Source organism: Streptomyces pallidus (ex Mingjun et al. 2026) (genome assembly GCF_051550185.1).
Classification (GTDB): domain Bacteria; phylum Actinomycetota; class Actinomycetes; order Streptomycetales; family Streptomycetaceae; genus Streptomyces.
Genome location: NZ_CP196181.1, coordinates 1,123,835 through 1,352,922, shown reverse-complemented (window position 1 = coordinate 1,352,922; position 229,088 = coordinate 1,123,835). Strand labels below are relative to the sequence as shown.

192 protein-coding genes and 17 pseudogenes (2 of these 209 running past the window's edge) are annotated in these 229,088 nt (G+C 72.1%); 107 read left to right on the top strand and 102 right to left on the bottom strand.

Going from position 1 to position 229,088, the window contains the following annotated elements; all coding sequences use genetic code 11:
* On the bottom strand, positions 1–1,224 hold the 5' portion of the coding sequence (locus tag ACSHWO_RS05760) for an alpha-N-acetylglucosaminidase (protein ID WP_438310297.1). Its footprint begins 1,134 nt before the window's first position; the window shows 1,224 of its 2,358 coding nt (coding positions 1–1,224); it begins with the start codon at positions 1,222–1,224; the stop codon falls past the left edge of the window.
* Between the two features lie 29 nt (positions 1,225–1,253).
* Complete coding sequence (locus ACSHWO_RS05755; RefSeq protein WP_438310296.1) at positions 1,254–2,936, bottom strand: ricin-type beta-trefoil lectin domain protein; 1,683 nt, start codon at positions 2,934–2,936, stop codon at positions 1,254–1,256.
* 187 nt (positions 2,937–3,123) lie between these two features.
* Here ACSHWO_RS05755 and ACSHWO_RS05750 point away from each other — a divergent pair, with 187 nt between their 5' ends.
* From ACSHWO_RS05750 to ACSHWO_RS05705, 10 genes are all read left to right on the top strand, one after another.
* Positions 3,124–3,765, top strand: a complete 642-nt coding sequence (locus ACSHWO_RS05750; protein ID WP_438310295.1) for a TetR/AcrR family transcriptional regulator — start codon at positions 3,124–3,126, stop codon at positions 3,763–3,765.
* Between the two features lie 30 nt (positions 3,766–3,795).
* Positions 3,796–4,737, top strand: a complete 942-nt coding sequence (locus ACSHWO_RS05745) for a serine/threonine dehydratase (RefSeq protein ID WP_438310294.1) — start codon at positions 3,796–3,798, stop codon at positions 4,735–4,737.
* A 142-nt stretch (positions 4,738–4,879) separates the two neighbouring features.
* Positions 4,880–5,245 (top strand): hypothetical protein, encoded by a 366-nt coding sequence (locus tag ACSHWO_RS05740; protein ID WP_385846078.1) that lies wholly within the window; start codon positions 4,880–4,882, stop codon positions 5,243–5,245.
* 245 nt (positions 5,246–5,490) lie between these two features.
* On the top strand, positions 5,491–6,825 hold the full coding sequence (locus ACSHWO_RS05735) for an ABC transporter substrate-binding protein (RefSeq protein WP_361092678.1): 1,335 nt from the start codon (positions 5,491–5,493) through the stop codon (positions 6,823–6,825).
* A gap of 29 nt (positions 6,826–6,854) precedes the next feature.
* Positions 6,855–7,748 carry a carbohydrate ABC transporter permease gene (locus tag ACSHWO_RS05730; RefSeq protein ID WP_361092800.1) on the top strand — a complete coding sequence of 298 codons (894 nt, stop codon included), beginning with the start codon at positions 6,855–6,857 and terminating at the stop codon, positions 7,746–7,748.
* A complete protein-coding gene (locus ACSHWO_RS05725) occupies positions 7,745–8,602 on the top strand; it encodes a carbohydrate ABC transporter permease (protein WP_438310293.1) in 858 nt (285 codons plus the stop codon). Before ACSHWO_RS05730 ends, ACSHWO_RS05725 begins: the two co-directional genes overlap by 4 nt.
* Positions 8,603–8,679: 77 nt before the next feature.
* Positions 8,680–11,766, top strand: a complete 3,087-nt coding sequence (locus ACSHWO_RS05720) for an alpha-mannosidase (RefSeq protein ID WP_438310292.1) — start codon at positions 8,680–8,682, stop codon at positions 11,764–11,766.
* A 157-nt stretch (positions 11,767–11,923) separates the two neighbouring features.
* Complete coding sequence (locus ACSHWO_RS05715; protein ID WP_385846093.1) at positions 11,924–13,948, top strand: FAD-dependent oxidoreductase; 2,025 nt, start codon at positions 11,924–11,926, stop codon at positions 13,946–13,948.
* A gap of 71 nt (positions 13,949–14,019) precedes the next feature.
* A complete protein-coding gene (locus tag ACSHWO_RS05710) occupies positions 14,020–14,433 on the top strand; it encodes a PaaI family thioesterase (RefSeq protein ID WP_438310291.1) in 414 nt (137 codons plus the stop codon).
* A gap of 4 nt (positions 14,434–14,437) precedes the next feature.
* Positions 14,438–15,736 (top strand): MFS transporter, encoded by a 1,299-nt coding sequence (locus ACSHWO_RS05705; protein WP_438310290.1) that lies wholly within the window; start codon positions 14,438–14,440, stop codon positions 15,734–15,736.
* A gap of 114 nt (positions 15,737–15,850) precedes the next feature.
* Here the strand turns inward: ACSHWO_RS05705 and ACSHWO_RS05700 are convergent, their stop codons facing one another.
* A complete protein-coding gene (locus tag ACSHWO_RS05700) occupies positions 15,851–17,410 on the bottom strand; it encodes an alpha/beta hydrolase (RefSeq protein ID WP_385846108.1) in 1,560 nt (519 codons plus the stop codon).
* 610 nt (positions 17,411–18,020) lie between these two features.
* Here ACSHWO_RS05700 and ACSHWO_RS05695 point away from each other — a divergent pair.
* The 4 genes from ACSHWO_RS05695 (at position 18,021) to ACSHWO_RS05680 (ending at position 23,600) form a co-directional block, all read left to right on the top strand.
* On the top strand, positions 18,021–20,135 hold the full coding sequence (locus ACSHWO_RS05695) for a SpoIIE family protein phosphatase (RefSeq protein WP_438310289.1): 2,115 nt from the start codon (positions 18,021–18,023) through the stop codon (positions 20,133–20,135).
* Between the two features lie 228 nt (positions 20,136–20,363).
* Positions 20,364–21,125, top strand: coding sequence for a DUF4142 domain-containing protein (locus ACSHWO_RS05690; RefSeq protein WP_438310288.1), 762 nt, complete (start codon positions 20,364–20,366; stop codon positions 21,123–21,125).
* A gap of 9 nt (positions 21,126–21,134) precedes the next feature.
* Positions 21,135–22,514: a DUF1996 domain-containing protein gene (locus tag ACSHWO_RS05685; RefSeq protein WP_438310287.1), complete on the top strand. Its 1,380-nt coding sequence runs from the start codon at positions 21,135–21,137 to the stop codon at positions 22,512–22,514.
* 162 nt (positions 22,515–22,676) lie between these two features.
* Positions 22,677–23,600, top strand: a complete 924-nt coding sequence (locus tag ACSHWO_RS05680; protein WP_361092708.1) for an RNA polymerase sigma factor — start codon at positions 22,677–22,679, stop codon at positions 23,598–23,600.
* A 126-nt stretch (positions 23,601–23,726) separates the two neighbouring features.
* On the opposite strand, the gene ACSHWO_RS05675 is transcribed toward ACSHWO_RS05680, so the two are convergent.
* Positions 23,727–25,049: a PucR family transcriptional regulator gene (locus ACSHWO_RS05675; protein ID WP_438310286.1), complete on the bottom strand. Its 1,323-nt coding sequence runs from the start codon at positions 25,047–25,049 to the stop codon at positions 23,727–23,729.
* A gap of 446 nt (positions 25,050–25,495) precedes the next feature.
* Between ACSHWO_RS05675 and ACSHWO_RS05670 the strand changes: the two genes are divergently transcribed.
* From ACSHWO_RS05670 to ACSHWO_RS05655, 4 genes are all read left to right on the top strand, one after another.
* A complete protein-coding gene (locus ACSHWO_RS05670) occupies positions 25,496–26,635 on the top strand; it encodes a hypothetical protein (protein ID WP_438310285.1) in 1,140 nt (379 codons plus the stop codon).
* Positions 26,632–28,074 carry an NADH-ubiquinone oxidoreductase-F iron-sulfur binding region domain-containing protein gene (locus tag ACSHWO_RS05665; protein WP_361092717.1) on the top strand — a complete coding sequence of 481 codons (1,443 nt, stop codon included), beginning with the start codon at positions 26,632–26,634 and terminating at the stop codon, positions 28,072–28,074. Before ACSHWO_RS05670 ends, ACSHWO_RS05665 begins: the two co-directional genes overlap by 4 nt.
* Before the next feature lie 155 nt (positions 28,075–28,229).
* Positions 28,230–29,288 (top strand): SCO0930 family lipoprotein, encoded by a 1,059-nt coding sequence (locus tag ACSHWO_RS05660; protein WP_385846241.1) that lies wholly within the window; start codon positions 28,230–28,232, stop codon positions 29,286–29,288.
* Between the two features lie 54 nt (positions 29,289–29,342).
* Positions 29,343–29,876 (top strand): hypothetical protein, encoded by a 534-nt coding sequence (locus ACSHWO_RS05655; protein WP_438310284.1) that lies wholly within the window; start codon positions 29,343–29,345, stop codon positions 29,874–29,876.
* 25 nt (positions 29,877–29,901) lie between these two features.
* On the opposite strand, the gene ACSHWO_RS05650 is transcribed toward ACSHWO_RS05655, so the two are convergent.
* From ACSHWO_RS05650 to ACSHWO_RS05635, 4 genes and pseudogenes are all read right to left on the bottom strand, one after another.
* Entirely contained in the window at positions 29,902–30,237 is a 336-nt protein-coding gene (locus ACSHWO_RS05650; RefSeq protein ID WP_361092723.1) for an antibiotic biosynthesis monooxygenase family protein, read from the bottom strand.
* 86 nt (positions 30,238–30,323) lie between these two features.
* Entirely contained in the window at positions 30,324–30,674 is a 351-nt protein-coding gene (locus ACSHWO_RS05645; RefSeq protein ID WP_438310283.1) for an alpha/beta fold hydrolase, read from the bottom strand.
* A 217-nt stretch (positions 30,675–30,891) separates the two neighbouring features.
* Positions 30,892–31,119 (bottom strand): annotated as a pseudogene (locus ACSHWO_RS05640) (alpha/beta fold hydrolase); the annotation flags it as partial.
* A gap of 182 nt (positions 31,120–31,301) precedes the next feature.
* The gene (locus ACSHWO_RS05635) at positions 31,302–31,805 is read right to left on the bottom strand and encodes a DUF6463 family protein (protein WP_438310282.1); all 504 of its coding nucleotides are present in this window, start codon (positions 31,803–31,805) and stop codon (positions 31,302–31,304) included.
* A 401-nt stretch (positions 31,806–32,206) separates the two neighbouring features.
* Here ACSHWO_RS05635 and ACSHWO_RS05630 point away from each other — a divergent pair, with 401 nt between their 5' ends.
* From ACSHWO_RS05630 to ACSHWO_RS05615, 4 genes are read left to right on the top strand one after another with little or no spacing between them, the layout of a single operon-like run.
* Positions 32,207–32,785: a toxin gene (locus tag ACSHWO_RS05630; protein WP_385846138.1), complete on the top strand. Its 579-nt coding sequence runs from the start codon at positions 32,207–32,209 to the stop codon at positions 32,783–32,785.
* Entirely contained in the window at positions 32,782–34,059 is a 1,278-nt protein-coding gene (locus tag ACSHWO_RS05625) for an MAB_1171c family putative transporter (protein ID WP_438310281.1), read from the top strand. Before ACSHWO_RS05630 ends, ACSHWO_RS05625 begins: the two co-directional genes overlap by 4 nt.
* On the top strand, positions 34,056–34,937 hold the full coding sequence (locus ACSHWO_RS05620) for a DNA-binding protein (protein ID WP_438310280.1): 882 nt from the start codon (positions 34,056–34,058) through the stop codon (positions 34,935–34,937). The genes ACSHWO_RS05625 and ACSHWO_RS05620 overlap by 4 nt, the downstream gene beginning before the upstream one ends.
* Before the next feature lie 54 nt (positions 34,938–34,991).
* Positions 34,992–35,453: a DUF3574 domain-containing protein gene (locus ACSHWO_RS05615; protein WP_385846147.1), complete on the top strand. Its 462-nt coding sequence runs from the start codon at positions 34,992–34,994 to the stop codon at positions 35,451–35,453.
* A 37-nt stretch (positions 35,454–35,490) separates the two neighbouring features.
* Here the strand turns inward: ACSHWO_RS05615 and ACSHWO_RS05610 are convergent, their stop codons facing one another.
* Positions 35,491–36,630 (bottom strand): ABC transporter substrate-binding protein, encoded by a 1,140-nt coding sequence (locus ACSHWO_RS05610; RefSeq protein WP_385846150.1) that lies wholly within the window; start codon positions 36,628–36,630, stop codon positions 35,491–35,493.
* Between the two features lie 119 nt (positions 36,631–36,749).
* Positions 36,750–39,416 (bottom strand): SpoIIE family protein phosphatase, encoded by a 2,667-nt coding sequence (locus ACSHWO_RS05605; RefSeq protein ID WP_438310279.1) that lies wholly within the window; start codon positions 39,414–39,416, stop codon positions 36,750–36,752.
* 587 nt (positions 39,417–40,003) lie between these two features.
* Between ACSHWO_RS05605 and ACSHWO_RS05600 the strand changes: the two genes are divergently transcribed.
* Positions 40,004–40,513 (top strand): SixA phosphatase family protein, encoded by a 510-nt coding sequence (locus ACSHWO_RS05600; RefSeq protein WP_438310278.1) that lies wholly within the window; start codon positions 40,004–40,006, stop codon positions 40,511–40,513.
* A 10-nt stretch (positions 40,514–40,523) separates the two neighbouring features.
* On the opposite strand, the gene ACSHWO_RS05595 is transcribed toward ACSHWO_RS05600, so the two are convergent.
* Positions 40,524–42,212, bottom strand: coding sequence for an SWIM zinc finger family protein (locus tag ACSHWO_RS05595; protein ID WP_438310277.1), 1,689 nt, complete (start codon positions 42,210–42,212; stop codon positions 40,524–40,526).
* A gap of 157 nt (positions 42,213–42,369) precedes the next feature.
* Between ACSHWO_RS05595 and ACSHWO_RS05590 the strand changes: the two genes are divergently transcribed.
* From ACSHWO_RS05590 to ACSHWO_RS05580, 3 genes are all read left to right on the top strand, one after another.
* Positions 42,370–42,597, top strand: a complete 228-nt coding sequence (locus ACSHWO_RS05590; RefSeq protein WP_438310276.1) for a hypothetical protein — start codon at positions 42,370–42,372, stop codon at positions 42,595–42,597.
* Between the two features lie 544 nt (positions 42,598–43,141).
* The gene (locus tag ACSHWO_RS05585) at positions 43,142–43,636 is read left to right on the top strand and encodes a very short patch repair endonuclease (protein ID WP_438310275.1); all 495 of its coding nucleotides are present in this window, start codon (positions 43,142–43,144) and stop codon (positions 43,634–43,636) included.
* A gap of 154 nt (positions 43,637–43,790) precedes the next feature.
* Positions 43,791–45,800, top strand: a complete 2,010-nt coding sequence (locus tag ACSHWO_RS05580) for a GmrSD restriction endonuclease domain-containing protein (RefSeq protein WP_438310274.1) — start codon at positions 43,791–43,793, stop codon at positions 45,798–45,800.
* Between the two features lie 52 nt (positions 45,801–45,852).
* Here ACSHWO_RS05580 and ACSHWO_RS05575 read toward each other — a convergent pair whose 3' ends face one another.
* The 3 genes from ACSHWO_RS05575 to ACSHWO_RS05565 are packed head-to-tail and all read right to left on the bottom strand — an operon-like array spanning position 45,853 to position 49,929.
* Positions 45,853–46,671 (bottom strand): protein NO VEIN domain-containing protein, encoded by an 819-nt coding sequence (locus ACSHWO_RS05575; protein ID WP_438310273.1) that lies wholly within the window; start codon positions 46,669–46,671, stop codon positions 45,853–45,855.
* Positions 46,672–46,690: 19 nt separating this feature from the next.
* On the bottom strand, positions 46,691–48,517 hold the full coding sequence (locus tag ACSHWO_RS05570; protein ID WP_438310272.1) for a DEAD/DEAH box helicase: 1,827 nt from the start codon (positions 48,515–48,517) through the stop codon (positions 46,691–46,693).
* Entirely contained in the window at positions 48,517–49,929 is a 1,413-nt protein-coding gene (locus ACSHWO_RS05565; protein WP_438310271.1) for a transcriptional regulator, read from the bottom strand. Before ACSHWO_RS05565 ends, ACSHWO_RS05570 begins: the two co-directional genes overlap by 1 nt.
* A 73-nt stretch (positions 49,930–50,002) precedes the next feature.
* Here ACSHWO_RS05565 and ACSHWO_RS05560 point away from each other — a divergent pair, with 73 nt between their 5' ends.
* The 3 genes and pseudogenes from ACSHWO_RS05560 to ACSHWO_RS05550 form a co-directional block, all read left to right on the top strand.
* Complete coding sequence (locus ACSHWO_RS05560; RefSeq protein WP_438310270.1) at positions 50,003–50,740, top strand: hypothetical protein; 738 nt, start codon at positions 50,003–50,005, stop codon at positions 50,738–50,740.
* Positions 50,741–50,975: 235 nt separating this feature from the next.
* Complete coding sequence (locus ACSHWO_RS05555; RefSeq protein ID WP_438310269.1) at positions 50,976–52,334, top strand: DNA cytosine methyltransferase; 1,359 nt, start codon at positions 50,976–50,978, stop codon at positions 52,332–52,334.
* 591 nt (positions 52,335–52,925) lie between these two features.
* Positions 52,926–53,125 (top strand): annotated as a pseudogene (locus ACSHWO_RS05550) (IS630 family transposase); the annotation flags it as partial.
* Positions 53,126–53,157: 32 nt separating this feature from the next.
* On the opposite strand, the pseudogene ACSHWO_RS05545 reads toward ACSHWO_RS05550, so the two are convergent.
* A pseudogene (locus ACSHWO_RS05545) lies at positions 53,158–54,137 on the bottom strand (IS5 family transposase).
* Positions 54,138–54,214: 77 nt separating this feature from the next.
* On the opposite strand from ACSHWO_RS05545, the pseudogene ACSHWO_RS05540 reads away from it, so the two are divergent.
* The 3 genes and pseudogenes from ACSHWO_RS05540 to ACSHWO_RS05530 all read left to right on the top strand — a co-directional run.
* A pseudogene (locus tag ACSHWO_RS05540) lies at positions 54,215–54,646 on the top strand (transposase); the annotation flags it as partial.
* Positions 54,647–55,533: 887 nt separating this feature from the next.
* Positions 55,534–55,839: a hypothetical protein gene (locus ACSHWO_RS05535; protein WP_438310268.1), complete on the top strand. Its 306-nt coding sequence runs from the start codon at positions 55,534–55,536 to the stop codon at positions 55,837–55,839.
* A 108-nt stretch (positions 55,840–55,947) separates the two neighbouring features.
* Complete coding sequence (locus ACSHWO_RS05530; protein WP_438310267.1) at positions 55,948–58,434, top strand: DUF4118 domain-containing protein; 2,487 nt, start codon at positions 55,948–55,950, stop codon at positions 58,432–58,434.
* A 20-nt stretch (positions 58,435–58,454) separates the two neighbouring features.
* Here ACSHWO_RS05530 and ACSHWO_RS05525 read toward each other — a convergent pair whose 3' ends face one another.
* The 7 genes from ACSHWO_RS05525 to kdpF (ACSHWO_RS05495) form a co-directional block, all read right to left on the bottom strand.
* Positions 58,455–59,015, bottom strand: coding sequence for a hypothetical protein (locus ACSHWO_RS05525; protein ID WP_438310266.1), 561 nt, complete (start codon positions 59,013–59,015; stop codon positions 58,455–58,457).
* 109 nt (positions 59,016–59,124) lie between these two features.
* The gene (locus ACSHWO_RS05520; RefSeq protein ID WP_438310265.1) at positions 59,125–59,370 is read right to left on the bottom strand and encodes a hypothetical protein; all 246 of its coding nucleotides are present in this window, start codon (positions 59,368–59,370) and stop codon (positions 59,125–59,127) included.
* 33 nt (positions 59,371–59,403) lie between these two features.
* Complete coding sequence (locus tag ACSHWO_RS05515; RefSeq protein WP_438310264.1) at positions 59,404–59,928, bottom strand: hypothetical protein; 525 nt, start codon at positions 59,926–59,928, stop codon at positions 59,404–59,406.
* Positions 59,925–61,988: a hypothetical protein gene (locus ACSHWO_RS05510; RefSeq protein WP_438310263.1), complete on the bottom strand. Its 2,064-nt coding sequence runs from the start codon at positions 61,986–61,988 to the stop codon at positions 59,925–59,927. Before ACSHWO_RS05510 ends, ACSHWO_RS05515 begins: the two co-directional genes overlap by 4 nt.
* Positions 61,988–62,431, bottom strand: coding sequence for a hypothetical protein (locus ACSHWO_RS05505; protein WP_438310262.1), 444 nt, complete (start codon positions 62,429–62,431; stop codon positions 61,988–61,990). Before ACSHWO_RS05505 ends, ACSHWO_RS05510 begins: the two co-directional genes overlap by 1 nt.
* A 133-nt stretch (positions 62,432–62,564) precedes the next feature.
* Positions 62,565–65,123 carry an ATP-binding protein gene (locus ACSHWO_RS05500; RefSeq protein WP_438318941.1) on the bottom strand — a complete coding sequence of 853 codons (2,559 nt, stop codon included), beginning with the start codon at positions 65,121–65,123 and terminating at the stop codon, positions 62,565–62,567.
* A gap of 11 nt (positions 65,124–65,134) precedes the next feature.
* Entirely contained in the window at positions 65,135–65,224 is a 90-nt protein-coding gene (gene kdpF, locus ACSHWO_RS05495) for a K(+)-transporting ATPase subunit F (RefSeq protein ID WP_362465182.1), read from the bottom strand.
* A 213-nt stretch (positions 65,225–65,437) separates the two neighbouring features.
* Between kdpF (ACSHWO_RS05495) and ACSHWO_RS05490 the strand changes: the two are divergent.
* Positions 65,438–67,001, top strand: a pseudogene (locus tag ACSHWO_RS05490) (Na+/H+ antiporter).
* A gap of 146 nt (positions 67,002–67,147) precedes the next feature.
* Here the strand turns inward: ACSHWO_RS05490 and ACSHWO_RS05485 are convergent.
* The 3 genes from ACSHWO_RS05485 to ACSHWO_RS05475 all read right to left on the bottom strand — a co-directional run bounded on the left by ACSHWO_RS05485 (position 67,148) and on the right by ACSHWO_RS05475 (position 68,596).
* Positions 67,148–67,510, bottom strand: coding sequence for a hypothetical protein (locus ACSHWO_RS05485; protein WP_438310261.1), 363 nt, complete (start codon positions 67,508–67,510; stop codon positions 67,148–67,150).
* Positions 67,511–67,804: 294 nt separating this feature from the next.
* Positions 67,805–68,236 (bottom strand): GNAT family N-acetyltransferase, encoded by a 432-nt coding sequence (locus tag ACSHWO_RS05480; RefSeq protein ID WP_438310260.1) that lies wholly within the window; start codon positions 68,234–68,236, stop codon positions 67,805–67,807.
* Between the two features lie 39 nt (positions 68,237–68,275).
* Positions 68,276–68,596 carry a hypothetical protein gene (locus tag ACSHWO_RS05475; RefSeq protein ID WP_438310259.1) on the bottom strand — a complete coding sequence of 107 codons (321 nt, stop codon included), beginning with the start codon at positions 68,594–68,596 and terminating at the stop codon, positions 68,276–68,278.
* Between the two features lie 830 nt (positions 68,597–69,426).
* Between ACSHWO_RS05475 and ACSHWO_RS05470 the strand changes: the two genes are divergently transcribed.
* Positions 69,427–70,113 carry a response regulator gene (locus tag ACSHWO_RS05470; RefSeq protein WP_438310258.1) on the top strand — a complete coding sequence of 229 codons (687 nt, stop codon included), beginning with the start codon at positions 69,427–69,429 and terminating at the stop codon, positions 70,111–70,113.
* Between the two features lie 65 nt (positions 70,114–70,178).
* Here the strand turns inward: ACSHWO_RS05470 and ACSHWO_RS05465 are convergent, their stop codons facing one another.
* Positions 70,179–70,910, bottom strand: a complete 732-nt coding sequence (locus ACSHWO_RS05465) for a MerR family transcriptional regulator (protein ID WP_438310257.1) — start codon at positions 70,908–70,910, stop codon at positions 70,179–70,181.
* Positions 70,911–70,964: 54 nt separating this feature from the next.
* Between ACSHWO_RS05465 and ACSHWO_RS05460 the strand changes: the two genes are divergently transcribed.
* Positions 70,965–71,270: a hypothetical protein gene (locus ACSHWO_RS05460; RefSeq protein WP_438310256.1), complete on the top strand. Its 306-nt coding sequence runs from the start codon at positions 70,965–70,967 to the stop codon at positions 71,268–71,270.
* An 89-nt stretch (positions 71,271–71,359) separates the two neighbouring features.
* Here the strand turns inward: ACSHWO_RS05460 and ACSHWO_RS05455 are convergent, their stop codons facing one another.
* From ACSHWO_RS05455 to kdpF (ACSHWO_RS05405), 11 genes are all read right to left on the bottom strand, one after another.
* On the bottom strand, positions 71,360–72,136 hold the full coding sequence (locus tag ACSHWO_RS05455; RefSeq protein ID WP_438310255.1) for a GNAT family N-acetyltransferase: 777 nt from the start codon (positions 72,134–72,136) through the stop codon (positions 71,360–71,362).
* Positions 72,137–72,296: 160 nt separating this feature from the next.
* Positions 72,297–73,103, bottom strand: coding sequence for an SDR family NAD(P)-dependent oxidoreductase (locus ACSHWO_RS05450; RefSeq protein WP_438310254.1), 807 nt, complete (start codon positions 73,101–73,103; stop codon positions 72,297–72,299).
* Positions 73,104–73,719: 616 nt separating this feature from the next.
* Positions 73,720–76,263, bottom strand: a complete 2,544-nt coding sequence (locus ACSHWO_RS05445) for an ATP-binding protein (RefSeq protein WP_438310253.1) — start codon at positions 76,261–76,263, stop codon at positions 73,720–73,722.
* Positions 76,264–76,301: 38 nt separating this feature from the next.
* A complete protein-coding gene (locus tag ACSHWO_RS05440; RefSeq protein WP_438310252.1) occupies positions 76,302–76,991 on the bottom strand; it encodes a response regulator in 690 nt (229 codons plus the stop codon).
* 97 nt (positions 76,992–77,088) lie between these two features.
* Positions 77,089–77,823, bottom strand: a complete 735-nt coding sequence (locus tag ACSHWO_RS05435) for a potassium-transporting ATPase subunit C (RefSeq protein WP_438310251.1) — start codon at positions 77,821–77,823, stop codon at positions 77,089–77,091.
* A 5-nt stretch (positions 77,824–77,828) separates the two neighbouring features.
* Entirely contained in the window at positions 77,829–79,931 is a 2,103-nt protein-coding gene (gene kdpB, locus ACSHWO_RS05430; RefSeq protein ID WP_438310250.1) for a potassium-transporting ATPase subunit KdpB, read from the bottom strand.
* Entirely contained in the window at positions 79,928–81,592 is a 1,665-nt protein-coding gene (gene kdpA, locus ACSHWO_RS05425) for a potassium-transporting ATPase subunit KdpA (protein ID WP_438310249.1), read from the bottom strand. The genes kdpB (ACSHWO_RS05430) and kdpA (ACSHWO_RS05425) overlap by 4 nt, the downstream gene beginning before the upstream one ends.
* Before the next feature lie 6 nt (positions 81,593–81,598).
* A complete protein-coding gene (gene kdpF, locus ACSHWO_RS05420) occupies positions 81,599–81,688 on the bottom strand; it encodes a K(+)-transporting ATPase subunit F (protein WP_037884112.1) in 90 nt (29 codons plus the stop codon).
* Positions 81,685–81,840, bottom strand: a complete 156-nt coding sequence (locus ACSHWO_RS05415; protein ID WP_164721007.1) for a hypothetical protein — start codon at positions 81,838–81,840, stop codon at positions 81,685–81,687. Before ACSHWO_RS05415 ends, kdpF (ACSHWO_RS05420) begins: the two co-directional genes overlap by 4 nt.
* 89 nt (positions 81,841–81,929) lie before the next feature.
* Positions 81,930–82,679 (bottom strand): DUF4118 domain-containing protein, encoded by a 750-nt coding sequence (locus tag ACSHWO_RS05410; protein ID WP_438310248.1) that lies wholly within the window; start codon positions 82,677–82,679, stop codon positions 81,930–81,932.
* A 34-nt stretch (positions 82,680–82,713) separates the two neighbouring features.
* Positions 82,714–82,803: a K(+)-transporting ATPase subunit F gene (gene kdpF / locus ACSHWO_RS05405; protein WP_438310247.1), complete on the bottom strand. Its 90-nt coding sequence runs from the start codon at positions 82,801–82,803 to the stop codon at positions 82,714–82,716.
* Positions 82,804–83,052: 249 nt separating this feature from the next.
* Here kdpF (ACSHWO_RS05405) and ACSHWO_RS05400 point away from each other — a divergent pair, with 249 nt between their 5' ends.
* The 4 genes from ACSHWO_RS05400 to ACSHWO_RS05385 all read left to right on the top strand — a co-directional run bounded on the left by ACSHWO_RS05400 (position 83,053) and on the right by ACSHWO_RS05385 (position 89,819).
* Positions 83,053–84,936 (top strand): APC family permease, encoded by a 1,884-nt coding sequence (locus ACSHWO_RS05400; protein ID WP_438310246.1) that lies wholly within the window; start codon positions 83,053–83,055, stop codon positions 84,934–84,936.
* 257 nt (positions 84,937–85,193) lie between these two features.
* A complete protein-coding gene (gene kdpB, locus ACSHWO_RS05395) occupies positions 85,194–87,344 on the top strand; it encodes a potassium-transporting ATPase subunit KdpB (protein WP_438310245.1) in 2,151 nt (716 codons plus the stop codon).
* 286 nt (positions 87,345–87,630) lie between these two features.
* The gene (locus ACSHWO_RS05390; RefSeq protein ID WP_438310244.1) at positions 87,631–89,568 is read left to right on the top strand and encodes an amino acid transporter; all 1,938 of its coding nucleotides are present in this window, start codon (positions 87,631–87,633) and stop codon (positions 89,566–89,568) included.
* A 77-nt stretch (positions 89,569–89,645) separates the two neighbouring features.
* Positions 89,646–89,819, top strand: coding sequence for a hypothetical protein (locus ACSHWO_RS05385; protein WP_438310243.1), 174 nt, complete (start codon positions 89,646–89,648; stop codon positions 89,817–89,819).
* A gap of 45 nt (positions 89,820–89,864) precedes the next feature.
* On the opposite strand, the gene lysA is transcribed toward ACSHWO_RS05385, so the two are convergent.
* Both lysA and ACSHWO_RS05375 read right to left on the bottom strand, forming a co-directional pair.
* Positions 89,865–91,214 (bottom strand): diaminopimelate decarboxylase, encoded by a 1,350-nt coding sequence (gene lysA, locus ACSHWO_RS05380; RefSeq protein ID WP_438310242.1) that lies wholly within the window; start codon positions 91,212–91,214, stop codon positions 89,865–89,867.
* Positions 91,214–91,567: an SAV_915 family protein gene (locus tag ACSHWO_RS05375; RefSeq protein ID WP_438310241.1), complete on the bottom strand. Its 354-nt coding sequence runs from the start codon at positions 91,565–91,567 to the stop codon at positions 91,214–91,216. Before ACSHWO_RS05375 ends, lysA begins: the two co-directional genes overlap by 1 nt.
* Before the next feature lie 256 nt (positions 91,568–91,823).
* On the opposite strand from ACSHWO_RS05375, the gene ACSHWO_RS05370 reads away from it, so the two are divergent.
* Entirely contained in the window at positions 91,824–92,372 is a 549-nt protein-coding gene (locus ACSHWO_RS05370) for a universal stress protein (protein ID WP_438310240.1), read from the top strand.
* Between the two features lie 368 nt (positions 92,373–92,740).
* On the opposite strand, the gene ACSHWO_RS05365 is transcribed toward ACSHWO_RS05370, so the two are convergent.
* A complete protein-coding gene (locus ACSHWO_RS05365) occupies positions 92,741–93,862 on the bottom strand; it encodes an IS630 family transposase (protein WP_438310239.1) in 1,122 nt (373 codons plus the stop codon).
* Between the two features lie 102 nt (positions 93,863–93,964).
* On the opposite strand from ACSHWO_RS05365, the gene ACSHWO_RS05360 reads away from it, so the two are divergent.
* The 4 genes from ACSHWO_RS05360 to ACSHWO_RS05345 all read left to right on the top strand — a co-directional run bounded on the left by ACSHWO_RS05360 (position 93,965) and on the right by ACSHWO_RS05345 (position 96,133).
* Positions 93,965–94,300, top strand: a complete 336-nt coding sequence (locus ACSHWO_RS05360) for a PadR family transcriptional regulator (RefSeq protein ID WP_438310238.1) — start codon at positions 93,965–93,967, stop codon at positions 94,298–94,300.
* 421 nt (positions 94,301–94,721) lie between these two features.
* Entirely contained in the window at positions 94,722–95,141 is a 420-nt protein-coding gene (gene panD / locus ACSHWO_RS05355; RefSeq protein ID WP_438310237.1) for an aspartate 1-decarboxylase, read from the top strand.
* Positions 95,142–95,156: 15 nt separating this feature from the next.
* On the top strand, positions 95,157–95,510 hold the full coding sequence (locus tag ACSHWO_RS05350; RefSeq protein WP_361086109.1) for a GNAT family N-acetyltransferase: 354 nt from the start codon (positions 95,157–95,159) through the stop codon (positions 95,508–95,510).
* Positions 95,504–96,133: an aspartate/glutamate racemase family protein gene (locus ACSHWO_RS05345; RefSeq protein WP_385846173.1), complete on the top strand. Its 630-nt coding sequence runs from the start codon at positions 95,504–95,506 to the stop codon at positions 96,131–96,133. The genes ACSHWO_RS05350 and ACSHWO_RS05345 overlap by 7 nt, the downstream gene beginning before the upstream one ends.
* Positions 96,134–96,477: 344 nt before the next feature.
* On the opposite strand, the gene gndA is transcribed toward ACSHWO_RS05345, so the two are convergent.
* Positions 96,478–97,920 carry an NADP-dependent phosphogluconate dehydrogenase gene (gndA, locus tag ACSHWO_RS05340; protein WP_385846179.1) on the bottom strand — a complete coding sequence of 481 codons (1,443 nt, stop codon included), beginning with the start codon at positions 97,918–97,920 and terminating at the stop codon, positions 96,478–96,480.
* A gap of 183 nt (positions 97,921–98,103) precedes the next feature.
* Between gndA and ACSHWO_RS05335 the strand changes: the two genes are divergently transcribed.
* Positions 98,104–99,417: a transglycosylase family protein gene (locus ACSHWO_RS05335; protein WP_438310236.1), complete on the top strand. Its 1,314-nt coding sequence runs from the start codon at positions 98,104–98,106 to the stop codon at positions 99,415–99,417.
* A 102-nt stretch (positions 99,418–99,519) separates the two neighbouring features.
* Here the strand turns inward: ACSHWO_RS05335 and ACSHWO_RS05330 are convergent.
* A pseudogene (locus ACSHWO_RS05330) lies at positions 99,520–100,254 on the bottom strand (DMT family transporter); the annotation flags it as partial.
* Between the two features lie 293 nt (positions 100,255–100,547).
* Between ACSHWO_RS05330 and ACSHWO_RS05325 the strand changes: the two are divergent.
* From ACSHWO_RS05325 to ACSHWO_RS05315, 3 genes are all read left to right on the top strand, one after another.
* The gene (locus ACSHWO_RS05325) at positions 100,548–102,029 is read left to right on the top strand and encodes an SDR family NAD(P)-dependent oxidoreductase (protein ID WP_361086097.1); all 1,482 of its coding nucleotides are present in this window, start codon (positions 100,548–100,550) and stop codon (positions 102,027–102,029) included.
* Positions 102,030–102,336: 307 nt separating this feature from the next.
* Positions 102,337–102,510, top strand: coding sequence for a hypothetical protein (locus ACSHWO_RS05320; protein ID WP_361086190.1), 174 nt, complete (start codon positions 102,337–102,339; stop codon positions 102,508–102,510).
* Positions 102,511–102,645: 135 nt separating this feature from the next.
* Positions 102,646–103,635: an NAD-dependent epimerase/dehydratase family protein gene (locus ACSHWO_RS05315; RefSeq protein ID WP_438310235.1), complete on the top strand. Its 990-nt coding sequence runs from the start codon at positions 102,646–102,648 to the stop codon at positions 103,633–103,635.
* Here the strand turns inward: ACSHWO_RS05315 and ACSHWO_RS05310 are convergent.
* The 3 genes from ACSHWO_RS05310 to ACSHWO_RS05300 are packed head-to-tail and all read right to left on the bottom strand — an operon-like array spanning position 103,621 to position 106,545.
* Positions 103,621–105,081, bottom strand: coding sequence for a lipase maturation factor family protein (locus ACSHWO_RS05310; protein ID WP_361086090.1), 1,461 nt, complete (start codon positions 105,079–105,081; stop codon positions 103,621–103,623). The two genes, ACSHWO_RS05315 and ACSHWO_RS05310, sit on opposite strands and share 15 nt — an antisense overlap.
* 28 nt (positions 105,082–105,109) lie before the next feature.
* A complete protein-coding gene (locus ACSHWO_RS05305; RefSeq protein WP_385846198.1) occupies positions 105,110–105,646 on the bottom strand; it encodes a DUF1990 family protein in 537 nt (178 codons plus the stop codon).
* The gene (locus tag ACSHWO_RS05300; RefSeq protein ID WP_438310234.1) at positions 105,643–106,545 is read right to left on the bottom strand and encodes a YndJ family protein; all 903 of its coding nucleotides are present in this window, start codon (positions 106,543–106,545) and stop codon (positions 105,643–105,645) included. The genes ACSHWO_RS05305 and ACSHWO_RS05300 overlap by 4 nt, the downstream gene beginning before the upstream one ends.
* 263 nt (positions 106,546–106,808) lie before the next feature.
* On the opposite strand from ACSHWO_RS05300, the gene ACSHWO_RS05295 reads away from it, so the two are divergent.
* Genes ACSHWO_RS05295 through ACSHWO_RS05280 form a run of 4 tightly spaced genes read left to right on the top strand, consistent with a single transcriptional unit; the run spans position 106,809 to position 111,579 of the window.
* Complete coding sequence (locus ACSHWO_RS05295; RefSeq protein WP_438310233.1) at positions 106,809–108,140, top strand: DUF6777 domain-containing protein; 1,332 nt, start codon at positions 106,809–106,811, stop codon at positions 108,138–108,140.
* 7 nt (positions 108,141–108,147) lie between these two features.
* A complete protein-coding gene (locus tag ACSHWO_RS05290) occupies positions 108,148–110,211 on the top strand; it encodes a SpoIIE family protein phosphatase (protein ID WP_361086078.1) in 2,064 nt (687 codons plus the stop codon).
* A 45-nt stretch (positions 110,212–110,256) separates the two neighbouring features.
* On the top strand, positions 110,257–111,117 hold the full coding sequence (locus ACSHWO_RS05285) for an Fpg/Nei family DNA glycosylase (RefSeq protein ID WP_438310232.1): 861 nt from the start codon (positions 110,257–110,259) through the stop codon (positions 111,115–111,117).
* Between the two features lie 39 nt (positions 111,118–111,156).
* Positions 111,157–111,579, top strand: coding sequence for a hypothetical protein (locus tag ACSHWO_RS05280; RefSeq protein ID WP_361086071.1), 423 nt, complete (start codon positions 111,157–111,159; stop codon positions 111,577–111,579).
* Between the two features lie 68 nt (positions 111,580–111,647).
* Here the strand turns inward: ACSHWO_RS05280 and ACSHWO_RS05275 are convergent, their stop codons facing one another.
* Both ACSHWO_RS05275 and ACSHWO_RS05270 read right to left on the bottom strand, forming a co-directional pair.
* Positions 111,648–112,112: a hypothetical protein gene (locus ACSHWO_RS05275; protein ID WP_385846243.1), complete on the bottom strand. Its 465-nt coding sequence runs from the start codon at positions 112,110–112,112 to the stop codon at positions 111,648–111,650.
* A 270-nt stretch (positions 112,113–112,382) separates the two neighbouring features.
* Positions 112,383–112,928 carry a sigma-70 family RNA polymerase sigma factor gene (locus ACSHWO_RS05270; protein WP_361086068.1) on the bottom strand — a complete coding sequence of 182 codons (546 nt, stop codon included), beginning with the start codon at positions 112,926–112,928 and terminating at the stop codon, positions 112,383–112,385.
* Between the two features lie 278 nt (positions 112,929–113,206).
* On the opposite strand from ACSHWO_RS05270, the pseudogene ACSHWO_RS05265 reads away from it, so the two are divergent.
* A pseudogene (locus ACSHWO_RS05265) lies at positions 113,207–114,397 on the top strand (CapA family protein).
* A gap of 131 nt (positions 114,398–114,528) precedes the next feature.
* Here the strand turns inward: ACSHWO_RS05265 and ACSHWO_RS05260 are convergent.
* Positions 114,529–114,630 (bottom strand): annotated as a pseudogene (locus ACSHWO_RS05260) (universal stress protein); the annotation flags it as partial.
* Between the two features lie 80 nt (positions 114,631–114,710).
* Here ACSHWO_RS05260 and lysX point away from each other — a divergent pair.
* The gene (lysX, locus tag ACSHWO_RS05255) at positions 114,711–118,013 is read left to right on the top strand and encodes a bifunctional lysylphosphatidylglycerol synthetase/lysine--tRNA ligase LysX (RefSeq protein ID WP_438310231.1); all 3,303 of its coding nucleotides are present in this window, start codon (positions 114,711–114,713) and stop codon (positions 118,011–118,013) included.
* Between the two features lie 70 nt (positions 118,014–118,083).
* Positions 118,084–119,028, top strand: a complete 945-nt coding sequence (locus ACSHWO_RS05250; RefSeq protein WP_438310230.1) for a polysaccharide deacetylase family protein — start codon at positions 118,084–118,086, stop codon at positions 119,026–119,028.
* Between the two features lie 59 nt (positions 119,029–119,087).
* Here the strand turns inward: ACSHWO_RS05250 and ACSHWO_RS05245 are convergent, their stop codons facing one another.
* Complete coding sequence (locus tag ACSHWO_RS05245; RefSeq protein ID WP_385846226.1) at positions 119,088–119,753, bottom strand: class F sortase; 666 nt, start codon at positions 119,751–119,753, stop codon at positions 119,088–119,090.
* A 352-nt stretch (positions 119,754–120,105) separates the two neighbouring features.
* Between ACSHWO_RS05245 and ACSHWO_RS05240 the strand changes: the two genes are divergently transcribed.
* Positions 120,106–120,804, top strand: coding sequence for a hypothetical protein (locus ACSHWO_RS05240; RefSeq protein WP_438310229.1), 699 nt, complete (start codon positions 120,106–120,108; stop codon positions 120,802–120,804).
* A gap of 135 nt (positions 120,805–120,939) precedes the next feature.
* On the opposite strand, the gene ACSHWO_RS05235 is transcribed toward ACSHWO_RS05240, so the two are convergent.
* The 3 genes from ACSHWO_RS05235 to ACSHWO_RS05225 form a co-directional block, all read right to left on the bottom strand.
* Positions 120,940–121,518: a hypothetical protein gene (locus ACSHWO_RS05235; protein ID WP_438310228.1), complete on the bottom strand. Its 579-nt coding sequence runs from the start codon at positions 121,516–121,518 to the stop codon at positions 120,940–120,942.
* Positions 121,519–121,731: 213 nt separating this feature from the next.
* Positions 121,732–122,502: a DUF4239 domain-containing protein gene (locus ACSHWO_RS05230; protein WP_438310227.1), complete on the bottom strand. Its 771-nt coding sequence runs from the start codon at positions 122,500–122,502 to the stop codon at positions 121,732–121,734.
* Positions 122,503–122,547: 45 nt separating this feature from the next.
* Entirely contained in the window at positions 122,548–122,673 is a 126-nt protein-coding gene (locus ACSHWO_RS05225; protein ID WP_361086041.1) for a hypothetical protein, read from the bottom strand.
* Positions 122,674–123,557: 884 nt separating this feature from the next.
* Here ACSHWO_RS05225 and ACSHWO_RS05220 point away from each other — a divergent pair.
* Positions 123,558–124,388, top strand: coding sequence for an SAM-dependent methyltransferase (locus tag ACSHWO_RS05220; RefSeq protein WP_361086038.1), 831 nt, complete (start codon positions 123,558–123,560; stop codon positions 124,386–124,388).
* A gap of 119 nt (positions 124,389–124,507) precedes the next feature.
* Positions 124,508–126,652 (top strand): putative bifunctional diguanylate cyclase/phosphodiesterase, encoded by a 2,145-nt coding sequence (locus tag ACSHWO_RS05215; protein WP_385804726.1) that lies wholly within the window; start codon positions 124,508–124,510, stop codon positions 126,650–126,652.
* Positions 126,653–126,686: 34 nt separating this feature from the next.
* On the opposite strand, the gene ACSHWO_RS05210 is transcribed toward ACSHWO_RS05215, so the two are convergent.
* Positions 126,687–127,757 (bottom strand): FAD-dependent monooxygenase, encoded by a 1,071-nt coding sequence (locus tag ACSHWO_RS05210; RefSeq protein ID WP_385804682.1) that lies wholly within the window; start codon positions 127,755–127,757, stop codon positions 126,687–126,689.
* Between the two features lie 105 nt (positions 127,758–127,862).
* Here ACSHWO_RS05210 and ACSHWO_RS05205 point away from each other — a divergent pair, with 105 nt between their 5' ends.
* Positions 127,863–128,507: a TetR/AcrR family transcriptional regulator gene (locus tag ACSHWO_RS05205; protein ID WP_438310226.1), complete on the top strand. Its 645-nt coding sequence runs from the start codon at positions 127,863–127,865 to the stop codon at positions 128,505–128,507.
* A 37-nt stretch (positions 128,508–128,544) separates the two neighbouring features.
* Here ACSHWO_RS05205 and ACSHWO_RS05200 read toward each other — a convergent pair whose 3' ends face one another.
* Positions 128,545–129,426, bottom strand: a complete 882-nt coding sequence (locus ACSHWO_RS05200) for a LysR family transcriptional regulator (RefSeq protein WP_438310225.1) — start codon at positions 129,424–129,426, stop codon at positions 128,545–128,547.
* Between the two features lie 96 nt (positions 129,427–129,522).
* Between ACSHWO_RS05200 and ACSHWO_RS05195 the strand changes: the two genes are divergently transcribed.
* The 5 genes and pseudogenes from ACSHWO_RS05195 to ACSHWO_RS05175 form a co-directional block, all read left to right on the top strand.
* On the top strand, positions 129,523–130,227 hold the full coding sequence (locus tag ACSHWO_RS05195; protein WP_438310224.1) for a succinate dehydrogenase: 705 nt from the start codon (positions 129,523–129,525) through the stop codon (positions 130,225–130,227).
* A 2-nt stretch (positions 130,228–130,229) separates the two neighbouring features.
* On the top strand, positions 130,230–132,179 hold the full coding sequence (locus ACSHWO_RS05190) for a fumarate reductase/succinate dehydrogenase flavoprotein subunit (protein WP_438310223.1): 1,950 nt from the start codon (positions 130,230–130,232) through the stop codon (positions 132,177–132,179).
* Positions 132,176–132,931: a succinate dehydrogenase/fumarate reductase iron-sulfur subunit gene (locus ACSHWO_RS05185; RefSeq protein WP_438310222.1), complete on the top strand. Its 756-nt coding sequence runs from the start codon at positions 132,176–132,178 to the stop codon at positions 132,929–132,931. The genes ACSHWO_RS05190 and ACSHWO_RS05185 overlap by 4 nt, the downstream gene beginning before the upstream one ends.
* Before the next feature lie 149 nt (positions 132,932–133,080).
* Entirely contained in the window at positions 133,081–133,731 is a 651-nt protein-coding gene (locus ACSHWO_RS05180) for a hypothetical protein (protein ID WP_385804672.1), read from the top strand.
* Between the two features lie 100 nt (positions 133,732–133,831).
* A pseudogene (locus tag ACSHWO_RS05175) lies at positions 133,832–134,170 on the top strand (hypothetical protein); the annotation flags it as partial.
* On the opposite strand, the gene ACSHWO_RS05170 reads toward ACSHWO_RS05175, so the two are convergent.
* Positions 134,095–134,256: a hypothetical protein gene (locus tag ACSHWO_RS05170; RefSeq protein ID WP_438310221.1), complete on the bottom strand. Its 162-nt coding sequence runs from the start codon at positions 134,254–134,256 to the stop codon at positions 134,095–134,097. The pseudogene ACSHWO_RS05175 and the gene ACSHWO_RS05170 sit on opposite strands and share 76 nt — an antisense overlap.
* A 54-nt stretch (positions 134,257–134,310) precedes the next feature.
* On the bottom strand, positions 134,311–134,613 hold the full coding sequence (locus ACSHWO_RS05165) for a DUF6507 family protein (RefSeq protein WP_438310220.1): 303 nt from the start codon (positions 134,611–134,613) through the stop codon (positions 134,311–134,313).
* Between the two features lie 281 nt (positions 134,614–134,894).
* Between ACSHWO_RS05165 and ACSHWO_RS05160 the strand changes: the two genes are divergently transcribed.
* Positions 134,895–135,710: a hypothetical protein gene (locus ACSHWO_RS05160; protein WP_385804668.1), complete on the top strand. Its 816-nt coding sequence runs from the start codon at positions 134,895–134,897 to the stop codon at positions 135,708–135,710.
* Between the two features lie 24 nt (positions 135,711–135,734).
* On the opposite strand, the gene ACSHWO_RS05155 is transcribed toward ACSHWO_RS05160, so the two are convergent.
* From ACSHWO_RS05155 to ACSHWO_RS05145, 3 genes are read right to left on the bottom strand one after another with little or no spacing between them, the layout of a single operon-like run.
* On the bottom strand, positions 135,735–138,221 hold the full coding sequence (locus ACSHWO_RS05155) for an ABC transporter (protein WP_438310219.1): 2,487 nt from the start codon (positions 138,219–138,221) through the stop codon (positions 135,735–135,737).
* A 24-nt stretch (positions 138,222–138,245) separates the two neighbouring features.
* Positions 138,246–139,244, bottom strand: a complete 999-nt coding sequence (locus tag ACSHWO_RS05150) for an LLM class flavin-dependent oxidoreductase (protein WP_438310218.1) — start codon at positions 139,242–139,244, stop codon at positions 138,246–138,248.
* Complete coding sequence (locus ACSHWO_RS05145) at positions 139,241–139,897, bottom strand: DinB family protein (protein ID WP_438310217.1); 657 nt, start codon at positions 139,895–139,897, stop codon at positions 139,241–139,243. The genes ACSHWO_RS05150 and ACSHWO_RS05145 overlap by 4 nt, the downstream gene beginning before the upstream one ends.
* Positions 139,898–140,044: 147 nt before the next feature.
* Here ACSHWO_RS05145 and ACSHWO_RS05140 point away from each other — a divergent pair, with 147 nt between their 5' ends.
* Complete coding sequence (locus tag ACSHWO_RS05140) at positions 140,045–140,539, top strand: LNS2 domain-containing protein (RefSeq protein ID WP_438310216.1); 495 nt, start codon at positions 140,045–140,047, stop codon at positions 140,537–140,539.
* A gap of 18 nt (positions 140,540–140,557) precedes the next feature.
* On the opposite strand, the gene ACSHWO_RS05135 is transcribed toward ACSHWO_RS05140, so the two are convergent.
* Positions 140,558–140,773 (bottom strand): dodecin, encoded by a 216-nt coding sequence (locus ACSHWO_RS05135; RefSeq protein ID WP_438310215.1) that lies wholly within the window; start codon positions 140,771–140,773, stop codon positions 140,558–140,560.
* A gap of 163 nt (positions 140,774–140,936) precedes the next feature.
* Here ACSHWO_RS05135 and ACSHWO_RS05130 point away from each other — a divergent pair, with 163 nt between their 5' ends.
* The 3 genes and pseudogenes from ACSHWO_RS05130 to ACSHWO_RS05120 all read left to right on the top strand — a co-directional run.
* Positions 140,937–142,199, top strand: a complete 1,263-nt coding sequence (locus ACSHWO_RS05130; RefSeq protein WP_438310214.1) for an extracellular solute-binding protein — start codon at positions 140,937–140,939, stop codon at positions 142,197–142,199.
* Positions 142,200–142,333: 134 nt separating this feature from the next.
* Entirely contained in the window at positions 142,334–143,176 is an 843-nt protein-coding gene (locus tag ACSHWO_RS05125; RefSeq protein ID WP_438310213.1) for a GNAT family N-acetyltransferase, read from the top strand.
* Positions 143,173–143,700: pseudogene (locus ACSHWO_RS05120) on the top strand (lysophospholipid acyltransferase family protein); the annotation flags it as partial. The gene ACSHWO_RS05125 and the pseudogene ACSHWO_RS05120, both read left to right, overlap by 4 nt.
* Before the next feature lie 239 nt (positions 143,701–143,939).
* Here the strand turns inward: ACSHWO_RS05120 and egtD are convergent.
* From egtD to egtA, 4 genes are read right to left on the bottom strand one after another with little or no spacing between them, the layout of a single operon-like run.
* Positions 143,940–144,986, bottom strand: a complete 1,047-nt coding sequence (egtD, locus tag ACSHWO_RS05115) for an L-histidine N(alpha)-methyltransferase (RefSeq protein ID WP_438310212.1) — start codon at positions 144,984–144,986, stop codon at positions 143,940–143,942.
* Entirely contained in the window at positions 144,983–145,741 is a 759-nt protein-coding gene (gene egtC, locus ACSHWO_RS05110) for an ergothioneine biosynthesis protein EgtC (protein WP_438310211.1), read from the bottom strand. Before egtC ends, egtD begins: the two co-directional genes overlap by 4 nt.
* Positions 145,741–147,078 (bottom strand): ergothioneine biosynthesis protein EgtB, encoded by a 1,338-nt coding sequence (egtB, locus tag ACSHWO_RS05105; RefSeq protein WP_385804651.1) that lies wholly within the window; start codon positions 147,076–147,078, stop codon positions 145,741–145,743. The genes egtC and egtB overlap by 1 nt, the downstream gene beginning before the upstream one ends.
* Positions 147,075–148,451 carry an ergothioneine biosynthesis glutamate--cysteine ligase EgtA gene (gene egtA / locus ACSHWO_RS05100; protein ID WP_438310210.1) on the bottom strand — a complete coding sequence of 459 codons (1,377 nt, stop codon included), beginning with the start codon at positions 148,449–148,451 and terminating at the stop codon, positions 147,075–147,077. Before egtA ends, egtB begins: the two co-directional genes overlap by 4 nt.
* Positions 148,452–148,582: 131 nt before the next feature.
* Between egtA and ACSHWO_RS05095 the strand changes: the two genes are divergently transcribed.
* Positions 148,583–149,452 (top strand): TIGR02452 family protein, encoded by an 870-nt coding sequence (locus tag ACSHWO_RS05095; RefSeq protein WP_438310209.1) that lies wholly within the window; start codon positions 148,583–148,585, stop codon positions 149,450–149,452.
* A 69-nt stretch (positions 149,453–149,521) separates the two neighbouring features.
* Here ACSHWO_RS05095 and ACSHWO_RS05090 read toward each other — a convergent pair whose 3' ends face one another.
* The 4 genes from ACSHWO_RS05090 to ACSHWO_RS05075 form a co-directional block, all read right to left on the bottom strand.
* The gene (locus ACSHWO_RS05090; RefSeq protein WP_438310208.1) at positions 149,522–149,986 is read right to left on the bottom strand and encodes a type II toxin-antitoxin system PemK/MazF family toxin; all 465 of its coding nucleotides are present in this window, start codon (positions 149,984–149,986) and stop codon (positions 149,522–149,524) included.
* 53 nt (positions 149,987–150,039) lie between these two features.
* A complete protein-coding gene (locus ACSHWO_RS05085) occupies positions 150,040–150,702 on the bottom strand; it encodes an O-methyltransferase (RefSeq protein ID WP_438310207.1) in 663 nt (220 codons plus the stop codon).
* Between the two features lie 120 nt (positions 150,703–150,822).
* A complete protein-coding gene (locus tag ACSHWO_RS05080) occupies positions 150,823–152,247 on the bottom strand; it encodes an amidase (RefSeq protein ID WP_438310206.1) in 1,425 nt (474 codons plus the stop codon).
* 72 nt (positions 152,248–152,319) lie between these two features.
* Positions 152,320–153,015, bottom strand: a complete 696-nt coding sequence (locus ACSHWO_RS05075) for an alpha/beta fold hydrolase (protein WP_438310205.1) — start codon at positions 153,013–153,015, stop codon at positions 152,320–152,322.
* Between the two features lie 237 nt (positions 153,016–153,252).
* Between ACSHWO_RS05075 and ACSHWO_RS05070 the strand changes: the two genes are divergently transcribed.
* The 5 genes from ACSHWO_RS05070 to ACSHWO_RS05050 all read left to right on the top strand — a co-directional run bounded on the left by ACSHWO_RS05070 (position 153,253) and on the right by ACSHWO_RS05050 (position 159,335).
* Positions 153,253–154,314: a LacI family DNA-binding transcriptional regulator gene (locus ACSHWO_RS05070; protein ID WP_438310204.1), complete on the top strand. Its 1,062-nt coding sequence runs from the start codon at positions 153,253–153,255 to the stop codon at positions 154,312–154,314.
* 235 nt (positions 154,315–154,549) lie between these two features.
* Positions 154,550–155,749 (top strand): thiolase family protein, encoded by a 1,200-nt coding sequence (locus ACSHWO_RS05065; RefSeq protein ID WP_438310203.1) that lies wholly within the window; start codon positions 154,550–154,552, stop codon positions 155,747–155,749.
* A gap of 161 nt (positions 155,750–155,910) precedes the next feature.
* Complete coding sequence (locus ACSHWO_RS05060; protein WP_438310202.1) at positions 155,911–157,350, top strand: aldehyde dehydrogenase family protein; 1,440 nt, start codon at positions 155,911–155,913, stop codon at positions 157,348–157,350.
* Positions 157,351–157,469: 119 nt separating this feature from the next.
* Positions 157,470–157,841, top strand: a complete 372-nt coding sequence (locus tag ACSHWO_RS05055) for a thioredoxin family protein (protein ID WP_361085964.1) — start codon at positions 157,470–157,472, stop codon at positions 157,839–157,841.
* A 63-nt stretch (positions 157,842–157,904) separates the two neighbouring features.
* Positions 157,905–159,335 (top strand): dihydrolipoyl dehydrogenase family protein, encoded by a 1,431-nt coding sequence (locus ACSHWO_RS05050; RefSeq protein ID WP_438310201.1) that lies wholly within the window; start codon positions 157,905–157,907, stop codon positions 159,333–159,335.
* A gap of 123 nt (positions 159,336–159,458) precedes the next feature.
* Here ACSHWO_RS05050 and ACSHWO_RS05045 read toward each other — a convergent pair whose 3' ends face one another.
* The 6 genes from ACSHWO_RS05045 to ACSHWO_RS05020 all read right to left on the bottom strand — a co-directional run bounded on the left by ACSHWO_RS05045 (position 159,459) and on the right by ACSHWO_RS05020 (position 163,893).
* Positions 159,459–160,109 carry a hypothetical protein gene (locus tag ACSHWO_RS05045; RefSeq protein WP_438310200.1) on the bottom strand — a complete coding sequence of 217 codons (651 nt, stop codon included), beginning with the start codon at positions 160,107–160,109 and terminating at the stop codon, positions 159,459–159,461.
* The gene (locus ACSHWO_RS05040; RefSeq protein WP_438310199.1) at positions 160,106–160,591 is read right to left on the bottom strand and encodes a DUF6114 domain-containing protein; all 486 of its coding nucleotides are present in this window, start codon (positions 160,589–160,591) and stop codon (positions 160,106–160,108) included. The genes ACSHWO_RS05045 and ACSHWO_RS05040 overlap by 4 nt, the downstream gene beginning before the upstream one ends.
* On the bottom strand, positions 160,582–161,139 hold the full coding sequence (locus ACSHWO_RS05035) for a DUF6230 family protein (RefSeq protein WP_385804724.1): 558 nt from the start codon (positions 161,137–161,139) through the stop codon (positions 160,582–160,584). The genes ACSHWO_RS05040 and ACSHWO_RS05035 overlap by 10 nt, the downstream gene beginning before the upstream one ends.
* Before the next feature lie 235 nt (positions 161,140–161,374).
* Positions 161,375–162,193, bottom strand: coding sequence for a MerR family transcriptional regulator (locus ACSHWO_RS05030; RefSeq protein ID WP_404234658.1), 819 nt, complete (start codon positions 162,191–162,193; stop codon positions 161,375–161,377).
* A gap of 28 nt (positions 162,194–162,221) precedes the next feature.
* A complete protein-coding gene (locus tag ACSHWO_RS05025) occupies positions 162,222–163,427 on the bottom strand; it encodes a methyltransferase (protein ID WP_438318936.1) in 1,206 nt (401 codons plus the stop codon).
* A 115-nt stretch (positions 163,428–163,542) separates the two neighbouring features.
* Positions 163,543–163,893: a tetratricopeptide repeat protein gene (locus ACSHWO_RS05020; RefSeq protein WP_361085943.1), complete on the bottom strand. Its 351-nt coding sequence runs from the start codon at positions 163,891–163,893 to the stop codon at positions 163,543–163,545.
* 106 nt (positions 163,894–163,999) lie between these two features.
* Here ACSHWO_RS05020 and ACSHWO_RS05015 point away from each other — a divergent pair, with 106 nt between their 5' ends.
* Positions 164,000–164,965, top strand: a complete 966-nt coding sequence (locus tag ACSHWO_RS05015; RefSeq protein ID WP_438310198.1) for a pirin family protein — start codon at positions 164,000–164,002, stop codon at positions 164,963–164,965.
* Between the two features lie 169 nt (positions 164,966–165,134).
* On the opposite strand, the pseudogene ACSHWO_RS05010 reads toward ACSHWO_RS05015, so the two are convergent.
* The 4 genes and pseudogenes from ACSHWO_RS05010 to ACSHWO_RS04995 form a co-directional block, all read right to left on the bottom strand.
* Positions 165,135–165,323: pseudogene (locus tag ACSHWO_RS05010) on the bottom strand (hypothetical protein); the annotation flags it as partial.
* Positions 165,324–165,355: 32 nt separating this feature from the next.
* The gene (locus tag ACSHWO_RS05005; RefSeq protein ID WP_438310197.1) at positions 165,356–166,717 is read right to left on the bottom strand and encodes a nicotinate phosphoribosyltransferase; all 1,362 of its coding nucleotides are present in this window, start codon (positions 166,715–166,717) and stop codon (positions 165,356–165,358) included.
* A gap of 125 nt (positions 166,718–166,842) precedes the next feature.
* Positions 166,843–167,661 carry a universal stress protein gene (locus tag ACSHWO_RS05000; protein ID WP_438310196.1) on the bottom strand — a complete coding sequence of 273 codons (819 nt, stop codon included), beginning with the start codon at positions 167,659–167,661 and terminating at the stop codon, positions 166,843–166,845.
* A 403-nt stretch (positions 167,662–168,064) separates the two neighbouring features.
* Positions 168,065–168,244 (bottom strand): DUF1918 domain-containing protein, encoded by a 180-nt coding sequence (locus ACSHWO_RS04995; protein WP_438318933.1) that lies wholly within the window; start codon positions 168,242–168,244, stop codon positions 168,065–168,067.
* A gap of 297 nt (positions 168,245–168,541) precedes the next feature.
* Here ACSHWO_RS04995 and ACSHWO_RS04990 point away from each other — a divergent pair, with 297 nt between their 5' ends.
* Both ACSHWO_RS04990 and ACSHWO_RS04985 read left to right on the top strand, forming a co-directional pair.
* Complete coding sequence (locus ACSHWO_RS04990) at positions 168,542–168,934, top strand: Hsp20/alpha crystallin family protein (RefSeq protein WP_438310195.1); 393 nt, start codon at positions 168,542–168,544, stop codon at positions 168,932–168,934.
* Positions 168,935–169,155: 221 nt separating this feature from the next.
* Positions 169,156–169,584: pseudogene (locus ACSHWO_RS04985) on the top strand (AAA family ATPase); the annotation flags it as partial.
* A 135-nt stretch (positions 169,585–169,719) separates the two neighbouring features.
* Here ACSHWO_RS04985 and ACSHWO_RS04980 read toward each other — a convergent pair.
* Together ACSHWO_RS04980 and ACSHWO_RS04975 are read right to left on the bottom strand one after the other, a co-directional pair.
* Positions 169,720–170,364 carry a CBS domain-containing protein gene (locus tag ACSHWO_RS04980; RefSeq protein ID WP_438310194.1) on the bottom strand — a complete coding sequence of 215 codons (645 nt, stop codon included), beginning with the start codon at positions 170,362–170,364 and terminating at the stop codon, positions 169,720–169,722.
* A 29-nt stretch (positions 170,365–170,393) separates the two neighbouring features.
* Positions 170,394–171,338, bottom strand: a complete 945-nt coding sequence (locus ACSHWO_RS04975; RefSeq protein ID WP_438310193.1) for a 1-phosphofructokinase family hexose kinase — start codon at positions 171,336–171,338, stop codon at positions 170,394–170,396.
* Positions 171,339–172,108: 770 nt separating this feature from the next.
* Here ACSHWO_RS04975 and ACSHWO_RS04970 point away from each other — a divergent pair.
* The 6 genes and pseudogenes from ACSHWO_RS04970 (at position 172,109) to ACSHWO_RS04945 (ending at position 177,010) form a co-directional block, all read left to right on the top strand.
* On the top strand, positions 172,109–172,522 hold the full coding sequence (locus ACSHWO_RS04970; protein ID WP_438310192.1) for a CBS domain-containing protein: 414 nt from the start codon (positions 172,109–172,111) through the stop codon (positions 172,520–172,522).
* Positions 172,523–172,714: 192 nt separating this feature from the next.
* Positions 172,715–173,269: pseudogene (locus tag ACSHWO_RS04965) on the top strand (universal stress protein); the annotation flags it as partial.
* Positions 173,270–173,661: 392 nt separating this feature from the next.
* Positions 173,662–174,630 (top strand): baeRF2 domain-containing protein, encoded by a 969-nt coding sequence (locus ACSHWO_RS04960; protein ID WP_438310191.1) that lies wholly within the window; start codon positions 173,662–173,664, stop codon positions 174,628–174,630.
* A gap of 44 nt (positions 174,631–174,674) precedes the next feature.
* Positions 174,675–175,508 (top strand): sigma 54 modulation/S30EA ribosomal C-terminal domain-containing protein, encoded by an 834-nt coding sequence (locus tag ACSHWO_RS04955; RefSeq protein WP_438310190.1) that lies wholly within the window; start codon positions 174,675–174,677, stop codon positions 175,506–175,508.
* 65 nt (positions 175,509–175,573) lie between these two features.
* Positions 175,574–176,392, top strand: coding sequence for a CBS domain-containing protein (locus ACSHWO_RS04950; protein ID WP_438310189.1), 819 nt, complete (start codon positions 175,574–175,576; stop codon positions 176,390–176,392).
* 111 nt (positions 176,393–176,503) lie between these two features.
* On the top strand, positions 176,504–177,010 hold the full coding sequence (locus ACSHWO_RS04945; RefSeq protein ID WP_438310188.1) for a CBS domain-containing protein: 507 nt from the start codon (positions 176,504–176,506) through the stop codon (positions 177,008–177,010).
* A 195-nt stretch (positions 177,011–177,205) separates the two neighbouring features.
* Here the strand turns inward: ACSHWO_RS04945 and ACSHWO_RS04940 are convergent.
* The 4 genes and pseudogenes from ACSHWO_RS04940 to ACSHWO_RS04925 form a co-directional block, all read right to left on the bottom strand.
* Positions 177,206–177,780, bottom strand: a pseudogene (locus ACSHWO_RS04940) (DNA polymerase/3'-5' exonuclease PolX); the annotation flags it as partial.
* Positions 177,781–178,110: 330 nt separating this feature from the next.
* Positions 178,111–178,356: a hypothetical protein gene (locus ACSHWO_RS04935; protein WP_438310187.1), complete on the bottom strand. Its 246-nt coding sequence runs from the start codon at positions 178,354–178,356 to the stop codon at positions 178,111–178,113.
* Positions 178,357–178,608: 252 nt separating this feature from the next.
* Complete coding sequence (locus tag ACSHWO_RS04930) at positions 178,609–178,815, bottom strand: phosphoribosyltransferase family protein (RefSeq protein ID WP_438310186.1); 207 nt, start codon at positions 178,813–178,815, stop codon at positions 178,609–178,611.
* 103 nt (positions 178,816–178,918) lie between these two features.
* Positions 178,919–179,164 carry a DUF1918 domain-containing protein gene (locus ACSHWO_RS04925; RefSeq protein ID WP_438310185.1) on the bottom strand — a complete coding sequence of 82 codons (246 nt, stop codon included), beginning with the start codon at positions 179,162–179,164 and terminating at the stop codon, positions 178,919–178,921.
* A gap of 504 nt (positions 179,165–179,668) precedes the next feature.
* On the opposite strand from ACSHWO_RS04925, the gene ACSHWO_RS04920 reads away from it, so the two are divergent.
* Entirely contained in the window at positions 179,669–180,307 is a 639-nt protein-coding gene (locus ACSHWO_RS04920) for a hypothetical protein (protein ID WP_438310184.1), read from the top strand.
* 41 nt (positions 180,308–180,348) lie between these two features.
* Here the strand turns inward: ACSHWO_RS04920 and ACSHWO_RS04915 are convergent, their stop codons facing one another.
* The gene (locus ACSHWO_RS04915) at positions 180,349–181,398 is read right to left on the bottom strand and encodes a hypothetical protein (RefSeq protein WP_438310183.1); all 1,050 of its coding nucleotides are present in this window, start codon (positions 181,396–181,398) and stop codon (positions 180,349–180,351) included.
* A gap of 164 nt (positions 181,399–181,562) precedes the next feature.
* Here ACSHWO_RS04915 and ACSHWO_RS04910 point away from each other — a divergent pair, with 164 nt between their 5' ends.
* Entirely contained in the window at positions 181,563–185,216 is a 3,654-nt protein-coding gene (locus ACSHWO_RS04910) for a hydantoinase B/oxoprolinase family protein (RefSeq protein WP_438310182.1), read from the top strand.
* Between the two features lie 561 nt (positions 185,217–185,777).
* On the opposite strand, the gene ACSHWO_RS04905 is transcribed toward ACSHWO_RS04910, so the two are convergent.
* Positions 185,778–187,607: a PucR family transcriptional regulator gene (locus ACSHWO_RS04905; protein WP_438310181.1), complete on the bottom strand. Its 1,830-nt coding sequence runs from the start codon at positions 187,605–187,607 to the stop codon at positions 185,778–185,780.
* 241 nt (positions 187,608–187,848) lie between these two features.
* On the opposite strand from ACSHWO_RS04905, the gene dnaK reads away from it, so the two are divergent.
* From dnaK to ACSHWO_RS04845, 12 genes and pseudogenes are all read left to right on the top strand, one after another.
* On the top strand, positions 187,849–189,744 hold the full coding sequence (gene dnaK, locus ACSHWO_RS04900) for a molecular chaperone DnaK (RefSeq protein ID WP_438310180.1): 1,896 nt from the start codon (positions 187,849–187,851) through the stop codon (positions 189,742–189,744).
* A 9-nt stretch (positions 189,745–189,753) separates the two neighbouring features.
* Positions 189,754–190,373 (top strand): annotated as a pseudogene (locus tag ACSHWO_RS04895) (nucleotide exchange factor GrpE).
* 6 nt (positions 190,374–190,379) lie between these two features.
* A complete protein-coding gene (locus ACSHWO_RS04890) occupies positions 190,380–191,333 on the top strand; it encodes a DnaJ C-terminal domain-containing protein (RefSeq protein ID WP_438310179.1) in 954 nt (317 codons plus the stop codon).
* The gene (locus ACSHWO_RS04885; protein WP_438310178.1) at positions 191,330–191,737 is read left to right on the top strand and encodes a chaperone modulator CbpM; all 408 of its coding nucleotides are present in this window, start codon (positions 191,330–191,332) and stop codon (positions 191,735–191,737) included. Before ACSHWO_RS04890 ends, ACSHWO_RS04885 begins: the two co-directional genes overlap by 4 nt.
* Positions 191,728–194,367 (top strand): ATP-dependent chaperone ClpB, encoded by a 2,640-nt coding sequence (gene clpB, locus ACSHWO_RS04880; protein ID WP_385804611.1) that lies wholly within the window; start codon positions 191,728–191,730, stop codon positions 194,365–194,367. The genes ACSHWO_RS04885 and clpB overlap by 10 nt, the downstream gene beginning before the upstream one ends.
* Positions 194,364–194,822, top strand: a complete 459-nt coding sequence (trxA, locus tag ACSHWO_RS04875) for a thioredoxin (RefSeq protein ID WP_438310177.1) — start codon at positions 194,364–194,366, stop codon at positions 194,820–194,822. Before clpB ends, trxA begins: the two co-directional genes overlap by 4 nt.
* Before the next feature lie 76 nt (positions 194,823–194,898).
* Positions 194,899–195,162 carry a UBP-type zinc finger domain-containing protein gene (locus ACSHWO_RS04870; RefSeq protein WP_385804607.1) on the top strand — a complete coding sequence of 88 codons (264 nt, stop codon included), beginning with the start codon at positions 194,899–194,901 and terminating at the stop codon, positions 195,160–195,162.
* Complete coding sequence (locus ACSHWO_RS04865) at positions 195,162–196,895, top strand: FAD-dependent oxidoreductase (protein ID WP_438310176.1); 1,734 nt, start codon at positions 195,162–195,164, stop codon at positions 196,893–196,895. The genes ACSHWO_RS04870 and ACSHWO_RS04865 overlap by 1 nt, the downstream gene beginning before the upstream one ends.
* Positions 196,896–196,949: 54 nt before the next feature.
* Positions 196,950–198,083: a hypothetical protein gene (locus ACSHWO_RS04860; RefSeq protein WP_438318930.1), complete on the top strand. Its 1,134-nt coding sequence runs from the start codon at positions 196,950–196,952 to the stop codon at positions 198,081–198,083.
* A 39-nt stretch (positions 198,084–198,122) separates the two neighbouring features.
* A pseudogene (locus tag ACSHWO_RS04855) lies at positions 198,123–198,266 on the top strand (pirin family protein); the annotation flags it as partial.
* A 503-nt stretch (positions 198,267–198,769) separates the two neighbouring features.
* On the top strand, positions 198,770–199,969 hold the full coding sequence (locus ACSHWO_RS04850; protein ID WP_438310175.1) for a PP2C family protein-serine/threonine phosphatase: 1,200 nt from the start codon (positions 198,770–198,772) through the stop codon (positions 199,967–199,969).
* A gap of 169 nt (positions 199,970–200,138) precedes the next feature.
* Positions 200,139–200,690, top strand: coding sequence for a DUF5994 family protein (locus ACSHWO_RS04845; protein ID WP_438318927.1), 552 nt, complete (start codon positions 200,139–200,141; stop codon positions 200,688–200,690).
* 150 nt (positions 200,691–200,840) lie between these two features.
* On the opposite strand, the gene ACSHWO_RS04840 is transcribed toward ACSHWO_RS04845, so the two are convergent.
* The gene (locus ACSHWO_RS04840) at positions 200,841–201,056 is read right to left on the bottom strand and encodes a DUF6243 family protein (RefSeq protein WP_385804599.1); all 216 of its coding nucleotides are present in this window, start codon (positions 201,054–201,056) and stop codon (positions 200,841–200,843) included.
* A gap of 359 nt (positions 201,057–201,415) precedes the next feature.
* On the opposite strand from ACSHWO_RS04840, the gene ACSHWO_RS04835 reads away from it, so the two are divergent.
* Positions 201,416–202,285 carry a patatin-like phospholipase family protein gene (locus ACSHWO_RS04835; RefSeq protein ID WP_438310174.1) on the top strand — a complete coding sequence of 290 codons (870 nt, stop codon included), beginning with the start codon at positions 201,416–201,418 and terminating at the stop codon, positions 202,283–202,285.
* A 157-nt stretch (positions 202,286–202,442) separates the two neighbouring features.
* Here the strand turns inward: ACSHWO_RS04835 and ACSHWO_RS04830 are convergent, their stop codons facing one another.
* The 7 genes from ACSHWO_RS04830 to ACSHWO_RS04800 form a co-directional block, all read right to left on the bottom strand.
* The gene (locus tag ACSHWO_RS04830) at positions 202,443–204,986 is read right to left on the bottom strand and encodes an ATP-binding protein (RefSeq protein WP_438310173.1); all 2,544 of its coding nucleotides are present in this window, start codon (positions 204,984–204,986) and stop codon (positions 202,443–202,445) included.
* A gap of 20 nt (positions 204,987–205,006) precedes the next feature.
* Positions 205,007–205,693 (bottom strand): response regulator, encoded by a 687-nt coding sequence (locus ACSHWO_RS04825; protein ID WP_438310172.1) that lies wholly within the window; start codon positions 205,691–205,693, stop codon positions 205,007–205,009.
* A 99-nt stretch (positions 205,694–205,792) separates the two neighbouring features.
* The gene (locus ACSHWO_RS04820; protein ID WP_438310171.1) at positions 205,793–206,488 is read right to left on the bottom strand and encodes a potassium-transporting ATPase subunit C; all 696 of its coding nucleotides are present in this window, start codon (positions 206,486–206,488) and stop codon (positions 205,793–205,795) included.
* Positions 206,489–206,494: 6 nt separating this feature from the next.
* The gene (kdpB, locus tag ACSHWO_RS04815; protein ID WP_438310170.1) at positions 206,495–208,630 is read right to left on the bottom strand and encodes a potassium-transporting ATPase subunit KdpB; all 2,136 of its coding nucleotides are present in this window, start codon (positions 208,628–208,630) and stop codon (positions 206,495–206,497) included.
* Positions 208,627–210,291 (bottom strand): potassium-transporting ATPase subunit KdpA, encoded by a 1,665-nt coding sequence (kdpA, locus tag ACSHWO_RS04810; RefSeq protein WP_438310169.1) that lies wholly within the window; start codon positions 210,289–210,291, stop codon positions 208,627–208,629. The genes kdpB (ACSHWO_RS04815) and kdpA (ACSHWO_RS04810) overlap by 4 nt, the downstream gene beginning before the upstream one ends.
* Positions 210,292–210,297: 6 nt before the next feature.
* Positions 210,298–210,387: a K(+)-transporting ATPase subunit F gene (kdpF, locus tag ACSHWO_RS04805; RefSeq protein WP_045945720.1), complete on the bottom strand. Its 90-nt coding sequence runs from the start codon at positions 210,385–210,387 to the stop codon at positions 210,298–210,300.
* Entirely contained in the window at positions 210,384–210,569 is a 186-nt protein-coding gene (locus ACSHWO_RS04800) for a hypothetical protein (RefSeq protein ID WP_438310168.1), read from the bottom strand. The genes kdpF (ACSHWO_RS04805) and ACSHWO_RS04800 overlap by 4 nt, the downstream gene beginning before the upstream one ends.
* A 239-nt stretch (positions 210,570–210,808) precedes the next feature.
* Here ACSHWO_RS04800 and ACSHWO_RS04795 point away from each other — a divergent pair, with 239 nt between their 5' ends.
* On the top strand, positions 210,809–212,695 hold the full coding sequence (locus tag ACSHWO_RS04795) for an APC family permease (RefSeq protein WP_438310167.1): 1,887 nt from the start codon (positions 210,809–210,811) through the stop codon (positions 212,693–212,695).
* Positions 212,696–212,878: 183 nt separating this feature from the next.
* Here the strand turns inward: ACSHWO_RS04795 and ACSHWO_RS04790 are convergent, their stop codons facing one another.
* Together ACSHWO_RS04790 and ACSHWO_RS04785 are read right to left on the bottom strand one after the other, a co-directional pair.
* The gene (locus tag ACSHWO_RS04790) at positions 212,879–213,124 is read right to left on the bottom strand and encodes a ferredoxin (RefSeq protein WP_438310166.1); all 246 of its coding nucleotides are present in this window, start codon (positions 213,122–213,124) and stop codon (positions 212,879–212,881) included.
* The gene (locus ACSHWO_RS04785; RefSeq protein WP_438310165.1) at positions 213,121–214,314 is read right to left on the bottom strand and encodes a cytochrome P450; all 1,194 of its coding nucleotides are present in this window, start codon (positions 214,312–214,314) and stop codon (positions 213,121–213,123) included. The genes ACSHWO_RS04790 and ACSHWO_RS04785 overlap by 4 nt, the downstream gene beginning before the upstream one ends.
* Before the next feature lie 565 nt (positions 214,315–214,879).
* Between ACSHWO_RS04785 and ACSHWO_RS04780 the strand changes: the two genes are divergently transcribed.
* Positions 214,880–216,835, top strand: a complete 1,956-nt coding sequence (locus ACSHWO_RS04780) for a copper resistance CopC/CopD family protein (protein ID WP_438310164.1) — start codon at positions 214,880–214,882, stop codon at positions 216,833–216,835.
* On the opposite strand, the gene ACSHWO_RS04775 is transcribed toward ACSHWO_RS04780, so the two are convergent.
* Together ACSHWO_RS04775 and ACSHWO_RS04770 are read right to left on the bottom strand one after the other, a co-directional pair.
* Positions 216,816–218,762, bottom strand: a complete 1,947-nt coding sequence (locus tag ACSHWO_RS04775; protein WP_438310163.1) for a hypothetical protein — start codon at positions 218,760–218,762, stop codon at positions 216,816–216,818. The two genes, ACSHWO_RS04780 and ACSHWO_RS04775, sit on opposite strands and share 20 nt — an antisense overlap.
* 94 nt (positions 218,763–218,856) lie before the next feature.
* On the bottom strand, positions 218,857–220,029 hold the full coding sequence (locus ACSHWO_RS04770; protein WP_438310162.1) for an agmatine deiminase family protein: 1,173 nt from the start codon (positions 220,027–220,029) through the stop codon (positions 218,857–218,859).
* Positions 220,030–220,456: 427 nt separating this feature from the next.
* Here ACSHWO_RS04770 and ACSHWO_RS04765 point away from each other — a divergent pair, with 427 nt between their 5' ends.
* The 5 genes from ACSHWO_RS04765 to ACSHWO_RS04745 all read left to right on the top strand — a co-directional run bounded on the left by ACSHWO_RS04765 (position 220,457) and on the right by ACSHWO_RS04745 (position 225,446).
* Positions 220,457–221,035, top strand: coding sequence for a hypothetical protein (locus ACSHWO_RS04765; RefSeq protein ID WP_385804572.1), 579 nt, complete (start codon positions 220,457–220,459; stop codon positions 221,033–221,035).
* Entirely contained in the window at positions 221,016–221,669 is a 654-nt protein-coding gene (locus ACSHWO_RS04760; RefSeq protein WP_385804570.1) for a vitamin K epoxide reductase family protein, read from the top strand. Before ACSHWO_RS04765 ends, ACSHWO_RS04760 begins: the two co-directional genes overlap by 20 nt.
* A 108-nt stretch (positions 221,670–221,777) precedes the next feature.
* Positions 221,778–223,022, top strand: coding sequence for a globin domain-containing protein (locus tag ACSHWO_RS04755; protein ID WP_438310161.1), 1,245 nt, complete (start codon positions 221,778–221,780; stop codon positions 223,020–223,022).
* 216 nt (positions 223,023–223,238) lie between these two features.
* Positions 223,239–224,969 carry an aa3-type cytochrome oxidase subunit I gene (gene ctaD, locus ACSHWO_RS04750; RefSeq protein ID WP_385804566.1) on the top strand — a complete coding sequence of 577 codons (1,731 nt, stop codon included), beginning with the start codon at positions 223,239–223,241 and terminating at the stop codon, positions 224,967–224,969.
* A gap of 42 nt (positions 224,970–225,011) precedes the next feature.
* A complete protein-coding gene (locus ACSHWO_RS04745) occupies positions 225,012–225,446 on the top strand; it encodes a hypothetical protein (RefSeq protein WP_438310160.1) in 435 nt (144 codons plus the stop codon).
* Between the two features lie 31 nt (positions 225,447–225,477).
* Here ACSHWO_RS04745 and ACSHWO_RS04740 read toward each other — a convergent pair whose 3' ends face one another.
* Positions 225,478–226,314 carry an alpha/beta fold hydrolase gene (locus tag ACSHWO_RS04740; RefSeq protein WP_438310159.1) on the bottom strand — a complete coding sequence of 279 codons (837 nt, stop codon included), beginning with the start codon at positions 226,312–226,314 and terminating at the stop codon, positions 225,478–225,480.
* 616 nt (positions 226,315–226,930) lie between these two features.
* On the opposite strand from ACSHWO_RS04740, the pseudogene ACSHWO_RS04735 reads away from it, so the two are divergent.
* Positions 226,931–227,332 (top strand): annotated as a pseudogene (locus ACSHWO_RS04735) (GNAT family N-acetyltransferase); the annotation flags it as partial.
* 86 nt (positions 227,333–227,418) lie between these two features.
* On the opposite strand, the gene ACSHWO_RS04730 reads toward ACSHWO_RS04735, so the two are convergent.
* From ACSHWO_RS04730 to ACSHWO_RS04720, 3 genes are all read right to left on the bottom strand, one after another.
* Positions 227,419–228,153 carry a hypothetical protein gene (locus ACSHWO_RS04730; protein ID WP_438310158.1) on the bottom strand — a complete coding sequence of 245 codons (735 nt, stop codon included), beginning with the start codon at positions 228,151–228,153 and terminating at the stop codon, positions 227,419–227,421.
* A 118-nt stretch (positions 228,154–228,271) separates the two neighbouring features.
* On the bottom strand, positions 228,272–228,862 hold the full coding sequence (locus tag ACSHWO_RS04725; protein ID WP_438310157.1) for a GTP-binding protein: 591 nt from the start codon (positions 228,860–228,862) through the stop codon (positions 228,272–228,274).
* A 25-nt stretch (positions 228,863–228,887) separates the two neighbouring features.
* Positions 228,888–229,088, bottom strand: the 3' portion of a protein-coding gene (locus ACSHWO_RS04720; protein WP_438310156.1) for a DUF742 domain-containing protein. The gene runs 315 nt beyond the window's last position; 201 of the gene's 516 nt are visible here — the last part of the coding sequence; the start codon falls outside the window, past its right edge; its stop codon occupies positions 228,888–228,890.

Below are 229,088 nucleotides of genomic sequence, written 5' to 3'. Positions count from 1 at the left end.
CCCCGCCAGCAGCTCCTTGCGGGGGCTGTCCTGCCAGCCCAGCACCGCCCACAGCGCGCCCGGGTGCGCGGCGTGCAGGGCCGACTGGACGGCTCCGGCCGCCGCCCGCACGTCGACCGGACCCACCGTCCCGCCCTCGTGGAGCGGGCTCATCCGGTACATGGTGCTGTCGCCGAACACGGCGCGCTGCTCCGCGTAGTACGCGGCCGCCACCTTCGGGAAAGCCGCCGAGGACGGGTCCAGCCAGTCGGGCCGAGTGAAGCCCGCCCAGTCGCCCTGCGGCACCGTCGCCGCGCCCGGGTTGCGGTCGGCGAAGCCGGGCGGCACCGTGCCGAAGTAGCCGGGCAGGACCGGGGTCATGCCGAGCCCGCGCAGCTGCTCCGCGATCCGGCCGCCGAGGGCGGCACGCTCGCGCAGCAGCCGCTCGGAGACCGGGCCGCCGAACCCGCTGAGGTTCTGCAGCAGCCACCAGCTCTGGTGGCCCGGCGCGGGGATCCACCCCCGTAGCTCGGCGGGCGAGTAGCCGAAGCCCTGGAGCGCCCGGTAGTAGGGGTACTCGGCGCCGACCTGCACGAACACCTCGTTGATGCCGTGCAGGGCCAGCAGGTCGATCTGCCGCTGGTGCTGGGCGAAGGTGCGGTACGGGCCCGAGTAGCCGTCGTCGGTGTCGTTGAGGGCGTACCGGTGCGGGACCAGCGCGCTGCGGGTGACCGGCGCGGGCACCGCGGGCAGGCGGGCGGGCAGCATCCCGATGCTGTCGCCGGGCCAGCCGATGTCGACACCGGCGACGTGCTGGAGGTACCAGCCGACGCCGGTCAGCAGGGTGGCGCCGGTCGACCCGCGGACCGTGATCGCCCCCGCCCGCCCGGACACGGTGAAGGTGTCCCCTCCGGCAGCTCCGGCGTCCCCGGCGGGCGCGGCCGGTACGAGCGTGAACTGGGCGGCATGGCGCGGCAGCAGCCGTTTGAGCGCCGCCCGTGCCGGCCCGGCGTCGAAGGCGGCGGAACCGGGCGGCCTGGCCCCGGCGGGTCCACCCGGTGTCCCCGGTGTCCCCGGTGCCCCTGGTGTGCTTGGTGCGCCCGGGGCGCCCGGCGCGGCAAGAGGCACCGTCGGGGGGTGGGACCGTACGCCGGCGAGCGCGGGGGAGGCCGCGCACAGCAGGGCCAGCAGGGCGGCGAGGGCTGCGGGGCGCAGCGGCCGGGCGGGCCGGCGGCGCCGGCTCACGGTGCGGAGGTTCGTCATCCGGATGCCCGTCAGACCGGCAGAGACCAGGCCTGGTCGACCCGGTGGTCGCCGCACTCGGCCAGCCGCAGCCGCTCGGCCGGGGCGTCCGCGGTCGCGGGTGCGGGGGGCGCCGTCAGGCACAGCCCGCTCACCTTCTCGACCAGGGTCCCGTTCCGCAGGTGGGTCCAGCCCTGCCGGGCCTTCCACGGCACGCAGCGGGCCAGTTCCACCAGGTCGCCGCCGCTCGCCGTCAGGCACTCGCCGTCCAGCCGCAGGCTGTCCCCGCCGCCGAGGACCCACCGCTGGTCGGCGGCCGCGGTGCACGCGGACAGGACGACGGCGCCGACTCCGGTCGTGTTGGCGCCGTCCGCGCACCTCACGCCGTCACCGGTGATCTGTCCGGTGGGCACGGCCCCGCCGCAGCCGCGGTGCGGGGTGAGCCGCCACACCGCCGTGTCGTGCGCGGCGAGCCGCCCGGTCAGGGACGCGGAGACCTCGGTGCGGCTCCCGGTCCACAGGTCCTTGGCGTCGACCGTGCAGTCGTACAGGCCGATGTCGGCGAGCGGGACCGAGATGTCGCGGGTGCTGCCCGACCGGTTGAGGACGGCGACGGCGCGGTCGCCGTTCGCCAGCGGCCGGGCGAGCACCTCGAAGGTGGCGTTGGCGGAGACCACCGCGCCCTGCCGGCCCATCCGGTCCTGGTCCAGGGCGATCAGGTCGGCGTTGCCGAGGGCGGCGAGCCCGCCCGGCGTGAGCGCGGAGACGTCGGAGGACAGGATGAAGGGGGCGGCCATCATCGCCCACAGGCCGACCTGGCTGCGGCTCTCCGCGTCGGTGAGGCCCGGGGCGCCCGCGATCAGGAAGTCGGGGTCGTTCCAGTTGCCGGGGCCCGCGTACCGGCCGAGCCAGCGGTTGTAGCCGTAGTTGCCGAGGACGGAGCTCCACCGGGAGGTCGCCGGCGCGGCCGGGTTGTAGACCTTGATGTCCTTGCCCTCGCGCCACAGCTGGCCGGTCGAGCCGACCCAGCCGAGCACCCGGTGCCAGTCGGAGCCGCCCCACTCGCCCTGCTGGAAGTAGGCGGGCGCCGAGGCGGACAGCACCATGCTGCGGCCGCTCGCCCGCAGCGCCCCCGCGACGGCGACGTACGCGTCGCGGTACGCCTGCTCCCTGGTCCTGCCCGGCGGCACCCACAGGTTGCAGCCGTCCATCTTGACGTAGTCGACCTTCCAGGACGCGAACTGCCGTGCGTCCTGCGCGTAGTGGTCCGGGCCGCCGCCCTCGGGGGAGCCGCTGCCCGGGTACTTCTCGCAGGTCAGGGAGCCGACGTCCTGGTAGATGCCGAACTTCAGGCCCTTGGCGTGCAGGTACTCGCCCAGCCAGGCCATGCCGTGCGGGAACTTCTGCGCGTCCACGACCAGCGCGCCCTGCGCGTCGCGGCTCCTGGTCATCCAGCAGTCGTCGACGGTCACCGTGTCGTAGCCCTTGGCCGCGAGGCCGCTGGAGACCAGTGCGTCGGCGTTGGCGACCACCTTGGCCTCGTCGACGTCACACATGTAGTGCGCCCAGTTGTTCCAGCCCATGGGCGGGGTCAGGGCGAGCGGGGTGTCCGAGGTCGCGGTGGGCTCGGCGGCCGCCGGGGCGGGGGCGAGGCACAGGGCGAGCAGGGCGGCCGCGGTCAGGCAGGGGAGCGACGCACGCAGGCGAGGCGGCACGGAGACTCCTTGCGGTGGGGGGCGGGCGGGGCTTGACGGCGCTGTGGTGCGCCCAGTGCAGCGATGTGACTACCCGCTGTCAACAAAGGTCGCCCGATGTGCGGTGATGACCAGCAATATGGGTGTAGGTCCGTCATGCGATCGCGGAGATACGGCGTATGTGACAGCGGCTGATACGCTGTATCTCATGCCGAGGAGATCAGCTGCCCTGGACCGGGCCACACCGGAGGCGATCGCGGTCGCCGCCCTGCGGATCATCGACGAGGAAGGCCACGGCGCGCTCAGCTTCCGCGCCCTCGCCGACCGGCTCGACGTCTCCCACGCCACCGTCCAGCGCCGCTGCACCGACCTCGCGGGCCTGCTCGACCTCTGCACCGAGCACCTCGCGGGACAGCTGCCCGAGGTGCCGGCCGGCACCGACTGGGCCGAGGCCACCGAGCGCCGCTTCACCGCCCTCTACCGGCTGCTCACCGCCCACCCCGGACTGCTGGTGCTGCGCGGCGGCCGGCCGTGGCTGGGCCGCCGGCTGCTGGCCCGGCTCGTCGAGCCCGCCCTCGCCGACAACGTGGCGGCCGGGATGACCCCCGCCGAGGCGATGACCGCGTACCGCCGCATGTACCTGCTCACCCTGGGCTGCGCCGCCTTCGTCGACCACCGCGACCCGGCCGGGGCCACCGCCGCGTCGCGGGCGGCCCTGGCGGCGCTGGACCCGGGGGAGTTCCCCGTCCTGACCGCCGGGATGGACGCCGTACTGCCCGCCCTGACCGACCACGACGTCTACCACGGAGCCCTGCGCCAGCTGATCGAGGCCGCCCGGCCCGGACCCTGACCACCCCTCACGTCCCCGAGGAGAGCGACCATGGAACAGCAGCTCGACCGCGCCGCCGTGCGCGCCGCCGCGCACCGCATAGCCGGCGCCGTCCGCCCCGCCGCCGTGGTGCCCGCCGCCCAGGGCGTCTGGTACGCGCTGGAACACCTCCAGCACACCGGCTCCTTCAAGGCCCGCGGCGCACACAACTTCCTCGCCGCCCACCGCGAGGCCGGCGCCCTGCCCGACGCCGGAGTGACCATCGCCTCCGGCGGCAACGCGGGCCTGGCCTGCGCCTGGGCGGCGCGCGCCCATTCCGTGCCCGCCACCGTGTTCGTGCCGGTCGACGCGCCCCGGGTCAAGGTGGAGCGGCTGCGCCGGTACGGGGCCGAGGTACGCCTCGTCGGGGACCGGTTCGCCGAGGCGCAGGCCGCCGCCCAGGAGTTCGCGGCGGCGTCCGGGGCCCTCGGCAGCCACGCCTACGACCACCCCCTGGTCGCCGCCGGCGCGGGCACCCTGCTCGACGACATCCGGGCCGGACTGCCCGGGGTGGACACCGTGGTCGTCGCCGTCGGCGGCGGCGGGCTGTTCGCCGGTGTCGCCACCGCCGCCCGGGAGCACGGCATCCGCGTGGTCGCCGCCGAACCGGAGAACTGCCGGGCGCTGAACGCCGCGCTGGCGGCCGGCCGGCCCGTCGACGTCCCCGTGGACTCGGTGGCCGCCGACTCGCTGGGCGCCACCCGCGTCTCGGCGGACGCGCTGGCCGCCGCGCACCAGGGCGACGTCCGCTCGGTCCTGGTCCCGGACGCGGAGATCACCGCCGCCCGGCGGGCCCTGTGGGAGGAGCACCGCATCGTGGTCGAAGCAGGCGCGGCGACGGCCCTGGCCGCCCTGCGCACCGCGCCCGAACCGCTCGGCGAACGCGTCGCCGTGGTGCTGTGCGGCGCCAACACCGACCCGGCGGACCTCGCGACCGGCCCCGCCCCGCACTAGCCGCCGGGCGCCACCCGCCGTACGGACGACCATCGTTGCTCCGGCCTGCGACTTTCGGGGACAGCGCACGCCACCGTCCCCCTGCGAAGGTCTGCGTGTACCACCGGAACACCACGGATCGAACACGCACGGAGGAACGGGCATGGCTCAGCGCAAGGGTTGTCTCATCGGCTGCGGAGTGGCGCTGGTCGTCGGCATCGCCGTCGCCGTGGCGCTGGCGTTCGGCATCGGGAAGGTGGTCGACGCCGCCGGCAAGACCGTCATCGAGCCCGCGGTGTACGCCTCCGTGAAGGTCGGCGACCCCGAGGACGCCGTCCGTGAAAAGCTGCCCTCCGGGGAATCGTTCCTCACGGACGCCCTGAAGGAGGGCGGCCCGGCCCAGCCCGCCGGCAGCGCCTGCTCCTGGTACCTCGCCGCAGGCGACAGCGCCGTCGGAGAGGAGACCGTGTACCGCTTCTGCTTCAAGGACGGCAAGCTCGCCGAGAAGGCCGACTACCGCATGAAGTAGGGGAGCGGGGCAGCGGCGCGGCAGGAGCCCGGAACAGCTTTTCGGCCTCCTTGCACCGCCCGGGCGTTCCTGCCCGGAGCACCGTGCACGGGCTGCTGAAGCGGTTTTGCTGCGCGCGAGCTAAAGCGCATCAGCGCAGTACCGGCCATGCCCGCCCGCGGCCGCATTGACGCGCCCCGCTACCGGGCCCAGCGTGGGCAGGCGATCCGGCAGCGAGGCCGGAACTACCCCCGAGGCGGCCGACGATGAACCGTTTGCACCTGCCCCGCACAGCCCTCGCCACGCTCGTGGCCGGCGCCCTCCTCTCCGCCTCCGCGTGCGGCCTGAGCGGCGGCCCCGCGGACACCGAGGACGCGCGGAGGACCGGCGAGGTGGCCGGCGAGATCACGTTCCGCACGCTCCAGCTCAAACCCAAGTACACCGCGTACGTCCAGGGCGTCATCGACGCCTTCGAGCAGCAGCACCCCGCGGCGAAGGTCCGCTGGGAGGACGTCCCCGGCGACGGCTACAACGAGAAGCTCGTCGCCGACGCCCAGGCCGGCACCCTCCCCGACGTCGTCAACCTCTCCACCGACTCCTTCCAGCTCCTCGGCGACCGCGGCCTGCTCGCCGACGTCGCCAGACTCGACGGCGGCTCCGCCAAGGAGTACGTCCCCGGCGCCTGGGAGCAGTTCAAACTGCCCGGCAGGGGCGACGGCGTCTTCGCGTACCCCTGGTACGTCACCCCGGAGGTCCTCACCTACAACGAGGAGCTCTTCCGCCAGGCCGGCCTGGACCCCGACCACCCGCCGACCAGCGTCGAGCAGTTCTTCGACTACGCCGAGCAGATCGCCGCCCGCTCCGGAGGCCGGTTCTCCGCCTTCATGGCCGACCCCAAGGGCCGCCTCCCCGGCGACTGGCAGAAGATGGGGATCCCCCTCCTCAACGACGCCCGGGACCGCTTCGTGTTCGACACCCCCGGGGCCGTCGCCTGGGTCGAGCGGATGAAGTCCCTCTACGCCAAGGGCGCCATGCCCAAGGAGTCCCTCCTCAAGGCCGACGACATCAACCAGCTCTACGGCAGCGGCAAACTCGTCTTCGGCCCCGGCTCCCCGGGCTTCGTCAAGGACGTCAAACAGAACGCCCCGCAGGTCTACGCACGGACCCGGGTCGCCGGCGCCGTCACCGGCAGGCTCGGCCACATCGGCATCTACGCCCAGTCCCTCGGCATCAGGAAGGACACCCGCCACCTCGACGCGGCCGTCGAGTTCGCCAAGTGGGTCACCAACGGCCCCAACCAGGTCGAGTTCTCCAAGAACGCGACCATCTACCCCTCCAACGCCCAGGGCCTCGCCGACCCCCGCTTCTCCGACCGGGGCGACGGCAAGGACGCCGACACCGTCGCCCGCGCGGTCGGCGCCGAGCAGTTGAAGTCCGCCGCACTCGACGCCAACACCCCGGTCCAGTGGACCAACCAGGTCGGCGACGCCGTCGTCCGCGAGGTGCAGAAGGCCGTGAAAGGTGAGCAGGACGCACCGACGGCCGTGCGCAGGGCCCAGGAGGAGGCCAACAAGCTGCTCGCCGACGCGGCCCGGAAGTGACCCGGGCACGCAGGGCGGCCCTGCGGGCCATGGAGGCGGAGCCGGGGCTGGCCCACCGCCGGTGGTGGACCCCGTACCTCTTCCTCGCCCCCGGGCTGGTGACGGTGGCGCTGTTCAGCCTGTGGCCGTTCGCCAACACCGTCGTCCTGTCCCTCACCGACGCCCGGATCCTGCGCGGCGGAACCTTCACCGGCCTCGACAACTACCGGCGCGCCCTCGCCGACCCGGACTTCTGGACCGCCGCCGGCAACAGCGTGGTCTACCTGCTGGTCGTCGTCCCGTGCCTGGTCCTGCTGCCCCTGGCCCTCGCCGTCCTGGTGCGGGCGAGGATCCCGGGCATCGGGTTCTTCCGCTCCGCGTTCTACACGCCGGTGATCGCGTCGGCGGTGGTCGTCGGCCTGATGTGGCAGTGGGTGCTGCGCAGCGACGGGCTCGTCAACACGCTCTTCCTACGGCTGCGGATCGTCTCCGAGCCGGTCCCGTTCCTGACCGACAGCACCATGCTGCTCGTCTCCGCGATGATCGTGACCGTCTGGAAGGGCCTCGGCTACTACATGGTCTTCTACCTCGCCGCCCTCGGAAACGTGCCCGCCTCCCTCCACGAGGCGGCCGCCCTCGACGGCGCCGGCCCCGTCCGCCGCTTCGTCAGCATCACCATCCCGCAGGTCAAACCGATGATGCTGCTGGTGGGCACGCTCTCCGCGATCTCCGCTCTGCGCGTCTTCACCGAGATCTACATCCTGGGCGGTGAGAGCGGCGGCCCCGGCGGCGGGGCCCGCACCCTGCCCTTCCTCATCCGGCAGGTCGGCCTCGGCTTCTCCGGCGAGACCGGCTACGCCTCCGCCATCTCCCTGCTGCTGTTCCTGCTCACCCTCGGCTTCAGCCTGCTGGGCCGCCGGCTGGCACGGGGGGACGAGACATGAACACCACCGCCCCCCCGCCGCGCGCCGGCGTACGGGGCCGCCGGCTGGCCGGCCTGGCCGCCCGGTACTCCGTACTGCTGCTGATGCTCGCGGTGCTGATCGGGCCGATCGTCTGGCAGTTCCTCACCTCGATCCGCGGCCGCACCGAGAACGTGTACGACGGGGTGCTGCCCGCCCGGCCCACCCTCGACAACTACGCGCGGGTCGCCGAGTCCTTCCCCCTGATCCAGTACACCGGCAACACCCTCACCGTCGCCGCCCTCGCCGTCACCTCGAACCTGCTCTTCTCCGCCATGGCCGGCTACGCGCTGTCCCGGGCCGGCTGGAAGGGCCGCAGGACCGTCTTCACGGTGCTCGCCGCCACCCTGATGTTCCCCTTCGAGTCCGTGATGATCTCGATGTTCCTCACGGTCCGCGGCATGGGCCTGGTCGACACCCTCGTCGGCGTCTGGCTCCCGGGAGCGGTCTCCGTCCTCAACATCATGATCATGCGCGCGGCCTTCCTCGCCGTCCCCCGGGAGATCGAGGAGGCCGCGGTCCTCGACGGTGCGGGCGAGTGGACCCGCTTCGCCCGGGTCTTCCTGCCCGCCGCGAAGGGCTCCCTGGCCGTCGTCTGCATCACCAGCTTCATGGGTGCCTGGGACGACTTCCTCTGGCCGCTGCTCGTCCTCACCGACAGCGAGCACTACACCCTCCAGCTCGGCCTGAAGACCCTGGCCGGCGCCACCACCACCAACGACCAGCGGATCATCGCCGCCGGCGCCATGGCGGCGCTGCTGCCGATGATGCTCCTCTTCTTCGCCCTCCAGCGTTACTTCTTCAAGGGGGTGGGCGAGGGAGCCGTCAAGACCTGAGGCGCGCACCGCGCCCCGACCCGGACCCGCACCCCTCCTGTTCGACGACCGCCCCCTCCACCCCTGGAGCCGCCGTCATGCACGACGACCGCAGCATCACCGAACACCGCCTGCGCCGCGTCCTCAAGGAGCGCATCAAACCGGCCGTCCACTCCCACCCGGTCCCGCTCGCCGTCGAGCGGTGGGAGGCCCCGGGCGAGCCCGTGTCCGTCACCGAGGGCCTGGCGGCCCCGTACGAGCCCTGCGCGGTCGGCGCGCAGTGGGGACCGGCGTGGGGCACCACCTGGTTCCGGGTCACGGGCACGGTCCCGGCCGACTGGGCCGGCCACACCGTCGAGGCCGTCCTCGACCTGGGCTTCGACCGGATGATGCCCGGCTTCCAGTGCGAGGGCCTGGTCCACCGCGCCGACGGCAGCGAGGTCAAGGCTCTCAACCCGTACAACGACTGGGTGCGCGTCGCCGACGCGGCGGAGGGCGGCGAGCGCATCGAGTGGTACGTCGAGGCCGCCTCGAACCCCGTCCTCGTGGAGCACACCCCCACCTACGAGGGTGACCGGCAGACCAGCGGCGACCGGCCGCTCTACCGGCTCGCCCGGATGGACCTCGCCGTCTTCGAGACCGAGGTCTGGGAACTCGTCCAGGACCTCGAGGTCCTCCACGACCTGATGGTGGAGCTCGACGGGGCCGACGCCCGCCGGTACGGGATCCTGCGCGCCCTGGACGCCGCCCTCGACGCGGTGGACCTCGCCGACGTCCCCGGCACGGCGGCCGCCGCCCGCGCCCGCCTCGCCCCGGTCCTCGCCGCCCCCGCCCACGCCTCCGCCCACCGGATCAGCGCCGTCGGCCACGCCCACATCGACTCGGCCTGGCTGTGGCCGCTGCGCGAGACCGTGCGCAAGGTCGCGCGCACCACGTCCAACGTGCTCGGCCTGATGGACGCACACCCCGACTTCGTCTTCGCGATGTCACAGGCCCAGCAGCTGGACTGGATCAAGACCCACCGGCCCGAGCTGTTCGAGCGGATCAAGAAGGAGGTCGCCGCGGGCCGGTTCGTGCCGGTCGGCGGCATGTGGGTGGAGTCCGACACCAACATGGTCGGCGGCGAGGCCATGGTCCGCCAGTTCCTGTACGGCAAGAAGTTCTTCCTGGACGAGTTCGGCATCGAGACCCGCGGCGCCTGGCTGCCCGACTCCTTCGGCTACACGGCGGCGATGCCGCAGATCGTCCGGCTCTCCGGCTCCACCTGGTTCCTGACACAGAAGATCTCCTGGTCCCAGGTGAACCCCTTCCCCCACCACACCTTCTGGTGGGAGGGCATCGACGGCACCCGCGTCTTCACCCACTTCCCGCCCGTCGACACCTACAACAGCGACCTCGGCGGCGCCCAACTCGCCCGCGCCGCCCGCAACTACCGTGAGAAGGGACGGGGTTCCCGCTCCCTCGCCCCCTTCGGCTGGGGCGACGGCGGGGGCGGCCCCACCCGCGAGCACCTGGCCCGGGCCCGCCGGCAGCGGGACCTCGAAGGCTCCCCGCGGGTCGAGGTCGAGCCGCCCGACGCCTTCTTCGACAAGGCCCGCGCCGAATACCCGGACGCGCCCGTGTGGGCCGGCGAGCTCTACCTGGAGCTGCACCGCGGCACCTACACCTCGCAGGCCCGCACCAAACAGGGCAACCGGCGCAGCGAATCCCTGCTGCGCGAGGCCGAGCTGTGGGCGGCGACGGCGGCGGTGCGGGTGCCCGGGTACGCGTACCCGTACGAGGACCTGGAGCGGATCTGGAAGACGGTGCTGCTGCACCAGTTCCACGACATCCTGCCGGGATCGTCCATCGCCTGGGTGCACCGCGAGGCCCGCGCCACGTACGCACGGGTGGCGGACGAACTGCGCGCGATCACCCTCGCCGCGCAGGTCGCACTCGCCGGGGAGGGCGACGACCCCCTGGTCTTCAACTGCGCCCCGCACGCCCGGCGCGGTGTCCCGGCGGGCGGCGCCGGCGTGCCGGACGCGCCCTCGCGGGCGGTGGACCTGGGGGAGCGGCCCGGTGGCGGATGGATCCTCGACAACGGCCGGCTGCGGGTGGAGGTCGACGGCCGCGGGCTGATCGTCTCGGCGTACGACCTACGGGCCGACCGCGAGTCGGTGGCCCCGGGGCAGGCCGCCAACCTGCTCCAGATCCACCCGGACTTCCCGAACATGTGGGACGCGTGGGACATCGACGCGTTCTACCGCAACAACGTCACCGACCTCGTCGACGCCGACGCCCTGGAGGTCGCACAGGCAGGACCGGACGCGGCCGCGGTCCGGGTCGCCCGGTCCTTCGGCCGCTCGAAGGCCACCCAGTGGATCACCCTGCGGGCGGACGCCGCGACGGTGGACATCGTCACCGAGGTCGACTGGCACGAGACGGAGAAGCTGCTGAAGGCCGCCTTCCCGCTCGACGTCAAGGCCGAGCGGACGGCCTCCGAGACCCAGTTCGGGCACGTCCACCGCGCCACCCACACCAACACCTCCTGGGAGGCGGCGAAGTTCGAGATCTGCGCCCACCGGTGGATCCACGCGGAGGAGCCGGGCTGGGGTGCGGCCGTCCTCAACGACTCCACCTACGGCCACGACGTCACCCGCTCCGTACGGCCCGACGGCGGCCAGACCACCACGATCCGCCTCTCCCTGCTGCGCGCCCCCCGCTACCCCGACCCGGAGACCGACCAGGGCGCGCACAGCCTGCGGTACGCGCTGGCGCCGGGCGCCCGGATCGACGACGCGGTCCGCGAGGGCCACGCGCTGAACCTGCCCGAACGGGTGGTGCCCGGCGCGGGCCCGGTCGCCCCGCTGGTGTCGGTCGCGGGTGCGGGCGCGAGCGGGGGAAGGGGTGACGACGGGAGCGGCGGCGCCGACGGGGCCGGGGCGGTGGTGGTCGAGGCGGTCAAGCTGGCCGAGGACCGCAGCGGCGACGTGGTCGTCCGGCTGTACGAGTCCCGGGGCGGGCGGGCGAGGGCGACCCTCGTGGCGGGCTTCCCGCTCGCGGGGGCCGTCGAGACCGACCTGCTGGAGCGGCCCCTGCCGGGCACGGCGGTCGGCCCCGTCGCCGCGGGGGACACCGTCCCGCTGGCGCTGCGCCCCTTCCAGATCGTCACGGTCCGGCTGCGCCGGGCCCTCGGCAGGTGAACTGCGCCACAGTGGGGGCCCGGCCCCACCGGGCCGGGCCCGTACTCCCGGCGCCGAGGGGTCCGGGCGCTCCGCGCTCGGTTATGCACCTAGTTGCAAAAGGTGGGGCGCCTCGCTACAACAGGGTCATCCCACCCGCGCGAGGAAGGCGCCCCCCATGAGTTCCCAGAGCCGGTACCCGCACCTGCTGAGCCCGCTGGACCTCGGCTTCACCACCCTGCCGAACCGCGTCGTCATGGGCTCGATGCACACCGGCCTCGAGGAGCACGAGCGGGGCTTCGAGCGCCTCGCCGCCTTCTACGCCGAGCGCGCCCGGGGCGGCGCCGGCCTCATCGTCACCGGGGGCATCGCCCCGAACGACGCCGGCCGCCCCTTCGAGGGCGGCTCCCGCCTCACCACCGAGGAGGAGGCCGCCGAGCACCGCCTGATCACCGAGGCCGTGCACGCCGAGGGCGGGAAGATCGCGATGCAGATCCTCCACTTCGGCCGCTACGCCTACCACAAGGACCTCGTCGCCCCCAGCGCCCTCCAGGCCCCCATCAGCCCCTTCGTCCCGAACGAGCTCACCGACGCCGAGGTCGAGCAGACCGTCGAGGACTTCGTCCGCGCCGCCCGCCTCGCACAGCTCGCCGGCTACGACGGCGTCGAGATCATGGGCTCCGAGGGCTACCTGATCAACGAGTTCATCGCCGCCGCCACCAACCGCCGCGAGGACCGCTGGGGAGGCTCGTACGAGAACCGCGTCCGCTTCCCCCTGGAGATCGTCCGGCGCACCCGCGAGGCCGTGGGCCCCGACTTCATCCTGATCTACCGCCTGTCCATGCTCGACCTGGTCCCCGGCGGCTCCACCCTCGACGAGGTCGTCCACCTCGCCAAGGAGATCGAGGCGGCCGGCGCCACCATCATCAACACCGGCATCGGCTGGCACGAGGCCCGCATCCCCACCATCGCCACCTCCGTCCCGCGCGGCGCGTACACCTGGGTCACCCAGCGGCTGATGGGCGCGGTCTCCGTCCCCCTCGTCACCAGCAACCGCATCAACACCCCGGAGAAGGCCGAGGAGATCCTCGCCGAAGGCCGCGCCGACCTGGTCTCCATGGCCCGCCCCTTCCTCGCCGACGCCGACTTCGTCGCCAAGGCCGCCGCCGGCCGCCCCGAGTCCATCAACACCTGCATCGGCTGCAACCAGGCCTGCCTCGACCACACCTTCAGCGGCAAGATCACCAGCTGCCTGGTCAACCCGCGCGCCTGCCACGAGACCGAGCTCGTCCTCTCGCCCACCCGCCTGGCCAAGAGCGTCGCCGTCGTCGGCGCCGGCCCCGCCGGCCTCGCCTGCGCGGTCACCGCTGCCGAACGCGGCCACCGGGTCACCCTCTTCGAGGCCTCCGGCCACATCGGCGGACAGCTCGACGTCGCCCGGCGGATCCCGGGCAAGGAGGAGTTCGAGGAGACCATCCGCTACTTCGGCAACCGGCTCGCCGAGGTCGGCGTCGACGTCCGGCTGGACACCGTCGCGGACACCGACACCCTCCGGGGCTACGACGAGGTCGTCGTCGCCACCGGCGTCACCCCGCGCATCCCCGACATCGACGGCATCGGCCACCCCAGCGTCGTCAGCTACCTCGACGTGCTGCGCGACGGCGCCCCGGTCGGCGAGCGCGTCGCCGTCGTCGGCGCCGGCGGCATCGGCTTCGACGTCGCCGAGTACCTCACCGACAGCGGCGAGGGCGCCTCCCAGGACCCCGCCGTCTACTTCCGCCACTGGGGCGTCGACACCGCGTACGAGGGCCCCGGCGGCCTCACCGCCCCCGAGCGGCCGGCCTCCCCCCGGCAGGTCCACCTCCTGCAGCGCAAGACCACCAAGGTCGGCGCGGGCCTCGGCACCACCACCGGCTGGATCCACCGCGCCGAGCTCAAGCACCGCGGCGTCGTCTCGGTCGCGGGCGCCGCCTACGACCGGGTCGACGACGAGGGCCTGCACATCACCGTCGACGGCGAGCAGCGGCTCGTCCCCGCCGACACGGTCGTCCTGTGCACCGGTCAGGAGCCCCGCCGCGACCTGTACGAGGCCCTGCGCGCGGCCGGCATCGAGGCGCACCTGATCGGCGGCGCGGACGTCGCCGCCGAACTGGACGCCAAGCGGGCGATCCGCCAGGGCACGGAGCTGGCCGCCGCGCTCTGACCCGCGGGCCGGAACGTCACAGAGGGATCAAGGGTGTTGTGGCGGCCCCGCCGGGCCGCCACAATCTCCCGGTGACTCTGACACCGGCAGATGCAGACAAGGTCCTCAAGGACAACTTCGCCCCCTGGGTCCTCGACCTGGGGCTGATCGTGGAGGAGACCGGCGAGCGGCACGCCGTGCTCCGGCTGCCCTGGTCCGGCGCCCTCGCCCGGGACGGAGGCGGCCTGTCCGGGCAGGCCCTGATGGCGGCCGCCGACACCGCCACCGTCATCGCGGTCAGCGCCGCGCGCGGCGGGTACGGGCCGATGACCACCGTCCAGCAGTCGACGAGCTTCCAGCGGCCCGTGACCGGCACGGACGTGCTGATCGAGGTCCGGGTCACCAAGCTCGGCAAACGGATGGCCTTCGCCGACATCACCATGACACCGGACGGGGCGCAGGAGCCGGCCGCCACGGCCTCGACCGTGTACGCCCTCCTGGGCTGACGGGGTGCCGGACCCCGTCCCCCTCTGGCGGAACCGGGACTTCAACGTCTTCTGGCTCGGCCAGGCGCTGTCCGTCCTCGGCGGTTCGATCTCGCTGCTCGCCCTGCCGCTGCTCGTCCTCGACGCCACCGGATCCCTGGTCCAGATGGGCGTGATCACGGTGATCTCCGGGGTCACCGGCATCGCGACGGGCACGTTCGCCGGGTACGCGGTGGACCGGACGGACCGCCGCCGCCTGATGGTCGCCTGCGACCTCGCGCGGGCCGTGCTGCTGGGCGCGGTCCCGGTCATCTGGCTGACCGGGCCGCGCGTCTGGGTGCTGTACCTGCTGACGGCCCTGGTCACCGCGCTGAAGACGCTGTTCGACGTGGCGTACGTGAGCTCCGTGCCGAACCTGGTGCCCCCGCGGGACCTGACCACCGCCAACGCACGGCTCATGGGCACATTCGCCGTCGGGACCCTGGCCGGGCCGGTGGCGGCCGGGTCCATCACGGCCTCGGTGGGCGCCGACTGGGCCCTCGGGGTGGACGGGGCGACCTTCCTGGTCTCCGCCGTCAGCCTGCGCTGGGTGTCCTTCACCCGGTACGGGGGCGACGGCGCGGCCGGCCCCGCCACGACCCCTCCCCGCGCCTCGGGTGCCGGCGGCGGGCGGATGCGGGAGATGTTCGTCGTCGGCTTCCGCTTCCTGTGGGCCCATCCCCTGCTGCGCCCGCTGACCGTACTCCTCACCCTGCTGACCTTCGTCACCATGGGCGCCACCGACCTGCTGATCTACCGGATCCGGCAGGACCTGGGCCAGGACGCGGCCACCCTGGGCTACGTGGTCGCCGTCAGCGGGACCGGTGTCGTCGCCGCGGCGCTGGCCGCCGGAAGACTGCGCAGGACATTCGGTTTCGGCACCTGCTGGCTCGGCTCGGTCGCCCTGGTCGCGGTGGCCGTGGCGGGGACCGGCGTCAGCCGGAGCGTGCCGGTCGTCGCCGTCCTGGCCGCCGTGTTCATGTTCGGCATGACCCTCGGCGGCGTCATCTCCATGACCCTGCGCCAGGAGGTCACCCCGGACCGGCTGCTCGGCCGGGTCACCTCGGCCTTCTGGACCGTCCACAACGCCTCGGGTCCGGTCGGCGCGGCCGTGCTGACCGTGCTCGCGGCCCGGCACGGGGTCCCGGCCGTCAGCGTGGCGGCCGGGGCGTTCTGCCTGCTCATCGTCGGCGCGGGGCTGCTGACCCCGCTGCGGGGCGGCGGCCGGACCGGGGCCGGCCCCGCTGTGGCCGGGGTGTCGGCCCGCCCGCGCCAGCGGCGGTAGCCGGTCCGTTCCGCCGGTCCGTTCCGCCGGTCCGTTCCGCCGGTCCGTTCCGCCGGTCCGTTCCGCCGCCCGGGCTGCCGTGCGGCACCCGGGCGGCGGCGGTCCGGTCCCGGATCAGAACCGGTGGGGTGCCGCGCCCGGGAAGCGCTGCGGCGACGACGGCACGAGGTCCGCCCGGCGCTGGTCGCCGGCCGGGGCGGCCTGGCAGGTCACGTCCCCGGCGGGCAGCCTGCCGGTGCCGAGGTAGGCGTTGACCGCGGTGTCGGCGCAGGACGCGGGGTCGTTGAGGTACACCCCGTGGCCCTCACCGCCCCGGACCAGGAGCATCCGCGAGCCCTTCAGCGCCCGGTGGAGGCCCTCACCGCTGGTGAGCGGGGTCTGGGAGTCCCACTCGTTCTGCACCGTCAGCACGTTCGCCCGGGTGTTCATCTTCGTCGGCGGCTCGACGGGCCGCTGCCAGTACGCGCACGGCTTGATGTTGGACGCGAAGTCCCCGTACAGCGGGTACTTCGCCTTGTCCGCCGCGGCCTCCTTCGCGTACTGCTCGGGGTAGCGCGGCCACTCGACGTCCCCGCACACCACGGACCAGAAAACCGCGGTGCTCGTGTCCGAGGCCGGCTCCGCCGCCGGCTTCAGCAGCCTGCGCTGCTCCGCGGGGAGCGCGGCGGGCTTGCCCTCGGCCGCCTCCTTCAGGGCCTTGACGGCCGGTGCCGCCTGCGCCGGGTAGAAGAACATGGCCCGCCCGGCGCGGATGTCGTCGCCCGAGTACTTCTGCCCCTCGATCTCGATCGGCTCCCGGTCGGCCCGGGCCACCAGGTCCCAGAAGGTCCTGGACACCGCGTCGGGGGTGGCGCCGAGCCCGAACTCGGCGTTGCGCTCGGCCGTCCACTGCGTCCACCGCTTGAACGCGGGCTCCGCCTCGGTCGCCCACACCTGGAGCATGCCGCGCCAGGCGCGCTGCGGGTCGACGCCGCTGTCGAGGACGAAGCGGTCGGTGCGGTTCGGGAACAACTGCGTGTAGACGGCGCCGAGGTAGGTCCCGTACGAGTAGCCCACGTAGCTGATCTTCTTCTCGCCGAGGGCCGCACGGATCGCGTCCATGTCGCGGGCGGTGTTGCGGGTGGTGATGAACGGCAGCACCGACCCCGACTTCTCACGGCACTTGTCGGCGACCCGCTGCGCCCACTCCACGTCCGCGGGGAAGGTCTCCTCCCGGTAGGGCCGGTTGATCTCCTGCTCGGCGTCGGTCATCCCGCAGGTGATCGGGCTGCTGGCCCCGGTGCCGCGCGGGTCGAAGCCGATCAGGTCGTACTGCTCGCGGACCTCCTTCGGCATCAGCTCCCGGGCCATCAGCGGCATGTCCAGCCCGGTGCCGCCGGGGCCGCCCGGGTTGAAGAGCAGCGCGCCGTGCCGCTTGGCCGGGTTCTCGCTCCTGATCCGGGATATGGCGACGTCGATGGTGCGTCCCTGGGGCCGCCGGTAGTCGAGCGGCACCTTGAGGGTGGCGCACTCGTACGAGGCCGGCTGGTCGGCGCTGCACCGCGTCCACGCCGGCTTCTGCGGGGTGAACTCCGCCGCCGGGGCGGCCGAGGCCTGCGTGGCGGACAGCAGGGGGATGGTGGTGGCGAGGAGACCTGCGGCGGCGAGTGCCGGCCCGAGGCGTGTGATGTTCACGTAGAGCGGTTCCCTTCCCGTGAAGTCGCTTGCTCCACCACCCTGTTGCACGCCGGCGCGGGGCGGAATCCGTCCGAGGGTCCGGCTCGTATGCTCCTCACGAATGATTGGACATTCGGACAACTGGCCGACACGCCAGCTGTGTTGGTGCCGCATGCCGGCCGCCGGCCCGTGATCGCGGGCGGCGCGGGACATCGGGGCAGGTCAGCGCGGGTCCCACCGGCACCCGCGAGGTGGTTCGGCGGATGTACGACTTGGGGAGGAGAGCGAGAGCGGGCGCCCGCGGCGCACGGCACCGCGGGCGGGACGCGCCCCCGCGGCGCAGCAGCAGTGCCCCTGCCCGCCCCCGGTCCGCCGCGGCGCACCGGCCGGCCGCCCCGTCACCCGTACGGCCTTGCCGCCCCCTCCCCGTCTCCTTCCCGCCCCCGTCCCCGCCCCCGTCCGGCACGCGGCGGCACCGGGCCCTCGTACGGCCGAACCCGCGGGCGCCTGCGGCTGCCGTGCGGGCACGTCGGGGGGAGGATGGAGGCACCCGGGGGTCGGAGCCCGGAGCACCACGAGCGGCCCGACGCACCGCTCCCTCGGCGGCGGACGGGAAGGAGCGGTCGGCATGAACACGGCGGACGACCTCCCGGCCGGCCCCGGGCCCCGGTCGGGGGCGGGCCCCGGACCCCGTGGCGCCCCCGAACCCGTCGGCCCCTCCAGCGGGCGAGGTCTGCTGGACGTGCTGGGCGTCGCCGCCGTCGTCCTCGACGAGGAGGGGCGGATCACGCTGTGGAGCCCGCAGGCCGAGGAACTGTTCGGCTACACCGCGCAGGAGGCCCTGGGCCGGCCCGCGGCCCGGCTGCTCGTCGACGAGGAGCACCTCGGCCTGGTCCTGGCCCTCTTCGACAAGGTCATGGGGAGCGGGAAGCCCTGGGCCGGGGTGTTCCCCGTCCTGCACAAGGACGGCAGCTCCCGCCTGGCCGAGTTCCGCAACATGCGCCTGGAGGACCAGCGCGGCCGGCACTACGCCCTCGGGATCGCCTCCGACCAGGCCACCCTGCGCCGCCTGGAGCGCGACCTCGCCCTGTCGCTGCGGCTCGTCGCCCAGTCGCCGATCGGCCTGGCCGTCATGGACACGGACCTGCGCTACGTCCTGGTCAACCCGGCGCTCGAACGGATCAACGGCCTGCCGGCCGCGCAGCACCTGGGCCTCAGGATCCACGAGGCCCTGCCCCACATCGACTCCGCGGTCATCGACGCGGCCATGGCCGAGGTGCTGCGCAGCGGCGTGCCCCTGCTGGACCAGTTCACCACCGGCCGCACCCCCGCCGACCCCGACCAGGACCACGCCTGGTCGGTCTCCCTGTACCGGCTCGACGACCCCGGCGGGCGGCCCATCGGCATCGCCGCCTCCATCGTCGACGTCACCGACCAGTACAAGACCTCCAAGGCCGTGGCCCAGGCCCGGCAGCGGCTCGCCCTGATCGCCGACGCCTCCGTGCGCATCGGCACCACCCTCGACCTCGGCGTCACCGCCCGCGAGCTGGGCGACATCGCCGTGCCGCAGCTCGCCGACGTGGCCACCGTCGACGTCATCGACGAGGTCCTCACCGGCGACCACCCGCCCGATGTCGGGGCCGGTGAGACCGTGCAGTTCCGGGCCCTGGCCGTCAGGGCCGCCCACCCCACCCCCGCGACCCGGGCCGCGGACCCGGTGGGCTCGCTCGCCCGCTACGACGCCACCCGGCTGGTCACCCAGTGCGTACGCACCGGCCGCCCGGTCCTGCTGGCGCACGCGGAGCGGCAGGACCTCGCCCGCGTCGCCCGCGACGCCGAGGCCGCCGAACTGCTCGCAGAGGCCGGACTGCACTCCTACCTCGCCGTGCCGCTGATCGCCCGCGGGGAGGTCATCGGCGCGCTCGGACTCCAGCGCACCTCCAACCCGTTGCCGTTCGACGAGGACGACGTCCTGCTCGCCGGCGAGCTGGCCGCCCGCGCGGCCGTGTGCATCGACAACGCCCGCTGGTACCAGAAGCAGCGCCACACCGCCCTCACGCTCCAGCGCCACCTGCTGCCGCACCACCCGACGCCCTCGCCGGGACTGGAGATCGCCTACCGCTACCAGCCCGCCGGGAGCGCCGCCGAAGTCGGCGGGGACTGGTTCGACGTCGTCCCGCTGCCCGACGACAAGACCGCCCTCGTCGTCGGCGACGTCATGGGCAGCGGCATCAACGCGGCTGCGGCCATGGGGCAGTTGCGGACCGCCGCCCGTACGCTGGCGGAGCTCGACCTCGACCCCGCCGCCGTCCTGACCCGGCTGGACCACACCGCCACCGGCGTCGGCCACACCATGGCCACCTGCGTCATCGCCGTCTACGACCCGCGCCGGGGCACGTGCCGCATCGCCACCGCAGGCCACCTGCCGCCCGTACGGATCGGCCCGGGCCGCCGGCCCGAGCTGCTGGACCTGCCGACGGGCGCACCCCTGGGGGTCGGCGGCGTGCCCTTCGAGGCCACCGCCCTCGACCTGGCGGTGGGCGACGAACTGGTCCTGTACACCGACGGGCTCGTCGAGACCCGGGACCAGGACATCGACACCCGGCTCCAGGCCCTCACCGCGCTCCTCGACGATCCTGGGCGGCCCCTGGAGGAGACCTGCGACCTGCTGCTCGGCAGGCTGCGCCAGCCGGACGACCGCGACGACGTCGCCCTGCTCATCGCGCGCGCACGACCGCTCTAGGCGCGGCGCGGTGCGGCGCAGTGCGCGGGCAAGGCGGCGCCGGGGCACAGTACCAGCCGTTCGAGGTCTTGCCCGGATGTTTGTCCATTCGTGATGGTCCTTCCGAACGGACACCACAACTGGCACTAGCGTCCCGTGGCACCCGGGGAGCGCGGGTGCACTACGGCATGACTGCCGCGGCCCACCGCCCCTGCTGACCCTCCCGGTCACTCGCAGCAAGGAGGAACAGTGCTGTCATTCCGTCGGTCGGCCGTCGGCAGCTTGTCGGTCGCTTCGAAACACGTGCTGGGCACGGGCGCCGTCATCGGTGCCCTCGCCTTCACGCTGATCGCGTTGCTGATTCCGGTGCAGAGCTTCGGCAGCAGGTCCGCCGCGGCGACCACGCCCGCCGCGGGCGACGACGACGGCATGGGCACCTTGAGCACGGCCTTCGGGCCGCTGACCGCCCAGGACCGGGACTTCGTCCGCAAGGTGCGGCTCGCCGGCCTCTGGGAACTGCCCGCAGGAAAGGAGGCGCTCCAGCGCGGCAAGCGCCCCACGGTCCGCACCGCCGGCGAGCACCTCATCGAGGGCCACACCGAACTGGACCGCCGGGTCCTGGAAGTGGGCCAGGCCCTCGGTATGGAACTGCCCAACCAGCCCAGCGCCCAGCAGCAGGAGTGGCTGGCCCAGCTCGCCGCGGCCCAGGGCCCCCAGTACGAGCAGTTGTTCGCGCAGCTGCTGCGGCGGGCGCACGGAAAGGTGTTCACGGTGGTGGCCCAGATACGCGCGCAGACCCGCAACTCGATGGTGAGGGAGCTGGCCAACGACGCCAACACCACCGTCCTGGACCACATCTCCGTACTGGAGGCCACCGGGCTCGTCGACTTCGACGGACTCGCGGACACCCCGCCGGCCGGTTCCCGCCCCGCCTCGGGCTCCGGATCGGGCTCGGGCGTCGCTCCCGTACCCGTGCCCGCCTCCTCCACCCTTTCCCGACCGACGAAGTGAAGTGATCGCATGAGCCAAAAGGGACACAAACGCCGTCTGCGCACGTCGCACAAGGTCCTCGTCATGATGTCCGCCCTCGCCCTGGGCGGCGGCGGGGTCCTGTTCGTGTCGCAAGGCGCCTTCGCCGGGCAGGACGGCCGCGCATCGGCGACGTCCACCATCGACTGCCCCGATGTGGGCGACAAGCTCAACAACGTTCCCCAACAGGCCAGGGGCGAGGTCGACAAGAACCTCGCACAGCTCGACACCCAGGTCGCCGACGCCTACGCCAAGCTCTCCTCGGGCGGGGCCAGGGCGGACGCCCTGCTCGGCGGCCTGAAGCAGCAGCGCAGCAAGACCATCTCCGCCATCGGTGACGCGCTCGGCAAGGCCGGCGCCCGGCAGCAGGGGCTGGAGGGCCTCAGCGGCTGCCAGATGCAGAAGGCCGCGGGCGCCGATCCGAAGGACGATCCGGCGGCCGCCGCGCAGGGGGCCGCCGCGAAGAACGGCGGTGCCCAGCAGGCCAAGGGCGGCCCTGCACGCAGCGACTTCGTCGCCATCGGCCAGGTCAAACCGAACGTCAACAAGCCGGCGGCCCGTGGGGGCGCGTCCAAGGGATCCTTCTCGGTGAGCTGCGGCCGCAACGAGAACGGCCACTTCAACCCCGACAACGTCATCGTCGCGCCGGGCGTCAGCAACGGTGCCCACCACATGCACGATTACGTGGGCAACCTGACCACCGACGCCTTCTCCACCAACAACAGCCTCGCGGCCTCCGGGACCACCTGCACCAACGGCGACCAGTCCACCTATTACTGGCCGGTGCTGCGCGTGCAGGACGGCCGGGCCGAACGCGACGCCAAGGCGCCCGGCGGCGGCCAGGACCTCAACGTCGGCACCATCCTGAAGCCCAAGCAGGTCACGATCGATTTCAAGGGCAGCCCCGTCTCCAAGGTCGAGGCCATGCCCCGCTTCATGCGGATCATCACGGGCGACGCCAAGGCCCTCACCAACGGCAACGGCAACGCCAACGCGTCGTGGAGCTGCACCGGCTTCGAGAACCGCCAGCTGAAGGACAAGTACCCGGTCTGCCCCAAGGGCAGTGACGTGGTCCGGACGTTCAACTTCCAGAGCTGCTGGGACGGGAAGAACATCGACAGCGCCAACCACCGCACCCACGTGGACTTCGCGAAGAAGGACGGCACCTGCAAGCCCGGCTTCAAGGCCATTCCGCAGCTGGTGCAGCGCATCGTCTACAGCGTGCAGCCCGGTCAGCGCATCGCCGTGGACAGCTTCCCCGAGCAGTTGCACAAGCCGGCGACCGACCACGGCGACTTCATCAACGTGATGTCGGACGGCCTGATGCAGCGCGCGGTGCGCTGCATCAACGACGGGCGCTCCTGCCGCTGACCCCCGGTCCCTCGGCGGCGGCGCTCACCCCTCCCACCTCCCCGGCGTCGCCCCGAGAGCGGTGCCGGCCCGAAGTTGGACTTCGGGCCGGCACCGCACGTCTGTCCGTGCCGCCGCCCGCAGGGGCCCGAGGGCCCCGGAACGTCTCCAGGAGTGCCCGCCATGCCCGGCTCCCGCCGTCCCACGGCCCTTCCGCAGTGCGCGGAGGGGCCTCTTGCCGTCCCCGCCCGCCCTTCCGCAGCCGAGTCACCGCCCCGGTTAACGCACCGGCCCGGGCCCGAAACCGCCGGCGACGACCGCGCGGCCGGGCGGTGCGAACCCTCCGACGGGGACCTGATCCGCCGGCTCCGCCAGGCGTACGCGTCCGGTACGGGCGCCCCCGAGGTCTGCGAGCTCCTCCACCGGCGGCACGGAGCAGCCGCCTTCGCGTGCGCGCGCCGCTGCTGCCGGGCCCCGCAGGACGCCGAGGACCTCGCCTCCGAGGCCTTCATCCGCACCCTCCAGGCCGTCCGTTCGGGAGCCGGGCCGCGCGACCACTGGCGCCCGTACCTGCTGACGGTGGTCCGCCACACCGCCATCGAGTGGCGGGCCGGGGCCGGGCGGACCGTCCTGACGCCCGACGTCGAGCCGTGGTGCCCGCCCGGGCAGGGCGGGGACGACCCGCAGCGCCGGATGCTGGAGCACGAGGACCGCAGGCTCGTCGCCCGCTCCTTCCACACGCTGCCCGAGCGGTGGAAGGCGGTGCTGTGGCACACCCTCGTCGAGGACGACTGCCCGCATCCCGTCCCCCTGCTGCTGGGGATCACCCCGAGCGCGGTGACCTCGCTGGCCTTCCGGGCCCGTGAGGGGCTGCGCGAGGCGTACCTGCGGGCGCACGTCGAGACCGCCACCACCGCCGACGGCCGCTGCCGCCGCTTCGGCAGCGTGCTCGGCGCGGCCGTCCGGCGCCGCGGGACGCCGCGCGGCGGCCGGAGCCTGGCCCGCCACCTGGCGGGGTGCCGGTCCTGCTCGCGGGCGTACGCCGAACTCCTCGACCTCAATGCCGCGTTGTGCCCCGCGGCCCCGCAGGCCGCCGCCGGCCGCTGACGCACCGCGGCCCCGGTTCCCTCGCGCCGTGCGGGCGGCGAGGGGACCGGGGCCGAAGGGGGTGTCGGGCCGGGCCGTGGCGGGACGCGGTGGAGGAGGCTCCGTCCCGTGCACGGCGAGCGGCTGCTACAGACCGTTGACGCGGGCCATCCGGTCCACGCCCAGAGAACCGAAATCGCTCGTGGCGGCGCGCGCCTTGCGCCCCACCCGTGAGTACTGGCGCCGCACCTGGGCGATCAGGCGGCGGCTTCGCAGGGCCATCTCCAGTTCGAAACGGGTCCGGGGGTCGCGCAGCCCCGGACCGAAGAGCTTCTCCAGTTGGCGCATGCGGTAGCGCACCGTCTGCGGGTGCACGCTCAGCGCCTTGGCGGCCTCGGGTGCCCCGCCGCCCTCCAGCCAGGCGAGCAGGGTCACTTCGAGCCGTTCGCTCTGGCGGGGTGTCAGATCGGCCAGTGGTCGCAGCCAGCGCGCGGCCAGTGCGTGGGCGAGCGGCTCGTCCTGCAGGAGCAGCAGGGTCGAGAGGTGGTCGTCGACGAAGAGGGGCCGCCCGTCGAGACCGGTGCGGTTCGGGGTGAGCGCCAGCAGTCGCAGCGCCCAGCGCAGGGAGTGGGAGGTGTCGCGGGGGGCGACCGGGTGGCCCACGGCGGCGAACCGGCCGCGCAGCAGGACCTCCAGGGAGGCGCGGGCGTCCGGGTCCTCCGGGCTGGGGACCAGCAGGCAGGGCTGGCCCCCGACCATGCCGGCGAGGGCGTCGTCCAGGGCGGCCGCGAGCTGCTGGGTCTCGCCCGGCGTGACCAGGGCGATGGCGCGGATCTCGGGGGGCAGCGGCCAGTTGGCCGCGCGGGCCAGCTCGGACAGGGCGATTTCAGCCATGGGCATGTCAGACGTAAGGGCGGAGAACAGCTCCCGCCGCGCCCGTTCGGAGGCGTTGCCCGTGCGGTGGTCGGACGGCACCACCGTCAGCGGGGCCGCGATCCTCCTGCGGCCCTGCTTCGGAATCCGGCCGTGGATCTCGGCCAGCACGGCCTCCTCCGGTTCCGGCTCCCGGGCGGGGGCCGGGTACCGGCCCCCGCCCGGGTCCTCGTACTCGTCGACGCGGCAGTCCTCGTCCAGGTCGGGATGTCCGGCCGCGGCGTCGTACGCGCCCGCACCGGGGGTCGACCGGGGCCGCTGGTCGGGGGCGGTGTCGTGCTCCGCCCGCGGTCCCTGGTCCTGTGTCACCGGCTCGCGGTATCCGAGGGCGGTGAGCAGGGCCGCCTCGAACTGCGCTCTGACCACCTCGTCGTCGAGGTCATCGACCAGTGCGGCGAAGCCGGGGATCCCGTCCCTCAGCTCCTCCACCATCCCGGACGCCAGCGCGGGCAGTTCCCTGCGCAGGACCCGGGTCCATTCGCCGCGGGGGCGGGCCCAGATACGGTTCAGCAGTTCGCACATTGTTACCTCGTTCATGCCGGGGTACGGCCTGTCCCATGGGGGTGTGAACAGGCCCGTCGAGTGGCCTCCCTCCCTCGTCCGCGCCTGGGCCGACTGAGGAGTTGAGCACTCGTACGCCCTCTCAGGAGAGGGTCATCCACTTGCGGTCCCGCGACTTTGCCTCGTTTTTGCCGACGGGGAGGTGTGGTGGCGGACAAGGCGTGACTCGGCTTCCACCACACCGTTGGAACGGAATCTTCCGGGGCCGGTCGGCAGGACGATGCCACACGCACAAGAACTTGTCACGATTCGATAAATCCTGTGGAGGCGTTGCAAAGGTCCACGATGCTTCTGCACTCCGGCCCCCCGCTCCCGGCCGGCGCGGTCCTCATCTCCGGCCCGCCGCGGAGCAGTTCCGTCGACTACCCCGGGCGCCGAGTGCGAAGTGGAGAGCCTCGGGCCCGGGCGTATGGGAGAACCCGATGCCCTTGTCCCAGACCCGCGCGCCCCGCTCCCACCGGGCACGCAGTACCAGACGCCGTGCCGACGCGGCCGCGGCCGCCGGCCGGCGTGCCCTGCGTCGGCCGCTCATGCTGTCCGCGGCCGGTGGTCTGCACCCCGCGGCGCTGGCCGCCGTCGCCCTCGCCGTCCTCCTCCTCCTGGGCGTGGCCGCCCGGGCGGGCGGGCTCACCAACCTGTGGGACTTCCTCGACTTCGGAGCGGGCGTCCTCTCGCTCGTCTCCCTCACCTCGGCCGTCCTGTGGGGCCTCGCGGCCACCGACCGACTCCTGTTCACCTCCGGCCTGCGGATCGTCGCCCAAGGGGTGCACCGCGGGCTCGCCGTCTCGGGCCTCGGCTTCCTCGCCCTGCACATCTGGATCAAGATCGCGGAGTCGCGGACCAGCGCCGTCAACGCCCTCATCCCCTTCACGGACGAGGAGCAGCCGGTACTGATCGGGCTCGGCAGCCTGGCCGGATACCTCTTCGTCAGCGTCGCCGTCTCCGGCGCGGTCCGCAGCGCGTTCGCCACCAAAGGGCGCTCCCTGTGGTGGCGGGCCCTGCACGTCGGCGCCTATCCGGCCTGGGGCGCGTCGCTGGTGCACGGCCTCCAGTCCGGCCGCGTCGCGGCCGGCTGGGTCACCGTCGCGTACGGGATGTGCCTCGTCGGCGTCGCCGGGGTACTCCTCATCCGGCTCCGCAGGAGGCTGCGCGCGGAGCGCGACAAGCCGGCCGCCGCACAGCCGCAGGCCGCGCCCCGCAGCGCCGGACCGGACCGCCCGCGTTCGAACGACGGGTTCCTGCGCAGGCCCGCGGAGTGGGCCGCCGAGCGCCTGACCGCGCGAATCGCCCGGCAAACGGACGGCAGCCCCGACGGCCCCCCGACGCGACCGCTCGCCGAGCAGCCCGCCGACCCGTACGCCGGCACCTTCGCCGACCCGGTGGCGGACCCGCTGCTCGCCTCCGCCACCGCACAGGGCGTTCCCTCGCAGCGGCCGCCGCTGCGACCCGTACCCGCGGCCCCGCCGTACGGTGAGGCCTCCACCTTCGGCACCCGCCGCTTCGACGTCTCCACCGACCGGCCCGGCGGCCGGCCCGCGGGCGGCGGACGGAGGCGGTCGTGACGGTGACCCCGGCCCTCGGCTGCGTGGGCCAGCCCCGGGTGCTGGCAGGACTCGACGCCCTGCCGCGCCTGGACCGGGAAGACCACCTCGTCGTACACGGGCCCGTGCCCTCGTACGGACCCGAGGAACTCGTCGAACTCGCCGAGGACATCGACCTGCGCGGCCGCGGGGGAGCCGGGTTCCCGTTCGCCCGCAAGCTGCGCGCCGTCATGCGCACCGCCCGCTCGCGCGACGGGCGCACCGCCCTCGTCATCAACGGCAGCGAGGGCGAGCCGAGCTGCCTCAAGGACAAGGCGATCCTGCTCAACTCCCCGCACCTGGTCATCGACGGGGCCCTGCTCGCCGCCTCCGCCATCGGCGCCGAGGACGTCGTCTTCGGCGTCACCCGGGACGACGTCGAACGGTCCCTGCGCACCGCCATCGCCGAACGGGGGGCCGGCAGCCTGGTGCGCGTCGCCATGCTGCCCGAGCGCTTCGTCACCGGCGAGGGCACCTCCATGATCAACGGCATCGAAGGCGGGCCCACGCTTCCGTCCGGGCAGAAGGTGCGGACCAGCGACCGGGGCCTCGGCGGGCTGCCGACCCTGCTGTCCAACACCGAGACGTACGCCCAACTCGCCATCGCCGCACGGATGGGCGCCGCCGGCTACCGCACCGCGGGCACCCCGACCGAGCCGGGCACCACCCTGCTCACGGTCGCAGGCTCGACCGTCCTCGAAGTGCCGCTCGGGACCTCACTGGCGTACGTCCTCGACCTGTGCGGCACCTCGCCGGGTCAGGGCGTCCTGATCGGCGGATACCACGGCAAGTTCCTGACCGCCCAGGCGGCCCGCAGCGTGCTGCTGTCCCGGCAGTCCCTGGCCACGGTCAAGGCCGTGCTCGGGGCCGGGGCGGTGCTGCCGCTACCGGAGGACACCTGCCCGGCGGGGGAGATCGCCCGGGTGGCCCGCTGGATGGCCGACGAAACCGCCGGCCAGTGCGGGCCGTGCTTCCGAGGGCTGCCCTCCCTCGCCTCCGCCCTGGAGGACGTGTGCACCGGGGGCGGCCGCGCCGCCCTGGACGCGATCGAGCTGCGCATGCAGGCGGTGCGCAAGCGCGGTGCCTGCAGCCATCCGGACGGCACCGCGAACTTCGTCGCCTCCGCACTCGCCACCTTCCCCGACGAACTGCGCGACCACGCCCTCGGCAGCGGCTGCGGACGCCGTGTCATCGGCTGCCTGGCGCTGCCCGACGACGACGAGAGCCCCGAACAGCTCGTCGTGGACTGGACCCTGTGCAGGGGCCACGGCCTGTGCGTGGACCTCCTGCCGGAGGTCGTGCGCCTCGACATCGACGGCTACCCGGACAAGGCCGTCATGCCGCTCCCGGGACGCCTGCGGCCGAAGGCCGCGCGCGCGGTGCGCCGCTGCCCCGCGCTCGCGCTGCGCATCCAGGAATGAGCCCGCCGCAACCCCGGGGCGGACACCCGGAGTTCAGGGATTAGCGGGATCTTACAAATTCCCGGTGATTTCAATTTCGGAGCCGCTGCAGGGTTTATGAATTACTCAGCAAGACAACCCCCCGGGACCAACCCGAAGGAGTGACCGTGAACAAGATGCGCCGCGTGACAACTGCCGGATCGGTGGCCGCCGTACTGTTGCTGGCGGCCGGCTGCGGCAGCGGCGGAAACGCCGCCGGCGGCGGGAATTCCGTACAGCCCGTAGGTGCCGGAAAGGCCCTGGCGGACGGGTACGGATCGGGGAGCGGGACGGGCGGGTACGGGGCGAACCCCGGACAGCTGAGCGGCTCCGGCGCCGGGGCGGACGCCGCCGCCAAGGGCAAGGGCGAGGCGGCGGGCCAGCTCGCCGTCCGGGAGATCGCGAACGTGGGCAGCGTCGTCACCGACAGCGGCGGCAACACCCTCTACCGCTTCGACAAGGACACCCCGCAGCCCCCCAAGTCCAACTGCGACGGGGGCTGCGCCACCACCTGGCCGCCGGTCCCCGCGGACGACGCGTCGGCCTCGGCCGGCATCGAGGCGGGTCTCCTCGGTGCGGTCACCCGCTCGGACGGCACCAAGCAGCTCACCCTCGCGGGCTGGCCCGTGTACCGGTACGCCAAGGACACGAAGGCGGGTGAGGCGAACGGCGAGGGCGTCGGCGGTACATGGCACGCACTGGCGCCGGACGGCAAGAAGGCGGTCGACAAGAAACAGAAGACGGGCGGTGATTCGGGAACGGACACAGGGTCGGGATCCGGTTCGGGAATGGGATCCGGATACGGTTCTGGCTCCGGATCGGGCGACCAGTCGGCGAAGAAGGAAACGGAACTCTCCGTGGCGGCGAACGAAAAGCTCGGCAAGATCCTGGTGGACGGCCAGTGGCGCACCCTCTACCGCTTCGACAAGGACAGCGCCTGGCCCATGAAGATCGGGTGCGTCGGCGCCTGCACGGACACCTGGAAGCCCGCCGCCCCCGTGGACAAGACGAAGGCCGTCGGCGTCAAGCCCGAGCTGATCGGCACGGTGAAGCGGCCGGACGGAACCGAGCAGCTGACGATCGACTGCTGGCCCGTCTACACCTTCACCGGGGACACCGAGCCCGGCCAGACGAACGGCCACAAGAAGCAGAACCTGTGGTTCGCCGTCACCGAGAACGGCAAGAAGGCCGCCTGACGGCGCGCCGGCAGTCCCCCCTCCCCCTCCACCAGAACCCCCTGTGAGGCAGCCGTGTCCCCGACCCCCCGCCACCTCGCCGCCTGCGCCGTCCTGCCGGTGCTGCTCCTGTGCGGCGGCTGCGCCGGCGGGGGCACGGCCGCGCCGCAGGGCTCCGGCGCGGAGGACCGGGCAGTCGCCGGCGCAGCCGCCACCGGCGCGGCCGGGGCGCCGGGCGCCAGTCCGTCCGCGAGTCCGTTGGGGAACACGTCCGCGAGCCCGTCCGCCCGCCCCGACTCCTTCCAGGAGATCGCCGCCGCGCTCGGCTGCACCCCCGAGGTCACCGTCGACGCGGAGGAGATCCGCGAGGGCGCGTGCGGGACGGGCCCGCAGGCGTACCGGATGGCGACCTTCACCACCGAGGAGGGCCGCAGCGCCTGGCTGGCGGAATCCCGCATGTACGGCGGGAACTACCTCGTCGGCCCCCGCTGGGTCGTCACCGCCGCCACGCCCGAGGCGCTCGGCCCCCTGCACGACAAACTGGGCGGCACCCTCGAATCGGGCGCCGCCCACGGTTCCACCCCCCACGAGGGCCACACCTCCCAGTGAGCCGCCCGGGGGCGCCCGGGCCCGACTACGCGCGCTTGTGGTGGGAGGTCACGTGGAAGAGGCGGGGCTGCACGTCCGTCGCGATGGCGGCCGCCTGGTCCATGTGGACCCGGGCCTCCGGGTTGGCGAGCATGGCACGGTAGTGCGTCTCGCTCTCCCACTGGGCGTAGTTGATGACGCGCTCGCCGTCCTGGCTGGCGTGGAAGTTGGCGCAGACGAAGCCCGGCTGGTGCTTCATCGTCTCCTCGGTGGCGTGCGTCAGCAGGGCGATCAGCTCCTGCTGGCGCTCCGGCGCGACGGTGAAGACGTTGATCAGGGTGGCGACGGGGCGACTGCTCTCGATGTTCGCGGTAACGGTCATGCCTTGATCGCTCCCCTTACGGACCCCGTCCAGTCGTCGAGGAGCCGCCCATCACCCGAAGGGGTGGGCACGGTGACCCGCACGGCCTACGGGTGCTGCGCGTCGCTCTCCACCCGGGAGAGGAACGACTCCAGGCCGGCCCGGTACCGCTCGGGCTCCTCGGCCGTCGACAGGTGCGCGCTCTCCTCGAAGACCCCCCACTGGGCCGCGCGGATCCCCTCCACCAGGGGCCGGACGACCGCCGGGGTGATCTCGTCGTACCGGCCCGTCGTGACCAGCACCGGCAGGTCGAGCTCCCCGAGGCGCTCGGTGACGTCCCAGTCCGCGAGCGTCCCCGTGATGTTCCACTCGGCGCCGAGCACGGCCCCGTACAGCTCCGCGTTGACGGCGGCGGAGGCCCGCGCCACGTGCTCCGGGAGCGGCGAGAGGCGGCACATCCAGAGCGTGAAGAACGAGGCCGCGGCCTCCTGGTACTCCGCGCTGTCGGTGGTCCCGGCCGCCTCGTGCCGGGCGAGGTCCCGCGCACCCCGGCCGGCAGCCGGTCCATGAGGCGCCGCACCTCGGAGGCGAGCAGCGGGACGCTCGCGCAGGTCCCGGCGAGGACCAGGCTCGCCAGGCCGGGCGGGCGCCGCAGCGCGTACTCGAGGCGAGCATGCCGCCCCAGGAGTGGCCGAAGAGGTGCACCCGGTCGAGCCCGAGCCCCTCGCGGACGGCGCCCACCTCCTCCACGAAGGTGTCCGGGGTCCACTCCGCCGGGTCGTCGAGGGGATCCGACCTCCCGCAGCCCGCCTGGTCGTAGTAGACGACGGTGCGCCCGGAGGAGGTCATGTCGTCCAGGTCCGTCAGGTAACCGTGCGGCACCCCCGGGCCGCCGTGCAGCACCAGCAGCGGCGGCCGCGTCCCCTCGGCGGGCCAGGGGCCGGCGATCCGGTACCAGGTGCGCCGGTCCCGGACGGACACGGTCCCTTCGCTGATCTCCACGACGCCTCCAGCCGCTCGGGGGGCCCCATCCTCGGCGCAGGCCGCTGCGCGCGCCCCCGCGACGCGCCGCCGCGGACCCCGGGCTACCCCCGGCCCGCCTCCGACCGGTCCGCCCCCGCGTCGCCCGCGCCCGGCCGGGCGGTCTGCGGCGGTGCCGCTCCCCGCCGCGCCGCCAGTACGACGAGCAGCGCGGCGGCGGTCCCCACGAAGTAGGGGGACGGCACCAGCAGGACACCGCCCAGCGCGCTCCACGCGGCGAGGCCCCAACCGACCCGGGCGGGCACCGTCACCCCGCGCCCGGCGAGGTGCCACATCAGGCAGCCCAGCACGATCAGCGGCACGGCGAAGCTCCCCGGCCCGGCCCAGAACGCGACCTTGGTCCGCAAGGCCTCCAGCGTCGGGTCGGTGCCACCGTCGGCGAGACCGAGCGGGACGGCAGCCCAGACGCCCCGGTCCACCCACCCGGCGATGTCCTCCCGGGCGGCGTAGGTCAGGAGGGCCAGGTGGCCCGTCCCCAGCCCGACCAGGATCCCGCTCGCCCAGCGGACCAGGCGCTTCCCGCTGTCACTGACCTCTGTCTCCGGCACGGCAGGGCCCCCTCAGTTCTATACGGCACCGTATAAGTGATGTGTACGGTAGCGCACAACTTGGCGTGGTCGATGAGGTGGGTGCTGCCGGCGCCCCCGGGCGCCCCGGGCGCCCCGGGCGCCCCCGGGCGCCCACGGCGATCCGGCCAATCCGTCCGCCCGCGGACGCCCGTGCGCCCGCCGGCCCCGGGCCGTCGACGGTGTCCCGGCCACCCCGGCCGCCTCCGTGAACCCGCGGGCATGTGAAGGGCGTACGGTCGCCCGCTCCGGAAATGCCGCACGCGGTGCGGGAATTCCGCCCGTACCGCCCGAAGTCCCCCTTGGCCGGATCGAACGCGCGCCCAGGGGTGCCGCGTTGCCGCTGTGGCATCATGGCCCGCGTCGTCTGCTCGGAGATGGGGATGAAGATACCTGGCGCAGGATTACCGACTTCGGAGGGCAGACTGCTCAGGCGCCGGCTCAAGCAGGTCCGCCGCACGTGCGAGACGCGGATCGCGGAGTGGGGCATCGAGCAGGGATTCGGCATCGACGAACTCCACCGGTATTTGTGCGCACGGCGCGGACGCCCGATCCATCTGATTCCCACCTCATTTCCGGACCGCCATCTCTTCGGCATCTGGCTGAAGTTGGACGAATTCGACATCGTCGCCTTCGAGAAGTCGGCGTCCCCGGCGCACAAGGAACACATCATCGCCCACGAACTCGCCCACATCGCCTTCGACCACCAGGGCCCGGTCCAGCTCGGCGGCCAGGACGATGCGGGCCGCCTGCTGTCCGACGTCGACCCGGCGGAGGTGCGCGGCCTGCTGATGCGCTCGCGCTACAGCGACGACGAGGAACAGGAGGCGGAGACCCTGGCCTCGCTGCTGCTGTCCCGCGCCAGCCAGCGCTGGGTGGAACCCGCCTGGAGCGCCCCCGCCGAAGCCGCCGACGTCGTGGCCCGCATCGAACTCGGCCTCGGCCGCACGGACCAGCCGTGACCGCGGTCTACACCGCCCTGGCGTGGATCTGCACCGCCGTCGGCCTCGCCGCCTTCGCCTACCGGCTGCCCGACCTGCGGCGCCGGCCCCGCGACACCGCCCTGTGGGCGCTGTGCGTCTACTTCCTCTGCTCCGGCGTCAGCTTCCTCGTCGACCTGGACCTGATCCGGCTGAAGATCTCCGCCTTCTTCGGCCTGCCGAACATCACCTCCCTGATCACCCAGGTCGCCGTGGTGGTCCTCACCGCCGCCCAGCAGGTCGTGCTCGTCCACTGGTCGGCGCCACCGGCCGAGGCCCGCCGCAGGAGCCGCCGCCGCGTGCTCTTCTTCGCCGCGGCGCTCGCCGCGCTGGTCGCGGCCTCGTTCCACGTCGGCCCGGTCGCCAAGTCCGAGACGGCCACCTCGACGATCCTGCTCAGCATCCAGGACGGCGGATACGCCCTCTACATGTCCGGCTACCTGCTGATCTGCGCCATCGGACAGTGGGAGACGGTACGGCTGTCCCTGCGCTTCACCCGCGTCGCCAACCGCCAGTGGCTCGTCGTCGGCATGCGCACGGTCACCGTCGGCGCCAGCCTCATCCTCGTCTACTGCGTCACCCGCGGCATCCAGATCGCCGGCACCCGGCTGCACTTCGACGGAGCCGCCCTCGACCCCGTGCAGTGGACCTGCGGCAGCGTCGGCGCCCTGCTCCAGGTCACCGGCTGGACCATCCCCTCCTGGGGCATCCACCTCACCCGGGCCAGCGGCTGGATCCGCAGCTACCGCGCCTACCTGCGACTCCGGCCGCTGTGGCAGGCCCTGCACCGGGCCACCCCCGACATCGCCCTCGACCCGCCCCGCTCCTGGCCGCGCGACCTGCTGCCGCCCCGCGACCCGCACTACAGCCTCTACCGCCGCGTGGTCGAGATCCGCGACGGCCAGCTGATGCTGCGGGCCTGCCTGCCCCAGGCCGAGTTCGCCCGGGCCGCCCGGGACCGCGGCCTGCCCGAGGACCCGACCACCCCCCTCGGCGAGGCCCTGCAACTGCGGGTCGCCGTGGACCGGCCGGCCGCCGCGCGCGCCGCCGAGCCGCCCGACACCGCCGACACGTCGGCCCGACCCCCGTACGAGGACTTCCGCGCCGAAGTGGCCTGGCTGACCGAGGTGGCCGCCGCCTTCCGCGCCCTCGGCAGCGGCGGCAGCGGCGCCGGCAGCGGCAGCGGCCACGGGACCGACGAGGGCACCGACACCGGCTCCGGTTCCGGTTCCGGTTCCCGGACCGTGGCCCGGTGAGCCGCGCCGCCCTCCGTGCGGTCGAGCGGCTCGTGGCCCTGGACGCCGAACACGGGGCCACGGCCGCGGTCCCCGCCGCCCGCGCCGCCGTACGGGAGTTCCCGGAACTGACCGCCGCCCCCGGCAGCCTGTCCGCCCGGCGCCGGGACCGCGACCGGCTGGCCGCCGTCGCCGAACTGTGCGAGGTCGTCGGCTGGATCCTGTTCGACGCCGGCCACTACGCCCCCGCCGGCGCCGCCAACCGGCGGGCGCTGCACCTCGCCCATCTCGCCGGGGACCACTGGACCGCCCGTCTCGTCCACCTCAACCACGCCATGCTCCAGACCCACACCGGCCGGGGCCGCGCCGCCCTCGACACCGTCTCCCGGGTGCCCGGCCGCCGCCCGCTGCCCGCCCGGGTCCACAGCCTCACCCTGATCCGCCGGGCCCACGCGACCGCCCTGCTCGGGGCCCGCCGCGAACCCCTCGACCTCATCGACCGGGCCCGCAGCCGCTTCCTCGACGGGATCTCCCGCCGCGACCCGCACTGGGCCTGGTGGATCGACGAGACCGAGCTGACCGGCCACCAGGGCTGGGTCCTGGCCCGGCTGGGCGACTGGGAGCGGGCCGTCCCGCTGCTGCACCGGGCGGCGACCGCCCCCGGACCCTCGTACCGGCACCTGTTCACGGCGCAGCTGCTGGCCGCTCTGGCCGGCGCCGGCGCATGGACCGACGCCGAGCAGCTCATCGCCGACCTCGCCCTCCGGGCCGCCGGCATCGGCTCGGCCCGCACCACCGAAACCCTCGGCAGGACGGCCGCAGCACTGTGCCGCACGGTCGGGGTCCCCCCGCGCCTGCGCGACGCGGCCGTCCACCTGCGGGCCGCACTGCCCGCCTGAGCACACCGCACCACCTTTCCAAGCCCCCCGACGCACAGATAAGGAAGCCCTGCCATGCGCCACATCCGGATCCCGATGTCCGCGGCCGTCGCCGTACTCGTCTCGGCCGTCTTCTTCGCCGCCTCCGGCGGCCCGGTCTCGGACGCCGCCCCGGCCGCACGCCAGGAGGCCGCGGTGGAGCGCGGCCTCCCGTACGTCTCCACCCACCTCTACTTCGGAACGGGCCGGCACGGCGGCCAGCCGCCCATCCCCGACGAGGAGTTCTCGAAGTTCGTCGCCGACGTGATCACCCCCCGCTTCCCGGCCGGCCTGACCCTCCAGGAGGCCAGAGGCCAGTGGCGCGACAAGGACGGCGACATCAACCGCGAGAAGTCCTGGGAGCTCACCGTCCTCTACCCGGTCGGCGAATCCCGCGCCCGGGACCGCGACATCGAGTACATCCGCTCCCTCTACTGCCGCACGTACGGCCTCGAATCCGTGGGCCGCGCCGACGCCCGCGTCCACGCCGACTTCTGACCCGCCCGCCGGGGGCAGGGGCAAGAGCCGGTCCCGGTCAGTCCTCGACGGCCTTCGCCCAGTTGCGGTTGACGGTCCGCCTCGCCTTCTCCGTCTGGGCCTCGGTCGGGAACGTCGGCGTGCCCTCGACGGTCGGCAGCTTGTCCGCTGCCGCCTTGTCGAGCGTGCCGTTCTTCTCCATGGCCTCCATGAGGACGGGGCGTGCGTAGCCGCCGAGCCTCAGGTTCTGGCCCTCCGGGCTGAAGGTGTACTCCTGCCACAGCCGTGCCGCCGCGGGGTGCGGGGCGTCCTTGTTCACCGCCTGGGCGTAGTACTGGGCGAAGCTGCCGTCGAAGGGGATGGCGGTCCGCCAGTCGATGCCCTTGCTGCGGAACTCGTCCGCGTACCAGAGGTTGAGGAAGTCCCAGTCGATGCTGATCGGGGTCTCGCCCTTCTCGATCGTCGCCGGGGTGGACTGGACCGGGATGAAGTTGCCCTTCTTCTTGAGCTCGGCGAAGAAGTCGATACCGGGCTGGATGTCGTCGAACGAACCCCCGTTGGCCAGGGCTGCCGCGTACACGCCGGCCAGGGCGGAGTTGGACATCGTCGGGTCGCCGTTGAGGGCGACCTTGCCCTTGTACTCCGGCTTGAGGAGGTCGGCGAAGGTCGCGGGGCAGGTCTCGACGCGCGCGGCGTCACAGCCGATCGAGACGTAGCCGCCGTAGTTGTTGGCCCAGCGGGCCCGCGGGTCCTTCTGCTCCTTGGGGATGTCGCCGTAGGCCGCGACCTCGTACGGAGCGAGCAGGCCCTGCCGGGCCGCGGGCTGTGCGAACGAGGTCCCGACGTCGATCACGTCGGGGGCCCGGCCGTCGCGCCGGTGCTCCTTCAGGGCGGCGATCTCGTCCTGGCTGCTGCCCTCGGGGTTCTCCACCGTGACCTTGATGCCGTACTTCTTCTCGAAGCCGTCGATCAGGGCGCCGTAGCCCGCCCAGTCGTCCGGGAGCGCGATCGCGTTGAGCGTCCCCTCCTTCTTCGCCGCCGCCGTCAGCGCTGCCATGCCGCCGGCGTCCGCCGCGGAGGTGGCCGCCGCGGGTGTCGCGGGGGTGGCGGCGGGCTCCTCCCCGCACGCGCCGAGGGGCGCCGCCACGAGGGCCAGCCAGACGGCGACGGAGGCTTTCCGGAGGCGGGGTGCGGGCACAAAGGCTCCATAACGGTCGCGTACCGATCAAGGCCAGCGTACGTTCGGCGGCCCCGGCAGTGCAGTTCCAGCCGGTGGTGTCCGCCGCCTTCCCCGCCGCTGCCGCGCCGTCGCCGCTCTCAGAACGCCTCGTCGTCCCAGCCGGCCAGGAGCGCCTCCTCGGGCACCGCCACGGGCGGTGCCGCCCCGTCCTGGAGGGCCTGCTCACTCCAAATGATCTTGCCGCGGGCGGTGTAGCGGGTGCCCCAGCGCTGGGCGAACTGCGCGACGAGGAACAGGCCCCGACCGCCCTCGTCGGTGTCCTCGGCCCGCCGCAGGTGCGGGGAGGTGCTGGCCCCGTCGGAGACCTCGCAGATCAGGCTGCGGTCGTACAGCAGCCTCACCCTGATGGGCTCGCTCCCGTAGCGGATGGCGTTGGTCAACAGTTCGCTGAGGATGAGCTCCGTGGTGAAGGCGATGTCCTCCAGGCCCCAGTCCTCCAGCCGGCGGGCACAGGCGTTGCGCACCCGGGACACCGCGGCGGGGTCGGGCGGCACGTCCCACTCGGCCATCCGCGCGGGATCGGTCCGGCGGGTGCGGGCCACCAACAGCGCGACGTCGTCGACGGGCTTCGCGGGCAGCATCGCGTCGATCACCGCGGTGCAGGTCTCCTCCGGGGTGCGGGCGGGCCCGGCCAGGGCGGCGCGCAGCGCTGCCAGGCCCGCGTCCGGATCGCGGTCGCGGCTCTCGATGAGCCCGTCGGTGAACAGCGCCAGCCGGGAGCCCTCGGGCAGGGTGAGCGTCGTGGTCTCCACCGGCATGCCCGCACCGAGGCCCAACGGCGGGGAGACCGGCACCTCGGGGAAGGACACCGTGCCGTCGGGGAGGACCAGTGCGGGGCCCGGGTGACCGGCGGTCGCGGTCGTCACCTGCCCCGTGACGGGATCGTAGACGGCGCACAGGCAGGTGGCTCCGGTGATCCCCTGCCACTCCTGCTCGTCGGCGTCGATGTGGGAGACCAGCTCGTCCAGGTGGCTCAGGAGCTCGTCGGGGGGCAGGTCGAGGGTGGAGAAGTTGTACACGGCGGTGCGCAGGCGGCCCATGGTGGCGGCGGCGTGCAGCCCGTGGCCGACGACGTCGCCGACCACCAGCGCCACCCGGGTCCCGGGCAGGGGGATGACGTCGAACCAGTCACCGCCCACACCGGCCTGGGCGGCCAGGTAGCGGTGCGCGACCTCGACGGCGGACTGCTCCGGTACGCCCCGGGGCAGCAGACTGCGCTGCAGGGTGTCGGCCACGGTGTGCTCGCGGGTGTAGCGGCGGGCGTTGTCGACGGACAGGGCGGCCCGCGCGGTCAGCTCCTCGGCGAACGACACGTCCTCCTCGTCGAACGGCGGGGAGTCCTGCCCCCGCCAGTAGCCGGCCATCCCCAGCACGACCCCCCGGGCCCGCAGCGGCACGGCGATCATGGAGTGGATGCCGCGGTCCAGGATCCGCAGGGAATTGGCCGGGTCCTGGGTCCGCCACCCGTGGGTGGCGTGCAGGTCCGCCTCCAGGACCGCGTGGCCGCCGGCCAGCCCGGTGGCCATGGGGCTCGCGGGGACGAACCGGATCAGCTTGCCGACGGGGTAGAGCGGGTGCTCGCCCCGGAGGCCGACGGCGGCGGTGCGGCGCATCTCGGTGTTCACGTCGGGCGGCTCCTCGCCGCGCAGCACCGGGTCCAGCAGGTCCACGGTGACGACGTCGGCGAACCGCGGGACCGCCACCTCCGCCAGCTCCTCCGCCGTGCGCTCCACGTTGAGCGTCGTCCCCACCCGTACGCCCGCGTCGTAGAGCAGCTTCAGCCGCTCGCGGGCCACCTCGGCCCGGCCGGACAGCGCCCGCAGCTCGGTGGTGTCCCGCAGGGTGACGACGGTCCCGGCCGTCCCGTAGGGGGCGGTGGGCCGGATGTTCACCGCCAGGAGCCGATCGCCGGCCATGTGCACCTCGTCGGTCGCGGAACGGCCCGACGCGATCCGCTCGGCGATCCCCTCCTCCAGCCCCAGGTCCGTGACCGGGCGCCCCTCCGCGTCCGCCGGCAGGTCCAGCAGCCGGCGCGCCTCGTCGTTGGCCAGCAGCAGCCGTCCGCCGTCGCCGACGATCAGCACGCCCTCGCGGACCGCGTGCAGCACCGCGTCATGGTGCTCGTACATCCTCGTCATCTCGGCCGGCCCGAGTCCGTGGGTCCGGCGCAGCAGCCGGCGGCTCACCAGGGCGGTGCCGCCGGCGGACAGGGTGAGCACCACGGCCGCACTGCCGAGGACGACCGGCAGTTGCCTGTTCACCATGCTCTGCACGTTCTGGACCGTGACCGGGGACGAGACGACGGCGATCACGCGGCCCGAGGGGTCCTTGACGGGGACCACCGAGACCACGGACTGCCCCAGGGACCCCGCGAACGTCTCGGTGAAGGACTTGCCGGCCGCCGCCCTGGAGAACGGACCGACGACGTGCTTCCCGATCTGCTTCGGATTGCTGTGGGTGAGGGTGAACCCGTCGAGCGTGTACACGTTGATGCCGTCGACCCCGGCGATCTTCCGGGCCGCCTCGGCACTCGGCTGCAGCACCGCGCTGGGATGGGCGCTGCGCAGGGCCGCGACGATCCCCGGGGACTCCGCGAACGCTCCGGCCGCGGCGAGCGTACGGTGCCGGGCGTCCAGCATGGCCGCGCTCCGGGCCTGCACCACGAGCGCCACCACCGCGGCGACGACGAGCAGCACCACCACGCCCAGTTGGAGGAGGAACACCTCGCCGGCCACGCTGCGCACGCTCAGGAGCGCGGACAGGCGCTGCGGGCGCCCCCTCGCCCCGGGGGGCGGGGCCTGCCCCCGGGGCTCCCGGCGGCGCCCTGAGCGGCGCCTTCGCGGGCCGGCGGAAGCGCCCGCGTCCGAGCGGAGCAGCCGGCGCCGGAGGTCCCCCAGAGAGTTGCTCATAGTCCATTTTCTAACCTCCGCGCCCGGTCGGCAGCGGGCGGCGACGCCCCGGGCGCCGACCACCGCCCCCGAAGCCCCGCGGACTGCGGTGTCCCCGTGCTTCGCACCACGTACAAGTCCCAGAAGCACCGGCTCCGACGGGGAGGAAATAGTAAGAAAGGGATGTTTCCCTCTCCGGCTGCGGGGTAGCCAACAAAGTAGGCCTATGAAGTGAGCGAGGGAGCTCGACAGGAGTAGCCGATTGCGGCGGAAGAGAAGGACGTCCGCCGGGACCGACAGCAGCTGTCTGGCTGAGAGGCCGGAGGGTGCGGTGACCCGAAGGCGACCCCCACCACCTGATACGGGCAATGCCGGCGCAGGGAGCCCGCTTCATAGGTCGTCTGCATGCGCCCTGCCGGGAGTCCGTCCGTTAGGCTCGGCCCATGCCGGACCTGGTGATCCTTCGGCACGCCAAGAGCGCCTGGCCGCTGGGCGTGCCCGACCGTGAGCGCCCCCTCGGCCCGCGCGGACTGCGCGATGCCCCCGCAGCCGGCCGGCTGCTGGCCCGGACCGCCCTGCGACCGGACCTCGTCCTGTGCTCCCCGGCCCGGCGCGCCCGGCAGACCTGGGAGCTGGCCGGCGCGGAACTCCCCGACCAGCCGCCCGTGCGCTTCGCGCCGCGACTGTACGGGGCCGACGCCGAGGACCTCCTCGACGCCGTACGGGACACGCCGACCGAGGTCGCCCGTCTTCTCCTCGTCGGTCACAACCCGGGCCTGCAGGAGCTGGTCCTGCTCCTGGCCGGCGAAGGCCCCGGCCCGGACCCGGACCTGGACCGCATCGCGACCAAGTTCCCGACCTCGGCCGTCGCCGTCCTCAGCTGCCCCGCCCCCTGGTCCGCCCTCGACCCGGCCAGCGCGACGCTCACGTCCTTCGCGATCCCGCGCGGCTGAAGGGGACTGCTCAGAGGCCGTGCTGGTCGAGCACCGCCATCAGCTTCCGCTTGCGCTTCTGGTCGGCGCGCAGGGCGGCCAGGTACGTGGCGAACTCGGCCTCCGTGCCCAGCGCACGGTGACAGGCGCGGACACCGAGCAGCAACTCCGCCATGCGTGCGTACGCGCCGTCGCCGGTTCGGCTGCGCAGGGGCTCGATCCCGCGCAGGTAGACGGTCAGTGCATCGGCCGGCCGCTGGTCGCGGACCGCGTCGGCCAGGGCCAGCCACTGCCGCTGGTCCCCGTATCCGTCGGCTGCGGCCTGCCAGGCGGCGTCGAGGTCGCCGTCGTCCAACAGTGCGTCGACCAGCGCCGAGCCGCCGCACCAGCGGCCTTCGCAGGGGTGGGCGGCGGCCTTCAGCGTCTTCAGGGCGTCCGCGCGCTCCGCGCCCTCCCAGGTGCCGGCCGCGGTGGCCGCCGTACGTACGTGCTGGTAGGTGGCCAGCGAGGGGCGGGCCCGCAGGAGGTCCCGGCGGACCGTGACCACGTCGGCGAGGCGGCCGGCCCGTGCGTAGCGTTCGCAGACGAAGGCGACGAGCTCGTCGTCCGGACCCCCGCCGGGCACCGCCTCCCGCAGGCCGCGTTCGGCCCACTCCAGGGCCTCGGCCGCGCGGCCCGCCGCTCCGAGCTCCTTGGCGATCACGAGGTGCGTGCGGCCGTTCGGGGCGAGGTCCGCAGCGTGGACGGCGACGAGTGCGTCCACGTCCCCGCCGTCGGCCCTGAGGAAGCGCTCGACGAGGTGTTTCTTCGCCCACCCCTTGGGATCGGCCCGCCAGGCGGCCACCGCGATGTCCCGGGCGCGGGCCAGGCCCGGCTCGCCCAGCACGTCCTGGTAGTCGGAGAGGTCGATGTCGGTGGCGTGGTGCACGTCGTCCAGCAGGTGGTGCACCAGCCATTCGGCGGTCTCGGCCGGGTCGGGCCGGGCCGTACGGCAGGCCTCCAGGTGCGTTGCGGCCAGCTCGGTCGCCACGTCGCCGATCAGGCCGTCCGAGTCGTCGATCTCCCCGTACGACCGCCCGAGCTCCGTCAGCGCCTCGCGCGCCACCCGCACCGCGTCCGCCGACCTGCCGCCGGCCGTCAGTGCCCGCAGGGCGGCGACCGCCTCGGCCGCCTGCCGCCGGTAGGCGCGGGCATCGGCGCGTTCGACGTAGCCGTAGCGGGCGAAGGGACGGGTGTCGAACAGGCTCAGGATGCGCTCGCGGACGACGTCGGCATCCTCCCCGGCGGCCGCTGCGCGCAGCTCCAGGCGGCGGCGCAGGCCGCGGTCCTCGGCGAGCTGTTCCCGCACCAGGGCGAGCAGTTCCTCACGGGTGCGGGAGTCCAGCCAGGTGTCCAGCGCCCGGGTGCGCGAGGCCGCCGCCGACCGCTGCCGGGGCACGGCTCCGGCCTGTGCGAGGACGGTGAGACCCACCGCGACACAGTGTTTGCAGAAGTTGCCCTCCTGGCCGTACGGACAGTCGCACCAGGCGCTGAGCCCGCCGTCCCCGTCCTCGGTCAGCTCCACCTCGTAGGTGTCGCTGCCGTCCACGGTCGCGGTGATCGATTCGGCTCCGATGTCCAGCCGGGTGACCGCGGACAGGTAGCCGCGTCCCCGCTCGAAGGAGCGCGCACCCGCCAGTCGGCGCAGGTCGGTTTCATCGAAGCCCGGAGAACGCGTCACGGCGTCCATTCAACCGGATGGGGAACGCCACCACGGGACGCCCCACGGGAATGCCCTCCCACGGCTGACCGAAGCGGAGGTGCGTCCCAGCACGGCGGCACCAGCACGGGCTGGGTCGGATGGTTCGCCGACATGACCCAACAGCTCGCCCCGCGGCATGGGTTCCTTCTTCAAGGACTGCGGCTGCGCCGGGCCCACCCGCTGTCCTCACCCGTTTTCGATCCGTTTCCAGGACGCGCGCGGCAGGCAGCGCGAGGAGCCTGGATACGCCACGCCGGACGACGCGATCGAGCGATACGGGGAGAAGCCCGGTACCACGGAGGACGGCTACCTTCTGCGAGGCCTGCGCGGTTACTTCAGCGAGGGCATGGAGCGGCGGCAGTGAAGAGGGTCTGTGCGGACCTTCCGCCGGAGGAGGTGGGGATGCACAGCTTTCAGCACTACTTCGCCTTGAACGCTCTCGGCGGTGGAAGCCCCTCACCGATGTCGCGGAGTGGAGACGACACGAGTCATCGAGGAGACGTACCGCACTTACCGGCACCTGGTGCCAGGCAGTATTACCAAGGCCGACCGGATCCTGGGCGTCGGCCTCTGGGAAGCGGCTCAATTCGTCACGGGAGCGCCGCCGGTTGGCAGTCTGGCTGGGCGACCGGCGGAGGCCTCTTCCGTGTGCGGGATCTGGACAGGGCGCTGGCCCCGATGTGTGCCCCCCTTCACGGGGGAGGATCCGTCAGGCCCACCGACTGCCTGGTGGACGACTTGATCAGCAAGAACGCTGCGCGACGCAAGCAGGAGCGCATCGGCGCCCGTCCGAGGAGGAAGTCCGGAGTGGCTGCTGGTGAAGGGACGGCTACTCCGTGGCCATGTGCGGCAGATGCGGCTTCCGGTTTCTCGGGGGCAGGTAGCACCAGCCATATACTCGTACGGCGATGAACAAGCTGCCTCAAGAGCCGACCGCTAGTGATTGGTCCCCGCCGGAGGGATCGTGGGCGTCCTCTGCTGCGAACCGCCGCAGCATGCTCGGAAACCGGAACCGGGATACGGCTCCAGAGCGTGCGCTGCGCTCTCTTGTCCACGCGGCCGGGCTTCGCTACCGGGTCGCGGCCAAGCCGCTTCCAGGGATGCGTCGGACCGCTGACCTCGTCTTTCGCCCGACCCGTGTCGCGGTCTTCGTCGACGGCTGTTTCTGGCATGGCTGCCCTGAGCACTTCGTGCCGCCGAAGACGAACCCTGACTACTGGCGTGAGAAGATCGGGAAGAACGTACAGCGCGATAGGGACACGGATACGCGTCTTGCGGAAGTCGGCTGGCTTGTCCTGAGGTTCTGGGAGCACGAGTCCCCGGCAGCGAGCTCTGCGGTCGTCTGTGCCGCAGTTGAGTCACGTCGGCGCACGGCAGCGGTTCGGGCAGAGCCGGAGACGTAGCGCTGGAGCTCTGGCATGGGAACGTGCCGATTTGAACGGTCCAGGCGCGTAGTAGGTCTTGCCTCGTCTACCGTATCGATCAGCGCAGTGGTGATTGCGCTGGTCCAGGCTGTAAACAGCCTGATTCAGAACGGCAGGGGTGGGGCAGCAGGGCATGGCAGTCGAACGTACGAACCGGGACATCAGGACGCTCATCAGCCAGATCTCTGACGGGGAGATCATGCTCCCGGAGATCCAGCGCGGCTATGTCTGGAAAGCGTCGCAGGTCGCGAAGCTTGTGGAGTCGATGTACCTCGGATACCCGGCGGGAACACTCCTGCTATGGAAGACGGACGAGGGGGCCGAAACCCGCGCTGCGGCGATCGGGGCCGGACAGGGGCTTCCCAGCGTCATGCCGCTGTACCTCCTCGACGGCCAGCAGCGACTCACCTCGCTGTACCGCGTCTTCAACGATCACCCGACAGCGCAGGTCGTTTTCAACATCGAGACGGAGGCGTTCCAGAACCAGAGCAACGCCACGCTCAGAAGTCCGAAGTGGATCAAGGTCTACGACGTCGTCGGACCGCACGCTGATTCGTTCACGCTTCAGACGCAGCTCCGTTCGGCCGGGCTGTCGATTGACGGCGCAGAGATCGGGCGCCGCCTCAAGGCCCTCGAAGCGATCTCGCAGCGCGACTTCCATATGGAGGTCCTCCACGGCTTCAGCTACGAAGAGGTCACCCAGATTTTCGTGCGGGTTAACAGCGGCGGCCGTCCGCTGAAGACGACCGATCTGGCGATGGCGACGCTCTCCGCTCGCTCACCAGGATTCCTCAGGGAACTTGAGGAGGAATCGGCCCGGTGGGCAGGGCGCGGCTACCGGGCTGTCGACGTCAACTTCCTCATCAAGGCGATCACACTCAGCCTGTCCATCTCTGGCAAGCGGACCTCGTCGGTCTCCAGACTGCCCACTGCCAGCCCGGAGTCCGTCAGGGAAAGCTGGGAGCGGGTGCGCCGCGGGCTTGAGCGCGTTGTTCCGCTGCTCTGCGAGCAGCTGCTCGTTCCGACCACGGCACTCATCCCGTCTGTCACGGCCTTGCATCCGCTGATCGTCTTCTACGGCCGCCTGCCGGAAGGCGCCCGTGTAGACGCTGAGGTGGAAAAGGGGCTGCTCTACTGGTTCCTGGCCGCGAGCGGGAGCAACCGCTACGGCGGTGCGACTGACAGCGCATTGACGCAGGATGTCAATGCCCTCGACTCGGACGAGCCCGTTCGTGCGCTCCTTGCCAACCTGCGCTTGGAGGAGAAGGGCTTCAACGTGACCGCCCGAGACCTGTCCGGGCGCAATATCCAGAGCCCGTACATCATGCTTTCCTACCTGGCTGCAGCCCACTCCGGGGCAGAGGACTGGTGGGCTGGCGGGCCGATCTCTGTTGCTTCCGAGGGAATGGACAAGCTGCAGTACAGCATGCTGCACCCGGCCGCCCAGCTGCGGAACCACGGCAATAAGTACTCCTCTGCGGAGATCAACGAACTGGCGAACATCGTCTTCGTCTCCCAGCAGACGGCCAAGAACATGATCGGCAATCGGGCTCCTGCTGAGTACATCAAAGAAGTTCAGGCCGACGACTTGGCAGCCCATGCTGTTCCGACCGATGCCAAGGTCCTCGAAGCCGATGGGTTTCGAGAGTTCCTTGTCGCCCGTCGCATGCTCCTCGCGGGGCGGATCTCCGCTCTCCTCGATCGTTTCCGCCCGGCCTTCATCGATGAGGGAAGCGCCGGTGGCGCGCGGCCTGAGACACCCCGCAAGTCCCTCGCACTCATGGGGTACACCGCTGGAAGCCGCACCCTGCTGCTTGCCGAGACGCAGGTCGGGGTGCGGCACTGGGCCGGACGGATTGACACGGCTGAACTGGACACCGCGCTTGATGCAGCCGCCAGTGGTCTCGACAGCGATGTCACTGTAGCTGGGGAAACGGCGCCGATGAAGGTCGATGAGGACGGTGTGACCCTGCTGGTCGGGCCCTTCAGGCTCCGTGGGACTGCGGACCAGTGGCGGGCGGCGCTGAAGGATGCCTTCTCCGACGCCTTGCCCGCAGCGGACTGCCCTGAGGCGGAGTCGCCAGCGTGGGATGGCGAGATCGAAGAGTTCCTTCTGGCGGACGCCGGTGTCCAGAGGGCGTAAGGCCGTCCTGTCTGAGGCGGGAGCGCTGCCGCTGCGCTAGGCGCTCCCGCCTTCAGCCGTTCCGTGTGTCTGGTTGCAGCGGCCCGGCTGTTCCTGGCCTGAGTAAAGGGGCCAGCCGCGGGATGCCGGAGACGAGGGCGTCCGGCGGAACGTCGAGTCGGCAGGCCTCCCAGCGTCCGAAGGACCCCTTGTCCTGCGGCACCTGGAGACTTATCCATTCCGCGGAGACGGAAGCGGTCGCGGTGATAGCAAGATCTCGGGTGAGCTGGACGAACACGAGCTGCCATGCCGGGTCGCGGCGCATCGTCTCGTACTCATGCCGGGACAGGTAGAAGGTGACCCTTCCGCGCCGCACCGTGCTCTTCGCCTCTATGTGCAGTGAGTGCCGCCGCGTATGTACAGCGATGTCGTACCCGAAGCCGTCGGAGTATGCAGCGACGTGCTCGACCCGGGCATCCGTAGCCTCAGCGATGAGGCGGACGAGAGCCGACTCGCCGGCATTGCCGATGAGCGCTCGCGCCTCCGTGTCCACTTTGCCCCAGACCGCTCTGACCTGATCGTATGCATCGCTCTCAGGGATGCCTAGGGCCTCTGCGGCCCGTAGGGCGTCGTCTGGGAGCTCCTCCGGGCCGCGTACCAGGATGTCTGCGTCCGGGAGCCAGGCCGCGCCGCTGGAAGCGAGGGCGGCACGGAAGACGCGTTCGCTCACCGCGGTCCTGTCGTGCACAACCAGGAGCAGGCCGTTCTCTCCGAGCCACGAGTACGCCGCCTCGTACTGAGTGGGGGTGAGATCGCTGAAATCGGCATGGTTGGTGAAGAACGCGCGGCATCGTGCGGCGCTGGAGTCCGGAAGCAGCTCCAGCCACCGCACAGCGGCACGCAGGACAGGGCTAGGCGGAACGGGCACGGAGATGGCCCATCAGCGATTGGAGGTCCCGCTGGTCAAGGCCTCCGCCGACAGCAGGCTCATCATCAAGATCCGCGAGCTCCTGGACAGCGGGGTCATCAAGGATGCGTCCCATGAAAAGCAGCTTGTCGGCTAGCCGCTGGTCGACGACCTCGTCGATACTCCCCTCGGAGGCGAGTACGGTGACCCGGGTCTCGGTTTCGGGTGCGAGACCGAGACGGTGGATCCGGTCGAGGCTCTGCAGGAAGCGTCCTGCTGCGAAGTCGCGGTCGACGTACACCGCGTCGTGGCAGTCATGGTGCAGGCTTATGCCTTCACCGAGCGTAGCCGGGTTGGAGAGCAGCACCATGCAGTCCGGATCCTTCCGGAAGCGCTCGATCTCTGCTTCGCGGTCCTCCGTGCCTCCGTGGACCATCGCCGGACGGAACTCCTTGAGCATCCTCTCCAGCGTGTTCAGACTGCGGATGAATGTGGACCACACCAAGGTCTTGCGGCCCTTAGCCGCGTTCTCTGCGACAATGGCCAGGACCTCACGGTACTTCGGCGACAACTCGTAACTCGGGAGGTCCCGCATGAGGTCGAAAAGAGGGCTCCCTTCAGGGACGGCCAGGGGCGGGACCTGGTACATCAAAGGCTCATACCGCGTCGTACCGACGGCGAGCAGGGCAGGACTGGTAGCCGCCATCAGCATGTAAACGATGATCTTGCCGAGGGCCTGGAAGTCGCCTTCGGCTCCAGCAGCCCGGGCCGAGAACCGGCCGATCAGGGCTTCGTACACCTCCTTGTGCAGCGGGGGCATCGGAAGCGTCCGGAGGGTTGTCGTCACCGGAGGCAGGCCCAGCTCGTCCTTGGTTGTGCGGGTGAACAGCGGGCGCAGGACCTGGCTGGCCTTGGCCAGGTCGCCGCCGGCCACAGCCTGCGTCACCTTCTGGCGGCCGTGCCCAGGCCACACGAAACCGAAGAGGTTCTCGATGTCCTTGACGCCGTTCGGCGCCGGAGTGCCGGTCAGGATCAGCCGATGGCGGGCCCGCGGGCCCAGAGCGAGGCAGGCCGCCCCGTACGTCCCCTCGGCGCCGAGCTTCATCCTGTGCGCCTCATCGAGGAGGATCATGGAGGGGCGGGCCGTGAGCCACCGGCCGAGCTCGTCAACCGACGGGCTGAGGCGCTCGTAGTTCACGATGAGCACGTCTGCGGCCGGGTCGACGTTCCGGGACAGGACCTCCATGCGCAGCGGCTCATCTAGGCATTGCGTGTTCTCGTACTGCCACGACTCGTAGCACGACTTCGGCCCGACGATCAGCAGGCGCTCGATGCCCTTGGTGCGGCGCAGCGCGTGGAACACAGCGAGGCCGACGCGTGTCTTGCCGGCACCGGGGACGGAGAAGTTCGCACCGTGGCGCAGAGAGAGGAGCTTGGCGATGTCCCGGCGCTGGAAAGGTGTGAGGTCGGCAGTCCAGGAGGGCCCGAGCAGCCCGTCGACCTCATCGCTCGGTACTTCGCTGACGCCCTTGGACGAAGGGTCGAGGCGGTCGGCCACAGTCTGGGCATCCACAGCGGAGTCCGTTGCGAGAGCCGCCAGTTGGTTGTCCCATGAAACGCTCGACTGCGCAGGCCACGTCGTCAGCGCTACGAGGTTCGTAAGCAGGTCGTCGATGTCTACGTCCATGCTTCCAGGGGAGCGCTGCACACTGCTGCGGAAGCGCAGGGCGAGGCGGTGCAGGTCACCCTCGTGTCCGGTGCCGGCCCGCAACCGGGCTTTCGTCACGCTGTCCCCGAACGCGATCTCCAAGCTCGGTGCAGTTGCGGTCATCAGTTCTCCCGGACGGCGTTGAGCAGCCACTCGACGCCGTCCCCCGGCGAACTGAACGTGCGGCCTGCCTGCTTGGCCAAGCGCGCGAGGCTCGCACGTAGGGTAAGCAGCGCGTCGTCGAAAGCGTCCTCGTCGAGTGCGCGCTTCGCCTTGGCTTCGGCGAACTCAGCCGCACACTGGTTCACATAGTCGGCCGCGTCCGTCAGACGCTCTGGTACTGCGATCTTCCGCTTCTGCAACTGGGCGTTCTGGCCAGCCATCTTCACAGCGACGTCGAACGTGCTGCGGGCCGCCTTGATCTTTGCGGCGGCCTGGGTGACGTCCGAGGGCGTGAGCTTGTCCCCGGCTAGAGACGCGGCCTTGGCACGCAGCAGGCTGTCGGTAAGGGCCCGGATCGCCTTCACGGTAGCAGTAGCGTCAGGGACCGCGACCCCCGGCAGCCCAGGGATGGATACTGCGGCGGCGGCCTGTGCGACCGGGCGCAGGTCGTCCGGCAGCCGCTCGTCGACGTAGCGGGCGTGGAAATCGGCCTCAGCGAGCCGGACCGAGGTCTTCGGGTAGTTCAGGACGACCATCGCGAGCCGGGACTCCTTCAGCTGCTCGGCCGCATCCGGATCCGTCTTCGCGAGCCTCGTGTAGTCGCGCTGAAGTTCCCGGAGCTTCTCCTGGTGGTCCTCGAAGTCCACCAGCCGCAGCTCGACGCCGCTGACAGGGCCCTTGCTGCGATCGATGGCGTCGATGACCAACTGGTAGACCCATCGGTCCTGGTGGAGTGTGGTGGTCTTGATGTTGAAGTCCCGCGCGACGTCTTCGACCCGGCGCCCGTTCGCCAACTCCTCCTCGATCGCGATCAGCCGGTTGATGTAGGAGTACTCGCGCCGCTTGTCCCGCCGCAGCTGGAGCGCGAGTTCGACACTGTTGATGTCGCGCCGAGAGGTGTCGGAAGGAAGCACACCAACACGGATGTTCTTGATGCCGAGTTTGCGGAGGGCCGCGCAGCGGGTGTTGCCGTCGACCAGGATGCCGTCGGGGCTGATGATGCCGGGTTCCTTCTGCCCGAAGTCATCCAGCTCGTCCCGCAACGCGATGAAGTCCGGGTCGGTCTGGCTCGGATTCGACGGACTGCGGCTGAGGAGCGTGGCGAGGTAGTCCTGGGCGGACTCACTCCAGGGCTGCTCTTCCAGTACCCGGTTCTGCTCGGGGTCCAGCGTGCGCTGCGCGCGGATGCGGTGGGTGTCGGGGTTGAAGTAGAGAAGGTCCACCGGCATGGAGATCACGCTCAGGTGCTTCTGCTCACCACGCCACTCCACCGTGACCTTGGCGCCGTTGTCGGCCATTGCCTGCTTGAGTCGCTCCTCGACCATGGACCGGATCCGCTCACCCTCGGGCGGGACACCGAACTTCACTGTCATAGACAGACCTCTCCTCAGCGGCAGTCGCGTCACTCGTCAGGAATAATGACAGGAACCGCTGACAAGCGGACTGGTGATCACCCAGACTCGGACATCTGAGGACCAGAAGAACGGAGCAGAGGTGACCCTCCCCGCTTGGAACGACCCTGAACTCAAAGGCGGAACCATGATCAGGGGCGCGCTGTGGCTCGTCCAGGAGATCGGCGAAGGCAACATCTTCACCAAGCAGCAGCTCCGCGACGCGTTCCCCGGCATTTCCCAGGCCGACCGCCGCCTCCGGGACCTCCGGGACTTCAAGTGGGTCATCCTGACGAACACTGAAGACGCCTCACTCATGGCCGAGGACCAGCGGTTCGTGAAGGTGGGAGTGCCTGTGTGGGAGCCGGCTGCGCGCAGAGCAGCCGCGCCGCGGAAGAGAGCCACCGCCAAGCAGACGCGGGAAGCGTATGAGCGCGACGGCCACATGTGCACTGTGTGCGGTATCGGCGGTGCGGAGCCGTACGTCGACGACTCGAACCAGACCGCAGTGCTGTCAGTCGTCCAGCGGGCCACAGTCCTTCCTGATGGCAGGGAAGAGGCGGTGCTTGTCACGGAGTGCAAGCGATGCCGCGCCGGGAGTGACGGGCGGCCTGCGCGCGCTGACGAGGTTGTCGCCGAGATCAAGAACCTGGATCCGGCTGACCGGCAGCGGCTGGCGCGCTGGGTAGAGCGGGGACGCCGGGGCTCGACGCCGCTTGAAAGGGCGTGGAACGCCTACCGCTGTCTTCCCTGGGAGGCCAGGCAGCAGGTCCGAGAGGCGCTGGATGTCTGACCAGCGCTGGAGCGCTCCCACTGTGGGCGTTCAAATGGAAGCTGTCCGACCTGCCGCGTAGACTGCGCATCCTTGTCCGGCATGCAGTGGCGAATGGCCGCCCGGTACCACTACCTGCGCTTATGGTGCTGTCGCGAAGCCTGCGCTGCCGGATGCCTGTGTGTCCACTGAGGCGGCTGCAGCGGCACCGTCAGTTCTACGCTGGGGATCCCGGCGTACCCGGAGGGAGATCAGTATGTCGGCCATCGAGCCTGCAAAGCCGCTTGAGGTCGTCGAGATCTGCGCGGGTGCGGGTGGTCAGTCCCTCGGGCTGGAACGGGCAGGTTTCCGCCACCGCCTTGCTGTGGAGTTGGACCCACAGGCCGCCAAGACTCTGCGCTGCAACCTTGTGGAGTTCCTCGGTTACAGCGAGGAAGAGGCGGAGGCGTCCGTCAAGGTCGGCGATGTCGCTGACCCCACTGTCTGGAATCCGGTCCTTGACGCGGAGCAGCTTGATCTCCTTGCCGGGGGAGTTCCGTGCCCCCCCTTCAGCATTGCAGGGAAGCAGCTGGGCACGAACGATGAGCGCGATCTGTTTGCTTGGGCCATCGAACTCTGCGGCAAGGTGCAGCCGAAGGCGCTGCTTCTGGAGAATGTGCGCGGACTCAGCGCCAACCGCTTTTCGGGCTACCGCCAGCATGTGCTCGATCGGCTCAAGGAGCATGGGTACATCGCCGAGTGGCAGCTCCTTCAGGCAGACGACTTCGGGGTCTCCCAGTTGCGCCCGCGCTTTGTCCTGGTCGCGCTCCAGAGGGAGTTCGCCCCCTACTTCGAGTGGCCGGAACGTCGGCCGGGGAGCGCCAAGTCTGTAGGCGAGCTCCTGGTCGACCTCATGGCGGAGAAGGGCTGGAAGGGCGCCCAGGAATGGGCTGAATCGGCGACAGGCATCGCGCCTACTATCGTGGGCGGGTCGAAGAAGCACGGTGGTGCCGATCTCGGCCCAACGCGTGCTAAGCGCGCATGGGCAGAGAAGGGCGTAGACGCAATGGGCGTTGCCAATGAGGCGCCTTCAGTTGAAGGTCCTCCTGTCGTCGACGGCCGGCCGCTTCCGAAGCTGACCACGGCCATGGTCGCCCGCATCCAGGGCTGGCAGGACGCGGACAGCGAGGGCGATGGAGGCGAGGACGACTTCCGTTGGAGGTTCCACGGCCAGAAGACCAGCGTGTACCGCCAGATCGGAAACGCATTCCCGCCGCCCGTGGCCAAGGCCCTCGGCGTATCGATCAGGAACGCGCTGAAGAAGGTCGGCGAGCCCCGCGAGCTTGTCGAGACCGCTGACGCTGTTACCGACCCTGTGTACAAGCTGCTGCGCAGCAGCGCGCGGGCGCTGTCGGTCGAGCAGATCATTGCCAAGCTCGAGGCGTCGGGAACAGTCATGGATCAGCCGACGGTCGAACGGCACCTCAACCACCTCAAGCATGACTTCGAGATGACCGCGGCGACGCGTTCCAATGGAGTGGTCGCCTACAGCATCGGCGAGTTCAAGGCGTTTGTAGGCCAGGATGACCACCAGCGCCACGACCTCTTCAGTCAGCACCGTTCCAAAATCAGCTGATCCCGTAGATCGGAGCCGCGGCCCCATCTGCCAAGGGGTCGCATACCTGTCAAGTCGACTGCCCGTTTTCCGGGCAGCCTGAAAAGGGCCATTACTGGTGCCGCCGTCTGTGATGGCGGCCAGAATGAGGATTCCCCGTTTTGTGGACGCCTCTTGAGGCCCGGATTGATCCGGTTCGAAAAGCCCGGTTCGGCGCCCCTATTAAAAAATGGGAACCGAACCTCAGGTGCCGCGAATCCCGTGATCGGTGCTGTTATTTGAGCGGATGCTTTGTCGGGAAATCGTCGATGAAGACCACTTCTGATGCGCGTCAGCTGCATGCGCAATCGGCTGCCTTGACTGAGGTGATCCGCGGAGATTCCATTCCTCCTCCGGTTGCTTCGAATGGGCTCTTGGCCGCGACTCAGAATCGTTCCTCGAACAGGACGGCAGGGCCCGTTCCGTCGAGGTCTGCCACGGATTCTGCGTCGCCCTTCGGGGAGTCGCCGGATCAGTTTTCAAGACGTAGCCCAGCTCGGCGCGGCTGAACGCTACCACCGAGGTTCCTTCCGGGCAGGTTTTCGAAAAGATCGGAGGCGAGGGCCCGTAGGTGCCGTCGAACGGGACGAGGCGGCGGTGGTCGGCTGGTTGCAGGACGTGTGGCCGCACGTGGAAACACCGCGGCGGCGCTCGGGGCCTGGATCGTCTTCGAAGACGAAGCCGACTTGGCGATGACGCCGCCGACCGCACGCACCTGGTCCAAATGCGGCCGCACACCGGTCGTCCGCGTCCGCGGCCGTTCCCAGCGCCGCCCTGTGCTGCTAGGGCCTGTGTGATGTTGTGATCAGTCGGCGGTCTTCAGGAGGTCGTCGATCCAGATCATTGCGGCGCGGAGGTGGAGGCCGGCGAGGTAGCTGTCTGGGGATTTGTCGTATCGGGTGGCGATGCCTCGCCAGGCCTTGAGCTTGTTGATCAGGCGTTCGACCGTGTTCCGTTCCTTGTAGAGGTCGGCGTCGTGGCTGACGGGTCGGCCGCCTCGTGCGCCCTTCTTCCTGCGGTTGGCGGCCTGGTCCCGCTTTTCCGGAATGACTGCCTTGATACCGCGTCTGCGCAGGTAGGAGCGGTTGCCGCGGGATGAGTAGGCCTTGTCCGCGGCGACCGCGCCGGGCCTGGTTCGGGGGCGGCCGACAGGCAGACGGACTCTCACCCTCGCGAGCCCAGGGATGAACTGGGGGCTGTCCCCGGCCTGCCCGGCGGTCAGGACCAGCGCGAGCGGACGGCACCTGCGGTCCGCGGCAAGATGAATCTTGCTGGTCAAGCCGCCCCGGGACCTGCCGAGCAGGGCTTCCTTCAGGCGGAGCTTGTGTCTGCGTCGGATGCGCCGACGCTCGGCCTGTCCGTTCTGTTCCTCCGGTCCGCCCCTTTTTGTCGGGCCGCTTCCTGCTCCTGCGTGGCTTCTTCCAGGGCCTTCATGAGGTGCTTGCTGACGCGCAGCCCTGCGGCGTCGTGGTGGGCGCGGACCGTGGTGGAGTCCACGCTGACCAGCGACAAATCTGTTCTTCCCCCGCGTGCAGCCTCGGCGATCAGGCCTTCCAGCAGGGCGGTGAAGGCACCGGCGTCCCGCCAGACGCGGAAGCGTCCGTAGACGGTGGCCCAGGGGCCGAACTCGGCAGGCATCTCCCGCCACTGGGCACTGGAGCGGAACCGCCAGATCACCCCCTCGAACTGCTCTCGCAACCGTTTTGGGTACGGGCCGTACCTACCGATCGGCAGGTACGGCTCAATGAACTTCCACTGCGCATTCGTGAGTTGCCTGCGTGTCACGACCACAGTCGTACCGGGTCCCGCCCCGAGAAGAGAGCAGAACCCAGGAACTGATCACGACATCACACAGGCCCTAGAAACCCGGCGAACGCTCCCGTCTCGTCTACCGGCCCAAACGGCATACCGATCACAAAGCCAGCGGCCGCAAGAGGTTCGCCTGGACCGAGTACCGAGACCTCGGTCATCGCCGCCCACCAGCAGCTCGGCGAACCCACCGTCCTCGTCTCGGGCAACTTGAACGTCCACAAAGACCGCCGCATGCGGGCCTTCATCGACGCGCAGGACTGGATCACGGCCTACCACCTGCCGCCGTACACAACCCCGTGGAAGGCATCTGGTCCATCCTCCGCCGGACCACCCAGGCCGACACGGCTTTCACCGACCCGAGCCACCTCATGCGCTGACTCCGACGCGGCCTGCGCCAGATCCAGTACCGCAGCCACATCATCGACGGATGCCTCGCCGGAACGGGACCCACACCGACGACACCACGACTACAAACTCAGTAACCGGGGCCATGTTCCTCACAGCCATCGGACGGGGGTGTCGGTGTAGGGTCGAGGCCGCACTTGACCTGCACAACCGCAGGCAGGGAGCAGATGAACCGGGAGTGTCCGCATGCTTCGCACCATGTTCAAGTCCTACATCTGACATCTGGGCGTTTCCGCAGGTCGGCGGCGTGGCGGCGGGGCTTTGGTCAGCAAACGGTCAGCATCAGCCTCTTGGCTTGTTCATGGAGGCACACCAGCCGGCGGTCGCGCATCCTGCTGACACAGGCGGCTTGTCGGTGCGCCATGACAGCCTCTGTCACGTGGAGCCCGACGTCCTTGAGGCTGCCGCCCGGACCTATCCGCCAGGGACAGGGGTGCAGTCATCCACTGGATGGCGAGGGTGTGGAGCAGGGCGGTGGCAACCTCCTCTCCTTCGTTCAGGGGAAGAGAACGCTATGTGCGCAGCGGCAGGAGTGTTTCGCTGAGAAAGGGGAATCGAACCTGGCCGACCCTGCTGTAGCGCGCCGACTTCCCGGTCGGGCGAAGCGGCGCACGGACGTCCTGCGCGAATACGAGGAATTCAATTCCGATCGCCGCAGGGGGATTCCTCCGGTGCTGTGGCCGTTCTTCGCACCGGACCCGGACCGGTACTACCGATGGTGGGTTCAGCTGGATTGCGCTTGCATCAGGGAGCTGCTGACACCGGACGACTGCACCGCCGAGCGAGAGGTGGTGGCGTGGTCGCGGGGATGGTGAAGCATTGCCGCCGGGACAGGCGTACTGCCGGCACGATGATTCCGCTGATGCCCCCTACCGCGACATCTTTGAGTGGGGAGACCGGCAAGAGGTGAGCTTTCTCGCGGACCCGGTGGGCCCCCGAATGGGCCGATGCCGATGTGTGGGCCGTGATCCGCCACGATGAAGCACACACGTCGGCCGTCCACCGTAACCGTCTCGGCTTGTGGAACAACGGCGCCGCACTGTCCGCCCTCGCCTCTGTCAACTGGCAGCGCCGGCACATCGTCCGGCTGCGCCTGTTCGGCTGGGCTCGTGCGCTGATCGCCGCCGCGCTGGGGGCTCAGGTGATCGGCCTCCTGGCGGTCGGTCCCGTCTACCGTTCCGTCGTCACCATGCCGGGTGTGGTGGTCCTCGTCCTCGGTTTGGTGCTGATCACACGGGCCCAGCGCCCGCCTCGCACTTGGCAGGGCTGACGCGGCGCCCGGCCGCACGGTCGGCGAGCTTCCGCGCAGGACGGAGTGCGGGAGAGCACCATGGAAGGAGGACGGCGAGCGGTGTGACGAGCGGGCAGGAGCCCGTCGATGGTGCGTGGCCGATTGCGGATCTACCTCGGGGCCGCCCCGGGGGTGGGGAAGACGTACGCGATGCTCGAGGAAGGGCAGCGTCTGGCAGCGGCCGGTGCCGATGTGGCCGTCGGGTTCGTCGAGCCGCACGGGCGACGGCCCACCGCGGCCCTCGCCGAGGGCCTGGAGATCATTCCCCGGAGCACCCTGGAGTACCGGGGCGCGACGTTCACCGAGATGGACCTGGACGCGGTGCTCGCGCGCCGTCCGCAGGTCGCCCTGGTCGACGAGCTGGCGCACACCAACGTGCCCGGCTCACGCCGTACCAAGCGATGGCAGGACGTCGAGGAACTCCTGGACGCGGGCATCGACGTCGTCACCACGCTCAACGTCCAGCACCTGGAGTCGCTCGGTGACGTGGTCCGGCAGATCACCGGTGTCCCGCAGCGGGAGACCCTGCCCGACGAGGTGGCGCGCCGCGCGGACCAGATCGAACTGGTCGACCTGCCGCCCGAGCTGCTGCGCCGGCGCATGCTGCACGGCGAGATCTACCCCTCGGAGCGCATCGAGGCCGCTCTCACCCACTACTTCCGTGTCGGCAACCTCACCGCGCTGCGGGAGCTCGCCCTGCTGTGGCTCGCCGACCGCGTCGAGGAGGGGCTCCAGCGCTACCGCGCCGAGCACGGCATCACCACCCCCTGGGAGACCCGCGAGCGCATCATGGTCGCCCTCACAGGAGGTCCCGAGGGCGGCACACTGATCCGCCGCGCGGCCCGGATCACGGCCCGCGTCCCCGGAAGTGAGCTGCTGGCGCTGCACGTGGTCCCGAGCGACGGCCTCACCCATGGGGATCAGGCGAGCCTCGCAGCCCAGCGTGAGCTGGTGGAGTCGCTGGGCGGGAGCTACCACCAGACCACCGGCGAGGACATCCCCGAGGCGCTGCTCCAGTTCGCGGAAGCCGAGGGCGTCACGCAGATCGTGGTGGGCGCGAGCCGTCGCGGCAGGCTCTCCACGTTCCTCCGCGGCGGCGTCGGGCACCGGACGATCCAGCGGTCCGGTCCCATCGACGTGCTGGTGGTGACCCACGAACACGCCGCGGGTTCGTCTGCCGCCCTGCGGTTGCCGCACCCGAGCCGCGCCACCGGGCCACGGCGGTTCTGGACGGCGATCGTGCTCGCGGCGATCGCCCTACCGGCCTTGACCTTCCTGCTGGTTCTGCTCGGCGAGCACGTGGACCTCTCCCTGGCTCTGGTGCTGTACCTGCTGGCCGTCGTCGTGATCGCCCTCGTCGGGGGCCTCGCTCCCGCCCTGCTGGCCGCACTCGCCGCCGGCCTGCTCGCCGACTACTACTTCACACCGCCGCCGCACTCGCTGCGCGTCGACCACCTCGCCGACGTTCTCGCACTGGTCGTGTACGTCGTCACGGCCGTCGTCGTCGGCACGGCCGCGGGCACGGCCGCCCAACGCACGTACCGGGCCGTCCGCGCGAGCTCCGAGGCCAGGGCGCTGAGCCGGCTGGCCACCGCCATGATGCACGGCCAGGACCTGCCGGCCTTGCTCGAACAGGTACGGGAGGACTTCGGCCTGGACGCGGTCAGCCTGCTGGAGAGGGATACCGGGCATGCCGCCGAGCCCCGCTGGTACGTCGTCGCCAGCACCGGCGCTGATCCACCCGAGCGACCCTACGACGCCGATGTGGAGAGCCCCGTCGGCGACGACATCTCGCTGGCCGCCCGCGGACGACCGCTGAGCAGCGACGACCAGCGCGTCCTGGCAGCGTGCGCTGCCCAGTTGGGTATGGCGTACTCCCACGGACGGCTTGCCGCCCACGACGCCGAAACGGACCTGCGCGCCACAGCCGAGCACACCAGGGCCTCACTGCTCCTCATCGCGAGCCGAGACCTGCGGGGGCCGCTCCACACGGCTGAAGACGCGCTGAGCAGCCTGCGTGACCTCGTGGACCCTGCGGAGGCCCGTCTCCTTGACACGGCCCGAGGGGCCTTGCGCCGGGCGGACCGGCTGGTCTCGGATCTCGACGATCTGAGCCGACTGCATGCGGGCGCACTCGACCTCTACCTGCGCCCGGTCGACCTCGAAGAACTGCTGACGGCCGTGATGGACGATCTCGGTCCCGGCCATACGCTGCGCTGCGTCCTTCCGGAGCGGCTGCCCGACGTGATCGCCGACGCGGCCGTCCTCACCCGCGTGCTCACCACGCTGGCGGCCGAGGCCCAGCGGCACAGCCCGCCGGACCGGCGCGCGCAGCTGACGGCTGAGACCCGCCCCGGCTTGGTGGAGATCCACATCACCGACGGAAGCCGCGAGGGGGCGGAGGGGACAGCGTCCCGGGCACACTCGAGCGGCACCGTCGACGGTCTGGCCCTGCGGATGTCCCGCGACCTCACGGAGAGCATGGGCGGCACTCTCGAACCCGCCACCGAAGCGCCCGGGTTCGCGGTGATGCTCACGCTTCCAGCAGCAGCAGCACGCAAGCAGGATCACTGACTGGTGAGAGGCGTGAGCGGTCACCCCAAGCCGGAGACCCTGAAGACCGTTCGGGCCGTCTCACGATCGATGCGCTGCGCCAGTTGGTGCAGGGCGGTCACGCCAGAGAGCAGGGTGCCGCGCTGGACCGATGCGCGCGTGTCCGTGTCGAGGAGGCGCCACATCGCCGGGTTGCGGACCAGGACGGCCGGGTCGATCTCGACCTGGCTTCCGTCCGTGTCGCGAAGGATCATCCGCTGGGCCACCCCGTCGGACCACCGCACCGAGACGAGGCGGTCGGTACGGACCGTGTCCGTCATCAGCAGTCCGCGGGCGCTCAGCAGTCCAGGACGTACGGAGACCCGAGACGGGTGCAAGATCACGAAGACGAGGCAGGTGAGGCCGGTCCATAGGGCGCCACGTGTCGGATCGAGGCTTCCGAAGCCGGCGTCCATGGCGAACAGAGCCGTGAAGAGGAGGAACGCGACACCGATCGCAGAGCGCCGCTCACCGGCCCAGTGGATGTCGTGTGCGAAGGGCCCGGGAGGCGCCGTTGCGGCGCCGTGTGCGCCGGTCGCGGCATGCGTGAAACGTCGTTCCATGAGAGCGACGTTAGGGCTGGTAGAGGCTCTGGAGTCGGACCCTGACGCACCGCTGATGCTGTGGCTACGCCATTTTGATGGGGCTTCCAAGGCGGGAACCCCATCGACTTCAAGGACCTGATGGGCTGATCGAGGGCGACGGCCGGAAGTAGTCGTACGGCGGCGGGCTCCATGGTGCGGGGGCGGGCGAGGGCTTGAAGGGCCCTGCCCGGTTTGCCATGAGGAACAGCATCGTCCCGACGAAGAGCAGGGTGATGATGATGAGGGCGAGCCCGACGGGGTGGTGGGGGTTGTAGTAGTAGCGGTTCGTACCCCACTTGCTCCGTCTGAAGACCGGTTCATCGTCGTACCGCACAGGCCGTCTCCTCAGGTCGAATGGTGCTTCTGATCAAGGGGTGCAGCCGGCTGTCTTCTGCGCGGCCGGCAGGTAGGCGGCGATGAAGCGGGCGAGGTCCTCGCGGCGTTGGTTGACGTCGGTCGGAGCCTTCTGTACCCAGACCCCCACCACGTACCGGTGCGGCTCACCTTTGTACGTGCACGCGCTGTACGCCATCGCCGCGCCGTCCGCGATCCGCGCATCGGTGCCCATGTCCGCCTTTCGGGGATTCCCGGCGCCCAGGAGGTTACGGCTCTTGACCTGCAGAGGGTCCACATCGGCAGCCACCAGGCTTGCCTGGAACGTCAGCTCGCGGCGCTTGTCCACCTCCATCCCGCAACCGGTGATGTCTCCACCGCGGTCGAGGGTGTCGCCCTGCTTGAACGAGCCACCCGGCGGAAGCAGCGGTTTCAGCAGGGCGGACCGGACCTCGACGCCGCACACATCGCCGGGTACCGCGTAGTCCTGGCCCTGCGTGCACCCTGCCGCACCGGCCAGCAAGAGCAGTGCCAGGGCTGTGGCACGGTGGCGGCTCACTGGGCGCCTGCCAGGCCCTGGGCCTTCTGGTTGCCGTCGAAGGCGGCCCCGTTGATCTCGGACGTGAGCATGTAGCGGTTGTTGCCGGCGCCGGGATTGGCCTTCGCCCATTCGTCAGCGAGAGCCTGGAGCTGCCGCTCGCGGCCCGTGAAGGTGGCGCCGTTCTGGCGGGTGGTCTCGGCGTTGATCCGTGCCTGTTCGTCGAGCTGCCACTGGTAGGCGAGCGCGTCGACGCCGCGCTGTGCGGCGTCGCCGACGACGGGGATGAAGTTCGCGGCGCCGCCGAAGCCGTGGTAGAGCCACTTGGCATCCCAGGAGGGGTCGTCCTTGTCGGTCTTCAGGGCCTGGTAGCGGGCTTCTTCCAGGAAGCCCACGGTGGCGCCGGCTCGCACGAGGTTCTCCTTGGGGTCGCTGGGGTGGTCCCCGTGGATGTCCTTGATCATTTCGCGGTTCATGGCCTCGTTGAGCATGCCGTAGGAGTCCTGGTCGCGGGAGATCTGCTTGCTGACCTCCAGCAGCTGGTGGCGGTCCAGCAGGCGGGGGTCGTTCTCGTCGTCGGCGAGTGAGCTGGCCGAGTGGTGGACGACGTCGCTGTGGGCCGAGAGCACCTTGGCCATGTCGTCGCGCATCTCGGACGGGAACTCGTCGCCGCGCTCCGAGAGGTACTTCAGAGAGCGGTCCAGCACCTGGCGGTGTTCGGGGGTGAGGTCCGCGGGTCGAGCCGTGGGGTCGTTGGGGTTGACGCCGGTGGCGGCGGAGACCAGGGCGGCGCCGGTGGCCTCGCGGGCCGGGTTGCCGTCCTTGCTGTCCAGAGGGGTGTCGTCGAAGGTCTGGCGGTCGCCGAGGACGTACTGGGCGATGTCGGTGGGCTGGGTGGTGCTGAAGAACTCGGTGGCGGCGTTCGGGCTGGCGGCGAGGGCCGTCATGAAGCCGGTCATGGGGTCGCGGCCGAAGTCCTCGCCGATGAAATTCATCTTCGGCACCGGCGGGACGCCGCCGTTCCAGTAGTTGGCGGGGAGTTTCATCTTCTTCTCGGTCGCGACGAGCGCGTTGCCGTAGTCGTTCAGGAAGCGGTTGTCCCAGTCACCGCTGCGCATGAGGTTGCTCATCACCTGGTAGCCGTAGACCTGGCTGCCGCGGGTCTGGATCCGCTCCTCGCCGAGCTTGACCATGTCGTTCTCCCAGGTGCGCATGGCCGCGCTGTCGGACTGGGTGGCGCCGGCCAGGGTGAGGGAGAGGTTGCGCTGGAAGTCGCCGAGCTGGTCGTGGCGGGAGGGCTGCAGGGCGCCGCCGTCGGACGGGTCGGCCAGGTCGGCCCAGAAGTCGAGCAGGCCGCGCGGGCCGATGGTGGTGGCGAGCTTCTCCTGGAAGAGCCGGTCGTCCTTGTACTTGGCCAGGTCGGCGTTGAGCCTGTCGAACTCCTCGGGGGACATGTCGTCCCCCTTGGTCTTGAGGAGCTTCGCGATCCGGTCGGCGTCCTTCATGGCGTCCGCCGCGCGGTCGCGGTCGTAGTAGGCGGCGTCGGAGAAGCCGTACGGGGTCTGGCCGACCAGCATCGTCAGAGCCTGCGCCGCCGTCGTGTCGCTCTCGGTCGCACCCTCCAGGATCCGCTGCACCTCGTCCCGCAGTGAGGTCGCGTCGGCCTCGGTGTGCTCGGGCACCGAGGTGCCCTTGGCGGCGCGGTCGGGGTGGATGTTCATCGTGACGGTGAAGCAGCCGTCACCCGTCCCCACCACCGTGAGGTTCTTCTCCAGGCCACGCCGGATGGCCTCGTTCAGCCTGGCCTTGTAGTCGACGAGCTCGCTGTGGGTGTCGCGCAGGATGTTCCCGATACTGGTCGCCTCGGTCGCGGCGTCGGCGAACTCCTTGGCGGTCTTGCCGATGAACTCCCGCGTCACGGTCGCGTTCACCCCCGCCCAGTCCGCCTTCGCGGCCTTCCCGCCGAGATCGCCGCGGGCATCCGACTCCAGCTCCCACAGCTTGGTGGCCATGGCCGTCCAGTCGGCCACGGCCGTGGACAGCTTCGTGAAGTCCGCGAAGCGCAGTGCGTCCAGGTCCATCAGTGCTGCGCCCTTTCCTCGAAGCCTGCGTTGAGCTGCGCGAACTTGAACTGGGTGGCGATCCAGTACTCGCCTTCGGCGTGCGCGTTCTGGGTGTAGTCCAGGTGGTTGGAGATGTGGGCGCAGGCGTCCAGCAGGGTGCCGACCTGGTCGTGCCACTTGTCCGCGACCGTCGAGAGGGCGGCACCCAGGGCGAAGTCCTTCTTCAAGGAGCCCGCAGCCTCGTATGTGCTGGCCTTGGCGTGGTCCCCGTCCGTGCCGAGCCTCTGGCGGAGCTTGAACGCCGCGTCACCGACAGCGGCCAGATCCTTCTGGGTGACCACCAGGTCCCCCTGCGGCCCCGATCCGCCACCCCCTCCGGAATCCAGCTGATTGAGCCGCATGGCGGTCTGTTTCTCGGCAGCGGCCGACTTGAGCTGCGCCCATTCCTCGTCGAATGACATGTGTTCCCCCATGGTGGAAATGGCTTCCCCTGTGCGATCCAGGGTTCGGACTGACCGGCGCGGCTATTCCGGTTCAACCGAGGTCAATCGGCCCGATACCGGCCCGGGTGGTGGGTTGGGAAGGACATGCTGGTCAGAGCCGTCCTGCGGCCGCATCAGTGGCCGCAGGCAGGGACAGGACCATGGTCAGACCGCCGCCAGGGGTGTCCTCCGCCGTGAGCGTGCCGTCCATCGCCTCCGTGAGCCCGCGGGCCAGAGCGAGCCCGAGGCCGAGACCGGCGGTGTTGTCGCGGTCGCCGAGGCGCTGGAAGGGCTCGAAGGCCCGCTCACGGTCATCGGCGGCGATCCCGGGACCCCGGTCGGCGATCCTGACCTCGACCCGGCCGGCCAGGGCGCTCGCCATCACCAGCACGGGACGGTCCCCGGGGGCGTGGCGGACCGCGTTGCCGACCAGGTTCGCCAGCACCCGTTCGAGAAGAGGCGGGTCGGCCTGGAGCGCCGGTACCGTCTCCAGGCTCTGTACGTCGATGCCGGGCCCGTCCGCCGGTTCCAAGGACTCCAGGGCGGCCGGCAGGACTTCCTCGAGGGTGGTGGCCCGCAGTTCGAGGGTGAGGGCGCCGGCTTGCAGGCGGCTGAGGTCGAGCAGGTTCTCCACGAGCCGGTTCAGCCGGTTCAGGGAGAGCTCGGCGGATTCGAGCAGCTCGGCCCGGTCTTCCTCGGAGAAGTCCACGTCCGGGGTGCGCAATGAGGTGATCGCGGCCAGTGCCCCTGCCAACGGGGTGCGCAGGTCGTGGCTGACGGCCCGCAGCAGGGCGGTGCGCAGCCGGTCGGCGGCCTTGATCGGTTCGACTTCGGCAGCGGCCTCGGCCAGGCGGGCCCGCTCGACCGCGGCGCCGACGTGCGCGGCGAAGGCGGCCAGAACGCGGCGCTCCGAGGAGGGCAGCGCACGGCCTCGCAGGACGAGGAAGGCCCCCGATCCGGCCGCGACCACCAGGGCGGGGTCCGAACCCGCGCGGACGCGGCGTCCGCTCTCGGTGCCGGAACCGGTGTCCGGGGCCTCCGGAGCCAGATCGACGGTGTCCATGCCGAAGGTCTCCCTGGTGCGTTCCAACAGCGCCGGTATCGTCTGGTCGCCTCGGACGATGCTGCCCGCGAGGGAGGACATCGTCTCTGCCTCGGCCGTGGCCCGGGCGGCGCGGCGGGAGAGCCGCAAAGACCTGTCCGCCGCGGCGGCCACGGTGGCGGCGACGACGGCGAAGACCACCAGTGCCAGCACGCTGTCCGGGTCGCTCATGGTGAACTCGCCTATGGGCGGCATGAACCAGTAGTTGAGGAGTAATGCGGCGGTCAGCGCCGCGACCAGGGCAGAGACCACTCCGCCGACGCAGGCCACTGCGACGACGGCTACCAGGAAGAGCAGGGCTTCGCTGGTGAGGTTCAGCGTGTCGCGCATCCGGTCGAGGCCGAGGGTGAGCAGCACCGGGAGCACCACACCGGCCACGGGTCCGGCGACGAGCCGGGAGGTGGGCAGCGTGCGGCGGCGGGACGGCAGCAGCCGGCCGTGCCCCGCCCGCTCGTGCGTGACCATGTGCACGTCGATGTCCCCGGAGAGCGCCACCACGGTCTCGCCGATGCCCCAGCCGGTGAGGAAACGTTCCAGCCTGCGGCGGCGGCTGGTACCGAGGACGAGCTGCGTGGCGTTCTCCGCCACCGCGAAGTCCACCAAGGCTGTCGGTACTTCGTCGCCGACGACGGAGTGGTAGCTGCCGCCCAGATCCTCGACGAGGGCCCGCTGGGCGGCGAGCGCCGCGTGCGAGACCCCCGCGGCGAGTCCGTCGCTGCGCGCGATGTGCACGGCGAGCAGCTCGCCGCCGGCGGACCTGCCGGCGATGCGGGCGGCTCGGCGGATCAGGGTCTCGCCCTCGGGGCCGCCCGTGAGCGCCACCACCACCCGTTCCCGGGTCTCCCAGACGTCCCCGATGCCGTGCTCGGTGCGGTACTTGTGCAGGGCCTCGTCCACGCGCCCGGCCAGCCACAGGAGCGCCAGTTCCCGCAGAGCGATGAGGTTGCCGGGCCGGAAGTAGTTGGCGAGGGAGGCGTCGATCCGCTCCGGGGGATAGATGTTGCCGTGGGCCATCCGGCGTCGAAGTCCCTCGGGGGGTATGTCGACCAGCTCGATCTCGTCGGCGCGGCGTACGAACTCGTCGGGCACCCTCTCGTGCTGCGGCACTCCGGTGATCTTCTCGACGACGTCGCTCAGTGACTCCAGGTGCTGGATGTTGAGCGTGGTGACCACGTCGATCCCGGCGGCGAGGATGTCCTCGACGTCCTGCCAGCGCTTCGGGTGCCGGTCTCCTCCCGGAACGTTGGTGTGGGCGAGCTCGTCGATCAGCACCACCTGCGGACGCCGGGACAGCAATGCTTCCCGGTCCAACTCCACGTACCGGCCACCACGGTAGTCGTGGCCGGCCAAGGGAAGTATCTCCAGGCCGTCGAGCTTCGCTTCGGTGTGCCGGCGCCGGTGGCACTCCACGAAGCCGGCCACCACGTCTGCGCCGCGGGCGACCCGGCGGTGCGCCTCGTCGAGCATCCGGTACGTCTTGCCGACGCCGGGAGCCGCGCCCAGGAAGACCTTGAGCCTTCCGGGCCGGAGGTCTGGCCGCGCCCCGGCTGCCGGACCGGCCTCGTGCATGGTCGTCACGCTCAGAACTTCTCGGGGAAGAACAACGCCAGGACCAGATACCCGACGAGGCCGACCGCCACGACGATGCCTACGACATTCTCCGTGCTCACCCGTACACCGACCCCTCCGTACATCCTCAACCTCACCAGCGAAACTCAACGAAACCCTGAACGAAACGGCCCTGACGGCTTCCTGATGCGGGTCGGCCGGGACTTTGACGGTGTATTGACGGCCGATCCATCGATAGGGTGAAGGCGGTGTGCCGGGAAGCCTGGTCGGCGTCGCGTGACCGCACGGTCCGCGTCGACTCGGGCGCGGGCGGAATGCGCAGCGTCGGTACGGTTTTGTTCCTCGTGGTGCTGGCCACGGTCGTGGCCACGGGTGCCCGCCGCTGGCGAATCCCCGCGCCCTCACTGCTCGTTGTCGCAGGCCTCGTCGTCGCGCTGATACCGGGCACCCCCGAGATCCGGGTCAGTCCCGAAGTCATCGGGCTCGTCGTGACTGCCGCCCTTGCTCTACGCGAGCGCGGAGGAGCTGTCCTGGCGCGAGCTGCGCCTGGCGTGGAAGCCGGTCAGTGTGCTCGCCGTCGGCCTGGTGCTGGCCTCGGCGGCCGCGGTCGGGGTAATCGCGTCGCTGATCACTCCGCTGACGTGGCAGATGGCGCTGGTCTTGGGGGCCATCCTCGCGAGTACGGACCCGGTGGCGGTCACCGCCCTGGGCCGGCGCCTTGCCCTGCCTCCCCGCGTCCAAGTCCTCGTACAGGCGGAGAGCCTGTTCAACGACGCCACCTCGCTCGTGCTCTTCCGCGTCGCCGTCGTCGTTGCCATGGCCTCCGCCGGGGTGTCCTGGCAGGCGGCGGGCACCGAGTCCGCGATGCTCGCCGGGGGCGGCACCCTCATCGGAGGAACCGTTGCGGGGGCGGTGGCGCTGATCCGCCGCCGGACCGAGGACCCGGTACTGGAGACCGTCATCGCCCTCGTGACCCCCTACGCCGCGTATGTGCTTGCGGAGGCGGTGCACGCATCGGGCGTGACCTCGGTCGTCGTGGCCGGCGTCGTACTCGGTGGCCGGGCCGACCGGTTGACCAACGCCCGCATCCGGATCCAGCTGCACGCCGTCAACGGCACCGTGGTCTTCCTGCTGGAGAGCGTCGTCTTCAGCCTCATCGGGCTCACCCTTCCCGGGTAGGTCGCCGCACTGACCGAAGGCGACGGTCTCTGGCCGCTGTACGCCCTGGCGGTCGCCGCGACGCTGGTCACCTTGCGCCTGCTGTGGGTTCTGCCGCTCTCGGCCGTCGTCCAGCGGAACGCGGGCGTACGTCCCTCCTGGCGTGTCCCGGTCGTACTGACCTGGGCGGGCACGCGCGGAGTCGTCCCGCTGGCCGCGGCCCTGTCCATCCCCGTCGCCGCGGACGACGGCAGCCTCCTGGCCCAGCGGCCGCTCGTACTCGTACTGACGACATCCGTGGTGGTGGTCACCCTTGTGGCCCAGGGTTTCACCCTGGCCGACGTGGTGCGCCGCTCGGGAATCGCCCCCGAACCGGACCACACCGAACGGGAGGAGGCTTCCGCCCGGTGTGCGCTCGCGGCCGCCGGCATCCGGCGACTGGACGAGATGTCCGACCTCGAAGCAGTACCGGACGTCGTGGCCGACCGGCTCCGGCGCAGCCTGAATGCCCGCCTCGAACACGCCCGCGACCGCCTGGAGGAAGCCGACCTGGCCGAGTCGGCCGACCACGTGTACCGGCTGCTGCGCCGCGACCTCATCCGGGTCGAGACGGCCGAACTCCAGCGGCTCTACGACGAACACCGCATCAGCGATGCCACCCACCGCAGCCTCCAGCGCTCCCTGGACCTGGAGGAGGCGCGGCTTGATCTGGCGAGATGACGCATACGGCGGCCCAGGCGACCGACGGCTGGGGGACCAGCGGTCCGTGCTGTTCGACAGACGCGGAACTGAGCCGTAGCCGGTCTGCTGTCCGGGGGTGTCTTCCTCGCCGGTGCGCAGATATCCATTGTCCGGGCGAACCTGGATCACGCGGACTGGCGACAGGCCGATCCCGTGAGCGTGTGAGCCGTGCTGACGTCCGGCGTGGCGGCGACCGTGGCGGGGCTGGCCGGGTGGGCGGTGACCCGCCGCGATCGGGCGCCGGCGACACCGGGCGTGGTGACGAGCGGGCCGAACACGGAGATTCCGGCCGGCGAGAGGTTCGTGTGGCTCTCCCGGACGGCGAACCCGTGGCTCCATTGGATCGGGGTTGTGACCGGCTTGGTCGCGCTGGCCGCCGCGCTGGTGGGGGCGAGTGGAATGGTCGGGGTGCCGTGGGCGGTCGTCGCACCGTTCGCCACGGTCTCCGTCGTGGTGCTGTCCTGCGCCTCCGTGCAGGTGCGCGTCACCGAGAAGGGCCTGAGCTCGCCTTCGGCCCGCTCGGCTGGCCCGTGCGACGCTGGCCCGTTCAGGACATCGAATCGGCGCGTGCCGAAGCCCGCACTCCCGCTCAGGTGGGGGCTGGGGATACCGGCTGAGCGGCATGGGGACGACGGTGATGCTGCGCAGCGGTGAGTGTCTGGTGATCCGTCCCCGGCGGGGGAACGAGTTCGCGGTGAGCGTGGACGACGCCGAGCGCGCTGCTGGCCTGCTCAACGCGATGAGCGCGCAGCCTACCTGCTGACGCGTCGGCCATGCCTGGTTCATGCGGGGACCAGGGTCGCCCGGACCTCGCGTGCCAGGGCCCGGCCGGTGGCGTGATGGACGTATTCGCGGGTCAGCCGGAAGCCGGCCATCCAGGCCAGCAGCCGGCTGGCCCGGTTGTCGCGCGAGCAGCACCAGCTCGGGATGTGTCCGCGTGCCCGGATGTCCGCTGTCAGGCCGGCGACGCAGGCCAGCGCCAAGCGCTCGCGGCGGCGATCGGGCACGGTGACGACCGCGACGTCCTCGTGGGCGCTTCCGAGGAAGTAGGTGCAGGCGACAGAGAGGATCCGGCCCTTGGCGAACGCCGCCCAGCCGTGGCCGGACGCTGCGAGCCCGGCAGGCCCGCCCCAACTGGCATGAATCCAGGCGCTTTCGGGACGCAGGTCGGCGAGTGCCGGAGCGTCCTCGGGCGTCAGCCCCCGTACCGTCACGCCGCGCGGTGTGCGGGGGAGGGACACCGGTGCCTGGGCCTAGTGGACGTACAGCATCCGTTCCCAGGGGACGACGCGCTCGAAGGCGGACCCGAGAGAAGGCCAGAACCGGGCCGGGGCCTCCACGTACCGGCCCGCGAACGGGGACAGGGCAGCCGGGGTGAGCGCGCTGGGGTCGCCGCGCAGCAGTACGTGGTCGGCGCAGGTGACGGCGAGTACACGGGGCCGGTCCGGGCGGTCGGCCCACCAGGTGCCGCGACCCGTGGTCAGCACGTGTTCGGTGAGGGCGCCGGTACCGGGGGAGCCGGTGGGAAACCAGCGGCTGAGGGCGGGGAGCTGCTGCGGCGCGATCTCGATCACGAAGGGCCTCCAGGGGGTGCACGGGTTCTTCGGTCCGGGGAGCGGGGCGTACTGGCAACCGGCTCTTCCAAGCGACGGATGGTGCGCTCCGTAGTGGCGCAACCAGGTGGGGCCACGTGCGCGTCCCGGTCGGCTCAAGAGGCAGCCGCGATCCGAAGATGTCGGGTGGAATACGGTGCCGAGTGCTGACCGGGTGAGCGGACCCGAAGCCTGCGAAGAGTGGGGCCTGGTGCCTGCCCGGGTGGGGGCAGACACCAGGCGGAAGCGGCCGCCCGCTTTACGGGCGGGGCGGGCGGCCGCAGATCGTGCGGTGGCTCAGTGCACCGGCAGGTGAGCAGCGCGCGGGGCCGGGCGCACCGTATGCGGTGGCCGGTCGTCGTGGCGCAGACCGCTGTTCACGTCACTCATCCAACTGCCTTGCACAACAGAGCTCAAGGCAGTCAGCCAGTCCTTGACAAGGCTCTGATGCCGGGATGACCCGGACGGGTGATGCCCACCAAGGTGCAGAGCACGACTCCCTGACGGCGTCCCCCACGCCCCGCCATCAGCGGCGCGTCAAGAAGTGCAGGCCTGTCGTCAGAGTGGCGTCAACGTGGCGCATCGGCTCCTGCAGGTGGTCGCAGACTGAGCGGCAGGGGGAAGCGGACGGCCGTCCGTGATGCGAGGTTGGAGGGCGCGAGCGATCGCCGCCGAGACCCTGTCCAGTCCGGACCGCGGGGGGTCGGACTGGTGACGGGACGCACCACGGTCGGCCGTCTCCTCCGGCGGAACGTCAACTGGTCGGTCCGGACCTCCAAGGGACTTACGTACGACAGGAAGGTGGCGCGCCGATGACCAGGGTGCTGGTGGTCGATGACGAACCGCAGCTCGCGCGGTTGCTGGTCATCAATCTGAAGGCGCGGAAGTACGAGGTGGACTGCGCGCAGGACGGGGCCGCGGCCCTGGACGCCGTGGCGGCCCACGGCCCGGACGTGGTGCTGCTCGACCTCGGGCTGCCCGACATGGACGGGATCGATGTGATCAAGCACTTGCGCGGATGGTCGCTGGTGCCCGTGCTGGTGGTCTCCGCCCGCCACGGCTCCGAGGAGAAGATCGCGGCGCTGGACGCGGGCGCTGACGACTACATCACCAAGCCCTTCAGCATGGACGAACTCCTGGCCCGGCTCCAAGCGGTCGCCCGCCGCACGCTGCCACAAGGCTCGGCAGCCTCGGAGGAATCGGTCGTCGAGACCGACGAGTTCACCGTCGACCTGCTCGCGAAGAAGGCCAGGCGCAGAGGGGAGAGCATCAGGCTCACGCCGACGGAATGGCATCTGCTGGAGGTCCTGATCCGTAACCAGGGCCGGCTCGTCAGCCAGAGGCGTCTGCTCCAGGAGGTGTGGGGCTCCTCCTACGGAACGCAGACCAACTACCTGCGGGTGTACATGGCTCACCTCTGCCGGAAACTGGAGGCGGACCCCTCGCACCCGCGCCACCTGATCACCGCCCCTGGCATGGGATACCGCTTCGAGGCGTGAGCCGGGCGTAGCCGACGGGGTGCAGTCGAGGCCCCGTCGATGCCGAGCCTGCCGCGCACGTCACGTCACACGCCCAGCTGTGCGCGAATGAGCGTGTCGAGCCGCCGCCATGCGGGGGACGAGGCATTGACCGACCCCTGGATGAGGGCGGGGATGTCGGAGGCTGCATCCAGCCCGGGCAGGGCGTCGGATCCGTAGCGCTCTCGGGTCGCCACGGCGATGCGGCGGGCAAGGTCGTCGATGCGGGGGTCGTCGGCGTCGAGGTCGTACACATGGTCGTAGTCGAGGTAGAGCTGCCGTAGCGTCGGGTCGGACAGGGTCTCGGCCTGGTCGTGGAACAGTGCGAACGCGCGGTCCGCGTGGGTGGCGAAGACGAGGATCCACAGGTCGCGCTGCAGGTCCACCCATCGAGGCGTGAATCCCCAGCGGCCCAGGCGCTCCAGATGCGCGCCGACCTCGGCCGGCAGCGGTGCCAGATTCCCGGCGGCGAGCCGGCGCAGGTGCCCTTGCGTTGCCCGCAGGCGGCGGATCCGTGCGGTGAGCTCGTCGTCGATCTCGCGCAACGCCTGCTGGAACTCCTGGTCGGTCGCCGACCTCAGCTCCCGGATGCGGGCCGGCGGGACTCCGGCGTCGGCGAGTGTCCGGATCTTGATCAGGTCGACGGCGTCGTGCGCACCGTACCGCCGATAGCCGGAGGCATCCCGGTCGGGCTCGGGGAGCAGGCCCTTGTCGTGATAGACGCGGATGGTCTTGATCGACACTCCGACGTACCTGGCCAGCTGCCCGATGGTGATCACCCGGCCATCGTCCCACTTGACCTTTCCCCTGGGGCAGGGTTGCAGCATGGCGCCATGACGAACTTGGACATCGATCGAGAGACCCTGCGCGAGCTGGCCGATGAGGGCAACGAGGCCGCCTTGGACCGGCTGGCCGACCTGGCTGACGCGGCCGGGGACCTCGGGGAGCTCAGCGAATTGTTGGATGAGGGGTGCACGCGCGCCGGGTTCCTGCTCACCCGACGGGCGGTCGCGAACGGCGACGTGCCCGAGCTGCAACGGATCTCGGACGCCGGGTACGACGAGGCCGGGTGCGAGCTGAACCGGCTGCTGGAGGCACCAGCCGGCGGGCACGTGGGCCCGGGATCCGACCTGCCGTAGCGGGACTCCAGGCCGCAGCCATCGGGTGCGGCTCGCGATCGGCGTGCCAGGGCCGTGGTGGACGGAGCCCAGGCGGCCAGCCTCCCCCGTCAGCTTGCGGACAGTCTTCCGGCCGGCACCGGGGCACCGACCGCGTAGTGGGCGTACTCCCGCTCCGGGCGGAAGCCCGCCGTCCAGGCGAGCAGGCGGCCGGGGCGGTTGCTTGTCGAGCAGGTCCAGCTCGGCGTGTGACCGCGGGCTGCTACGTCCGAGCACAGGGCGTTGACGCAGTCGAGCGCCAGGTACTGCACGCGGGGGTCGGGCACGGTGACGCAGGCGACGTCCTCGTACGCGGTGCCGAGGAAGTAGGTGCAGGCCACGGCCACGATGCGGTCGCCGTGGAAGACGGCCCAGGCGTAGCCGGAGCGGGCGAGGGAGTCGGGACCGCCCCACGTACGGTGGATCCAGCCCATGGCGGGCGGAAGCGTGGTGAGCGCCCGGGTGTCCCGCGCGTTCAGCCTGCGTACGGTGACACCCCTCGGCGGTCGGGCCGCCGGCACCTGGGAGCGCTTGACGTACACCACACGCTGCCACGGCACCACACGCTGGAACGCGGCACCGAGCAGCGGGAGGAATCGGCCGGGGGCTTCGACGGAGCGATCGGCGAAGACGGCGAGTTCGCCCGGCGTGAGTGCCCCCGGTTCTCCGCGCAGGAGTACGTGGTCCCCGCATTCGACAGCGATCGCGCGCGGCTGGATGACGCGGTCCACCCACCAGCGGCCGGCCTCGGTGGTCAGGACGTGCTCGGTCAAGGCGCCGGAGCCCGGGGCTCCGGTGGGGAACCAGCGGACGAGGGCCGGGAGGCGATGCGACGGCAGGTTGATCACGGAACTTCCTTGAGGTGCCATGGAAGTGGGGCGGCCCTGTCGGAGGGCCGCCCCACGGGGTGGGCTGGTGCCTAGCAGGAGGGCTTGCTGCCGTGGTTGGAGCCCTTCTTGCGACGGGCCCTCTTCTTGCGTGCGCGCTTGGACATGTCAGTGCATCCCTTCAGGCGGTGTGGCCGACGAGGAGGTCGGCGAGCTTGTTGAGGCGCTTGATGGTGCGGTCCTCGGTGGCGGCGGGGGCCGGGGCGACGCGCTCGGAGCGGCCGTAGTAGGCGCCGTTGACGATCTCGGTGGCCGGGTCGCAGAGCCGAACGACGTGCCGGGCGCCCTCGGCGGCCGGCGCGCCCTCGTGCCCGTACAGCGGAAGGAGGCCGGTCTCGCACACGCCGGGGTCGACGGAGACGGCGGTGACGCGCGGGTCGGCGGCGAAGACGGTCAGCGCGAGCTGCGACTGGGCGTACGCGGCGAGGCGGGAGTAACGGCGCACGCGCTGCGGGTCGTTCCACTGGATGGCGCCGGAGCGGTGCAGCGCGGAGGAGACGTTGACGACGCGCCCACCGGGGTCACTGGTGAGGGCGGGTTCCAGGAGGTTGGTGAGGAGGTAGTGGGCCAGGAAGTTGACCTGGAAGGCGATCTCATTGCCGTCGGCGGTCAGGGTGTGGCGCTCAGGCGCGGCGATGGCCGCGTTGTTGACCAGTACGTCCAGGCGCGGGTGGTCGCGTACGACGGCGTGGGCGAGGTTCTCGACCTCCTCCAGGCGGGTGAAGTCGGCTGCGAGCGGGCGGAGCTGGGCGCCGTTGATGCCGGAGGTGGCGATCAGCCGGTCGGTGGCGGCCTGGGCCTCCTCCGGCGTGCGGCCATGGAGGAGGACGATAGTGCCGAGCTCCGCGAGCTGGCGGGTGGTCTCGTAGCCGATGCCGGAGGTGGCCCCGGTGACGAGGACGGTACGGCCGGACAGGGATGAGGACATGGCGAATTCCTGGAAGAGGGCATGCCTGACGTACCCGGCGCCCCGGCGCGAGGCGGGGGTATGGGCTCAGGTCATGCGGTGAAGGTGAGGATGCGTACGCGGCCTCGGGCAGCGCCCTTCAAGGGGGCTGGTGGCAGGTACGCGGAGGACGCGCGGCCGATGTCAGAGGGCGGCCGGGCGGACAGCGGGCGCCGTCGGCTGCACCGGATTCGGTGGCCGATCGTCGTAGCGCGGACCGCTGTTCATGGCGCAATCCCAGCGCATCGGGGAGTTGGAGGCAAGGGCTCGAGGCCTTCTTGACGGCCTTCTGATGCTCATCGTCAGGGCTGCATCAAAGATCGACTTCCGCGCGGAAGGAACCCGTCAAGGAGTGCTGCCAGGGCCGTCGGCCGGATGCAGACTGGTGTGGCGACGGAGCCGGAAGACGGTCCGGCGGCACGCGGCTGGCGGCGGTGACCTGAACACCGCCCGAAGTGGCGCAGGGTCCCACCGTGGGGGTACGGATCGAAGCGACCGCGTGCCGGTCACACGTCGCACGACACATGAGCCGTCCGGCTCTCCGGTATGGGGATACCGGGGCCGGACGGCTCGCGTGTTTCGGTCGGCCGCCTCGACGTCAGGTCACCGCGGAGGTCGGGAGCTCCGGTGATACCGGAGGACCGTCCCCCGCTATGGGGAGGGTGAGGACCATGGTGAGGCCGCCGCCCGGGGTGTCCTCAGCCGTGAGGGTGCCTCCGATGGCCTCGGTGAAGCCGCGGGCGACGGCGAGGCCGAGGCCGACTCCGGCGCCTCGTGGGGCGTCGCCGTGGCGTTGGAAGGGTTCGAAGATGCGGTCCTTGGCCTCGTCGGGGACTCCGGGTCCGCGGTCGACGACGCGCAGCTCGACGCGGTTTGCCAGGGCGCTGGCGGAGACGTTGACGGGGTGTCCGTGCGGGCTGTACTTGACGGCGTTCTCGACGATGTTGGCGACGGCCCGTTCCAGCAGGCCCCGGTCGACGGCGACCATCGGCAGGGTTTCGGGGATGTCGAGTTCGACGCTGTCCTCCGGTACGCCGCCCAGGGCCATGGGGACGACCTCGTCGAGGTCGGTCTCGCGGATGAGGGGGACGACGGTGCCGGTGTTGAGGCGGGACATGTCGAGGAGGTTGCCGATCAGGGCGGCGAGACGGTCGGCGCCGTCCTCGATCCCTTCGAGGAGTTCGGCCTTGTCGTCGTCGGACCATTCGACGTCGTCGGAGCGCAGCGAGCTCACGGAGGCCTTGATGCCGGCGAGCGGGGTGCGCAGGTCGTGGCTGACGGCGGCGAGGAGCGCGGTGCGGATGCGGTTGGCCTCGGCGAGCTCGCGGGACTTCTCGGCCTCGTCGACGAGACGCTGGCGGTCGAGTACAACGGCCGCCTGCGCGGCGAAGGCGCCGAGGACACGGCGGTCCTCGGCGGGCAGGACCCGGCCGGTCAGGGCGAGCGCCATGGTGTCGCTTATGGGCAGGTCCACGTCCGCATCCTCGGGCCGGCCGACAGGGCCGGTGCCGACGGATGCCGCCGTCGTCCAGGGGTCGACCTCGCTGGCGCGTTCCAGAAGGACGACCGACTGCATACCGAAGGTTTCGCGGAGCCGTTCCAGGAGGGCGCCGAGGGAGTCCTCGCCCCGCAGGACACTGCCCGCGAGGAAGGAGAGGATCTCGGACTCGGCGCGCAGCCGGGCGGCCTGGTGGGTGCGCCGGGCGGCCAGGTCGACCACGGAGGCCACCGACACGGCCACGCCGACGAAGATTGCGATGGCGACGATGTTCTTCGGGTCGGAAATGGTGAACTTGTGCAGCGGCGGCGTGAAGTAGTAGTTCAGCAGCAGGGACCCGAACGCCGCCGAGGCGAGCGCGGGGAGCAGCCCGCCGAGCAGGGCCGCCGCCACCGTGAAGGTGAGGAAGAGCAGCATGTCGTTCGCGAGCCCGAGCTCGGGGACGAACTGGCTCAGCAGGACGGTGAGCAGGGCGGGACCGGCGATTCCGGCCAGCCAGCCCCAGATGATGCGCGAGCGGCCGAGTCGCGCACCGCGGGGGACGGGCAGGCCGCGGCCCTTGGCCGCCTCGTCGTGGGTCACGATGTGCACGTCGAGGTCGGGGCCGGATTCGCGGGCGACGGTGGCGCTGACGCCGGGGCTGAAGACGTACTGCCAGGAGCGGCGGCGGCTCACCCCGAGCACGATCTGCGTGGCGTTGCAGCCGCGGGCGAACTCCAGCAGGGCGTCGGGGACGTCGTCGCCTATGACGTGGTGGAAGGTGCCGCCGAGATCCTCGACCAGGGTGCGCTGGACGGCCAGTTCTTTGGGGGAGGCGGAGGCGAGGCCGTCGCTGGCGGCGATGTAGACAGCGAGGACCTCGCCGCCCGCCCCCTTCTCGGCGAGACGGGCGGCGCGGCGGATGAGCGTACGGCCCTCGGGACCGCCGGTGAGGCCGACGACGATCCGCTCGCGCGCCTGCCAGGTGGAGCGGATGTTGTGCTCGCCCCGGTACTCCTGGAGGTACTCGTCCACCCGGTCGGCCACCCACAGCAGCGCCAGCTCACGCAGTGCGGTCAGATTGCCGGGGCGGAAGTAGTTCGAGAGGGCCGCGTCGACCTTGTCGGGCTTGTAGACGTTGCCGTGCGCCATGCGGCGCCGCAGTGCCTGCGGGGACATGTCGACCAGTTCGATCTGGTCGGCCCGCCGGGCCACCTCGTCGGGAACGGTCTCGCGCTGGCGGACGCCGGTGATCGTCTCGACCACGTCACCCAGCGATTCGAGATGCTGGATGTTCACGGTCGAGACGACGTCGATGCCCGCCTGGAGCAGTTCCTCGACGTCCTGCCAGCGCTTGGCGTTGCGCGAGCCGGGGACGTTCGTGTGCGCGAGCTCGTCGACCAGTGCGACGGCGGGGCGGCGGGCGAGGATCGCGTCGACGTCCATCTCGGTGAACGTGGAGCCGCGGTACTCCAGCTCGCGCCGCTCGATGAGCTCGAGACCGTGCAGCATCACCTCGGTGCGCGGCCGGCTGTGGTGCTCGACGAAGCCGACGACGCAGTCGGTGCCCCGCTCGACCCGGCGGTGCGCCTCGGAGAGCATCGCGTACGTCTTGCCGACGCCCGGTGCCGCACCGAGGTAGATGCGGAGCTTGCCGCGTCCCATGTTCAGACTCTTCTTCTCTGTTGACGATCAGGCGGTGATCAGGGTTCGAAGCGGTAGCCCATGCCCGGTTCGGTGATCAGGTACCGGGGGTGCGAGGGGTCCGCCTCCAGTTTGCGCCGGAGCTGGGCCATGTAGACGCGCAGGTAGTTGGTGTTCTCCCCGTACGTGGGACCCCAGACCTCCAGCAGCAGCCGGGCCTGTGTGATCAGTCGGCCCGGGTGGGTGATGAGGATCTCCAGCAGGTGCCACTCCGTCGGGGTCAGGCGTACGGTGCGCTCCCCCCGCCGTACCTTCCGTGCGACGAGGTCGACGGAGAACTCGTCGGTCGTGACGACGGCGACCTCGTCGGGCTGAGATGCAGCCGGGGCCTCCTGCCTGCGGGCGGCTGCGCGCAGGCGGGCCAGGAGCTCGTCCATGCTGAAGGGCTTCGTCACGTAGTCGTCGGCGCCGGCGTCCAGGGCCCGGATCTTGTCCTCCGAGGTGTGCCGGGCGGAGAGGACCAGGATGGGCACGCGGCTCCAGCTGCGGACGTTCTTGATCACGTCGACGCCGTCCATGTCGGGCAGCCCGAGGTCCAGCACGATGACGTCCGGCTTGCGTGCGGCCGCGAGCCGCAGGGCCGAGCCGCCGTCGGAGGCCTCCTCGACCTCGAACTTGCGCGCCTGAAGGTTGATCTTCAGCGCGCGGACGAGCTGGGGATCGTCCTCCACCACCAGCACCCGGGTCATCGGTGTGCAGCCTTTCCTTCGTTGCGGGCACGGTGAGGAGCCGGCGGGACGCGGACGTCCGCGCCCCGCCGGCTCCCGGTCCGTTCGATGTCGAACATCAGCTCTTGCTCAGTGCCTTGAGGGCGGTGTTGAGTTCGAGGACGTTGACGCGGGGCTCGCCCATGAAGCCGAGGGTCCGGCCGGTGGTGTGGTCGGCGACGAGCTTCTCGACCTGCTTGACGTCGAGCCTGTTCCGCTCGGCGACCCGGTGGACCTGGAGCTTGGCGTACTCCGGGGAGATGTGCGGGTCCAGGCCCGACCCGGAGGAGGTGACGGCGTCGGCCGGCACGTCCTCCGCCTTGACCTTGTAGCCGGCCGTGGAGTTGTCGGCGATGACGGCTTCCTTGGCGGCGACGACCTGGGCGCAGAGAGTGCCTTCCTCGGCATTCTTGGTGCACTTGCCGTTCACGGCCCCGTTGTCGGCGGAGCGGTTGGTGGCGCCGGACAGGATCAGCGAGTACTGGGTGTTGACCGAGTTGCTGCCCAGCCCGTTGGAGGGGCGCGGCTGGAACCACTTCAGGTCCGGCTTCGGGGCCTCTTCGGCGTCGTCGCCCGTAGTCGAATCAGAACGAGCCTGCTTCGGGAGGTTGTAGGTCTGCCCGATGAGGGAGGACCCGACGACCCGCCCGCTCTTGTCCTTGATCTCGGAGCCGTTGGCCTTGTCGTGGAACAGGGCCTGGGCGATGCCGGTGACGGCGAGCGGGTAGATGACCCCGCAGATCACGGTCAGGACGAGCAGGGCGCGCAGGCCTGCCCCGATCAACCGTGCTGTGTTGCCTACAGAGTTGTTCATGGGGGTCAGCCGATTCCGGGGATGAGGGTGATGATCATGTCGATGAGCTTGATGCCGATGAACGGGGCGATCAGGCCGCCGAGTCCGTAGATCCCGATGTTCCGGCGGAGCATCTTGTCGGCGCTGGTCGGCTTGTACTGCACGCCCTTGAGGGCGAGCGGGACGAGCGCGATGATGATCAGCGCGTTGAAGATGACGGCCGAGAGGATCGCCGACTCGGGGGAGTGCAGGCCCATGATGTTGAGCTTGTCGAGGCCCGGGTAGACCACGGCGAACATGGCCGGGATGATCGCGAAGTACTTCGCGACGTCGTTGGCGATGGAGAACGTGGTCAGGGCGCCCCGGGTGATGAGGAGCTGCTTGCCGATCTCGACGATCTCGATCAGCTTGGTGGGGTTGGAGTCCAGGTCCACCATGTTCCCGGCCTCCTTGGCGGCCGAGGTGCCGGTGTTCATGGCCACGCCGACGTCCGCCTGGGCGAGCGCCGGGGCGTCGTTCGTGCCGTCGCCGGTCATGGCGACGAGCTTGCCGCCCGCCTGCTCCCGCTTGATGAGGGCCATCTTGTCCTCGGGGGTGGCCTCGGCGAGGAAGTCGTCGACGCCCGCCTCTTCGGCGATGGCCTTGGCGGTGAGCGGGTTGTCACCCGTGATCATGACGGTCTTGATGCCCATGCGGCGCAGCTCGTCGAACCGCTCCCGCATGCCCTCCTTGACGACGTCCTTGAGGTGGATGACACCCAGGACCCGGGCGCCCTTCTCGTCCTTGACGGCGACCAGGAGCGGCGTACCGCCCGCTTCCGAGATCCTGTTCGCGAGGAGGTCGGCGTCGTCGGCGACCTCGCCGCCCTGCTCCTTGACCCAGGTGATGACCGAACCGGCCGCGCCCTTGCGCGTCTGCCTGCCGTCGACGTCCACACCGGACATACGGGTCTGGGCGGTGAAGGCGATCCACTCGGCATGGGCCAGTTCGCCCTGGTGCCGCTCGCGCAGCCCGTACTTCTCCTTCGCCAGGACGACGATGGAACGCCCCTCGGGGGTTTCGTCGGCCAGCGAGGACAGCTGGGCGGCATCGGCCAGCTCGGCGGCGGTGGTGCCCTTGACGGGGACGAATTCCGAGGCCTGTCGGTTGCCCAGGGTGATGGTGCCGGTCTTGTCGAGCAGCAGCGTCGACACGTCGCCCGCCGCCTCGACGGCCCGGCCCGACATGGCCAGGACGTTGCGCTGGACCAGGCGGTCCATGCCGGCGATGCCGATCGCGGAGAGCAGGGCGCCGATGGTGGTCGGGATCAGGCAGACGAGGAGAGCCGTGAGCACGATCATGGACTGCTCGGCGCCCGCGTAGATCGCGAACGGCTGGAGCGTGACGACCGCGAGTAGGAAGACGATGGTGAGGGACGCGAGGAGGATGTTCAGCGCGATCTCGTTCGGCGTCTTCTGCCGGGCCGCACCCTCCACGAGAGCGATCATCCGGTCGATGAAGGTCTCGCCCGGCTTCGTCGTGATCTTGATGACGATCCGGTCGGAGAGGACCTTCGTACCGCCGGTGACGGCCGAGCGGTCGCCGCCGGACTCACGGATGACGGGAGCGGACTCGCCGGTGATGGCGGACTCGTCGACGGAGGCCACGCCCTCGACGACGTCACCGTCGCCGGGGATGACGTCCCCGGCCTCGCAGACCACCAGGTCGCCGATCTTCAGCTCGGTGCCCGGTACGGACTCCTCGCCGCCGTCCTTGGTCAGGCGGCGGGCGACGGAGTCGGTCTTGGCCTTGCGCAGGGTGTCGGCCTGGGCCTTGCCGCGGCCCTCGGCCACGGCCTCCGCCAGATTGGCGAAGATCGTGGTCAGCCAGAGCCAGGCGGTGATGGCCCAGCCGAACCAGTCCGTCGGGTCCTTGATGGCGAGGACGGTGGTGACCACGGAGCCGATCAGGACCACGAACATGACCGGCGACTTGATCATCACGCGCGGGTCGAGCTTGCGGATCGCGTCGGGGAAGGACTTGACCAGCTGCTTCGGGTCGAACAGGCCCCCGCCAACGCGGCCGGCCGGCGGCTTGTGGCCCGTGGGCAGGTCCTCGTGCGGAGCACGGGTCTCAGTGGCGGTGCTCATGATGCGAGCCCTTCGGCGAGCGGTCCCAGCGCGAGGGCGGGGAAGTAGGTCAGACCGGTGACGATGAGGATGGTGCCGACGAGCAGGCCGGTGTAGAGCGGCTTGTCGGTACGGAGGGTGCCCGCCGTCTCGGGGACTGGCTTCTGCTCGGCGAGCGAGCCGGCCAGCGCGAGGACGAACACCATGGGCAGGAAGCGGCCCAGCAGCATCGCGATGCCGATGGTCGAGTTGAACCACTGGGTGTCGGCGTTCAGGCCCGCGAAGGCGGAGCCGTTGTTGTTGGCGCCCGAGGTGTAGGCGTACAGGACCTCGGAGAACCCGTGCGCGCCGGAGTTCGTCATCGAGTTCACCGGGGTCGGCAGGGCCATGGCGGCGGCGGTGAAGCACAGCACCAGCGCCGGGGTGACCAGGATGTAGCAGGCCGCGAGCTTGATCTCGCGGGTGCCGATCTTCTTGCCCAGGTACTCGGGGGTGCGGCCGACCATCAGCCCGGCGATGAACACCGCGATGATCGCCATGATCAGCATGCCGTAGAGGCCGGAGCCGACACCACCGGGCGCGATCTCGCCGAGCTGCATGCCCAGCAGCTGGATGCCGCCACCGAAGCCGGTGAAGGAGGAGTGGAAGGAGTTGACCGCGCCGGTCGAGGTCAGGGTGGTGGACACGGAGAAGATGGCCGAGGCGCCGATGCCGAACCGGGTCTCCTTGCCCTCCATCGCGCCGCCCGCGGTCTCGAAGGCGGGGCCGTTGCCGGCGAACTCGGTCCACATCATCAGGGCGACGAAGCCGACCCAGATGACCGCCATCGTCGCGAGGATCGCGTAGCCCTGGCGCAGGCTTCCGACCATGCGGCCGAAGGTGCGGGTCAGCGCGAACGGGATGACGAGGATGAGGAAGATCTCGAAGAGGTTGGAGAACGGGTTGGGGTTCTCGAAGGGGTGGGCGGAGTTGGCGTTGAAGTAGCCGCCGCCGTTCGTTCCGAGTTCCTTGATGACTTCCTGGGAGGCGACGGCGCCGCCGTTCCACTGCTGGGTGCCGCCCATGAACTGCCCGACCTCGTGGATGCCGGCGAAGTTCTGGATCGCGCCGCAGGCCACGAGGATGATCGCGCCGATCACGGAGATCGGCAGCAGGATGCGGAAGACACCCCGCACCAGGTCGGCCCAGAAGTTGCCCAGCTCACCGGTCCGCGAGCGGGCGAAGCCCCGTACGAGGGCGACCGCGACGGCCATGCCGACGGCGGCGGAGACGAAGTTCTGCACCGCCAGGCCGCCGGTCTGCACGACGTGGCCCATGGCCTGCTCGCCGGAGTACGACTGCCAGTTGGTGTTGGCCACGAAGGAGGCGGCGGTGTTGAAGGCCTGGTCGGGGTCGATGGCCTGGAAGCCGAGCGAGCCGGGCAGGATGCCCTGGGCGCGCTGGAGGGCGTAGAGGAAGAGGACGCTGACCGCGGAGAAGGCGAGGACGCCGCGCAGGTAGGCGGGCCAGCGCATCTCGGCGGACGGGTTGGCGCCGATCGCCTTGTAGATCCACTTCTCCGGCTTGTAGTGCTTCTCGGAGGAGTAGACCTTGGCCATGTAGTCGCCCAGCGGGCGGTAGGCCAGCGCGAGGGCGGCGATCAGTGCGAGGAGCTGGAGCACACCAGCGAGAACGGGACTCATCGGTGGCTAGAACCTCTCCGGCTTGACGAGGGCGAGGACGAGGTAGCCCAGCAGGGCGACGGCCACGACGAGGCCGACGATGTTCTCGGCGTTCACAGCTTGGTCACCCCCTTGGCGATGAGAGCCACCAGCGCGAACACCGCGACCGTGGTGACGACGAAGGCCAGATCGGCCATCGCGAGCTCCTGAGTGAAGTGGGAAGTAATGAATCGGCCAGATGGCCGATGACGAGATAACCGTGTCTTCATCCCGGCGTTAAGACACCTTGACGGTGTCCATACGGGCGCACGGGAACTCTTAACGCCACCCTTACGGGCAGGGACCAGAAAGGCCCCGGTCAGCCCAGGTGGGCCAGGCCGGCTGAGTCCAGGGCGGAGCCGGCCTGTGCCGCCAGCGCGACGGCCACCAGGCGGTCCTGTTCCGGGGGCAGCGGGCCGGGGATGGGGTCGAGCAGGAAGCGGCCGTAGTAGTGTCCGCCGCCTACGACGCGCAGCTCGGTCTCGCCGTCCGGCCAGTCGGCGTACTCCGTGATCCGGCCCGGGCGGCGCAGCCACAGGCCGCCGTCGTGCTCCAGGCGCGGCAGGTTGCCCATCAGGGCTCCGTATTCGAAGCGGCAGCCGCGCAGCCGCAGCAGGCGGACGAGCTCCCGGCGCACGTACTCGACGACCGCCTCCGGCGAGCGGCCGTCCTCGGCCATCCGGGCGGTGCCCTGGAGGCTCGACAAGTGGGCGGCGTCGGTGATCACGGTCGTCTGCAGCCGGCGTGCGCGTACTGCCAGCTGGGAGACGATCAGGCCGACGACGAGCAGTAGGACCGCCGTCTCGACGTCGTCACGGTCAGTGATCGCGAACCGTTGATAGGGCTCGGTGAGGAAGAAGTCGAACCACGCGGCCGCCGACAGTGCGGCCACCGCTCCGGCGGTCCGCGTGCCGATGGCGGCGACCGCGACCACCGCGACGACGAGCAGGAGTGCGGCGTTCGTCGCCGAGAGGTCCGTGCGGAAGGGCACGAGCCCGAGCGCCACGAGGAAGGGGACCACGAGGGCCGCGAGCAGGGCGCCGGAGTCGTGCAGGCGATACCCGGACATGTGATGCCTCCTGTCCGGACATGAGGGCTTCGGATCAGAACTTCTCGGGCCTGATCAGTGCGGCCACGAGATAGCCGAGCAGAGCGAGGGCGACGACCAGCCCGACCACGTTCTCCGCTTCCATCTGAACCTTCTTCCTGTGTCGAGGGCGGGGCTGGGGAGCGCCCTTGTGCATTCAACCCTGCCCCCTGTCAGAGGGAAGGCCACGCACCTCGGCGAGGTCTTGACGCACCTCATACGGGTGTCCCGCTGTGGCATCAAGGGCGCGTGAGGACTGGCGCGGCGGCCGTATGGACACCGTCAAGGACCCTGGTGATCCGGCCGTGGAATTCCGACGCTGTCCTCACTTTGTCCAGCGGAGGAACAGCGAGAGATGTCGATAGACACGGGAAAGACGGGTACTGCGGGACGGGCTCCGGGCACGGAGGAACCTCCTGATACCGGGGTCTGCGCACCGGCGCCGGGGGACCGCCACCGGCTGACCGCCCTCCAGGGCCTGGCCGCGCTGTCCCTGGACGCCATGGCGTCCGTGGCGTACGGGCCGGAATCGATCGTGCTCGTCCTGGCCGCGGCCGGCGCCTACGGCATGGGCTTCACCCTCCCCGTCACCCTGGCGATCGCCGCGCTCCTCACGGTGCTGGTGGCCTCGTACCGGCAGGTCATCGCGGCGTTCCCGGACGGTGGCGGCTCCTACGCCGTCGCCAAACGGCACCTGGGCCGTCGTACGAGCCTGGTTGCCGCCGCCTCTCTGATCCTGGACTACGTCCTGAACGTCGCCGTCTCCGTCACGGCCGGCGTGGCCGCCCTGACCTCGGCCTTCCCCGAGCTGTACGCGGAGCGGGTGTGGATCTGCCTGGGCATCCTGCTCCTGGTCACCGCAGTCAACCTGCGCGGGGTCGTGGAATCCGCCAAGGCCTTCCTCGTGCCCACCGCCGTGTTCGTCGGCTCGATCCTTGCGATGGTCGCCGTCGGCCTCTTCCGTGACGGCCCCGTCAGCACCGCCTCCGCGGCCGGGCACGCCTCCGCCCTCGGCGAGGGCGCGACCACCGTGGGCGCGCTCCTGCTGCTGAAGGCCTTCGCCGCCGGCTGCTCCGCGCTGACCGGAGTCGAGGCCGTCGCCAACGCCGTGCCGTCCTTCCGCGCCCCGGCCGCTCGCCGGGCCCAGCGCACCGAGGTCGCCCTCGGCGCGCTCCTGGGCGTGATGCTCATCGGCCTGTCGATCCTCATCGGCCGCTTCCACCTCCAGCCCGTCGAGGGCGTCACCGTCCTCGCCCAGCTCGCGGACGCCTCCTTCGGTCACAACGCCGCCTTCTACGTCGTCCAGTTCGCCACGATGGTGCTGCTCGCGCTGGCCGCGAACACCTCCTTCGGAGGGCTGCCCGTCCTGATGAGCCTGCTGGCCCGTGACAACCACCTGCCGCACGTCTTCGCCCTCAAGGCCGACCGCCAGGTCCACCGCCACGGAGTGGTGTGGCTGGCGCTCGTCTCCGGCCTCCTGCTCGTCTTCTCCGGCGGAGACACCAACACCCTCGTCCCGCTCTTCGCCATCGGCGTCTTCATCGGCTTCACCATCTGCCAGGTCGGCATGGTCCGCCACTGGTACGGGGAGCGCCCGCGCGGCTGGCGGGCGAGGGCGGGCCTGAACGGCTTCGGTGCGCTGCTGACCGGGGTCTCGGCGGTCGTCGTCACCGCCACCAAGTTCACCGAGGGCGCCTGGCTGATCGTCGTCGCGCTGCCGCTGCTCGTCCTCGGCTTCCAGCAGGTCCACCGCGCGTACACCGAGATCGGCGAACGCCTGGAGCTCGGCCGGATCCCGCAGGCACCGCGGCGCTCCCGCTCCGTGGTCGTCGTCCCGGTCTCCGGTCTGTCCCGCCTGACCAGCCAGGCCCTCACCGCCGCCCGCTCCCTCGGCGATGAAGTGCTCGCCGTGACCGTCACCCACCCGGCTCCCGAGGACCGCCAGGTGGCCGAAGCCCTCAGGCGGGACTGGGAGTTGTGGAAGCCCGGCATCGAGTTGGTCGAGCTCTCCTCGGAAACCCGCTCCCTCGGCCGCCCGCTGTCGGCGTACGTACGCAAACTCGCGCAAGTCCACCCGGGCGCCCAGGTGACCGTACTGATCCCGGAGACCGAACCCGCCCGGCTGTGGCAGCGGATGCTCCAGAACCAGCGCGGCTCCGTCGTCGCCCACGCCGTCCGTCGCGACACCGACGCCGTGATCTGCCGACTGCGTTTCCGCATCACGGCCGACGCACCCTGACGGGTGTTGACGCACCTCTGACGGCGACTTGACGCGCCTCGTGCGCCGCCATCAAGAAGGTGCCAATTCCCACGCCCACATGGGTATTTCTGATGGAACGGGCAGTAGTTTCCTGCCTGTTGCGCCGCCGGGGACCTCGAATACTCACATGACGGCCGAGGGGGTCCATGGAGACTGTCCCCGGCGGCGACACCCCTCCCGCACCTGGCCACCAGCCGCCAGGGCTGCCACGCCTCAAACCCATCCAGAAGGTCTTCATGCCTCCCGCCGCCGCGCAGCACGTTCCTCCGGGTCTCGGGACCCCTCCGCGGACTCCGACCAACCGACCGTCCCGGAAACGCTCCGGCCAGGTGAACGTGGTGGACCCCGAGCTCCTGGCCGCCTCCGCACGGGAGGCCGTCGGCAAGCTCCATCCGCGTGAGCTGGTGAGGAAGCCGGTGTTGTTCGTCGTCGCGGTCGGATCGGTGCTGACCACGCTCTCGGCGCTCATCCACCCGTCCGTGTTCACCTGGGTGATCAGCGTCTGGCTGTGGCTGACGGTCCTGTTCGCCAACCTCGCAGAGGCCGTCGCCGAAGGCCGGGGCCGGGCCCAGGCCGAGTCGCTGCGCAAGGCCCGTACGGACACGGTCGCCGTGCGACTGAACCACTGGACGTACGGCGCGAACCTGCGGCACGCGGAGACCGAGGTGGTCACACCCGCCGAGCTCCAGCCCTTCGACTTCGTCCTCGTCGAGGCCGGCGAGCTGATCCCGGCCGACGGCGACGTGGTCGACGGGGCCGCGATGGTGGACGAGTCGGCCGTCACCGGCGAATCGGCGCCCGTGCTGCGGGAGGCGGGCGGCGACCGGTCCGGGGTCACCGGCGGTACGACCGTGCTGTCCGACTCGGTCGTCGTACGGGTCACCTCGCGCCCGGGGCACAGCTTCATCGACCGGATGATCGCCCTGGTCGAGGGTGCCACCCGGCAGAAGACCCCGAACGAGATCGCACTGAACATCCTGCTGGCCGCCCTGACCGTCGTCTTCATCCTGGTGGTCGTCGCCATCCAGCCGATGGCCGCCTACGCGCACGCCGCCCAGTCCACGACCGTCCTGGTCGCCCTCCTCGTCACCCTCATCCCCACCACGATCGGCGCCCTCCTGTCGGCGATCGGCATCGCCGGCATGGACCGGCTCGTCCAGCGCAACGTCATCGCGATGAGCGGACGCGCGGTCGAGGCGGCCGGGGACGTGAACACCCTGCTCCTCGACAAGACCGGCACCATCACCCTCGGCAACCGCGAGGCCGCGGCCTTCATCCCGCTGCCCGGCGTGGACCACCTCAAGGTCGCGGAGGCGGCCCAGCTGTCCTCGCTCGCCGACGAGACGCCCGAGGGCCGCTCCGTCGTCGCTCTCGCCCACCAGTACGGACTACAGCCGGCCGCCGCGGAGGACCTCAGCAATCCGCGGTTCACCGAGTTCAGCGCGCGCACCCGGATGAGCGGCGTGAACCTGAGCTGGGACAACGGCGCCGGCTGCGCCATCCGCAAGGGTGCGACGGCGCAGGTCTGCGACTGGGTCACGATGCGCGGCGGGACCGTACCGCCGGAAGCCGAGGCGTGGTCGGCCTCCGTGTCGGAGTCCGGGGGCACTCCTCTGCTGGTGGCGGTCCACGACTGGGACGGCCCGAGGGTGCTCGGCATCGTCCACCTCAAGGACGTCGTCAAGGAGGGCATCCGCGAGCGCCTCGCGGAACTGCGCAGCATGGGCATCCGTACGGTCATGGTGACCGGCGACAACGAACTGACGGCCCGCGCCATCGCCGCCGAGGCGGGAGTCGACGAGTACCTCGCCGAGGCGACGCCCGAGGACAAGCTCGCTCTCATCAAGCGGGAGCAGGCGGGCGGCAAGCTCGTCGCGATGACCGGTGACGGTACGAACGACGCGCCCGCACTCGCGCAGGCCGACGTCGGCGTCGCGATGAACACGGGTACCTCCGCTGCCAAGGAGGCCGGGAACATGGTGGACCTGGACTCCAACCCGACCAAGCTGATCGAGATCGTCGAGATCGGCAAGCAGCTCCTCATCACCCGCGGAGCCCTGACCACCTTCTCGATCACGAACGATGTCGCGAAGTACTTCGCGATCATCCCGGCCATGTTCACGGCGGCCTACCCGGGACTCGAAGCCCTGAACATCATGGGCCTGAGCAGCCCGACCTCGGCCATCACCTCGGCGATCATCTTCAACGCGCTGATCATCGTCGCCCTCATCCCGCTCGCGCTACGCGGCGTTCGCTACAAGCCGACCTCCGCGCACGACCTGCTGCGTCGCAACCTCGGCGTCTACGGCCTCGGCGGCCTGATCCTGCCCTTCGTAGGCATCAAGCTCATCGACCTACTGGTGTCCACGATCCCCGGCCTCGGCTGACATCAGTCAGGCGCCAGACCACTGCCGCACGAGGCCGGCCAGCGTTGATCCACACTCCGCCGGTTCCCCTGCGGGGGCGGCCCCCGTCCGGGCCGTCCCCGCTCACTTCGTCCTGCACCCTCCGATCGAGCATGAGTGTGCGTTCACTACGCCACAGGTGGCACTCTTTGCGTTAAGGACGCGTCAGGATTTGCCCGCTCGCGTGCATGAGTGATCAGTCTGCGTACGCTTGCTCAGCCGTCGATGTCGATGGCTGATTCTTTGCCGTACGACAGGAGCCCCCACGATGGCCACCCCTGCCCGCACCTCGCGCCTGCGCGCGTGGATGCTGGAAGGCCTGACCGCCGAGAAGAGTTCGCCCGCTGCCAAGGAGACGGCGGCCCAGCCGCACGGCCGGCCGTGGTGGCGGGTCATGTGCCTGACCGGTCTGGACTACTTCTCCACCCTCGGCTACCAGCCCGGCATCGCGTTCCTCGCGGCAGGTCTGCTGTCGCCGCTGGCGACCATCGTGCTCGTGCTGCTCACCCTCTTCGGCGCACTGCCCGTCTACCGACGCGTGGCCGAGGAGAGCCCGCACGGCGAGGGCTCCATCGCCATGCTGGAGAAGCTGCTCTCCTTCTGGAAGGGCAAGCTGTTCGTCCTGACCCTCCTCGGGTTCGCGGCGACCGACTTCCTCATCACCATCACCCTCTCCGCCGCCGACGCGACCGCGCACATGGTGGAGAACCCGCACCTCACCAGCACCCTGCACGGCCACGAGGTACTGATCACCCTGATCCTGATCGCGCTGCTCGGCGGCGTCTTCCTGAAGGGGTTCAGCGAGGCCATCGGCGTGGCCGTGGTCCTGGTGGCCACCTATCTCGGCCTGAACGTCGTCGTCGTGGCGGTCGGGCTGTGGCACGTGTTCACCGCACCGCAGGTCATCACCGACTGGACGACGGCACTGACCGCCGAGCACGGCAACGTCTTCATGATGATCGCCATCGCCCTCGTCGTGTTCCCCAAGCTCGCGCTGGGCCTGTCCGGCTTCGAGACCGGTGTGGCGGTCATGCCGCACGTCCAGGGCGACCCCGCGGACAGCGAGGAGAAGCCCGCCGGCCGGATCCGCGGCGCCAAGAAGCTGCTGACCACAGCGGCCGTGATCATGAGCGTCTTCCTGATCTGCTCCAGCCTGATCACGACCCTGCTCATCCCGGCCGCCCAGTTCCAGCCCGGCGGCGAGGCCAACGGGCGCGCGCTCGCGTATCTGGCCCACGAGTACCTGGGCTCCGCCTTCGGCACCGTCTACGACATCTCCACGATCCTGATCCTGTGGTTCGCGGGCGCCTCGGCGATGGCCGGTCTGCTGAACCTGATGCCGCGCTACCTGCCCCGCTACGGCATGGCCCCGCACTGGGCCCGCGCGCTGCGACCGATGGTCATCGTGTTCACCCTCGTCGCGTTCCTCGTGACCTGGATCTTCAACGCCGACGTCGACGCGCAGGGCGGCGCCTACGCCACCGGCGTCCTGGTCCTGATCACCTCGGCGGCGGTCGCCGTGACCATCGCGGCCCGGCGGGCCGGGGAGCGCGGCTGGACCATCGGCTTCGGGATCATCTCGGCCGTGTTCATCTACACCACGGCCGTCAACGTCGTCGAGCGGCCGGACGGCGTGAAGATCGGCGCCTGCTTCATCGGCGGCATCATGGCGCTCTCCCTCCTCTCCCGCCTGGCCCGCGTCTTCGAGCTGCGCGTGACGCACATCGAGTTCGACGACATGGCGCAGCGGTTCATCCGCGACACCGCCAACCGCACGATCCGCTTCATCGCCAACGAGCCCGACAAACGCGACCTCGACGAGTACCGGCAGAAGAAGGCGCAGATCCGCGCGGACAACGACATCCCGGCCGAGGACGACGTCATGTTCGTCGAGGTCACCGTCACGGACGCCTCCGAATTCGAATCCGGCATGCGCGTACGCGGTGAAGTCCTGCACGACCGCTACCGCGTCCTGACCCTGGAGAGCTCCAGCATCCCCAACGCCCTCGCCGCACTCCTCCTCCACGTCCGCGACGAGACCAGCCAACGCCCCCACATCTACTTCGAGTGGACCGAAGGCAACCCCATGGCCAACTTCTTCCGCTTCTTCCTCTTCGGACAGGGCGAGGTCGCCCCCGTCACCCGCGAGGTCATCCGAGAGGCAGAACCCGACCGCTCCCGTCGCCCCCACGTCCACGCCGGCTGACCCCTCTGCATCAAGGCGCCGACAGGAATCCCGCCGGACCCTCGCCATGGCGAAGTTCCAGCGGGATTCTCAGTACCGTGACCACTCGCTCGCCCGCCGACCGCGGAATCCGCAGGACCGTACTCGCCCTCGCGGCGGCCGGACTGGCCGTCATCGCCACCGGCGCCGTCCTCGACGCCATGTGGCTGCTCGGCATCGGGGTCTGGGGCGTCATTGCAGCGATGGCGCTCGAGCTCGTCTACCGGCCCTAGCCTCAGCACCCTGCCTGCAGGTCCCGCCGGATCGACGAGGTGGCCCTACCCGCCGATGTCCCGGCTGCGGAAGTCCTCGAGAGTCTCGCGCCGGACCAGCACCCGGGCCGAGCCCTCGTGGACAGCGACGACCGCCGGTCGGCCCACGAGGTTGTAGCCGGAGGCCATGGACAGCTGGTAGGTGCCGGCCACCGGTACGGCGAGCAGGTCTCCGGGGCGGATGTCGGTCGGCAGTTCCACATCGGCTGCGAGGATGTCGCCGGCTTCGCAGTGCCGGCCGACCACCGTGGCCGTACAGTGTCCGGCCGTCGACGCGCGGCCGGCCAGGCGGGCCGCATAGCGCACCCCGTAAAGGGCGGGACGCGGGTTGTCGCTCATCCCTCCGTCGACGGCCACGAAGACCTTCTCGCCGGTGTGCTTGACGGTGAGCACGCGGTACAGGGCGACTCCGGCCGGCCCCACGATGCCCCGCCCGGGTTCGACGACGAGACGGGGTACGGTCAGCCCGGCGGCCGCGCAGCCTTCGACGAGCTCGGCGCGCATCCTGCGCGCGAGTGCCGTGAGGTCGAGGGCGGGTTCGCCGGGACGGTAGGCGATGCCGTGGCCACCGCCCATGTCCAGCTCGGCCAGGACGACCCCGTGAGCGTCACGGACACGGGCCATCAGTCCGACCATGCGGCGCAGGGCGACCAGATAGGGCTTCACGTCGGTGATCTGGGATCCGATGTGGCAGTGCAGTCCGGTGAGTTCGAGCTGCGGCTGACCGAGTACCCGGGTGATGGCGTGCTGTGCGCCCCCGTCGGTGAGGGAGAGGCCGAACTTCTGGTCGTCGGTACCGGTACGGATCTTGTCGTGACCGCCGGCCGAGACACCGGGCACCACCCGCACCATGACCTTCTGGCGCCCGTCGGGGCCGACGGCCGCTGCGATCCGGGCTATTTCCGACGGGCTGTCGATGACGATCCGCCCCACACCGAGGCGCAGCGCGGCTTCCAGGTCACGGGGCGACTTGGCGTTGCCGTGCAGCACGATGCGCTCGGGAGGAAAACCGGCGGTGACGGCGAGTTCCAGCTCGCCGGCGGAACACACGTCCAGGCCCAGCCCCTCTTCCCGCACCCAGCGAACCATGGCGCGGGACAGGAACGCCTTGGCGGCGTAGAGGACGTCGGCTTCGGGGAACGCGTCCCGATAGGTCCGACAGCGCTCGCGAACCTCGCCTTCGTCCAGGACGTAGGCGGGGGTGTCGAACCGCTCGGCGATCTCTGCCAGCGGTACTCCGCCGACGGCCAGCCCACCGTGCGCGAGCCGAGTCGTGGATGCCGGCCAGATCGACAGATCACCCGCACGGGGTTGTACCCCGGACTGGACGGCCGTCGCCGCTGTGTGATCCCCCATCAGGCGATCCGGGCTGCGATCGGGGACGCCTGGGGCAGCGGCGTCGCGACCGAAGGCTCCGCGGCGACCGCTGGAGCGGTGAACGTCGGGTCCACCGTCAGCAGAGATACGCCGAGGGGCTCGGCCATCGACCGCAGCGCGGACTCGGAGAGCCGGACCCACGGCTGCTCGGCGCCGAGCGTGGCGGCAAGACGGTCCGGGCTGGTGAAGCCGACGCTGGTGCGCGCTCCCAGCGGGGTGCGGAAAAGACGCACCACGACCTCCGCTCCTCCCGGCCGGACCGGCACGTACAAGGGCCCGGCCAGGATCCGTTCTTCAGGCTCGGGATCGTCGTCGTACTGGAACAAGCACATGGGGCCCTCCCTGGGGAACCACGAGTCGGCAGGTGCCGCCCCGGGTGCGGGGAGGCAGTCCGGGGCGTGCCACCGAAGCTATCCCCGCATCCCTGTGCCTACGGCAGCCCCGTAACGAGACCCATACGGGGGCGGGCCAAGTCCTGACGGATCACTGACGCGGGAGCGGGACGGCATCAAAAGTCCGTCATGGTTACGGATCTCTGCGCTAGAAGGCCGTCAACACCCGCACCTCACCCTCCGCCGAGGCCCTTCCATGGGGACGGTCGGACGAGGCGAGAGGGAAGAGGCCGTGCGAAGAGTCGTAGTCGGCGTGACCGGAACCCCAGGGAATCTGGCCGCGCTGCACCGGGCCGCCGCGGAAGCCCGCGTGCGCGGTGCGGAGCTGTTGGCAGTCCTGGCCTGGCAGTCGCCCGGCGGCGAACTCGGAAGCCGCCACAGCCTCGGAACCTCTGCCCTGGCGCAATGCCGCGCCGCGGCTGTCGAGAGACTCTGCGAGGCCCTCGACACTGCCTTCGGCGCCGTGAAACCCGGTGTCACCCTCGCGAGCCTCACGGTACGGGGAACTCCGGGCGCGGCCCTCGTTGACGTGGCACGTGACACGGAGGATCTCCTCGTGGTCGGCACGGGATCCCGCGCGTTGGCTCGCCGCCTCATCCGCCCTTCGGTGGCCCGGTACTGCCTCGCCCACGCGGCCTGCCCTGTCCTGGTGGTCCCTCCCTCTCCGCTCCAAGCCGAGCTGGAATCCGTACACCGTCGCAACATCTGGAGAGTTCCGCTCGACCTGCGGGAGCTGATCCCGTAAGGCGTCACCTTTCTTGGCACGAGTTGTTCCAGCGGGTGGTGCCGGAGGTGCCGACCCACGACCGCGGGGCGGTCGTGGGTCGGCACGGCCACCAGGAGGTGCGAGGCACACGCCGCGGGCACCCGCGTTGGATTCGCTGGGTCGTCGAGTCCGGGCCGCTTCGCGACGAAGCGTCGTACGGGTGCCGGTGGAACCCGAAGCGCCGCGCGGCTCGCTCTCCCGCCGGTGAAGCCACTGAACTGCGCGCGTGCCCACTGGATACCCGCACTATTCAGCCCTGCTGAGTACCAGTAGTCAGTGTTACGTCGTACCGGTACTCAATAGCGCTGACTAGTGCTGTGACCGGGAACGTTTGCCGGGTCGGGTGGTCAGGCTGCGGTTGGTAGTGGTCTGCCGCCCCAGCGGAGGCCTTTCTCGCTTCGGATGCGGGCGCGTTCGCGTCGTTGTGCGGCGAGGACGTCGGGGTGGCGGGCGTTCTGGTTGCGCCAGCGCAGGTAGGCGTGCAGGGACCGGGTCTGGACGGTGTGGTTCGGATGGTTGGAGTTGGCCAGGGTGAACTGCCGCAGCGGCCCGAAGTGGGCCTCGATGGGGTTCGCCCAGGACGCGTAGGTCGGCGTGAAGCACAGCTCGACCTTGTTTCGGTCCGCCCACCTGCGGATTTTCCAGTTCAGGTGGGCGGAGAGGTTGTCGAGGATCACGTAGATCGGGGCGCCGTCCGGGCGGGCGGCCCGGATCGATCGCAGGGCGGCCCAGGTGTGGTCGATGCCTTTGCGCCTGCGGTTGATGCCCCACAGTTTGTCGTCGCCGACCGAGTAGCAGCCGTGGAAGTAGGTGATGCCGTGGGTGCGGCGGAAGGTGGCCGGCAGCCGGTCGGGCCGGCCCTGCTTCTTCCAGCAGGATCCGGCGGTCGGACGGATGCCGAGGGGGCCGAACTCGTCGAAGGCGAACGTGCGGTCGGGACGCTTGTTGACCGCGTATTCGATCCGGGCCAGCTTGGCGTCGAAGGCCGGGTCCGGGGACTCCTTCCAGGTCTTCGTGCGCTGGAAGGAGATCCCCCGGCGGGCCAGCAGGCAGCGCAGGGCTTCCCGGCCGATCCGGACGGGCCGGGAGATGTTGCGCCGCAGGTGATCGGCGAGTTTGCGGACCGACCAGCGGGTGAAGGGCTTGCCCAGCGCGGTCGGGCGGGTGGTGGCCGTCTGGACGACGAAGTCCTCGTCGTCACGATTCAGCAGGCGGGGACGGCCTCCCGCCCACCGAGGGTCCAGGCATGCGAGCCCGATCTCGTTGAAGCGGTGGATCACGTCGCGGACGGTGTCCTCGTCCGCCTGGACCAGCCGCGCGATCACCGGGACCGTGCTGCCGCCAGCGGAGGCCAGCAGCATCATCGCCCGCCTGAACCGCACCGAGCTGGTGCTGCCCCGCCGAACGATGTGCTGAAGCTTCTGCCCCTCCTGCTCGGTTAGCCCGCGGACCCTGACCGGTAACGCCATCCCGCCTCCCCATGCCAGTCGAAGTCGTCACATCCGACCAGCACAACGAGCAACCCGGCAAACGTTCCCGGTCACAGCACTAGCTAGGGGAGGAGGTGTTCCATGGCCAAGCTGCTGACGGAGATGCTCAAGGGCACGCTGGAGGGCATCATCCTCGCGTCCCTGTCCGGCCGCCCCGCCTACGGCTACGAGATCACGGCTCGGCTGCGGGAGCAGGGCTTCTCGGACATCGCCGAAGGAACCGTCTACGCGCTGCTCATCAGGATGGAGAAGCGCGGTCTCGTCGACGTGGAGAAGGTCCCCTCCGAGAAGGGGCCGCCACGCAAGGTGCACTCCCTCAACGCTCAGGGTCGGGAGTACCTCGAAGAGTTCTGGAGGACGTGGAGCTTCCTCGCGGAGCGACTGGAGCAACTCCGCGGAGGATCAGGACCGGCTTGACTTGTTCCGCAAGGCGTTCGGGCTCCTCCAACCCTCCGCTGTCTACGGACAGGCTTCCCGAGACCTGATCGAGTCGGCGCTGGCGACGATCTGATGGTCGCCGGGTTACAAGGAGGGCGATGCCGGCCGCCGGCATCAGGAGGAGGATCCCGTCCGTTTCCCATGCACGCGTGATGCACCGTCAGGTAAGTCAGCATCTGGTCAGCATCAGTCCCTGAGCGTTCCGAAGTGGCTGTCCGATTCGGTTCCTGTCCGGCCGCGTCGCAACAGCATGGTTCTCCCGAAAATGCAGGCCAGGAACCTTCTCGTCTGAGGCGATCGATGTTCCTTTTTATCTTCGATCCGACGCGTGCCCGTGTAGAGTGAAGACCGCCCTTGACCTGCAGAAAGCTGGCAGGGAGCCGTCCTCTAGGAGCTCAAATTGCTGCGCACCATGATCAAGTCCAAGATCCACCGGGCTACCGTCACGCAGGCCGATCTGCACTACGTCGGTTCCGTGACCGTCGACGCCGATCTGCTCGACGCCGCCGACCTGCTGCCCGGGGAGCTCGTCCACATCGTCGACATCACGAACGGGGCGAGGCTGGAGACGTACGTCATCGAGGGCGAGCGGGGGTCCGGGGTCATCGGGATCAACGGCGCCGCCGCGCACCTCGTGCACCCGGGCGACCTGGTCATCCTCATCAGCTACGGGCAGTTCGAGGACGCCGAGGCCAGGACGTTCACCCCGCGCGTCGTGCACGTGGACGCGCAGAACCGCATCGTCGAGCTGGGCGCGGACCCGTCCGCCCCGGTGCCGGGCACGGACCAGGAGCGCAGCCCCCACGCGGTGGCTGTCTGAGAGGAGTCGGGGACCATGACGCAGGCCGGGTCGATCGAGTTCAGGGACGAGCGGGAGGCCGGACGGCTGCTCGCGCTGGAGAACGGGGAGGCCGTCGGCCTCGTCGCGTACTTCGTGCTCGACCGGGAGCCCGGCGCGCTCGTCGCCGTGCACACCATCGTCGAGCCCGGCCACGAGGGGCGGGGCATCGCCGGCGACCTGGTGCACGCCCTCTACGGCATCGCCGCCGCCGAAGGGGTCCCCGTGGTCCCGTTCTGCCCCTACGCCGCGAGTTGGGCCGCCCGGCACCCCGACCAGGCGCCCGAGGCCCCCGCCGAGGTGGTCGCCGCGGCCCGGGCGCAGCTGGACGCCAGCGCCGACCTGTGGTGACCTGCCTGACCCTGCTGCACACCTCGCCGGTCCACGTCCCCGTCTTCGACGCACTGCGGGACCGGAACCACCCGGGGGCCGTACTGCGCCACCTCGTGGTGCCGCAGCTGCTGGACCGGGCCCGCGCACAGGGCCCGGGCTCGGTGGCCGCGGACCTGCGGGCGCTGCTGGCGGACCGCGCCGGCCCGGTGCTGGTGACCTGCTCGACGATCGGGGCGGTCGCGGAGTCCGTGGCCGCCGAGCGGGGGGTGCCGGTACTGCGGGTCGACCGGCCGATGGCCGCGGCCGCCGTCCGTACCGGCCCGCGGATCGTCGTACTGGCGGCCCTGGAGTCGACGCTCGGGCCCACCGCCGAGCTGCTCGTCGAGGAGGCGGGCGGCCGGCGGGTGGTGATCACGCCCCGTGTCGTCGCCGGAGCCTGGGAGCGCTTCGAGGCGGGGGACACCGCCGGGTACCTGGCACTCGTGGCCGAGGCCGCCGACGCCGTGGCCGACGCGGACGTCGTCGTCCTGGCCCAGGCCTCCATGGCCGCCGCCGCGGCCCTCGCGACGACGACGGTCCCGCTCCTCTCCAGCCCGGCCCCCGGCCTGGCCGCCGCCCTCGCCGCCGGTGGCCGTGGCTGACCCCCGCCCGGTCCGGGCCGGGAGGCGTACCCGCCTGGATCCGGGGAAGGTGGGGCGTATGGTGCAAGACGTTCAAGGTGTGCGTGATGTGCGGCGCCGAACTGCCGAGGGCACGCAGCCGCCCGTGCCCGAGCCGCCGCCCAGTCCCGGGCCGAACCCGTTCCCGGATCCCGAGCCCATCCCGCGGCCGGTTCCGCCGGTGCCCGGTCCGTTTCCCGAGCCGGATCCCGTGCCCGCACCGCCCGGGCCCGAGCCCGTCCCCCAGCCCGGCCCGCTGAGCTGACGCCGCGGGCCGGCACCGTCGGCGACGGCGCTGCCGCCGACGGTGCCGCCGGGCGGTCGCGTCAGGCCGTGCGGACCTCCGAGCGGTCGCCGCTCCAGAGGGTGTGGAAGGAGCCCTCGCGGTCCGTGCGCCGGTACGTGTGCGCACCGAAGAAGTCCCGCTGCCCCTGGGTGAGCGCCGCCGGGAGCCGCTCCGCGCGCAGCGCGTCGTAGTAGGCCAGCGAGGCCGCGAACGCCGGCACGGGGATGCCCTGGCCCACCGCGGCCGTCACCACGGCCCGCCAGTCGTCCTGGGCCGCGCCGATCTCCTCCGCGAAGCCCGCGTCCGCCAGCAGGCTCGGCAGGCCGGGCTGCGCGTCGTACGCCGCCCGGATGCGGTCCAGGAAGGCGGCCCGGATGATGCAGCCGCCCCGCCAGAGCGAGGCCATCGCGCCGAGGTCGATGTCCCAGCCGTACTCCTGGCTGCCCGCCTGGATCTGGTGGAAGCCCTGCGTGTACGAGACGATCTTCGAGGCGTACAGGGCCTGCTCCACCCGGGCGGCGAACGCGTCCGCCTCCGCGGCCGGCAGCGGCTCAGCCGACGGGCCCGCGAGCCCCCGGGCGGCGGTGCGCAGCTCCGCGTGGCCCGACACCGCGCGGGCGAAGACCGCCTCGGCGATCCCCGACACCGGCACGCCCAGGTCCAGGGCGATCTGCACGGTCCAGCGGCCGGTGCCCTTCTGCTCCGCCGCGTCCGCGACGACGTCGACGAACGGGCGCCCGGTCGCGGCGTCGGTGTGCGCGAGCACCTCGGCGGTGATCTCGATCAGGTACGAGTCGAGCCGGCCCCGGTTCCAGGCCCGGAAGGTCTCGGCGATCCGCGCGGGGGAGTAGCCGGCGACCTCGCGCAGCAGGTGGTAGGCCTCGGCGATGAGCTGCATGTCGGCGTACTCGATGCCGTTGTGCACCATCTTCACGAAGTGCCCGGCGCCGTCGGGGCCCACGTGCGAGGTGCACGGCGTTCCGTCGGCGGCCTTCGCGGCGATCTTCTCCAGGAGCGGGCCCAGGGAGTCCCACGACTCCTCGGAGCCGCCGGGCATGATGCTCGGCCCGCGCAGTGCGCCCTCCTCGCCGCCCGAGATGCCCACGCCCACGAAGTGGATGCCCTGCTCGCGCAGTTCCCGCTCGCGCCGCCGGGTGTCCTCGAAGTGGGCGTTGCCGCCGTCGATGATGACGTCGCCCGGCTCGAGCAGCGGGGCGAACTCGCGGATCACGGCGTCGGTCGGCTCCCCGGCCTTCACCATGATGACGAGGCGGCGCGGCCGCTCCAACGCGTCCACGAACTCCTTCGCGGACGCGGCGGCGACGAAGGACCCCTCGTGCCCGAACTCCTCCACCAGGGCCTCGGTCTTGGCCGCCGTGCGGTTGTGGACGGCGACGGTGAACCCGTTGCGGGCGAAGTTCCTGGCGAGGTTGCTGCCCATCACCGCAAGCCCGGTGACACCGATCTGGGCCGTGCTGCTCATGCGTGCGCTCCTGAGTGCTTCGACGTGCGGGGACTTCGACGCTACCCCGGTGCGGACTCCCGCGGATCTTTCTACTCACAAAACAATGTCAACTTGTTCTTCCGTGCGCCCGGTTGCGCCCCTTGTCAGGGCCTGTGCTCGTCGTTAGGTTGTGGGATTCCTGATGTCGTGGAGGGGGCTTCCATGGGGGTACGGGGCCGGCACCGCCGGTACCAGCCGAGCAGCATCAACCGCGCGTCGCTCGCCGTCACCGCCGGCGGAGCCGGCATCGCGCTCCCGCTCGTCGGAGCCGGGGCGGGAACCGCGCAGGCCGCATCGGTGGACACCTGGAACAAGGTCGCGGACTGCGAGTCCACGAACGACTGGCACATCAACACGGGCAACGGCTACTACGGCGGACTCCAGTTCAGCCAGAGCACCTGGCGGGCGTTCGGCGGCACCGTGTACGCCCCCCGCGCCGACCAGGCCACCAGGGAGCAGCAGATCGCGGTCGCGGAGAAGGTGTTGCAGGGCCAGAGCCCGCAGGCCTGGCCGAACTGCGGCAAGCACGCCGGGCTCGCCCGCGGCGGCCCGGCCCCCGACCTGACGCCGCAGAACAAGGTCGTCACCGTCCAGGCACCGCAGGCCCCGGCGGGCGACCCGCCGGCCACCGAGCCCCGCCCGACGGGCACTTCGGTCCTGCCCAACCCGTACGTGGTCGCGCCCGGGGACTCGCTCTCGTCGATCGCCACCCGCCGGCACGTCGAGGGCGGCTGGCAGGCGCTGTACGAGACCAACCGGGCCACCGTCGGCAGCAACCCGAACCTGATCTTCCCCGGGCAGCGGCTCACCCTGCGCATCACCGCCGCCCCGCCCGCGCAGAACCCGGAGAAGCCGCCGCGCACCGCCGAGCCGGTGCCGCCCGTGGCACCCGTGGAGCAGAAGCCCGCCGAGCAGAAGCCCGCGGAGGCGCCGGCACCGAAGCCCGCCGAGCGGCCCGCGGAGAAGCCCGCCGAGCAGCCGGCCCCGAAGCCCGCCGACGGGCAGGCGGCCCGGCCGGCCGCCAAGCCCGCGGAGAAGCCCGCGTCAGCCCCGCAGCAGCAGCCGGCCGCGAGCGGGTTCGTCGCCCCCGTCGACTCCGCCATCGGCACCGCCTACCGCAAGGCCGGATCCGCCTGGTCCAGCGGCTATCACACGGGCGTCGACTTCCCGGTCGCCACCGGTACCGCCGTCAAGGCGGTCGGCCCCGGCGAGGTCGTCTCCGCCGGCTGGGCCGGTGCGTACGGCTACCAGGTCGTCATCCGGCACTCCGACGGCCGGTACTCGCAGTACGCCCACCTGTCGGCGCTCGGGGTCAAGGAGGGGCAGCAGGTCTCCGGCGGCCAGCGGATCGGCCGCTCCGGATCCACGGGGAACTCCTCCGGGCCCCACCTGCACTTCGAGATCCGCACGACGGCCGGCTACGGCTCCGACATCGACCCCCTGAAGTACCTCCGTGCCCACGGAGCCGGCATCTGACCCCCGCACGTGCGGCGGCACGGCCGTGAGCACCACCAGGCCGGCCGCCGCCAGCGCGGCGCTCGCCAGGGCCACCGCCCCGCCCGCAGTCCCGTACCGGAAGCCCTCGCCGAACAGGGTGATCCCGACCACCGCCGCGACCACCGGGTTGACCACGGTCACGGTGGCCAGCGGCGCGGTCAGCCCCGCACCCCGGTAGGCCGCCTGGGACAGCAGCAGCCCGCTCGACGCCAGCACCGCGATCGCCGCCGGATCGGGCCAGACCTGACCCGCGGCGCCCACCCCCGCGGTGACCCCCTCGGCCACCGACTTGGTGAACACCGAGGCCATGCCGAAGGACGTGCCGGCCGCCGCGGCCAGCAGCACACTGCGCAGCACGGCCCGCCGCATCCGGTGCGCCGCCAGGAAGAGCACGCCGACGGCGGCCCCGGTCGCCGCCAGCAGCAGGATCCGCTCCCCGCCCGCCGGCAGCCGGCCCCCGTCCCCGCCGGTCAGGGCCAGCAGCCCGGCCAGGCCCACCGTCGCCAGGACCGCGCCCCGCCAGGCGGCCGCCCCGGCCCGGCGGTGCACGAGGACGGCGGCCATCGGCAGCGCGAAGACGATGGTGAGCGCGCCCAGCGGCTGCACCAGGCTGAGCGGCCCGTACGCCAGGGCGACCACGTGCAGCAGCGCACCGAGGCAGTTCAGCGCGACCGCAGCCCACCACGCCGCCCGGCGCAGCGGGGCGTACGGCCGGTCCGGGGTGCTCTCCGCCACACGCTCCTGAACGATCGCACCACCCGCGTACGCGACGGCCGACACCAGACAGAGCAGAACCGACAGCACCAGGGCACTCATGGAATCCACCATGCCCCACCCGACCGGCCATTTCCTCCCCCTGCGGGAGGGCATCGGTCCTGCTCCGGACGTACTCCTCGAGCAGTACGCGACCCCCACCCACCGCGTGCGCACCCGCCCGGCATCCCGCCCGGCACCCACCCCGCCCCGCGCCCAGCGTGACGGGTCCCTCGCGGTCCGTGAAAGTGCGGCCGACGGGTTTGGTTCCGGGCGCGCCGGATCCGTACAGTTGCCGTTTTGGGGACTTCCGCAGCAGGCGGACGCGGACGAGTGATCAAGGAACGGCAGCGGCCATGACGGTGACCGAGACCGAAGAGAACCAGGAATACGGGCCGGGCATCGACCCCGAGCGCATGGCCGTCTGCCTCAGCGTTTTGGAGGAGCTCGACCGGATCGAGGTCGACCACCCCGACGCGATCACCGTGCGCCGCGCCACCGCGGGCATCTACCGCACGGTCAAGCAGCGCCGCCGCCAGGAGCGCCGCGCCGCCAAGACCGCCAACGACAAGGCCGTCACGGAGGCCACCGCCACCGGCTCCGCGCAGCGCATCGACGACGAGACCGAGGGCATCCTGCCCTCCTCGGTCACCGAGGCCGGCCGGATCGCCGGGATACTCCAGCGCCCGCGCTCCTGCTACGTCTGCAAGACGCGGTACGTCGAGGTCGACTACTTCTACCACCAGCTCTGCCCGGACTGCGCCACCGTGAACCGCGCCAAGCGCGAGGCGAGCGCCGACCTCTCCGGCAAGCGCGCGCTGCTCACCGGCGGCCGGGCCAAGATCGGCATGTACATCGCGCTGCGGCTGCTGCGCGACGGTGCCCACACCACGATCACCACCCGCTTCCCGAAGGACGCCATCCGCCGCTTCAAGGCGATGGAGGACTCGGCGGACTGGATGCACCGCCTGGAGGTCGTCGGCATCGACCTGCGCGACCCGGCCCAGGCCGTGGCGCTCGCCGAGCAGGTGGCCGAGGCCGGCCCGCTGGACATCCTGATCAACAACGCGACGCAGACCGTGCGCCGCCTGCCCACCGCCTACGCCGCGCTGGTCGAGGGCGAGGGCGCCCCGCTGCCGGCCGGTGAGCTCCCCGCCCACCACGTGATCGGCGCCTTCAACTCCGGCGCGGTCGACGGCCTGGCGGCGCTGCCCGTCGGCGTGAGCGGGCTCGAAGCGCAGAAGGTCGCCGACCTCGCCCTGGTCGCGGGCAACGCCAGTCTCGAACGGCACCTCGACGGCACGGCCATCGATGCGGGCGGCCTGCTGCCCGACGTCGTCGAGACCAACACCTGGGTGCAGACCATCGACCAGATCTCCCCGGTGGAGCTGCTCGAAACCCAGCTGTGCAACTACACCTCGCCGTTCATCCTGATCAGCGCGCTGCGGCCGGCCATGGCCGAGGCGGCCCGCAAGGCGGCCAGCGGTCGGGCGTACGTCGTCAACGTCTCGGCGATGGAAGGCGTCTTCAGCCGCGGCTACAAGGGTGCGGGGCACCCGAACACCAATGCCGCCAAGGCCGCCATGAACATGGTGACGCGGACCAGCGGCCAGGAGATGTTCGAGACCGACCGGATCCTCATGACCTCGGTCGACACCGGCTGGATCACCGACGAGCGCCCGCACTTCGACAAGCTGCGCCTGGCCGAGGAGGGCTTCCACGCCCCCCTCGACCTGGTCGACGGTGCGGCCCGGGTCTACGACCCCGTCGTCCGCGGCGAGGCCGGCGAGGACCTGTACGGCGTCTTCCTCAAGGACTACTCCCCGGCCAACTGGTAGGCCCGCACCCGCACCGTTCCGGACACGCTCCGGTCCCTCCTCCGAGGGGCCGGAGCGTGTCCGTTTTTGTGTTGTACGTCCGGGCAACGGCACGGAACCACCTCCTGAACAACTCGGAAATTCGGGCCGTCGGGGTGGATTTGACCAATCCTTAGAGCGCCACCGCGCTCAAATGTGTAATCTGATGGGCAGCAGAACGGCCCCACCGGGTCAGCTCCACCATGACGCCACCGCGTCTGGAAATCCTTTATCCCCACATTCCCCGGCGTGCCGAGGCCGCCGGTTCGAGCGACACGAGGAGCGCGCGGTGACAGACACGAAGGCGAAGTCCGACGAACTGCTGGAGCGCACGGGTTGGCGCGTCCGCCCCCACTCCGACGAGCTCGGCAGCCTGGAAGTCTGGGCGCGTTCCGCCCCGATCCGGCTCGCCGGGTACGAGGAGGACCTGGCGGAGTCCCACATCCTGCCCGGTATCGACTGACCGCCCGCGTCGCCGGGCCCCCGTCCCCGGGGCCCGGCGGGTCGGCGGAGTTCCCGTTCCGCGTACGCCGTGAGCGTCATCGCTGACGGCGATCACCACTTCGCCGGCCCGCCCCCACCGGGCAGGCTGGGCCGCATGACGAAACTGCTGATGCTGGGCGGCACCGAATTCGTCGGCCGCGCCCTCACCGACGACGCCCTCGACCGGGGTTGGGACGTTACCGTCTTCCACCGGGGCCGCCACGCCCCGCCGCCCGGCGTGCGCGCCGTGCACGGCGACCGCACCGCCCCCGGCGGACTGGACGCCCTCGCCGCGGCGGGGGAGTGGGACCTGGTCGTCGACACCTGGTCCGGCGCCCCCACCGCCGTCCGCGACGCCGCCCGCCTGCTCGCCGACCGCGCCGGGCACTACACGTACGTCTCCAGCCGCTCCGTGTACGCCTACCCCGCCCCGATCGGCATGGCCGAGGACGGCCCCCTGGTCGAGGGCTCGCCCGACGCGGACGCCACCGCGTACGCCGAGGACAAGGCGGGCGGCGAGCTCGCCACCACCGCCGCCTTCGGCGACCGCGCCCTGCTGGTGCGCGCCGGCCTGATCGTGGGCCCGTACGAGAACGTGGGCCGCCTCCCGTGGTGGCTGAACCGCACCGCCCGCGGCGGCCCCACCCTCGCCCCCGGCCCGCGCGACCTGGCCCTCCAGTACATCGACGTGCGCGACCTCGCGACCTGGATCCTGGACGCGGCCCGGGCCGGGCTCGGCGGCCCCTACAACGCGGTCTCCCCGCTCGGGCACGCCACCACGGGCAGCCTCCTGGAGGCCTGCGCGGCCGTCACCGGCGGCCGCGCCGAGCTCCGCTGGACGGACCCGGAGGCCATCGTGGAAGCGGGCATCGAGCCCTGGACGGAACTGCCCATGTGGCTGCCGCCGGGCGAGCTGTACGACCACATGGTCGGCGGTGACGTCTCGAAGGCGCTGGCGGCGGGGCTGAAGTGCCGCCCGGTCGAGGAGACCGTCGCCGACACCTGGGCGTGGCTGCAGTCGCTCGACGGGCCGCCCCCGCACCGCCCGGACCGCCCCGCCAAGGGCGTCGACCCCGAGCGGGAGGCCGCCCTACTCGGCCTGTGATCCGCCCCCGGCACCGCCGGCACGGGAATCCACCGCGAGCCGGGTCGGCGGCAGGTACTCCCGCACAGGCCGGCGGTGCCACCACGCCCCCGTCTCGCGCAGCTCCCGCCAGGTGGTGAACCGGTAGCGGTACAGCCGGGCCCGGACGTAGCGCGGCGGCGCGTCCGGGAACGGGTTGCTGCGGATCAGCCGCAGCGTGTCCCGGTCGCCCGCCAGCAGCCGCTCGACGAACTGCCCGAACCAGGGATGGGCGTAGCCGGGGGAGAGCGCCGCGAACCACATCAGCCAGTCCAGGCGCAGGTGGTACGGGGCGAACTGGCGCGGCATCCGCCGAAGGCCGCCCGGCTTGCCCTTGAACTCGTACTCCCGCCAGTCGCCGTCCTCCCGCGGGACCCGGTCCGCCGTGCCCTCGACCACGACCTCGTCGCGGATCCGGCCCACCGTGCCGAACGCCCCGTAGGTGTTGACCAGGTGGAGGGCGTCGAACGAGCGGTTCATCACCTGGCGGCGCGAGATCATGTTGGCCACCGGGCGCCGGCTCAGCCACAGCACCAGCACCGTCACCGCGCACACCGGCACGGCGAACCACAGCGGCGCCCCGGCCGAGGCCGCGGCCGGCGGAGGTCCCGCGAGCCCGGTGAAGTCGACCGCCGACACGGCCAGCGTGATCGTCAGCCAGTTCAGCCAGGCGAAGTTGCCCGACAGCACCAGCCACAGCTGCGTGGCGATGACGGCCCCCGCCGCGTACGAGGCAACCGGCTGCGGAGTGAACAGCAACACCGGCACGAACAGCTGGGTGACGTGGTTCGCGGCGCACTCCACCCGGTGCAGCGGCCCCGGCAGATGGTGGAAGAACCAGCTCAGCGGCCCCGGCATCGGCTGGGTCTCGTGGTGGAAGTACAGGCAGGTGAGCTCGCGCCAGCAGGCGTCCCCCCGCATCTTGATCAGCCCGGCGCCGAACTCCACCCGGAAGACCACCCACCGCAGCAGCCACAGCACCAGCACGGGCGGCCCCACCCGCGCATTGCCGAGGAAGACCGCGAGGAACCCCACCTCCAGCAGCAGCGACTCCCAGCCGAAGGCGTACCAGGTCTGCCCCACGTTCACGATCGACAGGTACAGCAGCCACAGCACGGCCCACATCGCCATCGCCGCGCCCAGCGGCACCAGGTCCCCGGCACCCGCCGCGAGTGCCGCGGCGACCGCCGCCCCCGCCCAGGCGCAGCCGGCGAAGAACCGGTCGGAGTAGTGCAGGTGGAACAGGCTCGGGGCGCGCCGGAAGGGCACGTGCCGCACGTACCGCGGCACGGGCAGCATGCCGTGCGCGCCGATCAGGGCCCGGAACTGCAGGGCGGCTCCGAGGAAGGCGAAGAGGTAGACACCGGCCAGGGCCCGCTGGAAGACCAGCCGGGCCAGCCAGTAGCCGGGCGCCGTGAACCAGTCCATCGACTCCAGTATCCGGCCATCGGGTCGATCAGGCCGCCGCGGCCAGCCGGCGCAGCATCCGGCCCAGCCAGCGGGCGTAGCACCGCTGGAGGAAGGGGACCAGCGGGCCCGCCAGGCGGGTGTACCAGCGGGCGGGGCGGCTGAAGGCGGTCACCTCGAACCAGACCGTGCCGTCGGGGTCCCGGAGGACCAGGAAGGACTCCTCGCCCTGCTCCGGATGGCCGGACAGGGTGCCGTAGGCGAATCCGGTGCGTGCGGGCCCGTACTCCGTCCAGATCACCTCGCACGGGACGTCGATGCGCAACGGCCCCCAGCCCATCCCGATGCTGACGCGGCTCCCGGGCCGGACCGCGCCGTCGGTGCAGCGGACCCGCATGCCCGAGGCCCGGTGGAGGCCGAGGGTGGTGACGGCGGTCCCGGCGGCCTCGTAGGCTGCCCGCCCCCGGCCGATCCGGGTCCGGTGGTGCAGGTGGTGGTAGCCGGCGGGCAGCGCTCCGCCCTCGGCCGTCGCGCCGCGTTCGGGGTAGCTGAGCGCGGGTCGGCCCGCGCTGGTGATCCGGGTCACTGGGTGGTCTCCTCCGGTCGTGGGCCGGCGGTGAGCCGGCGCCAGGCCAGTACCGAGCACAGGGCGAAGCCGAGTGCGTTGCCGAGGCCGTGGGTCGCGGCCATCCAGGTCAGGGTGGGGTGCGGGATTCCGGTGGCCTCGCCGAGCGCCCACCACAGGGCCAGCACCATGGTGGCCCCGAGGACGGTCGCCGAGACCGCCAGCAGCCCGCGGGTGCGCCGGTCCGGGCCGGTCGGCCGGATCTCCTGCCAGGTCACGAGCGCCACCAGCCACATGCCGGCGGTCAGCACCACCGCGCCGGCCAGTTCCGCCCAGTCGTCCACGAAGTAGCCGAGGAGGACCAGCAGGGTCCCGCCGGGGACGCTGTACGCCGCCCAGCGCGCCCGGTCCGCCCCTCCACCGGTGGGCCCGGCCGCGGCGGCCCGGCACACCAGTCCGGCGACCAGGGCGGCCGTGAACCCTGCGTAGTGGAAGTGCGGCACGGTCAGGGCCAGGACGTCCAGGTCGAAGCCGAACAGCCGGTACCCGGCGCGCTCGGCGACGAGGGCGGTCGCGGCGACCGCGGGCGAGGCCAGGGCGGTCAGCACCGCGGCCTCGGCGGCGGCCCCGCCGCGCGGGCGGGACCCCCCGGACGGAGTGCGGGCGAGGGACCGGGCCCTCGCCCGCAGCAGCCGGGCCGGGACCCGGGCGGCGAGCGCCAGCGCGGCCACGGCGTACACGGCGGCGAGCGCCACGGCGGGGGCGCCGCGCGGCAGCCAGAGGCACAGGGCCCCGGGGGCGGCGGCGGACGGCCAGATCCGGGCCGTCCTGCGCAGTCCGATCGGGTCGATGAGCAGCAGACCGGCGGGGACGATGCCGAGCATGCCCAGGGTGACGATCGCGTTCACCAGTACCGTCACCGTGGACTCCCCTCCCCGCCGCGGCCGAGCGCTTTGAACGCGTTCAATCCGCGGTCGCGACCTTACGGGGTTTCCTGAACATGTTCAAGATTCTGGGTCGACGGTGGCCCGCGGACGCCCCGTCGCGGCCGACGCTCGGGTTGCGGGCCCTGCGCGGATACGGCAGACAGGAGGGAGCAACCGGGGCGAACAGGGAGAATCACGTGCACGTTCCGACACCGCGTCAGACGCTGCGTCGTCACACACCGGCCCGCGCAGCCCTCTTGACCCTGCTCCTCCTGTCCGCCGCGGCCTGCGGCGGACAGGAGGAGCCCGCGAGCGCGCCCGGCCCGGAGAGCCAGAACCTCCACCTCCAGCCCGTGGCCAACGCGGGCCCCGACCCCTTCACCCCCTCCAGTGCGGTCGGCGAGTCCGCCCCCGTCCAGCCCCCGCTGCCCAACCCCACCGGGCAGGGCGTCCGCACCGTCAGCGGCGGCACCCCCGGCGTGTACGGCGGCACCCGGCGGCTCGGCAGCTGCGACGTCGAGCAGCAGCTGCGCGCCCTGACCGCCGACGAGGCCAAGGTCCGCGCCTTCGCGGCCATCTCCGCCGTCGAGGAGGCCAAGGTCGCCGAGTACGTGCGCGGCCTGACCCCGGTGGTGCTCCGCGCCGACACCCGGGTCACCAACCACGGCTTCCGCGACGGCGGCGCCTACGCCTACCAGTCCGTCCTCCAGGCGGGGACCGCCGTCCTCGTCGACGGCGCCGGCATGCCCCGGGTCCGGTGCGGCTGCGGCAACCCGCTGCTCGCGCCGCGCACCCCCAAGGGCGATCCGGTGCTGCAGGGCGAGCAGTGGAACGGCTACCGGCCCAACCAGGTCATCGTCATCGAGCCCACGCCCCAACTCCTCGGCAGCCTGCTCATCGCCAACGCGGCCGACAACACCTGGATCGAACGCCGCACCGGGGACGACGGAGCCCAGGACCGCGTCCCCGCGGTGCAGCCCGCCCACAACCCGGCCGACGGCATCCCGACCGGCTCCCCGCCCCCCGCGCAGCCCACCGGGCCGGCCGCCCCGCCCGACGGCACGGGCCGGCCGTCGGCGCCGGGCGTGCCCAACGCCCCCGCCGCGCCACCGCGCCCCGACCCGCAGCCGAGCCGGCCCGGCGGCGCCCCCGCCGTGCCGCCGGCACTGCCCCCCGGCGAGGTGCCGGCGGATCCGCAGGGGCCGCAGGACCCCGACCTCTCGCTGTCCTGGCCGGTCGACCCCGCCGTGCCCGCGGACCCGCCGCTTCCGGTCGACCCCGCAGTTCCGGTCGACCCCGCAGTTCCGGTCGACCCCGCAGTTCCGGCCGATCCCGCAGTTCCGGCCGATCCCGCGTTCCCGGCGGATCCCGCCGCGCCGGCGGACCCCGCGGTCCCGGCGGACCCTCCGCTTCAGGCCGATCCCGCGGTCCCGGCCGACCCCGTCCAGCCCTCGGACCCGTTCGACGCCTTCGACCGGTACGACGTGTACGAGGAGCCCGCGCAGGGGAACACCTACGAGAACAGTGCGTTCCCCGTCCCGGACCAAGCGCTTCCGCCGGCCACCGCCCCGGATCTGGAGAGCGCCTGACCCGCCCGTGTGTCATGGTGGACCGGTGCCGACCACCGTATCGCTGCCGGACGACTGGCCCGCACACCCGGACCGGTCGCTCTCGCTCAACCGCATGGGCAGTTTCGACTGGGACCTCGTCGCCGGCGTCATGCACATGGACGAGGCCGCCCTCGACGTGTTCGACACCCTGCCCGAGGAGTACGACGGACGGCCCGACTCGCTCGCCGCGCGGGTTCCGCAGGCCGAGTCCGTCCGGCTCGACGCCCTCGTCTCCAGCACCCTGAAGGCCGGCGACGACAGCTACGGCGCCTACTTCCGCATCCGCTGCCGGGACGGACGGATGCGCTGGACCCACACCCAGGGCCGCGTCATGCGCGACGGCGACGGCCGCCCGTACCGGATCATCGGCATCGTCCGGGACGCCACCGAGGAGCTCACCCACTCCGCCGAACGCCTCGGCCTGGACGAGGAACGCCGCCGGCAGACCTCCGTCGTGGAGAGCACCACCGCCGCCCTCGCCCACGCCCGGACCGTGCGGGACGTCATCGACGTCATCGGCGACGCGCACGGCCTGGAGCGGCTCGGCTCCATGGGCATGGTGATGGGCCTGGTCGAGGCGGGGCGGATCCACCTGGTGGCCGAAGGCCCCGAGGGCAGCTTCGTGCCCGGCACCCGCTACACCCGCATCGACGAGAACTACCCGATGAGCGAGGTCGTCCGCTCGCTCCAGCCGCGCTTCCTGGACTCCGCGCACGAGTTCGCCGAGGACTATCCGGGGCTCTGGCAGAAGATCTCCTACATGGACATCTCGGCGGCCGCCTATCTGCCGCTGGTCGCCCAGGCCCGCCCGATCGGCGCGATCGGCCTTCTCTACCAGGACAAGGCCGGCTTCACCCAGGACGAGCGGAACCTCCTCGTTGCCCTCGGCAGCAGCATCGCCCAGAGCCTGCAGCGCGCCATGCTGCTCGAACAGGAGCACGACCTCGCGGAGGGGCTCCAGCAGGCCATGCTGCCGCGCCGGATCCCCGCCGTCGACGGCGGGGAGATCGCGGTCCGCTACCGGTCCGCCCGGATGGGCCAGGACATCGGCGGCGACTGGTACGACGTCATCCCGCTGCCCGGAGGCCGGGTCGGCGCGGTCATCGGCGACGTCCAGGGCCACGACACCCACGCCGCCGCCGTGATGGGCCAGCTGCGCATCGTGCTGCGCGCCTACGCCGCCGAGGGGCACTCGCCCGGCACGGTCGTCGCCCGCGCCTCGGTGTTCCTGCACGAGCTGGACACCGACCGCTTCGCGACCTGCACCTATGTCGAGGCCGACCTCGCGACCGGCGTCCTGCAGGTCGTACGGGCCGGGCACATCGACCCGCTGCTGCGCACCCGGGACGGGGACTGCCGGCCGCTGTCGGCCGAGGGCGGGATGCCGCTGGGCCTCTCGGCGGAGTTCGGCCGGCTGGAGTACCCGGTCACCACCGTGGAGCTCGACCCCGGGGAAACCCTCCTGCTGTGCACGGACGGCCTGGTCGAGCACCCCGGAGCGGACCTCGACGACGGCGTCCGGCTGCTCGGCGACCTGGTCCGCAGCGGGCCCTCTGACCTCCAGGAGCTCGCCGACCGGCTGTGCGAGGCCATCGACGAGCGGGGCGGCGACGACGACATGGCACTGCTCCTGCTGCGCCGCCGCGTGGAGGAGACCGCGCAGGGCGGCGGCCGGCTCCAGCAGCACGTGGCCCCGGGGGACCCCGAGGCCCTGGTGGCCGCCCGCCACATGATCGGGGCCGCGGTGCGGGCCTGGGGTGCGGGGGAGCGGGCCGACGAGATCGAACTCATCGCCGACGAGCTGATCGTCAACGCCCTCATGCACACCGACGGGCCCGCCATCGTCACCCTGCGCGTGCTGACCGCCCCGGAACGCAGGCTCCGGGTGGAGGTGGAGGACCGCTCCAGCGCCCTGCCGCGCCGCCGCGAGGCCGGCGACTCGGGAGTTTCGGGCCGCGGGCTGATGCTGGTGGACCGCCTCGCCGACGCCTGGGGCGTGGAATCGCGCGGCAGCGGCAAGTGCGTGTGGTGCGAGTTCCTGATGGACTGACCCCGTCCGCTCGCCGATCGCCGCAGCTCGGGTCAGGCTGGGGGCATGCCCGAGCTGCCGGAGGTCGAGGCCCTCAGGGAGTTCCTCGACGAGCACCTCACCGGGCGGGTGGTCGCCCGCGTCCTCCCGCTCGCCGTCAGCGTGCTCAAGACGTACGACCCGCCGCCGAGCGCCCTCGAAGGGAGGACGGCCGGCCCCACCGCCCGGTACGGCAAGTTCCTCGCCCTGCGGATCGGCGACCTGCACCTGGTCACCCACCTGGCCCGGGCCGGTTGGCTCCGCTGGCACGACACCGTGCCCGACCGCCCGCCGCGACCCGGGAAGGGACCCCTCGCACTGCGCGTGGTCCTGGAGGACGGCAGCGGCTTCGACCTCACGGAGGCGGGCACCCAGAAGCGCCTGGCCGTCCACGTCGTCCGCGACCCGCAGGAGGTTCCCGGCATCGCCCGCCTGGGCCCGGACCCCCTCGCCGACGACTTCGACCGGGACGCGTTCGCCGCGCTGCTGGCGGGGGAGCGGCGGCAGATCAAGGGCGTCCTGCGCGACCAGAGCGTGATCGCGGGCATCGGCAACGCCTACAGCGACGAGATCCTGCACGCCGCGCGGGTCTCCCCCTACAAGCTGGCCTCCGCCTTCGACGACGAGCAGGTCACCCGCCTGTACGAGGCCGTCCGGGGCACCCTGTGCGAGGCCGTGGAACGCGCCCACGGCGTGGCCGCCGGGGGCCTCAAGGCGGAGAAGAAGAGCGGGCTGCGGGTGCACGGGAGGGACGGGGAGCCCTGCCCGGTGTGCGGGGACACCATCCGCTCGGTGTCCTTCGCGGACTCCTCGCTCCAGTACTGCCCCACCTGCCAGACCGGCGGCAGGCCGCTCGCCGACCGCAGGCTCTCGCGGCTGCTCAAATGACCTCCCCCGGTCCTCGCCGGCTGCGTAGACTCGCGCAGCATGTCGCAGGATCAGCCGTCCCCGCGGGAGCGTCCGCTGCCGCCGCCCCGGCGGGAGACCGTCACGGGCGTCCCGCGCGGCGCCCGCCGACGGCCTCCCGCGCACACCCCGGCCCGCTCGGAGATCTCCGAGCAGACCACCCTGGGGGCCACGTACGTACGGGCCCTGATGCGCAGTCAGCTGCGGGCCGGGCTGGGAGCGCTGGCCGCCCTCGCCCTCCTGGTCGGGACGCTGCCCGTGCTGTTCGCCCTCGCCCGACCCGCGCCGGGGCCGCTGGTGTGGGCGGTGCTCGGCCTGGCCGTCTACCCGGTGATGTGGCTGATCGCCCGCTGGTACGTCGCCCGGGCCGAGCGCAACGAGGCCGACTTCACCGGCCTGGTGACGGACCCGGCCGAGGCGCCGGTACCACCGCGGCGGCCGTAGGGCGGCCCCGGGCGGCTCGCCGGTACGCGGTCGGGCCGGCTCGGGAGGTGCGGGAGCGGTGCCGGGCCTCAGAAGAGGTGCATCGCCAAGTGGCCGAGAGGGAGCCCGAGCTGCCAGGCGGGGGTCCAGACCCGGGCGTTCTCGTCCAGGGCCTGCGGGCCGTCTTCGGGGCCGGACCGGCCTGGGTCGAGGTTGGTGGCGAACAGTTCCGTGCTGTCGAGCCAGCGCCAGGCCGCCCGGGCCAGTTCCAGGTCCGGGTCCTCGTCGCGCCCGCCGTCCCGGGCCTCCTCGCCGAGGGTGAGGAACCTGGTGTGCACCCAGTCGCGCCAGGGGTGCCCGTACGCGGTCAGTGAGAGCCACTCGTCGAGCTGCGAGACGACCCGGATCCCGGAGAGCTCGCCGGCCGCGTCGGAGAGGTAGATGGTCAGGGCGAGCGTGTCGCGCCCGGCACGGAACTCCAGGGTACTGACCGGGATCAGCCGTCCCGTGCGCAGCAGTTCGTCGGCGATGTACTCGGCGTAGAGCCATGCCATGGGCACCGCGAGCCCGCCGTCACTGGTGCCGTTCGTACCCTCGGGCTGCACCGTTCCACCTTCTCCCGCGTGTCGAGCTTGCCTCCGTCAGCGTCGAGCCTTCCTCGACCGGCTTGCACGACGGGGCGTGTTTACTCAACTTGAACGGTCTGCGGCCGATTTCCATGCGCTTTCTGTCCGATCCCGGTCCATTGGGATCGTTCTGCGCGTGATTCCTCCGGGATTCCACGGGATTCCTCCTGGGAGTCCCCCTACGTCACCTCGCTGCGCTCAGGCGCCGAGGCCGTACCCGTAGCCGTATCCCTGGAGCCCCTTGCGCAGGGCGCGCAGGGCGTAGTGGGTGCGGGACTTGACGGTGCCGGCCGGAATGCCGAGCTCCGCGGCGGCCTCGGCCACCGAGCGGTCCTGGAAGTAGACCTGCATCAACACGGCGCGGTGCTCGGGCCCGAGGGAGCCCACCGCCCGCCGGACGTCGATGGCGATGACCGAGCCGGCCACGGCGTCCTCGGCCGCCGGCGCCTGTTCCAGGGACTCCGCGTCGACCTCCTGGGGCCGCGACAGGCGTGCCCGGCGGGCGTCGATCGCGAGCCGCCGCGCGACCGTGAACAGCCACGGCCGCATGGAGTCGTGACTGCTCGCCAGGACCTCGGGGTGCTGCCAGGCCCGTACGAGGGTCTCCTGGACGAGGTCCTCGGCGCGCTGGGGGTCGCCGCCGGTGAGCCCCAGCAGGAATCCGAACAGGGCCCGCCCGTGGTCGCGCTGGAGTTCGGCCAGTGCATCGGGGTCGGTGCGCGGGAGGGTGGGGGGAAGCGGCACGGGTGGCTCCTTCCTGGGGCCGTCGGGTCCTGGGGAACCCACCCTCACCTGCGGGGAGCGCCTCGGGAACCGTCGCGCCGGGGCGTTGCGCCCAAGCGCCCGGGCCGACCGGTCAGCGGGCGCGACCGGCGACGAACGGTCGAACGGCGCGGCGAACGGCCTCCGGGACGCGGCGGCTCCACCGGGCGGTGCCGGCCGGAGCCGTTCCTGGACGGGCGGCATCCCTCTCCATGACATAAAAGATGATCAGATAGTCGTACTAATGGGAGATGGTCCACATGACCACACAGATCCGGCGGGCCCTCGCGTTCCTGACGGCGGCCCTCCTCGCAGGCGCCGCCGCCGGCCGCTCGGCCGGAGGGGAGCCCCCGCCCGCCCGCCTCGGCAAACCCCACGACCCACCCCCCGCCCGGCGGCGAGGGCACCGCGCGCGGCTGCACCCTCGTCGCGAGCGGCGACGTCCTGCCGCACGACTCGATCATCAAACGTGCCGCCGCCGACGCGGACGGCGCCGGCCACGACTTCCGCCCGATGTTCTCCCGGGTCAAACCCCTGGTCTCGGCCGCCGACCTGGCCCTGTGCCACATGGAGACCGTCTACGGTCCGGACGGCGGGCCCTTCACCGGCTACCCGGCCTTCGTCTCCCCGCCGCAGGTCGCCGACGGCCTGCGCGACGCCGGCTACGACGGCTGCTCCACGGCCTCGAACCACACGCTCGACGCCGGCCCCGAGGGCATCAAGCGCACCCTCGACGCCTTCGACCGGGTCGGACTGGGACACGCGGGCTCCGCCCGCACCGCCGCCGAGGCGGCCGCACCGAAGGTGTACCAGGCCGGATCCGCGAAGATCGCGCACCTCGCGTACACCTACGACACCAACGGCTACCCGCTGCCGAAGGGGCAGCCCTGGGCCGTAACCTCATGGAGCAGGACAAGATCATCGCCGATGCGCGGGCCGCCCGGAAGGCCGGCGCGGACGTGGTCCTCGTCAGCCTGCACTGGGGCACGGAATGGCAGACCGAACCCGACGAGCGGCAGCTCTCGCTCGGCAAGGCGCTCACCGCCTCCCGGACCGGGACCCGTCCCGACATCGACATGATCCTCGGCACCCACGCGCACATCCCGCAGGCCTACGAGAAGGTCAACGGGACCTGGATCGTCTACGGCATGGGCGACCAGATCGCCGGCGAGATGTCCAACCACTCCGGCGCACGGGACCTGCGCGGCAACTACGGCTCGATCGGCCGCTTCACCTTCGCCCCGCCGGCCGCGGCCGGGGAGCGCTGGCAGGTCACCAAGGCCGAGTTCGTCCCGCAGATGATGGACCTCGCCGCGGGCAAGGTCGTCATCCTGCCCCAAGCGCTCGCCCAGGACCCCGACGACGACCGCTACCGCACCGCCCAGGAGGCCATCAGCGAAGCCGTCCTCTCCCGCGGCGCCGCCAAGAGCGGCCTGACGATGGGCAGGTAGCCGGCACCGTCCGCCGGGTTTCCGGCCGGCACCCCCGCCGGGCACCCTCCGGAGGGCGGTCGGCGGGAGCGCGGCCCGTCACGGCACCACCGTGACGGGCCGCCGCCCCGCCTGCCAGCGGTGGCCGGGGGAGGGGCGCCCCGGAACGTGTGGAACTCCCGACGCACGTCGTAGATCCCCTTGAGCCGCTCCGCCGCCTCCCGGACCTCGGCGACCAGCCCCTGCGCGACCTCTCGGTCGTCCCTGCCGCCGGCCCCCCGGGGGTAGGCCGCTCGGCGCGCGGACCTTCGCCGCCCTCCCTACAGTGCGAACCATGAGTGCCACCCTGGAACGGACCAGGGGCACCCGGAACCGCTTCCTGGGCCGGGTGCCCGACGCGTACGCCGCGTTCTTCGGAGTCCTCGGGCTGGTCTGCGCCGTCCTGGCGCTCTCCCCGACACTGCGCCACCTCCTGCGGCACGTCGTCTGGTTCCTCGACGCCTTCGTGGTGCCGGTCAGCGCCAACCTCGCCTACGCCGTCTTCCTCTTCCTGCTCGCCGCCGCGCTCGGCACCCGCAAGAAGGTCGCCTGGTGGATCGTCGTCACCTACCTGGCCCTGCTGATCCTCGTCGACGTGCTGATCATGGTCCAAGGGGACTTCTGGATCGGCGGCCCCTCCCTGGTCATCGCCGTCGCCGCGCTGGTCCTCCTGATCGCCGCCCGCCGGGAGTTCTACGCCGCCTCCCGCCCCGGGGCCTTCTGGCGGGCCCTGCTCGTCCTGGGCCTCGGCCTGCTCGCCGCCGTCCTCCTCGGCTGGGGCCTGGTCGCGCTCTTCCCCGGCACCCTCCCGCCGGACCAGTGGCTGGACTGGGCCGCCAAACAGGTCTTCGGCGGCCTGTTCTCGGCCCGCCAGTTCGAGGGCCACCCGCCGCGCCCGCTGTACTTCCTCCTCGGCCTGTTCGGCGCCCTCGCCCTGCTGAACGCCGCCGCGGCCCTCTTCCGCTCCCAGCGCCTGACCGCCGCCCTCCACGGCGACGAGGAGCCACGCATCCGCGCCCTGCTGCGGGCCTACGGGCGCAGCGACTCCCTCGGCTACTTCGCCACCCGCCGGGACAAGGCCGTCGTCTTCGCCCCCAACGGCCGGGCCTGCGTCACCTACCGCGTCGAGGCGGGCGTCTGCCTGGCCAGCGGCGACCCCGTGGGCGACCCCACCGCCTGGAGCCCCGCCGTCGACGCCTGGCTGGGCGTCGCCCGCCGCTACGGCTGGCAGCCCGCCGTCATGGGCGCCTCCGAGGAGGGCGCCACCGCGTACGCCCGCTCCGGGCTCGGCGCCCTCCAGCTGGGTGACGAGGCCATCCTCCACGTCGCCCACTTCGACCTCGACGGCCGTGACATGCGCGTCACCCGCCAGGCCGTGGGCCGCGTCCGGCGGGCCGGAGCCACCACCCTGATCCGCCGGCACTCCGCTCTCGCCGAGGAGGAGATGCAGCGGATCATCGACCGCGCCGACACCTGGCGCGACACCGAGACCGAGCGCGGCTTCTCCATGGCCCTGAACCGGCTCGGCGACCCCGCCGACGGTGACTGCCTGCTCGTCGAGGCCTTCGACCGGGAGGGCGAGCTGATCGCCCTGCTGTCCTTCGTCCCCTGGGGCCCGGACGGCATCTCCCTGGACCTGATGCGCCGCGACCGCACCGCCCCCAACGGCGTCATGGAGTTCATGGTCGCCGAGCTGTGCGCCGCCGCACCCGGCCTCGGCGTCCGCCGGATCTCCCTCAACTTCGCCGTCTTCCGGTCCGCGTTCGAGGAGGGCGCCCGGATCGGCGCGGGGCCGGTGCTGAAGCTGTGGCGCAGGCTCCTGCTGTTCTTCTCCCGCTGGTGGCAGCTGGAGGCCCTGTACCGCTCCAACGTGAAGTACGGCCCCGAGTGGTACCCGCGGTTCCTCTGCTACCAGGACGCCGGCTCGCTCGCCCGGGTCAGCCTCGCCTCCGGCATCGCCGAGGGCTTCGTCTCCGTACCCAGTCTGCGCAAGCTCTGGGGCAACGCACACCTCAGGGGCCTGACCGCCCCCGCCACCACCGAAGGGCTGCCCCCGCTCGACGCCCTCGGCCTGGAAGGCGTGTCGCAGGAGCCGCCGGCCGTCCCCGCCGAGCGGCTCCCGGAACAGGTGCGCGTCCGGCACGACAAGCTGGAGCGGCTGCGCGCCGCCGGAGTCGACCCCTATCCCGTCGGCATCCCGCAGCGCACCCACACCGTCGCCGCCCTCCGGGCCGCCCACCCCGGGCACCCGCCCGGCACCCGCACCGGTGAGCGGGCCACCCTCGCCGGCCGGGTGATGGTCGTACGCGACCTCGGCGGCGTCGTCTTCGCCGTCCTGCGCGACTGGTCCGGGGACCTCCAACTGATGCTCACCCGCGACGAGGCCGGCCCCGAGGTCCTGGACTCCTTCGCCTCCCGGGTCGACTTCGGCGACCACGTCCTCGTCACCGGCGAGGTCGGCACCAGCCGGACCGGCGAGCCCTCCCTCGTGGTCTCCTCCTGGCTGCTCACCGGCAAATGCCTGCGCCCGCTCCCCGACAAGCGCAAGGGCCTCGCCGACCCCGAGGCCCGCGTCCGGCGCCGCTACCTCGACCTGGTCGCCAGCCCCGACGCCCGCGACGTCGTACGGGCCCGCTCGGCGGCCGTCCAGGCACTGCGCCAGGGGCTGCTGGACCGCGGCTACCTGGAGGTCGAGACCCCGATGCTCCAGCAGATCCACGGCGGGGCCAACGCCCGGCCGTTCCGCACCCACATCAACGCCTACGACCTCGACCTCTACCTGCGCATCGCGCCCGAGCTGTACCTCAAGCGGCTGTGCGTCGGCGGCCTGGAGAAGGTCTTCGAGATGGGCCGCACCTTCCGCAACGAGGGCGTCTCCTACAAGCACAACCCCGAGTTCACGATGCTGGAGGCGTACCAGGCCTTCGCCGACTACGACGTGATGCTGGACCTCACCCGCGAACTGATCCAGGGCGCCGCGACGGCCGCGTTCGGCGCGCCCGTCGCCCACAAGGCCGGCCCGGACGGAAAGCTCGTCGTCCACGACATCTCCGGCCCCTGGCCGGTCAAGACGGTGTACGGAGCGATCAGCGAGGCACTCGGCGAACAGGTCGACGCCGACACCCCGGAGCACGCGCTGCGCCGGCTGTGCGACCGGTCCGGGGTGCCGCACGCCCCCGACGACACCCGCGGCGACGTGGTGCTGGAGATGTACGAGCGGCTGGTGGAGGAGAAGACCCTGCTGCCCACCTTCTACAAGGACTTCCCGACCGACGTCTCCCCGCTCACCCGGCAGCACCGGCGCGACCCGCGCCTCGCCGAGCGCTGGGACCTGGTGGCCTTCGGCACCGAACTGGGCACCGCGTACTCGGAGCTCACCGACCCCGTCGAGCAGCGGCGCCGGCTCACCGCCCAGTCGCTGCTGGCGGCGGGCGGCGACCCGGAGGCGATGGAGCTCGACGACGACTTCCTGGACGCGCTGGAGTACGCGATGCCGCCGACCGGTGGTCTGGGCATCGGCGTCGACCGGCTGGTCATGTTCCTCACGGGCCTGACGATCCGCGAGACCCTGCCGTTCCCGCTGGTACGGCGCGGCTGAACGGGTGAGCGGAAGCGGCCGCGTCCGCGCCTCCCGACATCCGCGGCGGTCTCGTTGGTACGTAGTAGTAATGAAAAATGACGAGCCGACAGTAGGGCGGCGCGTGATCCTGCGCACCGCCGTCTTCCTCGGAATCGCCGCCGCCTCCGGACTCCTCGCCGCCGGAGAGGACGCGCTGCCCGGCCGCCGGCCCCCCGCGGGCGGAGGCGGGCCGGGGGCGGGCACCGCTGCGGGCACCGGCGCGGGTGCCGGAACCGCCCTCGGGCAGCCCGGCGCCGACGGAGCCGCCGGACCGGGTGGGGTCCGCGCCGTGCGGCCGCAGACCCCGGGCCGCACCGCGTACCGGCTCAGCCCCATGACCGCCGAGGGGCCGCTGCGCCCGCCGGTGGCGAGGCCCGTCGTACGCACCCGGCCCATCCTCGAACTCCCGCCCGCAGCCAGCACCGCCAGCGCCATGGTGCTCAGCTTCGACGACGGCCCAGACCCCCGCTACACCCCGACCATCCTCGACACCCTCGCCCGGTACCGCGTCCCCGCCCTCTTCTTCGTCTGCGGGGAGAGGGCCGACGAGAACCGCGACCTGCTGCGCCGGATGGCCGACGAGGGCCACGTCATCGGCAACCACACCTGGTCCCACCCCCGCATCCCGCGGCTCAGCCGGCCCGGACTCACCGACGAGATCGCCTCCACCAGCGAGGTCGTCGCGAAGACCGTGGGGGAGGCGCCCGTCTGGTTCCGGGCGCCCTACGGGGCCTGGAACCGGGCCGCGTTCGAGATCGGCGCCGAACTGGGCATGGAACCGCTCGCCTGGACCGTGGACAGCATGGACTGGACGGATCCCGGCACGTCCGTGGTCGTCTCGCACGTCCTGCAGGGCGCCGCCCCCGGCGTGATCGTGCTCAACCACGACGCCGGCGGCGACCGCACGCAGAGCGTCCGGGCCCTCGACACCTACCTGCCCCAGCTGATCGCCCGCGGCTACCGGATGACGCTGCCCACGCTGCCGCCCCGCTGAGGAGGCGTCTCCACGGCGGGGCGGGGCGGGCGGAAGCGGTGGGAGGCCGGGAAGGGCGCTCAGCGGGCCTCCACCATACGGGCGAAGACGACGACGTTGCCCTCGTAGCCCCGGGCCTTCGAGTAGCCGCCGCCACAGGTGATCACCCGCAGCTCCGGCCGGCCGGTGTCCCCGTACACCCGCGATCCGGGGAAGGCGTCCTTCGAGAACACCTCCACGCCGTACACCTCGAACACCGCCGTGCGCCCGTCGTAACGGTCCACCTCGATCCGGTGGCCCTTGCGCAGCGAGCCGAGCCCGTAGAAGACCGCCGGCCCCGCCGCGTTGTCGACGTGGCCCACGATCACCGATGACCCGAGCTGGCCCGGCGAGATGCCGTTGAGGTACCAGCCCGCGAGGTTCGGGTCCTCGGGCGGCGGGGCGGCGACCCAGCCCTGTGCGTCCAGGCCCACCGTCATCACCGGAGCGTCCACCCGGATCGCCGGGATCCGGATGCGCTGCACCGACGAGTGGTCCAACACCTGCGAGGCGGTCGCAGGACCCGGTGACGCAACCGGCGGCTGCCCCACGGGCGCCGACACCGCCGCGGCGGCGGTCGGCTGCGGCGGACCGTCCCCGACGTCCGCTCCGTTGCGCATCATGGCGAGCCCGCTGAGCATGACCAGTGCCAGCACGCCCCAAGGCGACCATCTCCTGCGCGGCTGCTCGCTCTCGTCCTCGGTCATGGCAATCCCTTCCCGACGCGGGGGTCCCGACCCGCGCTCGCGTCCCACCCCTGTACGCCCTTTCCCCCGCACGCTAAGGCCGTTTCCGCAAGACGGCGATCGCTGAACGGCGAACGGGTGGCGGAGTCCTACGGGGTGCGCCCATCCAGGTATTCGTCACATAAACAGCTGACGGGTCGTGACCTGCGGATCCGTCAGACGACGCGCGCAGCACCCGGCGTGTCGCTCAACCGTGCGGCCCAAAGCCGGACATGCGCTGGTTGCGGGCCCGCCCGAGGGTCGTGCTTGGGAGGCGTTCTCGTCGATCATCCCGGGCGACCGCTCCGGGGCGCTTTCCGCTGGAGGTTCCACCATGCGTGTTCTGCGCGCTCTCACCGTGGCCGCTGCGGCCAGCGCCACCATCGGACTCAGTACGCCCCTCGCCGCGGCGAACGACGCCGCGGCGGCCGGTCAGCCGGCGGCCGGCGTGCCCGCGGCCGGTCAGCCAGCGGCCGGATCGCCCGCGGCCGGTCAGCCGGCGGCCGGCGTGCCTGCGGCCGGTCAGCCGGCGGCCGGCGTGCCTGCGGCCGGTCAGCCGGCGGCCGGCGTGCCCGCGGCCGGTCAGCCAGCGGCCGGATCGCCCGCGGCCGGATCGCCGGGGGGCGGCGGCAACGGGCCCAGCAACGTGACGGTCAACCCGTACTCCGTGCACCAGGGCTCCAGGATGCGGGTCAGCGCGGCCGGCTGCCTGCGCGGCGGCACCGTCTGGTCGCCCAACAACTTTCAGCAGGAGCGGCTGTCGGCCGGGCCCATCGGGTTCGCCACCGTCCGGATCTTCAACCACGCCTCGCCCGGCAACCACACGCTGTCGGTCAAGTGCGACGACAACAGCCTGGTCGCCACGCACCGCTTCACGATCCTCGAGGGCCGGGGCGCCGAGGGTGGTCTCGGCGGCTCCATCGGGCCGTCCACCGCCGAGACCGCCATCGGGTCGAGCCTCGTGGGGGCCGCGGCCCTGGGAGCGGGCGCCCACGTGCTGCGCCGGCGCCGCCCCGTCCGCAGCCGGGCCTGACGACCGGCCGGGCCTCCCCGGTCGTAGCCCCGGACACCGCCGGTCGCCCCGGGTCCCGCAGGACCCCGGGCCGCCGGCGGTCGGCGGTTGCCGGTCGGCGCTCCGGCGGCGCGCACGGCGTCGACGCGCACGGCGTCAGTGTCCGCGCGCGCCCGCGCGGCGCCGGACCGCGTACCCGGTGCCGGCCGCGGCGGCGAGGAAGAGGGCCGCGCCCGCGCCGACCGCCCAGGGGTCCATTCCGGCGACGCTGCCGCCCAGCCCGCCCCGGACCCCGCGCGGGGGGCGCGGCGCAGGAGGGGGCACGGCGACGGCCGGGGCCCCGAACGTGGAACTCGTGGTGGGACGGGTGCTGCCGCCGGTGATGGTGAGGTCGGTCGAGCCGTTCTCGCCGTTGCACGTGAAGGTCACCGAGTACACGGCCCCGCGGCGGGCGTCGCGGTCCACCGTGACCCGGGCGGTCCTGCCGCGTTCGATGGTCACGGTGTCGAAGACCCCGGAGGAGACGGTGGCGTGGGCGGCGTTGCAGCCGCTGAGGGAGAGCGTCACCTGGCCGCCCGGGGCGACCGTGGAGGGGGTGACGGCGAAGCCGAACGAGGTGATCGGCTGGGCCCCGGCCGCCCCCGCACCGGGCGGGCCGAGGACGCCGAACGCGATCAGGGCGGCCGCGGCGCCGGTGCCGACCAGGGCAGTGGCGGAGGTACGTATCGCACCCATGAATGGTCCTCCGGATCCCGAGGAGCAGCCGCGGAACCGTTTCCGCACGGGGAGGGGGATGCACCTCGACGCTCGACACGCTAGGCGCGGGCGGGGTGGCCCGCGATCAGGGACGGGCGAACGGGGCACATCGGTGGGCCGAACCGGGGACGGAGGACCCCTCCCCGGTTTGACTCCCCTGCCCGCCTCGTCGCCGCCCGGGTCGGCCGCCGGTCAGCCGCCCAGGTCCAGGTGCGGGAACTGGGCGAGGAACGGCTCCGCGGTGGCCGCGATGCCGCGCCCGAACGGTGCGTCGAAGTCCCAGATGAGGAACAGCAGGAACGCGATCAGCGCACTGAACAGGCCCGCCAGCAGCAACTCCCGGAACGAGCGCCGGATCTGCAGGGTGAAGACCAGGCCCACGGTCACCAGCGCCCCGGTGATCAGGCCGAACCACACCACCCCCGGCATGGTCGCCCCCGCGCTCCCGGCCCGGGAGCTGCGGGCGTCGTCCACCAGCGCCACCTGGTCCACCAGCGGCTGGTAGGCCTGCCCCTCGTGGTCGGTCTGGGGCTCGTAGTCGGTCACGTCCCGGCGGATGCGTTCCAGCAGCTCCCCGCCGCGGTCGGTGAGGGTGCCCTGCTCTGCCATCTGCTTCCACTCGGTGTCCACGACGTGGGACACGTACGCGTCGACGTCGGCCCGGATCTTCTTGCGCACCTCGGTCGGGTAGACCTCGGAGCGGACGCTGATCTCGTGCAGGGCCTGGGCCTCCTGGCGCACGTACTCCTGGGCGGCCCCCCGGCCCTCCCAGACGCCCGCGATGGCCAGGCCCAGCACGATGGCGTAGATCACCCCGATCATCATCGTCATGTACTCGATGACGTCCGGGGTCTCGCTGGGATCGTCGTCGTCGCCGATCCGCCGGTGGTTGATGAAGACGATGGCCAGCACCACGGCACAGGCCGCGGCCATCGCGATGGTCAGGACGAGCCATTCCGACAAGACGACTCCCAAGGGGGCGCGGGTGGACGGGGCCGGGGTCGGGGCCTAGCGCGGGCGCAGTGCGGCCATCGCGAGCACCGCGGGGGCCGCGGTCATGAGCGTGAAGGTGACCGGTGAGACGTGGTGCTCGACCGGCTTGCGGGCCGGCGCCCGGTAGACCGGCCTGGCCACGGCCTTCTTCGCGGGCGGTGGCGGTGCCGGCGGGGACGGGGGTGGCGGGGGCGCGACCGGGGCCGCGTAGTGCTTCGCGGGAGCCGGCTTCGGCTGTGGCTTCGGCGGGGCCGGGGGAGCGGGCTCGGGCGGCGGCGGGGGCAGGGGCTTCGGGACGGGCGGGGGTGTCGGCTCGGGCGGCGGGGTCGGCTTCGGCGTGGGTTTCGGGGCCGGCGGCGGGGTCGGCTTGGGCGTGGGCTTCGGCGGGCAGGGCGGGGGAGGCGGCGGCGGGCAGTGGTGTCCGTGGCCCTTTCCGCGGCCCTTGCCGTGGCCCTTTCCGCGGCCGCCGTCGTGGCCGCTTCCCCGGCCGGTCCCGCGGCCGTCTGACGGACCGTCGGCGTGATGTGCGCCACCCCGGACCACGGCCACGGCCCCGCTGCCGGCGACCGCGACCGCCGTGACGGCCGCCGAGCCCCCACCGGACCGGATCGTCGCGTATGCGCAGCTATCGGCCATGGCCGGGGTGGCGGACAATGCCGCCCACAGCAGGACCGGGGCCACCATCAGGTGCCTGGCAGAGGCTCTGTTCACGCCGGGATCATGGGCTCGGGCGCGCCCGCGCACGCGGGGACGGGCCCGGGTTCGTCCGAACGGGTGGCGCGCGGACCGTAGAGGTTTGAGCCATGAAACGGTGTGACTCGGTCGCGACCTTGTTGCTCGGCATAAGAGACTTGTCGGTTTCGGTCATTCGTGGCGGCGGTGGCCGCCGAGGTCTTTGGTGTGTGATGAAGAACGGATCACCAATTTCCGCTTTTGCTCGCTCCCTTGGGCAATGATCAGTACATTCGGCTCGGACAGGTGTCCTACCCCGGACGACCGCCACGGACTACGGCTTGGAGACCGCGATGGAGCGCCCCGCCTGGGCCCCGCCAGGGATCGACATATCGGTGCCGAGCGTGTCCCGGATCTACGATTACTACCTGGGCGGCTCGCACAATTTCGAGGTCGACCGCCAGGCCGCCCGCCGCGCCATGGAATTCACCCCGGGCCTGCCCAAGATCATGCAGGCGAACCGGGCCTTCATGCGCCGCGCCGTCCGCTACGCCGTCGACCAGGGCGTCACCCAGTTCCTCGACATAGGCTCCGGAATCCCCACCTTCGGTAACGTCCACGAGGTCGCCCAGGAGGCCAGTCCCGAGGCCCGCGTCGTGTACGTGGACCACGACCCGGTGGCCGTCGCGCACAGCAGGGCCGTGCTCGCCGGCAGCGACCGCGCCGGGGTCGTCACCGCCGACCTGCGCAAGCCGCAGGACGTCCTGGGCTCCTCCGAGGTCGCCCGGCTGCTGGACCTCGAGCGCCCGGTCGCCCTGCTCCTGGTCGCCGTGCTGCACTTCGTGGAGGACGCGGACGCCCCGTACGCAGCCGTCGCCGAGCTCCGCGACGCCCTGCCCTCCGGTAGTCTGCTCGTCCTCACGCACGCCTCCTATGAAGGCCTGCCGCTGTCCGAGGAGGTCGCAGGCGGGATGGTCGACGTCTACCGGGACATCCGCAGTCCCCTCGTGATGCGCACCCGCGAGCAGGTGGTCCGCTTCTTCGACGGGTTCGAACTCGTCGACCCCGGGCTCGTGTCCATGCCGAACTGGCAGCCCGAAGGCCTCGCCGCCCCGCAGGACGGCGAGATGCCGGAGGACCCGTACGCCTTCGCGGGCTTCGCCGGAGTGGGACGCAAGGCGTGAGATCCCCGGCAGCGGTGCCTCCCGGCACACCGACCCCGAAGAGCGCGCACCCCGCGCAGGGCGAGTCCCTCCAGGCCCCGCCCGCCGGCCCGTCGGCGACCCCGGCGGGCCCCGCCGCGCTGCGCAGCGGGCTGGAGGACCGGATCGGGCGCTTCGCCACCATCTGGGGCCGAGCCATCTTCCCGTTCACGGCGACCTCGCTGACCCGCGTCGAGTTCGAGCAGCACCTGGTGCCGCTCACCCGCACGCTCGCCGAGGCCCTGCACGCCCGGCCCTTCGACGCGGCCGCCGCCCAGCGGGTCGGCGCCGAGCTCGTCGCCGTGCACTGCACCGACCCGGAGGCGCTGGCCGGCACGCTCGGCGTGGTCGAGTCGTACCTCGTGCTCTACTGCGGCCCCGACGGTATCGGCGTGGAGGGCGCCGAGGAGTACCGCTCCCGGTGCGCCCGGCTCCAGCACCAGATCGCGGCGGGCTTCGCCCGGGCCCTGCGCGAGCGCACCCTCAAGGAGCAGGAGGCCATCGCCCGCTCGGCGCTGACCGCCCGCGTCGACGCCCAGCAGGCCCTGCACGCGAGCGAGGAACGCTTCCGGGCGGTCTTCGAGGGCGCGGCCGTCGGCATCGGCATCGCCGACCTCGAGGGCAACGTCCTGGAGGTGAACGACGCGCTGCTGCAGATGTTCGGCGGCATGGGCGGGCACGTCCGAGGCCGCAACGTCAGCGAGTGGGGGCACCCCGACGACGCCCCGCAGGTGTGGCGCATGTACGGCGAGCTCGTGCGCGGCGAACGCGAGAGCTACCGCGTGGAGAAGCCGTACTACCGGCACGACGGAACCGTCCTGTGGACCAACCTGACGGTGTCGCTGCTGCGCGACGCCGACGGCACCCCGCAGTACCAGCTGGCGCTGATGGAGGACACCACCGAGCGCCGGCTGCTGAACCTGAGGCTGCGCTACGAGGCCACCCACGACGCGCTGACCGGCCTGCCCAACCGGACCCTGTTCTTCGAGCGGCTGGAGAAGGCCCTGAGCGGCGTCGGCGGCAGCCGCTTCGGGCTGTGCTACCTCGACCTCGACGGGTTCAAGGCGGTCAACGACAGCCTCGGCCACTCGGCCGGCGACCGGCTGCTCGTGGAGGTCGCGGACCGGCTGCAGAGCTGCGTCACCGGCCAGAGCGAGGTCGTCGCCCGGCTCGGCGGCGACGAGTTCGTCGCCCTGACCACCGGCCCGGACACCGAGGAGAAGGTGACCGAGCTCGCCGTCCGCATCCTGTCCGCCCTCTCGGCGCCGATCCGCATCGAGGGCCGGGAGCTGTCGGTGCGCGGCAGCATCGGCATCGTGGAGGGCCCCGCGGGGGAGCGCACCCCGGCCGAGGTGCTGCGCAGCGCCGACATCACCATGTACCGGGCGAAGGCGGCCGGCGGCAGCCGCTTCGAGTTCGCCGACGCCGAGGCCGACGCCCGCGCCATCACCCGGCACGGCCTGACCAACGCGCTGCCCGCGGCGCTGGAACGCGGCGAGTTCTTCATCGAGTACCAGCCGCTGGTCCACATGCTCGACGGCAGCGTGCGCGGCGCCGAGGCGCTGGTGCGCTGGGAGCACCCGCAGTACGGGGTCCTCGGCCCGGACCGGTTCATCCCGCTCGCCGAACGCACCGGGCTGATCGTGCCGCTCGGCCGCTGGGTCCTGGAGGAGTCCGTCCGCCAGGCGCGCACCTGGCAGCGCGAGCACGGCGGCTCGCCGCTGCGCGTCAACGTCAACCTGTCGCCGACCCAGCTCCAGCACCCCGGGCTGGTCGCGGACACCGTCGCGGTGCTGGAGAGCGCGGGCCTCGCCCCCGGCGCCCTGTGCCTGGAGGTCACCGAGTCGGCCCTGATCGGCGCTGACGACGAGCTGCTGGAACCGCTGCACCGGCTCGCCGAGCTCGGCGTCGACATCGCTCTGGACGACTTCGGCACCGGCTACTCGAACCTGGCGAACCTGCGCCGCCTGCCGGTCAGCGTGCTGAAGCTGGACCGCTCCTTCACCAAGGGGATGCAGCAGCAGCCCGCCAACCCGGTCGACGTCAAGATCGTGGAGGGCATCGTCGCGCTGGCGCACAGCCTCGAACTCGCCGTCACCGTCGAGGGGGTGGAAACCGGCGCCCAGGCGGCCCAGCTGCGGGCACTCGGCTGCGACACCGCTCAGGGCTGGTACTACGCCCGCCCCGGCGCCCCCGACCGCATCCACGCGCTCTCCCTCTCCGACGCGGTCCCCGCCCCCTCCTGACCCCGCGCCCGGCCGGGCGGGCAGCCCCGCGGCGTTACGCGGCCCCGACCTCGGTCCCGTTGCCGGGGGTGCGCACCGCTTCGACCACCCGCTCGTACCGCCGGGTGGTGTCGGCCAGCACCTCGGCCGCGACCGGCAGCCGCTCCGCTTCGTATGCATCGAGCACGTCCGGCCCGGCGGCCCCGGTGAGGGCCGTGGCCAGGGTCCGGGCGAGGGCGGCCGCGTCCTGGATGCCGGTGTTCATGCCGAACCCGCCGGCTATCGGGTGGACGTGGGCCGCGTCGCCCGCGAGGAAGACCCGGCCCTCGCGCATCCGGGCGGCCATGCGCACGTTGACCCGCCAGGACGACAGCCACGTGGGGTCCGCCAGCCGGATGCCCGGCATCCGGGCGTGCCGGTCGAAGAGCCGCTGGAAGCCTTCCAGCGACGGCGGCAGCTGCCTGCCCTCCGCGTCCCGCTCCGGCGAGGCCTGCAGCTGGAAGGTGTCCGTCCCCGGCATCGGGCAGAGCAGGATCCCGCCCCCGTCCGAGGTGAACCACTGGTGCCAGAACTCCCGGCTGAGCCCGGGCGCCCGCACGTCCCCGAGCACCATCTCCTCCTCCTGCGCGGTGTGCCCCTCGAAGGGGATCCCGAGGAGCTTGCGCGTGGTGCTGCCCCCGCCGTCGCAGCCGGCGAGGTACGCCGCCCGGACCACCGTGCCGTCCGCCAGCTCGGCGTCCACGCCCGTCCCGTCCTGTCGGACGGCGACGAGCCGGGCGCCGTACTCGACGTGCACGCCGCATTCGGCGAGCCGGTCGCGCAGCACCTGTTCGACCTGCCACTGGCCGATGAGCAGACCGTCGCCGGCGGTGGGGGTGTCGCGCACGGGGGCGCCGTCGAAGTACTTGCGCAGCACCAGCCCCTTCCGGCCGTGGGCGGCCATGCGCCCGCCCACGCCGAGTTCGGCGAAGACGTCGAGGCTCTCGCGCTGCAGGCCCTTGCCGCGCGATTCGCGGTGCGGTTCCGCGCGCTGCTCCACCACCCGCACGCCCAGGCCGCGGCGGGCCAGGTCGCACGCCAGCGTCAGTCCCGTCGGGCCGGAGCCCGCGATGAGTACGTCGGTCATCGGATGTCCTCTCCTCGTCGTTGCCTCAAGGAAAGCGGTCCCCACAGAAAAAAGCAACCCGGTTACGAAATTTACTCGGTCACGAAGATGTGGTAGGTTCTGTCCATGGAGAGCACGAAGGGTCTGCGCGAGAGCAAGAAGCTCCGCACGCGCCGCCTGCTGGCGGCCACCGCACTGGAGCTGTTCCTGGAGCGGGGTTTCGACGCGGTGTCGGTGGCGGACGTCGCCGCGAAGGCCGAGGTCTCCAAGCCCACCCTGTTCCGGTACTTCCCGAGCAAGGAGGACCTGGTCCTCGACCGGTTCGCCGACCACCAGGACGAGGCGGCCCGCATCGTCCGCGACCGGCCCGCCGGTCGGACCCCGGTCGCCGCGGTGCACGAGCACTTCCTGACAGCCCTCGCCGAGCGCGACCCCATCACCGGCCTGTGTGACCACCCCGAGGTGCTCGCCTTCCAGCAACTCCTCTTCGGCACCGCCAGCCTGGAATCCCGGCTGGTCCACTACACGGCCCGCGAGGTCGAACTGCTCGCCGCCGTACTGGAGTCGGAATCGGTCCCGCCGCTCCCGGCGCGTCTGGCGGCGGCGCACCTGGTGACGGTCCGGCACGAGCTGGCCCGGGAGAACTGGCAGCGGATCGCCGGCGGAACGACCGCCGACGAGGCCCACCCCGCGGCGGTCGCCGACGCCGACCTCGCGTTCGGCATGCTGGCCGGCGGGCTCGACAAGGAGTTGCCCATACCCCGCCCCTGAGGGCCGCCCGCCCCGGGCCGCGCCGCCGGCCCGCGGGTCAACCGCCGAGCAGCATGCGCTTCAGCTCGCGGGCCGCCCGCGGCGGTGCGACGTCCGTGCGGTGGGCCAGCGCGATCGTGCGGCGCAGCGGAGTACCCTCCAGCGGAGTGCGGCGCAGGCCCGGCCCCGCGTGGCCGACGACCATCGCCGGGACCACCGCGACCCCGAGACCCGCGCGGACGAAGCCCAGCACGGCGTCCATCTCGCCGCCCTCCACCGTGAACACCGGCTCGAACCCCTCCGCCCGGCAGGCCGCCACCGTCAGGTCCCGCAGATCGTAGCCGTGGCGGAACATCACCATCGGCTCGTCCCGCAGACCCGACACGGTCAGCGGACCGCCGCCCCCCGGAGGCGGCAACTGCGCCGAGGAGACCACCACCAGGTCCTCCGTGAGCAGCTCCACCGTGTCCAGCGCGGGCGCCGAGGGAGGCAGCGGCAGCGCGATCAGCGCCAGGTCCAGGGCCCCGCGCGCAAGCTCGCGGACCAGATCCAGCGAGCCGCTCTCCTCGATCAGCAGCTCGATCCCCGGATGCTCCGTGTGGAAGGCGCGCAGGACGTCCGGGAGCAGGCCGGTGCACACGCTCGGCGTGGCCCCCAGCCGGACCCGCCCGCGCCGCAGCTGCGCCAGCTCCTGCACCTCCAGCCGCGCCGTGTCCGCGTCCGCCAGGATCCGCCGCGCCAACGGCAGCAGCGCCTCGCCCGCGTCGGTCAGCGCGATGTTGCCCCGCGCCCGGCTGAACAGCTCCGCCCCCAGCTCGCGCTCGAGCGCCTTGATCTGCTGGGAGAGCGACGGCTGGGCCACGTGCACCCGCTCCGCCGCCCGTGTGAAGTGCCTGGTCTCGGCGACCGCCACGAAGTACACCAGCTGCTGGAACTGCATCCCCCCATGCTAACCGCTCCCATAGGACAGGACTATCGGTATCAGCATCATCATGTCTTGGACCTCTCGGGATGCCCGTCCGTACCGTCTTGTTCCATGGCTCTGGCAACGCGGACGGGCCGACGGCCGTCCACCACGCGCACGCTCTGGGAATCCACCGTCGGCAAGAAGGCCGTCATGGCGGTCTCCGGCCTGATCATGCTCGGCTACCTGGTCGTCCACATGATGGGCAACCTCAAGATCTTCTTCGGGGCGGACGACTTCAACGGCTACGCCCACTGGCTGCGCCACATGGGCGAGCCCTTCCTGCACAGCCACTGGGGCCTGTGGGCCGCCCGCGTCGTACTGCTCGCCGCCGTCGTCGCCCACGCCGTCTCCGCCTTCCAGCTCAGCCGCCGCGACATCAAGGCACGCCCGGTCGGGTACGCCCACAAGCGACGCCGCGCGAGCTACGCCACCCGCACCATGCGCTGGGGCGGCGTCATCCTCGGCCTGTTCATCGTCTGGCACCTGCTCGACCTCACCACGCTCACCGTCAACGAGCGCGCCTGGGCCGGCCACCCGTACGAGAACGTCCTCGCCACCTTCTCCACCTGGTACGGCAACGTCATCTACATCACCGCGATGGCCGCCCTCGGCCTGCACGTCCGGCACGGCTTCTGGAGCGCCGCCCAGACCCTCGGCGCGGGCAGCGCCCGCCGCGACCGGACCCTGAAAGCCCTCGCCAACGCCCTGGCCCTCCTCCTCTTCGCGGGGTTCGTCTCTGTCCCCGTCGCCGTCATGACCGGAGTGGTGAACTGACCGTGAACGACTACGCGCACTACACCACCGGCGAACCCCTCGCCGACACCACGGCCCCGGACGGCCCCATCGCCGAGCGCTGGGACCGCCGCCGCTTCGAGGCCAAGCTCGTCAACCCGGCCAACCGCCGCAAGCACACCGTCATCGTCGTCGGCACCGGCCTGGCCGGTGGCGCCGCCGGCGCCACCCTCGCCGAACAGGGCTACCACGTCGTCCAGTTCTGCTACTCCGACTCCCCGCGCCGCGCCCACTCCATCGCCGCCCAGGGCGGCATCAACGCCGCCAAGAACTACCGCAACGACGGCGACTCCATCCAGCGGCTGTTCTACGACACCGTCAAGGGCGGCGACTTCCGGGCCCGCGAATCGAACGTCCACCGACTCGCCCAGATATCCGTGGAGATCATCGACCAGTGCGTGGCGCAGGGCGTGCCCTTCGCCCGCGAGTACGGCGGCCTCCTCGACACCCGCTCCTTCGGCGGCGTCCAGGTCTCCCGCACCTTCTACGCCCGCGGCCAGACGGGCCAGCAGCTCCTCCTCGGCGCCTACCAGGCGCTGTCCCGGCAGATCGCCGCCGGCAACGTGGAGATGCACGCCCGCACCGAGATGCTCGACCTGCTCGTCGTCGACGGCCGGGCCCGCGGCATCGTCGCCCGCGACCTGGTCACCGGCGCGATCTCCACGTACCGGGCGGACGCCGTCGTCCTCGCCACCGGCGGCTACGGCAACGTCTTCTACCTCTCCACCAACGCCATGAACTCCAACGCGACCGCCGTGTGGCGGGCACACCGCCGCGGCGCGTACTTCGCCAACCCCTGCTTCACCCAGATCCACCCGACCTGCATCCCGCGCACCGGCGACCACCAGTCGAAGCTCACCCTGATGAGCGAGTCCCTGCGCAACGACGGCCGCATCTGGGTCCCCAAGGCCAAGGGTGACACCCGCCGGCCCGCCGACATCCCCGAAGCGGAGCGCGACTACTACCTGGAGCGGATCTACCCCTCCTTCGGCAACCTCGTCCCCCGCGACATCGCCTCCCGCGCCGCCAAGAACGTCTGCGACGAGGGCCGTGGCGTCGGCCCGGGCGGCCAGGGCGTCTACCTGGACTTCGCCGACGCCATCCGCCGCATGGGCCGCGACAAGGTGGAAGAGAAGTACGGCAACCTCTTCGAGATGTACGAGCGGATCACCGCCGAGGACCCGTACGAGGTCCCGATGCGGATCTACCCCGCCGTGCACTACACGATGGGCGGCCTCTGGGTCGACTACGACCTCCAGACCACCGTCCCCGGCCTCTTCGCCATCGGCGAGGCCAACTTCTCCGACCACGGGGCCAACCGCCTGGGCGCCTCCGCCCTCATGCAGGGCCTCGGCGACGGCTACTTCGTCCTCCCCTCCACCATCAACGACTACCTGGCCCGCCACCCCCGCCAGGATCCCGTCGACGACGACCACCCCGAGGTCGCCGCCGCGGTCCGCGAGACCCGCGACCGCCTGGAGCGACTCCTCGCCGTCGACGGCGACCGCACACCGGACTCCTTCCACCGCGAGATCGGCGAACTCATGTGGGAGTACTGCGGCATGGCCCGCAACGACGCCGGACTGCGCAAGGCCCTCAACCGGATCCCGCAGATCCGCGAGGAGTTCTGGCGGCGCATCAAGGTCCCCGGCACCGGCGAGGAGTTCAACCAGTCGCTGGAGAAGGCCAACCGCATCGTCGACTACCTCGAACTCGCCGAGCTCATGTGCCTCGACGCCCTCCACCGCTCCGAGTCCTGCGGCGGCCACTTCCGCGAGGAGTCCCAGACCCCGGACGGCGAGGCCGCCCGCCGCGACGAGGAGTTCGGCTACGCGGCCGCCTGGCAGTTCCGCGGCACCGGAGCCCCGCCCGTCCTCCACAAGGAAGACCTCCTCTTCGAATACGTCCACCCCACCCAGCGGAGCTACGCATGAGGCTCAACCTGCGCGTCTGGCGCCAGCAGAACCCCGACACCCACGGCGCCATGGTCACCTACGAGGTCGACGGCGTCTCCCGCGACATGTCCTTCCTGGAAATGCTCGACACCCTCAACGAGGACCTCATCCTCCGCGGTGAGGACCCGGTCGCCTTCGACCACGACTGCCGCGAGGGCATCTGCGGCGCCTGCAGCCTCGTCATCAACGGCGACGCCCACGGCCCCGAACGCACCACCGCCTGCCAGCTGCACATGCGGTCCTTCACCGACGGCGACACCATCGACGTCGAACCCTGGCGCGCCGCCGCCTTCCCGGTGGTCAAGGACCTCGTCGTCGACCGCAGTGCCTTCGACCGGATCATCCAGGCCGGCGGCTACATCACCGCCCCCACCGGCTCGGCCCCCGAGGCGCACGCCACCGCCGTACCCAAGGAGGCCGCCGACCACGCGTTCGAGAACGCCGAGTGCATAGGCTGCGGCGCGTGCGTGGCGGCCTGCCCCAACGGATCCGCCATGCTGTTCACCTCCGCCAAGATCAACCACCTCAACGTGCTGCCGCAGGGCTCGCCCGAGCGGGAGACCCGCGTCCTGGACATGGTCGCCGCGATGGACGAGGAGGGCTTCGGCGGCTGCACCCTCACCGGCGAATGCGCCACGGCCTGCCCCAAGGGCATCCCGCTGCCGTCCATCGCCGCCATGAACCGGGAGTGGCTGCGCGCCCTCGGCAAGGGCGGCAGGACCCGGGGCTGACCCCCTCCTTCCCGAGATCCGACGGCTGATCCGATCGGCTGATCCGATCACCCGCCCGACCGGCTGTCCGCTCGGCCGACCGGGCGCTCGTACCCGGGCACGACGCGCCGCACCCCCGACCGCTCCGGCACATGGGCAACAGTGGCGCCATGCCAGAAGCCCTCCGCTGGTCCGGGCCGCGACGCCGAACGGTCCTGGCCGCCGCCCTCACCGCACTCGCGACGGCCGGCTGCTCCGCGGAGGAGCCGGCCCGCCCCCCGGCCCCGGGCCCCGGGGGAGCCGCGGCCGAGGACGCGCTGGTCATGGTGATCCCGCACGCGGAGGAGCCGTACGCCGGGGACACCGGCGAGGACGGCGCCGGCCACGAGAGCCCCGGTTTCCTCGCCGCCCGCGGCCGGCGTCGGGCCGAGGCACTGCCCCGCCTGTTCACGCCGACCCGCAGCGCCCTGCTGCCCCGCCCCGCCGCCGTCTTCGCCGCCGGCGGGGCCGCGGCTGCGGCCCACTGCCGCCAGACCGTCGCCCCGCTGGCCGCCGCCCTGCACACCCGTATCCGCACCGAGTTCACCGTCGGCGCCGAAGCCGCCCTGGCGGGCGCCGTACTGGCGGCCCCGAAGCCGGTGCTGGTGTGCTGGGAGCACCAGGGCGTCCCGCACCTGATCCGCGCCCTCGGGGCGCACCAGGTGCTCGGCGTCCCGGCCGTCTGGCCCGACCGCCACGACCTGGTGTGGCTGTTCACCCGAAGCCGGGGCCGCTGGAGCTTCCGCGAGGTCGGGCAACACCTGCTGGCCGGCGACGCCTAGCTAGTGCTGTGACCCGGTGCACCTTCCCGGTCACAGCACTACCGGGGGCTGAGTCGCGGGGCCCCGCGTAGGTGGCGCACGAGCCGTTCCAGGCCGGCCCGGCATCCCGCACCGCCGCGAGCGCAACCAGAGCGAACTCCCGGACTGGAAGGAGGAACACAACAAGTCCCACAAACAGGTCCGTGTCCGCTTCGAGCACGTCTTCGCCCGCAGGAAGACCTGGAAAATCCCTCGTGACTGCCGCTTGAAGGGGGACGGCGTCCACCACGCCATGCTCGGCATCGCACGGATGCACAACCTTGCCCTCGCCGGGCAGATCAGCTGGTCACATTGCGGCCGACCACACCCGAGACGACTCGTAGATCATTTACGGGACGGCCCTTTGTTTCGTACCGGTACCGTCGAATCGAGCAACTGCTCCTGCGCGGGGGCGTCGTAGACCGGATCCAGGGCCTGGAAGGCGGTGCGGACGTCCCTGCCGGTACCACGGATGCTGGAGGCGTTCGTCTTCAGCGAGGCCGGCATGCTTCTCCAACGTCTCCAGGTTGCCCGTGAAGGTCGGTATCTTCGCCAGGTCGCTCACTTCTTGGGGCCCTTCACCTCTTCCGCAGTAGGAGCCTTGGAGTACTCCTTCCGCTTGTTCGCCGCCATCTCCAGGTCACCCTTGACGTACTCCTCGGTGGCCAGGCGCGCTCCGGTGACCGACAGGCGCGCTCCGGTGATCGACTTGCCTGCCCGGACGGGGAGGAACTTCAGGTCGTTCTCCGTCCATCGTGCCCACCGACGTGGCGGCGCCCACCAGGCCGTCACCGTACGACGTGAACTCCTCCTCTTGCTCAGGACCCCGCGCACGCCATCCGGCTTGATGTCCCAGTCGGACACGATGCTTCCCCCGTTCCGTGAACAAGTCTTCCTGCCGGCGGCCGCCAGGCCCCAGCGCCGCTCCTTGCCTTGGCGGTCACTCGGTGACGCCATCGGCCGGAAGCCGGGTTCATCCCTACTCCTGTGCAGAAGAACGACAGGGGCTTATGCGTGCGCCCCACCGCCTGACCTGCTACAACCGCCCGCACGGCGTGCGTTGTCACGAATTCAGGACAATCGGAGCGATCCGTGGCCGACGGAAACCGCGGCCGCTGGCGCAGGGGTGAGGTAGGTTTTTGATCATGAGCATGCCGCCGCCCCCGCAGTCCCCGGGCCCCTACGGGCCGCCGCAGTCCTCGAACCCGTACGGCGGCCCGCACTACGCCCCACAGTCCTTCCAGCCGCAGTACCCGCCGCAGCCGCACCCCGGCCACCCCGGGCACCCCGGGTGGGGGCAGCCGCCGTTCGGCCCGCCCCAGCGCACGTCGCAGCCCTGGAAGGTGATCGGGATCGTCGTGGCCGTGATCGTAGGGGTCGGCCTCATCAGGGCGTCGGCCGAGGCCGCGTCCAGAACGAGCGGAGTCGGGTTCCCCAAGGCCGAGTACCGGCTCACGGTGCCGAAGACCCTGCTGGGCGGCACGTACGAACTGGCCCAGGACCTGTCGCAGACCAAGGGGGAGGAAGGCCTCAAGAACACCTACAGTTCCAACATCCGCAACCCCAGGGCCGCCGTCGGCCAGTACACCTCCGGCTCGCCGAGCCGCCCGGGCGTCCTCGCCCTCTCGGGGATCTACGGCCAGTTCAAGGACCCCGCGGAATCCCGCAGGAAGATGCTCCACGGCGCCGCGGGCGCCCAAGGCGCGACCCTGGCCGTCCCCGCACGGGACATCACACCCGCCGGCTCCGGCATCACGTTGAGCTGCCAGGTGTTGACGTACCAGGCGGACGGAGCCACCTCCACCCTGCCGATGTGCGCCTGGGCGGACGAGAACACGAGCGCGTCGGTCGGCCTCGTCACCCCCGAGACCGCACAGCAGGCCCCGGGGGCGGTGGACCTCGACAAGGTCGCCGAAGCCACCGTCAAGGTCCGGGCAGAGGTCCGGCAGCCCCTCGGCTGACCGGGCGGCGCGCCGCGGCCCTGCTCACACCGTGCGCAGGGCCCGGTCCAGGTAGCCCGCCGTGCGGCCCCGTCCGGCCCGCGCCACCTGCTGCGGTGTGCCCGCGGCCACGATCCGGCCGCCGTCCGCGCCGCCGCCGGGACCCAGGTCCACCACCCAGTCCGCGCCCGCCACCACGTCCATGTCGTGCTCCACGACCACCACCGAGTGCCCGGCGTCCACCAGCCCGTGCAACTGCCGCAGCAGCACCCGCACATCGGCCGGGTGCAGCCCGGTCGTCGGCTCGTCCAGCACGTACAGGGTGTGGTCCCGGCGCTGCCGCTGCAGCTCCGTCGCCAGTTTGATCCGCTGGGCCTCTCCGCCCGACAGCTCGGTCGCCGGCTGCCCGAGCCGCAGGTAGCCCAGCCCGATCTCCTCCAGCGCCCGCAGGCTCCGCGCCGCCGCCGGAACCCCGGCGAAGAACGCGGCCGCGGACTCCACGGTCAGCGCCAGCACCTCCGCGATGTTCAGTCCCTCGTACCGCACCTGGAGGGTCTCGGCGTTGTACCGCGCGCCCCCGCAGTCCGGACACGGGGCGTACGTACTGGGCAGGAACAGCAGCTCCACCGAGACGAAGCCCTCGCCCTGGCAGGTCTCGCACCGGCCGCCCGCCACGTTGAACGAGAACCGGCCGGCCTTCCAGCCGCGCGCCCGCGCCTGCGGAGCGGCCGTGAACAGCCGGCGCACGACGTCGAACAGTCCGGTGTACGTCGCCAGGTTGGACCGCGGCGTGCGGCCGATCGGCTTCTGGTCCACCTCCACCAGCCGCCGCACCGGGTAGTCCGGCTCGGCGAGCCGCTCCCCGACCTCCCGCGCGAGCACCTGCCCCACCAGCGTCGACTTGCCCGATCCGGAGACCCCGGTGACCGCGGTGAACACCCCGAGCGGGAACTCCACGTCCACGTCACGCAGGTTGTGCCGGTCGACGCCCTCCAGTCGGACGGCACCGGTCGCCGCCCGCAGCGCCCGCCCCTCCCGTACCGGGCCGGCCCCGCCAGCGTCGAACAGGTACCGTGCCGTCGCCGACTCCGCCACCGCGGCCAGCTCGTGGGGCGGCCCGCTGTGCAGCACCCGCCCGCCGTGCTCGCCGGCCCGCGGACCCACGTCCACCAGCCAGTCCGCGTGCCGCACCACGTCCAGGTGGTGCTCCACCACGAACACCGTGTTCCCCGCCGCCCTGAGCCGGTCCAGTACGCCGAGCAGCGCCTCGGTGTCGGCCGGATGCAGCCCCGCCGACGGCTCGTCGAGCACGTACACCACGCCGAACAGCCCCGACCGCAGCTGCGTCGCCAGCCGCAGTCGCTGCAGCTCGCCCGCCGACAGGGTGGGCGCGGTCCGCTCCAGGCTCAGGTAGCCGAGCCCGAGCTCGACGACGGGCCCGATCCGGGACCGGAGGTGCTCGGCGAGCACCCGCGCAGCCTCCCTGCTGCCACCACCGGACCCGCCGGACCCGCCGACCCCGCCCGGCCCGGCGGGCGCGGCCTCCGCCAGCACCCGGTCCAGGGCGGTCAGGGGCAGCGCCGCCAGCTCCGCGATCGTCCGGCCCGCGAAGGTCACCGCCAGCGCCTCCGGCCGCAGCCGCCGCCCCTCGCAGCCCGGGCAGGGGGAGTCGGTCAGGAACCGCTCGGCGCGGGCCCGGAGCGTGGCGCTCTTGCTGTCCGCGAAGGTCCGCATCACATAGCGGTGGGCGCTCATGTACGTGCCCTGGTAGGGCCGTTGGATCCGGTCCGCGTCCCGCACCGGGTGCACGGTCACCACCGGCTGCTCCTCGGTGAACAGGATCCACTCCCGGTCGGCCGCCGGCAGCTCCCGCCACGGCGCGTCCACGTCGTGGCCGAGCACCTCCAGGATGTCCCTCAGGTTCTTGCCCTGCCAGGCGCCGGGCCAGGCGGCGATGGCCCCTTGGCGGATCGACAGCCCGGGGTCGGGGACGAGGAGTTCCTCGCTGGTCCTGTGGATGCTGCCGAGTCCGTGGCAGGAAGGGCAGGCTCCGGCGGCCGTGTTGGGGGAGAAGGCGTCGGAGTCGAGCCGCGGCGCACCCTCCGGGTAGGTGCCGGCCCGGGAGAACAGCATGCGCAGGGAGTTGGACAGCAGTGTCACCGTGCCGACCGAGGACCGGGAGCCGGGGGAGGAGCGGCGCTGTTCCAGGGAGACCGCGGGCGGCAGCCCCGTGACCGAGTCGACCTTCGGCGCGCCGATCTGGTGGATCAGACGGCGGGCGTACGGGGCCACCGACTCGAAGTAGCGGCGCTGGGCCTCGGCGTAGAGCGTGCCGAAGGCCAGCGAGCTCTTGCCGGAGCCGGAGACCCCGGTGAAGACGGTCAGGGCGTCGCGGGGGATGTCCACGTCGACGCCGCGCAGGTTGTGTTCGCGGGCACCCCGCACCCGGATGAACGGATCACGGCCCTGGGGCGGGGCGGTCGGGCGTTCGGCGGGTGCGGGAGGCTCGGCGGGCTCGGCGGTCTGGTGCATTCGCCCCACTTTACGGGGCTCCGTTCAGGGACCGGCCAGCCCGGCCAGGCGGGCCAGCCGCCCGAAGGAGTCCAGCAGGGCGCCGCGGTCGTACGTGGAGGTGGTCACCAGCAGCTCGTCCGCCCCGGTCAGCGCGGACACCTCGGCCAGCTCGGCGGCCACCTGCTCCTCGGTGCCGTGGACGTGCCCGGCGAGCGCGCCCTCGTACAGCTCCCGCTCCTTCACGGTCATCTCCACACCCTCGATCTCCTGCGCCGGGCGCAGCGGTGGGAAGCTGCCCCGGGTCCGCGAGCGGGCGAGCGACCAGGCCTCCGGCACCAGGATCCGGCGGGCCTCTTCCTCGGTGGCGGCGACGGCGACCGTCCCGGACACCACGACGTACGGCTCCGGGTGCCGCGCGGACGGCCGGAATCCGGCGCGGTACCGCTCGACGATCTCGGCGACCCGGTCCCGGCGCCGCAGGTCGCCCGCGACCAGGGGCAGCCCCGCCCGGGCCGCGATCTCCGCGCCCTCGCCGGTGGCCAGGACGAAGGCCGGGACGGCCAGCCCCTCGGCCGGGTGGGCGTGCACCTCGGGGTGGGCCCGCTGGGTGCCGTCGAACCAGCCCAGCAGCTCGGCGAGCTGCTCCTCGAACCGGTCGGCGTCGCCGGTGTCCCGGCCGAGGGCGCGGCGGATCCCGCCGGTGAAGCCGACGGAGCGGCCGAGCCCCATGTCGATGCGGCCGGGGAAGAGGGACTCCAGGACCCCGAACTGCTCGGCGACGACCAGCGGCCGGTGGTTGGGCAGCATCACCCCGCCGGTCCCGACCCGGATGCGGCGGGTCGCTCCGGCGACGGCCGCGGCGAGGACCGTCGGCGCGGAGCCGGCGACTCCGGGCACGCTGTGGTGCTCGGACACCCAGAACCGGTGGTACCCGAGCCGTTCCGCCTGCCGGGCGAGCTCGACGGTGTCGCGCAGGGCCTGGGACGCGGGGTGGCCCTCGCGGGTGCGGGACCGGTCGAGGACGGAGAGTCTGCGGATCACACAGGTCCCAACGTTTCGCGCGCGCCGGGATTCCCGCCCGGGCGGTAGCGGTACAGGTCGCGCAGCACCGCGATCTCGGCCCCGTGGTGCAGCAGTTCCTGGTTGACCCACCACACGATGTCGAGGAGGGGCTCCTCCGGGTCGCTGCCGTGCGGGTAGGTGCAGTAGCCGGTGGTGTCGAGGGCGGTGTCGTCGAGGCCCAGCAGCGCCTTCCGCCAGGCCGCTGCCCCGGCCTCGAAGGCGGCGACCGCCTCCGCCGCGGTCCCGCTGACCGGATGGTCGTCCCGGGTCAGGGCGTGGGTGCCGGCCGTGTGGTCGGCGCGCAGGGCCAGCATCTCGCTGAGGTGGCTCAGCCGCCACGCCAGGGTGGTGAACGGCGGCGGCCAGGGGTGCGGGTAGGCCGCCGCGTCGCGCCCCCAGTCGCCGGCGCCGGCCAGCAGGGTCGCCCGCGGTCCCGGCCCGTCGGTGCGGCGCCGTACGGACCAGCAGTCCGGCACCGGCTCCCAGAGGTACTCCTCGTCGGTCAGTGGGGCGTCGACCTGCGTCTGCGTTCCGTCGCCGCTGTCCATGAAGGGTCCCGACATGCGTGCGGCGAGGCGTTCGTACGCGAAGTCGAACTGCTCGACGAGGGGGATCAGCCGGGGTGGTGTCAAGGGTGCTCCCGTGGCGGGGGCCCGACCGCATGCGGCGGCGGGGCGGGGGACGGTCCGTCAGCCCGCCAGCCTCGCACGGCCGGCACCCCACGGCGTACCGGTTTTCCGGCGGCAGACGGCGGCGCGCAACTCCTTAGGCTGGCCCGTATGAGTGAGCGAACCGATCGTCCGCCGCTGGCCGTCTTCGACATAGACAACACCCTGGCCGGCACCGACCACCGCCAGCACTTCCTGGAGCGCCGTCCCCGGGACTGGGAGGGCTTCTTCGCCGCGGCCCCGGCCGATCCCCCGCTCGCGCGCGGGGTGGCTCTGGCGGTGGAACGCGCCGCCGACTGCGAGGTCGTGTACCTGACCGGCCGCCCGGAGCGCTGCCGGGCGGACACGGTGGAGTGGCTGGCCCGGCACGGGCTCCCGGAGGGTCGGCTGTGGATGCGGCGGAACGGCGACCGCCGGCCCGCCCGCACGGCGAAGCTGGAGGTGCTCCAGCGGATCGCCCGCGGGCGCGAGGTGCGGATGCTGGTGGACGACGACGAGCTGGTGTGCCGGGCGGCGCGCGCCGCGGGGTTCCGGGTGGTGCCGGCGACCTGGGCGGCGGACGCGCCGGAGCTCCGCGCCGCACAGGAGGCGGAGGGCCGTACCTGATCCCTGCCGTTGCGTGCGTCAGTCCTCCTCGTCGAGCCGGAAGCCCACCTTCAGTCCCACCTGGTAGTGCGCGATCCGGCCCTCCTCCAGGTGGCCGCGCACCTGGGTGACCTCGAACCAGTCCAGATTGCGCAGCGTCTGGCTGGCCCGGCCGATCCCGTTGCGGATGGCCTGATCGATGCCCTCGGTGGACGTGCCGACGATTTCGGTCACCCGGTAGGTGTGGTTGGACATGGAGGTCTCCCGAGAGTGGGGGCTGTGTCGTGTTCTACGGTGCCCCAGTACGTCCTCTTACGCGAACTGTGCCCCGCCAAGTCCCGGGTGAAAGAGCCTTGACCAGCCCATTGGTCTATGCCAATTTTCAAGCCAACTCCGATCACCCGGAAGGTGGCCCTACGTGAAGATGCGTTTCCCCGCCGCGTGTACCGCCCTCGTGGCCGCGGCCGCCCTCACCGGGTGCAGCGGCCCGGGAGGCGCGGCCCCCGAGCCGCAGAAGGTGACGCTCTGGCTGATGAAGGGCAGCGCATCGGAGGACTTCGTCGCCCGGTTCACCGCCTCCTTCGAGAAGGAGCATCCCGGTACCGACCTCGACGTCAGGATCCAGGAGTGGACGGGCATCGGCGACAAGGTGAACGCCGTGCTGTCCGGCGGGAGCCGGGAGGGCGCCGACGTCATCGAGGTCGGCAACACCCAGGTCGCCCAGTACATCGAGACCGGCGGTCTGTCCGAGCTCACCCTCGAAGGGCTCCGCACCTGGGGCAACCAGGACTGGCTCGAAGGCCTCGCCGACCCCGGCAGCATCAACGGCGCCCAGTACGGCGTCCCCTGGTACGCGGCCAACCGCGTCGTGATCTACCACAAGGACCTGTTCGCGAGCGCCGGGATCAAGAACCCGCCGAAGACCCGCCAGGAGTGGCTCCAGGCCACCCGGAAGCTCGACAAGGGCGACCAGCAGGGCATCTACCTCCCCGGCCAGAACTGGTACGTCCTGTCCGGCTTCATCTGGGACGAGGGCGGCGACCTCGCCACCGACGGCAACGGCACCTGGAGCGGCGCCCTCCACGACGACAGGGCCCTGGCCGGCATGGACTTCTACAAGCAGCTCCAGGCCCTCGGCGACGGCCCGAAGGACGCAGACGAGGAGACGCCCCCGCAGGCCGACGTCTTCGCCCGGGGCGACGTCGCCCAGATCATCGCCCCGCCCGGCCAGGCCGCGGCCATCGAGGCCGCCAACCCCGCCCTCAAGGGCAAGCTCGGCTTCTTCCCCGTCCCCGGCAAGACCTCCGACAAGCCCGGCGCCGTCTTCACCGGCGGCTCCGTCCTGATCATCCCCGCAAGGACCGGGCAGCGCGACCACGCCCTCGACGTGATCACCGACCTGGTCAGCGAGCGCTGGCAGACCGACCTGGCCCGCACCATGAGCTACGTGCCGAACAAGACGACCCTCGCCCACGTCGTCGAGGGCGACGAAGGCGCCGCGAGCATGGCCGCCGGCGCCGCACAGGGCCGGGCCACTCCCAAGTCCGCCCGCTGGGCCGAGGTCGAGGCCGACAATCCGATCAAGCCCTACATGACGGCCGTCCTCAGCGGCCAGGACCCCGGGAAGGCCGCCAAGGCCGCCTCCGAGAAGATCACCAAGGTGCTGAACCCGGCCCGCTGACCCCGGCGAGTTCAGACTCCGCACATCCGCCTGCCGCGAAGCGGTCATGTCGAATCCAGCCGGTCACGGAAGAAGTAGAGGAGCCGGGTCGCCACACCTGCGGCCCGCACTCCGTGCCCGGACCAGGAGCCGCCATGACCATCGCCCCCCTCTCGCCGTCCGCCCTCTCCCCCCTCGCCGCTCCCGCCCCCGTCCCCGCCCTCATCCCCGCCCCCGGCGCCGAGCCCACCGCCGTCGCCCCCGCCGCCACCCCCCACTACACCGTCCGCCTCGCCCGCGACGAGGACGAGGTGCGCGCCGCGCAGCGGCTGCGCCACCAGGTCTTCGCCGGGGAGCTCGGCGCCCGCCTCGACGGCCCCGAGCCCGGCCTCGACTCCGACGCCTTCGACGCCTACTGCGACCTCCTCCTCGTCGTCGAGGAGGAGACCGAGCAGGTCGTCGCCACCTACCGGCTACTGCCGCCGGAGCGCGCCGCCATCGCCGGACGCCTGTACTCGGAGAGCGAGTTCGACCTCTCCGCCCTCGCCCCCATCCGCCCGGACCTCGTCGAGGTCGGCCGCTCCTGCGTCCACCCCGACCACCGCAACGGCGCCGCCATCGCCCTGACCTGGGCCGGCCTCGCCCGCTACATGGACCGCTCCGGGCACAACTGGCTCGCCGGCTGCTGCTCGATACCGCTCGCCGACGGCGGCGTGCTCGCCGCCGCCACCCGCGACAACGTCCTGCCCCGCAACCTCGCCCCCGTCGAGTACCGCGTCACCCCCCACACCCCCTGGAACCCGGAGGGCATCACCTTCCCCGAGCGCAGCCAGCTGCCGCCGCTGCTCCGCGGCTACCTGCGGCTCGGCGCCTGGGTCTGCGGAGAGCCCGCCCACGACGCCGAGTTCGGCTGCGCCGACCTGTACGTCCTGCTCTCGCTGCGGCGCACCCACCCGCGCTACCTCAAGCACTTCCTCTCGCTCGCCCCCACCGCATGAGCGTCTGGCTGCCCACCTCGCCCTGCACCCCGCAGGACTGCGCCGGCCACGACGGGCACACCGTCGGCGTCCCGCACGCGGTCCTGCGGCTCACCGCCGCCGTCGGCCTGGTCCTCCTCGGCGTCCTGGGCGCGCCGCCGGTACGGCTCCTGCCGGCCGGCCCCCGGCACACCGCGATCCGGGCCTGGTCCGCCGCGCTGGTACGGGCCTTCGGACTGCGCATCACCGTCCACGGCAGCGCGGGAGCGGACGGTGCCCGCCTCGTCGTCGCCAACCACGTCTCCTGGCTGGACATCCCCCTCGTCGCCGCCGTGCTGCCCTCCCGGATGCTCGCCAAGAGCGACATCCGCGCCTGGCCCGGCCTCGGCCGGCTCGCCGCCCGGGCCGGCACCCTGTTCATCGAACGCGACCGGATCCGAGCCCTCCCGGACACCGTCGCCACCCTCACCCGCGCCCTGCTGGCCGGCGACCGGGTCACCGTCTTCCCCGAGGGCAGCACCTGGTGCGGACGCGCCCAAGGGTCCTTCCGGCGGGCCGCGTTCCAGTCCGCCCTCGACGCACGCGTCCCCGTCCAGCCGATCCGGCTCGACTACCGGCTGCCCGGCGGGGACACCGCCGGGGCCGCCTCCTTCGTCGGGGACGACCCGCTGACCGCCTCCCTGTGGCGGATCCTGCGCGCCCGCGGCGTCCGCGCCGAGGTGCGGCTGCTGCCGCGGATCCCGCCGGGCCGGTACGCGCACCGGCGGGACCTCGCGGCCGCGGCTCAGGCCGCGATCACCTCCGGCGACCCGCTCCCCGTACCCACCCCCTCGGCACTGCTGCCGGGCCTGCCCGCCCAGCCGGAGCCGCCGTCGGCCACCGACAAGGACAGCGCGAACCGGCCCTCGGCATCCGTCCACCACCGGGCAAGCTCCAGCCCGGCCGCCGCCAGCTCCTTGCGCACGCCCTCCTGACGGAACTTCGCGGAGACCTCCGTGAGGATCTCCTCACCCTCCTCGAACGGCACCAGCAGATCCAGTGCCCGGACCTTCACCACCAGCTCCGACCGGGCCCGCAGCCGCATCTCGATCCACTCCTGCTCCCGGTTCCACACGGCGACGTGGGAGAAGTCCTCGGCGCGGAAGTCCGCACCCAGCTCCCGGTTGATGACGGCCAGCACGTTCCGGTTGAACTCGGCCGTCACCCCCCGGGCATCGTCGTACGCGGCCACCAGCACGGACTCGTCCTTCACCAGGTCCGTCCCCATCAGCAGCGCGTCCCCCGGCGACAGCATCGCCCGTACGGAGGACAGGAACGCCGCCCGCTCCGGCGGCAGCAGGTTCCCGATCGTCCCGCCGAGGAACACCACCAGCCGCGGTCGGGGCGTCTGCGGAAGCCGCAGCGGCTCGGTGAAGTCGGCCACCATCGCCCGCACCCGCAGCTGCGGGTGCTCGGCCTGCAGGGTCCGCGCCGCGCCCTCCAGCGCGCTCGCGCTCACGTCCACCGGGACGTACGTGTCCAGCGCGGGCATCGCCGCGATCAGGTGCCGGGTCTTGTCCGAGGAACCGGAACCCAGCTCGACGAGGGTGCGGGCGCCGCTCACCGCGGCGATCTCCTCGGCCCGGGCCAGCAGGATCTCCCGCTCGGCGCGCGTCGGGTAGTACTCCGGCAGCCGGGTGATCTCGTCGAACAGCTCGCTGCCGCGGGCGTCGTAGAACCACTTGGGCGGCAGCACCTTCGGCGACCGCGTCAGCCCGTTGAGCACGTCCTCGCGCAGCGCGGAGTCGGCGGTGTGCTCGTCGAGGGTGCGGGTCAACTGGAAGTCACTCACTGGACGGTCTCCTTGAGCGGGGTCAGGTCGACCCGTGTGCGGTGTGCGGTCAGCAGGGTCCGGTCGGGCACCTCGTGCCAGCGCGGATCGTCGTCGTACGGCTCCGACGCCACCACGACGCGCTGCGCGGCCGGGTCGGCGAGGTACCACAGCGAGTCCCCCCAGGCCGTCGCGGCGATCGCGCGGCCGTCGGTGAGCAGCAGGTTCAGCCGGGAACCGGGCGCGGCCTCCGCGAGTTCCCGCACCGGCTCGGCGAGCGCCGTGCCCAGGTCGTCGCCCCGGCGCAGCCGGTGCAGCACCATCGCCCAGACCAGGGCCGAATCCGTCGTCGCGGCCAGCGCCAGTACGTCCGCGGGCGGCAGGGCCGCCGCGAGCGGGGCCACCGTGCCCGGCCAGCCCCGTATCGCGCCGTTGTGGCTGAACAGCCACCGCCCGCCGGTGAACGGGGCGGCCGCGGCCTCCCCCTCGGCCCCCGCCAGCGTGGCGTCCCGTACGGCGGCCAGCGCCGCCCCGGACCGCACCACCCGGGCCAGGTCCGCGAAGGTCAGGTCACCCCATATCGGCCGCGCCCGCCGGTAGCGGGCCGGCACCGGATCCCCCTCCGCGTACCAGCCCACCCCGAAGCCGTCGGCGTTCACCGTGCCGTGGCGCTGCCGCCGCGGCCCCCACGACTGCCGGACGAGCGAGTACTCCGGATCGCTCAGCAGCCGCCCCAGGGGCACCTCCGGCCCCACATAGGCGATATGGCGGCACATCAGGCATCCCTCGCCGTCCGGAACCCGGAGAAGATCTGCCGCCGCACCGGCAGGTCCCAGTTGCGGAACGTGCCCCGGCAGGCCACCGGGTCCACCGCGAACGAGCCGCCGCGCAGCACCTTGTACTCCGGCCCGAAGAACACCTCCGAGTACTCCCGGTACGGGAACGCCCGGAACCCCGGGTACGGCAGGAAGTCCGAGGACGTCCACTCCCACACGTCGCCGATCAGCTGGCGCACCCCGAGCGGGGACGCCCCCGCCGGGTAGCTGCCCGCCGGCGCCGGACGCAGGTGCCGCTGACCCAGGTTGGCGTGCGCGGGCGTCGGATCGGCGTCCCCCCACGGGTAGCGGGTGGAGCGCCCGGTCGCCGGATCGTGCCGGGCCGCCTTCTCCCACTCCGCCTCCGTCGGCAGCCGCCGGCCCGCCCAGCGCGCGTACGCGTCCGCCTCGTACCAGCTCACGTGCAGGACCGGCTCCTCCTCCGGCACCGGCTCGGTCACCCCGAAGCGGCGGCGCAGCCACTGGCCGGCCTCCCGGTGCCAGAACAGCGGCGCACCGATCCCGTGCCGGCGGATCTGCTCGAAGCCCTCCGGCACCCACCAGCGGCCGTCGAGGTAGCCGCCGTCCGCGATGAACGCCTGGTACGCGGCGTTCGTCACCGGCACCGTGTCGATCCAGAACGGCCCCGTCTCCCGGACGTGCGCGGGCCGCTCGTTGTCCAGCGCCCACGGCTCCGCCGAGGTCCCCATGGTGAACGGGCCGCCCGGAACCAGCACCTCGGACAGGGCGGGCGGCGGCCCCGGCGGCGGCGCCGGATCCGGGGCGGCCAGTACCGCGGCACCCCGCCGCAGCTGATGCGTGATCAGCATCGTCTCGTCGTGCTGCTGCTCGTGCTGCGCGATCATCCCGAAGGCGAAGCCCGAGTCGAGCAGTGCGGTGCCCTCCAGCGGCGTCCGCTCCAGCAGGTCGAAGACCCGCCCGCGCACCTCGGCCGTGTACCGGCGGGCCTCGGCGGGCCCGAGCAGCGGCAGCTTCGGCCGTTCGGAGCGCGGGTGCTCGAAGGCGTCGTACAGCGGATCGATCTCCGGGTGCATGGCGTCGCGGCCGCCGACCCGGCGCAGCAGCCACAGCTCCTCCTGGTTCCCGATGTGCGCGAGGTCCCACACCAGCGGCGACATCAGCGGCGAGTGCTGGGCCGTCAGGTCCTCGTCGGTCACCGCGTCGGTCAGCGCGGCCGTGCGGACCCGGGCCGCGGTCAGGGCCGCCAGGGCCCGCTCACGGAGCTCCGCGGGCCCACCGGGCGCAACGGATTCGGACACGAACGGTTCAGCGGTCATGGGCGGGCCCCCGTCCCGGTGAGCTGGTAGGCGTTCTCGTCGGCCGGGCAGCGCCCGCGCAGCACGAAACGCTCGATGAAGGCACCCACCGTGTCCTGCACGTGCGTGCTCGCCCCGAGCCGGGGCAACGCCTCCGCCGCCGCGCGGAAGCAGAAGGCGGCCGCCGCCCGCAGCACCGGATCGGCCAGACCGTACCGGGCCGCGGACTGCCACAGCGGGTTGCGGGGTGCGCGCACCTGCCCGTACCGGTCGGCGAGCGCCTTCGCCACCCGGTACCCGGTCTCGGCGGCCTCCGGGTCGTCGAACAGGGCGTGCACGACCGCCACCGGCACCAGCCAGCCGTCGTCCCCCGGCTGCGCGTCGATCATCCGCAGCTCCAGGTGGCCGCGCGGGCGCACCGGTGGGAACAGCGTGGTCAGGTGGTACGCGAGGTCCTCGGCGGTCGGCGGCCGCAGCGTGCCGGGGGGCGGCGTCGAGGGCAGGGCCGGGGCCGGGGTGGCGGCGCGCAGCCAGTCGCGGAACGTCATGCCGCGGGGGGCCGTCCAGGGCCCGTTGCCGTTCGCCCGCATGCACATCAGTTCGATGTCCAGCGCGTGCCGGACCCACCCCGACCGGGGCTTGGCGTCCAGCGGCGGGGCGAGCGCCCGCCGGGCGTCGAGGTCCCGCCAGATCCCCTGCCGGGCGCACACCCATCCGGCGTACGGGCCCCCGGTCGCGGGGGAGTTGGCGAACGCCGCCACGAACACCGCGCCGAGCAGGTGGCCGAGCCGCCAGCGCCGCCCGTGGCCGAGCGGGCCCGGCTCCTCGTAGCCGGCGTCCACGCAGACCTGTACGGAGGCGGAGGTGCGCATCATGGCGCGTCCGGCCGGGCCGAAGCGGTCGAGGTACGCCTCCATGGCGTCGTAGCGGGGGCTGTGCACCAGCCGGTGCACGGGGCTGCGGGGGTCGCGGCCGATGCCGCGCAGGACCAGCCCCTGGGAGCTCAGGGCGCCCCGGACGGCGGTGAGGTCGGCCTGCAGGGTGTCCACGCAGGCGGAGAGGGAGTCGGCGGGGGCCGAGCTCAGCTCCAGCTGGCCGCCGGGTTCGATGCTGAGGCGGGAGTGCAGGGGGAGGGTGCGGGCCGCGTCGTGCGCGGCCGTCAGCCGGGCGGGGGCCAGTGGTTCGCCGGGCCGCTCGGCGTCCATCACGAGCCATTCGAGCTCGGCGCCGAGGACCCGGGGCGGGCCGGTCTTGAAGCAGATGCCGTGGACCAGGTCCTCGGCGGCGCCCTCGGTGATGGGGGAGGGGGCGGGTGAAGGCGAGGTGGGTGGTGCGGGTGAGGGTGGTGCAGGTGTGGACGTCGGTGCGGATGGAGCGGATGAGCCCTGGGGCATGGCCGAATCTCCCGTCCTGGACTGTGACCTGACCATGCCTACCCGTCCTTGTCCGACTGAAGAGCCGAATCCGGTCGCGTTTGCGCAAATGTGAGTGGAATCGGTGCCCGACTGCGACTGATGATGGCCCGATGAGCAGCAGACTGCGCGAGATCGCGCGGGAGAACGCGACGATCCTGGCGTCCGGTGGGTACGGAACGCGAACGGGGCGGCACGTCTCCCTGGCCGCCGCCCTGGCGGAGGCCAGGGCAGGAACCAGAATATATGGGCCGAACCAGGTCATTCCAGACGGACGGCTTCCGGCCAGGCGGTACCGGACGGCCATCGAGGTGACGGGGGAGAGCAGCACGGCCGCAGCCCGCAGGCTCGCCGCGGACGCCTCCGGACCGGGCGCGGTGGCCGTCCTGAACTTCGCCTCGGCCCGGAATCCCGGAGGCGGCTACCTCCGCGGCGCCGAGGCCCAGGAGGAGGCCCTGTGCCGGGCCTCCGCCCTGTACGAGACGCTGCTCCGGGCCCCCGAGTACTACGAGGTCCACCGCGCGGAACGCAGCACCTTCTACACCGACCGGGTGATTCACTCGCCCGGCGTGCCCGTCTTCCGCGACGACCGCGGCGAACTCCTGGAGGAGCCCTTCAGGGCGGGCTTCCTGACCTCCCCGGCCCCGAACGCCGACACCATCCGCCGCCAGGAACCGGAGCGCGCCGCCGAGATCCCGGCCGCCCTGGCCCGGCGCGCGGAGCGCGTCCTGGAGACCGCGGCCCTGCACGGGTACCCGCGGCTGGTGCTGGGCGCGTGGGGCTGCGGGGTGTTCCGCAACGACCCGGCGGACGTCGCGGAGGCCTTCCGGGGCCTCCTGGCGGGCCGCTTCGCCGGCGTCTTCGAGCGGGTGGTCTTCGCCGTCCTGGACCGCGATCCGACACCGCGGAAGGCGTTCGAACGGGCCTTCGGGTGCAAGGGTGGGGGCGCTCCCACCGGCCCGGAGGTGGTGCGGGAGGGCTGAGGGGACGCGGAGCGCGTCGGGTCGGGCCGTGGCGGGGGCCCGCAGGCGGAGTCCGGTTCCGGCGGGCTGCTACGCCCAGCCGTACCGCTCCCGCAGCCGGTTCGCGACCAGCCCGAACCGGCCGCGGTCCAGCGCGCACGCCTCCCGCCGCATCCCCGCCTCGTGCACCCGCAGCACCCGGTCCACGGACACCCACGACTCCCGCCCGGCCCGGTCCCACGGCCCGACCCCGATCGGCACCCACTCCCGGTCGTCGTCGTGCCGCTTGCTGGACAGCTGTACGGCGAGCAGCGTCGGCCGGCCCGCCTCCCGGGCGACGATGAGCACCGGGCGGTCCTTGCCCCGGCCGTCGTTCTCCTCGTACGGGACCCAGGTCCACACGATCTCGCCCGGGTCGGGATCCCCGTCGCGCACGGGAGCGTACGACGTCCGTACGGGTCCGATCGCTCCGGGGTCCGCCTCGGTGGTGGCGGCGGTGCCGCTGCGCCCGGGGTGCTCGACGGGGTCGGGGTGGTGGTGCGCGTGTGCCGTCACGTGCGCGAGGCTACCGCCCCGCGCGCGGCGGGGGTGGGAGAGGGGTGGGGGAGTCAGTCGGTGACGAGGGCGAGGACCAGGCCGTCGTAGCCCTTGCTGCCGACGGTCTGCAGGGCGGTCGCCGTCAACCGCGGGTGCTCGGCGATGAGTTCGGTGAACCGCCGCACGCCCTGGACGCGGGGGTCGGCGCTGTCGGCGTCGACGACGGCGCCGTCACGGACGACGTTGTCGCCGATGATGATGCTGCCCGGCCGGGTGAGCCTGACGGCCCACTCCAGGTAGGCCGGGTTGGACGGCTTGTCGGCGTCGATGAAGACGAGGTCGAACGGGGCGCTGCCGAGGAGCCCGGGCAGCAGTTCGAGGGCCGGCCCGCTTCGGACGTCGACGACCTCCCCGAGCCCGGCCCGCGCGATGTTCGCGGCGGCGACTCCGGCGCGCGCCTCGTCGACCTCCAGGGTCACCAGCTCCCCGCCGGCGGGCAGCGCCCGGGCGAGCCAGATGGTGCTGTAGCCGCCGAGCGTACCGATCTCCAGGATGCGGCGAGCGCCGTGGATGCGGGCGAGGAGGTTCAGCAACTTGCCCTGGTTCGGGGCGACCTGATGGCCGGGCAGACCGGCGGCGGTGGAGTCGGCGACGGCGCCGACGAGCGCCTCGTCCTCACGGACCAGCAGTCCCTCGAAGTACGCGTCCACAGCCGTCCAGGTCTGCTGGTCCATCGCTGCTGCTCCCTCGCCCTCTAAGTTTTTAATGGGAACTTACAGGACGGCGTGGGCGCCCGACACCCTTGGGAGCCGGGGGCGGTGGCTCGGGACGCCGCCCCCGTTGCCTTCCGCCCGTCAGGCCGTGGCCCTCTCCCCCGGCCAGTGCCGCTGCCACCGCTCCTCCGCCTCCAGTTGCGCGGCCAGGCTCAGCAGGACGGGCTCCGAGGACTCCGGGCCCAGGAGTTGGGCTCCGACCGGCAGGGCCGAGGCCGTGAATCCCGCCGGGACGTTCACCCCGGGCCAGCCCAGGACGTTCCACGTCCAGGCGTACGGGCAGGCGGCGATCATCGCCCGGTCCGTGGCCAAGGCGCCCAGCCCGGCCAGCGCGCCGATCCGCAGCGGCGGGGTGGCCGTCGTCGGGGTCAGGACCACGTCGAACCGGCCGAAGAGCTCCCCGATCCGCCACCGCAGGTACGACTCCGCCCGACGCGACACGCGCAGCGGGAGCCCGCCCAGGATCCGGCCCGTGCGCATCGCCCCGTGCGTGCGGGGGTCCAGCAGCCCCGTGTCCGGCACCCGTACCGCGTGGTCCCGTACGCCCGTGGCGGCCCGGGGCACGAAGGTCAGGCCGATCTGGCCGTACCGCGGGTCCTCCGGGACCACCTCGTGGCCCAGCGACTCCAGCCGCCCGGCGAGCCGCTCCACCGCCGCGCGGACCTCCGGGTCGAGGGGCTTCGGGGTGGCCGTGAAGGCCGTGCCGAAGGACAGGGCGATCCGCAGCCGCCGGGGGGCCCGGGCGGCAGCCGCGACCGCCGTGATCGGGGCCGGACGGTGCCGGTCCCGGGGGTGCGGCCCGCTCGCCGCGTCGAGCAGCAGGGCGGCGTCGGCGACGGTGCGGGCCAGGACGCCGTTGACGGTGAGCCCGTGGAACGACTCCGGCTCGGGCCAGGTGGAGATGCGGCCGCGCTGCGGCTTGACCCCGACCAGGTGCGTCCAGGCCGCCGGGATGCGGACCGATCCCGCGCCGTCGGAGCCGAGGGCCGCCGGGACCAGGCCGGCCGCGACGGCGGCCGCCGAGCCGCCGGAGGACCCGCCGGGCGTGTGGTCCGGGTTCCACGGGTTGCGGGTCGCCCCGAAGGCGTGCCCCTCGGTGAACGGCCACTGCCCCAGCTCCGGCGTCTGGGTCTTGCCGACGACGACCGCGCCGGCCTCGCGCAGCCTGCGTACCGCCTTGCTGTCGGCGGCCTTCGGCGGGAAGTCCCCCGCGCAGCCGAACGCGGTCGGCTCCCCGGCCACGTCCATGTCGTCCTTCACGGCCAGCGGCACACCGAGCAGCGGCAGCCGCTCGCCGGCGGCCAGCCGTCGGTCCGCGGCGTCGGCCTCGGCCAGCGCGGCCTCGGTGCGGACGATGCGGAAGGCGTTGAGCCGGGGCTGGGCGGCGGCTATCCGCTCCAGCGCCCGCTCCGTCAACTCCCTTGAGGTGACGTGTCCTTCGGCGAGCTCCTGCGTCATGGCCGCCAGGCCGGCGGTCGGCGCCTGCGTACCGGATGAGACGGCCATCGGCCCTCAACCCCTCCCCGTTACCGATCAGTAGAACCGACGGTAACGCCAGAGGCCGTCGATTCCCTAGAGCTAGACCCATCCCTCCAGCGAGGCCATGAACCCGGCGAAGTCGTCGCGGTGGACGGTGTGTCCGGCGCCCGCGACCGTACGTGTCTCGAAACCGCGCTTCTGGAGCTCGGCCACCTGCTCCGCCGACAGGAAGAGGCTGGGGTCGGCGAGCTGGACCAGCGAGGGCACCACCGGCGCGTCCGGCAGCAGGTCCGCGTCGACCAGCGGGGCCAGGCCCTCGGCCGTCGCCTCGTCCCACACGGCGAGGCTCGCCAGCTCGTTGTCGACGTCCTCCTCCTCCCAGCGCGGGTTGAGCGCCTTCACCTGCTCCCGTGGTGCGTGCTTGAACTGGGCGAGGAACCCCAGGTTGACGCCCTGCATGGCGCCGGCCAGCCCCCAGGCCGGATCGGAGTACACCGCCCGCTGCGGCCGCAGCCGGTCGACGGCCAGGGACAGCGCCAGCCCGCCGAGCGAGTGGCCGACGGCGAGCTCCGCCCCGGTGGGCAGGGTCTCGGCGACGTCGTCCGCGAAGATGTCCGGGCTGTACGCGCCGCGCCCGCTGGCGCCGTGCCCGCGCAGGTCGACGGCGACGACCCGGTAGCCGCGCTCGGCGAGGGCGGGCCCGACGCGCCGCCACGTCCGGTGGTCGGACATGATGCCGTGGATGAGCAGGGCCAGCCGGTCGCCCTCGCCCCAGGTACGGGTGTGCAACTGCATGCCGCCGATTCCTTCCAGTTCCGAACGGGCTTGCGATACACGGGCATTGTCACCACCGCCGGTCCGGGAGGGGCGTGATCGCGCCAGAGCCCCGTGACCACCGGGCCGTGGTACCGGCACCCGCGGGAGCAGCGGCGGGTCCGCTCCCGGGGGCGGTGCGGGGGCGCCGCCGTGCGGGCCCACATCCGGCCACATGCCCGACCCCGGCCGCCACCGGTCTGGAAGGATGCCACGGCGATGTCACAGTCACCGAAGCCGCCGAAGCCGCCGAAGCCGCCGAAGCCGTCCCTCCCGGCGCCGACGACGCCGTCCGTGCCCACCAGCGCCGACGTGGCCCGCCTCGCCGGGGTCTCGCGCGCGACGGTCTCGTACGTCCTCAACAACGCCCAGGCGGTCCGCATCAGCGAACCGACCCGCCGCAGGGTCCGCCGGGCCGCCGAGGAGCTCGGGTACGTGCCGCACGCCGCCGCGCGCAGCCTGCGCGCCGGCCACACCCGGATCGTGCTGCTGCCCGCCTCCGAGGGCCCGGTCGGCCCGCTGCACAGCGGCTTCCTCAACGAGCTGCAGCGGGCGCTGCGCCGTCTCGACTACACGGTGGTCCAGTACGGCAGCCTCGGCCTCAGCGGTGACGAGGCGGCCCGCGCCTGGGCGGAGCTGCGTCCCGTCGCCGTGGTCTGCCTCGGGCGGATCACGCTGTCGGCCCACGACGTGGGCACCCTCAAGCGGGCCGGGGCCCGTGCGGTGATCACGATGGGCCCGGCGCCGGTCCCCGGGGCGCACGCCCTGATCGCGGACCAGGCCGAGGTGGGCGCGCGGGCCGCCGCCCACCTGCTGGAACGCGGCCGCCGGCGGATCGGCGTGGTCGTCCCGGCGGAGGAGGGGCCGGCGCTGTCCGCCGCGGCCCGCCTGGAGGGAGCCCGCTCGGCCGTCCGCTCGGCCGTGCCCCCGGTCGTTCCCCTCACCATGGCCTACACCGAGGAGTCCGCCGCGGGGCTCGCCGCCCGCTGGCGCTCCCTCGGCCTGGACGGCGTGTTCGCGTACGACGACGAGTACGCGATGCTGCTGATGCGGGCCCTGCTGGACGAGGGGCTGCGGATCCCCGAGGACGTCGCCGTCATCGGGGCGGGCGACCTGCTCCTCGGCCGGCTGCTACGACCCCGGCTGAGCACCGTGCGGTTCGAGATGCCGACCGGGGACCACCTCGCGGAGCTCGTGGACCGGGCGGTGCGGGAGCCTGCCCAGACCCCCGACCGGCACGGCCCGGTGGCCGCCACCGCCGTCGGCCGCGATTCCACCTGATCCACCCGATCCACCCGATCCCCCTGGTCCACCCGATCCCCCTGGTCCGCCCCGCGGGTCCGGCCGACCCGGCCCCGGCACGCCGTGCCACCCGACCCCCTGCCGCCGTTGACAGGCGGTGACCGGCGGACGGAGACTGCGGGCGCGCCCCACCGGGCGCGCCCGGCGTCGTGCCCGGTGCCGACGGCGGCACCGTCCCGCCGCCGCCCGCACGGATCCGCCCAGGAGAGACGCGATGAGCATCCGCACCGTCCGCGACGTGTACGTCGTCGACGCCGTCCGCACCCCGATCGGCAAGTTCGGCGGCGCCCTCGCCGGGGTCCGCCCGGACGACCTCGCCGCGCACGTGGTGCGCGCGCTGGTGGACCGTACGCCCTCCCTCGACCCGGCCCGGATCGACGACGTCGTCTTCGGCGACGCCAACGGGGCCGGTGAGGACAACCGGGACGTGGCCCGCATGGCGGTGCTCCTCGCGGGACTGCCCGTGACCGTGCCCGGCGTCACCGTCAACCGGCTGTGCGGATCGGGCCTCGAAGCGGTGATCCAGGCCGCCCGGTCCATCGCCCTGGGCGACTCGTCCGTCGCCATCGCCGGCGGCGTGGAGTCGATGACCCGCGCGCCCTGGGTGGTGCAGAAGCCGGAGCGCCCCTTCCCCTCCACTCACCAGCAGATGTGGTCGACCGCGCTCGGCTGGCGGATGACCAACCCGCGGATGCCCGAGGAGTGGACCGTCTCCCTCGGCGAGGGCGCCGAACTCGTCGCGGAGAAGTACGGCATCACCCGCGAGGCGCAGGACCTGTTCGCGCTGGACAGCCACCGCAAGGCGGCCGATGCCTGGTCTGCCGGACTGTACGACGACGAGGTCGTGCCCTTCCCCGGCGTCGACCTCGTCCGCGACGAGTGCATCCGCGAGGGTTCCACCCCGGAGGCGCTGGCCCGCCTGAAGCCGGTCTTCCGGACCGACGGCAGCGGTACCGTCACGGCCGCGAACGCCTCCCCGCTCAACGACGGCGCCGCGGCGCTGCTCCTGACCGACGAGGCGGGCCTGGCGGCCACCGGCCGGGAGCCGCTCGCCCGCATCAGCGCCTCCGCGGTGACCGGGATCGAGCCGCAGCTGTTCGGGCTGGGCCCCGTCGAGGCCGTGCAGCGGGCCCTCGCCAAGGCGGGCACCGGCCTGGCCGACCTCTCCGTCATGGAGTTGAACGAGGCCTTCGCGGCGCAGGCGCTGGGCTGCCTCGCCGCCTGGCCGGAGCTGGATCAGGCAGTCGTCAACCCGCGCGGCGGGGCCATCGCGATCGGGCACCCGCTCGGCGCCTCGGGCGCCCGGCTCGCCGGCTCGGTGGCGCACCAGCTGGCCGCGGCGGGCTCCGGCAAGGGCATCGCGGCGCTGTGCATCGGGGTCGGACAGGGCATCGCGCTGGTCCTGGAGCGCTGAGTGACGACGGGCCCGCGGCGATCGTTTCCGGTCAACGCGGGCCCTGAACTGCCCGAAACTGAACAGATGTGGTGCCTGGCGGTCTGGCACGATGGCGCGGGCTGCTCTGCCGCCGCCCCCGCCGCCAGCCGCTCCGCCGACCCCTCCGGAGGCACCGCGCCATGCCGCTCCTCGAACCGACGCTCTGGCAGGACGGACCGACCCTCACCGGCGGCACCGCGCCGGTCGTCGAGCCCGCCACCGGCCGCACCCTCGCCACCGTCGACCTGGCCGCACCCGCCGACGTCGCGGAGGCCGCCGCGCGGGCCCGGGCGGCGCAGCAGGACTGGGGCCCGGCCCCGCACCCCGAGCGGGCCGCCGTCCTGCGCCGGGCCGGCGACCTGTTCACCGCCCATGCCGCGGAGCTGCGCGACTGGCTGGTCCGCGAGTCGGGCTCCATAGCCGGCAAGGCGGACTTCGAGCTGCACGTCGCCGCCCAGGAGTGCTACGAGGCCGCGGCCCTGGCCTCCCGGCCCGCCGGGCAGGTGCTGCCCAGCGAGGCGCCCCGGCTCTCCTTCACCCGCCGGGTCCCGGCCGGCGTGGTCGGGGTGATCGCCCCGTTCAACGCCCCGCTGATCCTGTCGATCCGCTCCGTCGCCCCGGCGCTGGCCCTCGGCAACGCCGTGCTCCTCAAGCCGGACCACCGGACCGCCGTGTGCGGGGGCCTCGCGCTCGCCGCCGTGTTCGCCGCGGCCGGCCTGCCCGCCGGGCTGCTGCAGGTGCTGCCCGGCGGCGCCGACACCGGGGCCGCGGTGGTCGTCGACCCCCTGGTGCGGGTGGTGTCGTTCACCGGGTCCACGGCCTCCGGCCGGGCCGTCGGCGAACTGGGCGGCCGTCACCTCAAGCGACTGCACCTGGAGTTGGGCGGCAACTCCGCCCTGCTCGTCCTGCGCGACGCGGACGTCGAGGCCGCCGTCGCCCAGGCCTCCTGGGGGTCCTTCTTCCACCAGGGCCAGATATGCATGACCACCGGCCGGCACCTCGTCCACGCCTCCCTGTACGACGAGTACGTCGAGCGGCTCGCCGCCCGCGCCGAGTCGCTGGCGGTGGGGGACCCGTACCGGGAGCAGGTGCACCTGGGGCCGCTGATCGACCGCACCCAGCTCGACCGGGTCCACGCGCTGGTCGGGGCCAGCGTCGAGCAGGGCGCGAAGCTCGTGGCCGGCGGCACCCACGAGGACCTGTTCTACCGGCCGACCGTACTGGCCGGCGTCGGCGACGACACGCCCGCGTACGCGGAGGAGGCCTTCGGGCCCGTGGCACCCGTCCGGTCCTTCGCGACGGAGGACGAGGCGGTGGAACTGGCCTCCGCCGGCCCGTACGGCCTCTCCCTCGGCATCGTCACCCGCGACGCGGCGCGCGGACTGGAGCTCGCCGCGCGGATCCCGACCGGGATCGCGCACGTCAACGACCAGACGGTGAACGACGAGGCAGTGGCCCCCTTCGGCGGGGTCGCCGCCTCCGGCACCGGGGTCCGCTTCGGCGGCGAGGCGAACCTCGACGCGTTCACCGAGCTGCGCTGGAGCACGCTGCGGTCCGCACCGGCCGGGCACCCGTTCTAGTGCACCAGCCGGTGCGTTCCGTCCGTCGGCGCCCCTTCCCCCCTTCGGCCCCTGGCCGGAATGCGCGGGGCGGGTCGTTCGTTCAAGGACCGTACGAGCCAATCAGGAGGTCTGGAAACGTGGCTACCGTCGAGCTCACCAAAGAGAACTTCGACCGAACGGTCAGCGAGAACCCGTTCGTGCTGATCGACTTCTGGGCGGGCTGGTGCAGGCCCTGCCTGCAGTTCGCCCCGGTGTACGAGAAGGCCTCCGAGGCCAACCCCGACCTGGTGTTCGCGAAGGTGGACACCGAGGCCCAGCAGGAGCTGGCCGCGGCCTTCGCGATCACCTCGATTCCGACACTGATGATCGTCCGGGACCAGGTGGCCGTCTTCGCCCAGCCCGGCGCGCTGCCGGAGCCGGCCCTGACGGACCTCATCGGGCAGGCCCGCGCCCTCGACATGGACGAAGTCCGCGCGAAGATCGCCGCCGCGGAGCAGGACCGGGGCTAGTGTGACGGGGACCGGCCGGGGGACCTCCCCGATCACCGGCCCCGACATCCCGGGAAGGCGCGCATGGCGGACGAGGTGGAGTACGACGTCGTGGTCCTCGGCGGCGGGCCGGCCGGCGAGAACGTCGTGGACCGGACCTGCGCCGCCGGGCTCAGCACCGCCCTCGTGGAGGCCGAGCTCATCGGCGGCGAGTGCTCGTACTGGGCCTGCGTCCCCAGCAAGGCGCTGCTGCGCCCCGCGCTGGCCAGGGCGGACGCCCGCCGGGTGCCCGGGCTGGCGGGTGCCGTCACGGGCGGCCTCGACACGCGAGCCGTATTCGCCCACCGCGACTACTGGACCGGGAACTGGAAGGACGACGGCCAGGTCGACTGGCTGGACTCGATCGGCGCCCACACCTACCGGGGCCACGGCCGCCTCGCCGGGACCCGCAAGGTCGTCGTCGAAGGCGCCGAGGGCGAGCACCACGTCCTCTCCGCCCGGCACGCCGTGGTGGTCGCCACCGGCAGCCGCGCCGTCATCCCGCCGCTGCCCGGGATCGCCGGGGCCCGGCCGTGGACCAGCCGCGAGGCCACCTCCGCCCGGGAGGTGCCGGGCCGGCTGGTGATCGTCGGCGGCTCGGTGGTGGCCGCCGAGATGGCGACGGCCTGGCAGGCGCTCGGCTCCCGGGTCACCGTGCTGGCGCGCGGTTCCGGGCTGCTGCCGCGGATGGAGCCCTTCGCCGGGGAAATGGTCGCGGACGCGCTGCGCGAGGCCGGGGCCGAGGTCCGTACGGGCGTCTCGGCCGAAGCGGTCGTGCGCGACGGGCCGGCCGGACCGGTCCGGGTGGTGCTGGAGGGCGGCGAGATCGTGGAGGGCGACGAGCTGCTGATGGCGACCGGCCGCGCGCCGCGGACCGACGACCTGGGGCTGGAGACCGTCGGGCTGACGCCGGGCGACTGGATCGACGTGGACGAGAGCTGCCGGGTGCCGGGGCACGACTGGCTGTGGGCGGTCGGCGACGTCAACCACCGCGTCCTCCTCACCCACCAGGGCAAGTACCAGGGCCGGATCGTGGGCGCGGCCATCGCCGCCCGCGCGGCCGGCACCCCCGAGCTGGACGACGGCCCCTGGGGTGCGCACGCGGCGACCGCCGACCGGCGGGCCCTGCCGCAGGCGGTGTTCACCGACCCGGAGGCGGCGGCGGTGGGCCGCACCCTGGCCGAGGCCGAACGGGCCGGCCACCGGGTCCGCGCCGTGGACTACGAGATGGGGAAGGTGTCGGGGGCCGGGCTGTACGCCGACGGCTATCGAGGGCGTGCCCGGATGGTCGTCGACCTGGACCGGGAGGTGCTGCTGGGCGCCACCTTCGTCGGCCCGGGCGCGGCCGAACTGGTGCACGCTGCCACGATCGCGGTCGCCGGGGAGGTGCCGGTCGACCGGCTGTGGCATGCGGTTCCGTCGTTCCCGACGATCAGCGAGGTGTGGCTGAGGCTCCTGGAGGCCTACCGGGGTTAGCGCCGCCGCCTTCGGGCCCGTACGGGCGCGGCCCTTAGGGCCCGTACGCTCGGCAGGCAAGGCCCGCCCGCCCCCGGGAGGTCCGGGGCGGGCGGGCCCGCCCGTACGCGGGCCGGCCGGGGGTCAGGGGCCGACGGTGATCTGCTGGGCCGGGTCGGTGGTGTCGGTGATCTTGTAGACGGCGTTGAAGGTGGACGTCGTCGCGCTGGTCGGGCAGCCGAAGCCGCCGGTGACCGTCACCGGCACGGTGGCGTTCGTGAAGGTCAGGCTCGGCGGGGCGCCGTTGGCCCAGGTCCCGGAGACGTTGGCCGGGCCGGAGGGCGCGGCGGTGACCGTGCAGTTGGCCAGGCCGCTCGTCTGCACGACGAGCCCGCCGGCCGGGACCGTCATGGTGGCGGTGACGGGGGAGCCGTACTGCATCGACACCGACCAGGCGCCGCTGGTCGTGACCGTCGGGGTCACGCCCGGCAGGCTGGCGGTGCACGAGCTGTACGTCGGCGGGGTGATCGGGGACGACACCGGCCCGGCGGGGTTCTGGTTGCCGGGGGCCGCCGGGACGGCGCCGGTGGTGACCGAGACCGTGCAGGTCACCGTGACCGCGCCGGCCTTGAGGGTGGCCTTCCCGCCGAGGGCGGCCTGGAAGGAGTGGCCGGCCGGGGTGACGGTCGTCGACCCGGCGACCGGCCGGGGCACGGCGGTGGCGGTGGCCGAGGCCACCGACAGCACTCCGGCGGCTGCCATCCCGAGGGCGAGCGCGGTGCGCTTTCGGCTCATGGCTGTGCTCCTTGGGGATCGTGGTGCGGGGCGGAGGGGGGAGCGGGGGCGGGTGCGGGTGCCTGCGGGGGTGTGGGGGAGCCCTCCGCGGGCGTGCCCTGCGCGGGCGCTGTCTCCTGCGCTGGCGCGGGGCGCGGGGCGGCGTACGGCTGCCAGGCGAACATCAGGCCGCCGCCGAGGATGCCGAGCAGGGTGCCGATCAGGAACCCGCCGAGGTTGGACAGCACCAGCGCGGCGGTCGCGATGAGCGTGGTGAGGATCCCGGCGAGGCCGCGCTGGGCGGGGGCGAACCAGGCGGTGAGACCGAGCACGATCATGACGATCCCCATGAGGACCGACGGGATGCCCGCCACGCCCTGCTGGAGCATGACCTTCAGCGGTGCCAGCGGCAGGACGCATATCTCGGCTCCGGCGAGGACGGCGAAGAGCCCGCCCCAGAACGGCCTGGTGCGCCGCCACCGCCGCCAGCGGCTCAGAAGCATTCCTTCTTGCCCTTGCTGATGCCCATGCTCAGCCCGGAGAGCTTGAACGTGCCCGCGTTGGTCGCCCACGCGGTCTGCTGGAGATCGGTGATGCTGACGGTGTCCGCCTGCTGCGCGAACAGGTCCTGCATGCCCACGGCCTCCGCCGGGCCCTTGTCGAGGGTGGAGGCGTCGCGGCCGATCTCGATGTTGGTGAAGACGGCGTTGCCGGAGAGCTGGGTGGCGTCGACGAAGAGGTTGCTCGCCTCGACCGGTGCGTTCTTGCCGGCGGTGAGGTTGAGCGAGATGTCGCCGACCAGGGGGAGCGAGGTCACCACCGACTGGCACAGGTTGTGCAGGCGGGCCTCCTTGATGGCGGTGACCGCCACCGGGATGAGCTCCTGGCGGGCGTTGACGTCGACGCTGCCGTACTGGGCGAAGCCCTCGCCGTCGAGGCTCGACGCCGCGACCTTGAACTGCTGGCCGGAGACGGCGAAGGAGGCGGCGAGCGCGCCCTGCGCGAGGGCGATGCCGAGGCCGGCGGTCACGGCCACGGCGGGGAGGGTCAGGACCGCGAAGCGACGCCAACGGACCCGGCCGGCACCCTCGTCGCGGGCCGAGGCAGCTCTGCCGGGAGGGCCGGATACATCGGGTAAGTGCGGGGAATCGGTCATGGGGATCGTCCCTTATATCGGCTGTGCACCGTTGTTACCGACGAGTTGAATGTAAGAGTGCCAATGGGGGTTGGCAAGGTTGCTCGGGCGTACCGTTTCGGCCGAGTCCTACCCGTCGGTCCCGTCCCGCCTACCGCTCCGTGCCCAGGAGTTCGGCGACCTCGTCCTCCATCCTCCGGGCCATCGCGCGGGCGAACTCCGTGGCCACGACCTCGCCGGCGACCGGACGCAGCGCCGCCGCCGCGCTGCTGATGTGATCCAGTTGCGTGGCCGAAAGGTGCTCCAGCCCGTCCGGGCCGATCACATGCCGCCGGAACAGTCCGACGAACCGGTCGGCGAGCGCCGCCGCCTGTGTCTGGACGAGGTCCCCCGCGTCGAGGATCTCCGTAAGCGGCACGCCCTGCCGCACCAGCGTGAGCGTCGCCTCCAGCAGCCGCCGGCTCCGGTGCGTGACCCGGTCCCCGTCGATGCGCACGTACCCCAGCCGGGCCGCCCGCCGGGTGTCCTCGGCCGTCGCCGCCGGCCCGAACAGCTCGGCCAGCTCCGCCAGGGTCATGGTGACCGGGTCCTCCTGCACCCAGTCCCGGGTCATCGCCCGCTCCAGGCCCAGCAGTTGGGACAGGCCCCCGCCCGCCTCCCACGCGTGCAGCAGCTCACCGATGCCGTTGACCGTGTAGCCCCGCCCGAGCAGATCGCTGATCAGGCGCAGCCGGGTCAGGTGGTCCTCGGAGTACCAGGCGATCCGGCCCTCCCGGCGCGGCGGCGGCAGCAGCCCGCGCTCCTGGTAGTAGCGCAGGTTGCGCACCTTGACGCCGGCCGCCAGCGCCAGCTCCTCCCGGCGGTAGCGGCCCGGAACCGCAGCGGTGCCGCCGCCCTCCCGGCCCTCCTGGCCGCTCTCGTCGTCCACGTCGTCCACGCCGTCCACGTCGTCCCGCACCAGGCTGCTCACGCGGCCGAGTGTAGGACGTACCGGCTGGTCACATGGGGCGCGGACGCTTCTCCCGCTTCACGGCCCGCAGGACCACGAACCGCGGCTCGCTCGCGGCGACTTCACTGTTGCCGAAGAGGCGGCGCAGGTGCGTGTGGTAGCCGAGGTGGCGGTTGGCGACGATCCACAGCTCGCCCCCCGGCCGCAGCGCCCGCCGCGACTGGGCGAACATGCGCAGCGCCGTCGCGTCCGTCGTGGCCTGGTGGGAGTGGAACGGCGGGTTGCACAGGACGAGGTCCACCGATCCGGCCGGCAGCATCGACAGCCCGTCGCCGACGAGGAACTCGGCCCGGTCGCGGGAGCCGCGCCGGACGTTCGCCTCGTACGTGGCCCGGGCGGAGGCCACCGCCTGGTAGGACTCGTCCGCGAAGACGACCTCCGCGTCCGGGTCGGCGACCGCGACCGCCGTGCCGACGATGCCGTTGCCGCAGCCCAGGTCGACGACGCGGGCGCCGTCCGTGTTGGTCGGGATGCTCTGCAGGAAGAACCGGGTGCCGACGTCGAGGCGGTCCGCGCAGAAGATCCCCGCGTGGTTGACCGCGGTCAGCCCGGCCCCCGAGCCGGCGTCCCGGTCCAGCGTGTACGTGAGCGGCCAGCCGCCCCCGGCCGGCGCGGCGGCGGTCGCTGCCGCCGTGACCGCGGGATCCGGGGTGCAGAAGATCAGCCGGGCCTTCTTCTCGGCGAGGGAGGTCCTGGTCGGGCCGAGGATCCGCTCGAAGAGGTTCAGCGTGGAGGTGTGGATCTCCTTGACCATGCCGGTGCCGACCACGACCGTGCCCGCATGGACGTGCGGGGCCAGCCGCAGCAGCTGGTCCTCCAGCAGGGCCAGGCTCTTGGGCACCCGCACCAGCAGCACGTCGATCCGCTGCGGCGGCGCGTCCTGCGTGGTCAGCAGCGTGACCGTGCCCGCGGCCACCCCGGCGCGCGCCAGGTTGGCCTCGGTGGCGGCCCGGGTCAGGGCGGAATCGGTGATCTGGGTCGGCCGGTACGCGGCCAGCGCCGTCACCAGCGCCCCCCAGCGGTCCCCGAGCACGGTGACCTGCCCGGCGCCGGCCAGGTCCACGGGGCCGCGCTTGCCCGTCCCGGCGTCCAGGTGGCGCAGCAGGTACTCGTCGGCGGCGTCCCAGGCCCGGAGGCGGTCGCGCGGGTCGGCGGGGAAGCGGGTGAGCTCGTGGGAGCCGAAAGGCGTGGTCAGACGGTTCATCGTGCCCCCAGGCTAACCGAGCCGGCCCCCCGCCCCCGCACGTACGCGCGGCGGGAGGGGGCGGGACGGCGTGCGCGCGTGCGGGGAGAAGCGGCAGACCTGGCCGCTACTCGGGGAAGTCGCCGGCCATCGCCGCGGCCAGCCGCAGGTACGGCGCCGCCTCCGCGGCGCGGCCCCGACGCTCCAGGGTGCGGCCGAGCAGCAGCTGCGCGTAGTCCTCCACCGGCCAGCGCTCCAGGATCGCGCGGAGCTCCTGCTCGGCGCGCGAGAGCTGCGCGGAGTGGTAGTAGGCGCGGGCCAGCAGCAGCCGGGGGGCGAGCTGCTCGGGGACCTCGGCGGCCAGCGCGTCCAGCACCTTCGCGGCCGTGGCGTACTCCTTCGCGTCGAAGAAGAGCCGGGCGCGCGCCCAGCGCTCGGCTGCCGTCCCCTGCTCGTAGTACGTCGTCGGCGCGTCCATCGGGTTCCTTCCGCTGCTCGGGTGCTGCGTCCGCCCCCTCCAACACGGGAGGGGAGCCTGGCATTCCACGGAACACGGCGCCCGCGGCGGTACTAAGTTGGTCCGCATGAGCAATCTTGATCGCCAGCCCGCTCTCTCCGCCTGCGGCGGCCGCGGCTTCGTCGTGGCCGAACCCGTGCGCGAGCTCCTCAGCCCGCGCACGGTCAAGCTCGGGGAATCCACCGAGGTCCGCCGACTCCTGCCGAACCTGGGGCGCCGCATGGTGGGCGCCTGGTGCTTCGTCGACCACTACGGCCCGGACGACATCGCGGGCGAACCCGGCATGCAGGTTGCGCCCCATCCCCACTCCGGCCTCCAGACGGTGAGCTGGCTCCACGACGGGGAGGTGCTCCACCGCGACAGCGTGGGCAGCCTGCAGACCATCCGGCCGCGCGAACTGGGCCTGATGACCTCGGGCCGCGGGATCAGCCACTCCGAGGAGAGCCCCCGCACGCACGGCCGGTACCTGCACGGCGCCCAGCTGTGGGTGGCCCTCCCCGACGCCCACCGCGACGTCGAGCCGCACTTCCAGCACCACGCCGAGCTGCCGCACGTGACCGCCCCGGGCCTGAGCGCCACCGTGATCCTGGGCACCCTCGACACGGCCACCTCGCCCGGCACGGCGTACACCCCGATCGTCGGTGCGGACATCGCCCTGGCGGCGGGCACCGAGGCCCGGCTCCCCCTGGATCCGGACTTCGAGTACGCGGTCCTGTCCATGTCCGGCGAGGCCCACGTCGACGGCGTCCCGGTCCTCCCGGGCTCCATGCTCTACCTCGGCTGCGGCCGCACCGAACTCCCGCTGCGCGCAGCCTCGGACGCGGGCCTGATGCTCCTGGGCGGCGAGCCGTTCGAGGAGGAGATCGTGATGTTCTGGAACTGGATCGGTCGCTCCCACGAGGAGATCGCCCAGTTCCGCGAGGACTGGACGAACGGCACCCGCTACGGCGAGGTCAAGGGCTACGACGGCCCTCCGCTTCGTGCTCCCGAGCTCCCGCCGACGCACCTGAAACCCAGAGGAAGGATGCGTTGACCTGCTTGTTTGCCTGGGGCGAGGGTCGGGTGTGGTAGCTGCTCCCGGCCCTCCGGGGGGCGATTCGTGGATGAAGCGTGTGTGGCGGATCTTGTGTACAACTGACAACGTCCTTGCCTATCCCGCCGAGGCATTCTCGCCCTGGCGGCCGTGGTCAAGATCGAAGGACGACGAGCGAACGCTGGTCCCGGCAGACCCCATGGAGCTGTTCGCGGGTGTCCCGGCCGACGGCCAGGTCCGCCACGGCCTGGTGCACGAGCGGCTGGTCGATCAAGCCCAGGCGCTTGCCGGCCATGCTCCAGGCCTGGCAGGGCGGTTCCCCGTCAAGTTCAGCGTGTTGATGATTCCCTTCAAGGATGCGTCTCGCGGCGGCTGACTGCGGTTGGCGTATCAGCTCGGGGAAGCTGTGGTGTCGGGTGGCAGATCACTTCCGGTCGAGAGGGTGAGGCGTCGTCTCACCTCGTCTGTCAGGGCGGCCAGTCGGGGCGAGATGGCGGCCACCGGTGCGCGGGGTTTGTCGATTCGGCGTGCCGCCTCCGGCGCCTGTGCGAGATCTGTCTCGAAGCGGGTCCGTGCCGATGCCAGGGAGGGGTGCGGGCCGACCCGGCGTCCGTTGCGCATCACGGTCCGCAGCAGCCGCTCCGTCCCTTCGGGGACGTCCTCGTCGCGCAGGCCGACGACGTCCTGGAGGCCTGGCTGGCGGAAGACCTGTTTGGGGGCGGGTGCGGTCGCTTTGGCGGAGGAGAGCTTCATGACCGGGCGGCCGTCGTACGCGACGAGCTTGTACGCCGCGTCGAGGTACGGGGCGTCGGCGGACACGCCCATCTTTGTACCGACCGCGTAGACGTCGATCGGCGCCCCGGCTCGCACGAGATCGTCGACCGCGTACTCATCAAGGCCTCCGCTCGCGATGATCCGCACGCCAGGCAGCCCCTCGGCGTCGAGCAGGGTGCGGGTGAGCCGGGCGAGGGCGTCGAGATCCCCGCTGTCGAGCCTGACCGCACAGTCGGCCGGGTCGTCCAGTTCATGGAAGACCTGCGCGGCGGCCTTGACCCCGTGCTCGGTGTCGTAGGTGTCGACGAGGAGGGTGACTGGACCGGGGTGGGCCCGGACGAAGGCCCGGAACGCGTCGCGTTCGGTGGGGAAGGACTCGACGTACGAGTGCGCCATCGTGCCGGATGCGGGAACGCCGTACTGCACGGCGGCGGCCACGTTGCTCGTCCCGGCGAACCCCACCATCGCGCTGAGCCGCGCCGACGCCTTTCCTGCGTCGGGTCCGTGGCTGCGGCGCAGCGAGAAGTCGATCACGGGGTGTCCGGCGGCGGCCAGGACACACCGGGCGGCCTTGGACGCGACAGCGGTCTGGTGGCAGACCAGGGTGAGCAGGTACGTCTCCACCAGCTGCGCCTGCGGCAACGGCGCGGTCACCTCCAGCAGTGGCTCCCCGGCGAGGACGAGCCGTCCCTCCGGCACGGCCCGCACCTCCCCGTCGAACCGCAGGCCGAGGAGGGGCCGGAGCTCATCCGGCCGCCGGTGCAGTGCCTCCGCGAAGTCCCGCACGTCGGCCCGGGTGACCGTGAAACCGGAGAGGAAGTCGAGCGCGGGCTCCAGCCCGGCCGCCACCAGGAACCCACGGCTCTCGGGCAGATCCCGGACGAACAGACTGAACGTGGCCGGCCCTCGCATCCCCTCGCGGAGGTACGACAGGGCCATGGTCACCTCGTAGAGGTCCGTGGTCGTCACTCCGGACATGCTTCCTCCTCTGCGTCGGGCCGTTCGGCACGCAGCTTCCGCTTCGTGAGCGGTCATGCGCGTCCACTTCGCCGCGCGGCTCCCTGAGCTGCTGCGCGGTTCACCGGCCGGTTCGGCGGGGGGCGTCACGCTCGGGTGTTCCCCTCGACCTTCGGTACGACCGCGAAGGGGCAGAGCGCGTGGTGGAGCAGGGTGTGGGCGCCGCGGCCGAGTTGCAGGCCCCGAGTGTGCTCATGGCGGTGTGCGCCGACGACCACGAGGTCGGCCGCCGCGGTGCGTTCGAGGAGGATCTTGTGCGCGGGCCCCTCCGCCGGAGCTCTGCGTGGCCGGACCGGCAGGTGCTCCCGCAGCGGCCCGGTGAGGACCTCGTCGAGGAGGGTGTCGGCACGTGCCTGGTGGTAGACGCAGGTGCCGTCGGCGAGTGAAGGGTGGTCGACGGTGCCGTGTGCGGGACATCGCCAGGCGCGGACCGCGTGGAGGTCGCAGTCGCGCGTGGCGGCCTCGCGCAGGGCGAACCGTGCGGCCGCCAGGCCTGCGCGGCCGTGGGCGACGCCGAGCAGGACGCCGTCGTGCGCCCCGTCGAGGCCGGGCCCGTCGCCGCGGACGACGATGACCGGGCACCGGGCGCGGGCGGCGACGGACAGGCTGACCGAGCCCAGCAGGAGGTCCGCGATCTCGCCCCTGCCCCGTGAGCCGGTGACCAGGGCCCAGGAGGTGAGGCTCTCCCGAGGCAGCGCGTGCACCGGGTCTTCGGCGAGCACCTCTGTATCCACCCTGAGGTCAGGGTTGCGCCGCGCGGCGCGCCTGGCGGCGACGCGTACGACGTCATCGCCGACCAACCGTCCGGCGGACCGGTCCCGGTCGGGCGCCGGGATCTCGTTGCGTTCCCACCGGGAGGCGTACACGACCCGCAGAGAGCGTTTGTGCAGCGCGGCTTCGTCCACGGACCAGTCCAGTGCCCTGGAAGCCGGGGTCGGAGCCGTCGAGACCGACCGTCAGTGGGTGTTCCATCGGGGGCCACCACCTTCTCAATCGTCCGGTACGGCCGGTTCGTCGATCACGGAGCGCACGGCGCTGGGACGGTGCGCCGGTGCGGCGTCGGCAGCGCGGAGGCTCGGCCTCGGGCACCACGCCCACGGCCTGGTCGTCGGCGTCGAGGACGGGCAGTGATCCGATGCGGTGCTTCGAAGGGGTCGAGCGATGTCGTGGAGGTCCGCCGTGGACACACCTGCGCCAGCCGGCATCCCCGCTGTGCCGAGCGGTACAGGACGCCGCCTCTTTGGGGCCCGAGGTCGGCGACTTTGGGGCCCGAGGTCGGCGACGGAGACGAGCTTCCCGTGCTCGTACTCACCCGACGGGAGAAGCCGGCCCATGAGCGGTGTGCTTGTCCGCGGATTCCGGGTGGGCCTCAGGTCCGGGGAAGAAGACCGTCTCCCGGTCGTCCTCCGTCCAGCGCACGACGTGCGGCGGTGTGCCGTTTGGATGCTCGAGTCGCACGATCTGGCCTCGGCGTCGCTGCACGCCCAGGTGCAGGGACTCCAGTCTCCGATGTGCGCGCGCATGGGCACTTCCTCCACCTGCTGCTCACCGGCATCCCCCACCAGTTCGAGAGTACGCTCCGGGCAGCTGCGCGTCCGGTCCGCACCCAGTCGGCGCGGGGAGTTTCGGTGCCCGACTCGCCGTCCGGGCCGCGGAAGCGGAACATGGGAATTGACCCCCGAAGTTGGCGTTCCGTGGAGGTGAACCGCTATGACCCTGCCTGAACGCCACAGGCCAGGTCGGCTTCTGGAAAGGACGTTTCCCGCGCTGAGCTGGGGCGAACCGATGGCCAGCGAGTTCGACGAACTCTTCGAGCGGATGAACCAGCTGCTCGCGTCCGCCGCTCCCGCCGGGACGTGGTCCCCCCTTGCAGACATGCACGAGACGGACAGCGCCTACGTGGTCGAGGCCGAGCTCCCCGGAATCAAGAACGAGGACATCGACGTCGAGATCAGCGACCGGGAGCTGCGCATCACCGGGGAGTACAAGGAGCGCGAGCGTGAGGGCGTGCTGCGGCGCAGTACCCGGCGCACGGGGCACTTCGAGTGCCGGGTGCTGCTGACGGCCGACGTCAAGGCGGAGGACGTCACGGCGACGATGGCCGACGGAGTGCTGACGGTGACCGTTCCCAAGGCCGAAGCCGGCAAGGCCCGGCACATCGAGATCACCGCAGGCTGACGTACCGACACATCTCCGCCGTGTTCGGGACGGACGGCGGTGCTGCACTGTCTGCCTCGCCACCTCGCATCACCGCCCCTGGGTGCCGCGCCGAGGCCCGTCTTCGATCGAGGAGCTTTCCGGAGCTCCCACGGGTCCGTCTGGCGGGCCGTCACGTGTCGCGGTCGGCCACGCGGGCCGTCGCGTGAGCCGCCGAGGCCTCCGGCGCCGTCGGCCCCCGGATGGCGGCCGTGGCTGTTCCCCTTGCCACGCTGATCGTGCTTCTCGTCATGCTGGCTCGGGTCGTCCCCGCAGGGGACGTCGTTCCCGTACAGCGAGTTCGTGGGCAAGGTGAATTCGGGTCTGGTGAAGACGGCTTCGACCAGAGCAGCGGCATCGTCGTACTCGCCGCGACCCACCGGCCCGAGGCCCTCGACCCGGCCCTGCTGCGCCCCGGCCGCTTCGACCGGCACGTGACCGTGCCGCTGCCCAACCAGGCCGAGCGGGCCGCGATCCTCGCCGTCCACGCCCGCGGCAAGAACCTGGCACCCGACGTCGACTGGAGCACCGCCGCCCGCGCCACCCCCGGCTTCTCCGGAGCGGACCTGGCCAACCTGGTCAACGAGGCCGCCATCAACGCCGTCCGCGCCGACCGCGTCGTCATCGACGCCGACGACCTGGACACCGCCCGCGGTTCGACGAGGAACAGGCCGACGGCCATGACGGCCGCAACAGCAGCTTGCACACCTGACCGGCTCGGGCTGTGGTCGCGAGCCTACGCGCGCGGCAGGCTGGCCGACCCCGGCTCAGGTGGACACCAGGCGGCACCGCACGTCGACGACGCCTTCGACGGCCTGGGCGAGCCGGGTGGCCAAGGGAATGAGGTGGGCGTCGCGGACGTGTCCCGTCAGGGTGACGACGCCGTGCGTGACATCGATCTTGACGTCCTGTCGCGAGAGCGGGAAGACCCGCTCGACGACCTCCCTGAGGACTTCGGCTGCGAGGTCGTCATCGGAGCGCAGGAAGATCTTCAGGAGGTCGGAGCGGCTGACGATGCCCTTGAGCGTGCCGTCGGCATCGACGACAGGAAGGCGCTTGACACGACGCTCGGCCATGAGACGGGCCGTCTGGGAGAGGGTGGCGTCGGGGCGGACGGTCACGGCGGGGCGGGTCATCAGTTCCCCGGCGTGCAGTGACCCGGCCTTCGCCGTGCCGCTGGGATGGATCACATGCTCGATCAAGCCGGGGCGGTGTCCGCGGAACTCCTCCTTGGGCAGCAGGTCGGCCTCGGAGACCACGCCGACGACGTGGCCCTCGCCTTCGATGACGGGGACGGCAGTCACCTTCCACAGCTCCATGGCGGCGACGATCTCCTTGAAGTCCGCCTCGGGGGTGACGGTGACCACGGTCTTCGTCATGACGTCGCTGACGGTGCGCGGGGCGGAGGTCATGGCACCTTCCTCTGTGTGCGTGGGCGGGGTCACAGACCTCGGTGTCGTGCATCGGTCTGGAGCCTGGTCCGCACCTGGGAGCGGAGGGACCGGGCCACGTCCGGGTCGAACGGTTCGGTGCTGGGGGTGAGCATCGCTGCGGCCGCTGTGGCCACCCCCAGCGCGCAGGCGCTGACGGGATCCCTTCCGGCGGCCAGCTCCGCGGTGAGGGCGGCGACCATGCTGTCTCCCGCCCCGGCATCGCTCAGCGGCTCGCCCGGCAGCGGCGGCACGTAGAGCTCGGTGTGGCCGCGGCCGGTCGAGCACAGTGCGCCCAGTGCTCCGAGGGTAGTGACGGCGATCTCGGCGGCCCCTGTGGCGAGCAGGCGCTCATTGAGGGCCCGGGCGTCGTCGAAGCCCCTCACGGCCCGGCCGGTCAGGCTCTCTGCCTCCGTCCGGTTGCACCTGAACAGGAACACGCCCTCCGCGAGCGCTGCCCGAAGCGCCGGCCCGGAGGTGTCCAGGATGACCCGGGATCCGGCTTCCCTGACACGGCGGGCGACGGCCGCGTAGAAGTCGTCGCGCAGGCCGCGGGGCATGCTGCCGCTGGCCACGACGTACGGGCAACCGTCGACGGCCTGCTCCAGCAGGTCCAGGCACCGTCGCCCCTCATGGTCGTGCAGTTGTGGGCCGGGTGGCACGAGGTGGTAGCTGCGGCGCGATTCAGCCTCGAACAGTACGAGTGCTTCGCGGGTGTCCTCGTCGATGTCGACGGCGATGTGGTCGATGCCCTCTTCGTCCAGCAGCCGGTTCAGGCGCAGGCCGACCTCGCCTCCGGCAGTGTGGATGGCGGTGGCCCGTCCTCCGAGCCTCACGATATGACGGGCGACGTTGATCCCTCCGCCCCCGGCGGCCACCGACCTGACCCGGGCGCGGTTCTTGCCGACGGCCTCCAGATGCCCGACCTCCCAGCAGAGATCGACCGTGGGGTTCATCGTCAAGGTGAGGATCGACGGCCTGGCCACACCCCCTGATCCGCCCGCGCCGCCGGTCGTCCTGGCTGTGGTGCGGCCCGGCGTCGCGGCCGCGCTCATCGCGGTGCCCTGGTGGTCGAGAAGATCGGGGCCCGTTCCCCCGCGTTGCGGTTGATCCTGATCCCGGCTACCGCCAGGGACGGCTTCGGCCCGCCAGTCGGGTGCCGCGCGGGAGGCGTCATCGCGCTCACCTCCGTGCACAGCGACACGTCCGACCCGCTTTCCATACTGAGACAGCCTGGCCTCACATGCATGCCGGCTCATGGCTGGACGCCTGTTCAGGTCCCGGTAGCGCTCGGTAGGGGCCGAGCGGGGCTCTTGCGGGGGCCGATCGGCCCTCACGGATCCTGCCTCGGCTCGTACATTGGGATGCACGAGGTCATGCCCCCTACCTCGTGCATCACCATTCGTGTCGGGGCTCTGGCGTGTGCTGCCGCGGATCTGCTTCGTGGAGCGCGCTGCAGAGGCAGGAAGGTGACCGTGACGGGCAACGAACGGCCGACCCACCTGAAGGAGACCAGGACAGGTCTTCGGTCCGGGAGACGGGAGATCCCGGGCGACGTACTGCCCATCTAGGGCTCGACGATGTACAGCCCGGCGAGGAGAGCCCGGGTACGCCCCCGGCGACCGGTGCACACCGTCCGTGTGAGCGCCCCCGTCCTCTGACGGCGGGCCCTACGCAGAAGAGGCGGGCGACCGTCGATGACGGGGGGCGCGAGGAGGAAACACCCATGACGACCGCACGGGAGATCATGCACGTCGGCGCCGTCTGCGTACGCGAGGAGGAGACCCTCGTGGACGCGGCGCGCCGCATGGACGAACTCGGCATCGGAGCCCTGCCGATCTGCGGGCCGGACGACCGGCTCCACGGAATGATCACCGATCGCGACATCGTGGTGAAGTGCCTCGCCAAGGACAAGGACCCCCGCCACATGACGGCCGGGCTCCTGGCCCAGGGCAAGCCGATCACCGTCGACGCGGATGCCGACAGTGCTGAGGTGCTTCAGGCCATGCGGGAGCATCGCATCCGCCGAGTCCCTGTGATCAGCGATCACCGGCTCGTCGGCATGATCAGCGAGGCTGACCTCGCCAGGCACTTGAACGAACAGCAGGTCGGCGAGTTCGTCGAGGCCATCTGCGCCTGACACCAGGCGGAATGCGACCACTGCCAGCAGGAAAGGTGGCTGGCCCCCGGGCGGGAACGAGGGATCCGGGGACCAGCCCCCGAACGTGCCTCGGCGCGGGAGCCTCAGGCGGTGCCGGGTAGGGGCGGTAGGGCGGTCCACCGCACCGATCCGCCGCGCCACGAGGCTCCGGCGACCGGCTGGCCCGGTGACGTCGGGTCCCGGGGCATGGGCGGTTTCGTCGGGCTGGTGGTGGGTTCCACCGCGGTGTACCTCGCGGCACACGGCCGATGTCCCGTGCTCGTGACACGGGAGCAGGCGCAGCCGAACGGGCCGATCGTGCTGGGGGGAGACGGTTCCCCCGCCGGCGCGGCGGCGGTGGACTTCGCCTTCGCGGAGGCCACGCTGCGCGGGGTCGGACTCGTCGCCCTGCACGCCTGGACCACGTGAAACGCGCCGGTGTCCCCGCCGCAGGATCCCGCCGACCCGTACGTGAGCGGCCCGGGGGCGCCCGCGCAGGCTGGGGAGCGCCTGCTGGCCGAGGCGCTCGCGGGCTGCCGGGAAAGGTATCCGGACGTCTCGGTCGAGCTCCGTGTCGAGCGTGCTGCCACCCGTGACGCCCTGATCGAGGCGAGCGGTGCCGCGCAGTTGTGCTGGTCGTTGGCGCTCGGGGGCTTCGCCGGCCTGCTGTTGGGCCCGGTGAGTCAGGCCATGCCGCACCCTGCGTGTTGTCCGGTCGCCGTGGTGCGCAAGCCCGGTGTGCGCTGACCGTGGGCGTGTTCGGCCCGGCCGTGGACCGTTCGGCCCCAGCGACGACCTGCCCTGCAGGGGAAGACTGGTCGAGGGGAATGGCCAACAGCCGCGGCACCGCCTGCCCCGAGTCTTCTTCTCAAGGAATCGGCTCCCGGCGAGCGGCACGGCGGCCCCGACGGAAACGCACAACGATCACAGCCCACGGAGCCCCGGCGTCGGGGAACCGGCGTCGTCGGGCTCGCCGACGATGGGAGCGCGTCATGGGAACTACGACGTCGGTCAACGACGGCATCCTGAGAAGCTTGTGCGGGATGCGCGGGCCGACGACCTCGGTGTATCTGCGGCTCGAGCCGAGTCCGCAGCGGGAGAACGATGTCAGGTTGCGCTGGCGCGCGCTCGCTCGCCGGTTGGCGGACCTCGGTGCCGACGAGGACACCATCGCCGTACTGACAAGGAGTGTCGACGAGGCGCTCCCCGGTACCGGGACGCTCGCGGCCTTCGCGGCCGACGGCGAGCTCCGCTACTCCACGGTCCTTTCCGGTGGCCGGGACGCCGACATCGGCATCCACGCACCCCTGCCGCACCTGGCACCGCTCCTGGAGTGGCGCCAGGAACACCCGGCCCGCGTCCTCGCCATGGTCGACCGCGCCGGTGCCGACCTGGAGGCGTACCCCAGAGGGGACACCGAGCCAGTCAGGCGCACCGTGACCGGCCCCGACGACGAGATCGAGCGCAACGCTCCCGGCGGGATGTCCCAGGCGCGCTTCCAACGGCGGGCGGAGGACTCCTGGGAGCACAACGCCGTACGCGCGGCAGAGGCTCTGACCCGTGCCGTGTCGCGGGTCTCCGCCCGTCTGGTGCTGCTCGCCGGAGACGTGCGGGCGCTCCAGCTCCTCGCCAAGCACCTTCCCGACGGCGTCCGGCGTCAGGTCTCCGTGCGCCATGTGAGCGGCGGACGCACACCGGACGGATCCGCCCGGATCCGGCAGGAGCAGATCGAGGCCGAGACCCATCGCGCGGCGGAGGAGCAGACGAGGGAGCTGCTGCGACGGTTCGCCGAGGAGCGGTCGGCGCGAGGGCGGGCCGTCGAGGGCGTGCACTCCACGCTGGGCGCGCTCTCCGAGGGCCGCGTCGAGACGCTCGTGCTCGTCGACGAGCCGGACGACCCGCGAACGGCGTGGTTCGGCCCGACCGCCTCCGACGTGTCGGACCATCGCCCCACGCCCTCCCGCGCCGCCGGCCCCGTGATCCGCGGCCCGCTGGCCGATGTGGCCGTCCGCGCGGCCGTGCTGTCCGGGGCGGACGTACGCGTCCTGCGTCCCGGTTCCGTCGGCGCTCCCGGCCACGGCATCGGCGCGCTGTGCCGGAGCGTGTGACAGCCGCTCCGCATCGCCGACTCCTTCTCACAGCGGAGACCATCATGAAGCGAACGCCGTCACAACCCCTCGCGGACGTACAGGTGGAGACCCGGGGCGGGGTGTCCGCAGAGGACACCGCCTACGCCCGGGACAAGGTGCGGGCCGTGTTCGGCCAGGCACCGGGGCCCGTGCTCTTCGCCCGGGTGAAGCTGACCCGGTTCGCGAATCCGGCGATGGAGCGCCCCGTCATGGCCCAGGCCAATCTGGACGTCAACGGCAGGCCCGCCCGCGCACACGTGGCGGGCACCAACGCCACGGAAGCGGCCGATCTCCTGCGCGAGCGGCTCAAAGGCGCGCTGGCGCGTATGGCGGAGCAGCAGGAGGCCCGGCACCGCCGGACGCCGCCGGGCCCCGCCCACGCGTGGCGGCACGGCGATGAGCCCACCCACCGTCCGGGCTACTTCCCGCGCCCGGTCGAGGAACGGGAGGTCGTCCGGCACAAGGCGTTCGCCCTCACCTTCGAATCGCCCGACGAGGCGGCCGACGACCTGGAGACGCTGGACTACGGCTTCCAGCTGTTCACCGACGCCGGATCGGGCGAGGACAGCGTCCTGTACCGCTCCGACCCGGAGGGATACCGGCTGGCGCAGGTGCATCCGCGCCCGGACCTGATCGGTCCGGTGGCGGTGCCGCTGACCGTCAGCCAGGCCGCCGCGCCGCGCATGACCGTGGCGGCGGCGAAGGAGCGCCTGGGCGTCACCGGCTGGCCGTTCGTGTTCTTCGCCGACGCCGGCACCGGCCGCGGGAACGTCCTCTACCACCGCTACGACGGCCACTACGGCCTCATCACCCCCGTCGCCCCCACCGCCCACGGACTCTCGCACACAGCCACCTGAGCCGGACGGGCCCGCGCGGCCCGTCCCAGGCCGGGACGACAGGGACCCCGACTGGAGGCACCGCCATGAACCAGCATGAGAATTCCGCAGCGGGTGCCGAAGCCCGCCGAGTCGCGCCCCGACACGCCTGGCGGTCCGACGAACCGCAGCGGCAGGACGCCCTCATGCGTTATCTCGGCGCGCTGGCGACCCTGTCCGCCGCAAAGACGCAGCGGCCCGCCGCCCAGGCACCCCGGCCCGCCCCGCCCGCGCCCTTCCTGGTGCGCGACCTGATGGCCACCTCCCCGCCATCGGTCGCCCCCGACACCGCCCTCCCCGGCATCGCCCGGGCGCTCTCGGAGCACGGCACGGGGTCACTTCCCGTCGTCGACACCGACGGCAGGGTCATGGGCGTGGTGTCCGAGGCTGATCTGCTCGCAGTGGTCGCCGCGCGGACACACCGGACCAGCACCGCGAGCAGGATGGGGGAGACCGCGCCGACGGCCCAGCCCAGTGGGGAGAGGGCCGAGACCCTCATGACCAGTCCCGCCATCACCGTCCAGCCGGACACCACGGCCTCCGAGGCCGCCTGGCTGGTGGCTCTGGCCCGTCTCAAGCGCGTTCCGGTCGCGGAGCCGGACGGGCGGCTCGTGGGCACCGTCCACCGCCACACCTTGCTGGACGCCCTGCTCCGGGACGACGCGGCCATCCTGGAGGGCGTGCGGGGGCGCATCAGGCAGGTGTCTCCCGGGGCGGCCGACTCGGTGCAGGTCACAGTCGAGGACGGGGTGGTCCGCCTGCGTGGCGACGTGGCGGGTGACGAAGCAGCACGGCTGCTCGCCGAAGTGAAGGGGCTCGAACCGGTCACCGATGTCATCGACGAGCTGACCATACGGAACCGCTGAGCCCGCCCGCCGGCGGAGCACCGCCTCGCGGCGCTCGACCAGCCGGGCCCGGGGACGCCGTCCGATCGCGGGGGTCCGTGCGGCCCGGCCCGAGAGACCGAGGAGGCCGTCATGGAAGAGCAGCAGGAACTCCTGGCGCGTACGGTCGCAGCCGTGATGCGCCCCGCCCCGGTCACCGTCGAGGTCGGCGAAACCGCGCTCGTGGCATGGGAACTGCTCCAGCGGTCGGGGTCCCGCCACCTTCCGGTCGTGCGCCCGGACGGCCGCTGCGCCGGCTTGCTGGACCGGGCCGACGTGGCGGTCGCCTGCGCGGCGCCTGCCGTTTCGCTGTCCGCCCTGCGGGTGGACGAACTCCTCCGAGGCCACGGGACGGCGCTCGTCCACGCGGAGCAGAGCGTGCGCCACGCGGTCGACCTCATGGCGTGCACCGAAGCCGACGCCCTTCCGGTGCTGGCTGAGGACGGGAGGCTTGCCGGGCTGCTGACCGCGGTCGACATCGTCGCGGCCCTCGCCGGCCGTCCAGTGCGGGAGGAGCCCGCGGACCCGCCGCCGCAGGCCCCCACGGTGCTGCCCGGGCTGCCGCCACGGCGCAGTGACCGGGGTACGGCCTTTCCCTGACCGCCGGACGCGACGCGGGAGCGAGGCAGGGGTGTGATGAGAGCGGACCGCGCTGTTGGCGGAGGTCGTGCACCGGCTCGACACCGAAGGCCGTCACGCTGCACGATCTGGTCACGGTTCGCGGGCCGGAGGGCTGGAAGTGCTTTGGTGACCTCGTTGCGTGACTCCCGAATGCGACGGTGTCGCCTCCTTGCCTCAGCGGGCCCGGTCCTTGCGGAGGAACCGGCGCAGCCGTCGCAGTGGCCAGGTGCTGATCACGTCGTCGGGGGTGAGCCATCCGCGTTGCGCCGTTGCGACGCCGTGGCGGAGGTGGGCGAGCTGGGGGACCGGGTGGGCGTCGGTGTCGACGGCGAACTTCACCCCGTGGCGTCTGGCGCGGAGGATGTTCTCGTCGCCCAGGTCGAGGCGGTCGGGCTGGGTGTTGATCTCCAGGGCGGTGCCTGTGCGTGCGCAGGCGGCGAACAACTCGTCGAGGTCGACGTCGACCCCGGGCCGTTTGCCGATCAGGCGGCTGGTGGGGTGGCCGATGACGTTGATGTGGGGATTTTCGCAGGCTCGCACGATCCGCCGGGTCATCGCCGTGCGGTCCAGACCGAAGTGGGAGTGCACCGAGGCCACGCAGAGGTCGAAGCCCTGGAGGAACGCGCCGGGCCAGTCCACCTCCCCGTCCGGTCCGATGTTGAGTGGTGCCGGCCGTCCAGGGACCGTACGCGTTCGCGCTGTGCCAGAGCCTTCTCGTCGGTCATGCGCTGCATGGATAGGTCGGGGGCGTCCTGGCTCGGCGGCCGCCCGCATGGCGGCGGCTGCGCCCGTGCTGGCGCCGAAGTACCCCAGGGCCAGCCCTTGGGCCTCGGGCTGTTCGCGCAGCCAGGCGGTGGCGTCCGTGAGCCGCCGGGCGAGCAGACCCGTGTCGAAGACATCGGCCCGGTCGGTCTCCTCTTCCTCGGTGAGCAGGTCGAACAGCAAGGTGCCCGGCCCCGCGCGGTTCAGGCCCGCCGCGACGTACTGGTTGCGCGGACTGTGTCGGCTGCTGCCACTGCCGTGGGCGAACACCACGATCCCGATCACGTCCTCGGGACCCGTCAACCGGCCTCGCAGCATCAGCGGGCCCGCCCGCACGTCGACTTCCCGGTCCGTCGGCCCGGCCGGCCCCCGCTCCGCCGCCGCGTGCCGACCGGACGCCTGAGGGCCTCCTCCAGGCAGGCGACCACCTCATCGTCGTCGACCTGGGAGAACTCTGCGTAGTACTGCCCGACGGCGTAGAAGTCGTACGGAGCGTGCAGGCACACGAACTCGTCGGCGTCCGAACCCAGCCGCGAAGCGAAGTCCCGCGGCGCCACGGGCACTGCCAGAACGACCCGCGCGGCGCCCCGGGCCCGGGCGATCGACAGGCCGCCCGCGCCGTCGCCCCCGTCGCCACGCCGTCGTCGACCACCAGCGCCGTCCGGCCGTCGAGCCTCACCGGTTCCCGCCCGCCCCGGTAGCGGCGGGCACGGCCGTCCAGCACCTCCTTTTCACGCGCCTCCACCACGGCCAGCTCGTCCGAGGCGACGCCCGCTGCGCGGACCACCTCCTCGTTGAACACACGGACGTCTCCCTCACCGATCGCTCCCATTGGCCACCTCCGGCTGGAACGGCACGCCCAGCTTCCGTACCAGGCACACGTCCAGCGGTGCGCCCAGCACACGGGCGGCCTCCCCCGCGACCGGAACCCCTCCGCGCGGCAGCCCCAGCACCACGACGTCGGACCCTCTGAGCTGCTTCAAGCGGCCGGCCGGTTGTCGGCCCGCGTCTCGCCGATTCATGAAGAACACGATGCGACCTCCTCATCCCGCAAGGCGGGGCGTACGGCCGGGCCCACGCCCTGACCGCCGTACCTCCCTCCTCAGTCCGGCGAAGAACCGCCGCTCACCGCCGTTCCCGGTGCGGCTGCCAGGCCGGGGATCCGGATGCCGGACGGGTCTCGGTCACACATCCCGCGCCGGGAAAGATCTCTGTCTCGTGACCGTCTTCGTAGCGCACCCGGTAGGGCGGCTCACCGTCGTGGCCGAGTGCCGGCGTCGGACGCGGCACGGCTCGTACCGCGGGGGCATTCTGGAGTTGGAACGAACCGTGTTCGCACGCCGGCCCAAACGCGCCCCGGTACGGCGACATCGGAGGGCGCCAATGCACGTGGTGTCGAGAGCCCGACCGGGAGTGGCCATGAGGCCTTCCTTCCTCGAACCTCTGTACAAGCACCTGTCCGCGAACTGACGGTGCGCACCGCACCGTGTGGGAGCAGGGCCAAGCCCGCGTCGCGGTCCAGTACGAGGCGGGCGGGGAGTGATACGCCTCGGCCAGCAGCCCGTGGCCTGCCCCGATCCGCAGGCGAGCCGGTCGATCCACCAGAGCGCCGTGGAGGCCATTCGCGCGGGCGGCGCTGTGAGCTTCGCCCCTGTCCGGTGACCCCGGCGGCCTGAAACCCTGACGCCCCCGCTCACTGGCCACCTCGGACACGGTCCGGGATGCCCCGAAGCGGGCGACACACCGGCGTGGCGCGGGCGAAGGGCACGGCAGACCCATCACAATGCGTGGTTGGCCACCCGATGGCAGGGAGACGCTGGAACATGCCTGACCGGAGAACGAGCGGAGCCGGTCGACAGGGATGAGGAGTTGCACGTGGCGGACCCGGTTCGCACCCGGACAGATCGGGACGTCGCCCGCGTGGCGAGCCTGTTGCAGCAGACGCATGCCGCACTGGGCATCGCCAGTGACGTGGTCAGGGCGGCGGGCGGTGTGGACACCGTGCGACGGATGGCGGACCTAGGCAGGACGCTGCGGGCCCTGCGGGGCGAGGCTGACGACCTCGCAGCCACGGAACTCGGCGCCGGGCCTCAGGAGAGGGACCGCGAGTCCGTTCTCACGGCGCTCTACGTGACGGAGGACGTGGCGCGCATCGGCGTACTGATCGAGCAGGTGGGAGAGATCGCCGGGGCCCGGAGCTCCGGGCCCCGCCTCGCCGCACCTGTCCGCGTGCCGGTAGGGGACCTCGGTGAGGCGTGCCTCCGGTTGCTGGCGCGGGCCCGCGACGTCCTCCAACTGGCCGCGCCCCCGGCCGTCATGGACCGGGACCTGGCGGACGTCACCGCCCGCCAGCGAGGGCTGAGCCGCCTGCTGCTGACGGGCGGCACGGTCTGTCCCGTGCGCGACGCGGTCGACGCGGCCGTGCTGGGCCGCTGCTACGAGGAGTGCGCCCACCGGGCCGCCGCGATGGCCCGCATCGCAGCAATGCTGCGCGAGGGCGCCCCTCGGGGGTGATCCACCGGCCCCGAAGCCCGCTGTCGGCCAGGCCGCGTCCTTCAGGGCAGGCCGGCCAGCGCGGTCTGGTCCAGGATCGAGCGCCAGACGTCCCGCTGCCGCACCAGTCCGCCATGCGTGACCAGCACCGCCGCCAGCACGGGGTCCGACGGGTCGATCCACAGCACCCCGTCCGAGACGATGCAACCCAGCAGCGCGACGACATGGCGCGAAAAGGCTACGGACGCCGCTTGGGGCAGGCACTTGGCGAGCGGGCGAGCCCCGGCCACCGTCGGCCCTGGTCCCGTCGTCGACACGGTCCCGGGTCGCGCTCCCACCACGTTGCCGCCGTCGGGCCCGGCGGCCGCGTCGACGACCACGGAGCCGGGCCGCATGGTCGCGAGAGCCCGCGCTGTCACCAGGACCGGAGGCCGCCCCGGCAGGCGGGGCCGGACCGCCGTCACGACGATGTCCGTGCTCTCGGCTCCCGGCAGCCCATTACCGGGACGGCCATCCTCGACGCGTACCTCCGCCCCGCAGTCGCGCAGGGTCCGCGCCGCCTGCCACGCGGCGGGACCCCATCCGATGACGAGGGCCCGGGCGGCGGCCTCGGGAAACCCGGGACCGTCTCCGCCCGGCACCGGCCGGTCCAGGAGGTCCGCCGCGAGCAGAGCAGCCTTGTAGCCGGCCAACCGCTCCAGGGAGGCGGCGGCATCCACGGCACGGGCCACGTCCAGCCCCTCGGGTACGAGGTCGAGTCCGATCACGGTGACTCCGTCGTCGGCCCATCGCCGCACCTGGAACGGAGTGCTCAGCGGATCGACGAGCGCCACCACCACCTGCCCCCGCCGGAACCGGGAGTCGGCGGACAGGGCGGGAGGCCGCAGGCCCACGACGACGTCCGCCCTCGTGAGGACCTCCTCGCGGGGGGCAACCCCGGCACCCGCCGTCCGGTAGGCGCGGTCCGGCAGCCGGACCCCCTCGCCGGCACCGGTCTCCACCAGTACGTCCAGGCCCAGGGCCTGGACCTCGTGCACGGCGCCCGGGACGAGGGCCACGCGGAGGTCCCCGGGGGTGGTCTCGCGGCAGACGCCCAGCCTCAGGGGGATCACGGCCGGCCACCTCCCGGGATCGCGGTGTCCGTCCAGTATGAGCGCGCCCGACCGCAAAGACATCCGGGCGCTCCAGGCTCGCACGCCCCGCTCGCACCGGCCATGCTGGACACGGCCCGGCGGCGGCTCGCCGGCGCAGAGAGCGAGGGAAGGAGGCCGTCGGCATGCCCCCCAGCGCACGGACCGGCTGGCAGTTCTGGATCGACCGGGGCGGTACCTTCACGGACGTCGTCGCGCTGGCGCCCGACGGCCGCCTGCGTACCCTCAAGCTCCTCTCCGAGAACCCCGCCCGCTACGGCGACGCCGCGCTCGAAGGCATCCGCACGCTGCTCGGCCTGCCCCCGGGCGAGCCGGTCCCCGCCGCTGCCGTGCAGGCGGTACGCATGGGCACCACCGTCGCGACCAACGCCCTGCTGGAGCGCACCGGCGAACGCACCGTCCTCGTCATCACCCGGGGCTTCCGCGACGCCCTGCGGATCGGCTACCAGAACCGCCCGGACCTCTTCGCCCGCGAGATCGTCCTCCCCGAGCCCCTGTACGAGCGCGTCATCGAGGTCGACGAACGCGTCACAGCCGAGGGCGAGGTCCTGCGCCCGCCCGACCTCGACACCCTCGCCGCCGACCTGCGGCGCGCGTACAAGGACGGCATCCGCGCCGTCGCCGTGGTCTGCCTGCACAGCGCCCTGCACCCCGCCCACGAGCGGGCGATCGGCGAGCTCGCCGATCGCCTCGGCTTCACCCAGGTCTCCCTCTCCTCCGCCACCGGGCCGCTCACCCGGCTCGTCCCGCGCGGCGACACCGCCGTCGTCGACGCGTACCTCTCTCCGGTCCTCGACCGGTACGTACGCCACGTCGCACAGGAGCTCGACGGTGTCCGGCTGATGTTCATGCAGTCCAACGGAGGCCTGGCCGCCGCAGGCCACTTCCGAGGCAAGGACGCCGTCCTGTCAGGACCGGCCGGCGGCATCGTCGGCATGACCCGGCTCTCGCAGCAGGCCGGCCACGACCAGGTGATCGGGTTCGACATGGGCGGCACGTCCACCGACGTCTCGCACTTCGCGGGCGAGTACGAGCGGGTGTCCACCGCCCAGGTAGCCGGGGTCCGCCTCCAGGCACCGATGCTGGACATCCACACCGTTGCCGCCGGCGGCGGCTCCGTGGTGCGCTTCGAGGGCGGCCGTTACCAGGTCGGCCCCGACTCCGCGGGTGCGCACCCCGGTCCGGCCTGCTACCGCGCGGGCGGTCCACTGACGGTGACCGATGCCAACGTGATGCTCGGGCGCGTCTCACCCGCCCACTTCCCGGACGTCTTCGGCCCCGGCGGCGACCAGCCCCTCGACGAGGCCGTCGTGCGCAAGGAGTTCACCGCCCTCGCCGACCGAATCCACCAGGCCACCGGCGACCGCCGGACCCCGGAGGAGGTGGCCGAGGGCTTCCTCCAGGTCGCGGTCGCGAACGTTGCCGCGGCCGTCAAGCGGATCTCCGTACAGCGCGGCCATGACATCCGGCGGTACGCGCTGACCTCCTTCGGCGGCGCCGGCGGCCAGCACGCCTGCGCGGTCGCCGACTCGCTCGGCATCCGCACCGTACTCGTACCGCCCCTGGCCGGGGTCCTGTCCGCGCTCGGCATCGGCCTCGCGGACACCACGACCGTACGCGAACGGTCCGTCGAACTACCCCTGACAGAGGCGAACATGGCGCGGGTCACCGCCACCGCCGCCGAACTCGAGGACGCAGCCCGCGCCGTGCTGCGTGATGAGGAGGTCCCCGACGACCTCGTACGCGTCACGCGCACCGTCCGGCTCCGCTACGACGGCACCGACACGCCCGTCACCGTACCGCTGGCCGAAGCCGCGGTGATGGGGAGGGAGTTCACCGAACGCCACCGCGGGCTCTACTCGTTCCTGCTGGACCGGCCCGTGGTGGTCGACGCCCTGTCCGTCGAGGCCCGCGGCCTGACCCCGCAGCCCGACCTCGGCCACCTTGGAGGGCCCCCCGAAGCCGTCGGGGCCGATGGGGTGGCGTACGACGATGCGACCGTCCCCACCACCCGCCTCCACACCGGAGGGGCCTGGCTGACCGTCCCGCTCCGCGAGCGCGAGCGGCTGGGGCCCGGCGTCGTGGTCCGCGGACCCGCCGTGATCACCGAGGTGAACGCCACCACCGTCGTGGACCCCGGCTGGGAGGCCACCGTCACCGACCCCGGCCACCTGCGCCTGGAACGGGTAGCGGTCCCCGCCGCGGCCGAGGTCGAGACCCGGGCCGACCCGGTCATGCTGGAGATCTTCAACAGCCAGTTCGTCTCCATCGCCGAACAGATGGGCGCCCGGCTCGCCGCCACAGCCCAGTCCGTCAACATCAAGGAGCGGCTGGACTTCTCCTGCGCCCTGTTCGACCCCGAGGGCAACCTCGTCGCCAACGCACCGCACATCCCCGTCCACTTGGGATCCATGGGCACCGCCGTCCGCGAGATCGTCCGCCGCCGCGCCGGGACCATGCGGCCCGGCGACGCCTACGCGGTCAACGACCCGTACCACGGCGGCACCCACCTGCCCGACATCACCGTGATCACCCCCGTCTTCGGCGAAGTGGGCACCGCGCAGGAGGACCGCATCCTCTTCTTCGTCGCCTCCCGCGGCCACCACGCCGAGATCGGCGGCCTGACCCCCGGATCCATGCCGGCCGACAGCCGCCGCATCGACGACGAGGGTGTCCTGTTCGACAACTGGCTGCTGATCCAGGACGGCCGGCTGCGCGAGGCCGAGACCCTCGACCTGCTCACCGGGTCCGGCCACCCCTCCCGCGACCCCGCGACCAACCTCGCCGACCTGCGCGCCCAGATCGCCGCCAACGCCAAGGGCGTCGACGAAGTCGCCCGGATGATCCGCCACTTCGGCCTCGACGTGGTGCAGGCGTACATGCGGCACGTCCAGGACAACGCCGCCGACGCGGTCCGCGAGGCCCTCGACACCCTCGCCGACGGCGCGTACGGTTACGAGACCGACTCCGGCGCCGTGATCGCCGTGCGCGTCACCGTGGACCGCGAACAGCGCTCCGCCACCGTCGACTTCACCGGCACCTCGGCCCAGCTCGACACGAACTTCAATGCCCCGACCTCGGTCGTCACGGCCGCCGTGCTGTACGTATTCCGTACCCTGATCGCCCAGGACATCCCGCTCAACGACGGCTGCCTGCGCCCGCTGCGCATCATCGCCCCGCCCGGCTCGATGCTCGCCCCCGCGCCGCCCGCCGCCATCGTGGCCGGGAACGTCGAGACCTCCCAGGCAGTCACCGGGGCCCTGTACGCGGCGCTGGGCGCCCAGGCGGAGGGCAGCGGCACCATGAACAACGTCACCTTCGGTAACGAACACCACCAGTACTACGAGACGGTCGCCTCCGGCGCCGGGGCCGGCCCCGGGTTCCACGGCGCCTCGGCCGTGCAGACGCACATGACCAACTCCCGCCTGACCGACCCGGAGGTGCTGGAGCTGCGGCTGCCCGTCCTGGTCGAGGAGTTCTCCGTACGCACCGGCAGCGGCGGCGCAGGCCGCTGGCACGGAGGCGACGGCGTGGTGCGCCGGATCCGCTTCCGCGAGCCGATGACGGTCAGCGTGCTCTCCGGACACCGGCGCGTACCACCGTACGGGATGGCGGGCGGGGCCCCGGGCGCCCTCGGCACCCACCATGTTGAGCGGGCCGACGGAACCGTGGTCCCCATGGCGGGCTGCGGCTCCGTGGCGGTGGGCCCCGGGGACGTGTTCGTACTGCGCACACCCGGCGGCGGTGGCTACGGCAGTGTCGTGCCGTCGGTCTCGTAGGCCAGGCGCGCGGTCACGTGGACGACACCGTCGATGATGCGGCACAGCCGCTCGACCACCGGGATCAGGCTCTTGAGGCACACCGCGCCGTGCAGGATGACGCGGCCGTCCTGGACCTCGACGGCGACGCTGCGGGATCCAGGCGCAGGGTCCGGTCGAGGAGGTACCGACGGTGTCCGGGGTATCGACCCAGGGTGTGAGGGGAAGGCCCATGGGTAACTCGTCGAGGTAGGCAGCGAGCTGGTCAGCCCGGGCGAGGACGGTCCCGGCCGGATGGGGCCCCGGGGCGCGGGCAGCTTGGGCGCGGAGACCGGTATGTCGGCGCAGACGACGGGCGTCTCCGGAGCGGACACCTGTCGTGGGCATTGGACTGGGCTGCCAGGCCGACACCGTTCCGCTCCATGGTGCGGATGAACCCGTCGACGACCTTGTGGTCGAGCTGCTCATCCTGCGCGTGCCGAGGGCCGGGAAGATGTGGTGCTGCAGGAGCGAGTCCAGGTGGCTGAGGGACGCCGGCGCCAGGCAGCGCGCCCGGCGCACGCGTTCCCGTCGTGGGCGTTCCTACCGGAGAGGCCCAGCAGACCGACCTTGAGATCCGGGCTCTCCTGGTTCACGGCCGCCGCCCAGCACGATCTTCCACACTCGGGTCGCCACCTGGAGGTTGAGCCGGTCTTCGACGTTCGCGAGGTCGTTGCCGCTGATCTCGCGGATGCGCTGCAGCCTGTAGCGCAGCGTGCTGCGGTGGATCGCGAGGGATACGGCGGTCTCGTCGTAGTTGCCGCCGCAGTCGAAGTAGCGGGAGAGGGTCTCCACCATGGCCGCGTGATGCCGGGAGTCATAGTCGATGAGCTGCCCGAGCCACTCGTGAACGAACGCCTCCAGTTCCTGGTGATCGGCGCCAGGTCCCAGGCTGCGGTACAGGCCGAGCTCGTCGAAGAAGGTCGTCCCGTACCGCTCGCGGGAGTTGAGGCGCACTTCGAGGGCGCGCTGCGCCTCCTGGTAGCGGTGGGGGATGTCGGGCACGGAGTCGGAAGGGGCGCTCACCCCGATCGTCCCGGACCGTGTTCCGGTCTCCCGGGCGAGCGCCTCGTGCAGCGCGCAAGCGTGCGGCCTGTCGTCGACGACCAGGACGATGTGGTCGGAGCGTCGGGTCAGCAGCGAGCGCATGCCGATGGCAGAGGCCGCCCGGCCCACGGTCTGGGCGAACGAATCATCCGCGGTCCGGTTCGACCACTCCACGACGACGACGTAGTGGCTGCGGTGCAGGTCGTGTCCGACTGCCTCGGACCGAGCGCAGGCGCTCGCGGCGTCCGTCCCCGCCAGGAGGTCGTCGACCAGCTCGCGGTGCAGCCTCAGCTCCACTTCGGCCAGGTTGCGCAGGTGCGCCAGCGCCAGGGCGAGCAACGTGGCGGCGTGTGCGAGCGCGAACACGGTGTGCTCGTCGGCCTCGTCCAAGGCATCGACCAGTGCCAGCACGCCCAGGATCTCACCGTGTGGGCGGACCAGAGCGATCAGCCGGTCCCTTATCCGTACGGGCCCGAACTCCCGGGCGACGGCGTGCAGCATGTCGTTCTGGCGCACGGGGTCCGGTTCCGGGTAGGGGTCGGGTCGGCCGGGACCTGACCAGGACTTCAGCCGGCCGAAGCGGTCTTCGACCAGCGCCGGAAGTCCGGTGAGCTCATGCAGTGCGCGCGTGGCGGCCTCCGCACCGCCGCCGGAGGCGGCGATGTCGGCCATGAGCGCGTGAACGGCCTGCTGGTACCCCAGCTCAGCCACCACGGAGACCAGCTGCTGCTGAAGAGTGGCGCGTTCCGTCCTGAGCCGGTGGAGCTCCAGCGCGTCCTCGCGTCGGCGGCGCTGCGCGAAAGCGACTGACAGAGCAGCAGCGGTGTGCCGGACGAGCGTGGCGAGCAGGGACCGCTGGGCCCCCGTGGGGCGGGCTGGGGACGTCACCACAAGGTATCCGTGAAGCCTCTCCAGCCCGCGCAGCCCCAGAGCCCAGCCCCAGGGCCTGCCGGGCACGGTCACAGGGCCGTCCTGCCCCTCCAGCTCCCGAACCCTCCGGTCCACGGATGCGGCATGGGTCTGACCGTTCCTCGGACTGGGGACCAGGTCACCGTCGACCTCGAGGTATCCGGCTTCGGCGCAGTACGGCCCGGCGGCGGCCACGTGGTGCATGGCCAGGCGCAGGATCTCGCCTTCGTTCGAGGCTTCGAACAGGGCGCGGGAAAGCAACTCCAGCCGGTGGAGGCCATGGTCGACCGGACTCGTAGCGGATGGGCGCAGCTCTCTCCGTGCATGCGTGGGGTGCCGCCCGGCGCTACCCGGCGGAAGGCTGCCCTCCCGGTCGGAGCAGCGGCCGTACACGTTGCGTGCCCGGCTGCCGGCCATGATCCTGACCCGTCAGGAGCAGGCGCGAAGCCACCCGGCCGGCCACCCTGGACAGGGTGCGGAAGCCTCCGCGGGCATCGGCAGCCGAGCCGGTACGAGGTCGTCGCGGACGAGGAGGTCGCCGACGAGGCTGTACGGCTGTTCCGCGTGCTGCGGACCACCGGCGGAGATCCAACCCGCACCTGAACGCACGTGATCCGGAGAGTCGGCGCAGGACCGCCGCACCGGGAGGAGATTTCTCATGGCCAAGGCAGTGGGTGTCGACCTGGGTACCACGAACTCGGTGATCGCTGTGTGGGAGGGCGGCGAGCCGTCCGTGGTGCCCAACAGCGAGGGCAACCGCACGACACCGTCTGTCGTGGCCTTCACCGACACCGGCGAGCGTCTGGTGGGCCAGATGGCCCGGCGCCAGGCGATCCTCAATCCCAAGGGGACCATCTACTCGGCCAAGCGGTTCATCGGCCGGCACTTCGACGAGATCTCCGACGAGGCCAGGGCGGTAGCGTACGACGTCGTCGAGGGCGACGGCGGGGCGGCCCGCTTCAAGGTGCGCGACAAGTTGTACGCACCTGAGGAGATCAGCGCCCAGGTGCTGCGCAAACTCACCGAGGACGCCTCCAGACAGCTGGGGGAACGGGTCACGGAGGCGGTCATCACGGTGCCCGCCTACTTCAACGACGCCCAGCGCACCGCCACCAAGGACGCCGGTCGGATAGCCGGACTGGAGGTGCTGCGGATCATCAACGAGCCGACAGCCGCAGCCCTCGCATACGGCATGGACAAGCAGCAGCACGAGACCGTCCTCGTCTTCGACCTGGGCGGCGGGACCTTCGACGTGAGCATCCTCGACGTCGGCGACGGCGTGGTGGAGGTGCGCTCCACCGCCGGTGACAGCCACCTGGGCGGCGACGACTTCGACCGGCGCCTGGTGGACTACCTCGCGGACGACTTCCAGAAGGAGAACGGCATCGACCTCCGCAAGGACCCGCAGGCGCTGCAGCGACTGTTCGAGGCGGCGGAGAAGGCCAAGACCGAGCTGAGTTCGGTGACGCAGACGCAGGTCAGCCTGCCGTTCATCACCGCCGACGCCGCGGGCCCCAAGCACCTCACCGACTCGATCATGCGGTCCACCTTGGAACAGATCACCAGCGACCTGGTGGAGCGGTGCCTCGGACCGGTCCAGCAGGCCATGACCGATGCCAAGGTCGGCGAGAGCGACATCGACGAGGTCATCCTCGTCGGCGGCTCCACTCGCATCCCCGCTGTTCAGGCCCTCGTCCGCCGGCTGACCGGCGGCAAGGAACCCAACATGAGCGTCAACCCCGATGAGGTCGTGGCCCTGGGCGCCGCGATCCAGGCCGGGGTGCTCAAGGGCGAGGTCAAGGACGTCCTGCTGCTCGACGTCACCCCCCTGTCGCTGGGTGTCGAGACACGCGGCGGTGTGATGACGAAGATCATCGAGCGGAACACCACCATCCCGGTGCGCCGCTCCGAGACCTTCTCCACCGCCGAGGACAACCAGCCCGCCGTCGACATCGTCGTCCTCCAAGGCGAGCGCGAGCTGGCCGCCGACAACCGGGTGCTGGGGCGGTTCCAGCTCACCGACATCCGACCGGCGCCACGGGGCGAACCACAGATCGAGGTCGTCTTCGACATCGACGCCAACGGGATCCTCAACGTCACGGCCCGCGATCGGGACACTGGCAAGGAACAGGGCATCACCATCAGCGAGAGCTCCAACCTGGACCGCGGTGAAGTCGAACGCATGGTCCAGGAGGCCGAGCGCAACCAGGGCCAGGACCAGGCACTCCGCGAGGCCGTCGACGCCCGCAACGAGCTCGACGCCGTCGCCTACCAGGTCGAGAAGAGCCTCACGGAGCTGGGCGACACGACCCCCGCGCACGAGAAGGCACGCGCCGAGATGCTGGTATCCGATGCCCGGGCTGCGGTCAAGGAAGAGGCGGGCGTCGAGCGCGTGCGGCCCCTGACCTCCGAACTCCAGCAGTTGCTCGCCGGGCTGGCGGCCCACCGGGGCTCCGCCGCCGACACGGGCGGACCCGGGCAGGACCCCACCACCGGCGGTCCCACGAGTGGCAGTGACGACGACGTCATCGACGCCGAGTTCCAAAGGGACTGAGGAACCGCCATGCCCATCCACCCCGAGCAACCCGACCCGGCCGTGCCCGAGCACACCGATCCGGCCTCGGAGGGCGCCGTAGGCCCTTCCCCCGAAGATCTGCCGCGCTCGGACCCGCCGACGGGGCGGGGCCCGTCACGGACGAGCAACCCGGCCCCGGCGCGGCCGGCGGCGGCACCGCACCGTCCGAGGACGAGTACACGGCCGAGCTCGAGGAACTGGAGGACCGCTGGCGGCGCGCGCTCGCCGACCTCGACAACCTGCGCAAGCGCCACGCCAGGGAACTGGAGCGGGAGCGGACGGCCGAGCGTTCCCGGACGGCCGCCGCCTTCCTGCCCGTCCTGGACAACCTCGAACTCGCCCTGACCCATGCCGGCGCCGATCCCGGTGCCATCGTGGAGGGCGTCCAGGCGGTCCGCGACCAGGCGGTGAACGTCCTCGAACTGCTCGGCTACGCGCGGCACGCGGAGACCGGCGTCGCGTTCGACCCGGCCCGGCACGAGGTGATCGGCGTCGTCCAGGACCCCGACGCCTCGCCGGGCACGGTCGTCGACGTGCTGCGCCCGGGCTACGGGGACGGCGAACGGCAGCTCAGACCCGCCGCCGTGACCGTCGCGAAGCGGGAGTGACCGGCGATGGCACAGGACTTCTACGAAGTGCTGGGAGTGTCGCGAACCGCGAGCCAGGACGAGATCCAGCAGGCCTATCGCAAGCTCGCCCGCAAGTACCACCCCGACGTCAACAAGGACCCGGGGGCGGAGGAACGCTTCAAGGACCTCAACGAGGCCTACAGCGTCCTGTCGGACCCGAAGACCCGGGCCCGTTACGACCGCTTCGGCGAGGACTTCCGCAAGATCCCCGAGGACTTCGACGAACGGGTCGCGGCCGGCGCGGGCGGCGGCTTCCGCGCCCGGAGGACCGCGGGCGCGGGCGGCCCCCGAGTCCGGTACGCCACCGGCTTCGGCGACGACTTCGCAGCGGAGGACATCGACATCGGGGACCTGTTCGGCTCGAGCTTCGGAGCAGGCGCCGCCCGCGGCGGTGTACCGGGAGCCGACCAGGAGGCCGAGCTGCCGCTCACCGTGGAGGAGGCGTTCAGGGGCGGCCGTCGCGCCGTCACGCTCGCCGGGCCCACCGGGCAGCCGCGGCGGTACGAGGTCAACGTGCCGCCGGGCGTCACCGACGGACAGCGCATAAGGCTGGCGGGGGAGGGCGGTCGGGGGAGTGGTGACGCCCCCGGAGGCGACCTGTACCTGCGGGTGCGCATCCAGCCCCACCCACAGTTCCGACTGGACGGCCGCGACGTCCACGTCCAGGTACCGGTCACTCCCTGGGAGGCGGCCCTGGGCGCGACCGTGCCCGTGCCCACCCCGGGCGGTGGTACGGCCAAGGTCACCGTGCCGGCGGGCTCGTCCAGCGGTCGGCGACTGCGGCTGCGCGGCGAGGGCATGCCCAACCCGCGCGGTGCCGACGGCGACCTGTACGCCGAACTCCGCGTCATGGTGCCGCCCACCCTGGGCGACCGGGAGCGCGAACTGTTCGAGGAGCTCGCCGCCACTTCCTCGTTCGACCCCAGGAGGATGCGATGAACGACCGACCCGCGGAAGCGGCAGGCACCGGCCGGGCCGGCTTGGGCGACCGTCCGGTACGAACGGGCGCCGACATCACCGCCTCGACGGCCGTCCGGTACGCGCTCGTGCCCGTCCGCAGACTCTCCCTGGACGCCGTGGCCCGTCTCTCGGGCCTCCACCCCGACCTGATCCGCCGGTTCGTCGCCCTCGGACTGGTCGACGCCGACCGCGACGCCGGGGGGCAGCTGGTGTTCGACCCCACGGCCCCGGCAGTGCTCGCCCGCATCCAGCGGTTGCGCTCCGGACTCTGCCTCAACTACGCCTCGATCGGCCTGGTGCTCGACCTGCTCGATCGCATCAGCCTGCTCGAAGCCGCCCTGCGAGGGCGCGGCACGAGGAGTGAAAACCCGCCATGGACATGAACCGCCTCACCCAGAAGTCCCAGGAAGCCCTCCAGGAAGCCCAGACCGCGGCCGTCAGCATGGGGCAGACCGAGGTCGACGGGGAACACCTGCTGCTCGCACTCCTCGACCAGGAGGACGGTCTGATCCCGAGGTTGCTGCAGCAGGCCGGCACCGAGCCGAGCGAACTGCGCGCGGCCGTGCGCGAGGAACTCTCCCGCCGTCCGAAGGTCACCGGCCCCGGCGCCTCACCCGGCCAGGTCTTCGTCACCCAGCGCCTCGCCCGCCTGCTCGATGCCGCCGAACGGGAGGCCAAACGCCTCAAGGACGAGTACGTGTCCGTGGAGCACCTCCTGCTCGCCCTTGCCGAGGAGGGCTCTTCGACCAAGGCCGGGCGCCTGCTCAAAGAGGCCGGCATCACCAGGGACTCGTTCCTGAGCGCGCTCACCCAGGTCCGCGGTAACCAGCGCGTCACCTCCGCCAACCCCGAAGTCGCCTACGAAGCCCTGGAGAAGTACGGCCGAGACCTGGTCGTGGAGGCCAGGGCCGGCAGGCTCGACCCGGTCATCGGCCGGGACGCCGAGATCCGCCGCGTCACCCAGATCCTCAGCCGCAAGTCCAAGAACAACCCGGTCCTCATCGGCGACCCGGGCGTCGGCAAGACCGCCATCGTCGAGGGCCTCGCCCAGCGCATCGTCCGCGGCGACGTGCCCGAAGGACTCCGCGACAAGATCGTGTTCGCCCTGGACATGGGTTCCCTGGTCGCCGGGGCCAAGTACCGCGGTGAGTTCGAGGAACGCCTCAAGGCCGTGCTCAGCGAGGTCAAGGCCGCCCAGGGGCGCATCCTGCTCTTCGTCGACGAACTGCACACCGTCGTGGGCGCGGGTGCCGCCGAAGGCGCCATGGACGCGGGCAACATGCTCAAGCCGATGCTCGCGCGCGGAGAACTCCACATGATCGGCGCCACCACCCTCGACGAGTACCGCAAGCACATCGAGAAGGACGCCGCCCTCGAACGCCGCTTCCAGCAGGTGGTGGTCGACGAGCCGAGCGTGGAGGACACCATCTCCATCCTGCGCGGACTGCGCGAACGTCTGGAGGTCTTCCACGGCGTGAAGATCCAGGACACCGCCCTGGTCTCCGCGGCCACCCTCAGCCACCGCTACATCACCGACCGGTTCCTTCCGGACAAGGCCATCGACCTCGTGGACGAGGCGTGCGCCCGGCTCCGTACCGAGATCGACTCCATGCCCGCCGAACTCGACGAGATCACCCGCCGCGTCACCCGCCTGGAGATCGAGGACGCCGCCCTCTCGAAGGAGACCGACCCCGCCAGTGCGGCCCGCCTGGAAGAGCTGCGCAGGGAACTGGCCGACCTGCGCGCCGAGGCCGACGCCAAGCACGCCCAGTGGGAGGCCGAGAGGCAGGCGATCCGCCGCGTGCAGGAGCTGCGCCAGGAACTGGAGCAGGTCCGCCACGAGGCGGAGGAGGCCGAACGCGCCTACGACCTCAACCGCGCCGCCGAACTCCGCTACGGCCGCCTCCGGGACCTGGAGCGCCGACTCGCCGCGGAGGAGGAGCAACTGGCCGTCAAACAAGGGCAGAACCGGCTGCTGCGCGAGGTCGTCACCGAGGAGGAGATCGCCGAGATCGTCGCCGCCTGGACCGGTGTCCCCGTCGCCCGCCTCCAGGAGGGCGAACGCGAGAAACTGCTGCGCCTCGACGAGATCCTGCGCGAGCGCGTCATCGGCCAGGACGAGGCCGTCAAGCTCGTCGCCGACGCCATCATCCGCGCCCGCTCCGGCATCCGCGACCCCCGCCGCCCCATCGGCTCCTTCATCTTCCTCGGCCCCACTGGCGTCGGGAAGACCGAGCTGGCCAAGACCCTCGCCCGGGCCCTGTTCGACTCCGAGGAGAACATGGTCCGGCTCGACATGAGTGAGTACCAGGAGCGGCACACCGTCAGCCGGCTCATGGGCGCACCGCCCGGATACGTCGGCTACGAGGAGGGCGGCCAGCTCACCGAGGCCGTACGCCGCAAGCCGTACTCGGTCGTGCTGTTCGACGAGATCGAGAAGGCGCACACTGATGTCTTCAACACTCTGCTGCAGATCCTCGATGACGGCCGTATCACCGACGCTCAGGGCCGCACCGTCGACTTCCGCAACACCGTGATCATCATGACGTCCAACATCGGCTCCGAGCACCTCCTCGACGGGGCCACCGCCGAGGGTGAGATCAAGCCCGACGCCCGCGCCCTGGTGATGGGCGAGCTGCGCGGACACTTCCGCCCGGAGTTCCTCAACCGCGTCGACGACATCGTGCTGTTCAAGCCGCTCGGTGAGCGGCAGATCGAGCGGATCGTGGAGCTGCAGTTCGACGAGCTGCGGCAACGGCTCGCCGAGCGCCGCATCACCGTCGAACTCACCGATGCTGCAAGGGAGTTGATCGCCCACCAGGGCTACGACCCGGTGTACGGGGCCCGGCCGCTGCGGCGTTACATCTCCCACGAGGTCGAGACGCTGGTCGGGCGCGCCCTGCTGCGCGGCGACGTCCAGGACGGTGCGACGGTGCGCGTCGACGCCGAGCACGGAGAGCTGGTGGTCACCTACGACCAGCAGGAGGGGTTCCAGGAAGCGAGGGCGGCGTGAACACCACCCGGACGACGACGGTGACCTGCCCGAACTGCGGGCGCGGCAACCGGATCCCCGTGGCCGCCGAGGGACGGCCCAGGTGCGGCCACTGCAAGCAGCCGCTGCCCTGGCTCGTGGACGCCGGCGACGACGACTTCGCCGAGGTGGCCGAGCGGGCCACCGTCCCCGTGGTCGTCGACCTCTGGGCCACCTGGTGCGGCCCCTGCCGCATGGTCAGCCCCGCCCTCGAACAGGTCGCCCGCGACCTCGCCGGACGGATCAAGCTCGTCAAGGTCGACGTCGACAGGAACCCGCGGCTCAGCCGCCGGTTCGAAGTGCAGGCCGTTCCGACCCTCCTCGTCCTTGACCAGGGCGAGCAGGTCGCCCGGCAGGCCGGCGCGGCACCCGCACACGTTCTGCGCGCGTGGGTCGAGCGGGCGATGTCGGGCCGGCAACCCACTGCAGGAGGGTGAACACGGTGCGGTCACCTTGGAGGACGACAGCCGCCGACCGCGGCTGAGCATCACGTTCACGGAAGGAGAACCCCTCATGGCCACGATTCCCGACCCGCACTTGGCGATGGTGCGCCCAGTGACACCGCGTACACCGGAGGGCTGCGAGGAGTGCCTCAGGGAGCATTCCCCGTGGGTGCACCTGCGCCTCTGCCTCACCTGCGGCCACGTCGGCTGCTGCGACTCCTCGCCCCTCAAGCACGCCAGGCGACACGCGGGGAGCGTCGGTCACCCCGTCGTGCAGTCCTTCCAGCCGGGAGAGGACTGGCGCTGGTGCTTCGTCCACGAGGCGATGGTCTGATGGGCACGGCCGAGCACAACCACGGTGCGGTCCGTGAGACACCTGACCGGTACGGGGCGTTTCCGCGTCTGACACCGGAGCAGCTCCAGGACCTGACCGCACACGGTGAACGCCGCCAGGTCGCCGAGGGCGAGGTGCTGTACCGCGAGGGTGAGCCGTTCCGCGAGTTCCTGGCGGTCCTCAGCGGCACCGTCGAGATCCTCCACGACCACGGTGGGCCCGCGGAGCGCACGGTTGCCGTGCACGGGCCCGGCAGGTTCCTCGGCGAACTCGGTCTGCTGGAGGGCCAAGCCGCGTTCGACACCGCCGTGATGCGCCAGACGGGCGAGATCCTGGCCGTGCCGGTGGAGCGGCAGCGCGCCCTGGTCGACCGCGACCCCGTCCTCGGTGATCTGATCCTCCGCGCCTACCTGGGCCGCAGGTACCTGCTCATCGGCCTCGGTGCCGGCTTCCGGATCCTGGGGTCGTGCTACTCACCGGACACGGTGCGGCTGCGTGAGTTCGCCGCCCGCAACCGACTGCCCCACCGGTGGGTGGATCTGGAGAAGGACCAGGAGGCCGATGCGCTGCTGCGTCGGTTCTCGATCCGACCCGAGGAGACCCCGGTGGTCCTCTGGAAGGGCGAGCGGGTGCTGCGCAATCCGAGCAACGCCGAACTCGCCCGGCTCATCGGGCTGCCCGCCCCCTCGCCGGAGGCTGCGCGGTGCGACGTGATGGTGGTCGGTGCGGGCCCCGCGGGGCTCGCCGCCGCCGTGTACGGTGCCTCTGACGGGCTCACCACGGTCACCGTCGATGCCGTGGCCACCGGAGGCCAGGCCGCCACCTCGTCCCGCATCGAGAACTACCTCGGCTTCCCGTCGGGCATCTCCGGGGGCGAGCTCATCGAACGCGCGGTGCTCCAAGCCCACAAGTTCGGCGCCCGCCTCCTGGTGCCGGCCCAGGTCGCGGGGCTCACCCCGCAGGACGGCGAGTACGTCGTCACCTTCACAGACGGGTCCAAGGCGCAGGCGGGCGCCGTGGTGCTCGCCTCGGGCGTGTGGTACCGCAGGCTCGAGGTCCCGGACATCGACCGTCTGGAGGGCATCAGCGTCTACTACGCGGCGACCGTCCACGAGGCCAGTCTCTGCCAGGCGGATCCGGTCGCCGTGGTGGGCGGCGGGAACTCCGCCGGGCAGGCATCGCTGTTCCTCGCGAACCACGCGTCCCGGGTCCATCTCCTCGTCCGGGGCGGCGACCTCAACGCGGACATGTCGCGTTACCTGGTGGATCAGGTGGAACGGCACCCGAAGATCGAGGTGTTGCTCCACACCGAAGTCCGGGGCGTCTCCGGGGAGGAGAAGCTGGAGTCGTTGACCGTGGAGGACAACGCAAGCGGTGAGCGCCGCGAGCTGCGGGCCGCGGCGCTGTTCGTGTTCATCGGGGCCCGGCCGCGCACGGAATGGCTCAAGGGCGTGCTGGCCCTGGACGAGAAGGGTTTCGTCCTCACCGGCGCCGACGCCCGGGCGGTGGCCGACGCATCCCGGTGGGACTCGCTCGGCCGAGATCCGCTGCTGCTGGAGACGACCCTCCCGGGGGTCTTCGCCGCCGGCGATGTCAGGAGCGGTTCGGTCAAGCGAGTGGCCTCGGCCGCCGGTGAGGGGGCCATGGCGATTCGCTTCGTGCACGAGCACCGGGAGGTGACGGGCAACCTGGTCCGCCCCGCAGTGGCGCGCGGAGTGTCGACGTCGCCGTGAAGGCACCCTGTGGGCACGTCGATCATGGAGGTAGCCGACGAGAAGGGTCGGATCATGCATATGTCGCCTCAGGACGTTACGGTCGTAGCCCTTCTGGCGGATCCGGACGCCCCGACGGACATCGCGCAGCGCATGGCCCGGGTACTTTCCACTCGACTCGCTGACAAGTCGGGCCAGGGGCGGCGCTTCGACGTCAGGGTGGTCAGTGAGCCCTTCACCGCAGGGACCGAGGACCCGCGCACCTTGATGCGCCGGATCAAGGACCGCGGAAGTGCGGAGGACTGGGACATCATCGTGGCCCTCACCGACCTTCCCCTGCACTCACACGGGCGCAAGGTCGTCGTGGATCTGAGTCACGAGCATGGGCTGGCGCTGCTTTCGCTTCCTTCTCTGGGGGGTCTGCGCCTGCAGACGAGGGCCCAGCGGGCCGTGGAGGAAGCCGTGCTCGGCTTGGCGGGTCCGCAGGACACCGGTGTTGAGGAGCCTCCTCGAAGGCAGCGGCATCCGGGACCGTTTGCCGGTCGTCTCACGCCCGTTCATCCGGGCCAGCTCGGTGAGGAGGAGACGGCCGATCTGCGGTACGTCCTCAGCGGGCCACGCGGTTACCTACGGGTGCTCCTCGGTATGGTCCGCGCCAACCGGCCTTGGCGCTTGGTGCCGGGGCTGTCGAAAGCTCTGGCGGCCGCACTCGCCACGGGAGCGGTCGCCACCGTGAACTCCACCGTCTGGAGTCTCGCTGACGCCCTGAGCGCACCGCGCCTCGTGATCGCCATGGTCGGGTCCGTCGCGCTCATGATCGGCTGGCTGATCGTGGACGCGGAGCTGTGGCACCGCTCAGCCGAGGGTTCGCCGGAGGCGAGGCAGAAGGCGAGGCTCTACAACGCGTCGACGGTCCTGACCGTGGGTATCGGGGTGCTGGTCTGCTATGTGGGTTTGCTGCTCGTCAACATGGTGTGGGCGCTGTTCATCCTCAATGAGCAGGTGTTCGCTTCCACGACACGAGAACCGATGGACGCAACGGACTACTGGACGTTGTCATGGTTCGTCGCTTCGACTGCGACGGTGGGCGGCGCGCTGGGCTCCGGCTTGGAGAGCGACGAGGCCATCCGGGCAGCCGCCTATTCCAAGCGCGAACAGGAACGACGCCACATGCTGCAGGACGACCAGGGTGTCCAGCGGATGACCTGAGTCCGAGCAGGGGCGCTGGTTTGTTGCCGACCGGAGCTGCGCTCCCACGAGGAGATCGAGCAGTTCCGCCACGACTGGATGGAGGACACCCGCTACGGCGAAGTGAAGGGCTACGACGGCCCTCCGCCTCCTACCCCCGAGCTCCCGCCGACGCACCTGAAGCCCAGGGGAAGAGTGCGTTGACCTGATGGTTTGTGTGGGACGAGGGCGGGGTGTCGTGTTCGCGCCCGCCCTCCGATTTCGGTTTCGAAGGGGGAGGCCGCCAAACGCGGTGCGAGGGCATTCGCAGCGGGTGTCCGCCGCTGCCCCGCCGACTGCCGCGATCGTGACTTCGGGTCCGGCCGGGGCGTGCGATTCGTCGATGAAGTGTGCGTAGCGGATCTTGTTCACAGGTGACAAGGCCCTCGCACGCCATGCCTTGCCGGAGGGCCGTGGCACCGGCCCGGCCCTGCGGCAACGAAGTGTTCGCGTTCGCCCCCGCTCCGCCCTGACACCCGGGGCGAGGCGGCGGTGAGCGTGTGGATGCCGTGTGGCCTGTCGGGCCGGCGGCGCGCATTCTTGAGGGTGAGACCCGGTACGGGTTCGGCTGAGGTGCCTGATCGGCTCCGCGCGGGCGGGGCGGGCTGCCCCCGTCCCACGGCGGTGCCGGACCCGGGTTGCGGAGCCCGCGCGGTGGGAGGCGCCTGATGGCAGCGGGACAGCGTGGGGGTCCGGATCGCTCCGAGAGTTTCGGGGAGGAGCTGTTGGGTGGGCTCCTGGACCTCGCCCCGCAGCTGCCGCCCCACCTGGTCGGTCCGGCCGTGGCCGGCGCGCTGGCCCGCCTGGGAGGGCGGCAGGTACAGGTCCTCCTCCAGGATTACGGGCAGGAGAAGCTGGTTCCGCTGGAGGGCGAGGGGCTGGCGGGGGGTGAACCGCTCTGCATCGACCGCTCGGACGCGGGCCGGTGTTTTCTCACGTCCCGGCCGGTCGAGGTGGTGCTGGGCGAGGGGGTGCGGGTCTTCGTGCCGCTGTGGGACGGCGGCGACCAGGCGGGCGTTCTGGCCGCCACACTGGACCGGGTCGATGACGACGACCGCCGGATCCTGCGCAGGGTCGCGGGGCTGGTCGCCGACATGATGGAGAGCAAGAACGGCTACACCGACCTGTTCTTCCGCACCCGGCGCGGCGAGCCGATGAGCGTTGCCGCGGAGATCCAGTGGTCGCTGATGCCGCCCCTGGTCATGGTGACGCCGCGCGTCACCGTCGCAGGAGTCCTGGAGCCCGCCTACGACGTGGCGGGCGACAGCTTCGACTACGCGCTGAACGGGGACACCTTCCACCTCGCGATGATCGATGCCATGGGGCACGGCCTCAACGCGGCCACCATGGCCACGGTGGCGATCGGCGCGTACCGGCACGCCCGCCGGATCAGCATCGAGCTCGCCGAGATCTACCTCTTCATGGACCGGGCGGTGGCCGAGCAGTTCGCCCCCGACCATTTCGTCACCGCCCAGATGATGCGCCTGGACACGGACACGGGCCGCCTGCAGTGGGTCAACGCCGGCCACCCCGCCCCCATGCTGGTCCGCGGGCACCGCGTCGTACGCCGTCTGAACAGTCCCACGACCCTGCCCGTCGGCTTCGGGGGAGCACAGCCGCAGGTCAGCGCGGTGGCGCTAGAACCGGGGGACCGCATCCTCTGCTTCACCGACGGGCTGGTCGAAGAACATCAGAGCGGGCAGGAGCAGTTCGGCGAGGACCAGCTGATCGACTGGGTGAACCAACTGGAGAAGACGGACCGGGCGGTCCGCGCGGTGGCACGGGACCTCTCCCACACGCTCAAACGGGCACGCGGCGACGTCACCTCGGACGACGCCACCCTCGTCCTTGTCGAATGGCGCGGATGACGGAGAGCCCGGGAGCCGCCGGTACTCCTGAAACATCTCGTCCGCCCCCACCGCGGAGTAGGCTGGAATTACCGGGAGTAACTCGTGCACCCGCACCCACGCGGACGTCGTTTCCGGCGATCAAGACATGCCCCGCCCGGCAGGGCGGTCCGGAAGTGAGTCCACGGTCATGACTACCACCCCACTTCGCATCTCTGCACGCTTGGCCCTGACGCCGAAAACCGCCCTTGCCGGTCTGCTGGACGGCGCCTGGTGGCCCAGGTCGCGCGATCTTGCAGCCGAGCTACCGCCGCTGGTCGACGCGCTGGAGCGCCGCTTCGGCCGCATCACCCGCGTCCTGGTCAACCCCACCTGCTGGCCGGTCATCCCGCACAAAACTCCCGTTCAAGGGCACACCGTGCACGTGGGATGGTTCACGGAACAGGATTCCGACAAGATGATCCTGCTTTCCTACGCCGGAGGCCGCTGCGATCTGCTGGTGATCCCGCCCGAGACCGAGCCGGCCGCCGCTTCCCGGCTCATGACCGCCGCAGCCCTCCCGGGCAACCTCCGGGCCGTCGGCACCCTGATGACCGACGAAGCCGCAACCGCACTCCGCATCCGAAACGCGCGGAGCGGTGAGGAGGCCTGGGAAACCGACGGCGGGACTGCCGCCATGCCCCGACAACACCCGGTCGTCGGAGCGCGGATGATCCCGCTGCCGTGGTACCTGCGGAGGTGACGGGACGCGCTTCACCTCGCACCGGTACATCACAACGCCTCGAATGAGGCGCCTGCGCAGCGTCCCTTCCGCCGAGCACTCATCTGCGAGCAGCACGGTCGAAGCTGTCCGCGGCTGCCCCGTGCGGTGCCGCCCTGCGGCGGGGGCGCGTCAGCTCTGTGCGGTGTCGTCGCTCGACTGCCCGGCTTCCTCGGCCGCGCGTGCCTTCTCGCGCATCTTGCGCACCAGCTCCGCCTTCTGGGCGGCGGCACCCTGACGGTCGAGGTTGCGGTGCGGACCGTTGTTCTGCCGCTCGCTGCGGGACAGCCTCTTGCGCTGGCCGCCGCCCTGGCCCACGGGGTTGTTGATGTTCTTGCTGTCGGTCACGGGTTCTCCCGGTGGTGATGTGAAGTGATCTACGGGTTCGTCGGTGGGGGGACGGGTGCGGCGACGTCGAAGGACGTCAGCGGGGCCCGTCCCGCTCTCACTCGTACATCGGCGTCTGGAAGAACATGACAAAGACGTTACCCGGTTCCGTCGGCCCCGTGTGCCAACCCTCTGGCCGCCCCGGCGGCGGCCGGGCCTTCGACGGAACACCGCGGGGGTGGTGCAGCCGCTGGTGAGGGGCTCGACGAGTCCGGCGGTGTCGGCGAGGCCGGTGTGCATCTCCGGCCCCGTGGCTGAGGGCGATCCCTCGACCCGTTCGTCTTAGGGTGGAGACCGCCGCAGCAACGGATGGGGGAACGATGCATTCACGGGAGAGCGCGCTCGTGCTCGGGCCGGGTGGGCCCGTCGGTACCGCTTGGACGGCTGGACTCGCCCATGGCCTGCGCGGACTGGGCGTCGACCTGGCCGCGGCGGATCTGGTCGTCGGTACCTCGGCCGGCGCGATCGTGGGCGCCGCGCTGACCAGCGGCCGGAACCTCGCGCGCTTCGCCGACCCCGCCGGTGGCAGCGGCGGCGGTCCCAGGCCGCCGCAGGCCGACCCGCGGCTCATGGGTGAGGTCTTCGCGGTCCTCGGTGCCGGCCTGCCACCGGAGGAGGCCCGGCGCCGGGTCGGGCGGATGGCCCTCGGCGCGGCCGATCCGGAGGCCGAGCGAGCCCTGGTCGCGGCACGGCGCCGACTCGTCGGCACGGACACCTGGTCGGCCGGGCACCGCCTGCTCATCCCTGCCGTGGAGGCGGGAAGCGGCGAGCCGGTGGTCTGGGACCGCGACAGCGGCGTCCCGTTGGCGGTTGCCGTCGCGGCCTCCAGCGCGTTCCCCGGAGCCGCGCCTCCCGTTTCGGTCGGCGGGCGCCACTACATCGACGGCGCGCTGCGGGCGGGCACCAACGTGGACCTCGCGGCCGGCGCGCGTACGGTGGTCGTCGTGGAGCCGATGGCGCGTCAGGCTGCCGGGCAGGAAGCGCCCGTCGCGAGGGACGCGGAGACGTGGGTGTCGCTGTTCCCCGACGAGGCCTCGGCAGCGGTGCTCGGCACCGACCCGTCGGACATGTCGGCGTGGGTCCCCGCGTTCCAGGCGGGGCAGCGGCAGGCCGCTGCCGCCCGGGAGCAACTGGCCGGAGCCTGGGCCGTCGGTGCAGAACGAGTCCGACACCGGTCGGCGGCGTGCTGACGGGGGTGCGCAACCCGACGCCGGGACGGGTGTTCCCGCAGTAAGTCCTTCGGCCGTGTCGTGCGACGGGGTCAGGCGCCGGCCGGCCAGGCGCTCCGGGCCTTGGTGGCCGGGCCTTGGTCCGCGTCCTCGGCGAACGGGTGGTGGCCCGGCCGGGTCAGCTGACGGCCGAGGTGGGGAGCTCGGCCGTGACCGGGGGTTCATGCCCCGCCATGGGCAGGGTGAGGACCATGGTGAGGCCGCCGCCCGGGGTGTCCTCCGCGGTGAGGGTGCCGCCGATGGCCTCGGTGAAGCCGCGGGCGACGGCGAGGCCCAGGCCGACGCCGGCACCCCGGGGGGCGTCGCCGTGGCGTTGGAAGGGTTCGAATATGCGGTCCTTGGCCTCGTCCGGGACGCCGGGGCCGCGGTCCACCACGCGCAGTTCGACCCGGTCGTGCAGGGCACTGGCAGTGACGAGGACCGGCTGTCCGCCGGGGCTGTACTTGACGGCGTTCTCGACGATGTTGGCGACGGCGCGCTCCAGCAGGCCGCGGTCGACGGCCACCATGGAGAGCGTTTCGGGGATGTCCAGGTCGACGCTGTCCTCCGGTACGCCGCCCAGCGCCATCGGGACCACCTCGTCGAGGTCGGTCTCGCGGATCAGGGGCACGACGGTGCCCGTGTTGAGGCGGGACATGTCGAGGAGGTTCCCGATCAGCGCGGCGAGGCGGTCGGCGCCTTCCTCGATGCCCGCCAGGAGTTCCGCACGGTCGTCCTCGGACCAGTCGACGTCGTCGGAGCGGAGGGAGGTGACGGAGGCCTTGATGCCGGCCAGCGGGGTGCGCAGGTCGTGGCTGACGGCGGCGAGGAGCGCGGTGCGGATGCGGTTGCCCTCGGCGAGGCGGCGGGCTTCCTCGGCCTCGCCGACCAGGCGCTGCCGGTCGAGGACGACGGCCGCCTGGGCGGCGAAGGCGCCGAGGACGCGCCGGTCCTCGGCGGGCAGTACCCGGCCGGACAGGGCCAGGGCCATGTTCTCGCCGATCGGCATGTCGACGTCGGCGTCCTCGGGCCGGGCCACGGCGTGGCTTCCGACCGCCGCCGCCGTGGTCCAGGGGGAGACCTCGTCGGCCCGTTCCAGCAGGGCCACCGAGTTCATGGAGAACGTCTCCCGGAGCCGTTCGAGGAGGGCGGAGAGGGAGTCCTCTCCCCGTAGGACGCTGCCGGCGAGGAACGAGAGGATCTCGGACTCGGCGCGCAGCCGGGCCGCCTGGTGGGTGCGGCGGGCCGCGAGGTCCACCACGGACGCCACGGAGACGGCGACACCGACGAAGATGGCGATGGCGACGATGTTCCGCGGGTCGGAGACCGTCAGCCGGTAGAGGGGCGGGGTGAAGAAGTAGTTCAGGAGCAGCGAGCCCACCGCCGCCGAGGCGAGTGCGGGCAGCAGCCCGCCCAGCAGGGCCGCCGCCACGGTGCACGTGAGGAACAGCAGCATGTCGTTGGCGAGCCCGAGTTCGGGAACGACCTGGCTGAGCAGCAGGGTGAGCAGGACCGGACCGGCGACGCCGGCGGTCCAGCCCCACAGGATCCGGGCCCGCCCGAGCCGGGCCCGGCGGGCGACCGGCAGGCCGCGGCCCTTGGCGGCCTCGTCGTGGGTGACGATGTGGACGTCGAGGTCCGGGCCGGACTCGCGGGCGACGGTCGCGCTGACGCCGGGCCCGAGCACGTACTGCCAGGACCGTCGACGGCTCACGCCGAGGACGATCTGGGTGGCGTTCACCCCGCGGGCGAACTCCAGGAGGGCGTCGGGGACGTCGTCCCCGATGACGTGGTGGAACGTGCCGCCGAGGTCCTCCACCAGGGTGCGCTGGACGGCCAGTTCCTTCGGGGAGGCGGAGGACAGCCCGTCGCTGCGGGCGATGTAGACCGCCATGACCTCGCCGCCGGCGCCCTTCTCGGCCAGCCGCGCGGCACGGCGGATCAGCGTACGGCCCTCGGGCCCGCCGGTGAGGCCGACGACGATGCGCTCGCGGGCCTGCCAGGTGGTGCGGATGTTGTGCTCGCCGCGGTACTCGCGCAGGTATTCGTCGACCCGGTCGGCGGTCCACAGCAGGGCCAGTTCGCGCAGGGCGGTGAGGTTGCCGGGCCGGAAGTAGTTCGACAGGGCGGCGTCGACCTTGTCCGCCTTGTAGACGTTGCCGTGCGCCATCCGGCGGCGCAGGGCCTGCGGGGACATGTCGACCAGTTCGATCTGGTCGGCCCGCCGCACCACCTCGTCGGGCACGGTTTCGCGCTGGCGTACCCCGGTTATGGTCTCGACGACGTCGCCCAGGGATTCCAGGTGCTGGATGTTCACCGTGGAGACCACGTCGATCCCGGCCCGGAGCAGTTCCTCGACGTCCTGCCAGCGCTTGGCGTTGCGGGAGCCGGGGACGTTGGTGTGCGCCAGCTCGTCCACCAACACCACTGCCGGGCGCCGGGCGAGGACCGCGTCCACGTCCATCTCGGCGAACGTGGTGCCCCGGTACGCGAGGTCCCGCCGCGGGACCAGCTCCAGGCCGTGCAGCATCACCTCGGTGCGCGGCCGGTTGTGGTGCTCGACGAAGCCGACCACGCAGTCGGTGCCCCGTTCGATGCGGCGGTGTGCCTCGGAGAGCATCGCGTACGTCTTGCCGACGCCCGGTGCCGCGCCCAGGTAGATGCGGAGCTTTCCGCGTCCCATGATCGTGACTCTTCTTCCGTTCAGGGTTCGAAGCGGTAGCCCATGCCCGGCTCGGTGATCAGATACCGGGGGTGGGACGGGTCCGCTTCGAGCTTGCGCCGCAGCTGGGCCATGTAGACGCGCAGGTAGTGCGTGTTCTCACGGTAGGTCGGGCCCCAGACCTCCAGCAGCAGCCGGCTCTGCGGGACCAGGCGACCCGGGTGGGTCACGAGGATCTCCAGCAGGTGCCACTCGGTCGGGGTGAGCCGGACGGTGCGGTCGCCACGCCGGACCTTCTTCGCGAGCAGGTCGATGGTGAACCCGTCGGTCTCGACCACGGTGACGTCGTCGGCCCTCCGTACCGGATCCGCCTGTCTGCGGGAGGCGGCCCGAAGCCGTGCCAGGAGTTCGTCCATGCTGAACGGCTTGGTGACGTAGTCGTCCGCGCCGGCGTCCAGTGCCCGGATCTTGTCCTCGGAGGTGTGCCGGGCGGACAGCACCACGATCGGGACGCGGCTCCAGTCACGCACGCCTCTGATGACCTCGATGCCGTCCATGTCGGGCAGCCCGAGGTCCAGGACGATGACGTCGGGTGTGCGGGCGGCGGCCAGCCGCAGGGCCGAGCCGCCGTCGGGGGCTTCCTCGACGTCGAACTTGCGTGCCTGGAGGTTGATCCTGAGCGCGCGGACGAGCTGGGGATCGTCCTCCACCACCAGCACCCGGGTCATGGGTGTGCAGCCTTTCCTTCGTTGCGTGCGGCACGGTGGGGAACCGGCGGGGTGCGAGAAGTCGCACTCCGCCGGTTCCCGTTCGCGGGGGACGGACCGTCAGTTCTCGGACAGTGCCCTGAGGGCGGTGTTGAGCTCCAGCACGTTGACGCGGGGCTCGCCCATGAAGCCGAGCTGCCGGCCCTCGGTGTGGTCCTTCACCAGTTTCTCGACCTGCTCGACGTCGAGGCCGTTCTTCTCGGCCACCCGGTGGACCTGGAGTTCCGCGTACGCCGGGGAGATGTGCGGGTCGAGTCCTGAGCCGGAGGAGGTGACGGCCTCGGCGGGCACGTCCTGCGGCTCGACCTTGTAGGTGGTGGTGGAGTTGTCGGCGACGACGGCGGCCTTGGCGGCGGTGACCCACGTGATGAGGTCCTCGTTGTCGCCGGCGCGGTTCGTGGCGCCGGAGAGGACGAGGGAGTACCGGGTGTTGACGCTGTTGGTGCCGAGGCCGTTGGAGGGGCGGGGCTGGAACCACTTCAGGTCCGGCTTCGCCGCCTCTTCGGCGTCGTCGCCCGTAGTCGAATCAGAACGAGCCTGCTTCGGGAGGTTGTAGGTCTGCCCGATGAGGGAGGACCCGACGACCCGCCCGCTCTTGTCCTTGATCTCGGAGCCGTTGGCCTTGTCGTGGAACAGGGCCTGGGCGACGCCGGTGACGGCCAGCGGGTAGATGACCCCGCAGATCACGGTCAGAACGAGCAGGGCGCGCAGGCCGGCACCGATCAACCGTGCTGTGTTGCCTACAGAGTTGTTCATGTCGTCTCAGCCGATTCCGGGGATGAGGGTGATGATCATGTCGATGATCTTGATGCCGATGAACGGGGCGATCAGGCCGCCCACGCCGTACAGCCCCAGATTGCGGCGGAGCATCTTGTCGGCGCTGGTCGGCTTGTACTGCACGCCCTTCAGGGCGAGCGGGACGAGCGCGATGATGATCAGCGCGTTGAAGATGACGGCCGAGAGGATCGCCGACTCGGGGGATTGCAGGCCCATGATGTTGAGCTTGTCGAGGCCCGGGTAGACCACGGCGAACATGGCCGGGATGATCGCGAAGTACTTCGCGACGTCGTTGGCGATGGAGAACGTGGTCAGCGCGCCCCGGGTGATGAGGAGCTGCTTGCCGATCTCGACGATCTCGATCAGCTTGGTCGGGTTGGAGTCCAGGTCCACCATGTTCCCGGCCTCCTTGGCGGCCGAGGTGCCCGTGTTCATCGCGACGCCCACGTCGGCCTGGGCCAGCGCCGGGGCGTCGTTCGTCCCGTCGCCGGTCATGGCGACGAGCTTGCCGCCAGCCTGCTCCCGCTTGATGAGGGCCATCTTGTCCTCGGGGGTGGCCTCGGCGAGGAAGTCGTCGACGCCCGCCTCTTCGGCGATGGCCTTGGCGGTGAGCGGGTTGTCACCCGTGATCATGACGGTCTTGATGCCCATGCGGCGCAGCTCGTCGAACCGCTCCCGCATGCCCTCCTTGACGACGTCCTTGAGGTGGATGACACCCAGGACCCGGGCGCCCTTCTCGTCCTTGACGGCGACCAGGAGCGGCGTACCGCCCGCTTCCGAGATCCTGTTCGCGAGGAGGTCGGCGTCGTCGGCGACCTCGCCGCCCTGCTCCTTGACCCAGGTGATGACCGAACCGGCCGCGCCCTTGCGCGTCTGCCTGCCGTCGACGTCCACGCCCGACATGCGCGTCTGGGCGGTGAACTCGATCCACGTGGCCTGGACGAGTTCGCCCTGGTGGCGTTCGCGCAGCCCGTACTCCTCCTTGGCCAGGACCACGATCGAGCGGCCCTCGGGGGTCTCGTCGGCCAGGGAGGACAGCTGGGCGGCGTCGGCGAGCTCGGCCCGGGTGGTGCCCTTGACGGGGACGAACTCGGCGGCCTGGCGGTTGCCGAGGGTGATGGTGCCGGTCTTGTCGAGCAGCAGGGTGGAGACGTCGCCGGCGGCCTCGACCGCGCGGCCGCTCATGGCGAGGACGTTGCGCTGGACGAGGCGGTCCATGCCGGCGATGCCGATCGCCGACAGCAGGGCGCCGATGGTGGTCGGGATGAGGCAGACCAGCAGCGCGGTCAGCACGATCATCGACTGCTCGGCGCCGGCGTAGATCGCGAACGGCTGGAGGGTGACCACGGCCAGGAGGAAGACGATGGTGAGGGACGCCAGGAGGATGTTGAGGGCGATCTCGTTCGGGGTCTTCTGTCGGGCGGCGCCCTCGACCAGGTTGATCATCCGGTCGATGAAGGTCTCGCCGGGCCTCGTCGTGATCTTGATGACGATGCGGTCGGAGAGGACCTTCGTACCGCCGGTGACGGCCGAACGGTCGCCGCCGGACTCCCGGATGACCGGGGCCGACTCGCCGGTGATCGCGGACTCGTCGACGGAGGCGACGCCCTCGACGACGTCGCCGTCGCCGGGGATGACGTCGCCGGCCTCGCAGACCACCAGGTCACCGATGCGCAGGTCGGTGCCGGGCACGGACTCCTCGGCGCCGTCGGTGGTCAGCCGCCGTGCCACGGTGTCGGTCTTGGCCTTGCGCAGGGTGTCGGCCTGGGCCTTGCCGCGGCCCTCCGCCACGGCCTCCGCCAGGTTCGCGAAGATCGTGGTCAGCCACAGCCAGGCGGTGATCGCCCAGCCGAACCAGTCCGTCGGGTCCGTCAGCGCCAGCACGGTGGTGACCACCGAGCCGATCAGGACCACGAACATGACCGGCGACTTGATCATCACGCGCGGGTCGAGCTTGCGGATCGCGTCCGGGAAGGACGTGACGAGCTGCTTGGGGTCGAACAGCCCGCCACCGACGCGGCCGCCGTCCGGTGTGTGGCCGGAGGGCACGTCCTGGTGCGGGGCGCGGGTCGGAGCCACGGTCGACATGACGTCCTCTTGCTTCCTGGTGTCGGAGGTCATGACGCCAGCCCTTCGGCCAGCGGGCCCAGCGCGAGCGCCGGGAAGTAGGTCAGACCGGTGATGATGACGATCGTGCCGACGAGCAGGCCGGCGTAGAGCGGCTTGTCGGTGCGCAGGGTGCCCGCGGTCTCCGGGACCGGCTTCTGCTCGGCGAGCGAGCCGGCCAGGGCCAGCACGAACACCATGGGCAGGAAGCGGCCCGACAGCATCGCGAGGCCGATGGTCGAGTTGAACCACTGCGTGTCGGCGTTCAGGCCGGCGAAGGCGGAGCCGTTGTTGTTGGCGCCGGAGGTGTAGGCGTAGAGGATCTCGGAGAACCCGTGCGCGCCGGAGTTCGTCATCGAGTCCACCGGGGTGGGCAGCGCCATCGCCGCGGCGGTGAAGCAGAGCACCAGGGCCGGGGTGACGAGGATGTAGCAGGCGGCGAGCTTGATCTCGCGCGTGCCGATCTTCTTGCCGAGGTACTCGGGGGTGCGGCCGACCATCAGGCCGGCGATGAACACCGCGATGATCGCCATGATCAGCATGCCGTAGAGGCCGGAACCGACGCCGCCGGGGGCGATCTCGCCGAGCTGCATGCCCAGCAGGGTGATGCCGCCGCCGAAGCCGGTGAAGGAGGAGTGGAAGGAGTTGACCGCGCCGGTGGAGGTCAGCGTGGTGGCCACGGCGAAGATCGACGAGCCGCCGATGCCGAAGCGGGTCTCCTTCCCCTCCATCGCGCCGCCGGCGATCTCGAAGGCCGGGCCGCGGCCGGCGAACTCGGTCCACATCATCAGGGCGGTGAAGCCGATCCAGATGATCGCCATCGTGGCGAGGATCGCGTAGCCCTGACGAACGCTGCCGACCATCCTGCCGAAGGTACGGGTGAGCGCGAAGGGGATGACGAGGATCAGGAAGACCTCGAAGAGGTTGGAGAACGGGGTGGGGTTCTCGAAGGGGTGGGCGGAGTTGGCGTTGAAGTAGCCGCCGCCGTTGGTGCCCAGCTCCTTGATGGCCTCCTGCGAGGCGACCGCGCCACCGTTCCACTGCTGGCTGCCGCCCATGAACTGGCCGACCTCGTGGATGCCGGCGAAGTTCTGGACGGCCCCGCAGGCGACCAGGACGATCGCGCCGATCAGGGCGATGGGCAGCAGGATGCGCACGGTGCCGCGGACCAGGTCGGCCCAGAAGTTGCCGAGCTCACCGGTACGGGAGCGGGCGAAGCCCCGGACGAGGGCGACGGCCACGGCCATGCCGACGGCGGCGGAGACGAAGTTCTGCACCGCGAGGCCGCCGGTCTGCACGACGTGGCCCATGGCCTGCTCGCCCGCGTACGACTGCCAGTTGGTGTTGGCCACGAAGGAGGCGGCCGTGTTGAACGCCTGGTCCGGGTCGATCGAGGCGAAGCCGAGCGAACCGGGCAGCGAGCCCTGGAGCCGCTGGAGACCGTAGAGGAAGAGCACGCTCACCGCGGAGAAGGCGAGGACACCGCGCAGGTAGGCGGGCCACCGCATCTCCGTGCCGGGGTCGGCACCGATGGCCCTGTAGATCCACTTCTCCGGCGCGTGGTGCTTCTCGGAGGAGTAGACCCGGGCCATGTGGTCGCCGAGCGGGCGGTAGGCCAGGGCCAGGGCGGCGATCAGCGCGAGCAGCTGGAGCACACCGGCGATCTGGGGACTCATGTCGGCTCAGAACCTCTCCGGCTTGACGAGGGCGAGGACGAGGTAACCGAGCAGGGCGACGGCGACGAGGAGGCCGACGATGTTCTCGACGGTCACAGCTTCGCCACCCCCCTGGCGATGAGAGCCACCAGCGCGAAGACCGCGACCGTGGTGACGACGAAGGCCAGATCGGCCATCGTGAGCTCCTGGTGAAGTGATGAGACGGAATCGGCCGGAGTGGCCGAGACAGAGCAAACCGCGCCCCGTCCCCCGCGTTGAGGGACCTTGACGAGGTCCATACGGGCCCACCGGAACCTTTAACGCGGCCCTGACGCCGACGGGTGTCGCCGGCCGCGGAGGGCGGCACGGACCCTGGCGCGGTGTTGCGCCGCCCCCCGTACGACCGCCCGTATCCGGCGTATGGAATGCGTGAAGAGCGGCCGGACCGGCGTATGGATCTCGCCAAGGTGGCTGGCGGGGGTGGCCGCGGGACTTCGACGCTGTCCTCTCTCTGCTCACTTCGGAGGAACACGGCGACATGGCCATACACACAGGGAAACCGACGGCTCCCGGACCGGGGCCGGGCCAGGAGGAGCCCCCTGTCACCGGCACCACGGCGGTTGCGGAGGCGGGGGAGCGGCACAGGCTGACCGCCCTCCAGGGGCTCTCCGCCCTGTCACTGGACGCGATGGCCCCGGTGGCGTACGGGCCCGAGTCGATCGTGCTCGTGCTCGCGGCCGCCGGTGCGTACGGGCTCGGCTTCACCCTTCCGGTGACGCTGGCGATCGCCGCGCTGCTGGCGGTGCTGGTGGCCTCGTACCGGCAGGTCATCGCGGCCTTCCCGGACGGCGGCGGCTCGTACGCGGTGGCCGCGCGGCACCTGGGGCGTCGGACGAGCCTGGTCGCCGCGGCCTCGCTGGTCCTCGACTACGTGCTCAACGTCGCGGTGTCGGTCACCGCCGGTGTCGCCGCCCTGACCTCGGCCTTCCCCGGGTTGTACGGGGACCGGGTGTGGATCTGCCTGGGCGTGCTGGTCCTGGTCACGGCCGTCAACCTGCGCGGGGTGGTGGACTCCGCCAAGGCGTTCCTGGTCCCGACGGCCGTCTTCGTCGGCTCGGTCCTGGCGGTGATCGCCGTCGGTCTGTTCCGGGACGGCCCGGTCTCCACGGAGACCGTCGCCGGGCACGCCTCCGCCCTCGGCGACGGCGCCACCGCCGTCGGCGCGCTGCTGCTGCTCAAGGCCTTCGCCGCCGGCTGCTCGGCCCTCACCGGTGTGGAGGCCGTCGCCAACGCCGTGCCGTCCTTCCGCGCGCCGGCAGCCCGCCGGGCCCAGCGCACCGAGGTCGCGCTCGGCGCCCTGCTCGGGGTGATGCTGATCGGCCTGTCGGTGCTGATCGGCCGCTTCCACCTCCGGCCGGTCGAGGGCGTCACCGTCCTCGCCCAGCTCGCGGACGCCTCGTTCGGCCACGGTGCCGCCTTCTACGTGGTCCAGTTCGCCACCGTCGTGCTGCTGGCGCTCGCCGCCAACACCTCCTTCGGTGGTCTGCCCGTCCTGATGAGCCTGCTCGCCCGCGACAACCACCTCCCGCACGTGTTCGCGCTGAAGGCCGACCGGCAGGTGCACCGGCACGGTGTCGTCTGGCTGGCCCTGGTGTCCGCCGCCCTGCTGGTGTTCTCCGGCGGCGACGCCAACACCCTCGTGCCGCTCTTCGCGATCGGCGTGTTCGTCGGGTTCACCATCTGCCAGGTCGGCATGGTCCGGCACTGGGCGCTGGAACGCCCGGGCGGCTGGCGGCGGAAGGCCGCCCTCAACGGGTTCGGCGCCCTCCTGACCGGTGTCTCGGCCGTGGTCCTCACCGCGACCAGGTTCACCGAGGGCGCCTGGCTGGTCGTCGTCACCCTGCCCCTGATCGTCCTCGCCTTCGAGAAGGTGCACCGCACCTACGGGCAGATCGGTGAGCGGCTGGAGCTGGGTCGTGTGCCGCAGCCCCCGCAGCGTTCCCGCTCACTGGTGGTCGTCCCGGTGTCGGGGCTGTCGCTGCTGACCTCCCGGGCGCTGACCGCCGCACGCTCGCTCGGCGACGAGGTCCTCGCCGTCACCGTCACCCACCCCGCCCCCGAGGACCGGGCGGCCGCGGAGGCACTGCGCCGCGACTGGGAGCTGTGGGACCCGGGCGTCGAGCTCGTCGAACTCCCCTCGCCGACCCGCTCCCTGGGCCGCCCCGTGTCCGGCTACGTCCGCGAACTGGCCGAGCAGCAGCCCGGCACCCAGGTGACCGTCCTGATCCCGGAGACCGAGCCGGAACGGCTGTGGCAGCGGATCCTGCAGAACCAGCGCGGCTCCGTCGTCGCCCACGCGGTCCGCCGCGACACCGACGCGGTCATCTGCCGCCTGCGGTTCCGCATCACGGCCGACGTCCGCTGACGGTCGCCGACGCCCGCTGACGGTCGCCGACACCCGCGGCTCCCGCCCGCCGGCGCTCCCTGGTGCTCGACGGTGTTCGCTGCCACGCTCTGGACGGCGGCCTGACGCAGCCCGTGCGCAGCCCGGCAGGAAGCTGGCGATTCCCCCTTGATGGAGCCGCTCTCCGGGCTCGACCGATCCCGCTCAGCGGGAGAGCTGGTGGCCTTCCGCGGGGCCGCCGGTTTCCGGCTCGTCGAGGGTGATCGCCCCGGAGGGGCAGACGCCGGCAGCCATCCGCGCGGACGCGAGCTGCGCGGCGGCCGGTTCCGCGTGCAGCAGGAGCACGAGACCGTCCTCGGGGTCCTGGTCGAAGACCTCGGGGGAGGTCATGGCGCACATCCCGGCGCCGATGCAGCGCTCTCGGTCGATGCTCAGGCGGGTCGTGCTCATTTCTCGTCCCAGGTGACCGGGAGGCTCTTCACGCCGAAGATGTCCGCCGTCTCCGGGCGCAGGCGGACCTCGTCGGCCGGTACGGCCAGGCGCAGGGTGGGGAAGCGGTCGATCAGGGCGCGGAACGCCACCCGCATCTCGATACGGGCCAGTTGCTGGCCCAGGCACTGGTGGATGCCGTGGCTGAAGGCCAGGTGCCCGTCGTACGGCCGGCGGACGTCGAGCACGTCGGCGTCGGTGAAGCGGTCGGGGTCGCGGTTGGCGGTGTGGAACGACAGGACGACCGTCGTACCGGCCTCGACGGTCTGGCCGCCCACCTCGACGTCCTCCAGAGCCGTCCTGTGGAACGTCTTGGCGACGCTCAGGTACCGCAGCAGTTCCTCCACCGCCCCGTCGGTGAGCGCGGGGTCGGCGCGCAGCGCGGCCAGTTGCTCCGGGTTCTGCAGCAGCGCGAAGGTGCCGAGGGACAGCATGTTGGCGGTGGTGTCGAAGCCGGCCGCCAGCAGGATGAGGCTGATCCCCTTCAGCTCCTCATCGGTCAGATCGCTGTCGGTGAGCTCGCTGAGGACGTCGTCGGTGGGATTCGCGCGCTTGGTCGCCACCAGCTGCGCGAGGTACTCCTGGGTCGCGGTGTAGGCGGCGATCAGCTCCTCGTCGCTCACCTCCCCGCCCATGAAGGTGTCGATCTGCTCCTGGAAGGAAGCGCGGTCCTCGTACGGCACGCCCAGGATCTCGCAGATCACGATGGTGGGGATGGGCTTGGCGAACGCCGTCACCAGGTCAGCCGTCGGCCCGGCCTGCTCCATGGCGTCCAGGCACTCGGCCGTGATCTGCTCGATGCGCTCGGTCAGCAGCCGCATCCGCCGCACGGTGAACTTGCCCACCAGGGGCTTGCGGTAGCGGCTGTGCTGCGGCTCGTCCATGAGGAGGAACTCGCCGGGCGGCGCCGGAGGGAGCTCGAAGTCGACGACGTTCATCAGCTCCTTGCGCGAGCTGAACCGGGGGTCGGCCAGGACCGACCGGACCAGGTCGTACCCGGTGATCAGCCACCCGGGCTTCCCGCCCGGGTGGGTGAAGCGGCTGATGGGGCCCTGCCGCCGGGCGTCGGTCAGCTGTCCCGGCGGATCGAAGGGGCAACCGCGCTGACGCTCCGTCGGCAGCGCGGTGACGGTGTGGACGGATTCGCTCATGACCATTCCTCGTCTCGCGATATGACGTGTTTGACGTATCTCGAAAGCTACGTTGCGTTCAGGACCTCGTCAATCGTGCTGACGTGTAACCCCAGGTCAGACACGGCGAATTGATGCAATGGGCTGCGATCGAACGCAACGTCGCATTGCAATGAATGAAGGCGAAAGCAATCCGGGCGGCATGCCGTGGATCATCGGGCTGGCGTCGCTCGAAACGGCGCGGGCCGCGATGGCGGCGGCGGAGGCGTTCGGGCCGGGCAGCCCGCCGGGAGCGGCTGGTCGGGGGCGGGTCGTTCCTGGAACGGGTCATCCACGACATGCGGGAGTCCGCCGACCGCCGGCGCCCCCTCCTCACGTGACGGTTCCGGAGCCGGGGCCGCGGCCGGGGAGGGGGCGGCGCAGGTGTCCTGCGCCTCGGAAAGGTTTGGACGGGCAGCCGCACCCCGGCTGCCCGCACTCCCTTCATACCGCACGAGTGTCCGCGGCAGGGCCTTCTGCACCGCTCTTTAGCGGAAGTTGCGCAACCGGCTCCGTCGGTGACCGTCACCGCCGAGACTGCCTGGTCATGCACACCGGATCGCCTCCGGCCAGGAGGTCGCTGACCGTCCTGGCCCTGGTCGCCGCCACGTTCGCCCTGCTCCTCGGCGGGGCCACCCCGGCATGCGCGCACGCCGGTCTCAGTGGCTCCGACCCCGCCGACGCCGCCGTCCTCCAGACGGCGCCGAAGCAGGTCACGCTCACCTTCACCGAATCGGTCGGCCTCTCCGAGAACTCGCTCAGAGTGCTGTCGCCGGACAACGAGCGCGTGAACCCCCGCCCGGCGCAGCACGTGGACGGTAAGGACAACACCGGCCGGGTGGAGCTGTCCGGCGAGCTCCCCCAGGGCACCTACACGGTGGCCTGGCGGGTCGTCTCCGCCGACGGCCACCCGATCTCCGGCGCGTTCTCCTTCTCCATCGGCAAGCCGTCAGGGACCGCCGCCGGGAGGCCCACCGGCTCCCCGGACGACACGGCAGCCGGCCGCCTGTACGGCCTGTTCCGCTACGTCGCCTACAGCGGGCTCGCCCTCCTCATCGGCGCCGCCGCGTTCGTCCTGCTGTGCTGGCCCACCGCGGGGGCCGTCCGTGCGGTGCGCAGGCTGCTGGTCATCGGGTGGGCGGCCCTGGTGGTGTCCACCGTGGCGCTGTTGCTGCTGCGCGGCCCGTACGCATCGGCCGGGCCGCTGACGTCGGTGCTCGACCCGTCCCAGCTGGGCCGCACCGTCACCGGGAGGCCCGGGGGAGCGCTCATCGCCCGGCTCGTGCTGCTCGCCGGGGCCGCGGTGCTGCTGAGGTGGTCGGCCGTGCGGCTCCGGGGCCCGGGCGGCTGGGCGCAGCCGCAGGAGGTCGGGCCCCGTGTCCGGGCGGCCGCGGCTCTGTTCGCGCTGGGGCTGGCGTTCACCTGGGCCGGCGCCGAGCACGCCTCCGCCGGCATCCAGGTGCCGCTGGCCGTACCCGCCGCCGTACTGCACCTGCTGGCCATGGGGGTCTGGCTGGGCGGACTGGTCACGCTGGTGGTCGTCCTCGGGGGCCGGGGGGCCTCCGGCAGCGGCCCGGTCCCGGCGTCGGCGATCGGGCGCTTCTCGACCCTGGCCTTCACCGCCGTCGCCGTTCTCGTCGGTACGGGGGTGTACCAGTCCTGGCGTCAGGTCGGCTCCTGGGAGGCACTGTCCACCACGTCCTACGGGAGGATCCTCACCGTGAAGATCGCCGCCGTGGTCCTCGTGCTGTGGGTGGCCTCGTTCTCGCGCCGTTGGACCGCCCGCCTCGTCCACGCGGGAGCCACGACCGCGGAGCCGGCGCCGGTGCCCGAGGCCGCGCCCGGCCCCGCGCCCGAGCGGGCCAAGGTCGCACAGATGGCCGGCGCGTCGGCTTCCCCCGGGGCAGTGGACCTCGTCAGCAGCACACCCCGTACGGGCGGCAGGGGCGATGCGGACGGCGGTACCGAGCCGCCCGGTACCGAGCCGCCCCGCTCCGAGGCCGACGGACACCAGCGCCGCCTGCGCCGCACGGTGGCCGTCGAGGCCGCGCTCAGCGCCGTGGTCCTGGCGATCACGACCCTGCTCACCGGTACCCAGCCCAGCCGCGCCGCCGCCGACAGCGCCGTGGCCGCGGCCGCGGCGCAGGGGCCGCAGGTGAAGGTGGTGACGGTCCCCTTCGACATGGGGACCGCCCACCGCCAGGGCACGGTCCAGATCACCCTGGGGCCGGGACGGGTCGGCGAGAACACCGTCGAAGCCGTGGTGTACACCGCGGACGGAGGCCTCGCCACCGTTCCCGAACTCCGCCTGACGCTCACCCGGGAAGAGCTGGACATCGGTCCGATCGACGCCGGGCTCAAGAACCAGAAGGGCTACTGGGCCGCCTATGACCTGCGGCTGCCCATGCCCGGGGAGTGGACCCTGAACGTCACGGTGCGCACCACGGAAATCGACCAGGTCACCGTCAGCGGGACCGTCCGGATCACGTCGCCGCCGCGGTGACGGTCAGGAGTTCCTCGACCGTGCCCCGCTCCGGGAGCTGCGGGTCGAGGCCCGCCAGCCGCCGGTACAGCCGCTGCCAGGCCGCCCCGTCGTCCACCGGCAGGTGCGTGCGGACCAGCGCCCTGAGTTCCTCCACGGCTTCCGCGATCTGTGGAGGGGCGTCCGGCCGGAGCCGGTCGTCGCCGAGGCGGCGCAGTACGCACGGGGCCTGGCCCACGTGCCGCAGCAGGTCGTCGGGGGTGATGAGCCCCTTCGTGAGCAGGTCGTCGAGGTGTCCGGTGGCCTTCTCGTGGTCGGCGCGGTAGCCCAGCCCGGCGCGCAGCGCGGCCTTGTCGGTGATCCAGACCTCCGCGTAGGAACGGTGGCTGCGGTAGTCGCGGCGTATCGCGTCGATGTGGCGGGCCGCGACGGCGGGCGGTGTGCCCGGCCGGTTGACCATCTGGGGCCAGTACCGGAACGGCTCGCGGGCGTGCTCGGCTTCCAGGTGATCCCAGTCGGCGTTCGGGAAGAGCTCCATCAACCGGTCGGCGGCATCCGCGCCGGCCTGCGGGCCGAGGCGGCGCAGGCGCGAGGCCAGCTTCTGCGTGGTGAGCTCCTTGTCCACTCGGGCGCTGAGGGCCGCGAGCGGGTCGGCTGCGGTCAGCGCCTTCTCACAGATACGGGTGACCGCCGGGCTCACCCGACCGGTGGCGAGCAGTGCCGACAGCCGGGCCGGGCCTGCGTGCCGCAGCAGGTTGAGGCAGCCCGTCAGCTGCTCGGGCATTTTGAACGTGGACAGGTGGCTGCTGGCGAACGCCGCTTCGACGAGCTCCGGTTCGACGGCGTGCAGGCAGTCGGGGAGCGCGTTCCACGGAATGCGGTCGACGTACGGTGCGAGCGGGACCGACGGGTCGGTGACGGCCGCGCGGCGTTCCTCGGCGCAGATGGAGAAGTGGAGGTCCAGGACGGCGAGGTGGATCTCCGGATCGCCGTGTTCCAGGAGCCGCAGCGCGGTGCCCCGGGTCAGGTCGATGCCGCGGGCGATCACCAGGAGGGCCTCCTGGTTCCGGCTGCGCAGGAGGTGCTCTAGCACGGCTGAGGGGGTGCCGCGGCGTGCCGCGACGACGTACTGCGCCAGCAGCGTGCCCGTTTCCGGCGGCAGTTCGGGCATCAGGGCGTCCAGGACGTCGGCGTCGCACCGCCGCAGGACCTCGCCCGTGGGCCACCACCACAGTGCGCGGGACAGCTGGTCCTGGACCTTCCGGCCGGTCGGCGCGCGGTCGGGCAGCAGCCGGGCGGGCGCGACCGCCGCCGTGTCCCGGGAACGCTGCACCAGCGCCGGCCAACTGAGCAGCCGGTCAGGGTCCCTGCCGGCCGGCCGGCACAGTGCGTCGGCGGTGGTGAGCAGCCCCAGCCAGGCGGCCGGGTCCGTCCCCAGAGCGGTCGTCAGGTGCGCGCGCAGTTCGCGCTCGAAGGCGGGGCCCGCCGCGTCGCGGTCGGACAGCGGCCGGAGCTGCATCGACCAGCGCGCCGGGAACGCCCCGACGATGTCGGCGGCCCGCAGCGTCCCCGCCGCGTAGGCCGCCGACAGCCCGTGGAGGTGGGCCGAGCGGCGGTGCGGTGCGGGATCGCCGTCCGCGACGTCCTGCCGCAGCAGTTCCAGCGCCGCCGCTCCGTCGGCCGCCGGGGACGCCGGGCGGGGCGCGTTCTCGTCCGTCGGCAGGCCGGAGCGGCGCCACGCCTCGGCCAGCCACTCGGGGCGGCCGACGGACTTGGGGTACCGGTTCGGGTGCGTACGCCCCAGGAAGCGCACGACCTCGGCGTCGGCGGGCAGCGGAGGGGCGGCACCCCCGCACCGCTCGGCAGCCAGGCTGCGCAACAGGTCGACGGCGGCCACCGCCGCCTGGTGGACTTCCTCGCACGGTGCGTCGTACGGCCGGGCTCCCACGGACCACCCCTCCCCTCGTCGTTCTCGCGATCAGGAACAGTGCACCACGCGGGTCTGACAGCGCGACGGCCGGCGGTGCGGGGGAGGGGGTGCGTCAGGCGGCCGGCTTGCCGGGCTGGTCGTGGGTGGAGCAGTGGATGCCGCCGCCGCCCGAGGCGATCGTGTCGATGGGGACCGGGACGACGTCGCGCTTCGGGAAGTGCTCCTGCAGGATGCCGCGGGCGCGGTCGTCGGCCCTGCGGTCGCCGAACCGGGGCATGAACACGGCGTCGTTGGCGATGTAGAAGTTGGCGTAGGTGGAGACGAAGTCGTCGCCGCGGCCCGTGATCCGGTTCAGGTCGGGCTGTGGGAGGTCGATGACCTCGAAGCGCCGTCCGCGGGCGTCCGTCGCCTTCGACAGGACGGACTTCGCCTGGTCGGCGGAGCGGGACCAGGAGTCCGGCGGGGTGCTCGGGTGGGCGCGGTCCAGCAGGACCACTCCCGGCCCGGTGAACCGTACGAGGCTGTCGACGTGGGCATCGGTGATGTCCTCGCCGCGCACGCCGGCCAGCCAGATCACCTTCTCGACGCCCAGCGTCCGCTTGAGCTCGGCCTCGACGGTGTCACGCGACTTACCCCGGTTGCGGTTGTCGTTGACGATCGAGCTCTCGGTGATCAGCAGGGTGCCCTCGCCGTCGGGCTCGAAGGAACCGCCCTCCGCGACCAGCGGTGCCTGCACCCGGGGGATCCGGTACTGCTGCAGCAGGGCGCTCGCCACCTTGGCGTCGTGGGCGTGCACCTGCTTGCCGCCCCAGCCGTTGAAGTTGAAGTCGACGCCGGTGACCCCGCCGCCCTCCTCCTCGGCGAAGACGGGGACGGTGTCGCGGGCCCACAGGTCGTCCACGGCCAGCGGGACGACCTCGACCTGGGAGCCGCACGCCCGCTGCGCGGCCGCCACCTGGTCGGGGCGGGCCATCACGACCACCGCCTCGTACTCCCCGACGGCGCGGGCGATGCGGGCGATGTCCTCGCGGACGTGGCGCAGGTCCTCCTCCCACACCCCCTTGGCGAGGGCGGGCCAGGACATGAACGTACGGGTGTGGCTCTCCCACTCGGCGCCGAGCCGGCGCCTCGGGCCGCCGCCGGACGCCGACGAGGCGGACCCGGTCGGGGTGCCGGACCGCAGGGCGGCCTCGGCGCGGCCGCAGGCCGCGGTGCCCAGGGCGAGGGCTCCGAGCCCGGCGAGGGTGCGGAGGCTGGTCCGGCGCGTGGGGGGCGGGTTCGACACGGGGACTCCGATCGTGGACCGGCGGGACGCGGTCGTCCGGCCGGGGCGGGCGCGGGGGCGCGACGAGGTCCGAGGTCCGCAGGCCGAGGGCCTCCGGGCTCCTACGGCAAGGGTGCGCGCCGATCCCGCGATCGGCCGTCCAGCAGGAGGGCGGAACGGCCGCGTGCCGCCACTCTGGCACTGACTGAATTTTCAGTCAAATGGCGTCCCGCGCAGCAGCCCGTCCCGTAGCGGGCGGCCGACCAGGGACGTTCGGCCCCCGGTACGAAGGGCCGGGGGACGTTCGGGCCCTTTCGGCTCCGGCGCTGCCGCGTGTTCACTCGTGATGCGGGTCCGCCCGTCGATGACGGCGGGCGGACCCGATCACATGCGGGACGAGTGGAGGGCGCCGTATGGCGGGGAAGCGAGCGGACGGATGATCGCGGCGGTGGGCCATGCCGATCTGTCCCCGGAGACGCTCGAACGGGTGGAGCCCGAGGTGCGGGCGTGGCTGGAGCGCTGGGCGGGCAGCGCCACGGTGGTGGTCCGTGCGGCTGCGGGGCTGCCGGTGGTGATCGGACGGGCCGTGCGCGCGTCGGGCCGGAGGCTGGTGCTGCTGCTCCCGGCCGACGGGGCGGTGTCCGCCCCGCTGCCCCGGCACGACCGCGCCGCCGCCGGCGAACTGCTGCTGCTCACCGACCGGGTGCGCCTGCTGGACTTCGACCCGGACGGCCGCGAGGCCTGCATCGGCGCCGACGAGCGCATGGTCCGCGGCAGCAGCCGGCTGCTGGCCGTGTGGGACGGTTCGCCGTCCGACGGCCGGGACGCCACCGCGCACCTGGTGGCCTACGCCAGGGCCCGCGGCATTCCCGTGGACGTCGTCTGGCCCGAGGGCGCGAGCCGCGCCCAGGCCCCCGTCCGGCACCTCCCGCATCCCCCGCACCCCCCGTACCTCCCCGCGGTGGGGCGCGCTCCGATCGGTACACCGGCACGACGGGAGGGCGGCCGTGTCCGGCACCCTGCTTGACCGCCCGGCGGACGCGCAGAGCCGCCCGGCGGGCGGCGGCGACCGGCCCGGCCCGATCGGCGCGGGACGCGCCCTCGCCTGGCTGCTCGTCGTCACCGGCGCGGCCGGGATCCTCGCCTCGTTCGTGATCACCCTCGACAAGTTCGAGCTGCTCCGGGACCCGGACTTCGTCCCCTCGTGCAACCTCAGCCCGGTGATCTCCTGCGCCGACGTGATGCGCAGCGGGCAGGCGTCCGTGTTCGGTTTCCCCAACCCGCTGATCGGCCTCGTCGCGTACGCGGTCGTCGTCGCGGTCGGGTGCGGCCTGCTCGCCGGTGCCCGCTACCGCCGGTGGTTCTGGGCCGGGCTCAACCTCGGGACCCTCCTGGGCGCCGGCTTCTGCATGTGGCTGATGAGCCAGGCGCTGTACGAGATCGGTGCCCTGTGCCTGTGGTGCTGCCTGGCATGGGCGGCCACCATCGCCATGTTCTGGTACACGACGGTGCACAACCTCCGGCACGGCGTCATCCGCGCCCCGCGCGCGCTCGTCAGCGGGGTGCAGGAGTTCCACTGGGTGCTGCCGGCCACCTGGTACGGGGTCGTCGTGCTGCTCGTCGCCACCCGCTTCTGGCCCTACTGGGCGAGCCTGCTGTGACGTTACGCCGGTCGGCGGCGCACGGAGGGTGCACGGCGAGGGCCTGCCGGCCACCGCCCGCGGAACGCGACGGCAAGGAGGCAAGCACAACCGGAAGAAGCACACGACGTGAACCAGCACGACACCCACGACACCTACGACAGGTACCACGCGCTCCTGGCACGGCAGGACGCCATGCGGCTGCGCCGGCAGCTCATGGCCCCCGCCCGGCAGCCCGCCGCGCTCGGCCCCGGCTCCTACGACGGCGCGGCGGCGGACCAACGGCTGATCGCCCTGCACCTGCCCCTGGTGAGCCCCTCGGGGGAGCTCATCGACCGCCTCTACGACGCGATGTTCGCGCACCACCCCTACCTCCGCGGCCTGTTCCCCGACTCGATGGCGTTCCAGCGCGCCCACCTGGAGAGGGCGCTCCGGTACCTCGTCGACCACCTGCACCAGCCGCAGGAACTGGCCGCCTTCTGCTCCCGGCTCGGCCGCGACCACCGCAAGCTGGGCGTGCGACCGGTCCACTACGAGGTCTTCGAGGCCTCCCTCGTCGAGGCGCTGCGCGGGTACGCCGGCGGGCGATGGAACGACGCCCTCGAACAGGCGTGGCTGCGGATGCTGCGGTTCGCGGTCGCGGCCATGGTCGCCGGCGCCGAACAGGCCCTGGCCGAACCGCCCTACTGGAACGCGGTGGTGACCGGGCACCGGCTCTGCGGCCCGGACCTCGCCGTGCTCCACGTCCGCACCGCCGAGCCGTACCCGTACCGGGCCGGGCAGTACGCCCAGCTCCAGACGCCGCTCCTGCCGCACGCCTGGCGGCCCTACTCCCTCGCCTGTGCGCCCCGCCCCGACGGCGAGCTGGAGTTCCACGTCCGCCGCACCGGCCCCGGGGACGTGGGCGAGGCGCTCGTGGCGCGCACCGGCACCGGTGACCCGCTGCGCATCGGGCCCGCCCAGGGGACCATGACCGTGGACGGCGCACCCGACCGGGACGTGCTGGTCGTCGCTGCGGACACCGGCTGGGCCACCGCCAAGTCGCTGCTGGAGGAGCTGGCGCGCGGGCCCCGACCGCGCCGGACCCACCTGTACCTCGGGGCCGGCACGCTCGACGACCTGTACGACACGCCGGCCCTGGCGGGGCTGGAGGACCGCTGCCCGTGGCTGCGCGTGGTCCCCGTGATCGGGGAGGGCGCTGCCGCCGCCGACCGCGGTGCGGTGGTGGAGGCGGTCTCCCGGGGCGGCGACTGGTCCGGGCACCTGGCCTACGTCAGTGGGCCGCCCGCGATGGTGGCGGCGACGGTGGAGCGGCTGGTCGCCCTGGACGTGCCCGCCGACCGGATCCGCCACGATCCCGGGCGCCCCGCATGAAGTATCCGCTGCCCACGGCCGGTTCCGGCGGTGCCGGACGGCACTCGGCGGGGGCCATACGTCCCTGATCGGGCAGGGGACGCAGGGACTGTTCGGCCCTGCCGGTCCCCTGCCCCCCGCACCGATCATGGGGCGGCGGCCGGGCGGTGCCGTTTCCCCGTACGTACGGCACCTCCCGGTTCGCCATGGGTACAGCTACAGGGAGGGCGGCGTCCGGTGGACGTGACAGGGAAGAAGCAGGCGGCGAGCGCGGAGCCGGAGACCGTTCGAGGGACGTCGGCGTCTCCCGGATCCGGAACCGGAGCGGCCGTCGGATCCGGAGCAGGGAACGGGCCGGCGCAGCGGGCCTCGTGGGTCGACTGGCTGACGACCACCGACCACAAGCGGATCGGCACGATGTACCTCGTGAGCGCGTTCGCGTTCTTCATCATCGGCGGCGTGATGGCGCTGATGATGCGGGCCGAGCTGGCGCGCCCGGGCACGCAGATCATGTCGAACGAGCAGTTCAACCAGGCGTTCACCATGCACGGTTCGATCATGCTGCTGATGTTCGCGATGCCGCTGTTCACCGGGTTCGCCAACTGGATCATGCCGCTCCAGATCGGCGCGCCGGACGTGGCGTTCCCGCGGCTGAACATGCTGTCCTTCTGGCTGTTCCTGTTCGGGTCGCTCATCGCGGCCTTCGGCTTCCTCACTCCCGGTGGCGCCGCCGACTTCGGCTGGTTCCTCTACGCGCCGCTGTCGGACTCGGTGCACTCGCCGGGGCTCGGCGCCGACATGTGGATCATGGGTGTGGCGCTGTCCGGCTTCGGCTCCATCGCGGGCGCCGTCAACTTCATCACCACGATCCTGTGCATGCGGGCCCCGGGCATGACGATGTTCCGGATGCCGATCTTCACCTGGAACGTGCTCCTCACGGCGCTGCTGGTCCTGATGGTCTTCCCGGTGCTGGCCGCGGCCCTCTTCGCCCTCGAATGCGACCGCAAGTTCGGCTCCCACGTCTTCGACGCCGCCAACGGCGGTGCCCTGCTGTGGCAGCACCTGTTCTGGTTCTTCGGCCATCCCGAGGTGTACATCCTGGCGCTGCCGTTCTTCGGCATCGTCAGCGAGGTCGTCCCGGTCTTCTCCCGCAAGCCGATGTTCGGCTACATAGGCCTGATCGCCGCCACCATCGCGATCGCCGGCCTCTCCGTGACCGTGTGGGCGCACCACATGTACGTCACCGGCGGTGTGCTGCTGCCGTTCTTCTCCTTCATGACCTTCCTGATCGCGGTCCCGACCGGCGTGAAGTTCTTCAACTGGATCGGCACCATGTGGAAGGGCTCGCTGTCCTTCGAGACGCCGATGCTGTGGACGGTCGGCTTCCTCGTCACCTTCGTCTTCGGCGGGCTGACCGGCGTCATCCTGGCCTCGCCCCCGATGGACTTCCAGCTCTCCGACTCGTACTTCGTGGTCGCGCACTTCCACTACACCGTCTTCGGCACCGTCGTGTACGCGATGTTCGCCGGCTTCCACTTCTGGTGGCCCAAGTTCACCGGCCGGATGCTGGACGAGCGCCTCGGCAAGATCACCTTCTGGACCCTCACGGCGGGCTTCCACCTCACCTTCCTCGTCCAGCACTGGCTGGGTGCCGAGGGCATGCCGCGCCGGTACGCGGACTACCTCGCCGCCGACGGCTTCACCACCCTCAACACCCTCTCCACCGCAGGATCGTTCCTGCTCGGGCTGTCGCTCCTGCCGTTCTTCTACAACGTGTGGAAGACCGCCAAGTACGGCAAGAAGATCGAGGTCGACGACCCCTGGGGCTACGGCCGTTCCCTCGAATGGGCGACCTCCTGCCCGCCGCCGCGGCACAACTTCACCTCCCTGCCGCGGATCCGGTCCGAGTCGCCGGCGTTCGACCTCCACCACCCGGAGATCGCCTCCCTCGAACCCGCCCACCACTGAGCCGGTGGCCGGCCGCCAACGCACTCCCAGGGAGAGGTGCTCATGTCCCACGCAGTTCCGGCACTCGCCGTCGCGGTCCTGTGCGCCGCGGGTTGTGTCTGGTACGTGCCCGCGATCGCGGACGTACGGGCGGGCGCCGACCGCCCCGCATCACGCCGGACCGCGGCCACGGCCTGCCTGACCGGCTGGGGCACCGCGGCGCTCGTCATCCCCCTGCTGCTGGCGTCGGCGCCGGGGGCGCTCATCGCCGTCGTGGCGGGAACGGGGGCCGCGGCGACGGCCGCCCTGCTCCTCCACGGCCGGGCCCAGCACGGCGCGGAGCAGCGCGAAGCGGCCCGGCGCTGGGCCGCGCTGGGCTGCGTGCAGTGGGCCCCCGCGGGACGCCGCCGGCCCGGTCGCGCGGGGGTCGCCTGGGCCCTGGCCGCGGCCACCGTCGTGCCCGGTGCGGCGGCTGCGGTGCTCCTGGCCGGCCGGTGACGGCGCGGCACCTCCGGGTGGCGGGCGCCGGTCAGACCAGCGCGGCCACCAGGTCGGGGCGTTCCTCGACCAGGAGGTGCCCGGCGTCCGCCACCACGTCGAGCCCGGTGCCGAGCCGGGCCCGCACCGCCGGGCCGAGCCGGCGCGGCGGCAGGAAGGTGTCGTGGGCGCCCGTGACCACCTGGTACGAGACCCTCCGGCGGGCCTCGGCGAGCCCGGGCGCCCCGCTCGACCGGGCGTGCCGGGCGACCAGCGTCATCCACTCCACCAGGTCGGGGCGGGGCACGTAGCCCGGAGCGCCCATGGCCCGCAAGAGCCGCGCACTGCGGGCCGGGGCGGGACACACGTACCAGGCGGCCGACGCGGCCAGCAGGCGGGGCGTCAGGCGCAGCCGCCCGAAGCCGCCGGGGGAGAGCAGGACGAGCCGCTCCGCACGCAGCGAGGGGCAGGACAGGGCGATGGCCGCCCCGAACGAGTGCCCCATGACGGTGACGGCCCCCTCCCCGCCCGCGCCCCCGACCGTGTCGAGCACCTCGCCCAGCCATTCCCCGTACCAGGACAGCCGGCCGCTCCCCGGTCCGCGCACGCCCGAACTGAGCCCGGGCTGCCCGGGAACGTCCGGCAGGACGACCCGGTGCCCGGCCGCGCACAGCGCCTCGGCGAGCGGGAGCGAGACCGCGGCGTTGAAGTTCGTGCCCGGGACGTGCACGACCGTGACCGGACCGGAGCCCGCGGTCACCACGTGGGTACGGGCTCCGGCCGCGGTGAACTCGGCCCGCTCGTGCGGCCGCTGCCAGCGGTCGAGCCGGTCCAGACACCAACGGCGCACGGCCGCTTCGCCCTGCCGACTCCGGTAGATCGACGTCACCGGGAGAGTATCGCCGCTCGGCCCTCCCCCTGTCCGGCGTTGTCGGCCGACGGATGCCGGATCCCTGCGCACGGCGCGGCCGACGGGCGGGCCGAGGCCGGTCGTGCCGGCCCGGGCCCCGTGTCAGGGGCCGTCACACCGTCACGCCGGCGTGCGCCGTCACACGGGCGTCCTGCACAGCGGCGCACCCGCCGGCCCGCGGGCACGAGCCGGCGCGTGCGGCCTCGACGCACCTCCGGCGGCATTGCGCGCCGGTCGGCGTGACCTCGGCCTCCCCGCGGCGGTTCCCCTGCCGGAGCGGCTCCCGTTCGGGGGCCGCCCCGGCCTCCCTTCCGCCCGTTCCGAGGTGTGACCCGCCGTGATCGAGCTTCCCGCCCCCGCCGAACTGCCCCGCTGCTTCCCGTCCGGAGCACCCGGAGTGCCCGCCCTCGCCGAGCACGCGCTCGCCACCGGCCACGGCCGCTGGTTCGCCGACCGTGCCGCCGAGCCGCGCGTCCTCGCCGTCGCCTGCGGCGGCCACGCGCTGCTCCGCGGCCGCGCCGGAGTCCTGCGGGCACAGGACGTACGCCCCCTGGCGTCCGGCTACGTAGAAGCCCCCGCCCACTTCGTCCCCGTGATGCGGGCGGCGTTCACCCGCCTGGACCCGTGGGAGCGCATGGTCTACGTGCACGAGGAGCCCGCGCGTCCGGCCCGCCCGCCGCACGGGGTCACGATCCGCCCGCTGACCGCCGAGGACGCGGAGGCGCTGGCGGCCCTGGGGCCGCAGGCGCAGTGGATCCACGGCACCTGGGGCGGCCCGCACGGCCTGGCGGGCTCCGGGGCCGCCCGGGGCGCCTTCCACCACGACCGGCTCCTGGCGCTGGCCTGTACGTACGTCCTGGGCAGCCGCTACGAGGACGTCGCCGTCTTCGCCGCGCCCGGGCACCGGCGCCGGCACCTCGCGCTGGCCTGCGTCAACGCCCTGTGCGAGGACATCGCCGACCGCGGCCGCACCCCCAGCTGGACCTGCTCCCGCGACCACCGCCCCAGCCGCCTGCTCGCCTGGCACGCCGGCTTCCGCCTCCGGCAGGAGTACGTCCACCACGCCACCGGGGCCGGCCGCGCTCAGGAACCGGCCGCGTCCCAGGCCGTGGTCAGCCCTTCGAGCCAGGCGGGCGGCAGCTCGGCGGCGTCCCACTCCTCCCGCAGCTCCGACGCCACGGTGAGGAGGCGCTCCAGCACGGCGACGCTGGTGGGGGAGTGGAGCAGCGAGTAGCGGCCGTGGATGGCGATGGCGCTGCCGGGCCCGTACTGCGCGTACATCCGCTCCAGGCGCGCGTGGTGGGCGGTGGCGAACCGTGTCAGCCGGCCCGCGTACCCGGTGCGCTCCCGGGTGCTCATCGTGCCGAGTACGGCGGTGAGCACCTGCTCGGACACCTCGGGATCGAGGTCGGAGACCGTGGTGAACGACAGGTAGAGCGGCAGCACGGCCACCTTCGCCCGCTCCAGCTCCATCCGCCCGGCGGGGGGACGCCCGTCCAGGGCGCGCCCCGGGGCATCGGCGCCCACGGCATCCCGCAGCGTCCGCTCCGCGATGTCGCCCAGCTCGTCGGCGACGGCGCGGGCGCCGTCGAGCCAGCCGGACGCGTACGGCTCGCCCTTCTCCGTGGGGGCGGTCCCCGCGCTCCCGCCGATCCGCTCGTGCGCGACGGCGAGCGTGCCCGCCTCGACGAGCCCGATCAGCTCCCCCGCGTCACCGGGGTGCACCCCCGCCCGGAGCAGGAGCTGGACGAGCGTCGTCTTGGCGTTGAGGACGCTGACCGCGTCCAACTGCTGTAGCCCTTCCCCGGCGGGGTTCATGGGGTCCTCCTCGTTGCATGGGGCGCATGAGCGAGCCTATGCAACGACCGTGCGGGTTCGGGCCCGCGAACCCCGGGCCCGCCCGAGCGGACCGGGGCGGGCCGGCGGGCCGGCCCGGTCAGCGGACCGCTGACCCGGCCGTCGGGAGGGCGGGGCCGGCAGCGGGGGACGCGCCGGCCGCCGCGGCGATGAGCATGTCCAGCAGGGCGAGCAGCACACCGCGTACGTCGTCGCGCTCGCGGGCGTCGAGCATCAGCACGGGGGTGTCGGGGTTGCGCAGGCGAAGGGCCGCGGAGATCTCCTCGGCGGTGTAGGGCTGTTCGCCGTGGAAGCAGTTGGCACCCACCACGAACGGCAGGCCGCGGCTCTCGAAGAAGTCGACGGCGGCGAAGCTGCGGTCCAGGCGGCGGGTGTCGACCAGGACGATCGCGCCGAGCGCCCCGCTCAGCAGGTCGTCCCACATGAACCAGAAGCGCTCCTGGCCCGGCGTGCCGAACAGGTACAGCACCACCCCGGCTTCGGTGAGCGTGATCCGGCCGAAGTCCATCGCGACGGTGGTGACGGCCTTGGACTCGATGCCGTCGAGGTCGTCGACGCCCACGCCCGCGGCGGTGAGCCGCTCCTCCGTGCGCAGCGGTTCGATCTCGGAGATCGTCTCGACGAGGGTGGTCTTGCCGACGCCGAACCCTCCTGCGATGAGGATCTTCATGGCGGCCGCCTGCGGGGCAGGCTGGTCATATCCGGGCAAGGTTGTCCCTGATTCTCCTGAGCAGGTGGACATTGGTGGTCTCGGCGCCCTCCAGGGGCGGCTGGTGGTGGATCAGCCCCCGCTCCGCGAGCTCGCCGAGCAGCATCGTCATCGGGGTGAGGCGGATGTGCATCCGCGCCGCGATCTCGGCGACCGCCCGCCCGTCCGGCGGCACGCACATGGCCAG

Bases quoted from the DNA above. Each gene is read 5' to 3' on its own strand.
- ACSHWO_RS05750 (WP_438310295.1), top strand. From the start codon at position 3,124: ATGCCGAGGAGATCAGCTGCCCTGGACCGGGCCACACCGGAGGCGATC.
- ACSHWO_RS05745 (WP_438310294.1), top strand. From the start codon at position 3,796: ATGGAACAGCAGCTCGACCGCGCCGCCGTGCGCGCCGCCGCGCACCGC.
- ACSHWO_RS05740 (WP_385846078.1), top strand. From the start codon at position 4,880: ATGGCTCAGCGCAAGGGTTGTCTCATCGGCTGCGGAGTGGCGCTGGTC.
- ACSHWO_RS05735 (WP_361092678.1), top strand. From the start codon at position 5,491: ATGAACCGTTTGCACCTGCCCCGCACAGCCCTCGCCACGCTCGTGGCC.
- ACSHWO_RS05730 (WP_361092800.1), top strand. From the start codon at position 6,855: ATGGAGGCGGAGCCGGGGCTGGCCCACCGCCGGTGGTGGACCCCGTAC.
- ACSHWO_RS05725 (WP_438310293.1), top strand. From the start codon at position 7,745: ATGAACACCACCGCCCCCCCGCCGCGCGCCGGCGTACGGGGCCGCCGG.
- ACSHWO_RS05720 (WP_438310292.1), top strand. From the start codon at position 8,680: ATGCACGACGACCGCAGCATCACCGAACACCGCCTGCGCCGCGTCCTC.
- ACSHWO_RS05715 (WP_385846093.1), top strand. From the start codon at position 11,924: ATGAGTTCCCAGAGCCGGTACCCGCACCTGCTGAGCCCGCTGGACCTC.
- ACSHWO_RS05695 (WP_438310289.1), top strand. From the start codon at position 18,021: ATGAACACGGCGGACGACCTCCCGGCCGGCCCCGGGCCCCGGTCGGGG.
- ACSHWO_RS05685 (WP_438310287.1), top strand. From the start codon at position 21,135: ATGAGCCAAAAGGGACACAAACGCCGTCTGCGCACGTCGCACAAGGTC.
- ACSHWO_RS05680 (WP_361092708.1), top strand. From the start codon at position 22,677: ATGCCCGGCTCCCGCCGTCCCACGGCCCTTCCGCAGTGCGCGGAGGGG.
- ACSHWO_RS05675 (WP_438310286.1), bottom strand. From the start codon at position 25,049: ATGAACGAGGTAACAATGTGCGAACTGCTGAACCGTATCTGGGCCCGC.
- ACSHWO_RS05670 (WP_438310285.1), top strand. From the start codon at position 25,496: ATGCCCTTGTCCCAGACCCGCGCGCCCCGCTCCCACCGGGCACGCAGT.
- ACSHWO_RS05660 (WP_385846241.1), top strand. From the start codon at position 28,230: ATGCGCCGCGTGACAACTGCCGGATCGGTGGCCGCCGTACTGTTGCTG.
- ACSHWO_RS05650 (WP_361092723.1), bottom strand. From the start codon at position 30,237: ATGACCGTTACCGCGAACATCGAGAGCAGTCGCCCCGTCGCCACCCTG.
- ACSHWO_RS05645 (WP_438310283.1), bottom strand. From the start codon at position 30,674: ATGTGCCGCCTCTCGCCGCTCCCGGAGCACGTGGCGCGGGCCTCCGCC.
- ACSHWO_RS05630 (WP_385846138.1), top strand. From the start codon at position 32,207: ATGAAGATACCTGGCGCAGGATTACCGACTTCGGAGGGCAGACTGCTC.
- ACSHWO_RS05615 (WP_385846147.1), top strand. From the start codon at position 34,992: ATGCGCCACATCCGGATCCCGATGTCCGCGGCCGTCGCCGTACTCGTC.
- ACSHWO_RS05600 (WP_438310278.1), top strand. From the start codon at position 40,004: ATGCCGGACCTGGTGATCCTTCGGCACGCCAAGAGCGCCTGGCCGCTG.
- ACSHWO_RS05590 (WP_438310276.1), top strand. From the start codon at position 42,370: ATGGGTTCCTTCTTCAAGGACTGCGGCTGCGCCGGGCCCACCCGCTGT.
- ACSHWO_RS05585 (WP_438310275.1), top strand. From the start codon at position 43,142: ATGAACAAGCTGCCTCAAGAGCCGACCGCTAGTGATTGGTCCCCGCCG.
- ACSHWO_RS05580 (WP_438310274.1), top strand. From the start codon at position 43,791: ATGGCAGTCGAACGTACGAACCGGGACATCAGGACGCTCATCAGCCAG.
- ACSHWO_RS05570 (WP_438310272.1), bottom strand. From the start codon at position 48,517: ATGACCGCAACTGCACCGAGCTTGGAGATCGCGTTCGGGGACAGCGTG.
- ACSHWO_RS05565 (WP_438310271.1), bottom strand. From the start codon at position 49,929: ATGACAGTGAAGTTCGGTGTCCCGCCCGAGGGTGAGCGGATCCGGTCC.
- ACSHWO_RS05555 (WP_438310269.1), top strand. From the start codon at position 50,976: ATGTCGGCCATCGAGCCTGCAAAGCCGCTTGAGGTCGTCGAGATCTGC.
- ACSHWO_RS05530 (WP_438310267.1), top strand. From the start codon at position 55,948: ATGGTGCGTGGCCGATTGCGGATCTACCTCGGGGCCGCCCCGGGGGTG.
- ACSHWO_RS05525 (WP_438310266.1), bottom strand. From the start codon at position 59,015: ATGGAACGACGTTTCACGCATGCCGCGACCGGCGCACACGGCGCCGCA.
- ACSHWO_RS05510 (WP_438310263.1), bottom strand. From the start codon at position 61,988: ATGGACCTGGACGCACTGCGCTTCGCGGACTTCACGAAGCTGTCCACG.
- ACSHWO_RS05505 (WP_438310262.1), bottom strand. From the start codon at position 62,431: ATGTCATTCGACGAGGAATGGGCGCAGCTCAAGTCGGCCGCTGCCGAG.
- ACSHWO_RS05500 (WP_438318941.1), bottom strand. From the start codon at position 65,123: ATGCACGAGGCCGGTCCGGCAGCCGGGGCGCGGCCAGACCTCCGGCCC.
- ACSHWO_RS05470 (WP_438310258.1), top strand. From the start codon at position 69,427: ATGACCAGGGTGCTGGTGGTCGATGACGAACCGCAGCTCGCGCGGTTG.
- ACSHWO_RS05460 (WP_438310256.1), top strand. From the start codon at position 70,965: ATGACGAACTTGGACATCGATCGAGAGACCCTGCGCGAGCTGGCCGAT.
- ACSHWO_RS05450 (WP_438310254.1), bottom strand. From the start codon at position 73,103: ATGTCCTCATCCCTGTCCGGCCGTACCGTCCTCGTCACCGGGGCCACC.
- ACSHWO_RS05445 (WP_438310253.1), bottom strand. From the start codon at position 76,263: ATGGGACGCGGCAAGCTCCGCATCTACCTCGGTGCGGCACCGGGCGTC.
- ACSHWO_RS05440 (WP_438310252.1), bottom strand. From the start codon at position 76,991: ATGACCCGGGTGCTGGTGGTGGAGGACGATCCCCAGCTCGTCCGCGCG.
- ACSHWO_RS05435 (WP_438310251.1), bottom strand. From the start codon at position 77,823: ATGAACAACTCTGTAGGCAACACAGCACGGTTGATCGGGGCAGGCCTG.
- kdpB (WP_438310250.1), bottom strand. From the start codon at position 79,931: ATGAGCACCGCCACTGAGACCCGTGCTCCGCACGAGGACCTGCCCACG.
- kdpA (WP_438310249.1), bottom strand. From the start codon at position 81,592: ATGAGTCCCGTTCTCGCTGGTGTGCTCCAGCTCCTCGCACTGATCGCC.
- ACSHWO_RS05415 (WP_164721007.1), bottom strand. From the start codon at position 81,840: ATGAAGACACGGTTATCTCGTCATCGGCCATCTGGCCGATTCATTACT.
- ACSHWO_RS05410 (WP_438310248.1), bottom strand. From the start codon at position 82,679: ATGTCCGGGTATCGCCTGCACGACTCCGGCGCCCTGCTCGCGGCCCTC.
- kdpF (WP_438310247.1), bottom strand. From the start codon at position 82,803: ATGGAAGCGGAGAACGTGGTCGGGCTGGTCGTCGCCCTCGCTCTGCTC.
- ACSHWO_RS05400 (WP_438310246.1), top strand. From the start codon at position 83,053: ATGTCGATAGACACGGGAAAGACGGGTACTGCGGGACGGGCTCCGGGC.
- kdpB (WP_438310245.1), top strand. From the start codon at position 85,194: ATGCCTCCCGCCGCCGCGCAGCACGTTCCTCCGGGTCTCGGGACCCCT.
- ACSHWO_RS05390 (WP_438310244.1), top strand. From the start codon at position 87,631: ATGGCCACCCCTGCCCGCACCTCGCGCCTGCGCGCGTGGATGCTGGAA.
- lysA (WP_438310242.1), bottom strand. From the start codon at position 91,214: ATGGGGGATCACACAGCGGCGACGGCCGTCCAGTCCGGGGTACAACCC.
- ACSHWO_RS05375 (WP_438310241.1), bottom strand. From the start codon at position 91,567: ATGTGCTTGTTCCAGTACGACGACGATCCCGAGCCTGAAGAACGGATC.
- ACSHWO_RS05370 (WP_438310240.1), top strand. From the start codon at position 91,824: ATGGGGACGGTCGGACGAGGCGAGAGGGAAGAGGCCGTGCGAAGAGTC.
- ACSHWO_RS05365 (WP_438310239.1), bottom strand. From the start codon at position 93,862: ATGGCGTTACCGGTCAGGGTCCGCGGGCTAACCGAGCAGGAGGGGCAG.
- ACSHWO_RS05360 (WP_438310238.1), top strand. From the start codon at position 93,965: ATGGCCAAGCTGCTGACGGAGATGCTCAAGGGCACGCTGGAGGGCATC.
- ACSHWO_RS05350 (WP_361086109.1), top strand. From the start codon at position 95,157: ATGACGCAGGCCGGGTCGATCGAGTTCAGGGACGAGCGGGAGGCCGGA.
- gndA (WP_385846179.1), bottom strand. From the start codon at position 97,920: ATGAGCAGCACGGCCCAGATCGGTGTCACCGGGCTTGCGGTGATGGGC.
- ACSHWO_RS05335 (WP_438310236.1), top strand. From the start codon at position 98,104: ATGGGGGTACGGGGCCGGCACCGCCGGTACCAGCCGAGCAGCATCAAC.
- ACSHWO_RS05325 (WP_361086097.1), top strand. From the start codon at position 100,548: ATGACGGTGACCGAGACCGAAGAGAACCAGGAATACGGGCCGGGCATC.
- ACSHWO_RS05315 (WP_438310235.1), top strand. From the start codon at position 102,646: ATGACGAAACTGCTGATGCTGGGCGGCACCGAATTCGTCGGCCGCGCC.
- ACSHWO_RS05310 (WP_361086090.1), bottom strand. From the start codon at position 105,081: ATGGACTGGTTCACGGCGCCCGGCTACTGGCTGGCCCGGCTGGTCTTC.
- ACSHWO_RS05285 (WP_438310232.1), top strand. From the start codon at position 110,257: ATGCCCGAGCTGCCGGAGGTCGAGGCCCTCAGGGAGTTCCTCGACGAG.
- ACSHWO_RS05280 (WP_361086071.1), top strand. From the start codon at position 111,157: ATGTCGCAGGATCAGCCGTCCCCGCGGGAGCGTCCGCTGCCGCCGCCC.
- ACSHWO_RS05275 (WP_385846243.1), bottom strand. From the start codon at position 112,112: ATGGCATGGCTCTACGCCGAGTACATCGCCGACGAACTGCTGCGCACG.
- lysX (WP_438310231.1), top strand. From the start codon at position 114,711: ATGAGTGCCACCCTGGAACGGACCAGGGGCACCCGGAACCGCTTCCTG.
- ACSHWO_RS05250 (WP_438310230.1), top strand. From the start codon at position 118,084: ATGAAAAATGACGAGCCGACAGTAGGGCGGCGCGTGATCCTGCGCACC.
- ACSHWO_RS05245 (WP_385846226.1), bottom strand. From the start codon at position 119,753: ATGACCGAGGACGAGAGCGAGCAGCCGCGCAGGAGATGGTCGCCTTGG.
- ACSHWO_RS05240 (WP_438310229.1), top strand. From the start codon at position 120,106: ATGCGTGTTCTGCGCGCTCTCACCGTGGCCGCTGCGGCCAGCGCCACC.
- ACSHWO_RS05235 (WP_438310228.1), bottom strand. From the start codon at position 121,518: ATGGGTGCGATACGTACCTCCGCCACTGCCCTGGTCGGCACCGGCGCC.
- ACSHWO_RS05220 (WP_361086038.1), top strand. From the start codon at position 123,558: ATGGAGCGCCCCGCCTGGGCCCCGCCAGGGATCGACATATCGGTGCCG.
- ACSHWO_RS05210 (WP_385804682.1), bottom strand. From the start codon at position 127,757: ATGACCGACGTACTCATCGCGGGCTCCGGCCCGACGGGACTGACGCTG.
- ACSHWO_RS05205 (WP_438310226.1), top strand. From the start codon at position 127,863: ATGGAGAGCACGAAGGGTCTGCGCGAGAGCAAGAAGCTCCGCACGCGC.
- ACSHWO_RS05200 (WP_438310225.1), bottom strand. From the start codon at position 129,426: ATGCAGTTCCAGCAGCTGGTGTACTTCGTGGCGGTCGCCGAGACCAGG.
- ACSHWO_RS05195 (WP_438310224.1), top strand. From the start codon at position 129,523: ATGGCTCTGGCAACGCGGACGGGCCGACGGCCGTCCACCACGCGCACG.
- ACSHWO_RS05185 (WP_438310222.1), top strand. From the start codon at position 132,176: ATGAGGCTCAACCTGCGCGTCTGGCGCCAGCAGAACCCCGACACCCAC.
- ACSHWO_RS05180 (WP_385804672.1), top strand. From the start codon at position 133,081: ATGCCAGAAGCCCTCCGCTGGTCCGGGCCGCGACGCCGAACGGTCCTG.
- ACSHWO_RS05170 (WP_438310221.1), bottom strand. From the start codon at position 134,256: ATGCCGGCCTCGCTGAAGACGAACGCCTCCAGCATCCGTGGTACCGGC.
- ACSHWO_RS05160 (WP_385804668.1), top strand. From the start codon at position 134,895: ATGAGCATGCCGCCGCCCCCGCAGTCCCCGGGCCCCTACGGGCCGCCG.
- ACSHWO_RS05155 (WP_438310219.1), bottom strand. From the start codon at position 138,221: ATGCACCAGACCGCCGAGCCCGCCGAGCCTCCCGCACCCGCCGAACGC.
- ACSHWO_RS05140 (WP_438310216.1), top strand. From the start codon at position 140,045: ATGAGTGAGCGAACCGATCGTCCGCCGCTGGCCGTCTTCGACATAGAC.
- ACSHWO_RS05135 (WP_438310215.1), bottom strand. From the start codon at position 140,773: ATGTCCAACCACACCTACCGGGTGACCGAAATCGTCGGCACGTCCACC.
- ACSHWO_RS05125 (WP_438310213.1), top strand. From the start codon at position 142,334: ATGACCATCGCCCCCCTCTCGCCGTCCGCCCTCTCCCCCCTCGCCGCT.
- egtC (WP_438310211.1), bottom strand. From the start codon at position 145,741: ATGTGCCGCCATATCGCCTATGTGGGGCCGGAGGTGCCCCTGGGGCGG.
- egtB (WP_385804651.1), bottom strand. From the start codon at position 147,078: ATGACCGCTGAACCGTTCGTGTCCGAATCCGTTGCGCCCGGTGGGCCC.
- egtA (WP_438310210.1), bottom strand. From the start codon at position 148,451: ATGCCCCAGGGCTCATCCGCTCCATCCGCACCGACGTCCACACCTGCA.
- ACSHWO_RS05095 (WP_438310209.1), top strand. From the start codon at position 148,583: ATGAGCAGCAGACTGCGCGAGATCGCGCGGGAGAACGCGACGATCCTG.
- ACSHWO_RS05085 (WP_438310207.1), bottom strand. From the start codon at position 150,702: ATGGACCAGCAGACCTGGACGGCTGTGGACGCGTACTTCGAGGGACTG.
- ACSHWO_RS05080 (WP_438310206.1), bottom strand. From the start codon at position 152,247: ATGGCCGTCTCATCCGGTACGCAGGCGCCGACCGCCGGCCTGGCGGCC.
- ACSHWO_RS05075 (WP_438310205.1), bottom strand. From the start codon at position 153,015: ATGCAGTTGCACACCCGTACCTGGGGCGAGGGCGACCGGCTGGCCCTG.
- ACSHWO_RS05070 (WP_438310204.1), top strand. From the start codon at position 153,253: ATGTCACAGTCACCGAAGCCGCCGAAGCCGCCGAAGCCGCCGAAGCCG.
- ACSHWO_RS05065 (WP_438310203.1), top strand. From the start codon at position 154,550: ATGAGCATCCGCACCGTCCGCGACGTGTACGTCGTCGACGCCGTCCGC.
- ACSHWO_RS05060 (WP_438310202.1), top strand. From the start codon at position 155,911: ATGCCGCTCCTCGAACCGACGCTCTGGCAGGACGGACCGACCCTCACC.
- ACSHWO_RS05050 (WP_438310201.1), top strand. From the start codon at position 157,905: ATGGCGGACGAGGTGGAGTACGACGTCGTGGTCCTCGGCGGCGGGCCG.
- ACSHWO_RS05045 (WP_438310200.1), bottom strand. From the start codon at position 160,109: ATGAGCCGAAAGCGCACCGCGCTCGCCCTCGGGATGGCAGCCGCCGGA.
- ACSHWO_RS05040 (WP_438310199.1), bottom strand. From the start codon at position 160,591: ATGCTTCTGAGCCGCTGGCGGCGGTGGCGGCGCACCAGGCCGTTCTGG.
- ACSHWO_RS05020 (WP_361085943.1), bottom strand. From the start codon at position 163,893: ATGGACGCGCCGACGACGTACTACGAGCAGGGGACGGCAGCCGAGCGC.
- ACSHWO_RS05015 (WP_438310198.1), top strand. From the start codon at position 164,000: ATGAGCAATCTTGATCGCCAGCCCGCTCTCTCCGCCTGCGGCGGCCGC.
- ACSHWO_RS05005 (WP_438310197.1), bottom strand. From the start codon at position 166,717: ATGTCCGGAGTGACGACCACGGACCTCTACGAGGTGACCATGGCCCTG.
- ACSHWO_RS04990 (WP_438310195.1), top strand. From the start codon at position 168,542: ATGGCCAGCGAGTTCGACGAACTCTTCGAGCGGATGAACCAGCTGCTC.
- ACSHWO_RS04980 (WP_438310194.1), bottom strand. From the start codon at position 170,364: ATGACCTCCGCCCCGCGCACCGTCAGCGACGTCATGACGAAGACCGTG.
- ACSHWO_RS04975 (WP_438310193.1), bottom strand. From the start codon at position 171,338: ATGAACCCCACGGTCGATCTCTGCTGGGAGGTCGGGCATCTGGAGGCC.
- ACSHWO_RS04970 (WP_438310192.1), top strand. From the start codon at position 172,109: ATGACGACCGCACGGGAGATCATGCACGTCGGCGCCGTCTGCGTACGC.
- ACSHWO_RS04955 (WP_438310190.1), top strand. From the start codon at position 174,675: ATGAAGCGAACGCCGTCACAACCCCTCGCGGACGTACAGGTGGAGACC.
- ACSHWO_RS04950 (WP_438310189.1), top strand. From the start codon at position 175,574: ATGAACCAGCATGAGAATTCCGCAGCGGGTGCCGAAGCCCGCCGAGTC.
- ACSHWO_RS04945 (WP_438310188.1), top strand. From the start codon at position 176,504: ATGGAAGAGCAGCAGGAACTCCTGGCGCGTACGGTCGCAGCCGTGATG.
- ACSHWO_RS04930 (WP_438310186.1), bottom strand. From the start codon at position 178,815: ATGAATCGGCGAGACGCGGGCCGACAACCGGCCGGCCGCTTGAAGCAG.
- ACSHWO_RS04925 (WP_438310185.1), bottom strand. From the start codon at position 179,164: ATGTCGCCGTACCGGGGCGCGTTTGGGCCGGCGTGCGAACACGGTTCG.
- ACSHWO_RS04910 (WP_438310182.1), top strand. From the start codon at position 181,563: ATGCCCCCCAGCGCACGGACCGGCTGGCAGTTCTGGATCGACCGGGGC.
- ACSHWO_RS04905 (WP_438310181.1), bottom strand. From the start codon at position 187,607: ATGGCCGGCAGCCGGGCACGCAACGTGTACGGCCGCTGCTCCGACCGG.
- dnaK (WP_438310180.1), top strand. From the start codon at position 187,849: ATGGCCAAGGCAGTGGGTGTCGACCTGGGTACCACGAACTCGGTGATC.
- ACSHWO_RS04890 (WP_438310179.1), top strand. From the start codon at position 190,380: ATGGCACAGGACTTCTACGAAGTGCTGGGAGTGTCGCGAACCGCGAGC.
- ACSHWO_RS04885 (WP_438310178.1), top strand. From the start codon at position 191,330: ATGAACGACCGACCCGCGGAAGCGGCAGGCACCGGCCGGGCCGGCTTG.
- clpB (WP_385804611.1), top strand. From the start codon at position 191,728: ATGGACATGAACCGCCTCACCCAGAAGTCCCAGGAAGCCCTCCAGGAA.
- ACSHWO_RS04870 (WP_385804607.1), top strand. From the start codon at position 194,899: ATGGCCACGATTCCCGACCCGCACTTGGCGATGGTGCGCCCAGTGACA.
- ACSHWO_RS04865 (WP_438310176.1), top strand. From the start codon at position 195,162: ATGGGCACGGCCGAGCACAACCACGGTGCGGTCCGTGAGACACCTGAC.
- ACSHWO_RS04860 (WP_438318930.1), top strand. From the start codon at position 196,950: ATGCATATGTCGCCTCAGGACGTTACGGTCGTAGCCCTTCTGGCGGAT.
- ACSHWO_RS04850 (WP_438310175.1), top strand. From the start codon at position 198,770: ATGGCAGCGGGACAGCGTGGGGGTCCGGATCGCTCCGAGAGTTTCGGG.
- ACSHWO_RS04845 (WP_438318927.1), top strand. From the start codon at position 200,139: ATGACTACCACCCCACTTCGCATCTCTGCACGCTTGGCCCTGACGCCG.
- ACSHWO_RS04835 (WP_438310174.1), top strand. From the start codon at position 201,416: ATGCATTCACGGGAGAGCGCGCTCGTGCTCGGGCCGGGTGGGCCCGTC.
- ACSHWO_RS04830 (WP_438310173.1), bottom strand. From the start codon at position 204,986: ATGGGACGCGGAAAGCTCCGCATCTACCTGGGCGCGGCACCGGGCGTC.
- ACSHWO_RS04825 (WP_438310172.1), bottom strand. From the start codon at position 205,693: ATGACCCGGGTGCTGGTGGTGGAGGACGATCCCCAGCTCGTCCGCGCG.
- ACSHWO_RS04820 (WP_438310171.1), bottom strand. From the start codon at position 206,488: ATGAACAACTCTGTAGGCAACACAGCACGGTTGATCGGTGCCGGCCTG.
- kdpB (WP_438310170.1), bottom strand. From the start codon at position 208,630: ATGACCTCCGACACCAGGAAGCAAGAGGACGTCATGTCGACCGTGGCT.
- kdpA (WP_438310169.1), bottom strand. From the start codon at position 210,291: ATGAGTCCCCAGATCGCCGGTGTGCTCCAGCTGCTCGCGCTGATCGCC.
- ACSHWO_RS04800 (WP_438310168.1), bottom strand. From the start codon at position 210,569: ATGGACCTCGTCAAGGTCCCTCAACGCGGGGGACGGGGCGCGGTTTGC.
- ACSHWO_RS04795 (WP_438310167.1), top strand. From the start codon at position 210,809: ATGGCCATACACACAGGGAAACCGACGGCTCCCGGACCGGGGCCGGGC.
- ACSHWO_RS04790 (WP_438310166.1), bottom strand. From the start codon at position 213,124: ATGAGCACGACCCGCCTGAGCATCGACCGAGAGCGCTGCATCGGCGCC.
- ACSHWO_RS04785 (WP_438310165.1), bottom strand. From the start codon at position 214,314: ATGAGCGAATCCGTCCACACCGTCACCGCGCTGCCGACGGAGCGTCAG.
- ACSHWO_RS04780 (WP_438310164.1), top strand. From the start codon at position 214,880: ATGCACACCGGATCGCCTCCGGCCAGGAGGTCGCTGACCGTCCTGGCC.
- ACSHWO_RS04745 (WP_438310160.1), top strand. From the start codon at position 225,012: ATGTCCCACGCAGTTCCGGCACTCGCCGTCGCGGTCCTGTGCGCCGCG.
- ACSHWO_RS04730 (WP_438310158.1), bottom strand. From the start codon at position 228,153: ATGAACCCCGCCGGGGAAGGGCTACAGCAGTTGGACGCGGTCAGCGTC.
- ACSHWO_RS04725 (WP_438310157.1), bottom strand. From the start codon at position 228,862: ATGAAGATCCTCATCGCAGGAGGGTTCGGCGTCGGCAAGACCACCCTC.